At 70.8% G+C, this 225557-nt stretch carries 213 protein-coding genes and 1 tRNA gene (1 of these 214 running past the window's edge); 130 read left to right on the top strand and 84 right to left on the bottom strand.

The window, feature by feature from the left end:
- On the top strand, positions 1–220 hold the 3' end of the coding sequence (locus U870_RS0113405) for an FAD-dependent oxidoreductase (RefSeq protein WP_025157898.1). It extends 905 nt beyond the left edge of the window; the window shows 220 of its 1125 coding nt (coding positions 906–1125); its start codon lies beyond the left edge, outside the window; the stop codon is at positions 218–220.
- A 46-nt stretch (positions 221–266) separates the two neighbouring features.
- On the opposite strand, the gene U870_RS0113400 is transcribed toward U870_RS0113405, so the two are convergent.
- The 5 genes from U870_RS0113400 to U870_RS0113385 form a co-directional block, all read right to left on the bottom strand.
- Positions 267–1163, bottom strand: a complete 897-nt coding sequence (locus U870_RS0113400; RefSeq protein WP_025157897.1) for a L,D-transpeptidase — start codon at positions 1161–1163, stop codon at positions 267–269.
- An 85-nt stretch (positions 1164–1248) separates the two neighbouring features.
- Positions 1249–2022, bottom strand: coding sequence for a hypothetical protein (locus tag U870_RS0113395; RefSeq protein WP_025157896.1), 774 nt, complete (start codon positions 2020–2022; stop codon positions 1249–1251).
- Positions 2023–2309: 287 nt separating this feature from the next.
- Positions 2310–2435: a hypothetical protein gene (locus tag U870_RS25060; protein ID WP_275886604.1), complete on the bottom strand. Its 126-nt coding sequence runs from the start codon at positions 2433–2435 to the stop codon at positions 2310–2312.
- Between the two features lie 60 nt (positions 2436–2495).
- Positions 2496–2831 (bottom strand): tetratricopeptide repeat protein, encoded by a 336-nt coding sequence (locus tag U870_RS24875; protein ID WP_240183699.1) that lies wholly within the window; start codon positions 2829–2831, stop codon positions 2496–2498.
- 10 nt (positions 2832–2841) lie between these two features.
- Positions 2842–3510 carry a TOPRIM nucleotidyl transferase/hydrolase domain-containing protein gene (locus U870_RS0113385; RefSeq protein WP_025157895.1) on the bottom strand — a complete coding sequence of 223 codons (669 nt, stop codon included), beginning with the start codon at positions 3508–3510 and terminating at the stop codon, positions 2842–2844.
- A gap of 56 nt (positions 3511–3566) precedes the next feature.
- Between U870_RS0113385 and U870_RS0113380 the strand changes: the two genes are divergently transcribed.
- Positions 3567–3848, top strand: coding sequence for a hypothetical protein (locus U870_RS0113380; protein ID WP_029947592.1), 282 nt, complete (start codon positions 3567–3569; stop codon positions 3846–3848).
- 18 nt (positions 3849–3866) lie between these two features.
- On the opposite strand, the gene U870_RS0113375 is transcribed toward U870_RS0113380, so the two are convergent.
- Together U870_RS0113375 and U870_RS0113370 are read right to left on the bottom strand one after the other, a co-directional pair.
- The gene (locus U870_RS0113375; protein WP_025157894.1) at positions 3867–4412 is read right to left on the bottom strand and encodes a hypothetical protein; all 546 of its coding nucleotides are present in this window, start codon (positions 4410–4412) and stop codon (positions 3867–3869) included.
- 27 nt (positions 4413–4439) lie between these two features.
- A complete protein-coding gene (locus U870_RS0113370) occupies positions 4440–4727 on the bottom strand; it encodes a hypothetical protein (protein WP_025157893.1) in 288 nt (95 codons plus the stop codon).
- 125 nt (positions 4728–4852) lie between these two features.
- On the opposite strand from U870_RS0113370, the gene U870_RS0113365 reads away from it, so the two are divergent.
- Together U870_RS0113365 and U870_RS0113360 are read left to right on the top strand one after the other, a co-directional pair.
- Positions 4853–5782, top strand: coding sequence for an aldo/keto reductase (locus tag U870_RS0113365; RefSeq protein WP_025157892.1), 930 nt, complete (start codon positions 4853–4855; stop codon positions 5780–5782).
- 133 nt (positions 5783–5915) lie between these two features.
- The gene (locus U870_RS0113360) at positions 5916–7127 is read left to right on the top strand and encodes a GDSL-type esterase/lipase family protein (protein ID WP_025157891.1); all 1212 of its coding nucleotides are present in this window, start codon (positions 5916–5918) and stop codon (positions 7125–7127) included.
- A 54-nt stretch (positions 7128–7181) separates the two neighbouring features.
- Here U870_RS0113360 and U870_RS0113355 read toward each other — a convergent pair whose 3' ends face one another.
- A complete protein-coding gene (locus tag U870_RS0113355; RefSeq protein ID WP_025157890.1) occupies positions 7182–8090 on the bottom strand; it encodes a 5'-3' exonuclease in 909 nt (302 codons plus the stop codon).
- Between the two features lie 108 nt (positions 8091–8198).
- Here U870_RS0113355 and U870_RS0113350 point away from each other — a divergent pair, with 108 nt between their 5' ends.
- The 8 genes from U870_RS0113350 to U870_RS0113315 all read left to right on the top strand — a co-directional run bounded on the left by U870_RS0113350 (position 8199) and on the right by U870_RS0113315 (position 15469).
- On the top strand, positions 8199–8645 hold the full coding sequence (locus U870_RS0113350; protein WP_025157889.1) for an SRPBCC family protein: 447 nt from the start codon (positions 8199–8201) through the stop codon (positions 8643–8645).
- 174 nt (positions 8646–8819) lie between these two features.
- A complete protein-coding gene (locus tag U870_RS0113345) occupies positions 8820–9767 on the top strand; it encodes a ribokinase (RefSeq protein WP_240183698.1) in 948 nt (315 codons plus the stop codon).
- Positions 9764–10765: an ABC transporter permease gene (locus U870_RS0113340; RefSeq protein ID WP_025157887.1), complete on the top strand. Its 1002-nt coding sequence runs from the start codon at positions 9764–9766 to the stop codon at positions 10763–10765. The genes U870_RS0113345 and U870_RS0113340 overlap by 4 nt, the downstream gene beginning before the upstream one ends.
- A 66-nt stretch (positions 10766–10831) precedes the next feature.
- Positions 10832–11857: a substrate-binding domain-containing protein gene (locus U870_RS0113335; RefSeq protein ID WP_025157886.1), complete on the top strand. Its 1026-nt coding sequence runs from the start codon at positions 10832–10834 to the stop codon at positions 11855–11857.
- 1 nt (position 11858) lies between these two features.
- The gene (locus U870_RS0113330) at positions 11859–13400 is read left to right on the top strand and encodes a sugar ABC transporter ATP-binding protein (protein WP_025157885.1); all 1542 of its coding nucleotides are present in this window, start codon (positions 11859–11861) and stop codon (positions 13398–13400) included.
- A 25-nt stretch (positions 13401–13425) separates the two neighbouring features.
- Entirely contained in the window at positions 13426–13881 is a 456-nt protein-coding gene (gene rbsD / locus U870_RS0113325; RefSeq protein ID WP_025157884.1) for a D-ribose pyranase, read from the top strand.
- A gap of 51 nt (positions 13882–13932) precedes the next feature.
- Entirely contained in the window at positions 13933–14637 is a 705-nt protein-coding gene (gene deoC / locus U870_RS0113320) for a deoxyribose-phosphate aldolase (RefSeq protein WP_025157883.1), read from the top strand.
- 67 nt (positions 14638–14704) lie between these two features.
- Positions 14705–15469 (top strand): GntR family transcriptional regulator, encoded by a 765-nt coding sequence (locus U870_RS0113315; RefSeq protein WP_025157882.1) that lies wholly within the window; start codon positions 14705–14707, stop codon positions 15467–15469.
- A 26-nt stretch (positions 15470–15495) separates the two neighbouring features.
- Here the strand turns inward: U870_RS0113315 and U870_RS0113310 are convergent, their stop codons facing one another.
- On the bottom strand, positions 15496–15867 hold the full coding sequence (locus U870_RS0113310) for a nuclear transport factor 2 family protein (protein ID WP_025157881.1): 372 nt from the start codon (positions 15865–15867) through the stop codon (positions 15496–15498).
- Positions 15868–15920: 53 nt separating this feature from the next.
- Between U870_RS0113310 and U870_RS0113305 the strand changes: the two genes are divergently transcribed.
- Complete coding sequence (locus tag U870_RS0113305; protein ID WP_025157880.1) at positions 15921–16325, top strand: NUDIX domain-containing protein; 405 nt, start codon at positions 15921–15923, stop codon at positions 16323–16325.
- A gap of 102 nt (positions 16326–16427) precedes the next feature.
- Here U870_RS0113305 and U870_RS0113300 read toward each other — a convergent pair whose 3' ends face one another.
- Complete coding sequence (locus U870_RS0113300; RefSeq protein WP_025157879.1) at positions 16428–16937, bottom strand: MarR family winged helix-turn-helix transcriptional regulator; 510 nt, start codon at positions 16935–16937, stop codon at positions 16428–16430.
- 97 nt (positions 16938–17034) lie between these two features.
- Here U870_RS0113300 and U870_RS0113295 point away from each other — a divergent pair, with 97 nt between their 5' ends.
- From U870_RS0113295 to U870_RS0113265, 7 genes are all read left to right on the top strand, one after another.
- Complete coding sequence (locus U870_RS0113295) at positions 17035–17604, top strand: NADPH-dependent F420 reductase (RefSeq protein WP_025157878.1); 570 nt, start codon at positions 17035–17037, stop codon at positions 17602–17604.
- A gap of 104 nt (positions 17605–17708) precedes the next feature.
- Entirely contained in the window at positions 17709–18539 is an 831-nt protein-coding gene (locus U870_RS0113290) for a mechanosensitive ion channel family protein (protein ID WP_025157877.1), read from the top strand.
- A 42-nt stretch (positions 18540–18581) separates the two neighbouring features.
- Positions 18582–19595: a LacI family DNA-binding transcriptional regulator gene (locus U870_RS0113285; protein WP_025157876.1), complete on the top strand. Its 1014-nt coding sequence runs from the start codon at positions 18582–18584 to the stop codon at positions 19593–19595.
- 304 nt (positions 19596–19899) lie between these two features.
- A complete protein-coding gene (locus tag U870_RS0113280; protein WP_025157875.1) occupies positions 19900–21588 on the top strand; it encodes a xylulokinase in 1689 nt (562 codons plus the stop codon).
- Positions 21585–22355: an L-ribulose-5-phosphate 4-epimerase gene (locus tag U870_RS0113275; RefSeq protein ID WP_025157874.1), complete on the top strand. Its 771-nt coding sequence runs from the start codon at positions 21585–21587 to the stop codon at positions 22353–22355. The genes U870_RS0113280 and U870_RS0113275 overlap by 4 nt, the downstream gene beginning before the upstream one ends.
- Positions 22355–23887 (top strand): L-arabinose isomerase, encoded by a 1533-nt coding sequence (gene araA / locus U870_RS0113270; protein ID WP_025157873.1) that lies wholly within the window; start codon positions 22355–22357, stop codon positions 23885–23887. Before U870_RS0113275 ends, araA begins: the two co-directional genes overlap by 1 nt.
- Before the next feature lie 145 nt (positions 23888–24032).
- Positions 24033–24884 carry an SDR family oxidoreductase gene (locus tag U870_RS0113265; RefSeq protein WP_025157872.1) on the top strand — a complete coding sequence of 284 codons (852 nt, stop codon included), beginning with the start codon at positions 24033–24035 and terminating at the stop codon, positions 24882–24884.
- A 106-nt stretch (positions 24885–24990) separates the two neighbouring features.
- Here U870_RS0113265 and U870_RS0113260 read toward each other — a convergent pair whose 3' ends face one another.
- From U870_RS0113260 to U870_RS0113250, 3 genes are all read right to left on the bottom strand, one after another.
- Positions 24991–26703 (bottom strand): phospholipase C, encoded by a 1713-nt coding sequence (locus U870_RS0113260; RefSeq protein ID WP_025157871.1) that lies wholly within the window; start codon positions 26701–26703, stop codon positions 24991–24993.
- Between the two features lie 63 nt (positions 26704–26766).
- The gene (gene efeB / locus U870_RS0113255) at positions 26767–28083 is read right to left on the bottom strand and encodes an iron uptake transporter deferrochelatase/peroxidase subunit (RefSeq protein ID WP_025157870.1); all 1317 of its coding nucleotides are present in this window, start codon (positions 28081–28083) and stop codon (positions 26767–26769) included.
- Positions 28080–29252, bottom strand: coding sequence for an EfeM/EfeO family lipoprotein (locus U870_RS0113250; RefSeq protein ID WP_025157869.1), 1173 nt, complete (start codon positions 29250–29252; stop codon positions 28080–28082). Before U870_RS0113250 ends, efeB begins: the two co-directional genes overlap by 4 nt.
- A 335-nt stretch (positions 29253–29587) precedes the next feature.
- Between U870_RS0113250 and U870_RS0113245 the strand changes: the two genes are divergently transcribed.
- The 15 genes from U870_RS0113245 to U870_RS0113175 all read left to right on the top strand — a co-directional run bounded on the left by U870_RS0113245 (position 29588) and on the right by U870_RS0113175 (position 46828).
- A complete protein-coding gene (locus U870_RS0113245) occupies positions 29588–30142 on the top strand; it encodes a hypothetical protein (protein ID WP_025157868.1) in 555 nt (184 codons plus the stop codon).
- Positions 30142–30945, top strand: coding sequence for a hypothetical protein (locus U870_RS22605; RefSeq protein WP_043710118.1), 804 nt, complete (start codon positions 30142–30144; stop codon positions 30943–30945). The genes U870_RS0113245 and U870_RS22605 overlap by 1 nt, the downstream gene beginning before the upstream one ends.
- Positions 30942–32849, top strand: coding sequence for a serine/threonine-protein kinase (locus tag U870_RS0113235; protein ID WP_025157866.1), 1908 nt, complete (start codon positions 30942–30944; stop codon positions 32847–32849). The genes U870_RS22605 and U870_RS0113235 overlap by 4 nt, the downstream gene beginning before the upstream one ends.
- A gap of 103 nt (positions 32850–32952) precedes the next feature.
- Positions 32953–33966 carry a phosphate ABC transporter permease subunit PstC gene (gene pstC / locus U870_RS0113230; protein ID WP_025157865.1) on the top strand — a complete coding sequence of 338 codons (1014 nt, stop codon included), beginning with the start codon at positions 32953–32955 and terminating at the stop codon, positions 33964–33966.
- A gap of 13 nt (positions 33967–33979) precedes the next feature.
- The gene (gene pstA, locus U870_RS0113225) at positions 33980–35293 is read left to right on the top strand and encodes a phosphate ABC transporter permease PstA (protein ID WP_025157864.1); all 1314 of its coding nucleotides are present in this window, start codon (positions 33980–33982) and stop codon (positions 35291–35293) included.
- Entirely contained in the window at positions 35290–36936 is a 1647-nt protein-coding gene (pstS, locus tag U870_RS0113220) for a phosphate ABC transporter substrate-binding protein PstS (protein WP_115644439.1), read from the top strand. Before pstA ends, pstS begins: the two co-directional genes overlap by 4 nt.
- Before the next feature lie 249 nt (positions 36937–37185).
- Positions 37186–39687, top strand: coding sequence for a hypothetical protein (locus tag U870_RS0113215; RefSeq protein ID WP_162819155.1), 2502 nt, complete (start codon positions 37186–37188; stop codon positions 39685–39687).
- A 77-nt stretch (positions 39688–39764) separates the two neighbouring features.
- Positions 39765–40862 (top strand): hypothetical protein, encoded by a 1098-nt coding sequence (locus tag U870_RS23205; protein WP_025157861.1) that lies wholly within the window; start codon positions 39765–39767, stop codon positions 40860–40862.
- A gap of 30 nt (positions 40863–40892) precedes the next feature.
- Positions 40893–41936, top strand: coding sequence for a hypothetical protein (locus U870_RS0113205; RefSeq protein ID WP_025157860.1), 1044 nt, complete (start codon positions 40893–40895; stop codon positions 41934–41936).
- Between the two features lie 160 nt (positions 41937–42096).
- Positions 42097–43209, top strand: coding sequence for a WxL protein peptidoglycan domain-containing protein (locus tag U870_RS0113200; RefSeq protein ID WP_025157859.1), 1113 nt, complete (start codon positions 42097–42099; stop codon positions 43207–43209).
- On the top strand, positions 43206–43925 hold the full coding sequence (locus tag U870_RS0113195) for a hypothetical protein (protein ID WP_025157858.1): 720 nt from the start codon (positions 43206–43208) through the stop codon (positions 43923–43925). The genes U870_RS0113200 and U870_RS0113195 overlap by 4 nt, the downstream gene beginning before the upstream one ends.
- Positions 43922–44905, top strand: a complete 984-nt coding sequence (locus tag U870_RS0113190) for a sortase (protein WP_025157857.1) — start codon at positions 43922–43924, stop codon at positions 44903–44905. The genes U870_RS0113195 and U870_RS0113190 overlap by 4 nt, the downstream gene beginning before the upstream one ends.
- A 10-nt stretch (positions 44906–44915) precedes the next feature.
- Positions 44916–45797: a phosphate ABC transporter ATP-binding protein gene (locus U870_RS0113185; RefSeq protein ID WP_025157856.1), complete on the top strand. Its 882-nt coding sequence runs from the start codon at positions 44916–44918 to the stop codon at positions 45795–45797.
- Positions 45798–45873: 76 nt separating this feature from the next.
- A complete protein-coding gene (locus tag U870_RS0113180) occupies positions 45874–46191 on the top strand; it encodes a hypothetical protein (RefSeq protein WP_025157855.1) in 318 nt (105 codons plus the stop codon).
- 88 nt (positions 46192–46279) lie between these two features.
- A complete protein-coding gene (locus U870_RS0113175) occupies positions 46280–46828 on the top strand; it encodes a DUF6328 family protein (RefSeq protein WP_025157854.1) in 549 nt (182 codons plus the stop codon).
- Here the strand turns inward: U870_RS0113175 and U870_RS0113170 are convergent.
- Positions 46764–47348 carry a gamma carbonic anhydrase family protein gene (locus tag U870_RS0113170; protein ID WP_025157853.1) on the bottom strand — a complete coding sequence of 195 codons (585 nt, stop codon included), beginning with the start codon at positions 47346–47348 and terminating at the stop codon, positions 46764–46766. The genes U870_RS0113175 and U870_RS0113170 overlap by 65 nt on opposite strands.
- Positions 47349–47368: 20 nt before the next feature.
- Positions 47369–48076, bottom strand: a complete 708-nt coding sequence (locus U870_RS0113165) for a class I SAM-dependent methyltransferase (RefSeq protein WP_025157852.1) — start codon at positions 48074–48076, stop codon at positions 47369–47371.
- 669 nt (positions 48077–48745) lie between these two features.
- On the opposite strand from U870_RS0113165, the gene U870_RS24410 reads away from it, so the two are divergent.
- The 3 genes from U870_RS24410 (at position 48746) to U870_RS0113150 (ending at position 50433) form a co-directional block, all read left to right on the top strand.
- Positions 48746–48949 (top strand): hypothetical protein, encoded by a 204-nt coding sequence (locus U870_RS24410; RefSeq protein ID WP_162819154.1) that lies wholly within the window; start codon positions 48746–48748, stop codon positions 48947–48949.
- A 450-nt stretch (positions 48950–49399) separates the two neighbouring features.
- Positions 49400–49879 carry a septum formation family protein gene (locus U870_RS0113155; protein ID WP_025157851.1) on the top strand — a complete coding sequence of 160 codons (480 nt, stop codon included), beginning with the start codon at positions 49400–49402 and terminating at the stop codon, positions 49877–49879.
- Entirely contained in the window at positions 49879–50433 is a 555-nt protein-coding gene (locus U870_RS0113150) for a hypothetical protein (RefSeq protein WP_029947576.1), read from the top strand. The genes U870_RS0113155 and U870_RS0113150 overlap by 1 nt, the downstream gene beginning before the upstream one ends.
- A 256-nt stretch (positions 50434–50689) precedes the next feature.
- Here the strand turns inward: U870_RS0113150 and U870_RS0113145 are convergent, their stop codons facing one another.
- The gene (locus U870_RS0113145) at positions 50690–51724 is read right to left on the bottom strand and encodes a cupin domain-containing protein (protein ID WP_025157848.1); all 1035 of its coding nucleotides are present in this window, start codon (positions 51722–51724) and stop codon (positions 50690–50692) included.
- A gap of 276 nt (positions 51725–52000) precedes the next feature.
- Here U870_RS0113145 and U870_RS0113140 point away from each other — a divergent pair, with 276 nt between their 5' ends.
- Together U870_RS0113140 and U870_RS0113135 are read left to right on the top strand one after the other, a co-directional pair.
- Complete coding sequence (locus tag U870_RS0113140; RefSeq protein WP_025157847.1) at positions 52001–52822, top strand: alpha/beta fold hydrolase; 822 nt, start codon at positions 52001–52003, stop codon at positions 52820–52822.
- Between the two features lie 64 nt (positions 52823–52886).
- Positions 52887–53240, top strand: a complete 354-nt coding sequence (locus U870_RS0113135) for a UBP-type zinc finger domain-containing protein (RefSeq protein ID WP_025157846.1) — start codon at positions 52887–52889, stop codon at positions 53238–53240.
- A gap of 7 nt (positions 53241–53247) precedes the next feature.
- On the opposite strand, the gene U870_RS0113130 is transcribed toward U870_RS0113135, so the two are convergent.
- Positions 53248–53538: a DUF4287 domain-containing protein gene (locus U870_RS0113130; protein ID WP_025157845.1), complete on the bottom strand. Its 291-nt coding sequence runs from the start codon at positions 53536–53538 to the stop codon at positions 53248–53250.
- Between the two features lie 129 nt (positions 53539–53667).
- Between U870_RS0113130 and U870_RS24405 the strand changes: the two genes are divergently transcribed.
- Both U870_RS24405 and U870_RS0113120 read left to right on the top strand, forming a co-directional pair.
- A complete protein-coding gene (locus U870_RS24405; RefSeq protein ID WP_162819153.1) occupies positions 53668–53862 on the top strand; it encodes a hypothetical protein in 195 nt (64 codons plus the stop codon).
- 22 nt (positions 53863–53884) lie between these two features.
- On the top strand, positions 53885–54838 hold the full coding sequence (locus U870_RS0113120; protein WP_025157844.1) for a hypothetical protein: 954 nt from the start codon (positions 53885–53887) through the stop codon (positions 54836–54838).
- Positions 54839–54912: 74 nt separating this feature from the next.
- Here the strand turns inward: U870_RS0113120 and rimK are convergent, their stop codons facing one another.
- A complete protein-coding gene (gene rimK / locus U870_RS0113115; protein ID WP_025157843.1) occupies positions 54913–56112 on the bottom strand; it encodes a 30S ribosomal protein S6--L-glutamate ligase in 1200 nt (399 codons plus the stop codon).
- A gap of 25 nt (positions 56113–56137) precedes the next feature.
- Between rimK and U870_RS0113110 the strand changes: the two genes are divergently transcribed.
- Positions 56138–56611, top strand: coding sequence for an ATP-dependent zinc protease family protein (locus tag U870_RS0113110; protein WP_025157842.1), 474 nt, complete (start codon positions 56138–56140; stop codon positions 56609–56611).
- 79 nt (positions 56612–56690) lie between these two features.
- Here the strand turns inward: U870_RS0113110 and U870_RS0113105 are convergent, their stop codons facing one another.
- Positions 56691–58154: an MFS transporter gene (locus U870_RS0113105; RefSeq protein WP_025157841.1), complete on the bottom strand. Its 1464-nt coding sequence runs from the start codon at positions 58152–58154 to the stop codon at positions 56691–56693.
- A 54-nt stretch (positions 58155–58208) separates the two neighbouring features.
- Between U870_RS0113105 and U870_RS0113100 the strand changes: the two genes are divergently transcribed.
- Positions 58209–58838 (top strand): TetR/AcrR family transcriptional regulator, encoded by a 630-nt coding sequence (locus tag U870_RS0113100; protein ID WP_025157840.1) that lies wholly within the window; start codon positions 58209–58211, stop codon positions 58836–58838.
- A 403-nt stretch (positions 58839–59241) separates the two neighbouring features.
- Here the strand turns inward: U870_RS0113100 and U870_RS0113095 are convergent, their stop codons facing one another.
- Positions 59242–59466 (bottom strand): hypothetical protein, encoded by a 225-nt coding sequence (locus U870_RS0113095; RefSeq protein ID WP_025157839.1) that lies wholly within the window; start codon positions 59464–59466, stop codon positions 59242–59244.
- A 104-nt stretch (positions 59467–59570) separates the two neighbouring features.
- Between U870_RS0113095 and U870_RS24400 the strand changes: the two genes are divergently transcribed.
- Positions 59571–59744, top strand: a complete 174-nt coding sequence (locus U870_RS24400; protein WP_162819152.1) for a hypothetical protein — start codon at positions 59571–59573, stop codon at positions 59742–59744.
- On the opposite strand, the gene U870_RS0113085 is transcribed toward U870_RS24400, so the two are convergent.
- The gene (locus U870_RS0113085) at positions 59741–60355 is read right to left on the bottom strand and encodes an HdeD family acid-resistance protein (RefSeq protein WP_025157838.1); all 615 of its coding nucleotides are present in this window, start codon (positions 60353–60355) and stop codon (positions 59741–59743) included. The genes U870_RS24400 and U870_RS0113085 overlap by 4 nt on opposite strands.
- Positions 60356–60581: 226 nt before the next feature.
- On the bottom strand, positions 60582–62114 hold the full coding sequence (locus U870_RS0113075; protein ID WP_025157837.1) for an ATP-dependent DNA ligase: 1533 nt from the start codon (positions 62112–62114) through the stop codon (positions 60582–60584).
- Positions 62115–62255: 141 nt separating this feature from the next.
- Between U870_RS0113075 and U870_RS0113070 the strand changes: the two genes are divergently transcribed.
- Positions 62256–62693 carry a hypothetical protein gene (locus U870_RS0113070; RefSeq protein WP_162819151.1) on the top strand — a complete coding sequence of 146 codons (438 nt, stop codon included), beginning with the start codon at positions 62256–62258 and terminating at the stop codon, positions 62691–62693.
- 6 nt (positions 62694–62699) lie between these two features.
- Here the strand turns inward: U870_RS0113070 and U870_RS24395 are convergent, their stop codons facing one another.
- Positions 62700–62891, bottom strand: a complete 192-nt coding sequence (locus U870_RS24395) for a hypothetical protein (RefSeq protein WP_162819150.1) — start codon at positions 62889–62891, stop codon at positions 62700–62702.
- 226 nt (positions 62892–63117) lie between these two features.
- Here U870_RS24395 and U870_RS0113060 point away from each other — a divergent pair, with 226 nt between their 5' ends.
- Both U870_RS0113060 and U870_RS0113055 read left to right on the top strand, forming a co-directional pair.
- Positions 63118–64047, top strand: coding sequence for a helix-turn-helix transcriptional regulator (locus U870_RS0113060; RefSeq protein WP_162819149.1), 930 nt, complete (start codon positions 63118–63120; stop codon positions 64045–64047).
- A gap of 231 nt (positions 64048–64278) precedes the next feature.
- On the top strand, positions 64279–65577 hold the full coding sequence (locus U870_RS0113055; protein ID WP_025157834.1) for an alpha/beta hydrolase: 1299 nt from the start codon (positions 64279–64281) through the stop codon (positions 65575–65577).
- Between the two features lies 1 nt (position 65578).
- Here U870_RS0113055 and U870_RS0113050 read toward each other — a convergent pair whose 3' ends face one another.
- Positions 65579–66289, bottom strand: coding sequence for a YceI family protein (locus U870_RS0113050; protein ID WP_345817876.1), 711 nt, complete (start codon positions 66287–66289; stop codon positions 65579–65581).
- A 174-nt stretch (positions 66290–66463) separates the two neighbouring features.
- Here U870_RS0113050 and U870_RS23710 point away from each other — a divergent pair, with 174 nt between their 5' ends.
- The 6 genes from U870_RS23710 to U870_RS0113020 all read left to right on the top strand — a co-directional run bounded on the left by U870_RS23710 (position 66464) and on the right by U870_RS0113020 (position 71136).
- Entirely contained in the window at positions 66464–67033 is a 570-nt protein-coding gene (locus U870_RS23710; protein WP_081815290.1) for an RNA polymerase sigma factor, read from the top strand.
- Positions 67033–67821 carry a hypothetical protein gene (locus U870_RS0113040; RefSeq protein ID WP_025157831.1) on the top strand — a complete coding sequence of 263 codons (789 nt, stop codon included), beginning with the start codon at positions 67033–67035 and terminating at the stop codon, positions 67819–67821. Before U870_RS23710 ends, U870_RS0113040 begins: the two co-directional genes overlap by 1 nt.
- Before the next feature lie 203 nt (positions 67822–68024).
- Positions 68025–68969: a helix-turn-helix transcriptional regulator gene (locus U870_RS23200; RefSeq protein WP_025157830.1), complete on the top strand. Its 945-nt coding sequence runs from the start codon at positions 68025–68027 to the stop codon at positions 68967–68969.
- A gap of 58 nt (positions 68970–69027) precedes the next feature.
- A complete protein-coding gene (locus tag U870_RS0113030) occupies positions 69028–69630 on the top strand; it encodes a TetR/AcrR family transcriptional regulator (RefSeq protein WP_025157829.1) in 603 nt (200 codons plus the stop codon).
- Between the two features lie 46 nt (positions 69631–69676).
- Positions 69677–70258 carry a sugar O-acetyltransferase gene (locus tag U870_RS0113025; RefSeq protein ID WP_025157828.1) on the top strand — a complete coding sequence of 194 codons (582 nt, stop codon included), beginning with the start codon at positions 69677–69679 and terminating at the stop codon, positions 70256–70258.
- Between the two features lie 41 nt (positions 70259–70299).
- Positions 70300–71136: an alpha/beta fold hydrolase gene (locus tag U870_RS0113020; RefSeq protein ID WP_025157827.1), complete on the top strand. Its 837-nt coding sequence runs from the start codon at positions 70300–70302 to the stop codon at positions 71134–71136.
- Positions 71137–71157: 21 nt separating this feature from the next.
- Here U870_RS0113020 and U870_RS0113015 read toward each other — a convergent pair whose 3' ends face one another.
- A complete protein-coding gene (locus tag U870_RS0113015; protein WP_025157826.1) occupies positions 71158–71613 on the bottom strand; it encodes a VOC family protein in 456 nt (151 codons plus the stop codon).
- Positions 71614–71718: 105 nt separating this feature from the next.
- On the opposite strand from U870_RS0113015, the gene U870_RS0113010 reads away from it, so the two are divergent.
- Positions 71719–72669, top strand: a complete 951-nt coding sequence (locus U870_RS0113010) for a helix-turn-helix transcriptional regulator (RefSeq protein ID WP_025157825.1) — start codon at positions 71719–71721, stop codon at positions 72667–72669.
- 30 nt (positions 72670–72699) lie between these two features.
- Here U870_RS0113010 and U870_RS0113005 read toward each other — a convergent pair whose 3' ends face one another.
- Together U870_RS0113005 and U870_RS0113000 are read right to left on the bottom strand one after the other, a co-directional pair.
- Entirely contained in the window at positions 72700–73041 is a 342-nt protein-coding gene (locus U870_RS0113005) for a YciI family protein (RefSeq protein ID WP_025157824.1), read from the bottom strand.
- A gap of 79 nt (positions 73042–73120) precedes the next feature.
- Positions 73121–74392, bottom strand: a complete 1272-nt coding sequence (locus U870_RS0113000; RefSeq protein WP_029947571.1) for a TetR/AcrR family transcriptional regulator — start codon at positions 74390–74392, stop codon at positions 73121–73123.
- Between the two features lie 117 nt (positions 74393–74509).
- Here U870_RS0113000 and U870_RS0112995 point away from each other — a divergent pair, with 117 nt between their 5' ends.
- Together U870_RS0112995 and U870_RS0112990 are read left to right on the top strand one after the other, a co-directional pair.
- Positions 74510–75814, top strand: a complete 1305-nt coding sequence (locus tag U870_RS0112995) for an MFS transporter (protein WP_025157822.1) — start codon at positions 74510–74512, stop codon at positions 75812–75814.
- On the top strand, positions 75811–77583 hold the full coding sequence (locus tag U870_RS0112990) for a glycoside hydrolase family 3 protein (RefSeq protein ID WP_025157821.1): 1773 nt from the start codon (positions 75811–75813) through the stop codon (positions 77581–77583). Before U870_RS0112995 ends, U870_RS0112990 begins: the two co-directional genes overlap by 4 nt.
- A 104-nt stretch (positions 77584–77687) precedes the next feature.
- Here U870_RS0112990 and U870_RS0112985 read toward each other — a convergent pair whose 3' ends face one another.
- From U870_RS0112985 to U870_RS0112965, 5 genes are all read right to left on the bottom strand, one after another.
- The gene (locus U870_RS0112985) at positions 77688–79799 is read right to left on the bottom strand and encodes an iron ABC transporter permease (protein ID WP_025157820.1); all 2112 of its coding nucleotides are present in this window, start codon (positions 79797–79799) and stop codon (positions 77688–77690) included.
- Between the two features lie 7 nt (positions 79800–79806).
- Positions 79807–80868 carry an iron-siderophore ABC transporter substrate-binding protein gene (locus tag U870_RS0112980; protein WP_025157819.1) on the bottom strand — a complete coding sequence of 354 codons (1062 nt, stop codon included), beginning with the start codon at positions 80866–80868 and terminating at the stop codon, positions 79807–79809.
- A complete protein-coding gene (locus U870_RS0112975; RefSeq protein WP_025157818.1) occupies positions 80865–81755 on the bottom strand; it encodes an ABC transporter ATP-binding protein in 891 nt (296 codons plus the stop codon). Before U870_RS0112975 ends, U870_RS0112980 begins: the two co-directional genes overlap by 4 nt.
- Before the next feature lie 302 nt (positions 81756–82057).
- Entirely contained in the window at positions 82058–82990 is a 933-nt protein-coding gene (locus U870_RS0112970; protein WP_081815287.1) for a helix-turn-helix domain-containing protein, read from the bottom strand.
- Between the two features lie 252 nt (positions 82991–83242).
- Positions 83243–84946, bottom strand: coding sequence for a cytochrome c biogenesis protein DipZ (locus U870_RS0112965; RefSeq protein WP_029947568.1), 1704 nt, complete (start codon positions 84944–84946; stop codon positions 83243–83245).
- Positions 84947–85080: 134 nt separating this feature from the next.
- On the opposite strand from U870_RS0112965, the gene U870_RS0112960 reads away from it, so the two are divergent.
- Both U870_RS0112960 and U870_RS22600 read left to right on the top strand, forming a co-directional pair.
- The gene (locus U870_RS0112960; RefSeq protein WP_025157816.1) at positions 85081–85743 is read left to right on the top strand and encodes a fasciclin domain-containing protein; all 663 of its coding nucleotides are present in this window, start codon (positions 85081–85083) and stop codon (positions 85741–85743) included.
- A gap of 141 nt (positions 85744–85884) precedes the next feature.
- Positions 85885–86538, top strand: coding sequence for a SagB/ThcOx family dehydrogenase (locus U870_RS22600; RefSeq protein ID WP_025157815.1), 654 nt, complete (start codon positions 85885–85887; stop codon positions 86536–86538).
- 77 nt (positions 86539–86615) lie between these two features.
- Here U870_RS22600 and U870_RS0112950 read toward each other — a convergent pair whose 3' ends face one another.
- From U870_RS0112950 to pdhA, 3 genes are all read right to left on the bottom strand, one after another.
- Complete coding sequence (locus U870_RS0112950) at positions 86616–87911, bottom strand: dihydrolipoamide acetyltransferase family protein (RefSeq protein WP_025157814.1); 1296 nt, start codon at positions 87909–87911, stop codon at positions 86616–86618.
- A 91-nt stretch (positions 87912–88002) separates the two neighbouring features.
- Positions 88003–88995, bottom strand: a complete 993-nt coding sequence (locus U870_RS0112945; protein ID WP_025157813.1) for an alpha-ketoacid dehydrogenase subunit beta — start codon at positions 88993–88995, stop codon at positions 88003–88005.
- Positions 88992–90101, bottom strand: coding sequence for a pyruvate dehydrogenase (acetyl-transferring) E1 component subunit alpha (gene pdhA / locus U870_RS0112940; protein ID WP_025157812.1), 1110 nt, complete (start codon positions 90099–90101; stop codon positions 88992–88994). The genes U870_RS0112945 and pdhA overlap by 4 nt, the downstream gene beginning before the upstream one ends.
- Positions 90102–90189: 88 nt before the next feature.
- On the opposite strand from pdhA, the gene U870_RS0112935 reads away from it, so the two are divergent.
- The 3 genes from U870_RS0112935 (at position 90190) to U870_RS0112925 (ending at position 92357) form a co-directional block, all read left to right on the top strand.
- On the top strand, positions 90190–90798 hold the full coding sequence (locus U870_RS0112935; protein ID WP_025157811.1) for a TetR/AcrR family transcriptional regulator: 609 nt from the start codon (positions 90190–90192) through the stop codon (positions 90796–90798).
- Positions 90799–90848: 50 nt separating this feature from the next.
- Positions 90849–91490, top strand: a complete 642-nt coding sequence (locus tag U870_RS0112930) for a DedA family protein (RefSeq protein ID WP_025157810.1) — start codon at positions 90849–90851, stop codon at positions 91488–91490.
- Between the two features lie 63 nt (positions 91491–91553).
- Positions 91554–92357 (top strand): COG4705 family protein, encoded by an 804-nt coding sequence (locus U870_RS0112925; RefSeq protein ID WP_025157809.1) that lies wholly within the window; start codon positions 91554–91556, stop codon positions 92355–92357.
- A gap of 26 nt (positions 92358–92383) precedes the next feature.
- Here the strand turns inward: U870_RS0112925 and U870_RS0112920 are convergent, their stop codons facing one another.
- Both U870_RS0112920 and U870_RS0112915 read right to left on the bottom strand, forming a co-directional pair.
- Positions 92384–93382, bottom strand: coding sequence for a sensor histidine kinase (locus U870_RS0112920; RefSeq protein ID WP_025157808.1), 999 nt, complete (start codon positions 93380–93382; stop codon positions 92384–92386).
- A complete protein-coding gene (locus U870_RS0112915; protein WP_025157807.1) occupies positions 93379–94044 on the bottom strand; it encodes a response regulator transcription factor in 666 nt (221 codons plus the stop codon). Before U870_RS0112915 ends, U870_RS0112920 begins: the two co-directional genes overlap by 4 nt.
- Positions 94045–94168: 124 nt before the next feature.
- Here U870_RS0112915 and U870_RS0112910 point away from each other — a divergent pair, with 124 nt between their 5' ends.
- Positions 94169–94945 carry a COG4705 family protein gene (locus tag U870_RS0112910; RefSeq protein ID WP_240183697.1) on the top strand — a complete coding sequence of 259 codons (777 nt, stop codon included), beginning with the start codon at positions 94169–94171 and terminating at the stop codon, positions 94943–94945.
- Between the two features lie 36 nt (positions 94946–94981).
- Positions 94982–95650 (top strand): phosphatase PAP2 family protein, encoded by a 669-nt coding sequence (locus tag U870_RS0112905; protein WP_025157805.1) that lies wholly within the window; start codon positions 94982–94984, stop codon positions 95648–95650.
- On the opposite strand, the gene U870_RS0112900 is transcribed toward U870_RS0112905, so the two are convergent.
- From U870_RS0112900 to U870_RS0112885, 4 genes are all read right to left on the bottom strand, one after another.
- Complete coding sequence (locus U870_RS0112900; RefSeq protein WP_025157804.1) at positions 95622–95960, bottom strand: antibiotic biosynthesis monooxygenase family protein; 339 nt, start codon at positions 95958–95960, stop codon at positions 95622–95624. The two genes, U870_RS0112905 and U870_RS0112900, sit on opposite strands and share 29 nt — an antisense overlap.
- 4 nt (positions 95961–95964) lie before the next feature.
- Complete coding sequence (locus U870_RS0112895) at positions 95965–96912, bottom strand: MerR family transcriptional regulator (protein ID WP_025157803.1); 948 nt, start codon at positions 96910–96912, stop codon at positions 95965–95967.
- A gap of 112 nt (positions 96913–97024) precedes the next feature.
- Positions 97025–97576 (bottom strand): putative immunity protein, encoded by a 552-nt coding sequence (locus U870_RS0112890; protein WP_025157802.1) that lies wholly within the window; start codon positions 97574–97576, stop codon positions 97025–97027.
- Positions 97577–97634: 58 nt separating this feature from the next.
- Positions 97635–98495: a hypothetical protein gene (locus tag U870_RS0112885; protein WP_025157801.1), complete on the bottom strand. Its 861-nt coding sequence runs from the start codon at positions 98493–98495 to the stop codon at positions 97635–97637.
- A 173-nt stretch (positions 98496–98668) separates the two neighbouring features.
- Between U870_RS0112885 and U870_RS0112880 the strand changes: the two genes are divergently transcribed.
- A complete protein-coding gene (locus tag U870_RS0112880) occupies positions 98669–99544 on the top strand; it encodes a hypothetical protein (RefSeq protein WP_025157800.1) in 876 nt (291 codons plus the stop codon).
- Between the two features lie 70 nt (positions 99545–99614).
- On the opposite strand, the gene U870_RS0112875 is transcribed toward U870_RS0112880, so the two are convergent.
- The 3 genes from U870_RS0112875 to U870_RS0112865 form a co-directional block, all read right to left on the bottom strand.
- On the bottom strand, positions 99615–101090 hold the full coding sequence (locus tag U870_RS0112875; RefSeq protein WP_025157799.1) for a deoxyguanosinetriphosphate triphosphohydrolase family protein: 1476 nt from the start codon (positions 101088–101090) through the stop codon (positions 99615–99617).
- Between the two features lie 147 nt (positions 101091–101237).
- Complete coding sequence (locus U870_RS0112870) at positions 101238–101987, bottom strand: Ig-like domain-containing protein (RefSeq protein ID WP_025157798.1); 750 nt, start codon at positions 101985–101987, stop codon at positions 101238–101240.
- Positions 101988–102345: 358 nt separating this feature from the next.
- A complete protein-coding gene (locus U870_RS0112865; RefSeq protein WP_025157797.1) occupies positions 102346–103134 on the bottom strand; it encodes an SDR family NAD(P)-dependent oxidoreductase in 789 nt (262 codons plus the stop codon).
- Between the two features lie 19 nt (positions 103135–103153).
- Between U870_RS0112865 and U870_RS0112860 the strand changes: the two genes are divergently transcribed.
- The gene (locus tag U870_RS0112860; RefSeq protein ID WP_025157796.1) at positions 103154–104074 is read left to right on the top strand and encodes an alpha/beta hydrolase; all 921 of its coding nucleotides are present in this window, start codon (positions 103154–103156) and stop codon (positions 104072–104074) included.
- A gap of 21 nt (positions 104075–104095) precedes the next feature.
- On the opposite strand, the gene U870_RS0112855 is transcribed toward U870_RS0112860, so the two are convergent.
- Complete coding sequence (locus U870_RS0112855) at positions 104096–104935, bottom strand: SDR family oxidoreductase (RefSeq protein ID WP_025157795.1); 840 nt, start codon at positions 104933–104935, stop codon at positions 104096–104098.
- 74 nt (positions 104936–105009) lie between these two features.
- Between U870_RS0112855 and U870_RS0112850 the strand changes: the two genes are divergently transcribed.
- The 5 genes from U870_RS0112850 (at position 105010) to U870_RS0112830 (ending at position 112153) form a co-directional block, all read left to right on the top strand.
- A complete protein-coding gene (locus U870_RS0112850) occupies positions 105010–105615 on the top strand; it encodes a TetR/AcrR family transcriptional regulator (protein ID WP_025157794.1) in 606 nt (201 codons plus the stop codon).
- 66 nt (positions 105616–105681) lie between these two features.
- Positions 105682–107427 (top strand): oleate hydratase, encoded by a 1746-nt coding sequence (locus tag U870_RS0112845; RefSeq protein WP_025157793.1) that lies wholly within the window; start codon positions 105682–105684, stop codon positions 107425–107427.
- Between the two features lie 124 nt (positions 107428–107551).
- Entirely contained in the window at positions 107552–110509 is a 2958-nt protein-coding gene (locus U870_RS0112840; RefSeq protein ID WP_025157792.1) for a glycosyl hydrolase, read from the top strand.
- Positions 110510–110611: 102 nt separating this feature from the next.
- Entirely contained in the window at positions 110612–111130 is a 519-nt protein-coding gene (locus U870_RS23195; protein ID WP_025157791.1) for a MarR family winged helix-turn-helix transcriptional regulator, read from the top strand.
- A gap of 84 nt (positions 111131–111214) precedes the next feature.
- Complete coding sequence (locus U870_RS0112830) at positions 111215–112153, top strand: DUF1214 domain-containing protein (RefSeq protein ID WP_025157790.1); 939 nt, start codon at positions 111215–111217, stop codon at positions 112151–112153.
- On the opposite strand, the gene U870_RS0112825 is transcribed toward U870_RS0112830, so the two are convergent.
- The 5 genes from U870_RS0112825 to U870_RS0112805 form a co-directional block, all read right to left on the bottom strand.
- Positions 112093–112752, bottom strand: coding sequence for a hypothetical protein (locus U870_RS0112825; RefSeq protein ID WP_162819148.1), 660 nt, complete (start codon positions 112750–112752; stop codon positions 112093–112095). The two genes, U870_RS0112830 and U870_RS0112825, sit on opposite strands and share 61 nt — an antisense overlap.
- 74 nt (positions 112753–112826) lie before the next feature.
- A complete protein-coding gene (locus tag U870_RS0112820; RefSeq protein WP_025157788.1) occupies positions 112827–113357 on the bottom strand; it encodes a formaldehyde-activating enzyme in 531 nt (176 codons plus the stop codon).
- Between the two features lie 58 nt (positions 113358–113415).
- Positions 113416–114780: an MFS transporter gene (locus tag U870_RS0112815; RefSeq protein ID WP_162819147.1), complete on the bottom strand. Its 1365-nt coding sequence runs from the start codon at positions 114778–114780 to the stop codon at positions 113416–113418.
- A gap of 44 nt (positions 114781–114824) precedes the next feature.
- Positions 114825–116309, bottom strand: coding sequence for an NAD-dependent succinate-semialdehyde dehydrogenase (locus U870_RS0112810; protein WP_025157786.1), 1485 nt, complete (start codon positions 116307–116309; stop codon positions 114825–114827).
- Between the two features lie 23 nt (positions 116310–116332).
- Positions 116333–117451: a zinc-binding dehydrogenase gene (locus U870_RS0112805; RefSeq protein ID WP_025157785.1), complete on the bottom strand. Its 1119-nt coding sequence runs from the start codon at positions 117449–117451 to the stop codon at positions 116333–116335.
- Between the two features lie 164 nt (positions 117452–117615).
- Here U870_RS0112805 and U870_RS0112800 point away from each other — a divergent pair, with 164 nt between their 5' ends.
- Complete coding sequence (locus tag U870_RS0112800) at positions 117616–118395, top strand: IclR family transcriptional regulator (protein WP_025157784.1); 780 nt, start codon at positions 117616–117618, stop codon at positions 118393–118395.
- A 76-nt stretch (positions 118396–118471) separates the two neighbouring features.
- Here the strand turns inward: U870_RS0112800 and U870_RS0112795 are convergent, their stop codons facing one another.
- Positions 118472–120133 carry a sialidase family protein gene (locus U870_RS0112795; RefSeq protein ID WP_205288764.1) on the bottom strand — a complete coding sequence of 554 codons (1662 nt, stop codon included), beginning with the start codon at positions 120131–120133 and terminating at the stop codon, positions 118472–118474.
- Between the two features lie 172 nt (positions 120134–120305).
- Positions 120306–121322: a LacI family DNA-binding transcriptional regulator gene (locus U870_RS0112790; protein ID WP_025157782.1), complete on the bottom strand. Its 1017-nt coding sequence runs from the start codon at positions 121320–121322 to the stop codon at positions 120306–120308.
- Between the two features lie 79 nt (positions 121323–121401).
- Here U870_RS0112790 and U870_RS0112785 point away from each other — a divergent pair, with 79 nt between their 5' ends.
- Genes U870_RS0112785 through U870_RS0112770 form a run of 4 tightly spaced genes read left to right on the top strand, consistent with a single transcriptional unit; the run spans position 121402 to position 126737 of the window.
- A complete protein-coding gene (locus U870_RS0112785; protein WP_025157781.1) occupies positions 121402–122763 on the top strand; it encodes an ABC transporter substrate-binding protein in 1362 nt (453 codons plus the stop codon).
- Between the two features lie 13 nt (positions 122764–122776).
- On the top strand, positions 122777–123691 hold the full coding sequence (locus U870_RS0112780) for a carbohydrate ABC transporter permease (RefSeq protein WP_025157780.1): 915 nt from the start codon (positions 122777–122779) through the stop codon (positions 123689–123691).
- 2 nt (positions 123692–123693) lie between these two features.
- On the top strand, positions 123694–124629 hold the full coding sequence (locus U870_RS0112775) for a carbohydrate ABC transporter permease (protein ID WP_025157779.1): 936 nt from the start codon (positions 123694–123696) through the stop codon (positions 124627–124629).
- Between the two features lie 2 nt (positions 124630–124631).
- Complete coding sequence (locus U870_RS0112770) at positions 124632–126737, top strand: glycoside hydrolase family 2 protein (RefSeq protein ID WP_025157778.1); 2106 nt, start codon at positions 124632–124634, stop codon at positions 126735–126737.
- A 43-nt stretch (positions 126738–126780) separates the two neighbouring features.
- Here U870_RS0112770 and U870_RS0112765 read toward each other — a convergent pair whose 3' ends face one another.
- The 3 genes from U870_RS0112765 to U870_RS0112755 form a co-directional block, all read right to left on the bottom strand.
- On the bottom strand, positions 126781–127191 hold the full coding sequence (locus tag U870_RS0112765) for a DUF6855 family protein (RefSeq protein ID WP_025157777.1): 411 nt from the start codon (positions 127189–127191) through the stop codon (positions 126781–126783).
- Between the two features lie 93 nt (positions 127192–127284).
- Positions 127285–128688 carry an MFS transporter gene (locus U870_RS0112760; RefSeq protein ID WP_162819146.1) on the bottom strand — a complete coding sequence of 468 codons (1404 nt, stop codon included), beginning with the start codon at positions 128686–128688 and terminating at the stop codon, positions 127285–127287.
- A 96-nt stretch (positions 128689–128784) separates the two neighbouring features.
- The gene (locus U870_RS0112755; protein WP_025157775.1) at positions 128785–129036 is read right to left on the bottom strand and encodes a hypothetical protein; all 252 of its coding nucleotides are present in this window, start codon (positions 129034–129036) and stop codon (positions 128785–128787) included.
- Between the two features lie 106 nt (positions 129037–129142).
- Here U870_RS0112755 and U870_RS0112750 point away from each other — a divergent pair, with 106 nt between their 5' ends.
- Entirely contained in the window at positions 129143–129769 is a 627-nt protein-coding gene (locus U870_RS0112750; protein ID WP_025157774.1) for a dihydrofolate reductase family protein, read from the top strand.
- A gap of 30 nt (positions 129770–129799) precedes the next feature.
- Here U870_RS0112750 and U870_RS0112745 read toward each other — a convergent pair whose 3' ends face one another.
- On the bottom strand, positions 129800–130291 hold the full coding sequence (locus tag U870_RS0112745) for a MarR family winged helix-turn-helix transcriptional regulator (RefSeq protein ID WP_025157773.1): 492 nt from the start codon (positions 130289–130291) through the stop codon (positions 129800–129802).
- 119 nt (positions 130292–130410) lie between these two features.
- Here U870_RS0112745 and U870_RS0112740 point away from each other — a divergent pair, with 119 nt between their 5' ends.
- On the top strand, positions 130411–131202 hold the full coding sequence (locus U870_RS0112740) for an SDR family NAD(P)-dependent oxidoreductase (protein WP_025157772.1): 792 nt from the start codon (positions 130411–130413) through the stop codon (positions 131200–131202).
- 13 nt (positions 131203–131215) lie between these two features.
- On the opposite strand, the gene U870_RS0112735 is transcribed toward U870_RS0112740, so the two are convergent.
- Positions 131216–131767, bottom strand: coding sequence for a hypothetical protein (locus U870_RS0112735; RefSeq protein WP_025157771.1), 552 nt, complete (start codon positions 131765–131767; stop codon positions 131216–131218).
- A gap of 267 nt (positions 131768–132034) precedes the next feature.
- Between U870_RS0112735 and U870_RS0112730 the strand changes: the two genes are divergently transcribed.
- The 14 genes from U870_RS0112730 (at position 132035) to U870_RS0112665 (ending at position 149163) form a co-directional block, all read left to right on the top strand.
- Positions 132035–132589, top strand: a complete 555-nt coding sequence (locus tag U870_RS0112730) for an RNA polymerase sigma factor (RefSeq protein WP_025157770.1) — start codon at positions 132035–132037, stop codon at positions 132587–132589.
- A complete protein-coding gene (locus tag U870_RS0112725; RefSeq protein WP_162819145.1) occupies positions 132586–133110 on the top strand; it encodes a hypothetical protein in 525 nt (174 codons plus the stop codon). Before U870_RS0112730 ends, U870_RS0112725 begins: the two co-directional genes overlap by 4 nt.
- A gap of 387 nt (positions 133111–133497) precedes the next feature.
- Positions 133498–134694 carry a hypothetical protein gene (locus U870_RS23190; protein ID WP_025157768.1) on the top strand — a complete coding sequence of 399 codons (1197 nt, stop codon included), beginning with the start codon at positions 133498–133500 and terminating at the stop codon, positions 134692–134694.
- A gap of 83 nt (positions 134695–134777) precedes the next feature.
- On the top strand, positions 134778–136457 hold the full coding sequence (locus U870_RS23185) for an Ig-like domain-containing protein (RefSeq protein ID WP_025157767.1): 1680 nt from the start codon (positions 134778–134780) through the stop codon (positions 136455–136457).
- Between the two features lie 76 nt (positions 136458–136533).
- Positions 136534–139287, top strand: coding sequence for a hypothetical protein (locus U870_RS0112710; protein ID WP_025157766.1), 2754 nt, complete (start codon positions 136534–136536; stop codon positions 139285–139287).
- The gene (pstC, locus tag U870_RS0112705) at positions 139284–140318 is read left to right on the top strand and encodes a phosphate ABC transporter permease subunit PstC (RefSeq protein ID WP_025157765.1); all 1035 of its coding nucleotides are present in this window, start codon (positions 139284–139286) and stop codon (positions 140316–140318) included. The genes U870_RS0112710 and pstC (U870_RS0112705) overlap by 4 nt, the downstream gene beginning before the upstream one ends.
- Positions 140318–141676 (top strand): PstA family ABC transporter permease, encoded by a 1359-nt coding sequence (locus U870_RS0112700; RefSeq protein ID WP_025157764.1) that lies wholly within the window; start codon positions 140318–140320, stop codon positions 141674–141676. The genes pstC (U870_RS0112705) and U870_RS0112700 overlap by 1 nt, the downstream gene beginning before the upstream one ends.
- Complete coding sequence (locus U870_RS0112695) at positions 141673–143322, top strand: substrate-binding domain-containing protein (RefSeq protein ID WP_025157763.1); 1650 nt, start codon at positions 141673–141675, stop codon at positions 143320–143322. The genes U870_RS0112700 and U870_RS0112695 overlap by 4 nt, the downstream gene beginning before the upstream one ends.
- Entirely contained in the window at positions 143322–144242 is a 921-nt protein-coding gene (locus U870_RS0112690) for a hypothetical protein (RefSeq protein ID WP_025157762.1), read from the top strand. Before U870_RS0112695 ends, U870_RS0112690 begins: the two co-directional genes overlap by 1 nt.
- A gap of 7 nt (positions 144243–144249) precedes the next feature.
- Positions 144250–145137 (top strand): phosphate ABC transporter ATP-binding protein PstB, encoded by an 888-nt coding sequence (gene pstB, locus U870_RS0112685; RefSeq protein ID WP_025157761.1) that lies wholly within the window; start codon positions 144250–144252, stop codon positions 145135–145137.
- Positions 145134–145931 carry a lytic transglycosylase domain-containing protein gene (locus U870_RS0112680; RefSeq protein ID WP_025157760.1) on the top strand — a complete coding sequence of 266 codons (798 nt, stop codon included), beginning with the start codon at positions 145134–145136 and terminating at the stop codon, positions 145929–145931. The genes pstB and U870_RS0112680 overlap by 4 nt, the downstream gene beginning before the upstream one ends.
- Complete coding sequence (locus U870_RS23180; RefSeq protein ID WP_025157759.1) at positions 145928–146629, top strand: class F sortase; 702 nt, start codon at positions 145928–145930, stop codon at positions 146627–146629. Before U870_RS0112680 ends, U870_RS23180 begins: the two co-directional genes overlap by 4 nt.
- Entirely contained in the window at positions 146626–148488 is a 1863-nt protein-coding gene (locus U870_RS0112670; RefSeq protein ID WP_025157758.1) for a PASTA domain-containing protein, read from the top strand. Before U870_RS23180 ends, U870_RS0112670 begins: the two co-directional genes overlap by 4 nt.
- A gap of 39 nt (positions 148489–148527) precedes the next feature.
- Positions 148528–149163: a DUF1508 domain-containing protein gene (locus tag U870_RS0112665; RefSeq protein WP_162819144.1), complete on the top strand. Its 636-nt coding sequence runs from the start codon at positions 148528–148530 to the stop codon at positions 149161–149163.
- A 38-nt stretch (positions 149164–149201) separates the two neighbouring features.
- On the opposite strand, the gene U870_RS0112660 is transcribed toward U870_RS0112665, so the two are convergent.
- The 3 genes from U870_RS0112660 to U870_RS0112650 form a co-directional block, all read right to left on the bottom strand.
- Positions 149202–150377 carry an ROK family transcriptional regulator gene (locus U870_RS0112660; protein WP_240183696.1) on the bottom strand — a complete coding sequence of 392 codons (1176 nt, stop codon included), beginning with the start codon at positions 150375–150377 and terminating at the stop codon, positions 149202–149204.
- Positions 150378–150521: 144 nt separating this feature from the next.
- On the bottom strand, positions 150522–153347 hold the full coding sequence (locus tag U870_RS0112655) for an FAD-binding and (Fe-S)-binding domain-containing protein (protein ID WP_025157755.1): 2826 nt from the start codon (positions 153345–153347) through the stop codon (positions 150522–150524).
- 13 nt (positions 153348–153360) lie between these two features.
- Positions 153361–154563, bottom strand: a complete 1203-nt coding sequence (locus U870_RS0112650) for a mandelate racemase/muconate lactonizing enzyme family protein (RefSeq protein WP_029947549.1) — start codon at positions 154561–154563, stop codon at positions 153361–153363.
- A gap of 183 nt (positions 154564–154746) precedes the next feature.
- Here U870_RS0112650 and U870_RS0112645 point away from each other — a divergent pair, with 183 nt between their 5' ends.
- The 3 genes from U870_RS0112645 to U870_RS0112635 all read left to right on the top strand — a co-directional run bounded on the left by U870_RS0112645 (position 154747) and on the right by U870_RS0112635 (position 157421).
- A complete protein-coding gene (locus U870_RS0112645) occupies positions 154747–155679 on the top strand; it encodes a LysR family transcriptional regulator (protein WP_025157753.1) in 933 nt (310 codons plus the stop codon).
- Positions 155680–155814: 135 nt separating this feature from the next.
- Positions 155815–156675 (top strand): fumarylacetoacetate hydrolase family protein, encoded by an 861-nt coding sequence (locus U870_RS0112640; protein WP_025157752.1) that lies wholly within the window; start codon positions 155815–155817, stop codon positions 156673–156675.
- Positions 156672–157421, top strand: a complete 750-nt coding sequence (locus U870_RS0112635; RefSeq protein WP_025157751.1) for an SDR family NAD(P)-dependent oxidoreductase — start codon at positions 156672–156674, stop codon at positions 157419–157421. Before U870_RS0112640 ends, U870_RS0112635 begins: the two co-directional genes overlap by 4 nt.
- A 17-nt stretch (positions 157422–157438) precedes the next feature.
- Here U870_RS0112635 and U870_RS0112630 read toward each other — a convergent pair whose 3' ends face one another.
- Genes U870_RS0112630 through U870_RS0112620 form a run of 3 tightly spaced genes read right to left on the bottom strand, consistent with a single transcriptional unit; the run spans position 157439 to position 160907 of the window.
- Positions 157439–158305, bottom strand: a complete 867-nt coding sequence (locus U870_RS0112630; protein WP_025157750.1) for an amidohydrolase family protein — start codon at positions 158303–158305, stop codon at positions 157439–157441.
- On the bottom strand, positions 158302–159321 hold the full coding sequence (locus U870_RS0112625) for an aldo/keto reductase (protein WP_025157749.1): 1020 nt from the start codon (positions 159319–159321) through the stop codon (positions 158302–158304). Before U870_RS0112625 ends, U870_RS0112630 begins: the two co-directional genes overlap by 4 nt.
- A gap of 41 nt (positions 159322–159362) precedes the next feature.
- Complete coding sequence (locus tag U870_RS0112620; protein ID WP_025157748.1) at positions 159363–160907, bottom strand: UxaA family hydrolase; 1545 nt, start codon at positions 160905–160907, stop codon at positions 159363–159365.
- A 436-nt stretch (positions 160908–161343) separates the two neighbouring features.
- Here U870_RS0112620 and U870_RS0112615 point away from each other — a divergent pair, with 436 nt between their 5' ends.
- From U870_RS0112615 to U870_RS0112590, 6 genes are all read left to right on the top strand, one after another.
- Entirely contained in the window at positions 161344–162276 is a 933-nt protein-coding gene (locus U870_RS0112615) for a carbohydrate ABC transporter permease (RefSeq protein ID WP_081815298.1), read from the top strand.
- Between the two features lie 5 nt (positions 162277–162281).
- A complete protein-coding gene (locus tag U870_RS0112610) occupies positions 162282–163223 on the top strand; it encodes a carbohydrate ABC transporter permease (protein ID WP_025157746.1) in 942 nt (313 codons plus the stop codon).
- A gap of 112 nt (positions 163224–163335) precedes the next feature.
- Positions 163336–164679 (top strand): ABC transporter substrate-binding protein, encoded by a 1344-nt coding sequence (locus U870_RS0112605; protein WP_025157745.1) that lies wholly within the window; start codon positions 163336–163338, stop codon positions 164677–164679.
- An 85-nt stretch (positions 164680–164764) separates the two neighbouring features.
- Positions 164765–166930 (top strand): alpha-galactosidase, encoded by a 2166-nt coding sequence (locus U870_RS0112600; RefSeq protein ID WP_025157744.1) that lies wholly within the window; start codon positions 164765–164767, stop codon positions 166928–166930.
- A 16-nt stretch (positions 166931–166946) separates the two neighbouring features.
- On the top strand, positions 166947–169274 hold the full coding sequence (locus tag U870_RS0112595; RefSeq protein ID WP_025157743.1) for a glycoside hydrolase family 95 protein: 2328 nt from the start codon (positions 166947–166949) through the stop codon (positions 169272–169274).
- Positions 169275–169334: 60 nt separating this feature from the next.
- Complete coding sequence (locus tag U870_RS0112590; RefSeq protein WP_025157742.1) at positions 169335–170222, top strand: AraC family transcriptional regulator; 888 nt, start codon at positions 169335–169337, stop codon at positions 170220–170222.
- Here the strand turns inward: U870_RS0112590 and U870_RS0112585 are convergent.
- Positions 170219–173311 (bottom strand): DUF5107 domain-containing protein, encoded by a 3093-nt coding sequence (locus U870_RS0112585; protein WP_025157741.1) that lies wholly within the window; start codon positions 173309–173311, stop codon positions 170219–170221. The two genes, U870_RS0112590 and U870_RS0112585, sit on opposite strands and share 4 nt — an antisense overlap.
- Positions 173312–173463: 152 nt before the next feature.
- Between U870_RS0112585 and U870_RS0112580 the strand changes: the two genes are divergently transcribed.
- Entirely contained in the window at positions 173464–174450 is a 987-nt protein-coding gene (locus U870_RS0112580; protein ID WP_025157740.1) for a diacylglycerol/lipid kinase family protein, read from the top strand.
- 27 nt (positions 174451–174477) lie between these two features.
- Here U870_RS0112580 and U870_RS0112575 read toward each other — a convergent pair whose 3' ends face one another.
- From U870_RS0112575 to U870_RS0112565, 3 genes are all read right to left on the bottom strand, one after another.
- On the bottom strand, positions 174478–176313 hold the full coding sequence (locus tag U870_RS0112575; RefSeq protein ID WP_025157739.1) for a DUF2207 domain-containing protein: 1836 nt from the start codon (positions 176311–176313) through the stop codon (positions 174478–174480).
- A gap of 168 nt (positions 176314–176481) precedes the next feature.
- Positions 176482–177045, bottom strand: a complete 564-nt coding sequence (locus U870_RS0112570) for a histidine phosphatase family protein (protein WP_025157738.1) — start codon at positions 177043–177045, stop codon at positions 176482–176484.
- Positions 177046–177186: 141 nt separating this feature from the next.
- Positions 177187–177810: a TetR/AcrR family transcriptional regulator gene (locus U870_RS0112565; protein WP_025157737.1), complete on the bottom strand. Its 624-nt coding sequence runs from the start codon at positions 177808–177810 to the stop codon at positions 177187–177189.
- A 98-nt stretch (positions 177811–177908) separates the two neighbouring features.
- On the opposite strand from U870_RS0112565, the gene U870_RS0112560 reads away from it, so the two are divergent.
- From U870_RS0112560 to U870_RS0112545, 4 genes are read left to right on the top strand one after another with little or no spacing between them, the layout of a single operon-like run.
- On the top strand, positions 177909–179261 hold the full coding sequence (locus U870_RS0112560) for an MFS transporter (protein WP_025157736.1): 1353 nt from the start codon (positions 177909–177911) through the stop codon (positions 179259–179261).
- Positions 179262–179281: 20 nt separating this feature from the next.
- Complete coding sequence (locus tag U870_RS0112555) at positions 179282–180502, top strand: glycoside hydrolase family 1 protein (RefSeq protein WP_025157735.1); 1221 nt, start codon at positions 179282–179284, stop codon at positions 180500–180502.
- 43 nt (positions 180503–180545) lie between these two features.
- Positions 180546–183002, top strand: coding sequence for a glycoside hydrolase family 2 TIM barrel-domain containing protein (locus U870_RS0112550; RefSeq protein ID WP_025157734.1), 2457 nt, complete (start codon positions 180546–180548; stop codon positions 183000–183002).
- A 47-nt stretch (positions 183003–183049) separates the two neighbouring features.
- The gene (locus U870_RS0112545; protein WP_025157733.1) at positions 183050–185230 is read left to right on the top strand and encodes a glycoside hydrolase family 3 protein; all 2181 of its coding nucleotides are present in this window, start codon (positions 183050–183052) and stop codon (positions 185228–185230) included.
- Positions 185231–185474: 244 nt separating this feature from the next.
- Here the strand turns inward: U870_RS0112545 and U870_RS0112540 are convergent.
- From U870_RS0112540 to U870_RS0112530, 3 genes are all read right to left on the bottom strand, one after another.
- Positions 185475–185548: transfer RNA gene (locus tag U870_RS0112540), tRNA-Gly, on the bottom strand.
- A 21-nt stretch (positions 185549–185569) separates the two neighbouring features.
- Positions 185570–186694 (bottom strand): DUF4037 domain-containing protein, encoded by a 1125-nt coding sequence (locus tag U870_RS0112535; RefSeq protein WP_240183695.1) that lies wholly within the window; start codon positions 186692–186694, stop codon positions 185570–185572.
- Positions 186695–186717: 23 nt separating this feature from the next.
- Complete coding sequence (locus U870_RS0112530) at positions 186718–187365, bottom strand: TetR/AcrR family transcriptional regulator (RefSeq protein ID WP_025157731.1); 648 nt, start codon at positions 187363–187365, stop codon at positions 186718–186720.
- Between the two features lie 153 nt (positions 187366–187518).
- Here U870_RS0112530 and U870_RS0112525 point away from each other — a divergent pair, with 153 nt between their 5' ends.
- From U870_RS0112525 to U870_RS0112490, 8 genes are all read left to right on the top strand, one after another.
- Positions 187519–189195, top strand: a complete 1677-nt coding sequence (locus tag U870_RS0112525; RefSeq protein ID WP_025157730.1) for an ABC transporter substrate-binding protein — start codon at positions 187519–187521, stop codon at positions 189193–189195.
- A gap of 85 nt (positions 189196–189280) precedes the next feature.
- Entirely contained in the window at positions 189281–190105 is an 825-nt protein-coding gene (locus U870_RS0112520) for an ABC transporter ATP-binding protein (protein WP_025157729.1), read from the top strand.
- Positions 190102–190950 (top strand): ABC transporter ATP-binding protein, encoded by an 849-nt coding sequence (locus U870_RS0112515; RefSeq protein ID WP_025157728.1) that lies wholly within the window; start codon positions 190102–190104, stop codon positions 190948–190950. The genes U870_RS0112520 and U870_RS0112515 overlap by 4 nt, the downstream gene beginning before the upstream one ends.
- Complete coding sequence (locus U870_RS0112510) at positions 190947–192017, top strand: ABC transporter permease (protein WP_025157727.1); 1071 nt, start codon at positions 190947–190949, stop codon at positions 192015–192017. The genes U870_RS0112515 and U870_RS0112510 overlap by 4 nt, the downstream gene beginning before the upstream one ends.
- 86 nt (positions 192018–192103) lie before the next feature.
- On the top strand, positions 192104–193144 hold the full coding sequence (locus U870_RS0112505) for an ABC transporter permease (RefSeq protein WP_115644441.1): 1041 nt from the start codon (positions 192104–192106) through the stop codon (positions 193142–193144).
- The gene (locus U870_RS0112500) at positions 193141–195411 is read left to right on the top strand and encodes a glycoside hydrolase family 3 N-terminal domain-containing protein (RefSeq protein ID WP_052357704.1); all 2271 of its coding nucleotides are present in this window, start codon (positions 193141–193143) and stop codon (positions 195409–195411) included. Before U870_RS0112505 ends, U870_RS0112500 begins: the two co-directional genes overlap by 4 nt.
- A gap of 74 nt (positions 195412–195485) precedes the next feature.
- Positions 195486–196091 carry a dCTP deaminase gene (dcd, locus tag U870_RS0112495; protein ID WP_025157724.1) on the top strand — a complete coding sequence of 202 codons (606 nt, stop codon included), beginning with the start codon at positions 195486–195488 and terminating at the stop codon, positions 196089–196091.
- A 23-nt stretch (positions 196092–196114) separates the two neighbouring features.
- Positions 196115–196639 carry a hypothetical protein gene (locus tag U870_RS0112490; RefSeq protein WP_025157723.1) on the top strand — a complete coding sequence of 175 codons (525 nt, stop codon included), beginning with the start codon at positions 196115–196117 and terminating at the stop codon, positions 196637–196639.
- Positions 196640–196728: 89 nt separating this feature from the next.
- Here the strand turns inward: U870_RS0112490 and U870_RS0112485 are convergent, their stop codons facing one another.
- Together U870_RS0112485 and idi are read right to left on the bottom strand one after the other, a co-directional pair.
- On the bottom strand, positions 196729–197577 hold the full coding sequence (locus U870_RS0112485) for an SDR family oxidoreductase (RefSeq protein ID WP_025157722.1): 849 nt from the start codon (positions 197575–197577) through the stop codon (positions 196729–196731).
- 151 nt (positions 197578–197728) lie between these two features.
- Positions 197729–198277: an isopentenyl-diphosphate Delta-isomerase gene (gene idi / locus U870_RS0112480; RefSeq protein WP_025157721.1), complete on the bottom strand. Its 549-nt coding sequence runs from the start codon at positions 198275–198277 to the stop codon at positions 197729–197731.
- A 135-nt stretch (positions 198278–198412) separates the two neighbouring features.
- Here idi and U870_RS0112475 point away from each other — a divergent pair, with 135 nt between their 5' ends.
- Positions 198413–200254, top strand: coding sequence for a glucoamylase family protein (locus U870_RS0112475; RefSeq protein WP_025157720.1), 1842 nt, complete (start codon positions 198413–198415; stop codon positions 200252–200254).
- A gap of 93 nt (positions 200255–200347) precedes the next feature.
- Here the strand turns inward: U870_RS0112475 and U870_RS24655 are convergent, their stop codons facing one another.
- Positions 200348–201409, bottom strand: a complete 1062-nt coding sequence (locus U870_RS24655) for a hypothetical protein (protein WP_025157719.1) — start codon at positions 201407–201409, stop codon at positions 200348–200350.
- A 55-nt stretch (positions 201410–201464) separates the two neighbouring features.
- Here U870_RS24655 and U870_RS0112460 point away from each other — a divergent pair, with 55 nt between their 5' ends.
- Complete coding sequence (locus U870_RS0112460) at positions 201465–202181, top strand: MarR family winged helix-turn-helix transcriptional regulator (RefSeq protein ID WP_240183694.1); 717 nt, start codon at positions 201465–201467, stop codon at positions 202179–202181.
- A 96-nt stretch (positions 202182–202277) separates the two neighbouring features.
- Here the strand turns inward: U870_RS0112460 and U870_RS0112455 are convergent, their stop codons facing one another.
- Genes U870_RS0112455 through sigJ form a run of 3 tightly spaced genes read right to left on the bottom strand, consistent with a single transcriptional unit; the run spans position 202278 to position 205369 of the window.
- The gene (locus tag U870_RS0112455; protein ID WP_081815280.1) at positions 202278–203768 is read right to left on the bottom strand and encodes an MFS transporter; all 1491 of its coding nucleotides are present in this window, start codon (positions 203766–203768) and stop codon (positions 202278–202280) included.
- A 49-nt stretch (positions 203769–203817) separates the two neighbouring features.
- A complete protein-coding gene (locus U870_RS0112450; RefSeq protein WP_025157716.1) occupies positions 203818–204453 on the bottom strand; it encodes a DUF2461 domain-containing protein in 636 nt (211 codons plus the stop codon).
- 28 nt (positions 204454–204481) lie between these two features.
- A complete protein-coding gene (sigJ, locus tag U870_RS0112445; protein ID WP_025157715.1) occupies positions 204482–205369 on the bottom strand; it encodes an RNA polymerase sigma factor SigJ in 888 nt (295 codons plus the stop codon).
- 163 nt (positions 205370–205532) lie between these two features.
- On the opposite strand from sigJ, the gene U870_RS0112440 reads away from it, so the two are divergent.
- Positions 205533–206315: an SDR family oxidoreductase gene (locus U870_RS0112440; RefSeq protein WP_025157714.1), complete on the top strand. Its 783-nt coding sequence runs from the start codon at positions 205533–205535 to the stop codon at positions 206313–206315.
- On the opposite strand, the gene U870_RS0112435 is transcribed toward U870_RS0112440, so the two are convergent.
- The 3 genes from U870_RS0112435 to U870_RS0112425 form a co-directional block, all read right to left on the bottom strand.
- Positions 206312–207076: a GTP pyrophosphokinase gene (locus U870_RS0112435; protein ID WP_025157713.1), complete on the bottom strand. Its 765-nt coding sequence runs from the start codon at positions 207074–207076 to the stop codon at positions 206312–206314. The two genes, U870_RS0112440 and U870_RS0112435, sit on opposite strands and share 4 nt — an antisense overlap.
- A gap of 88 nt (positions 207077–207164) precedes the next feature.
- Positions 207165–208220, bottom strand: coding sequence for a DUF1648 domain-containing protein (locus U870_RS0112430; protein WP_025157712.1), 1056 nt, complete (start codon positions 208218–208220; stop codon positions 207165–207167).
- Positions 208207–208566 carry a GntR family transcriptional regulator gene (locus U870_RS0112425; RefSeq protein ID WP_025157711.1) on the bottom strand — a complete coding sequence of 120 codons (360 nt, stop codon included), beginning with the start codon at positions 208564–208566 and terminating at the stop codon, positions 208207–208209. The genes U870_RS0112430 and U870_RS0112425 overlap by 14 nt, the downstream gene beginning before the upstream one ends.
- A gap of 226 nt (positions 208567–208792) precedes the next feature.
- On the opposite strand from U870_RS0112425, the gene dnaK reads away from it, so the two are divergent.
- The 6 genes from dnaK to U870_RS0112395 all read left to right on the top strand — a co-directional run bounded on the left by dnaK (position 208793) and on the right by U870_RS0112395 (position 214440).
- Entirely contained in the window at positions 208793–210655 is a 1863-nt protein-coding gene (dnaK, locus tag U870_RS0112420; RefSeq protein WP_025157710.1) for a molecular chaperone DnaK, read from the top strand.
- 2 nt (positions 210656–210657) lie between these two features.
- Positions 210658–211305, top strand: coding sequence for a nucleotide exchange factor GrpE (gene grpE, locus U870_RS0112415; RefSeq protein ID WP_025157709.1), 648 nt, complete (start codon positions 210658–210660; stop codon positions 211303–211305).
- 117 nt (positions 211306–211422) lie between these two features.
- Positions 211423–212418 (top strand): DnaJ C-terminal domain-containing protein, encoded by a 996-nt coding sequence (locus U870_RS0112410; RefSeq protein WP_025157708.1) that lies wholly within the window; start codon positions 211423–211425, stop codon positions 212416–212418.
- A 61-nt stretch (positions 212419–212479) separates the two neighbouring features.
- A complete protein-coding gene (locus U870_RS0112405) occupies positions 212480–212893 on the top strand; it encodes a heat shock protein transcriptional repressor HspR (RefSeq protein ID WP_025157707.1) in 414 nt (137 codons plus the stop codon).
- 150 nt (positions 212894–213043) lie between these two features.
- The gene (locus U870_RS0112400; RefSeq protein ID WP_025157706.1) at positions 213044–213940 is read left to right on the top strand and encodes a sigma-70 family RNA polymerase sigma factor; all 897 of its coding nucleotides are present in this window, start codon (positions 213044–213046) and stop codon (positions 213938–213940) included.
- Positions 213941–213963: 23 nt separating this feature from the next.
- Positions 213964–214440: a carboxymuconolactone decarboxylase family protein gene (locus tag U870_RS0112395; protein ID WP_025157705.1), complete on the top strand. Its 477-nt coding sequence runs from the start codon at positions 213964–213966 to the stop codon at positions 214438–214440.
- Between the two features lie 103 nt (positions 214441–214543).
- Here U870_RS0112395 and U870_RS0112390 read toward each other — a convergent pair whose 3' ends face one another.
- Complete coding sequence (locus U870_RS0112390) at positions 214544–215284, bottom strand: cysteine hydrolase family protein (protein WP_025157704.1); 741 nt, start codon at positions 215282–215284, stop codon at positions 214544–214546.
- A gap of 125 nt (positions 215285–215409) precedes the next feature.
- On the opposite strand from U870_RS0112390, the gene U870_RS0112385 reads away from it, so the two are divergent.
- Positions 215410–215922: a hypothetical protein gene (locus U870_RS0112385; protein WP_025157703.1), complete on the top strand. Its 513-nt coding sequence runs from the start codon at positions 215410–215412 to the stop codon at positions 215920–215922.
- A gap of 93 nt (positions 215923–216015) precedes the next feature.
- On the opposite strand, the gene U870_RS0112380 is transcribed toward U870_RS0112385, so the two are convergent.
- A complete protein-coding gene (locus U870_RS0112380) occupies positions 216016–216483 on the bottom strand; it encodes a hypothetical protein (RefSeq protein ID WP_025157702.1) in 468 nt (155 codons plus the stop codon).
- A gap of 270 nt (positions 216484–216753) precedes the next feature.
- On the opposite strand from U870_RS0112380, the gene U870_RS0112375 reads away from it, so the two are divergent.
- The 4 genes from U870_RS0112375 (at position 216754) to U870_RS0112360 (ending at position 220348) form a co-directional block, all read left to right on the top strand.
- Positions 216754–217698, top strand: a complete 945-nt coding sequence (locus tag U870_RS0112375; RefSeq protein WP_025157701.1) for an amino acid ABC transporter permease — start codon at positions 216754–216756, stop codon at positions 217696–217698.
- Positions 217695–218513: an amino acid ABC transporter ATP-binding protein gene (locus U870_RS0112370; protein WP_025157700.1), complete on the top strand. Its 819-nt coding sequence runs from the start codon at positions 217695–217697 to the stop codon at positions 218511–218513. Before U870_RS0112375 ends, U870_RS0112370 begins: the two co-directional genes overlap by 4 nt.
- Positions 218510–219364, top strand: coding sequence for a helix-turn-helix transcriptional regulator (locus U870_RS0112365; protein WP_025157699.1), 855 nt, complete (start codon positions 218510–218512; stop codon positions 219362–219364). Before U870_RS0112370 ends, U870_RS0112365 begins: the two co-directional genes overlap by 4 nt.
- Before the next feature lie 117 nt (positions 219365–219481).
- Positions 219482–220348 (top strand): transporter substrate-binding domain-containing protein, encoded by an 867-nt coding sequence (locus tag U870_RS0112360; protein WP_025157698.1) that lies wholly within the window; start codon positions 219482–219484, stop codon positions 220346–220348.
- Positions 220349–220391: 43 nt separating this feature from the next.
- On the opposite strand, the gene U870_RS0112355 is transcribed toward U870_RS0112360, so the two are convergent.
- Positions 220392–221048 (bottom strand): GAP family protein, encoded by a 657-nt coding sequence (locus U870_RS0112355; protein WP_025157697.1) that lies wholly within the window; start codon positions 221046–221048, stop codon positions 220392–220394.
- Between the two features lie 248 nt (positions 221049–221296).
- Between U870_RS0112355 and tdh the strand changes: the two genes are divergently transcribed.
- Entirely contained in the window at positions 221297–222340 is a 1044-nt protein-coding gene (gene tdh / locus U870_RS0112345) for an L-threonine 3-dehydrogenase (RefSeq protein WP_025157696.1), read from the top strand.
- Positions 222340–223527: a glycine C-acetyltransferase gene (locus tag U870_RS0112340; protein WP_025157695.1), complete on the top strand. Its 1188-nt coding sequence runs from the start codon at positions 222340–222342 to the stop codon at positions 223525–223527. Before tdh ends, U870_RS0112340 begins: the two co-directional genes overlap by 1 nt.
- 205 nt (positions 223528–223732) lie before the next feature.
- Here the strand turns inward: U870_RS0112340 and U870_RS0112330 are convergent, their stop codons facing one another.
- On the bottom strand, positions 223733–225226 hold the full coding sequence (locus U870_RS0112330; RefSeq protein WP_025157694.1) for an alpha/beta hydrolase: 1494 nt from the start codon (positions 225224–225226) through the stop codon (positions 223733–223735).
- An 88-nt stretch (positions 225227–225314) separates the two neighbouring features.
- A partial coding sequence (locus tag U870_RS0112325; protein WP_029947524.1) for a substrate-binding domain-containing protein occupies positions 225315–225557 on the bottom strand: 243 nt, incomplete at its 5' end.

Raw genomic sequence — 225557 nt, 5'->3', positions numbered from 1 at the left:
CGTCGATGCGTCGCGACCCGAGGCGATCAGCTGCCTCTACGACACGACGCCGGACTCCGATTTCGTGCTCGACCGGGTGGGAGCGGTGACGGTGGCCACCGGCTTCTCCGGTCACGGGTTCAAGTTCGGCCCGGCCCTGGGCGATGTGCTCGCGCGGCTGACCCTGCACGGAGAGCGGGCACCGGAGCGGTTCCGGCTCGCCGTGGCGTCGCCGGACTGACCGTCCGGCCGAGACATCGCTCTCGCCGACGTCGCTGCCGCCGCGCTCAGCCGACGATCGTCACCAGCGTGCCGAGGGGGAGGGCGTCCACGGCGTCGATCCCGGCGGCGTCCATGCGCACGCATCCGTGCGAGATGGCCCCGCTGGAGACCGGCTGGTAGTGGATGCCGATCAGGCCGCCGTCATCGCCCTCGTAGGGCTCGTCGCTCGCGGTGGCGTGCAGCGAGGTGAGCTGGATCCGGTGCGTGGACTGGCCCTGGTCGGGGTCGAGGTACCGGGCCTGCAGATAGCCGGTCACCCCGGTGGGGGTCGGGGTGTCCGGTGTGCCGACGCCGACCGGGAAGGTCGCGGTGACGGCACCGGACCGGTCGAGGATCGAGAGCCGCTGCTCCGAGGTGGAGATCTCGATCCGGTTCTCCACCGGGCGGGGGTCGTTCAGATAGGAGAGCGGGACCCATCCGGCGGTCTGGGCCGGAGCGGGCTCCGTGGTGGCGGTGGAGGGCAGGATCCTCCGTGCCGGGGTGAGGGCGAGCGCCCAGGCACCGTCGGTGCGCACGATGACGACGGTCGTGGTTTCGTGCAGGAAGTCGCGGGCGGCCAGACGCGCGACAGGGGTGCTGCGGTCGTCGCCGAAGAGCGGTGCCTCGCCGGTGAGGGCGTAGGTGGTCGCGTCGCCGATCTCGGCGGGAGCAGCGAGCAGCTCGGGGATGACGGCGTTGTGGACGGCGGGCCGGAGGACGATGACCTGCGCAGGCGTGAGGGTGATCCCGGCGTCGGGGGTCGAGGACGGCGTGCTTGTGCCTGCGGTGCGGGTTCCCGTCGCGGTCGGTGTCCCGCCGCCGGCGCATCCGGAGAGCCCTCCGCCGGCGAGCAGTGCGACGGCGAGGACGACGAGGGGCAGGGCGGGGCGCCGGGGGGATCGCTGTGAGGATCGTCGGGTCATCTGATGCTCTTCTCTGCGGACGAGGCGCGGGCCGCCCGACCGTGGAGACGGTCGGACGGCCCGCGGCCGTGCGTGGCGGTGTCGATCAGCCCGAGACCTTCGGCAGCGCGGTGGCGACCGTGTCGGTGACGATCGGGGTCGGGTCGTCGGAGTCGCCGCCGTCCGTGATGATCGTCTCGCCGGTCACGGTGAGGCTGACCGTCTCGACGTGGCCGCTGGTGGCACCGGTCAGCGTGTAGGTGACCGTTCCCGCCTCCAGCTGGCCGTACCAGGACTCGCGCCAGGTGACCGTGCCGTTGATGTCGGCGGTCTCGGTCGAGCGGATGGTGGTGTCACCGTAGACGGTGACGACGTCGACCGTCTCACCGGGGGCGAAGCCGGACGCGACGATGGCGACGCCCTTCTCCTTGTCGGCCAGGTCGACCGTGGAGATCGTCGACGGGGTCACGGTGATGCCGGCCGTCGCGAGGACGGTCAGCGTCAGCGTGTTCGAGTCGTCGGTGCCGTCGGTCGCGTCGACCGTGTACTGGTCGCCCGCGGTGGAGGCGGTCTCCTCGGGGAGCCAGGTCTCGGCGAACGCGCCCTCCCCGTCGGTGGTCACCGTCGTGGTCTCGGTCGACGACGTCGCGTCGGTGTGGACGTCGGTCAGCGTGATCGTGACCTCGGTCTCGGCGGCGAAGCCGGCGCCGGAGAGCGCGAGGCCCGTGCCCCAGTCGCCGAGGGTGTAGCTCGCGTTGGCGTCCGCGATCGTCGGCTCGCCCGCGGCAGTTGCCGGGACGGTGGCGATCAGGCCGGCCCCGCAGGCAAGAGCTGCGGCAGCGAGAATGGAGACGGCACGACCGGTCTTCATCTTGTGCATGTGGTTCCTCATCATCTGGCCGCGGGGCGCAGGGCGCACGCGGCACGGGTGCGGCAGAGAACAGCGCGCGCCGCAGTGGTTACAGAGGCTCAGTCTGGCCGTCACGGTCGGCGCGGGCGGGCGATATCCCAGCCGTCGATCGGATCATCAGTAGGCGAGTCGGAGATGTTCAGTGACGCCGTGCGCGACCCGCGGGACTTCCTTGCGGGACTCAGTGCTGTACGGCACGGACTCAGGACCGCCAGCGTGGCCGGACGCAGTGTCCAGCGCCCTCGAGGAGCCCGCGACTACGCCGTCGGCCGCGTATCCGGACGCTCCCGGTCCAGCGATCGCAGGTACTCCGCGTTGCCGCGCACGGCCGGTTCGTAGCGCTGCAGATCGGGGGTGCGGATGCGGTCGACGGCGAGCTCCATCAGCTCGGCGACCGCGGCATCGCTGCGGCCGGCCGCGTGCAGGGAGAGCGCGTGCCAGAGCTACACCGACTCCGACCGGGGGAACTGCTCCCGGGCACGCTCCAGCACGGCGAGGGAGCCGTCGAACCGGGCGAGGTTGCGCAGCGTGCTTCCGTACTGCAGCAGGCAACGACGCAGGGTGTCGCCGCTGAGACCCTGCTCGAGGGCGCGCTCGTAGTACCCGGCGGCGGTCTCCTCCTCGCCCGCTGTGTCGTACGATCCGCCGACCTCGTACAGGACACGGGCGTCGTCGGGGTGTTCGGACAGCACCTCGAGGAAGGCGGCGATCGTCGGGGCCATGTCCGCACGGTCGCGGGCGTCGAAGATGGCGGTGAGGCGGTCGTCGAGCGTGGACATGCGCTCCACCCTACGCGGGAGGGAGTGGCGCCTCCGGAGCGGCCAGGACCTTCCGCAACGGTTCGGGCAGCCGCGCGGGAGGGAGCGCCGCGGTCAGCAGCGACCCGTACTGCTCCTTGCGCCCGGCCGTGGTCCCGAAGAACCGGTGCAACTGGGCCGCCACCGGCCGCGTCCGCTGCGCGGGCTGGTGCTGGAAGGTGCGGAAGAGCCGAAGATCGCCGGCCTGCTCCAGCAGCCGTTCCACCGCCTCGATGCCGAGGGCGTCGATCAGCTCGCCTTCCAGGTCGGGTCGGCAGACGGCGATCGCCGCATCAGGGAGGCCGGCGCCGACGAAGAAGCGCCGCTCCGCCGCGTCGCAGAGGCCGCGCAGTTCTGGACCCCCTGGGCCGCTGCGGGTCGGGCGGGCGTCCCCGTCGAGCATGGCGACGAACCGACGGACGCTCATCGCGCCGCCCATCGGGATCACGGCCGTGCCGAGCGCGGGGAGGTCGTGCCCGAGGACCTGCGCAGCGGCGCACACGGCCGCGCGATCGCTCGCGCCCTCCACGAGCACGGCGACCCGGACCGCACGGAGTACGGGCGCCCCGGGCGCGAGGCCGCCGGAGGCCCAGGCGGTCAGCGCGTGCTCGAAGGTCGCCACGCCCGCGGCGGCCTCGGGGCCGCGCTCCCGTTCGGTCATGCCGTCATTCTGCCCGGCCCTGTCGCCTCCCACCGGGCGCGAGTACGGTGCGCGGCATGAAACTACTCATCTTCGTGGCAGGGATCGCTCTGGGATTCGTCATCGGTTCGCGCGCCGGGCGCGGTGCCTACGACGACCTGCGCACGCGCGTGCGCGGCTTCACCGAGTCGGCGCCGGTGCAGCAGGTCAAGGAGGACGTGAAGGACTTCGCCTCCCGCGCGGCGTCCGACATCGGCGAGACCGTGGGCGATGCGGTCGGCAAGGCCACCGACAAGGCGGCCTCCACGATCGACGAGATCACCGGCAAGAACAGCGGGGGCGCCGCGACCGCGAGCTGAGCGCGGTGCGTTCGCTGCTCACGCCCCCTGGGGCGGGTGCGCGAGCAGGTCCGCCCGCTCGCGCAGGTAGTCGACGGCGTCGCGCGCATCCGCGTCCGAGACGGACGAGCTCCACCGCACGAGCACGCGACCGTCGCGCAGGAAGAGCGGCCCGCGACCGGATGTCGCGGCAGCGCGCAGGTCCTCGGCCTCCAGCGCCACCGGCTCCGCGTCGAAGTTGACCGTCTCTCCGTCGCGGAAGTGCCCCCGCTCCGCGGCGGCCCGGTAGGCCCGCCTGGTCTCGGCGGACACCGAGACGTACTGGGAACGGCCGGGCTCGGTGGCCCGCACGATCGAGCCCGTCGCGCGGAGGCCGCCCTCCGGGTCGAGCAGCAGCACGCCGAGCCGCCACACCCGACCCGCAGGCCGGAGCGCGGGCTCGCGCACGATCAGGAGCTTGCGCCGGCGCTCCTCGTAGACGGCGAGCGCCTCGTCACGCGCGTCGGCCCCACGCAGCACCGTCACCGTCTCCTCGACCGCGGCCCGCAGGGCGGATACCGCCTCGTCGTCGCGCTCGTCCGTCACCCTCCGAGCGTACGACGCCGCACCGGCCTAGGCCGGCGGCGCGGACATCGTGCGGATGCTGAACGCGTTGTCGTCCGTGACCATCAGCAACTCGACGCCCTCCTCGTGCCGCAGCACGACCAGGGCGGAGCTGTCGTCGGCCGCCACGCGCTCGACCTGGCGCAGGAAGATCTGCGCCATCTCGTCGCTGACGCGGAAATCGCGGCCCAGCGCATGCACCGTGTAGCGCGGTCCCGCGGGAGAGCGGCGGGAGCCCAGCCGGGTCTCCGCGCGGAAGTCCTCGACGGCGAGCTGCATCTCGGGGGTCATCGTCATGGCGCATCCTCCTCTGTCGCGGCCGGGCGCCGTCCCGCCGGTTACGCGGTCCGGTCCTCAGGATTCGCACGCTAGACCCCGTTCCGACGTGTGGGGAGGGGGTTGACGGGAGGAGGATGGGAGACATGCGAACTCTCACCTTCCCCGGCGTCGCCGTCGACGCCTCCAACATCGTGCTCGGCCTCATGCGCATCGAACCCCTCGGCGACGAGGAGATCCGCACCCTGGTGCGCACCGCCCGCGACGAGGGCGTGACCATGTTCGACCACGCGGACATCTACGGCGACGAACGTCACGGAAGTGAGCGCCGGTTCGGCGACGCCGGCGCGGTGCCCGCCGCCGAGCGCGACCAGGTCGTCATCCAGTCCAAGGTGGGGATCCGGGAGGGGTACTTCGACTTCTCCCGCGAGCACATCCTCTCCACCGTCGACGAGTCGCTCGCCGCGCTGCGCACCGACTACCTCGACCTGCTGCTCCTGCACCGGCCCGACACGCTGGTGGAGCCGGACGAGGTCGCCGCCGCCTTCGACGAGCTGCACGCAGCGGGCAAGGTGCGGGCGTTCGGCGTCTCCAACCACACGCCGGGGCAGATCGAGCTGCTGCGCCGCTCCGTCTCCCAGCCGATCGTGGCCAACCAGGTGCAGCTCAGCATCACCCACGCCCCGCTCATCGCGCAGGGCGTTGCGGCGAACATGGCCGGCCTGCCGCAGTCCATCGACCGGGACAACGGCATCCTCGACCATGCCCGGCTGAACGACATCACCCTCCAGGCCTGGTCGCCGTTCCAGAAGGGCTTCTTCGACGGGGTCTTCCTCGGCGACCGGGAGCAGTACGCCGAGCTCAACGACGTCATCGACGAGCTCGCCGCCTCCTACGCCGTCACCCCCACCGCGATCGCCACCGCCTGGATCACGCGGCATCCCGCGGGCATCCAGGTCGTCCTCGGCACCACCAACGCGCAGCGGGTCCGCGACGCCGCTGCGGGATCCGACCTGCCGCTGACGCGCGAGGAGTGGTACCGGCTGTTCCGGGCGGCCGGCCACACGCTGCCCTGAGCCGGCGACGAAGGTCCGTCGTCGCGGTGCGTGCCCGCTGCGGTTCCCCGCGGGCTGCGGCTCCTCACACATTCCGGGTGACCCGGCGAGCCGCCGCTAGGCCGCGCCCTCGCGTCGGGATACCGTCAAGCAAGTGAACGCCGATCACCTGACACCGGGCCGCCGTCTTCTGACGCGCCTGCGTCTGCTGCGGGTGGTCTCCGTTCGCGGAGGGCTCGTGCGCCCGGCCGACTCCCCGCAGGGCTTCGTCGCGGGACGCCGGAGCGTGCGGGTGCTGCTCGCCGGTTCGGGGCCCGTGGTGGGCTGGGGCGTCGGGAGCTACGACCTCGCCCTGCCCGGTGCCCTCGCCCGTGCGCTCGCGTCGTCCACCGGACGGGGCGCGGTGGTGGATGTGGTCGCCCATCCCTCGGCCGGAGTGCGCCGGTTGCGGTCGCTGGTCGGCTCGGCCGGGCCCGAGCGCTACGACGTGGTCGTGCTGAGCGCGACGCTCGCCGACTCGCTGCGTCTGCCGGAGCCGCGTGCCTGGGGCGAGCGCGTCCGCGCCCTGGTCCGGGAGGTGCGGGCGGCACGTGGCGGCGCGGTCTCCGTGGCGTGGCTCGGTGCCCAGCCCCTCCGCGCGCTGGATCCGGACGGTTCCGGGCCCACGCGCATCGCCCACGAGCACGGCGAGCTGCTCAACCGCGTCGCGGAGCGTGTGTGCCGGGAGGAGGGCGCGCTCTTCGTGCCCCTGGGCGCGCCACCCCACGCTGACTCGGTTCGCCATCGCGGCCCGGCGGACTACCTGTTCTGGGCGCGGCGGATCGCGGACGTGCTCGCGCCGGTGCTCGGACAGCTGCGGACGGAGCAGCCTCCCGCACCCCAGTCGGCCGCCGATCGGGTGGAGGCCATCGAGCGTCTCCGTCTCGCCGAGCGGGGCCGCGATGCGCGCCTCGACGGGCTCGTGGGAACGGCGCAGCGCACCCTCGGCACGGAGATCGCCATGTTCACGATCCTCGACGACCGCAAGGAGTGGCCGATCGCCGCGGTGGGCGCGACGCCGCGGGAGATCCCCATCGAGCAGTCCGCATGCCTCTACACGATCGCGTCCCCCGACGGCATGGTCGTCACCGACGCGGTGAGCGACGACCGCTTCGCCACGAGCACGATGGTGACCGGTCCCTCGGCGTTGCGGTACTACGCCGGCTACCCTGTCGAGGCGCCCGACGGCACCCGCATCGGCGCCCTGTGCGTGTTCAGCCGCACGCCGCGCGACGCCGAGACGGGCGAGTTCGACCTCGACGTGCTCCGCGAGCTGGCCCTGCTGGCCCAGCGCGAACTCTGGCGCTGGGAGCCCGACCGGGTCTGACCGAGGGCAGGTCTGCGGAGAGCCGACGTAGCGCGATGGTCAGGGCGGCGCGGGTCAGTCGGGGAGCGACGCCAGGAGGCGGTCGAGGGAGCCGCCGAGCCCCCACCGGGTCGCGAGGGCGGTGAGCGCCTCGCTCTGCTCCGCGGCGGGCCGGTGCAGTCGTGCGTCGACGGCGGGCAGGTCGAGGTCGCGCACGACCTCGACGACGCGCGGCGCCACGTCGAGATAGTCGGCTGCCGTGGCGAAGCGTGCCCGGACGGCCGGCTTCATCGCGCTGCCCGGATCGGCCGCGGCGGCACGGATGCCGTCGAGCGATCCGTACTCGGCGAGCAGGGCCGCGGCGGTCTTCTCGCCGACCCCGGCGACCCCCGGGAGGCCGTCGGAGGTGTCGCCGCGCATCGCCGCGAAGTCGGCGTACTGATCGGGCCGCACGCCGTACTTCCCCGCCACCACGGAGTCGGTCAGCACCTCGAGGTTGCTCATCCCGCGCGCCGTGTAGATCACCCGGACGTCGTGCGCGTCGTCCACCAGCTGGAAGAGGTCGCGGTCGCCCGTGACGACGTCGACAGGGCCGTCGCCGCGGGAGGCGAGCGTGCCGATCACATCGTCGGCCTCGTGCCGCGCGTCGCCGACGACGGCGATCCCGAGGGCGTCGAGGACCTCGCGGATCACCGGCACCTGACGCACCAGCTCTTCGGGCGTCTCCTCCACGTCCACCCCGCCCGGCACCTCGCGGGCGACGCGGTGCGCTTTGTAGCTCGGGATGAGGTCCACGCGCCAGCGCGGCCGCCAGTCGTCGTCCCAGCAGGCCACCAGGGATGCCGGCCCGTAGTCCGTGACGAGCCGCGCGATGATGTCGAGCAGCCCGCGCACCGCGTTCACGGGCTCCCCCGTCGGGGAGCGCACAGTGTCGGGCACGCCGTAGAACGCGCGGAAGTACAGCGACGCCGAGTCGAGCAGCATCGTCCGTCCTGCAGTGGCCGGGGGCGTTGTCGGGGACATGGGCGGCACCTCCGGACCCCACGTTACGCAGCCGGGCGGCCCGGAGCCAGGGGGCGCTACCCTGTCCGCATGGCCGGAACCACTGTCGTCGAGCGCACAGAGCGGATCGCCGCGACCCCCGAAGAACTGCAGAAGCGCCTCGCCGACCTTCCCGGCTGGGTGGACTGGTCGCCGTGGGAGGGACTCGATCCCGACCTCGACCGGGACTACTCGGGAGTGCCGGGTGCCGTCGGTTCGAGCTATGCGTGGTCGGGCAACCGAAAAGCCGGAGCCGGACGAATGACCGTGACGGCCGTCGACCCCGATGGCGTGGGCATCGCGCTCGATTTCACCAAGCCCTTCCGTTCGACCAACGCCATCCGTTTCGTCCTGACGCCCGAGGGCGACGGCACCCGCGTCATCTGGCGGATGGAGAGCCCGAAGACCCTCTTCTCGCGACTCTTCAACATCGAGAAGCTGGTGGGTGTTGATTTCGAGAAGGGGTTGCGCCAGCTCAAGCAGGTCGTGGAGGGGTAGAGCCCCGCCCCGAGAGGGCCGGCCTCCCCTGCATGCGCGTGGGGAGCCCGGCCCTTCTGCGTGTGCGCCCACCGCGTCGTTCCGGCCCCGATCTCGCTACGGTTGACGAGTGGACAACTATGGACATACACTGTCCATGTTCATAGTTGTCCACGTACAAGGAAGTACCCGTCAATGACGCTCGAATCGATCAGGATCGCCGTGGTCGGCAGCTACGGTGCCGGTCTCACCATGCGGGTGCCGCGCTCGCCCGACGCCGGCGAGACGGTCAGCGGAGGGGTCTTCGACTCCGGCCCGGGAGGCAAGGGCTCGAACCAGGCCGTTGCCGCTGCGCGGCTCGGTGCGCAGGTCTCCCTCCTCACCGCCGTCGGCGCGGACGACTTCGGTCGTGCCGCCCACGAGCTCTGGGCGCGCGAAGGCGTGGACGCGAGCAGGACGCTCACCGGCACCGGCGCGACCATGGTCGGGTTCATCCTGGTCGAGCCGACCGGAGAGAACCGCATCGCCATCGCGCCGGGAGCGCTCGACGAGCTGGGGCCCGCCGCCGTCGACGCGTTCCGCGACGAGATCGCCGCCGCCGACATCCTCATCGTGTCGATGGAGATCCCGCTCGACGCGGTCGTGCACGCGCTGCGCACCGCGAAGGAGGTCGGGACCACGACGCTGCTCAACCCGGCGCCCGCCCGGGCGCTTCCCGATGACGCCTGGCCCCTCATCGACATCATCACCCCCAACCAGACGGAGGCGCCGGTTCTCCTCGGTCGCGCGCCCGGGGACGGCACCTCGGAGCAGGAGCTCGTCGCCGCGCTGCGTGCGCGCACCGGCGGCGCCGTCCTCCTCACCCGCGGCGCCGCGGGGGCACTCCTGTCCGACGCGGACGGCGAGCACGAGATCCCACCGGTTCCCCCGGTCGCGGTCGTCGACACCACCGGCGCCGGCGACTCGTTCACCGCGGCCCTCGCGGTCGCGGTCGCGGCGGGAGCACCGCTGGCGGACGCGGCCGCCTATGCCGCCCACGCCGGAGCCCACACGGTCGCCGCCGAAGGCGTCGTGCCCGCTCTGCCCACTGCCGCGCAGCTCCCCACCCTTCCGAACCCCGGCTCGATTGGACCCACCCGATGACCGCCACCACCGTCCCCGCGCGACGCAGCGCACCGGACTTCCGCCGCCTCCTCCACGCTCGTGAGGCCGGTGTGTTCGCCGCCCTCGTGCTTCTCATCGTGCTCGGCACGGTGCTGTCGCCGAGCTTCCTGCAGGCGGGCAACCTGCTCTCGGTCGGTCAGCAGGTCTCGCAGATCGGCATCATGGCGATCGGCGCGACCTTCGTGATCATCAACGGCGAGATCGACCTCTCCGTCGGGTCCATCTACGCGCTCGCGGCCATCGCGACGGGAATGGCGATCGCGGGCGGCGTCGCATGGCCGCTCGCCATCCTGATCGGTCTGGCCGTCGGCGTGGTCGCCGGCCTGGTGAACGGGCTCGCGGTGGTCCTGCTCGGCGTGCCATCGTTCATCGTCACGCTCGGCAGCCTGAGCGTCTTCCGCGGTGTCGCCCTCCTGATCTCCGACGGCAAGCCGATCTCGCTCAGCACCTCCCAGGCGGGCGTGGCCGAGTTCAACCTGCTCGGTCAGGGGCGTCTCTTCGGAGCCGTCCCCATGCAGCTCATCATCTTCGCCGCCATCGTCGTGCTGGGTGTCATCCTGCTGTCCCGCTCCCGCCTCGGCTTCAACACCTACGCGGTCGGCGGCAATCGTGAGGCCGCCCGCCTGGTCGGCATCAACGTCGGAGCGGTGAAGCTCACGGCGTTCGTCCTCTCCGGGTTCACGGCGGCGGTTGCGGGAGTGCTCGGTCTCTCGTTCCTCAGCTACGTGCAGGGCGTCACCGGCACAGGGCTCGAGCTGACCGTCATCTCGGCGGTGATCATCGGCGGCGCCGCCCTCTTCGGCGGATCCGGGACGATGTGGGGCACCGTCATCGGCGTGCTCTTCATCGGCATCCTGCAGAACATCCTCAACATCAACGGGATCTCGTCCTTCTGGCAGACCGTCGTGACCGGCCTCGTGATCGTCGCGGCCGTCGCCGCCGACACCTGGCAGCGCAAGCGCAAGACCCGAGCGTGAGCCGCGCGGCCTCCGCGCCGCGCACGAGAAGCACCACCCCTGCACATCACACACGAAGGAGTACTGATGTCTTTCCGCACCCTCATGCGCCGCGTGCTGACGGCCGCCGCCGTCGCCACGACGGTCGCCCTGACCGCCGCCGGCTGCGGCGCGATCACGAACGGCAATGCCGCCGACGCCACCGGCGGGTTCCACCTCGCCGAGTACATCCAGAAGCGGGTCGACGGCGGTGAGAAGCTGCGCATCAAGCTCAGCTACCACGACCCGTCCCTCGCCTTCGCGACCCCGATCCGCGAGGGGATGGAGAAGGCTGGCACGGAGTTCGGCGCCGATGTGCAGCTGATCGGTCCGACCGGCGGAGACGCCGCCAAGCAGGTCGCCGAACTGCAGACCCTCATCCAGCAGCAAGCGGTCGACGGCCTCGCGGTCTCCTCCGCCAGCAGCGACGCGCTCAAGCCGGTGATCGCTCAGGCCCACGAGGCGGGCATCCCGATCATCTCCTTCAACACCGACAACCCGGGCTCGAAGCAGATGGGCTTCGTCGGCCAGGACCTCTCGGCGTCCGGCGAGTCGGAGGCGAAGGAGCTGCGCAGCGCGCTCGGCGGCACGACCTCCGGGAAGGTCGTCGTCTTCTCCCTCGACACCGGCGCCGGCTGGTCGAACGACCGCTTCGGCGGGTTCCAGAAGGGCATGGAGGGCTCCGGGTTCGACGTCGTCGGCCCGGTGAACGTGGGCAACGAGCCGAACGCCGCGTACAACACCGTCGACTCCACCATGGCGGGCCAGTCGGGAGTCGTGGCCATCGCGGGCCTCGACTGCTGCAGCACGACCGCCGCGGCCAAGTGGGTCCAGCAGTCCGGCAACGCGGGGAAGATCACCATGGTCGGCTTCGATCTGCTCCCGCAGACCGCCGAGTTCATCACCCAGGGTGTCGTGACCTTCACGATCAGCCAGAACCCGTCCGAGCAGGGCTACCAGGCGGTCAAGGTGCTCGCCGACTTCCTGAAGAAGGGCACGGAGATCAGCGGAGTCGACACCGGCGCCCAGATCATCGACGCCAAGAACCTCTCCGACGCCACGGTGGAGGGCTGACATGACGCTCCCGACGCTCGACGCGGCCGAGCCGGCCATCCGCATCACCGGCCTCAGCCGCCGGTTCGGACCGGTGACCGCGCTGGCCGACGTCACGATGGAGGTTCCGGAGGGGCGGGTGACCGCCCTGCTCGGAGAGAACGGCGCAGGCAAGTCGACGCTCCTGAAGATCCTCGCGGGGCTCCAGCCGCCGAGCGCCGGGAGCGTCACCGTCCACGGGGTCGAGGTGCAGCGGTTCGACCCGCACTCGCTCCTCACCGAACACGGCGTCGCCATCGTGCCGCAGGAGCTCTCGCTGCTGCCCGAGCGCACCGTCGCCGAGAACATCCTCGTCGGCGTCGAACCGGGCGGCCGCTGGTTCCCGTCACGCCGGCGGATGCGCCAACGCGCCGTGGAACTGCTGCGCACGCTCGACCTCGATCTCGATCCGTCGGCCCCGGTCGGTGCGCTCGACCTGGCGACACAGCAGCTGGTGGTGGTGGCACGCTCCATCGCCCGCGGCTGCCGCATCCTGATCCTCGACGAGCCCACCTCGGTGCTCACCCCGGCGGAGTCCGAGCGGCTGTTCGCGCTGATGGCGACGCTCACGCGACAGGGCACCACCCTGCTGTACGTCTCGCACCGGATGCCCGAGGTGTTCCGTCTCGCCGATCAGCTCGAGGTGCTCCGCGACGGACGGCATGTGGCCTCCTGGTCGCGGGAGGAGACGACGCCTGCGCAGGCGGTCGCCGCAATGGTCGGCCGCGAGCTCGGCGACCTCTCCCGGCGGTCGGACCTCGTTCGGACCGAACCTCCCGCTCCCGCCGTGCTCACCGTCCGCGAGCTCGCGGGGCGGGGCCACCGTGACGTGTCGTTCGACCTGCACCCCGGAGAGATCCTCGGTGTCGCGGGCCTGCCGGACAGCGGCCGGGTCGAGCTGCTGCGCAACCTCTTCGGTGCCGACCGCGGAACGGGAGGGCGGGTCGTCCTGGACGGCGCACCCTACGACCGCCGTGCGCCGGGGGAGTCCGTGCGCCGGCGGCTCGGGTTCGTGCCCGGCGAGCGGCGGGCCCAGGGCCTCCTGAGCTCCCTCGGTGTCGGCGACAACATCGGCGTGCTCACCCTGGGTCGGCACACTCGGGCCGGACTCGTGCGCCGAGGCCCGCTCGACCGCGAGTCCGGGCGGCTCGCCACGGCCCTGACGGTGAAGACGGCGTCGCTCCAGACGCCGATGGTGAACCTCTCGGGCGGCAACCAGCAGAAGGCCATGCTGGCCCGGTGGCTCGCGATCGAGCCCCGCGTGCTCATCCTCGACGAACCGACCCGCGGCGTCGATGTCGGCGCCAAAGCCGAGATCTACGAGCAGCTCTTCGCCCTGGCCGCAGCCGGGGTCGCCATCCTGTGCTCCTCCTCGGATCTGCCGGAGCTGCTGACCGTCACCGACCGGATCGCCGTCATGGCCGAAGGCCGCATCGCGACCGTCCTGCCGACGGCCGAGGCCACCGAGGAGAACATCATGTCGGCTGCGACCGGGGCCGCCACCGCGCCGTCCGCCGCAGCGTGACACGCGATCGAACAGAAGGAGACACATGAAGAAGAACGGCATCCTCAACGCCGAGCTGAGCGGCGCCCTCGCCACCCTCGGGCACACCGATCTGCTGCTGGTCGTCGACGCCGGATTCCCCATCCCCCGCGACGCGCACCGCATCGACCTCGCGATCGCCGCGAACCTGCCCGATCTGCGCACCGTGCTCGGCCTCATCGCCGACGAGCTCGTGGTGGAGGGAGTCGTGCGCGCCGACGACGTCGTCAGCAACAATCCCCGTCTCGACGACTGGCTCGCCGAGCGCTTCGCCGGCGCCGAGTTCACCACGCGCACCCACGCCGACATGCTCGGGTCCGTCGCCGCCCAGGCGAAGGTCATCGTCCGCACCGGGGCGTTCGAGCCCTGGGGCAACATCGGCCTCGTCTGCGGCGTCGACGTGCCGCACTGGTTCGGCGGGGACGGCGTCGTCGCCCCCGACTACTACGCCGACCGTCTCTGACGGCCGGGAATCCCACCCCGCACCCGCGGTCCACGCGAAAGGAACACCACCGTGACCACCACCACCGGCGAGAAGACACTCGCCCCCGCCGAGCTGGCCCCGTACATCCAGCACACCAAGATCGAGGCCGGCCTCACCCGTGACGAGATCGTCGCCCACGCTCGTGAGACGGTCGAGCACGGCTTCAACGCCGCGATGATCCCGGCCTCCTGGGTCGATGTCGTCGCCACCGAGCTGAGCGGCACCGGGGTCGGCATCGCCACCGCACTCGACTTCCCGACCGTGGGCGTCACGACGAGTGCGGGCAAGGCGGCCGAGGCGGAGTCGATCGCGCGCCTGGGCGCCACCCAGCTCGACATCGGCGTCCAGATCGGCTGGCTGAAGTCGGGCATGTACGACGCCTTCCGCGATGACATCGCCGGCGTCGTGCGTGCGTCGGGCATCCCGGTCAAGGTGATGCTGGAACTGCCGTTGCTCACGCCCGACGAGCGCCGCGCCGCGGTCGAGCTCTCGATGGAGGCGGGCGTCGCCTACCTGAAGAACGCGTCAAGCGGGCAGATCGAGACCGCGAACCCCGAGAGCGTCCGATACCTGGTGGGCCTGGCCCGCGACGGCGTGCTCGTGAAAGCGTCTGGCTCGATCAAGAGCTACCCGCAGGCGTTGTCGCTGCTGGAGGCGGGGGCGAGCCTGCTGGGCACCAGCGCGGGCCTCGAGATCATCACCGACTCGGGCGACGAGAGCACGACCAGCTACTGACCGCCGCCGCCGTCCCGGGTGAACTAAGGTCGGGACGGCGGCGCACACCAGGGGAGGACACACGACGGTGACCGTGAACGAGGAGCTGTTCGACGAAGGGGACGTCGACCGTGAAGCGCCGATCGCGCTCCATTCTCAGATCTCGGAGCGCATCCGGGGCAGGATCGCGACGGGGGAGTGGCCGGCGCACTACCGGCTGAAGAGCGAGCCAGAGCTCGCTCACGATCTCGGCGTGAGTCGCGGCACCCTGCGCCGCGCCCTCACGACCCTGATCGAGGAGGGCCTGCTGCGGCAGATCCGCGGCAAGGGGACCTTCGTCACCTCCACCACCATCGAGCCGTCGATCGCGCAGAAGCTCAGCACCCTGTCGGAGGACTTCGCGAACCAGGGGGTGGTCACCCAGACCGACGTCCTGGAGTGCGTGCTCCTCGAACCACCGCGCCCGGTCGCCGCCCTGCTCGACATGCCCTCAGGCGCGAAGGTGCTCACGCTCCGCCGGCTCCGCCGCACCGCGGACGGACCCGTGGCGCTGCTGGTGAACTATGTCCGCACCGACCTCGCGCCGGGCCTCGAGGACACCGATTTCACCACCGCGAGCCTGTTCGGCACGCTCGAAGGCCACTTCCAGCTCAAGATCGGCAGCGCTCGCCGGACGTTCTCGGCCGAGGCCGCCGACCCCGAGACAGCCGCGTCGCTGCAGTTGGAGGCCGGGGCGCCCGTCCAGTACCTCCAGCAGGTGACCTATCTCGCGGACGGTCGACCGATCGAGTACTCGGACGTGTGGATCCACTCCGGTCGTCTGCGGGTGACCTCCCTGCTGTCGCGGCGCTGATCGGGCCGGCGGCCCTACCGTGCGCTCTACGCCCCCGGGCGTGCCGGCTGGTACGTCCCGTGCCCCCGGACGATGGAGCCGTCCTGGAACACGAGCACCTCGCACACCACCCCGCCCGCCTGGTTGCGGTAGCGGATGACCAGCGTGTCGACCCCGACGTAGTGCTCCAGGACCTCGAATCGCAGGTCGGGGAGCGCGGCCAGCCCGGCCGTCCAGTAGGCGCGCAGCGCGGACCGGCCCCGGGCGATCCCGCCGCTGCCCGGAAGGAGCCGGGCGGCCAGCGGAGAGGTGAAGACCACGTCCTCCGCGTAGTGGGCGAGCAGGGCGTCGAGATCGTGAGCGTTCCAGTCGGCCAGCCACTGGTCGACGAACGCGCGGGCGGAGTCGTCGGTGAGCATCCGTCCAGCATGGCACCGGGAGGCCGGGCCGGGGCGTCGCCTAACGTGGAGGCATGACGCTCCCTCCGCTCCAGGTCGCCGCGATCGCACTCGTGCGCGACCGGACCGTGCTCATGGTGACCGCGCGCGGTCGCGCGGTGCACTACATGCCCGGCGGCAAGATCGACCCCGGTGAGACGGCCGCCGAGGCGGCCGCGCGCGAGGCGCACGAGGAGGTCGCCCTGTCGCTCGACCCCGCCGCCCTGGAGGAGCTGTTCGAGGTGCGCACGCTCGCGCACGGGCAGGCCGAGGGGCGGATGGTGCACATGCGGGTGTTCCGCGCGTCCACGGACGCCGAGCCCGTGCCCTCGGCGGAGGTCGGCGCCCTCCACTGGGTCACCACCGCCGATGTGGACCGCTGCCCGCCCGCGGGCCGGGAGGTGCTCCGCCTCCTCGCCGCCCGCGACCTCATCGACTGATCGAGGGCGCCTGCCGAGTGCGCGCACTCTCCGCGTACTCGGCCGTTTCGACCGCACTTGTCGTGTCCTCGGCGGTGTGCCCGCGGGCGAGGGCGGGCTGCGTCAGGCGGGGCGGGTGGCGGCGACGATCGATTCGCAGGCGTCGCTCGGGCGCCGGGACGGGTCGATGGCGCCGACGATCGACTCCGAGATCGCCGCGAGCTGCTCGATCTGCTCCGGTGTGAGCGCGCCGAGCACGCGCGAGCGCACGGTGTCCAGGTGGCCGGGCGCGGCGGTCGCGACGAGCTCCGCCCCCGCGTCGGTCAGTACCGCGTTGGTCGCGCGGCCGTCCTCCTCGCAGGGCATGCGCTTCACCAGCTCGCGGGCCTCCAGCCGGGTGATCACGTGGCTGAGCCGGGAGACCGACGCGTTGGTCGCCGTGGCGAGCGCGCTGAGCCGGAGCCGGCGGTTCGGCGATTCGGCCAGGCGCGAGAGCACGAAGAACTCGTAGTGGGTCGCGGCGGAGTCGCGCGAGAGCTGGCCGTCGATGACCGGGGGAAGCAGCTGCGTGAGCGCGACGAGGCCGAGCCAGGCGTCGCGTTCGCGCCCGGCGAGGTCGTCGCTCGTCGTCATGCGACCGATTCTAGCAAATAACTTGACGCTTCAACTATGGAGCCGTACGTTAGTTGAAGCATCAACTAAACGCGGCGTCAGCCGGAAAGGACATCTCATGAGCTCGGTCAGCATCATCGGCAACGGAAACATGGCGAAGGCGATCGGCGGCCTCGCGGCGGCCGGCGGCAGCACGGTCCAGTACCTCGGCCGTGACGGCGGCGCCGTGGACGGCGACGTGGTGGTCTTCGCCGTCCCGTATCCCGAGGTGGAGGCGGTCATCGCGACGTACGGCGCCGCCCTCGCCGGCAAAATCGTCGTCGACATCACCAACCCCGTCGACTTCGCCACCTTCGACGGGCTGGCCGTCCCCGCCGACAGCTCGGCCGCCGCCGTGATCGCCGCGGCCCTGCCGCAGGCCACCGTCCTCAAGGCCTTCAACACCAACTTCGGGGCGACCCTCGCGTCCGGGAAGGTCGGTGCCGAGACGACCACCGTGCTCATCGCCGGCGACGACGACGCGGCGAAGGCGACGCTCGCCGGCATCGTCACCGCGGGCGGCCTGAATGCCGTCGACGCCGGCTCGCTCAAGCGCGCCCGTGAGCTCGAGGCGCTCGGCTTCCTGCAGATCACCCTCGCCGCGGGCGAGCGGGTCTCCTGGACGGCGGGCTTCTCGCTCGTCGCCTGATCGGGCCCGGAGTGACCCGCGGGCGGAGGCCGACCTCCGCCCGCCCGCCTCTAGACGGCCGTCGTGCCCGACCGCTACTGTGCCGCACGAGGTGAGGGGACGGCATGGTGCGGACGGCGACCGCCGGCGACGCGGCGGGCTTCTTCGCGGGGCTGGACCAGTGGTCCGTGCTGTTCGCACTGCTCTCCGCCGCGGCGGGGATCCTCCTCGGCGTGCTGGCGCATCGGGCGACACTGCGCCTCTGCGCCCGGATCCCGGGCGTCGCTTCCGACACGGGCAGACGGATCGCCCGCGGCGTGCGGCTGACGGTCATCCTGCTCGGGGTCGGCATCGCGATCGCCTTTCTCGGCGCCCCCATCCAGCCCGTCCTCGCTCTGGCCGTCATCGTCGCCGTGGTCGCGGGCCTGGCCCTCCGCGGCATCAGTGAGAACTTCGCCGCCGGGCTGGTGCTGCAGACGCGGCGCCCGTTCACGGCGGGGGACGTCGTGGATGTGGCGGGATTCCACGGAGTGGTGCGCGAGATCACCAGCCGGACCGTGGTGGTGCGGACCGCCGACGGGCGCATCGTCCACATTCCGAACGCCGACGTGATCGGCAACCCCTTCGTGAACGAGTCCGAGGCCGGCGGGCGGCGCTCCGAGGTGGAGGTGCGGGTCGCGGCCGAGCGGGCCGACCGGGAGGAGGTGCGCGCCCGGATCGCCGCGGCCTGCGCGAGCGTCGAGGGTGTGCACCGGCGGGAGCCGGTCCACGTGCTCAGCGTCTCCCATGAACCGCACCGCTACACGGTGCGCGCGCAGTTCTGGCACCGCGCGGGTGAGGGTGCTGCGGTGTCCGCGCGTGTCGTCGATGCGGTCTGGGCAGCGCTGGGCGACCGGGAGGCGACCGTCACCGCGGACCCCGCAGGACCGCCGCTCACCTCGCCGCCGGCCGTGTGACCGTCTCCGGCAACGCGCCGCGCTCGCCGCTAGGGTGAGGGGATGATCGAGAGCGGACGCGCCCCGGGGGTGCGCGAGGTCGCTGCGGCGGCAGGCGTCTCACGGCAGACCGTGTCGCGCGTGCTCAACGACCACCCCAGCATCCGGCCGGAGACGCGCGAACGCGTGCTGGCCGCCATGGCCGACCTCCACTTCCGGCCCAATCGCGCCGCGCGGATGCTGACGACCGCGCGGTCGAGGACCATCGGGGTGCTCGCGGCGTCCACGTCGTCGCTCTTCGGCCCGGCGTCCAGCATCGACGCCGTGGAGAACGCCGCGCGCGACGCGGGCTACTTCGTCACGGTCGCCCACACGTCCACCACCGACGGCGACGCGGTCGTCGCCGCACTCGACCACCTGCTCGCGCAAGCGGTGGAGGGCATCGTCATCATCGCCCCGCAGCAGCGGGTGCAGGACGCGATGGCCGCTGTCTCCCTCGCCGTCCCGTCGGTCACGCTGCACGGGGCCGGCGCCGCCGGGGACGACGGGGTGTTCGTCGACCAGTTCGAGGGGGCGCGGCTCGCGACCCGCCACCTGATCGACCGCGGTCACCGCCGCATCGCGCACCTGTGCGGACCGGGAGGCTGGGCGGAGGCGCTGGCGAGACGCGACGGCTTCCTCGCCGAGATCGCCGATCGGGGAGCCGAGGGCGTCGTCACCCGAGAGGGCGACTGGACCGCGGCCTCCGGCGCCGACATCGCCGCGGAGGTGCTGGCCGATGAGAGCGTGACCGCCGTCTTCTCGTCCAACGACCAGATGGCGCTCGGGGTGCTCCACGCCGCTCGCCTCGCCGGGCGCCGCGTTCCGGAGGAGCTCGCCGTGGTCGGCTTCGACGACATCCCGGAGGCGGCCTTCTTCGCGCCGCCGCTCACCACGGTCCGGCAGGACTTCTCCGAGCTGGGTCGTCGCTGCGTCGCCCGCCTGGTGTCGCTCATCGAGGGTGGCGGTGTGGAGACCGGGGCCGTCGGGTTCGGCGCCCCCGTCGCTCCCGTGCTGGTGGAGCGCGCCTCGGCGTAGCCGTCGCTGCCGCGGGCGGCGCGTTGCGCGCGGTGCGCGGTCGTGCGGGGCGGTGCGCGGTCGTGCGGGGTCGTGCGGGGTCGCACTCCGTCGCTTCGGCGACCTCGGAGCGACGTTTCGCGTCCCGGGAGGTCCGCTCGATCCAGGTGGCGAGACACGCCGTCGGGGAGGGGGCGCCGACGGCGTGTTGCGTCAGGTAGCTGGCCGGGCGGGCAGATGGCCGGGCGGGCGGGTTGACGGGAGTCCGGCCTGCGGCGCATACTGGAGACGCAATTGTGACCGGTCACAACGGGGTGAGGAACAGATGACGGCATCCGAGCGCGCGAACGGGCGCGACGCCATCCGCGATGGGCGCACCGCCCTCGGCATCGAGTTCGGCTCGACGCGCATCAAGGCCTGCCTGATCGACGCGGACGATCCGACGGCGGTGCTCGCGGTCGGCGCGCACGAGTGGGAGAACGCGCTCGTCGACGGAGTGTGGACGTACTCCCTCGACGCGATCTGGTCCGGCGTCCGGGCCGCGTACGCCGAGCTGATCGCCGATGCGGAGCGCACCCACGGGGTGCGGCCCACGACCTACGGCGCCATCGGCGTCTCGGCGATGATGCACGGCTACCTGGCGTTCGACGCCACGGGGGAGCTGCTCGTCCCGTTCCGCACCTGGCGCAACACGAGCACCGGTCCGGCGGCGGCCGAGCTCTCCGCTCTGCTGGGCGTGAACATCCCGCTGCGCTGGTCCATCGCGCACCTCCACCAAGCGGTGCTCGACGCGGAACCGCACGTGGCGCACCTCGACCACCTGACGACCCTCGCGGGCTACGTGCACGAGCGCCTCACCGGGAGGCGCGTGCTCGGGGTGGGCGACGCCTCCGGCATGTTCCCGATCGACCCCGCCACGCGCGACTACGACGCGGAGCTCGTCGCGCGCTACGGCGGTCTGCTGGAGCGGACGGCGCCCGTGCTCGCCCCGCGCCTGGGGCTCACCGCTCTCCTGCCCGACGTGCTCGTCGCCGGCCGACCGGCGGGCGACCTCACCGCGGAGGGCGCCGCCCTGCTCGACCCGTCGGGCGAGCTGAAGCCCGGCATCCCGCTCTGCCCGCCGGAGGGCGACGCCGGCACGGGGATGGTCGCCACCAGCGCGGTCGCGCCCCGCACCGGCAACGTCAGCGCCGGCACCAGCATCTTCGCGATGGTGGTGCTCGATCGTCCGCTCGCGCGGGTGCACGACGAGCTCGACGTCGTCACCACCCCATCCGGCGATCCGGTCGCGATGGTGCATTGCAACAACGGCGCCAGCGAGCTCGCGGCCTGGGTCGGTCTGTTCGAGAGATTCGCCGAGGTCGCCGGCGCGGCGGTCGACACCGACACCGCCTACGACGCCCTCTTCCGGGAGGCCCTCGCCTCCGACAGCGATGCTGGAGGCGTGCTCGCCTACAACCAACTCGCGGGCGAGCCGATCGCCGGGCTCGACGAGGGCCGCCCGCTCGTGGTCCGCACACCGGGAAGCCGCTTCACCCTCGGCAGCTTCATGCGGGCGCAGCTGTACGGCGTCTTCGGCACGCTGGCGCTCGGGATGCACGTGCTCGGCGATGAGGGCGTCGCCCTCGACCGGATGTTCGCCCACGGCGGCATGTTCCGCACGGCGGGGGTCGCGCAGCGGTTCCTCGCCGGCGCTCTCGACGCTCCCGTCTCCGTGGCCGAGACGGCGTCGGAGGGCGGCGCCTGGGGCATGGCCGTGCTGGCCGCGTTCCGGGAGGAAGCGGAGCGCGGAGCGACTCTGGACGAGTACCTCCGCAGGCACGTCTTCGGCGGGTTCGCATTCGAGACGACGACTCCGGACCCGGACGACGTCGCCGGATTCGCCGTCTTCCTCGACCGCTACCGTGCCGGCCTCGCCATCGAGCGCACGGCCGTCGCGGCCCTTCCCGTGACGACTGCCGGATCCGCGGGCGCCCACCCCGACCCCTCGGCCCCGGAAGGAGCCTCCCGATGACCGACGCTTCCGCCGTCACGCCGGACCGCCCCGGCCGCCCGGGCCGTCCGGACCACCCCGGCCGTCCGGACCACCCCGAGACCCCCGCGGTGCGGCGCGTCCGCGAGCAGGTCGCCGCACTGCACGCCGAACTGGTCCGCTATGGACTGGTGGTGTGGACCGGCGGCAACGTCTCCGGCCGCGTGCCCGGCGAGGACCTCTTCGTCATCAAGCCGAGCGGCGTCGACTACGACAATCTGGCGCCCGAGAACATGATCCTGTGCACGCTCGACGGGGAGGTCGTGCCCGGCTCGCTCGGCTCCGACCGCTCCCCGTCGTCCGACACCGCCGCCCACGCATACGTCTACCGTGCTCTGCCCGACGTCGGCGGCGTGGTCCACACCCACTCCACCTACGCGACCGCCTGGGCGGCCCGCGCCGAGGCCATCCCGTGCGTCATCACCGCCATGGCGGACGAGTTCGGCGGCGAGATCCCCGTCGGACCGTTCGCGATCATCGGCGACGACTCCATCGGCCGCGGCATCGTGGCGACGCTGTCCGGGCACCGCAGCCGTGCCGTCCTGATGCAGAACCACGGCGTCTTCACCATCGGCACGGATGCCCGCGACGCCGTCAAGGCCGCGGTCATGGCCGAGGACGTCGCCCGCACGGTGCACCTCGCCCGCGAAGGCGGCCCGCTCGTGCCCATCGCGCCGGAGGCGATCGACCGCCTCTTCGACCGCTACCAGAACGTCTACGGACAGACCCCCGAAGGGACCGATACCTGATGCCGAAGCTCACCCCGTCTCCGAACTCCGCCACGCTCGACGGGTACGAGGTCTGGTTCCTCACCGGAAGCCAGCACCTCTACGGACCCGAGACGCTCGCGCAGGTCGCCGACCAGTCGCGCGGCATCGCCGACCAGCTCGGCGCATCCGCCGACGTGCCGGTGCGCGTGGTCTGGAAACCGGTGCTCACCGACTCCGACGCCATCCGCCGCGTGATGCTGGAGGCCAACGCCGACGACCGTGTGATCGGCCTCGTCGCGTGGATGCACACGTTCAGCCCCGCGAAGATGTGGATCACCGGCCTCGACGCGCTGCAGAAGCCGCTCCTCCACTTCCACACGCAGGCGAACGTCGAGCTGCCGTGGGGCGAGATCGACTTCGACTTCATGAACCTCAACCAGGCTGCGCACGGCGACCGCGAGTTCGGGTACATCCAGACCCGGCTGAGCATCCCGCGCACCACGGTCGTCGGACACGTCAGCGACCCGACGGTCACCGCGCGCATCGGTACGTGGACCCGCGCCGCCGCCGGCTGGGCGGCGACCCGATCGCTCAAGCTCGCCCGTTTCGGCGACAACATGCGGTTCGTCGCCGTGACCGAGGGCGACAAGACGGAGGCGGAGCTGGCGTTCGGCGTGCAGGTCAACACCTGGGGCGTCAACGAACTGGCCGACGCCGTGGCCGCTGCGTCTCCCGCGGACGTGGATGCGCTCGTCGCCGAGTACGAGGACCTCTACGACGTCGCCGCCGAACTCCGCCGCGGCGGGGACCGGCACCAGTCGCTGCGCGACGGCGCCGCGATCGAGCTGGGCCTGCGCTCCTTCCTCGAGGAGGGCGGCTTCGGCGCCTTCACGACCAGCTTCGAGGACCTCGGCGCGCTGAAGCAGCTCCCCGGGCTCGCCGTGCAGCGGCTCATGGCCGAGGGCTACGGCTTCGGCGCCGAGGGCGACTGGAAGACCGCGATCCTCGTGCGCGCCGCGAACGTGATGGGGGCGGGCCTGCCGGGCGGCGCCTCCCTCATGGAGGACTACACCTACGACATGACGCCGGGCGACGAGCGCATCCTGGGCGCGCACATGCTCGAGGTCTCGCCGACGCTCACGACCGCCACGCCGACGCTCGAGGTGCACCCGCTCGGCATCGGCGGCAAGGACGACCCGGTGCGCCTGGTCTTCACGGCGACGCCGGGCCCCGCGGTCGTGGTGGCGCTGTCGGACATGCGCGACCGCTTCCGCCTCGTGGCGAACGTGGTCGAGGTCGTGGATCCCTCGGCCCCGCTGCCCAAGCTGCCGGTCGGTCGTGCCGTCTGGAAGCCGGCCCCTGACTTCACCACCTCGGCGACCGCGTGGCTCGAGGCGGGCGCCGCCCACCACACGGTGATGAGCACAGCCGTCGGCGTGGAGGCGTTCGCCGACTTCGCGCGCATCGCCCGCACCGAGCTGCTCGTGATCGACGACTCCACCACCCTGCGCGCTTTCGAGCGCGAACTCGACTGGAACGCCGCCTACTACCGCCTCGCCCGCGGCATCTGACCCCGGCCCCTCCAGGATGCTCTCCCCGCCCCTCCTCAAAAACACCGCCGAGTCCGCAAAAAGTGGGGTCGAAACCGTCGAGTACGCAGACAATTCGTGTACTCGACGGGTGCGCGGGGCGCGGCGGCGGGGTTGGATGGGGAGCATGACTCAGCAGGAGATGCCGACGCTCGCCGTGACCGGGGTGACGGGCACGGTCGGGCGGTTGACGGCGGCCGCGCTCGCCGACGCCGGGGTCCCGTTCCGGATGCTCGCCCGCACGCCCGCGAAGGCGCCGTCCCTCCCCGACACGGTGGCCGTCGCGTGCACGTACGGCGACGCCGTCCAGGCCCGCGCCGCGCTCGCCGGGGTCGAGACGCTCTTCATGGTCTCGGCCGCCGAGAACGCCGAGCGCCTTCGTGAGCACTATGCGTTCGTGGATGCTGCGGCCGAGGCGGGCGTGCGGCACATCGTCTACACGTCGTTCTTCGGGGCCGCGCCGGACGCGACCTTCACGCTGGCCCGCGACCACTACGCGACGGAGGAGCGCATCCGCGGCACCGGGATGACGCACACCTTCCTCCGCGACAACCTCTATCTCGACTTCGTCGAGTACATGGTCGGGGAGGAGGGGGTCATCCGCGGCCCGGCGGGCACTGGCCGGGCCGCGATGGTGGCGCGCGCGGATGTCGCGCGGGTCGCGGCCGCCGCGCTGCAGCATCCCGAGCAGCACAGCGACGTCACCTACGACCTCACCGGGCCGGAGGAGCTGACGATGGCGGAGGTCGCCGAGACGCTGTCGCGGCGACTCGGACGGGCGGTGTCGTTCCACGACGAGACCATCCCCGAGGCGTACGAGTCGCGCAAGCGGTGGGATGCTCCCGACTGGCAGTACGACGCCTGGGTGTCGACGTACACGGCCATCGCCGCGGGCGAGCTCGCCGGGGTGAGCGACGCCGTCGAGCGCGTCACCGGCCGGGCGCCCCTCTCCCTCGACGAGCTCCTCCGCGACCGCTGACCCTCCGCGACGAGAGGGGGCCCGCCGAGGTTCACGTCGTTGCGGCCATTCCGGCGGAATGAGCGCCACGTCGTGAACCTCGACGGGCCGGGGTGGGGCAGTGCGGTTACGGCTGGGACTGCCAGCCGCCGCGGGGCGGGGTCGGCCAGTGCGGCCGGGTGGAGACGATCTTCGTCACCGCGCCGCTCGTCGGGTCGAGCAGCACCTGCCGCTGTTGCGGGTGCCACCAGTCGAACAGGCCGCCGAGCGAGCCCGCGCGGGTGTCGAACGACGAATCGCCGACGCGTCCGGTGAGCCAGTTGCTCTCGATGAAGCGCAGCACGCTGGCCTGCTCGATCGGGTTGTGGTCGACCTTGTTCTGTGCCGCCCAGGGCGAGACCACGAGCAGCGGGAGGCGCTGGCTCGGGCCGCAGCGGTCCGCGTAGCCGCCGGCGGTGTGCGAGACGCTCGTGCACACGGCGGAGTCGACTGCGGCGTCGTTCGACCCGTTGGTCACCTTCGGCGCCACGTGGTCGTACCAGCCGTCGGAGTCGTCGTAGGTGACGACGACCGCGGTGCTCGACCAGCTGTCCGACTTCTGGATGGCGTTGATCTCGTTCACGAGGAACTTCTGCTCGTCCAGCGGGTCGGAGTAGGCGGCGTGGCCGTCCTGCGCCTCCGGGGCCTTGAGGAACGAGACAGCCGGGAGGTTGTCCGACTTCAGGGCCGCGTCGAACGAGGTCAGGTCGTACTGGTGGTTCGCCTGGTCGGTGTGCCCGATGGCCTTCACGCTGGAGGGTGCGAGGTGGTGCGGGTTCGACGTCGACTTGTAGTACTGGAAGGGCGAGTGGTGCGGCGAGTAGTCCTTCGGCGTCGCGCCGGCCACGTTCGCGGTGGTCTTGTCGCAGGCGGCGTAGGAGCCGGACTGGCCGTTCCAGGCGGTGGTCGGCGTGAAGCCTCCCTGGAACCAGCCCCAGGTGACGCCCCGCGCGTTGAGCAGGTCGCCGACGTTCTTGCCCGCCATCCCGACGACCGCGGAGGTCGAGGTGTGGTCGTTGTCGGAGCAGTCGTCGTACGCGGGGTCGGGGTCGCCGATCACGGTGCCGACGCCGGCCGCGTTCGGCGACTGGACGGCGGTGGAGGCCGGGAGCACCGCACCCGACTTCGGGTCGTACGCGGTGCCGCCGTGGGTCTGACCCGAGATCAGGTTGAGCGCCCCCGGAGTGGAGGGGCCGAACTCCGTGTCCCAGTTGTTGTCGCTCATGGCGTAGTTCTGGGCGTAGTTCCAGAGACCGGTGACGGTGTTGCCGTCGTAGTAGTCCATGACGAGCCCGGGTGCGCCGTAGGCGCCGGTGCAGGTGTCCGTGCTGGTCCTCTGGACGAACATGTCCATCTTCCCGGCGTCGACGGCGGCCTGCTCGGCGGCGTAGCTGTGGTTCTGGTCGCAGGTGACCGCCTGCGCCGGGGTCAACCGCTTGGGCGCGTAGAGGTTGGGGTTACTGGTCAGCGTGCCGCTGCTGGCCAGCGTGTTCGCCGCGGGGGTGCGTGGTGCGGCGGTGAACGGCGTCCCGTCGGTGTTCGCCGCGTTCGGGTAGGTGCCGAAGTAGTGGTCGAAGGAGATGTTCTCGTCGAAGATCACGACGAGATGCTTGATCGGAGTGACGGTCTGGGCGGAGTGGTCGCCGTGACCGCCGGAGCCGTAGCCGTAGCCGTTCTGCGAGGCCGAGGCGGAGGCGGGCGCGCCTGCCGCGACACCGGCGCCGACGAGCGCGGCGACGCCGAGAAGGGCGGCTCCGGCTCCGGCGAGGGTGGAGCGGCGCAGACGGGTGTGTCTGGACACGTTTCCTTCTTTCCTGCTGGTGGTGGTGGTCGGCGCGGGCGCGCCGGCCGGTCCTCCGGATCGTCAGGCGAGCATGGTGCGCCCGAGCCAGTCGGAGGAGTCGCGGACGCCGGGCAGGGCGAAGTAGTAACCGCCCCCGAACGGCTGGATGTAATCGACCAGCGGCTCCCCTGCGAGCCGCTTCTGCACGGCCACGAACTGCCGGTCGAGGTCCTGGTTGAAAGCGACGAAGATGAGTCCCATGTCGAGGTTGCCGTTGGAGTCGGTGCCGCCGTCGTAGTTGTACGCCCGGCGCAGCAGTCGCTGGTCGGCTGTGGCGGAGGTGCGCGGGTTCGCGAGGCGGATGTGCGCGTCGAGCTGGATGACGTCGCCGGTCGCGTCCAGCTCGAAGTGCGGATCGTCGAACTCGCGGGAGGCGGTCAGCGGTGCCCCGGTGTCGCGGCGGCGGCCGATCATGTTCTCCTGCTCGTGCAGGTTGACGCGGTCCCAGAACTCGACGAGCATCCGGATGATGCGCACCACGTGATAGCTGCCCCCGTTGGTCCAGGCGGGCTCGCCGGCGCTGCCGCCGCGTGTCCAGACGAGCTTCGACATCAGTGCGGCGTCGGTGACGTCGGGGTTGCTGGTGCCGTCCTTGAACCCCATGAGGTTGCGCGGGGTCCCGCTCGGACGCGGAGGGGAGACGAACCCGTCCTGTCGCCAGCGCACCTGCATCCCTCCGCGGGTCGCCCGCGCGATCTCGCGGACGGCGTGCGTGACGGTGTCGCGCTCGTCGGCGCACACCTGCAGCAGCAGGTCGCCGTCGCACGCCTCGCGGCGCAGCGCGTCGTCGGGGAAGGCGTCCATGGCCCGCAGCCGTGCCGGTCTGGCCGGGGCGAGTCCATAGCGGCCGTCGAACAGGGAGGCGCCCGCCGACAGGGTGACGGTGAGGTCGCCGGGTTCGACGGTGGGGCCGAGCACGCCCGAGTCGCGGGGTGGTGCGGTCAGCCCGGGGTCGGGGGGCGTGCCGCCGGCGGTGAGGAACCGCGCGCGTTCGGTGATGGTCTTCAGCAGGTCGGCGAGCTCCGCGCGGTCGGCCGCGGTGGCGTCGAGGGCGATGAAGGCGGCGGCCCGCTGCGGTGGCGTGAGGATGCCCTGCTGGTGGGTGCCGTGGAAGGGGTGTCCGTGGGCGGCACCGCCGGTCCCCGCGGTCGAGGCCGCTGACGATGCTGTCGCCGGCAGAGCCGCCGCGCCGATCCCGGCACCCACACCCGCCGCGGCGGCCACTCCGACGGGGAGCGCGACGCCGGCCGCGGCGAGGAAGCCGCGGCGGCCGAGGCCCGCCGCCGTCGCAGCGCCGGTCGGCTCTCGGTCGCCCATCGTGTTCTCCGCGTCGGTCACGAGTCCCTCCTCGGGTCGCAGATGGCGGCGACCGGGGCCAGCAGCTCCGCGTCTTGGTCGAGGGCCGCGTCCAGCTGTTCCCGCTGTGCGCGATCGAGCGCGTCGAGCGGCGTCCAACTGCCGTCGGCGGCGCGGAAGGTCTCGACCAGTGCACGGGTGCGCTGCAGCGCCTGCGTCGTGCGGTCCAGGTCGGCGTAACGGGAGGCGAGGATGTCGTGCAGCGGTGCCAGCGCCTGGGCCGCGCCGTCGAGGTTCGCGTCGATCGTGGCGAGCGCGGTCCCGGAGCCGGCGTCCGCGGTGCCGGTGAGGACGTCTTGGATGGCGACCTCCACGATCTCGTGCGCGCGCAAAGCGATCGCGCCCGGGTCGATCTCCGCGTCGGCGAAGGCGCCGGTGAGGCGGCCGACTTCTGCGCTCAGCTGCGCGGCGGAGGCGGCGACCGTCGCGGCGGATGCTCCGCCCCAGAGCTGGGACTCGACGAGGTGGAATCCGGTCAGACCGTCGCGCGGGAGCCCGTCGATCTGGTCCCCGAGGTCGCCGAACGCGTCGTAGGCGGCGCCGAGCGTCTCATACGTGCTGTGGGCGGTCAGCCAGTCGCGCTTGGCCCCCGCTAGGTCGCCCTCCTCGGCGTCGGCCGACAGGGCGGCCACCTGCTGCTGCAGGGCAGGCAGGCGCCCGGCGACCCACTTCCCATAGGCGAGGGCGACCGGTATCAGGTCCCCTCGTGTGACGGGGACGAGCCCCGGAGTGAGCTGAGCGGCGGCCGGGGCGGCTCCGACGGTGACGGTGGGACCGCGGACCGGATCGGCGTCCGCGGGGAGACACACGAACCGGTAGCGCCCGCTGCCGAGCACGACGTGCGCCTTCGCGTGCGCACCCGCGCCGAGATTCTCCAGGTCGAGGTAGACCTTGCCCCCGACCGCCTCCTGGAGGTAGACCTCCATCCCCGCGACGGTCGGGTTGGTCACGGTGAGGTCTTCGTCTCCGCCGGCGACGTGACCGGAGGTGCCCCAGCCCGAGCCGCAGTCGTCGAGTCCGGCCGAGACGGCGTACGAGCCGGCGGCCGATGCGACGGCGGCCGGGCGGGCGGCGATCGCGAACGTCACGGCCGCTGCGACGAGCACGCCGACGACTGCGAGGATCGCGGTCAGGCGGGCTCGTTTCGACATCGCGGGGGTCCTTCGCGGGGAGGTTCCGACGCCGGCGGCGCTCCGGCAGCAGCGATCCTAGGAGCCGGCTGTGCGTCTCGGGAGGGGAGGTCATCCCTTGTTCACCTGACGGTCACGGGAGGAGCCCCGAACGGGGGGTCCTGGCCCGGAACGGGCTGGGAGACACGACGTGTACCGGTGAGAATCCCCACAGATTGGGGGCAGCCCGGACACCGCTTCTTCACCTTCCCGTCGCCGTCCCTTCATGAGGGAGCCTCAGCGTATGCGTGACGGTCGCCCACCAGAGGCACGAGACCCCCGCGTGCCGGCTCCGTCCCCATCCCGAAGGCACAGCCATGTCCGCGACGCCGCGCATCGTTTTCTCCACGTTCCGTTCCAGCGCCGATCCGATGTTCCTGGCCTGGACGCGCTTCCTCCAGACCGTCGAGGGTGCCGCCCGTCGGACCGGGTCGATCGCGGTCTCGCGCCCCGGCACCGCGGCCGCGATGAGCGTGACGCGGCGCACCCCGATGGCGCATCCCGTGGTCGCGGACGGGGCGTGCGGCGTCTGGCGCATCCTCGCCTCCAACAACCGTGAGCTGGGCCGCAGCGCCCGCGCCTACACGTCGTACGCCAGCGCACGGGCGCACGTCATCGCCCTGCGCGCCGGCGTCGAGGGCCTGCGGCTCACCACGGTGAGCGGGGAGCGCACCGGGATGCACGGCTGGTACCTCTCGCACGGCCGGCAGCCGGTCATCACCTGCGGACGCTGGTACGGCGCCGCCGCCTCCGGAACCACCGCGGCATTCGCGGCGATCGACGCGCTGCGCGAGGCGGAGATCGAGGACACGGTGCGTCGGCTGGAGCCGCCGCGGCGGACCGGCGCGGTCGCCGACGACGTCGTGTGGTGATGCGCCGACTCCTGCTGGTCGCCGGGGCGGCCGTGATCGCTGCCGTCATCGGTCTGACGGCTCTGAGCTCGGCGCCCGCGCCGCGCGGCTGGAGCGTGCCGCCGTCGGACTCGGCGCCGCTGCCGGGCGACTCCGTCGAGGGCGCGGCGGGGACGGGCGACCCGGGGGCGGAGGTCGCCGGTGCCCTCGCGGACACCGGGGCCCCGGCGACCATCCCTGCCGGGAACGCGTCCCGCGTCTCCCGATCCTGGGCGGCGGACGTCGCCCGCCGCACCGGCATCCCCGAGCGCGCGGTCCTCGCCTACGCGGGTGCGGCCACCGCGATCGGCGGCGAGGACCCGGGATGCCACCTGGGCTGGTCGACGCTCGCCGGGCTCGGTGCGGTCGAATCGCACCACGGGACCATCGACGGCTCCGCACCCCAGCCGGACGGCACCGTCCAGCCGCCCATCCTCGGCCCGCGGCTCGACGGCACGGACTACGACGCGGTGACGGACACCGATGGCGGCCGCCTCGACGGGGACGCGCGCTGGGATCGCGCCGTCGGCCCGTTCCAGTTCATCCCCGCCACGTGGGCGCAGTGGGGCGCCGACGGCTCGGGCGACGACGTCGCCGATCCGCAGCAACTCGATGACGCGGCCCTCGCGGCCGGGCGCTACCTGTGCTCCGCCGGGGACCTCTCGCGGCCGGCGGTCTGGCGCAGCGCGGTCTTCTCGTACAACCACCTCGACTCCTACGTCGACGCCGTGGCCGCCGCGGCGAACGCGGTCGCCGCGAACGCGCGCGGCGCGAATCCCCGATGAACGCCTTCGCCGGCCGATTCGAACTCGACGGCCTGCTCGGCAGCGGCGCGACCGCCTCCGTGTACCGTGCGCGAGACACGGTGACGGGAGCGACGGTCGCCGTCAAGGTCCTGCACCCGCGGCTCTCGGGCACGCCGGCACAGCGGGAGGCGTTCTTCGCCGAGGCGGCCTCCGCCGCCCGGGTCGACCACCCGGCGGTGCCCGCGGTCCTGGGACACGGCGTGGATCAGGAGGGCGGCGAGCCGCGCGCGTGGATCGCGACCTCCTGCGCCGCCGGACGCACGCTCGCCCGGCTCGTCGAGTCCGACGGGCCGTTGGCGCCGGTCGCCGCGCTCGCCCTCGGCGCACGACTGCTCGACGCAGTCGCCGCCGTGCACGCAGCCGGACTGGTGCACCGCGACATCGCCCCCGGCAACGTCATGGTCGCCGACGACGGCGGGGTCTGCCTGCTCGACTTCGGGCTCGCGGATGCTCCAGGGCTCCCGGCGACCGGCGGCGATGTCTTGCGCTCCGGGAGTGGGAGTGGGAGCGGGAGCGCCGGGCACGGTGGGGTGATCGGCAGCGTCAACTACCTCTCGCCCGAGCAGGCGCTCGGTGGCGCTGTCGACGAGCGGGGAGATCTCTACCAGGTGGCGGGGCTGCTGCACTTCGCGCTGACCGGCCGTCCGCCCTTCCCACGCGCGACCACCGAGCAGACGATGTCGGCGCACGTGTCGGCGCCCCCGCCGGTGCCGTCTGCCCTCGACTCCCGCATCCCGCCGGCCATCGACGAGATCGTCGTGCGCGGCCTGATGAAGCAGCCGTCTGCCCGGCACGTCAGTGCGGTCGCCATGGCGGCCGCTGTGCGTGAGGTGCTCGGCGCCGCCGCGCCGCCCGCTCTCGGTGCGGCGGCGCAGGCAGGGATGAGCACGCGGGACGGGGTGACGGCCGTCCTGACCGCGCCCGGCCCGGCATCCACGCTCACTCCCGCGCCCGGCCCGTCGACCTTCGTCGGGCCGGGGGGTGTGCCCGTGGATCGGGAGGCGGCGACAGCCGTCCTCCCCCGCGGCCGTCGGGTGACGGGGGCGCGGGCCGCCACGTACACCACCTCGCAGGGGCGGCTTTCGCCGCAGCCCTCGCCGGCCGTTCCCCGCCCAGCCGTGGGTGCGGCGTCGCCGACCGCGGCGTCCGGATCCATTGCTGGGCCCGGGTCCACCGCGGTCTCATCCGCCGCGACCGTCCCGGCTGCCGCTCCGGCGTCGTCGTCGGCTCGCCCGGGGCGCACGGCTCTCGCCGTCACCGCCGGCGCCGTGGCCGTGGCCGCCACCATCTGGCTGGTGGCGGCGAACGCCGCGCCGACCGTGCCGCCGTTGGCGGCTGTAGCGAGCGCACCGCCGTCGTCGCCGGTCGTGACGCCGACGCCGACGGTCAGCACCGCCCCGCTGGTGGCCGCGCCGCAGCCCATCTCCGTGCCCGAGCTCACCGGCCTCCCACGGGCCGACGCGCTCGCCCGGCTGGCCGCCGCAGGCCTGGCCGGCGGTGCGGTCGTCACCCGCGACGGGACCGCGCCCGCCGGGACGGTGCTGGAGACGCAACCGGCTGCGGGAGCAGCGGTGCAGCACGGCGCCGTCGTCGCGCTCGTCGTCGCCTCCGGCCGCAACGCCGTGCCCGACCTGCGGGGTCAGACCATGGTGTCCGCGGGCGCGACGCTCTCCGCCGCCGGGTTCGCCGTCGTCGAGCGCACGGTCGTGGACTCCACCGTCCCCGACCGCACAGTGCTGGGCAGCGAGCCGGGGGCCGGGACGGTCGTCGCCCTCGGCGACACCGTCACCGTCGTGGTCAGCCGCCTTCCGGCACCGCCCACTCCGACCCCGACGCCCACGCCCACCACGACCCCGTCGCCGACTCATCCTCCCGCGCCATGACCCCCATCCGCGCACGGTTGCAGCCCCTTCATCCCCCCGTCTCCCGGCGTTCACCCGCTCTGAGCACGCTGTGCCGAGGCCCACGCCCACTCGAGGAACCCGAATGTCACAGCACACCATGACCGTCCCGTCCGAGCCGGACACGCGCCAGCGACCCCGCTCCCTGGCCGCGCGCCCGTCGCGCTCGGACTCGGTCTTCCGCACCGTCAGCTACGCGGCGGGAGCGACGACGGTCGGCATCATGCTCGCCGTCGGCTTCTTCCTCGCCGCGCGGGCCGGCGACGCCCTCAGCGTCACCGGCTTCTCGTTCCTCACCGAGCAGCAGTGGTCGCCCGAGACGCAGAAGTTCGGGATCGCCGCCGTGCTGAGCGGCACGGTCACCATCGCGATCATCGCGATGTGCGTCTCGGTGCCGCTCGCGCTCGGCACCTCGCTGCTCATCTCCGAGATCGTGCCGCCGCGCGTGAAGACGGCCCTGATCAGCCTCGTCGACCTGATGGCCGCCGTCCCCAGCGTGGTGTACGGCCTGTTCGGGCTCTTCTTCCTGCAGGAGAACATCATCCCCGTCGCGCGCTGGATCTCGGCCCACTTCGGCTGGATCCCGTTCTTCGCGGTGACCGACGGCAGCGGGCACCAGCTGACCGAGGCGAGCGCCTTCACCTCCTCGGCCTTCATCGCCGGCCTGGTGGTCGCCCTCATGGTCGTGCCGACGCAGACCTCGGTGATGCGGGAGGCGTTCTCGCAGGCTCCGGCGGGCGAGCGCGAAGGCGCCTATGCCCTGGGGTCGACGCGCTGGGGGATGATCCGCTCCGTCGTGCTGCCGTTCGGGCGTGGCGGCATCATCGGCGGCACCATGCTCGGCCTGGGCCGGGCGCTCGGTGAGACGATCGCCGTCTATCTGATCATCTCGCCGGTCTTCACCATCAACCTGCAGGTGCTCAAGACCGGGTCCAACTCGGTCTCGGCCCTCATCGCCAACCGATACGGCGAAGCGAGCACCTTCGGCCTCTCCGCGCTCATGGCCGCCGGCCTCGTGCTCTTCCTGATGACCCTCGTCGTCAACTTCACCGCCTCCTCCATCGTCGCCCGCTCGCGCTCGGGCGCCCAGACCAACTGACGGCCGGAACCACATGACCACCACCGAGAACTGGAACGCGCCCACCCTGCTGGTGGACGACATCACGGTCGTCGCCGCGCCCGCCGAACTGCCCGACCCGCCCGCGGCCGGCTCCGCGCACGCCCACACCGTGCTCCCTCCCGAGGATCGCGGCGAGATCGGCCCGCGCCGGGACCTCAGTCAGACGACGTCGGAGGACCGGTTCAACCTCTGGGGTGCGCTGGTCGCAGGCATGGCGCTGGCGCTGCTGCTCTTCGGCTGGTTCGCGCCGCTCACCGGCGAGGTCGGCTGGACCATCGTCGCCTTCCTCTCCTTCATCGGCATCTACGCCCTGCTGGTCTCGCTGCGCTCCAACCGGCAGACGGTCGCCGACCGCGTGATGACCGTGCTCTTCGTGAGCTCGGGCCTGCTGCTCTTCGCCTCCCTGGTCTTCGTCTTCGTCTTCGCGTTCGCGCGGGGGGCCTCCGCGGTCTCCCATCTGAACTTCTTCGGCCAGACGATGGAGTTCGCCGGGCCGCTCGACCCGCTCACCAAGGGCGGGGTGCTCCACGCCATCGTGGGAACCCTCATCCAGATCACCATCGCGCTCGCCATCACCGTCCCGCTCGGCGTGGCGACCGCCGTCTTCCTCAACGAGATCGGCGGCCGGTTCGCCCGATTCGTCCGCACGATCGCCGACGCGATGACCGCGCTCCCGTCGATCGTCGCCGGCCTGTTCGTCTATTCGGCCATCATCACGTTCATCACCCACCAGCGGTCCGGCTTCGCCGCGTCGCTGGCGATCACGGTGATGATGCTCCCCATCGTGATCCGCGCCTCCGATGTCGTGCTGCGCCTCGTCGCCGGCAACCTGCGCGAAGCGTCGTACGCGCTCGGCTCGACCCGCTGGCGCACGGTCTGGCACGTCGTGCTGCCCACCGCGCGTTCGGGGCTCGTGACCGCGGTGATCCTCGGCACCGCCCGCGGCATCGGCGAGACCTCGCCGGTGCTCCTCACCAGTGGGGTGACGGCCGTGATGAACGTCAACCCGTTCAGTGGGCCGATGATCTCCCTGCCCCTCCAGGTCTTCGACTTCGTCAAGAGCCCGGAGCCGAACATGATCGCCCGTGGCTTCGGCACGGCCGTCGTGCTGATCCTGCTGGTGCTCGCGCTCTTCTTCGCTGCGCGCGTGCTGGGCGGCAAGGCTCCCGGGCAGCAGTCGGCGGGAGGCCGTCGGCGCACCGCCGACGGGAGCCGGCGCGATCTGATGCGCATCGAGACCCGCTCCCGCCCGTCCACCGAGCCCTCCGACTCCGCCGCACCCGAACAGAAGGACCCCACGCCGTGACGCCCCGACCCTCCCGCCGCATCGCGCAGTTCGCGCTGGCCGCGGCCGCCGCCGTGCTCGCCCTCGCCGCGCCGCTCGCCCCGCAGACGGCGCAGTCGGCCCAGGCGGCCGGTGAGAACTGGGCGCCGATCACCGGCACCGGCTCCACCTGGTCGCAGAACGCGCTCGACCAGTGGCGCCGCAACGTCGCCACGAACTACAGCATGACGGTCAACTACTCCGGCACCGGATCCTCCGCCGGCCGTCGCGACTTCATCGCGCAGACGGTCGACTTCGCGGTCAGTGAGATCCCGTTCCAGTCGTCGCCCGAAGACGGCTCATCGCCCGAGAAGCCCGTGTCCGGCTTCGCCTACATGCCCATCGTCGCCGGTGGCACGTCGTTCATGTACAACCTGAAGATCGGCGGCAAGCGGGTCACCAACCTGCGGTTGAGCGGCGACACGGTCTCGAAGATCTTCACCGGTGTCATCACGAACTGGAACGACCCGCAGATCGCGAAGGACAACCCCGGGCTCGCGATGCCCGACAAGGCGATCGTGCCCGTGGTCCGTTCCGACGGCTCCGGCTCCACGGCGCAGTTCACCCTGTGGATGTCGAAGCAGCACTCCGCGCTCTGGAACGCGTTCTGCGGAAAGGTCGGCCGGCCGACCCCGTGCGGTCTCACGTCGCAGTACCCGTCGTACGGCAACTTCAAGGCGCAGAGCGGCTCGCTCGGCGTCGCCGGCTACGTCAGCCAGTCGTACGGCGAGGGCGCCATCACCTACGTCGAGTACTCCTACGCGCTCAAGTCGGGCTTCCCGGTCGCCAAGGTGTTGAACTCCGCCGGCTACTACATCGAGCCGACCGCCCCGTCCGTCGCCGTCGCCCTGATGAAGGCCGCGATCAACGACAACGCGTCGTCGCCCGACTACCTCACCCAGATCCTGGACGGCGTCTACAACAGTGCCGACCCGCGCACCTATCCGTTGTCGAGCTACTCGTACATGATCGTGCCGACCCAGGTCGCGGGCATCTTCACCACGGCCAAAGGCAAGACCCTCGGAGCGTTCTCCAACTACATGCTCTGCGAGGGCCAGCAGCAGGCCGCGACGCTCGGGTACTCGCCGCTGCCGATGAACCTCGTGCAGGCGGGATTCGCGCAGATCAAACGCATCCCCGGCGCCGACGTGAGCGGCGTCGACCTCAACAAGTGCAACAACCCCACGTTCAAGCCAGGGGACTCGCCCTCGAACAACCAGCTGGCCGCCAGTGCGCCGCAGCCCGCCCCCTGCGACAAGCAGGGACCGGACCAGTGCACCACCGGTACGGCCGGCGCACGCAACACGCCCACGGCGACGACCGGCGGCGGCAAGGGCGGCACGTCGGCCGAGGCCGGCGGCGGCGCTGCCACCGGGGGCGGTGCGCCTGCGGCCGGCGGCACCGGTGACGGCGGGGCGGCGACCGACGGCTCGACCGGGACGACGGGCGACACGGAGCTCACCAGCGCGAACGCCGCGAGGGCCACGCCGTTCGCACTCGCCGACGACGGCTGGGGAGGCCAGCAGACGGTCATGCTGATCGCCGCGGGGCTGCTGGTGCTCGCGATCGTCCTCCCGCCCCTGCTCCTCGGCCGCCTGCGCCGCTCGCGAGGCTCGTCGCACTGACCCCGACCCGCCCTCCCGCACCCCCGCCCGTCGAGCGGTGAGCAGTCGCGGGTGTCCGCTCCCGGACACCCGCGACTACTCGCGTCTCGGCGGGCTTCCCGGCGTGCCCGCGGCGTGTCCCGGTGCGGTCTCCGCTGGACAAGCTCCCGTCGTCAGCCCGTTCCCGGATCGTTCATCGGGATGTCACGAACCGCCCATAGCTTGGCGCCCGGCCGAGGCAGGTTCGGCCGCAGAAACCCCGGGAGAGACATGGAATCGAGCGGTCGCGTGCGGCCTCGCGGAACGATCGCGCGAGCCCTCGTCTTCGGTGCCCTCGTGGGCATCGCGGCCACCGCCGTGTTCGCCGGAGTGGGAGGAGCGGGAGCGGGCTCGGCGCGCGCCGCGGACGCCACCGCCGTCACCGCGACGGCCGCCCAGCAGGACAAGGACGCGAAGGACGCGCCCTTCCCCGACCTCGCCGTCACCGTCTCGCAGACCACCGACCTGATCTCGCAGGGCATCACCGTGTCGTGGTCCGGCGGCAAGAAGTCCACCCCGCCGAGCGGCACGAACGGTGGCGAGAACTTCCTCCAGATCGCCCAGTGCTGGGGCGAGGACCCGGACAACCCGGGCCACCCCGACCGCACCACCTGTCAGTACGGCGCCTTCAACAGCCCGGGCGCCCAGCGCGACGGCTTCGTCACCGACGACACGGTCGCGACGCAGGACGAGAAGTACTCGATCCCGCGCCGGGGCCCGTTCGCGCCGGGCTACACCTCCATCCCGTTCACGAGTGTCGACGGCACCGTGGTCACGTCGATCGAGAACGGGAAGCAGAACGGCATCAACGTCAACGTCAACGAGTTCTTCAACCCCGGACAGTCCAACGAGGTCCCCTGGGCCGGCTCCGCGTCGAACGGCAAGGGCTCGGTGCGCTTCGAGGTGCAGACGGCGCTCCAGGCCAACGGCCTCGGTTGCGGGACGCCGGTGAAGAGCGGCTCGACGACCGCCCCGCAGACCTGCTGGCTCGTGATCATCCCGCGCGGCACGGGCGACTCGGGCGAGTCGCACATCACGCAGTCGGGTCTGCGCTGGGACGCCTGGAAGCACAACATCGCCTTCAAGTTGACGTTCAAGCCGCTCGGGATCTCCTGCAACATGGGTGCGGCCGAGCGTCAACTCCGCGGGAGCGAGCTCGTCGCCGGGGCCGTCTCGTCCTGGCAGCCCGTACTGTGCAACTCCCAAGGCGGCGCGATCTACACGATGAGCAACAGTGCCGAGTCCGACGCCGCCGCGGCCGCCAACAACGCGGACTCCGCGCCGCTCGCCCTGACCTCCCGCGCGCTCGGCGGCGAACAGGACGAGCTCCGCTACGCTCCGGTCGCCGTCGGCGGCCTGGCGATCTCGTTCGCGATCGACCGTGCGCCCTCGGCGGGCGACGGGACGCCGGCCGAGCAGACCGACAAGGCCGGGCTCACGTTCGACTCCCTCAAGCTCACCCCGCGTCTTCTGGCCAAGCTGCTCACGTCGTCGTACCTCGACGCTCTGCCGACCTACGCCGACAAGAAGCACCTCGGAGCGAATCCCCGAAACCTGCTGCTCGACCCGGAGTTCCTCGACGTGAACTCCGACATCCCCGACTGGAAGTTCCAGGCGATCGTCGCGCCCTCCGTGGCCGATCTACTGGTCCCGCAGGGACGTTCGGACGCCGCCTATCAGCTCTGGCGCTACGTGCTCGCCGACCCCGACGCGAAGGCGTTCCTCGCCGGGGCGGCCGACCCCTGGGGGATGAGCGTCAACCCGAACTCCTCGACCGACGCGAAGCGCAACCCGACCGGTGAGGCCCTGGAGCTGCCGCGGGACGACTTCCCGAAGGCCGACCCGGTGATCCAGCCGGGCGTGAACGGCGCCGCCGAGATCAACCTCGTGACGTGGCGGCCGTACACCAACGATCTCGACCAGTCGGCGTACCTCACGCTGCGCGGCGACGGGCAAGTGCTGGGCGCGTGGGATCCGCAGGCGACGCCGCCCAAGTACGGCAAGAGCGTGCGCAGCCTGCCCGGCTATCAGAAGGTCCTCGGCCTGACGGACACGAGCTCCGCCGCGAAGTACCAGGTCGTCACCGCCTCCCTCCGCAACGCCGCGGGCCAGTTCGTGACGCCGACGACGCAGAGCCTCACCGCTGCGGCGACCGCGATGACTCCGGTCGCCGGGCAGTCCCAGGTCGTCGAGTACGATCCGGCGGGCTCCGTCGCGAAGTCGGCCGCCGCGGCGTACCCGCTCGCGATGCCCGTCTACGCCGCGACCAACCCGGCCCGCGGGGATGCCGCCACGCGTGCCGACTACGCGGCGTTCATCCGGTACGCGGCGACGACCGGCCAGACCCCGGGCGTCGAGGCGGGCCAGCTGCCGCCGGGCTACGCGCCCATCCCCGCGGCCTGGAAGGCGCAGGCCATCGCGGCGGCGGCGGCGATCCAGTCCGGAGCGTCGCTGGACTCTCCGGACGACGGCGGGGGCAACGGCTCGTCCGCAGGGAACGGCACCACGGGGGGCTTCGGCGGCGACGGATCCTCCGGAGTGACCGCCGAGCCCGTATCGGCTCCGTCCACCCCGCAGGCCCTCGGCGACGCCGCAGGCAGCCTCAGCGGCGCTAAGACCGCGAAAGACCCGGACACCGGCGCTCTCGCCGCGGTCCTCCCCGGCGGACTGCTCGGCGGCCTCGCCGCGGCCGGCGCCGTCCCCGTCATCGCCCGCCTCCGGCGGTTCCCGTGACGGCACCAGAACTCGGGCGCGCAACCGCCCGACGAGCGCGTTCCGACCGGTCCGCGCCCAACCCGAAAGGAACCAGAGTGAAGATCAAGAAGGCTGCGGCCGTCTGCGCTGTCGTCGGCACCGCCGTCGCCGGTCTCGTGCTCGCCACGCCGGCGAACGCCGACCCCGTGTCGAACAGCTACGTGCTGGTCGGCTCGGACACCCTCCAGGATGTCGCCAACGCGCTCGTCAACGGCACCACCGTGACCGGCGTCAACGTGCGCGCCAGCTCGGCCAGCGGAAACGTCGCCTCGTACGACGCCTTCGGGTCGGCCGCCATCCAGACCAAGCCCTTCGGCCCCTACTTCGCACGCCCGGCCGGTTCCGGCGACGGCGTGAAGGCGCTCGCCAAGTCCATCGACGGCAAGACCCCCTTCGCCGTCTCGGGCAACACCACCCCGCCGGCCCTCATCCCCAGCCAGGTCGACATCGCCCGCTCGTCCTCGGGTCCCGGCTCGGCGCAGAACGCCAGCGGCCCGCTCGCGTACGTGCCGTTCGGTCGCGACGCCGTCTCGTACGCCATCGCACCGGGGACCGGCGCGGGTCTCGAGCAGCTCAGCACCGCTCAGCTCACCCAGATCTACAACTGCTCGCTCACCACGATCAACGGCGTCGCGATCAAGCCCGTGCTTCCGCAGGCCGCGTCCGGCACCCGCAAGTTCTTCCTGTCGGCGATCGGCGTCAGCTCGATCGGTTCGTGCGTCAACGACAGCACCCTCGCCGAGAACGACGGCACCGTGCTCAGCCAGCCGGGCCAGATCATCCCGTTCTCGGTGGCCAGCTGGGTCGCGCAGAAGAACGGCGCCGCGCAGAACCGCACCGGCTCCTCCACCCTGGGCAGCGCCCTCGGCACCACGGCTCCGTTCACCGGCTCGGGCAACGCCCTCGTCCCGAACGCGGCCTACTACAACGACTCCACCTGGGGCCGCGACACGTACCTGGTCGCCGAGTTCGCGCGTCTGGACAACTCGAGCGCGACGTACGACCCGAACCTCGCCGCTCTGCTCGACCCGACCAAGGGCAAGAGCCTGACGAACTTCGGCACCCTTGCGGGTACGTCCGGAGCCGTGAAGTCGAAGTTCGGCTTCCTCGCCCCCACCAACACCACGGTCCTGCGGGCCAACTTCCCCTCCTGATCCTCCGACCCGAACGCGAGAGAGAAGACAATGAAGATCACCAAGATCGCCGCGGCCACCGCGACGCTCGTCACCGCCGCCGGCCTCGTCGTCGGCGCCGCGGGTGCGGCCAATGCGGCGGCAGCGCCGTCCGACGCCCCCGTCCACCTGTTCAGCAATGACGGCGACGGCGGCTTCGTCGCCAAGACCGCGACCATCCAGTGGGCCGACGACATCAGCCTGTCGATGAACGGGACCGACCCGTACGCGCCGTTCACCTGCTCGGCCGACGCCACGGCGGCCGCCACGTTCTGGGCCGACCTGGGCAACGAGCGCACCCCGGCCAACTACCGGGCCTGGGCTCCGATCCCCCTCATCGGCGGCAAGGTGGCCGGACCGGACATCACGCCCCAGCTCCAGGAGCGCGGAACCACCGCCCCCATCAAGGCGAACGGCGGCGACTACTCGGTCGGCGTCGCGTGCACCAAGGACAACGGCATCAACCTGGCGGCGAGCGGTGTGTGGTTCTTCACCGCCCACGTGACTGCGGGCACGGGTGCCTACACGTTCGAGACCGGGGCGTCCAACCCGACCAACCCCGACACGGGCACCAAGACCGGCGACATCGCGCTCGAGGCGACCACCATCGCCCAGGGCGTCGACGGCAACCTCAGCCTCGTCGTCCCCGCGGGCGCCAAGGCGACCCTCGGGGCGGCCAGCCTGGTCAACGGTCTCTCCACCTCGACCGGCACCCTGCCGGCGTTCACGGTCGACGACCAGCGCGTCGTCAGCAAGCCGGGCTGGAACCTCATCGCCAGCACGACGAACTTCGTGAACGGCGCCGACGCGTCGAAGACCATCGACGCGAAGCAGCTCGGCGTGAAGCCGACGATCGCCACGAACCCGGGAGGCGTGGTCGCGGGGACCGAGCACGTCGCCGGAGACGCGACCGCCTTCAGCGGTTTCGCGTCCGCCCCCGCAGGCACCGGAACCGGTGCGACCAGCCTCAGCGCAGATCTGAAGCTCGTCGCTCCGTCCGGCACCCCGGCGGGTACCTACGCCTCGACGATGACGCTGACGCTCGTCTCGAAGTAGTCGTGGGAATCGGGAGGGGCCGTCGCGAGGCGGCCCCTCCTGCCCGTCTCCCCTCGGCTGGTGGCGTCGCCCCGCCGGCGGCCGTCCCCTCGACAGTCCCGTTTTCACCTTGTTCACGCCGGTGACACACCCCGGCCACCCGGATTCGGATCAATGTAGCGTGCCCTCCACACAGACCCTGCCGCTGCGGCCCGTTCGCGCCGTCGCCGCCCTCCTCGCCGGCCTCGCGGCCGCGCTCCTCGGCGTCGGACCGGCGTTCGCCGACGACGTCGACAGCATCTCCGCCGGCCCCGGCGACGACCGCACGCGGCTCAGCTACCAGCTCCAGCCGGGCCAGCATCTCGAGGACGAGTACGTCGTCCGCAACACCGGGACGACGCCGCAGAACGTGACCCTGTTCGCCACCGACGCGTTCAACACCGACGAGGGCGAGTTCGCGCTGCTCGACACCGCGAAGAAGCCGACCGCGGTCGGCACCTGGGTGCTCTTCGACGGCTCGCAGCCGACCGAGACCTTCCCGCTCGACCCGGGTCAGCAGCGCACCGTACCGTTCACGCTCACGGTGCCGGCGGACGCTGGGCCCGGCGATCATGCCGGTGGCATCGTGGTCTCCAGCCAGAAGGGCGACGGACAGATCCTGGTCGACCGCCGCGTCGCCACCCGCCTGTACGTCCGCGTGCCCGGCGACCTCCAGCCGGCGCTGACGATCGCGAGCGTCTCGGCCGACTACCGCGCCGAGTGGAACCCGTTCGCCGGCTCCACCGCCGTCACCTTCACTGTGCGCAACAGCGGCAACGTCGCCCTGGGCGCCACCATGCTCGTCGGCGCCAAGGCGCTCTTCGGCATCCCCGCCGGCACGGCCGTGCGCCAGGAGTTGCCGGAGCTGCTTCCCGGGAGCACCCGGACGCTCACGGTCGTCGTGCCGGGCACCGCGCAGGTGGGCTACCTCAACCCGTACGTCCAGCTGCAGCCGACGGTCGAGAAGGACGCCCTCAACCCGGGCCCGCTCGCCCTCGTCTCGCGGGACACCGTGATCGCTGCGGTGCCCTGGTGGATCGTGGTGCTCGCCGTCCTCGTGGTCGGATTCTTCCTCTTCCGCCGGTGGCGCCGCCGCAGCGACGGCAAGCGCGCCGAGGCGTGGATCGCCTACACGGAGGAGGAGGCCCGGCGGAAGGCGCGCGAGGAGCAGGCTGCTGAGCCGGTGGGCGTCGCCTCGGCCTCACCCGCGACCTCCAACGGACCCACCGCGTCCGATGAGGATGCCCGATCGTGAGACGCGCTGCCCGCACCGCTCGCGTCCTCGCCGCCGCCGCCGCGCTCGGCCTCGGCATGCTGCTGGCCGGCGGAGGCGCCGCCGTGGCGGACGACGGAGGCATCGGCATCTCGATCGACATCCCGGCCTCCGGCGACACCTCGACGGGCGGTTCCGGGACCGGCGGTTCCGGCTACTCCGGTTCGACGGCACCGACCGACACCCCGCCGAGCGAGGTCGCCGGTCCCGGAGCGACGCCGGCGCCCGCGGTCGCGGTCGACAACGGCCCGTTCAACGTCAGCGGCCTGAACGCCAAGTTCGTGCCGTCGCTCAACCCGGGTGAGGGCACGGTCGTGCTGTCGTTCGCGGTCCACAACGGCTCCGCATCGACGTGGTCGTCGACCGTCCGGGTCTGGCTGACCGGCCCGTTCGGCAACCTGCTCGACGAGTCCGGCGAGGTCGCGGTCAAGAACCTGCGGCCCGGCGAGACCGTCACCTACAGCCGCACGCTCACGGGCGTGGGGCAGTGGACGGTCGTCACCGGCCACGCGACCTTCACGCCGCCGTCGACCATCGACGGCATCGCGACGAAGCCCGCGCTGCGTGAGACCACCGTCTTCGCCTTCCCGTGGCTCGGGAGCGTCGGCGCCGTGATCGCCGCGACCGCTCTCGCCGTCCTCGTCGCGGTCCGCGCGGCGGCGGCGGTCCCGGCCGCCGTTGCGGCGGTGCGGACATGAGCCAGACCGCCCACCCGCTCGACGCATCCCCGTCGCAGGAGGCACCGCAGCGGACGTCGCGCACCCCGAAGCCGCCGCGTCCGCCCAAGCCGCCGCGCCGTCCGCCGGCGCCGCCGCGCGAGCCGGTCGTGCAGACCCCGCGGCAGCGGATGGTGCGCGGGATGGTGGCGTTGGGAGCGACGCTGCTGATCGCGTTCACGGCGAACATCCTCGTGGTCAGTCACGTGCACCACCTGATCGGTCAGCAGGTCGCCGGAAACGCGTTCCGCGAGCAGCTGGCCGCGGCGACCGCCCCGGTCAGCGAGGGCACCACCGACGACGTGCTCGTCGCCGACGGCGCCCCGGTCGCGAAGATCTCCATCCCGTCCATCGGCGTGTCCGAGTACGTGCTCGAGGGATCATCGTCGGGTGTGACCGCCGATGGCCCGGGCCATCGGCGCGACACGGTGCTTCCCGGCCAGCCGGGCACCACCGTCATCCTGGGCCGGGCAGCGGCGTACGGCGGCCCGTTCTCGCGCATCCAGGAGCTTGCCCCCGGTGCGACGATCAATGCGGTCACCGGCCAGGGAAAGAGCGTCTACCGGGTGATCGGTGTCCGCTACGCCGGCGACCCCGACCTGCCCGCGCTCCGCGGCACGCAAGGCCGGATGACCCTCGAGACCGCCCGGGGCCTCCCGTACGTGCCGGCCGGCGTCGTGCGGGTGGATGCGGAGCTGGTCACCCCGGTGAAGGATCGCGGCCTGCGCCAGACGACGGCGAACACGCTGCCGCTCGCCGATCGCGAGCTCGCCAGCGACCCGAGCACCGCCTGGCTGCTGGTTTTCGCCCTGCAGGCGCTGCTGCTCGCGCTCATCGTCGGCACACGCGCCCTCGACCGGTTCGGCGCTCAGCGCACGTGGATCGTCTTCGCTCCCATCCTGCTCGCGGCGGGCGTCATCGCCGCGGACCAGGTCTCCCGTCTCCTTCCCAATCTGCTCTGAGAGAGAACCGATGTCCGACCTCTTCGCCCCCCTCGACCGCACGGCACTGCTCCCGGCGGCCGACGCCCTTCCCGAGCCGACCGTGCAGGTTCCCCTGTTCGCGCCGGCGCCCGGGGACCTCGCCGCCCTCGAGGCCCGGGGCATCACTGCGTGGTTCGGCGACCATCAGGTGCTCGATCGCGTCTCGCTGACGATGGAGGCCGGCGAGATCACCGCGCTCATCGGGCCGTCCGGTTGTGGCAAGTCGACGTTCCTGCGCATCCTGAACCGCATGCACGAGCTCATCCCCAGCGCGTCCCTCGCGGGGGAGGTGCTGCTCGACGGCGACGACATCTACGACCCGCGCAAGCGCCTCGTCGACGCCCGCAAGTCCATCGGGATGGTGTTCCAGAAGCCGAACCCGTTCCCCGCCATGTCGATCTACGACAACGTGGTGGCCGGCCTCAAGCTCACCGGCACGCGGGTGGGCCGCGACGAGAAGGACGAGCTGGTCGAGTCGTGCCTGACCAAGGCGGGGCTCTGGAAAGAGGTCAAGGACCGGCTGCGCTCGCCCGGCGGCGGACTCTCCGGCGGCCAGCAGCAGCGACTCTGCATCGCCCGTTCGCTGGCGGTCAAGCCCCGCGTCCTGCTCATGGACGAGCCGTGCTCGGCGCTCGACCCGACCTCGACCCGGGTCATCGAGGAGACCATGCTCGAGCTGGTCTCCGAGGTCACCATCGTCATCGTCACGCACAACATGCAGCAGGCCCAGCGCGTCTCCAGCAGTTGCGCGTTCTTTCTGGCCGCGGGCGGCAAGCCCGGCGCGATCGTCGAGCACGGCGACACCGACGCCATGTTCTCCCAGCCGTTGGATCCGCGCACCTTCGACTACGTCAACGGCCGATTCGGATGAGTTCCCGGCGCGCCGCCCGATACAGTTCTGGATCGAATACGGGTGCAAATCGCCCGTTCCGTGCGATCCTGTAGACATGAAGGATGCTCAGGGTGGTGAAGCGGCCCAGCCGGGTTCCGCGCACGGACCGGGGCGAGCGCCGTCCGGGATCCCGCTGACCGTCCGCTTCGGTGAGCGCGAGTACGCGGCCCTCGTCCGCATCGCCCGCCACCGCGACACGACGGCGGCGGCCCTCGTCGAGCAGCTCGTGCTGCACGCCCTGAGCCGGACCGACGTCCCTCCGCCCGCCGAGTCGCATCCTGCGCGCAAGCACACCACCTACGAGGAGGCGACCGCGGGGTTCCGGCCGGATCCTCCCGTGCGCGCGGCGCCCGAGCCGGAGGCGATGGCCTGAGCCCGGCCGCGCCCGGACGGGGTGAAGGAAGCGGGCCACGGGTGATCCGGCCCTTGACCGGCCGGCCCGGCGCACGGATGCTCGACTCATGGACGAACCACGCGGTCCGCGCGACGACGGCGATGCCGACCCGCGCGACGGACGACCCGAGACCGCCAACCAGCGCGCCGACCGCAACTGGTCGGAACTGCTGCAGGAGTTCCGGGTGTTCCAGACCGGCACACAGATCGTCGCCGCCTTCCTGCTGACCCTGCCGTTCCAGCAGCGCTTCGGCGAGCTGCCGCCGTTCGACGTCGGCGTGTACCTCGTGCTCGTGCTGCTCGCGGTGGCGATCACCCTGCTGGCCCTCGCGCCCGTCAGCCTCCACCGCCTGCTCTTCCACCGCCGGATGAAGGAGCGGCTCGTCTCCTACGGGAGCCGGCTGCTCATCGTCTGCCTGGCTGCGGCGTCGCTGCTGTTCACCGGCATCGTGATGTTCATCGTCGACTTCCTGCTCACGCCGGGCGCGGGCATCGTCGCCGCAGCGGCCGTGTTCCTGCTGGTGGTGGTGCTGTGGGTCGTGGTGCCGCTGGTCATCCGCCGGCGGGCGATCCGCTCGGCCCTCCTGGATCCGACGCCTCCCTCTGGCGCCGCATGATCTCGCGCAGGGACGTCCCGCGCGGGACGCCGTACATGAGCCCGGGGAAGTCGAGCGTGCGCTGCACCTCCCACAGCGCGTCGTGCTGGTCGGGCGAGAAGAGCTGCGCCGGGTCTCCCGCGGCGATCCAGCCGATCGGGACCACGGCGTCCGGCGGCAGCACCGACCCGGCGTGCAGCACCGCGTGGATGCGCAGCTCCGAGCGCGTCCCGACCACCGCTCCGGCGAACACGCACGCGCCGGTCGCGATGAAGACCTCGTCCTCGACGCGCGCACCCGTGACGTTCGTGTGCGGCCCGATCAGGACGGCCTCCCCGACGACGAGCGGGTGCTCCGCGCGACCCCGGAGGACGGCGTGCTCCATCACGAGCGAGTCCTCGCCGATCGTGACCGCTCCCCGGCCGCCGTCGATGACCGCGCCGGCGAGCACGCGGACTCCGGGACCGAGGGTCACGTCCCCCGTGACGGTGGCGCTGTCCGCGACCCGCGCGGTCGGGTGGAGGAGCGGCTCGGAGGGCATGGCGCCAGTGTAGGGGCGGGCTAGGCGATGGGCGACACCGTCGACTCGGCGAGGAGCAGGTCGTCGGCGCCGTCGGTCCAGCGAGCCGTGCGCTGCACCCGCAGCCCGACGGGGGCGAACGTCTCGTCCAGGGCCTCGACGCTCCGGAACGGCTCGTGATGCAGCATGGCCGAGGGCGGCGCGGCACGGTGCCGCGTCGGATCGAAGGCGACGAACGTGGCCGTCACCACGCGGCCGCCCGGCCGGAGCACCCGCGCCCACTCCCGGATCGCGGCCGGTGCGTCGGTGAACAGCTGAAGACCCGTCACGCAGGTGACGAGGTCGACGACCGCGCCGGGCAGCGGGAGGGAGGCGGCGTCCGTCTCGATGAGCTCCGCGTCCGGCAGATGGCTGTGCGCCACCTCCAGCATCCGCGGAGCGAGGTCCACCCCGATCATCCGTCCGCGTGCGCCGCGGTCGTGGAGCGCGCGCAGGACCAGCCCGGTGCCGGTCGCGACGTCGAGGACGTCCCCGATCGCCGACGCGTCCGGGCCGGTGCCGGCGACCACGAAGTCGGCCACCGCCTCCGCCAGACCGCGGTGCATCGCGCTCTCGTCGTAGGTCGGCGCCCGGTCGTCGAACCGGCGTCGCACCTCCGCCCGCGCCTCGTCGGCGGTGGGCGTCGGGGCGGGGCCGGAGCCGGCTTCGGCGCCGCGACCGGCGCTGGTGTCGTCCCCGGTGGAGGTCATGCGGTCAGGCTACTCGCGCTCACCGCCCCGACGCAGCGAACGGAGGAGATCCGACTCACAAGCGGCCCCGCCATCCTCCCTTCCCCGCGCCGCGCCGCCGCCGCGAGGAAGAACTCCTCCCTTCCCTGCCGGCGGTCCTGACGCAGCGCCACACTGACGTAGACGGTCGGGTCTACTCAATTCCGTACCGAGTGGTACGGAACCCCCGGAAACGGAAGCTACACCGAGCTCGAGCACCGCCAGGGTGGCGTTCGTGAGTCTGTGGGGAAAAGTGTTCAGGGGTCGTGTCCACCGGGGAGTGCTGGGGGTCGTCGCCTCGGCGACACTCGTGCTCCTGCCGCTGGGGGCAGCGGCGAGCGCCGCCGCCACCGCCGGATGCGCCTAGGCAGACCCTCGCACCTGGGCAATTCGATCCGTGGTCGCCGTTCTACGGAACCCCGCCGCCGGGAGGCATGTCGTGAGTCAAATGCCGGATGATGTCGGAATTGAAATGGAAGAGAAGCGTATGCCCAATTTCCATCTGTTCCACAAGAGTGCGGTGACGACGTGGCTATCCTAATTGTCCTTGGAGCCCTTGTTCTGGCAGGCACAGTCGGTGGCCTCTCTATCTGGCGTATGGAGCGATCGAGGAATCGCACCATTGGTATCGGCGGGTTAGCAGGAGTCGTAGTGGGCAAGTACAAGACGAGCGAGCACGGGGAGGCCCGGCTGTCTTTTCGAGGCGTTGGCGCGGGAAGCGTGTCGGTCGCTCCAGAGAGCTGGGTGTTGTCTGTGCGCGTTGAGGAGAAGATTCACGAGATTGTTGTGAATCGGGCTCTCTTCGACGCGTATGAGATCGGTGATCCGTACCCTGGCGGAAATTCAACAGGCTGATCGCGAGACGAGCATCGATCAGGTCCCAGGGAGCGAGCGACGCAGAAAGTCCACGCGTTCCTGGGTCAGAACCCGAAGGTCGTGAAAACTGAAGAGCGAGACTGGTGCACTCGGCGAATTCGACCGGAGAACCATCTGCTGGAGACCGGGGCTTCGGAGGTCGCTCACGTGACGAGCGAGGGCCGTTTGCGAATGGCGCGGCTCTCGTCACTTTCGGAATCGCTTTCCTCGTCTGGCCCGGGCAAGTCGCTGGAGTCATGTCATTCCTGCAAGCTCGCCTCTCCCCGATTCGGCTCAATGCGGATGCGCGGATCGTGAGGATCATGTCCGGGGTCATGATCTCCGGAGTCGACCACATCGCCAACCGCCTACCCAATTGCCCGCCGCCCGCTACTGAACCTCGCCGGCACCTCCGGGTGGCGCCGCGCGCCGGCTCGTAGCGTCGAATGCATGCGTGCTCTCCGTCCCGGGCCGCGACGTCACGGCGGTCCGAAGAGCTCGTCGGTCGTCGTCTGCGCCGTCGCCCTCATCGCCCTGCTGGCGGGCTGTGCCCCGGGCGCATCCGCACGCCCGGCCGGCACGATGGCGGCCAGCAGTCTGATCATCGGCGGCTGCTTCAGCATCCCGGCGGGCCGGACCGACGCGCTCTTCGTCCTTGCGAAGGAGTGCGACGTCCCGCATGACGGACAGGTGTACGGATCCATCCGCTACGAGGGGGAGGCCAAGCCGGAGACCGACGACTTCGACACCACCGTCCGGGCGCTCTGCGCCCGGCAGCTCGTCTTCGTCGACCAGGAGAACCTCGGCAACGGTGCCTTCGACTACGGATACATCCCTCCCACGCCGACCGAATGGCATGCGGGCTATCGCATCGTGCGGTGCACGCTGTTCGCGGCGGACGGCTCCAAGCTCGAGTACGACGACACCTGATGGTCCGGTCCCTCCGCGCCGGCCTTCTCGGTCTGGTCGCCCTCCTCGCGCTCGCCGGTTGCAGCGCCTCCGGCCCGTCCGAGATCGTCGCCCCGCTGAGTGCAGCGCGCTCGCACGACGACTCGGCCCGGCCGCCGGACCTCACGGATGCGGTGCTCCTCGGCCACTCGCCGCTGGGGCAGCTCGCGACCGGGACCTGCACCGACTACCTCACCGGAGGGTCGCTGACGAGCGAAGGGGTCGCCCTCCTCGACTGCGATCATGCGCACGTGAGCCAGGTGTTCGCCACTCCCGACCTCGGCGGTGGTCGATTCCCGGGGGAGGACCGTGTGCACACCCTCTCCGACGGAGCGTGCATGGAGGCCTTCTCGGCTGCGGTGGGAACGTCCTACGACGATTCGGACTACGGCTACTTCTGGATCCGGGTGAAGGCCGATGACTGGACGGAATCGGGCCCGAACCGTATCCGCTGCATCCTGTTCGACACGAACCTCGACCCGCTGAGCGGGTCGGCGCTGCTGCCGTCCGCCGGCGACGCATCGCCGGGCGAGTGAGCTGCGCCGCGCGAGCGGCACCGGCGGCCTGGCCGGGGCACACTGCTCGCTTCCCGCCGGGGCACTGCATCGAGGGCTGCGGACTACGGACGCGCAGGCAATCGTGCGGCGAATCCCCGCGTGTGCTGCCAAGGTCGTTCTCGGCCTTCGTGTGCAGGGGTGTATGCGTACGGCCGCGTGGGCGGGGCGCCGAGGTGACCTCGCCCACGTACCCGCGAGTTCAGGGGGCGCCTCTCCGTCGGTCCGCCACCGACCGTCACTCCCCCTCCCGCGGATTCACCCGTTCCACGATCAGCGGGTCGACCGGTGTGAACGGGAACGTCGGGAGATCCCGCTCCGGCACCTGGAACGCCGCCGACAGCACCTCGCGGGAGAAGGCAGACGCCGTCGCCCGGTAGCCCACGTCGCCGGGGGTGGGCTGGTCGAAGAAGATGAGGAAGCGGATGCCCTCGTCTCCGAGCGCCTCGATGTGGTGCGGGTAGGCGCGGGGGACGAAGTAGGCCTGGCCTGGGCGCAGCTCGTAGGTGTCGAGCGAGCCGTCGGGATCGAGGACGGTCATGCGGGCATGGCCACTCTGCACGTAGCCGAGCTCGCCGGTGACGGGGTGCCAATGCGGTTCGCGCATCCCGGTGCCGCCGATCTCCAGCTCGTACATCGAGAGGTCGTCGAGGGCGGCCCAGAACTGCTTGCGGGCGAGGCGCGCCTGGCCCCACTGATACGAGAGCGGGGCGTGCTGGCCGGCCATGTCGAAGAGGCGGGCGTTCGGGAGCCCCGCGGAGTCCGGGATGCGCGCCGGGCCGTCGCGGCGCACGATCTGCGACGAGTGCTGCCGGTCGAAGGCGGCGAAGGCCGACGCGGGGAGGTCGTAGGTGTTGCCGAGCACCGCGTTCGTCATGGCGCTGACGCTGTCCTGCAGGGAGAAGTGCTGCGGCCGGTCCGTGCGCAGCGCGGCGATGATCTCGGCCTTCCCCTCTCCCACGTTCTCGATGTGATAGACCGCGCCGGATTCGACGTGGTACATCTGGCCGGTCTGCACGACGAAGGTCGAGAACGTGTCGCCGTCGCCGAGCGTCGAGACGAGCACCGTGCCCGCGACGACGTAGGCGATCTGGTTGGCGTTGACGTTCCACTGCGGTTCGCGCAACGCGCCGGGTGCGAGGGTGATCCGCTTCACCGACATCCCGGTGAGGATGGGCAGCGAGGACGAGGTGACCTGTGTGATGCTGCCGAACTCGTTCTCGAAGACGCCCTCTCCGCCGATCAGCTGTGCGACGTGCCTGGACTCCGACATGGCGACCCCTTGTCTCCCGGGCCTGCCCGAGACGTTCGATGCGTGCGTACGTCAGGAGCGTAGAACGGCCGGCGGGGTGGGCGGGAGCCCCGTCCGCCGCATCGTGGGTGCTCCGTCGAGGCGGCTCGACCGGCGCGGGGGAAAGGCGACTCCTGCCATTCGCCGAATGTTCAGGCGCACGACGACCGCCGCCGAGCGGTCGCCCCTGCCCGTCGCCGTCGCGCGCGAGTAGCTTCGGCATCGTCCGGAGAACCGCGAACGAGAAGGAAGCAGACGATGCCGTACATCACCACCACTGATGGGACCGAGATCTACTACACCGACCAGGGCACGGGCCAGCCGATCGTGCTCAGCCACGGCTGGCCGCTCAGCTCCGACGCCTGGCAGGTGGAGCTCAAGCTCTTCACCGATGCCGGGTACCGCACCATCGCGCACGACCGCCGCGGCCACGGCCGCTCCGCCAAGACCTACACCGGCAACGACATGACCACCTACGCCCAGGATCTGAGTGAACTGGTCGAGGCGCTCGACCTGCACGACATCATCCTGATCGGGCACTCCACCGGCGGTGGCGAGGTCGTGCGCTACGCCGCCCGGTTCGCGAACGGCCGTGTCGCCAAGGTCATCACCGCCGGTGCCGTCCCGCCGCTCATGCTCAAGACCGACAGCAACCCCGAGGGGTCGCCGATCGAGGTCTTCGACGGGATCCGGGAGGGCGTGCTCAAGGACCGTTCGCAGTTCTACCAGGACCTCGCGGTCGCGTTCTACGGCTTCAACCGCGACGGTGCCGCGACCTCCCAGGGTGCGATCGACGACTTCTGGCGGCAGGGGATGCTGGTGAACCTCGCCGCCGCCTACGACTGCGTGAAGGCGTTCAGCGAGACCGACCAGACCGAGGACCTGAAGGCCATCGACGTGCCGATGTTCATCGCGCACGGCGGCGACGACCAGATCGTCCCGATCGCCGCCGCCGCCGAGAAGTCGATCACGCTGGTCCAGGACGGCACCCTGAAGGTCTACGACGGCGCACCGCACGGCATCTTCGGCGCCTACCAGGACGAGCTCGACCAGGACATCCTGGACTTCATCAAGAAGTGACCGAGCCAGGGGGCGCCGCGGACATCCGTGCCGTGCGCGCCCCCGCATGGACGAGGAGACGATCATGACCGGTACCGCCTATGACGGCATCGACCCGACGGTTCCGCCTTCGGGGCCCGGCTGCGTCGAGTGCACGCGAGACGGCTCGTGGTGGTTTCACCTGCGGCGCTGCGCGCAGTGCGGGCACGTGGGATGCTGCGACCAGTCGCTCGGCCGGCACGCGACCGCGCACGCGCAGCAGACCGGGCACCGCGCCATCCAGAGCTTCGAGCCGGGCGAGGACTGGTTCTGGGACTACACCACACAGCGCTTCATCGGCGGCCCCGAGCTCGCCGAGCCGCGCAGCCACCCGCTCGACCAGCCGACTCCGGGGCCGGCCGACCGCGTCCCCGCCGACTGGCAGAGCCTGCTGGCTTGAGGACGCGTCAGCTGGGCTTGGTCGCGACCCCGTCGAGCCAGAGGGTCTCCGACCGATGGGAGCGGGTCCCGGCGGTGCCGACCTGCGTGGCGCCGATCTGCGGACCCTTGGTGATCACATGCACCAGAGCCATCCCGTGCCCGCGGCCGAGGTCGTAGTCGTCCTTCAGCCATGCAAGGATGGCGCCCGCCTTCGTGCCGGGTGCGTCGAGCCCGCGCTCGTGAGCCAACTCGATGAACTGCCGTGGGGTCAGCCCGGTCTTGGCCTCGATGTTGTCGAGATACGCCTGGAACGACATCGTCATCCTCCCTGAGGTCGCGAATCTGTGGGATCGAGCCTGTCGCAGGCCCGGATCGCGCGGCAAGTCTCGTTCAATATATCGATCGGCCCTTGCGCGATGGCCTCTGATAGGTCGACAGTGGCACACATGCCCCCCACCTCACCGACCGGCCCTGTGCCCGCGAGCATGCCCGTCGTGGTGCCCTGCCCGCGCTGCGGAGGCCGCATCGTCGTGATCGGCCGGACGGTGGACGGCTCGCTCCGGCTGACCGCGGGAGGGTCGTGCACCGAATGCGGCGGAGCCGTGTACTCCGCCCTCGACGTCGAGAACGCCCGGAGGTAGCGCGGGAGCCGCGCTCAGCACGATGACGCGCACGGATGCGATCGAGTGGCTGCTGGAAGGCGACCCCGTCATCCGCTGGCAGGCCCTTCGCGACCTGACGGACGCGAGCGCGCAGGAGGTCGCGGCCGAACGCGCACGCGTCGCGCGCGAGGGCTGGGGCGCCGAGCTGCTGGCCCTGCAGGACGCCGACGGCCGCTGGGACGGCGGCACGTACCGGCCGGGCTGGGTCGACGAGAGCCGACCGTTCTTCGACGCCTGGACCGCCACGCATTTCGTCCTCCAGCAGCTGGCCGACTTCGGTGTCGAGCCCGACGCGCCGCCGGTGCGGGAGGCCCTCGGCCGCGTGCGCGCGAACGTCCGCTGGGAGCACGCGGGCGAGCCCTATTTCGACGGCGAGGTGGAGCCGTGCATCAACGGCGTGGCCCTCGCCTCCGCCGCCTACTTCGGCGAGGACGGTACGAGCATCGCGCGCACCCTCGTCGAGGGCCGTCTGGATGACGGCGCCTGGAACTGCTGGGTCGAGTTCGGTGCGCGGGTCTCGTCGTTCCACTCCACCATCTGCGCGGTGGAGGGGCTCGCGGCCTGGAACCGCACCGGTCGCGCCGATCCGGCGGTGGCCGAGGCACTGGCGACCGGCGAGGAGTACCTGCTCGCGCGCGGCCTCCACCGCCGCCGCTCGACCGGCGCCGTCGCCGACCCGCGGATGACGATGCTGTCGTACCCGGTGCACTGGTACCACGACGTGCTGCGCGGACTGGAGCACTTCCGACGGGCCGACCGCCGCGATCCGCGCCTCGCCGACGCCGTCGAACTCGTCCGCGGCACGGCCGACGACCGCGGCCTCTGGCTCCTCGAGAACCACCACGAGGGTCCCGCCTGGAACGACTTCGGCGAAGGCGAGGGCCACCCGAGCCGCTGGGTCACCCTCCGTGCGCTCCGCGTCCTCCGCTGGTGGGACGCCCCCTCAGCCTCCTGACCGCCGAGTACACGAACTCTTTGCGGACTCGGCGGGTGCGGGGCGGGGATGGCGCCCGGGACGGGGAGGTGCGGTCAGGGGGTCTCGGGCTCAGAGAGATGCTCTTTGGGGAGTTTGCGCACCTTCGCGCGGCGCTTGCGGCGGTCGGGGATCATCGAGCGCATCTCCTCCAGCTTGCCGAAGCACAGCAGGCGGTCGCCGGGCTCCAGCAGCACGCCGCTGCGCGGGTTCGGGATGACGGAGCTGCCCCGGTGCACGGTCAGCACCGTGATGTCGCGATCCCAGAGCCCCGACTCCTTGATCGTCTTGCCGACGAGATCCGCATTGGTGTGCACGAGCAGTTCCGCGACGCCGTAGCCGGTCGAGACGGTGAGACGCTGTCGCACGTCGATCTCGGGGAAGGCGACCTGGTTGTCGATGAAGTCGATGATCGCGCCGGCGACGTCGAGGCCGGTGGCACGCTCGATCCCTTCGAGACCCGGGGAGGAGTTGACCTCCATCACGAGCGGTCCGCCGTTGCCCTCGAGCATGTCGACGCCGGCGACGCGCAGGCCCATGATCTGCGCCGAGCGCACGGCCGCCTGCTCGTACTCCGGCGTCAGCTCCACCCGCTCGACCGTTCCGCCGCGGTGCACGTTGGAGCGGAACTCGTCGCCGTTCGCCACGCGCCGCATCGCCGCCACGACGCGGTCGCCCACGACGAGCGCACGGATGTCGCGCCCGCGGCTCTCGCGGATGAAGCTCTGGATGAGCACGTTCTGCTTGGTGGAGTGCAGTGTCTCGATGATCGACTCGGCGATCTTCACCTCGGGCGCGAGGATGACGCCGATTCCCTGCGTGCCTTCCAGCAGCTTGATGACCACGGGCGCGCCGCCGACCTGCTCGATCGCCCGTCGCACGTCGTTGCGGTTGTTGACGAACGTGGTGGCCGGCATCGAGATGTTGTGCCGGGACAGGATCTGGCTGGCGCGCAGCTTGTCGCGCGAGTTGGTGATCCCGTTCGCGGTGTTGGGCGTGTAGACGTCCATCTGCTCGAACTGGCGTACCACGGCCGTGCCGAAGTAGGTGATCGAGTTGCCGATGCGCGGCAGGATGGCGTCGTAGTCCGACAGGAGCTTGCCGCGGTACTGCAGGTCGGGCTCGTCCCCGGAGAGGTCGATCGCGAAGCGCAGCGTGTTCAGCACCTTGACCCGGTGACCGCGTTGCAGCGCCGCCGCGCGGAGCCGTTGCGTCGAGTAGGCGTGCGGGGCGCGCGAGAGGATGGCGAGTTTCACCGGTGCTCCTGCCAAGATGGGGGATATGGCTGACGACCTCCATTCAAACACCGTGGTGGTCGGCTGGCGCGAGTGGGTCGGCTTGCCGAGTATCGACGTTCCGTGGATCAAGGTCAAGGTCGACACGGGAGCTCGCAGCTCCGCGTTGCACGCGTTCGACGTCGAAGAGCTGCCAGGAGGCCGCGTGCGCTTCAAAGTGCACCCGTGGCAGGACACGGACGTCGACGCGATCGAGGTCGAGTGCGCCGTCCACGACCGTCGCGTGGTGCGCAGTTCGTCGGGGCACACCGAGGAGCGGATCGTGGTGCTGCTCGAGCTCGTGCTCGCCGGCCGCACCATCCACGCGGAGACCACGCTCAGCAACCGCGACCAGATGGGGTTCCGGATGCTGGTGGGCCGGGAGGCGCTGCGGCAGGGCTTCCTCGTGGACCCCGGGTCCTCGTTCCTCGGCGGTCGCGCCCCGCGCGAGGTGCGTCGCCGCAACCGCGGCCGAGCCTAGCCATCGCCTGCGCCACCGAGGCGGCGGATTCTGCGCCGCCTCGCAACGATTCGTGCGATTTCGAGCCGTCTCGAGGCGGCTACGTCGCGGCGCGTTCGCGGGAGCGCGCGAAGCCCCACGCGACGAGCGCGGCGGCGAGCACGGTGAGCGCCCCCGCGGCGAGGGTCACCGCGGTGCGGAACTCGCCGGTCTGCGCGACGCTCCACCCCGTGGAGGCGAGACTGCCCGTGAAGAGCGCGGCCAGCAGGGTTCCCGCGAGAGCGAGGCCGACGCCCGAGGCGACCTCGCTCGCCGTGTCGGTGAGGGCCGCGCCGATCGTGGTGCGGTTCTCCGGGAGGCCGCGCATCACGTTGACCCCGGCGACCACGCCGACGACGCGCATCCCGGCTGCGACGAGGGCCAGCGCGATCGCCACCCAGACGTAGCCGAACCGGCCGAGCGTGGCGTAGACGGCGAGTCCCGCGATCACCGCTGCGGAGCTCATCCAAGCCGCCCGGCGGAAACCGGCCCAGCGGACGAACGGGCTCACGATCGCGCCGCCGGCGATGAGCACGACGACCTGGGGCAGCATCCCGAGTGCCGCCAGCGCCGGAGGCCAGCCCCAGTCGAGCTGGAGCTGGAGGGTCACCAGGTAGCCGAGGCCGGCGACCGCGAGTCCCGAGGCCGCCTTGTAGGCCAGCCCGCTCGAGACCAACGGGCGCGCGAGCAGGGCGAGGTCGAGGAGCGGGTAGCGCGCCGTCCGCTCGCGCACGACGAAGAGCACGGCGGACGCCAGCGCCGCGCCCGTCGCTGTCCACGGCTGCCAGGAGGCGGCGCCCTCGTTCACGAAGAGCGTCGGGGCGACCAGCGCGAGCACGATCGTGGCGGTGCCGAGCACCGCGCCGAGGACGTCGATCGGGTCGCGGTGCAGTTCGGCCGGATCGTCGGCGGAGACGCCGGCCCGGATGCCCGCGAAGGCGAGCGCCGCGATCGGGACGTTGACGAGCAGCAGCGCCTGCCAGGGAACGACCGCGAGGGCCAGGCCGCCCACCGTCGGCCCGATCGCGAGCCCGACGAGTCCGACGGTGGAGATCAGGGTCGTCGCGCGCACCCGGAGCTCGTCGGCGGCGAACAGGCGGAAGGCCAGGGCCAGCGAGCCGGGCGTCGTCATCGCCGCCGCCACTCCCATGGCGACACGGACGGCGATCAGCTCCTCCGCCGTGCTGACGAACGCGGTGGCGAGGCTCGCGAGGCCGAGCAGCACGAGGCCGACCAGCATCACCCGTCGGCGGCCGAATCGGTCGGCGATCGCACCGAAGGCCAGCATCGCGCCGCCGAACACCACCGCGTAGGCTCCGGTCACCCATTGCAGGCCCGTGGTGGAGGCGTGCAGCTCGCGGCCGATGGTCGGCAGTGCCACGTTGAGGATCGAGTTGTCGAGCATCTCGAACAGGAAGACGGCCGACAGGCCGGTGAGCGCGAGCCATGCCTCCCGCAGCGACCCCGGGGAACGGCGACCCTGGTTGAATGAACCCGTCGCGCTGGTGGTCTGATCGATGGACATGAGACTAGCTTAAGCGACTAAATGTAGTGACACAAGATAAGGTGTGTGATCAGAATGGCCCGGACCGATGAGCGCGGCGGCCCCGCGACGCGCGCGCGCATCTCGCTGACCGCCACCCGGCTGTTCTTGGAGCGCGGATTCGACTCCGTCACCGTCGCCGAGGTCGCCCGCGAGGCCGGGGTCTCGAGCGTGACCGTCTTCAATCACTTCCCGCGCAAGGAGGACCTCCTCCTCGATCGAACGGACGACGCCGTCGCGCTGCTGCACGGGGCGATCGCCGACCGCGCGCCCGGCGTCGACGTGCTCGACTCGCTGCGTGCCGCTGCGGTCCGGGTGCTCGATGAGCGACACGCGCTCTCGGGTCTCGCCGAGGGCTCCACTCCGTTCTTCCGCACCGTGGCGGCGTCGCCCGCCCTCATTGCCCGCACCCGCGAGATCGCGGCCGAGCTCCAGGCCGCACTCCGCGCCGAGCTGGAGGCGGACGCCGGATTCGACGGGGACGCGACCCTGCTCTCCGCCTTCGTCATCGCGGGCTACAGCACCGTGCTCGTCGAGACGGCGCGTCGACTGGTCGCGGGCGAGGCTCCCGAGAGCGTCGCCGGCGGGCATCGGCGGCGGGTCGAGCGACTGTTCCAGGCGCTGAGCTCGGGCGTCGGCCGCGTGCGCAGGGATTCCCTGTCGTGATGGGGATCATCGCCGCGTGATCAATCAGTAGACAGACCGGTCCACCGTCAATTGCTGACGGTTTCTGTCCTCCAGATTGAGGACACGGGGTGCGGGGCAATAGCGTGGTCTCTGCCCGGGGATGCCGCCGCGATGTGGATTCGAAATCCGACCAGCGATGACGTCTCAACCCGACACGGAGCAGTCGGCATCCTCTGGGGGCATCATCTCATCACGGTGGACGCGGCGTTCGGCGCCCCCACCTCTTCCCGGTCCCGCTCCGACAACCCGAATGCGGAGCGGCCGCCGTCGTCGACGGGCCGGTTCTCGGTTCCCTCCCCAGAACCCGGCCCGTCGCGGCGCCGCCTCCCGGTCGTCCGGCCCGTCGCGGCTCCGTCGGTTCGCGCGCTCTCCGCGCCGTCCGTCAGAGCGGCCAGTCGAGGGGCGACGACGCGATCCGCGTCGTTGCCGTGAAGACGCCCTCGTCCAGCGCAGGCTCCCCGTCGCTCCGCCGCCGGATTCGTGGCGGCACGGCGCGACGGTCGACGCCGATCGCGCCCACCGTCAGGACGGCGGCGACGGCGAGCAGAGCGAACAGTCCGAGCACGAGCATCATCACGGTGAGGAGACGAGGGCGTCCGCGAGTCATGACGGCGGATGCGGGGCCTTTTTTCCCTCTGCGCGTCATGGATCGCCCGCGACCCCGTCTCCTCAGGTGGAGGGGCGCATCCCGCGGCCGACGAGAGGACCACCATGACGACCATCACCCCGCGCGCGACGAAGAACGGGCCGGACGCCGAGGAGTGCGGCAACCCGCTCGACGTCCACGTCGAGGTCTACGTGAGCACCGTCAACCAGGAGACGATCCGGGTGCGCTGCTGGTGCGAGATCGGTCGCACCCACACGTACGAGGAGGCGGTCGCCTAGACCGCAGACGACGGGGTCGCGACGCCGCGGCCGAACGTGATCGCCCGGATGATCTGGATCACACCGAGCACGATCAGGCTGATGCCGGTCAGGATGAAGAGCACCACGATGCCCCACAGTGGCGTGAAGAGCAGCACGATGCCGGCGATGATGCTCAGGATGCCGAAGAAGATCGCCCAGCCGCGCGAGGGGGAGTCGCCGAGCTGAGCGAGCGTGACCGCGCCCTCGACGATCCAGGCGATGCCGACGAGGATCCCCAGGAAGACCGCCAGGAACGCCGTCGTCCCGCTCAGGTTGGCGAACGCGATGATCGCACCGATCACGAGGAGCACGCCGAAGACGATGTCGAGCGCGCGCGAGCCGCCGCTGAGCCCCTTGGCGAAGATCCCGATGCTGAGGTACGCCAGGCCCGAGACGAGCAGCGAGATGGCGAGCAGGATGGTGAGCCCGACCGCTGCCGTCTTCGGCCAGAACACGATGATGACGCCGATGATCAGCGCGACCGTGCCGCTGATGCCGAGCGCGACACGCACGCTGTTGATGACCGACGAGGTCATGTCCTTGCCGTTGAGCGAGAAGGCGGCGAAACCCGAAGGCTGAGTAGTGGACATCGCGAGCATCCTTTCCGTGGATGCTTCGGACGCTAGCGCTCAGCGGCCCCGCCTGTCTATGGCCGTCGTCACGGACAGCCGCGAGGGCGTCCGAAGGATCGAGCGGCGCGGGTCAGCGCAGGCGCTCCTCTTCTTCGCGCTCCAGGCGCTCCTTCTCGGCGACCTTGGCCTCCTCGGCCTTCTGGATCTCTTCTTCGCGCGGGGTCTTGTTCGTCATGGCGGGAGCCTACTCCCGGGCCCCGCGCAGCAGCGCCTTCAGGTTCGCGATCGGGTCGGCCTCGGCGGCGGTCTTGTCGTCGCGATAGCGCTTGACGCGCGCGAACCGCAGGGCGATCCCGCCCGGGTAGCGGCTGGAGCGCTGCACGCCGTCGATGGCGATCTCGACGACGGTGGTCGGTGCGACCCAGACCGTGCCGGGCGTCCGTCGCACTTCGATCTGCTGGAACAGCTCCGTCTGCATCCGCAGCATCTCGTCGGTGAGGCCTTTGAAGGTCTTGCCGACCATGACGAATCCGCCGGGCTCCCCGTGCTCGCCGTCCGGATCGAGCGCCCCCAGGTGGAGGTTCGAGAGCAGCCCCTGCCGGCGGCCCGACCCCCACTCGCAGGCGAGCACGACGAGGTCGTAGGTGTGCACGGGCTTGACCTTGATCCAGCTGGCCCCGCGCCGACCGGCGGCGTACGGCGACCCGAGCGCCTTGACGACCACGCCCTCCTGTCCCGCCGCGAGCGCCTCGCGGGCGACCTGTTCGGCCACGGCGGGGTCGTCCGTCACCCGGCCCGGAATGCGGTGCTCGCCGGCCACGCGTTCCAGCTCGGCGCGGCGGACGGCGAGCGGCTCGTCCAGCAGGTCCCGGCCGTCCACGTGGAGGATGTCGAAGAACCACGGGTGCAGCACGGTCTCGCTCGCCGCGGCGGAGCCGAATCGCGACATCGTCTCCTGGAAGGGCCGCGGCGCGCCGTCCTCGTCGAGGGCGAGGGTCTCGCCGTCGAGGATGAGGCTGTGCGCGGGCATCCCCCGCACCACCTCCACGACCTCGGGGACGCGCGCGGTGATGTCGGCCAGGGTGCGGGTGAACACCCGCACGTCGTCATCGTGCCGGTGCACCTGGATGCGCGCGCCGTCGAGCTTGAACTCGACCGACGCCTCCCCCGTCGTGTCGAGCGCGGCACTCGCGCTGGCCGCCGTCGCCGCCAGCATCGGGAGTACCGGCCGGCCGATCACCAGCCCCACCGCGTCGAGCTCGTCCGCTGTGGCGGTGAGAGCGAGGAGGGCGGTCTCGCCGAGATCCCCCGACAGCATCGCCGCGCGACGGACGCTCGCCGCGGGCCGGTCGGAGGCGCGTGCGACGGCGTCGAGCAGCACTCCCTCCAGGGCGCCGGTGCGCATCTCGCCGAGCAGCACCCGCCCGATGAAGTCCTGTTCGGCCGCCGTCGCGCGTCCGGTGAGGGTGCGCAGGGCCGCCGTGCGCTCGGCCGTCGACCCGGTGCCGGAGAGGGTGGGCAGGAGGTCGAGCAGAGCATCGAGGTCGCCGACGGTGAGCGTGGGCTCCTCGGCGGCGTGCCCCATCGCGGCGCCGAGTCCGCGCCACCCGACCCCGACGCGGCCCTGTCGCGGACGACCCACCAGCATCCCCACCGCCGGAGCGATCTCGTCGGGCGCGAGCCGGTTCAGCAGATCGGAGAGGGCGTCGACCTTCGCCAGCCGCGACCGGGTCGCGGCGACGGTGTCGGAGGTGGTCACGAGCGCGTCGAGGAGCACGCCGCCCAGTCTCCCACCGCCCGCCGACAGCGCCAGCGCTCGCCGCCGAGGTTCACGTCGTTGCCGTCCCCAGGCGGGAATGAGCGCAACGACGTGAACCTCGAGAAGCTCCGTCGCTAGGGTGGGCGGAGGGGGTGGGCCATGAGGGGATGGTGGAGGGCCGTGTCGGTCGCGGCGGCGCTCGCTGTGGGACTGACCGCATCGACGGGATGCACGGCGATGCCGTCCCCGTTCGACGGGGAGCGGTCGCGGGCGGATGAGCTGCCGCCGGTCGCGCGGAAGACCGTCGCGTCGCTCGACGGGGTCGATCCGTCGAGCGCCCGCTATCAGGGCCAGTCGGCCGGCTACGACCTGTATCTGCTGGAGGGGGACCCACCGAACCGGCTCTGCCTCCTGGTGACCGCCGGCACGGTCGACTCGACCCAGGGCGCGTGCAGCGGCGGGTCGTGGCTGGGGACCACCCTCGCTGACGGTACGGCGTTCCGGGTGCAGCTCCAGGGGTTCGACGGCGCCCCGGATCCGACAGGCGTCGAGGTCTCACCGTGGGTGCACGATGTCACCGGCCTCGACGCCCGCTGAGCGCCGTCAGCGCGCGCAGAGGATGCGCTCCACACGGGTCCAGACATGCGGATCCACACGTCGTCGCTGGTCGTCGACCGCCGATCGCAGCACGGTGAACCGGGCGTCGCCGCGCGTGCTCTGGGTCGTCTCGGTGACACACGTCACGAGTCCGAAGCCTGGCACCAGAAGAGTGCAGGTGACCGGTGTTGCTGACATCGTCGGCTCCTCCCGCGAGATGAGAACTGCGTGACCGAGTCTCCCCACGGCCGCACACGCCGGCGGGTTCGATGCGTGATCTGCGACTCATTCTGCGAGTTTTGCTCATTTCACCATCGACCGATGGGTCTACCGATGCACGGTTCGGTTGATACGTCACTGCCCTTTTCGTCACATTCTTTCGGTGATTCACTATGACGGTCGGATGGGGATCGGAGAGGCGCGCGTGACGTCACGACGAACGAACTGGGATGCGATGCCTCCGGTGCAAGGCATGCACTTCACGGTGCGCGGCATCGATGCCGCGTCGACGAACGACGCCTTGGCGACGTACCTGCGATCCGCGAACCTGCGGATCGTCGAGCTGGAGCCGAGCGACAGCCTCCGGCTGCAGATGGCACGGTTCCCCGACATCACGTTCGCCCACGTGCACCTCCCTCGGGCCGTCGTGGAATGGCCTCGTGATGAGCTGTCGCTCACTCGCGCCGCGATCGTCGTGCGGGTGAGTGGGCGGATCGCCATCACCTCGGATGCAACCGTGGTGCACCGCCGTCCCGGGCTGGCTCTGATCCCCCCGGGCGACACCCCGATCGCCTTCGAGACCCTCGACCCGCTCAACGAACTCCTCTACATCAGCACGCCGGGCACGCTCGTGCACGACCTCGACGTCAAACCGGACGCCGGTACGGCGCGACCCGAGATCCCCGCCAACGTGCTCGCTCCGCTGCTCGCCTTCACCTCGTCGCTGAGTTCCGGATCGGTCGGCGACTCGGTCGTGCTCGGGCCGCTGCGGTCCGTGGCCCTGGAGGTCGCGCGGGCTCTCGCCCGTCTCATCGCCGAGGGCGATCCGAGCGAGCTCACGCTGTTCTCGCGGGCGATCCGTCTCATCGTCGAGAATCATGCTGACGCCCGTCTGACGGTGCCGCGCCTCGCCGCGATGGCCGGTGTGTCCCCCCGGAGCCTTCAGGTCGCCTTCGCCGCTGAAGGGACGACGGTCGCGCGGGAATTGCGCGCCACTCGCAGCCGCGCGGCCAGAGAGCTGCGCGAACTCCACCCGGGGCTGCCGGCGAGCCAGATCGCCCGGACGGTCGGCTTCGGATCCGTCTCGACGCTCTACCGCGCGATGGAGCTGGACGCCCCGGCCGCCGAGGGCTGATCCCCTTGGCCGCGTCGGGCCGGGCCGCCGGTCCGAGTCTCGTCGCGACCGCGGGACCGCGGGACCGCGGTGGCCGCCGGAGGCGCCGCCGTTCTGAACGGATGCGCAGAATACCGGGGCGAATCCCAGCGCCGATCCTCTCCGCATCCGGTTGAATGAGCGAGGGATCCGGAGCGGATCCCGGTGCGGGGGGCCGAGCATTCGTGGGGCCGTACTGACGGGGGTCGTCACGTGTTCGATGGGGTGCTGTCTCTCGATGTGCTGAGCGGGCCGCTGCCGATCGTGTTGTACGGGCTCGCCGCGGCCGTCCTCGTCGCGCTCCTGATCCGTCGCCCCACCCGCGGCTGGCTCACGCGAGTCGTGCTCGCGCTGGTCGGCGGCCTCGCGGTGGCCGTGCTGCTGTGGCTGGTCTGTGTGCGCTGGCTCAACCTGTTCGGCGAGTCGCTCGGTGCAGGCAACTATGCGTGGCTCGCGGCGGCGAGCTGCGGCGTGGCGCTGTGCGTGGCGAGCATCTCCCGTCGTCCGCGGTGGCGCATCGTCGTCGCCCTCGCGGGCATCCCGGTCCTTCTGGTGGCCGCCACACTCGGCATCAACGCCAACTATGGACTCAACCGCACCGTCGGAGGACTGCTCGCGATCACGGTGCCCCGGCCGCTGAAACTGACTCCGCCGCAGGCCAAACCCGACTCCGGCTACGACGTGGAGCTCTGGAAGCACTGGAAGGCGCCGTCGGACATGCCCGTGCACGGCGAGATCGGCACCGCGCGCATCCCCGCGACGGCGAGTGGCTTCCACGCCCGCGAGGCGGGCCTCTACCTCCCACCCGCCGCCCGCGTGGCACACCCCCCGGCGCTTCCGCTCGTCGTGATGATGATGGGGCAGCCGGGCAACCCCGATCCGGAGCCCATCGCCCAGGTCCTCGACCGCTTCGCCGCCGCCCACCACGGGTTGGCGCCGATCGTCGTCGTCGCCGATCAGCTCGGTAGCCCCACGCAGGACACGCTGTGCCGAGACACGAGTCGCTTCGGCAACGCCGCCACGTACATCACGGAGGACGTACCGGCCTGGGCGGAGGCGCATCTGAACGTCACACGCGATCACCGCTATTGGACCGCTGCCGGCTACTCCAACGGTGGACTCTGCGCGCTGTCGTTCGGTCTCCGGCACCCGGATGTCTTCTCCAACGTGCTCGACATATCGGGCGAGGAGTTCCCCGGGGCCGAGCATCCCGACGCCACTCTTCGTGACGAGTTCGGCGGCGACCGGGCGGCCTACGACCGGGCGAAGCCCTTCAGCTGGCTGCGGACGTTCTCGCATCCGGAGTCGACGATGATCTTCACCGCGTGTGCAGACGATCCCGCCTACCACCACGTCGCCCTGCGAGGTTCTGAGCTCGCCCATGCCGCAGGCGTCAACACCGCCTTCGTGGACATCCCGAGAGGTGGTCACGGTATCGGGGCGCTCACGGGCGGTCTGGAGGGCGGTTTCACAGACCTGTACCCGTTGCTCGGACTGGCGCCTGCAGGGTGACTCAGCCTGCCGCCTTCTTCAGATTGAGCAGGAACTCGATCGAGCCGGTCTTCTCCACCGTGACGAAGCCGAGGCTCGGGGCGGTCACCCCGTAGTCCGCGAACGTGATCGGGATGCTGCCGCTCAGCTGTCCGCCATTGCCGTTCAGGCCGACCTGCAGGTCGGCCGTCACGGCCTTCGAGACGCCGTGCAGCGTCAGCGTTCCGGTGGCCGTGACCGTCTGCGCGGTTCCCGCCGCCGGTGCGCTCACCGAGATCGGATCGGCGAGGACGAAGGTGGCCTCGGGGTACCGGTCTGTCTGGAGCGCCGTGCTGCGGAAGTAGTCGTCGCGGTTGGGTTCGTCCGTGGCGATGGTGCCGACCTTCACGGTGACCGTCGCCTTCGTGAGGGTGAGGGTGTCGACGGTGAAGGAGCCGGCGACGTCGGCCGTGCGGCCGGTGACCGTCACGTTCACCCCGTTCAGCACCTCGTCGACGCGGTAGCCGGCGTATGACGATGCCCCGACCTGCCAGTCCCCGCTGAGGTCGGAGGTGTCGATGGTGGTCTTCGCATCCGGGTCGGTCGTGAGCGCGATGGTCGGCACGGCGTCCGCCGGGGCGGCGATGAGGTCGCGGTAGACGTAGGGGGCGGCGATCGCGCCGGCCACGCCGAGCACGACGACGCCGGCGGCGACGGAGATCCAGATCTTCGAGGACTTCTTCATCGGGGACATGTCAACAAACCTACGGACTCAGTGAGTCGCGGTGGCTGGGAGTCGGCGATGATCGGGCTGGGAGTGACCCCGGGTCGTCGCTGTTCTCCGCCCGAGGGTCTGTCCTTTCGTGCCGAATACGCAGCATCCCGCGATTCGGTGTAACGAATGGAGGCCGTGCGGACACTCTGAGGTGTGACGGATGATTCAGACGAGCTCCAGCTGTGGGAGCGAGCGCGCCAGAACGATGGTGACGCTTTCGGGCGGCTGTTCGATCTGCATCGCCAGCGGGTCTATCGTCGTGCACGTGGGCTTGTCGATTCCCAGCATGATGCTGAGGACATCACGGCAGGGGCGTTCTTCGAACTCTGGCGCAAGCGCCATGCGGTCAGGCCCGCGAATGGGTCGGTGCTTCCCTGGCTCCTGGTCACCGTCGTCAACCTGTCGCGCAACCTGCGCCGTTCGACATCGCGGTACCAACGCTTTCTTCGCGCTGCTCCTCGCAGCACGGCCGTGGACGGCCCGGACCCGGAGGCGATGGAGACCCGGGGTCGCGTGAAAGCCGCCCTCGGTGAACTCTCCTCCGTCGATAGTGCTCTCCTGGTCCTCACTGTCCTGGAAGGCGTCCCGCTCGCCGAGGCTGCACTGGTGGTCGGACTGAAACCTCCAACCGCCCGAGTGCGACTTCATCGCGCGCGAGCACGCCTTCGTGTGGACTTGCATGACCTCGACCCGGCACCGCTACCGACCGAAGGGATCAGCTGATGAACGACTCCGAGCTGGATCCCGGCTTCGCCGCCGCTGTCCGCGCCGAGCTCGCCTCTGTCGGCACCGCGACGAGCGGTCTCCAGCGGAGACAGCGCCGCACCCGCATGGTGGCGGCAGGAATCATCGCGATCGCTGCCGTCGCGACGACAGGGGGCGCCATCGTGATCACGACGTTCCCCGGTACCACCACGGTCGCTCCGATCGGAGCGGCGGTCGACGTCATCCGTACCGGCACCGCGACGATCGAGCTCGGACCCGCGATCACGGGAGCGAATACGGTGATCATCGATGTCACCTGCATCAGCGACGCGGGCACCATCTCCGTTCCGTCGACGAACGGGTTCTCCCAGGACGCCTCGGGCACGGTGACTCCGATGGTCGGCAGCAGCGAGTGGGACTGTGGCACGCGGTCGACGACTGTGCACATCACAGACGGCTTCCTCGCTCCCGGCAGCACATCCATCACCGTCACCGCCGACCCCGGCACGACCTGGAAGGCACTCGCCCGATACGGCGGCGCGACCACCAGCGCCTGGGGCGTCAATGCACACGGTCAGACGTACGGCGCTCCCAACGGGACGAACGGGTTCCCTGATCTGCAAGGGGCGCAGGCGACGAACGGGAAGCTCGGTTTCATCTACGTGAAGGAGTTCGGTGCTTTCACGGGCATCGGCTGCATCAACGTGTACGAGTCGGACGGATCGACCGTGATCGGCAGATTCGGGATCGGCACGACCGTCTGCGACAGCGACCCGGACCCCAGCAGCCCGGTCACCGACAAGTAGACAGGGAAGCGCCCGAGAACGGACAACCCACGTGGCGGAAGGGCGGACGACGTCGGTCGCCGACGATGCATAGCGCCTGAATCCGAGTCGGGGAACCCATTGACATCACGGACGGAATGCGCGGCTGGCGCGACGCGAGCACGAGGCGATACTGGAGAGGCGTCGGCGCCTCACCCCCGGAGGCGACGGTGAGGAGGGCTGTCGTGCCGGTCACGCGTCTGGAGATGAGCACGTCGGAGCCCGATGTCGCGCTGGAGCTGCTCCGGGGCGTCTACCCGGGCAGCGATCTGACGGTCCCGCAGGGGTCGGCGTTCTCGTTCGATTTCTCGGTCACCGGCGACGAGCGCTTCTCGTTGCTGTCGGTCGATCAGCGGTCGGCCGGGCGTGCCGTGATGGATGCGCAGAGCGTCTTCGTGATCGGCGAGGCGACGCGCCCGCTGAGCGTGACCTCCGGGCGTCGTGAGTTCGACACCGATCAGCCGTACCTGTACCCGATCGCGGCCGCCGAGGCCCACTGGGACACCCGCCTGCTCGTCACCGTGACGCAGCTCGACGAGGGCGCGGTCCGCGAGCTCCTCGGGCACCATTTCGGTCGTCCCGGGCTGATGGTCCGCTTCGACGGCACCACGCCGGTCTCGCCGGAGCGGGCGCGCCTGTGGACGGCGACCGCCGCCCACGCCCGCGATGCGGCGACCGATCTCGCGCTGTTCGAGAGCGCGCTCCTGCGCGATGCGCTGTTCCGCGGACTGGTCGCCGCGCTGGTCGCCGCCTACCCGAGCAACCTGCTCGATCTGCCCGCTGAGCACGACGGGGCGACCGCAACGCCGGCGGCGGTCCGCCGGGCGATCGCCTTCATGGAGGCGAACGTGACCAGGCCGATCAGCGTCGCCGATATCGCGGACGCGGCCCGGCTCTCCCCGCGGGGACTCCAGGAGGCATTCCAGCGCGTGGTCGGCGACACCCCGACCCGCTATCTGCGCCGCATCCGCCTGGAGGCCGCGCGCGCCGATCTGCAGCGCGGGGAGCGGACGGACGGTTCCACGGTCGCCCAGATCGCTCGGAACTGGGGCTTCACCCATGTGCCGCGCTTCGCGGCCTACTACCGCGAGACGTTCGGCGAGAGCCCGCGGGACACCCTGAGCGGCTGAGCAGCTGAGCGCCGGCGGCCGTGGCTCGCTGTCCTGGGCACGTGTGTACGCTGGCGGGATGGCCGACAGCTCCGCCACCGCATCCACGCCCGGCACCCGCACCGAGGCGGGCAAGAGGCCGCGGCGGCACGACCCGGCGCGCCGGGACCGGATCGTCGACGCCTGCCTGGATGTGATCGCCGAGCGGGGCGTCGCGGGGACGACGCACCGGCGGGTGGCCGAGGCCGCCGATGTCTCGCTGGGGTCGATGACCTACCACTTCACGGGGATGGACGCCCTGCTCGCCGAGGCGTTCGACCGGTTCGCCCGCACGTTCAGTGCGGCGTTCGAGGCGCGCATGGCGGAGTGCGACACGGCGGCGGAGGCGCGCGAGTCGCTCGCCGACCACATCCTGCACGATGTCTTCGGGACGCCGCGGGAGCTGGTGCTGACCCAGGAGCTGTACACCCTCGCCGCCCGGGATCCGCGCTACCGCACGATCACGAATGCGTGGATGGGGCGCAGCCGCGCGGTGCTGGAGAGATTCTTCGACCCGGTGACGGCGGGGATCCTGGACGCGCTGGTCGAGGGGATGACGCTGCACCGGGCCCTCGACATCGAGCCGTACGACCCGGCCGCCGTGCGGGCGGCCATCGACCGGGTGGCGGGCGACGCCGCGTGAGCGCACGATGTGTACGCACGTACACTCCTAATGTACAGTTGTACGCATGAGTCACGACTACTTCGCAGGCGACCCGCGCACCAACCGCGAGCGGATGCTCGCCGGCGACCTCTACATCTCCGACGACCCCGAGAGCGAGCGCCGTGCTCTGCGCGCCGCACGGCTGGCCGACTCCTACCACCGTGCCTGGCTGGCGGACGATGTCACGGCCCGGCCGATCCTCGATGAGCTCATCGGCTCCCTCGGGGAGGACGCCTTCATCAAGCCGCCGCTGTTCGTCGACTACGGCGAGTTCATCACCGTCGGGGCGCGCACCTTCGTCAACTACAACCTGGTCGCCCTCGATGTCGCGAGCATCACGATCGGCGAGGACTGCCAGATCGGTCCGAACGTGCAGTTGCTCACCCCGACCCATCCCGTCGACCCGCAGCCGCGCCGGGACAAGCTGGAGGCCGCCGAGCCGATCGTCATCGGCGACAACGTCTGGCTCGGCGGTGGCGTCATCGTGTGCCCCGGCGTGACCATCGGCGACAACAGCGTGATCGGCGCGGGTGCGGTGGTCACCCGAGACATCCCGGCGAACGTGGTGGCGGTCGGCAACCCGGCCCGCGTCGTCCGCGAGATCTGAGCGCGCGGGCCGTGCCCCGCGCCGCGGCATAGGCTGATCGCATGCCCCACCTCCGCATCGCCGGCGTCGACGTCTACGAGGAGGTCGCCGGATCGGGCGACCCGGTGCTGCTGCTGCACGGAGGGTTCTGCTCGCTGGAGTCGCTGCGGGCGCAGAGCGACGCGTTGGTCGCCGATCATCGCGTGCTCGCCTTCGAACGACCGGGGCATGGCCGATCACCCGACGTCGAGGGGGAGTACAGCTACGAGCGTGGCCTCGTGGAGGTCGTCGCGTATCTCGACGCCCACCGGCTCGATCGGGTGGACGTGGTCGGGTACAGCGACGGTGCGATCCTCGGGCTGATGCTCGCGTTGGCGCAGCCCGAACGGGTGCGGTCGCTGGTCGCGATCAGCGCGAACCTCGATCCCTCGGCGTTCACCCACTCGGACGAGGCGGCGGACGCGGTGATGCTGCAGCCGCTCGGGCTCCCCGCCCATGCACCCGACGTCGCCGACTCCGACGCCGCCGAGCCTGACGCCGCCGGGCCCGAACCGGACACCGATGCCGACGCCGAGCGGATGCAGTACGACCGGCTCTCGCCGGACGGCCCGGAGCACGCCGACATCGTGCTCGGCAAGCTGTTCCGGCTCTGGACGTCCGAACCGCGGATCGACCCGGCTACCCTCGCGGCCGTCACCGCACGCACGCTGGTGATGTCGGGCGACCGCGACACCATCCGTCCCGACCACAGCCTCCTCATCGCCTCCTCGATCCCGGGCGCACAGCTCGCGATCGTCCCCGGTGCGACGCACGGGCTCGTCGCCGAACGACCAGAGCTCATCGCGACGCTCGTGCGCGGATTCCTCGACCCAGCGGGCGCGGACCGCAGCGCACGCTGAGCGCCGCGGTCCGCACCGGTCTCACGCGGCGGGTGCGGTGGCCACGTCGACGACCCAGGTCACGCCGAAGCGGTCGGTGAGCATGCCGAACCCGGCGCTCCAGGCGGACGCGGCGAGCGGTTCCACGACGGTCGCCCCCTCGGCGAGGCCCTCCCAGTACCCGGTCGCCTCGGCGAGGCTCTCGGCGCGCAGCGAGAGGAAGAAGGGCTGATCGGTGATCGTGGTGCCGTTCTCACGGTGCGTGCCGCCCCCGAATCCGTCGGTGCGCCCGGGGATGTCGTAGGCCATCACACGGAAGCCGTTCGGCGCCTGGAGCTGACCGAAGACGACCTTCGCCGCGTCGGGGAGCTCCGCCGGCATCCCGAGCTCGCCGTAGGTGGTGGCGAACACGTCGCCGCCGAAGACGGTCCGGTAGAACTCGAGGGCGGCGCGGGCTGTGCCCGGGAAGTTGAGGTGGGTGGTGGTCGTGATGGTCATGGTGACTCCTTCGGTTCATCGGATGGCGGCGGCGGACGGCCGCAGAACCGATGGTCGTCGCAGTAGCGGACAACTGCGGTCCTCTACTCGCGAGAGAATCGAGGCATGATCGAGACGTCGTCCCGCCTGCTCGCGCTGCTCTCGCTGCTGCAGACGCGCCGGGACTGGCCGGGCGCTGTGCTCGCCGAGCGTCTCGACATCACGCCGCGCACGGTGCGTCGCGATGTGGAGAGGCTCCGCGGCCTCGGCTATCGCATCGAAGCGGTGAAAGGCCCGGACGGCGGCTACCGCCTGGCCGCGGGGGCGGAGCTGCCGCCCCTCCTGCTCGACGACGGACAGGCCGTCGCGATCGCGGTCGCGCTGCAGAACGCCTCCGCATCGGGAGTCGACATCGCCGAGGAGGCGGCGCGCGCCCTGCTGACGCTGCGGCAGGTCATGCCGTCGCGGTTGCGGCACCGGATCGACGGGGTGCGGTTCACCGGGTCGGAGGCCGCCGTGCGCGTCGACCCGGCGGTGGTCGAGGCCGTGAGCGAGCATGTGCGCCTGCGGCGCACGCTCCGGTTCGACTACGGCGATCCCGCGCGGGATGCGCCGGCCCGCCGCGCGCAGCCGCACGGGCTCGTGGCTCGGGGCGGCTTCTGGTACCTCGTCGCGTGGGACCTCGATCGCGAGGACTGGCGGGTGTTCCGTCTCGATCGGCTGACGCCGCGCATCCCCTCCGGTGCGTCCTTCGTGCCGCGAGAAGTGCCGACGGGCGACGTCGACACGTTCCTGTCGGCGCGGTTCAAGGGCTCGACCGACGAGGACCGCTGGCCGTGCGCGGGATGGGTCGCGATCGACCTCCCGGCGCGGGAGGTCGCCTCGTGGATCGGCGACGGGGAGGTGGAGGCGGTCGACGAGCTGTCGTGCCGAGCGCTGTTCCGGTCCTGGTCGTGGACGGGCGTGCTCGCGCAGGTCGTGCGGTTCGACGCGCCGTTCCGCGTCGAGGGACCGCCCGAGCTCGTGGCGGCCGCGCAGCGGATGCAGAGGGTGCTGGCGGCCGCGGATCCGTCCTGACGGCGCCTCGCGAGCGACGGCGGCCGAGCCTCAGGACTCCGGGTCGTACCCGAACTCGCGCAGCTCCTGCTCGCACCGGCACGAGGTGGCGATCTTCGCGGCCCACGTCACCGCCGCCTCCCGCGACGGCAGCTCCAGGACGCAGAATCCGCCGTCGAACTCAGCCGTCTGGGGGTACGCGCCGTCGGTCACCGTGCCGTCACCGGCCACCCGGACGGGAGGGATGTCCTCGTTCAGGCCGCCGCCGAACACGTACACGCCGGCGTCCTTCGCCTCCTGCATCACGGCGTGCGACTCGACGACGACCGTGTCGAACTCCCCCTCGGGAATCACCATCGCGCTGCTCGGGAACGAGATCAGGAACTTCGTCATGAGGCCTCCTCGGAGAGTGTCCGTCGTCAGCGAGGAGGGTACGCCGGTCGGGCGCGCGGCGCACCCGGTCGACGGTCCGTCACTGCGGCAGCACGTCCGCCAGGTGCGCGCGCAGCTGGCCGGGCACGTCCACACTCTCCGGGTCGTACAGCCACTCGTACTGCAGGCCGTCCCAGAGGGCGAGCAGCCAGCACGCCTCGTGCTCGGGATCCCGGTGCGCGGGGAGGTCGCCGGCGGCGGCGGCATCCTGGAACATCTGGGTGAAACTGTCGAGCGCGCGGGTGAACCGCTGTTCGAAGTACGCGTGCGCGGCGTGTCCCGGCGGCGTCGCCTCGGACGAGATGACCGCGTAGAGCTCGATGAGGCCCGGCTGCTCGGTCTCGTTGCGGGCGGCTCCGTCGCTCAGCCCGCGCAGGGTGTCCGCCGCCGAAAGGGCGGGCGACGTCTCCACGACGGCGTCGATGCGGCGGTCCCGCTCGCGGAGCACCTCGTGCAGCAAGGCGTCCTTGGCGGGGAAGTGGTGGTAGATCGCCGACTTCGAGACGCCGACACGGGTGGCGATATCGAGCAGGCTGGTGTCGCCGTACCCTTCGCGGGCGAAGAGGGCGGTGGCGTCGTCGACGATCTTCGCCCGGCGCTCGCGGCCGGAGCGATATCCCGGCGCCACGACGGGCGCATCCTCGGTCACGAGCGGGGGCAGGGCTCGGGCCGGGGGCGAGACCGCGTCGCCGCGCTCGTCGCCCGGTGCGCGTCGCCCGGGTGGGTCGCCCAGCAGACGCTGGTGCGCCGCGAGCCGGGTGGCGCCGTCGACGCGACCGGGCAGGTACTGCTGCAGGAGCTGGAGTCCCGACCAGGCCGCCGTCAGCCGGACGGCCTCGTCGGCCGAGTCCCGCCCCTCGCCCAGCGTCCCCGCCGATGCCGCACGCTCGAGGGCATCCCGTCGCTCGGCCCGCACCCGGGCGACGCGCTCACGCATCACGGCGTGGAGCGGGTGCGAGGGGGCGGATGCCTCCCCGGTCAGCGCGGCGAAGAAGCGGAGCGCGTCGGGTGCGTCGGCCTGGGCGCGCGCCTGCGCGGCGAACGGCAGCTCGGCGGAGGGGTCGGCGCTCGCCGTCGGGTGGCAGTGCGCGTCGTCGATCCGCCGTGCGACCTCGGCGAGCAGCTCCTCCCGGCCCGAGAAGTGCTTGAGCAGCGCGGGGTGCGAGATGCCGGCCCGGGCAGCGATCTCGCGCAGGGAGACGGCGCGGAAGCCCTGCTCGGCGAACAGCGCGGTGGCGGCCGCGACGATGGCCTGGCGGGTCGCCGCGGCGCGCGCGAACCGGGTTCCATCGATGACCGACGTCACATGCACCTCCGGAGCCCATCGTAGCTGCGTTACCGTCCAGTCGGATTTCAGTTACCATGCGGTCTTTTTTTGGGATATGCTGACCCGCATCGTCAAGGCGGACGACTCGAAAGGACTCGACACATGACAGAGATGTCACCCGCGGCCGCTGCCGCGTACACGGGGACGACGGGGATCAAGGCACCCGGAACCACCCCGTCCCGCACCCCTCGGGGCTACACCCCGGGCCTCGCCGTGGTGAATTTCGGCGTGCTGATGGCCCTGCTCACGCCCGTGCTGGTCTCGATGGCGTTCAAGGTGGAGCACCTGAGCGCGTCGACGGAGGAGGCGACCGCGCAGCTCGGCTTCATCCTGGGCGTCGGCGCGCTGTTCGCCCTCATCGCGAACCCGCTCGCGGGTCGTCTCTCCGACCGCACGACCTCCCGGTTCGGGATGCGTCGGCCGTGGATCCTCGGTGGCGCCATCGTGGGCGTCGGCGCCTTCGTCCTCGTCGGGTCCGCCACCTCCATCTGGGTCGTGCTGATCGGCTGGTGCCTGGCGCAGGCGTCGCTGAACGCGGTGCTGGCCGCGGCCAACGCCACCCTGCCGGACCAGGTTCCGGCAGCGAGCCGCGGCAAGGTCTCCGGGATCGTCGGGGTCACCACCCCGCTCGCCATCCTCGCCGGCAGCTTCATCATCAACTTCATCGGGGGCGACCTGCTGCGCTTCCTGGTGCCGGCCCTGCTGGCGCTCCTGGTCGCGGTGTTCTTCGTCGCTGTGCTGAAGGACCGCCGACTGACCGAGAAGCCACGCCAGCGCTTCACCGTCGGCCAGTTCTTCGGATCGTTCGTCTTCAACCCGGTCAAGCACCCGGACTTCGGCTGGACCTGGTTGACCAAATTCTTCGTGATGTTCGGCTACGCCGGCATCGCCACCTTCCTGCCGTTCTACCTCACGCAGAAGTTCCACCTCGACGAGCAGGCCGCCATCTCCACCATCCTGCTCGCCAACGTCGCCTCGACCGTGGCGATGGTGATCTCCAGCCCGATCGGCGGCTATCTCTCCGACAAGCTCGGCAAGCGCCGCCCGTTCGTCGCGATCGCCGGGCTGATCATGGTCGTCGGTCTCGTGATCCTCGCCTTCGCGCCGAGCGTCGCCGTCGTGATCGTCGCCCAGGCCATCATCGGCCTCGGCGCCGGCTCGTTCTTCTCGGTCGACCTCGCGCTCGCCACCCAGGTGCTGCCCAACGCGGACGACACCGCGAAGGACCTCGGCGTGCTCAACATCGCGAACGCGTTGCCGCAGTCGATCGCCCCGGCCATCGCGCCGTCCATCATCGCGCTGGGATCGGCCACCGCCATCGGCGGCTACTCGGTGTGGTACCTCTTCGGCGCCGTCGTCGCCCTGCTCGGCGCCGTGCTCGTCTACCGGATCAAAGGAGTGAAATGACCACGACGGATACCGTCACCGCCCGCCCCTGGCTCGACCCCGAGCTGCCCGTCGCCGAGCGCGTCGAGCTGCTGCTGAGCGAGATGACCCTGGAGGAGAAGGCCGGCCTCTTCTTCCACACGATGATCGGGATGGGCGAGCTCACCGAGCCGAACCCGGTGTTCTCGACCCCGTCGGCGGTCGACTTCGTGGAGCACCGCCGGATGTCGCACTTCAACCTCATCGGCGGCGCCCCCACCGCGCGCGAGATCGCCGAGTGGCACAACGCGCTCCAGCGGCTGGCCGCCTCCACCCGGCTCGGCATCCCGGTGACCCTCTCGACCGACCCGCGCCACTCCTTCACGGACAACCCCGGCACCGCGATGCTGGCCGGGCCGTTCTCGCAGTGGCCGGAACCGCTCGGACTCGCGGCCATCCGCGACGAGGCGGTCGTCGAGGAGTTCGCCGACATCGCCCGGCAGGAGTACACCGCCGTCGGACTGCGGGTCGCACTGCACCCGCAGGTCGACCTCGCGACGGAGCCGCGGTGGTCGCGGCAGGTCGCCACCTTCGGCGAGGACGCGGAGCTGACCGCGCGACTCGGGGCCGCCTACGTCCGCGGCTTCCAGGGTGCGTCGTTCGGGCCGGGTTCCGTCTCCACCATGACCAAGCACTTCCCCGGCGGCGGCCCGCAGAAGGACGGCGAGGACCCGCACTTCGCCCACGGCCGGGAGCAGGTCTACCCGGGTGGCGCCTTCGAGCTGCACCTCGAACCGTTCGAGGCGCTCATCGACGCCGGCACCCGCCAGATGATGCCGTACTACGGCATGCCGGTCGGCACCGAGTACGAGGAGGTCGGCTTCGGCTTCAACAAGTCCGTCATCACGGGCCTCCTTCGTGAGCGGTTCGGGTTCGACGGCCTCGTCTGCACCGACTGGGGCCTCCTGACCGATGCCGAGATCTTCGGGCAGCCCTTCCCGGCCCGCGCCTGGGGCGTGGAGCACCTGACGCCGCGCGAGCGGATGAAGAAGGTCCTGGAGGCGGGAGCCGACCAGTTCGGTGGGGAGGCCTGCCCCGAGCTCCTCATCGAGCTCGTCGAGAGCGGCGACGTGCCCGAGTCCCGTCTCGACGAGTCGGCGCGGCGCATCCTCCGCGAGAAGTTCGAGCTCGGCCTCTTCGAGGACGCGCTCGTCGACGTGGATGCCGCCGACGCGGTCGTGGGCAGCGAGGCGTTCGTCGCGGCGGGGGAGTGGGCGCAGCGCGCCTCCATCACCCTGCTCACCAACGGTGCCACCGACGCTCCGCAGCTGCCGGTGCGGGAGGCGACCCGGTTCTACGTCGAGGGAATCGACCCCCGGCGTGCCGCCGCCTACGGCGAGGTCGTCGGCACCCCGCAGGAGGCCGACATCGTCGTGGTCCGCCTCCAGGCTCCGTACGAGGAGCGCCCCACGATCTTCGAGGGCCTGTTCCACTCGGGGTCCCTGGAGTTCCCCGCAGAGGTCGTCGACCACGTCCGCGACCTCGCCGCCCATGCGCCCGTGATCGTCGACGTCTTCGCCGACCGGCCAGCCATCCTCGAACCGCTGGTCGAGGCCGCCGCGGTCGTCACGGTCAACTGGGGTGCGAGCGCCGACGCTCTCCTCGACGTGATCACCGGCCGATTCGCCCCGCAGGGCAGTCTGCCGTTCGACCTCCCCCGCTCGATGGCGTCGGTCGAGGCGGCCCGCCCGGACGTCCCATTCGACACCGCCGACCCGCTGTTCCGGTTCGGGCACGGGCTGCGCTACTGAGCCGAGCGGCGGTCGCGGGTGACCCGCGACCGCCGCCGGCTCAGGTCTCCGGCCTGGCCCTCAGCGGCGTGGGGCGGGCTGACGACAGACCCGCTCTGCCCGCACTACCCGCGTGACCGCCGCAGCAGCCAGACGAAGTACGGTGCCCCCACCAGGGCGATCATCAGTCCGGCCGGGAGCTGCGACGGGGAGATGAGCGTGCGGCCGAGCGTGTCCGCGACGACGACGAGGAGGGCGCCGAGCCCCATCGAGACGGGGATGGTGCGGCCGTGGCGGGCACCCACGAGGCCGCGCGCCAGATGGGGCGCGATCAGGCCGACGAAGCCGACGACACCCACCGCGACCACGCTGACGGCCGCGAGCACGGCGGCGATCGCGAGCACGGTCACGCGCGTCCCCTCCATGCGCACGCCCAGGATGCGCGGGGTGTCCTCGTCGACGGCCAGCAGGTCGAGCCGGCGACGCATCCCGAGCAGGACCGGCACGGCGATGAGGAGCACGACGGCGACGGGGGCGACGTCGGGCAGCGTGCGGCCATACGTGGTCCCGGAGAGCCAGGTCAGGATGCGCGGCGTCTGCCACGGGTCGGCACGCAGCAGCAGGAACGCGGTGATGGCGGTCAACCCGTAGCCGCAGCCGATGCCGATGAGCACGAACCGGTCCGGGAGCAGGCCGCCGCGCCACGCGAGCAGGGCGATCAGGCCGAACGTCGCCAGCCCCATGACGATCGCCAGGACGATCAGCAGCGGCCGTCCGCCCGCGATCCCGGAGGTCACCACGATGACCGCGCCGAGCCCCGCGCCGGCGGTGATGCCGAGGATGCCGGGCTCGGCCAGCGGGTTGCGCACGGTGCTCTGCACCACGCAGCCCGCCAGGGCGAGGGCCGCGCCGGCGAGGGCGGCCGCGAGGACGCGGGGGAGGCGCTCGTCGAGCGCACGGGCGACCAGATCGGGGGCGCCGCCCTGCAGCCACAGCGCGATGTCGCCGGTGCGCAACCAGAGACTCCCGGCGAGCAGCCCGATCACGGCGGTGACGGCGAGCAGCACCGCGACGACCACCAGGACGACGATGAACCGACGGCGCGAGCGCACCGCGATGCGGGCGCCGGGAGGCTGTCGCACGGACCCCGAATCGCGCAGGCGCATCGCCAGCGCCACGATGATGACCGCGCCGAGCACCGCGGTCGGGATCCCGGTGGGGATCGACGCGGCCGCCTCCGCGCCGAGGATCGCACGCAGGGCGACATCGGCCAGCAGGATGAGAAGGGCACCCATCAGGCCGGCGGCGGGGATCAGCAGCAGATGCCGGTTCAGGGAGGGCACGCGTGCGGCGATCAGGCGGACGAGCACCGGGGCGCCCAGCCCGACGAACGCGATCGGCCCGGCCACCGTGACGGCGACGGCCGTCAGCAGCACGGCACCCACGACGGCGAGCAGGCGGGTGGAGCGGACGGGGACGCCGAGCGAGGCCGCGGTGTCGTCGCCGAGCCGGAGGACGTCGAGGCGGCGGGAGAGCAGCAGGACGAGGGCGACGACCGCGACGATCAGCGGGATGGCGCGGGTGGACGCATCGAGATTCAGCTGCGCGAGGGAGCCGCTGCCCCAGGCGAACAGGCCGGTGGTGCGCTCCTTGAAGAGGATGAGCAGCATCGCGGTGGCGGCGTCGAGAGCCATCGCGATCGCACTGCCCGCCAGGATGAGCCGGGTCGTCCCCGTCCCGGCGCCGCGGCCGGCGACGCCGAGGACCAGTGCGGCGGCGGCCAGCCCGCCGATGAAGGCGACGCCTCCCGACGCCCACAGCGGGACGGAGAGCCCGAACGCGGCGACCGCGGAGAGGGCGAAGTACGAGCCGGCGCTCACGGCCAGGGTGTCCGGAGAGGCGAGCACGTTGCGGGTCACCGACTGCAGCAGCGCGCCTGCGGCGCCGAGCGCGATGCCGACGGCGATCCCCGCCAGCAACCGTGGCAGCCGGGAGCCTGTCAGCACGTCGGCGACGGGCACGCCACCCACCGTCTCGCGCGCGCCGGCCGCGAAGCGGAGGAGGTCCCACATCCCGACGCCGGAGGTGCCCTGCGTGACGTGCCACATCCCCACCACGACGACGGCGACGAGCAGGGCGACCAGAACGGCCGCCCCGCCAGCCCCGCCCGCTCCGGCGCGGAACCCCGGATCGACGGCCGGGGTGCGCCCGGTCGCGACGATCCGGGTCGAGCTCACCGGGCGCTCAGCCCCGGGTGAGGGCGTCGACGTAGGCGTCGATCGCCTGCTCGTTCGAGAGTGGTCCGCCCGCGCCCCAGACGCCGGCCGGGAACGCGTGCGCGCGTCCCTCCTTCACGGCGGGGAGGGCGGTCCAGATGGAGCTCTTGTCGAGTTCGGTCACATAGCTGTCCGGCGTCTTGTCGTCGGAGTAGAACAGGTTCGCATCGCCGACGGCGGTCAGGCCCTCGATGTCGGTCTGGGCGAGACCGTACGCCGGGTCGACACCGCCGTTGCCGTACGCCTTGTCGACCTCGTCCGTCCAGGCCGGCGTCATCCCGAGCTGCTCCCCGAGCGCCGTGAACAGTGCACCCGTGCCGTAGGGGCGGATGGCGACGTTGCCGCTCTCGATCCAGCCGTCGAAGAACAGGAAGCTCCTGGTCGGGAGGTCGACGTCCGCGACCTTCTCCTTGGCGGTGGCGAGGTGCTCGTCGAACTGCTTCAGGACGACGTCGGCGCGCTCGGTGCGGCCGGTCGCCTTCGCGATCGTCGTGAACACGTTCTTCATGTTGCCGATCGGGTCGGCGGCGTTCGCGCCGAGGGTGACGAGCACCGGCACATCCCGCTTCTCGAGCTGGGCGACGATCTCGTCGTCGGGGGTGAAGCCCTCGACGATGATGAGGTCCGGCTTGGCGCCGTAGAGGGCGTCGAGGTCGGGCTCGCCGCGCTGGCCGGCGTTGACGACGCCCTTCGGCAGCTTCTCCGCGCTCACGTAGGTGCCGTAGCCGTCGGGGTCCGCGACCGCGACCGGCGCCACGCACAGGGTGAGGGCGTCCTCGATCTGCTGCCACTCGAGCACCGCGACCCGCTTGGCCGGCGCATCCAGCTTCACCGTGCGGCCCACTCCGTCGGTGAGGGTCACCGGACCGGTGGAGGTGGCGGTGGTGTCGTCGGCGCAGGCCTGCGAGGTCGGCTTCGGCGCGGCGGTGCTCGCCGCGTCGCCGACGGCCGTGGTGCCGCAGGCCGTGAGGGTGAGGGCGACGGCGGCGACGGTGGCCGCCGCGGTCGCGAGTCGGTGGGCGCGGATCATGGGTGGTCCTCTCTGAGGGGGGATGCAGGGGATGCGGGGGAGACGGAAAGGGTGCGAGGGGAGTGGCGGCCGATCGGGTCGATGCGCAGGCGGCCCGAACGCGGGTCGACCTCCACCTCGACGCGCAGGTCGTAGACCTCGCCGATGTTCTCCGCCGTGAGAACGTCGTGCGGCGCCCCGGCGGCGTGGATGCGGCCCGCGCGCATCAGCAGCAGCGCGTCGGCGATGCGGGCGGCGTGGTCGAGGTCGTGCAGGACGATGCCGACTGCGGCGCCGTGCACGTCCGCCAGATCGCGTACCAGGTCGAGCGTCTCGACCTGGTACCGCAGGTCGAGGTGGTTCGTGGGTTCGTCGAGCAGGACGACGCCGGTCTCCTGGGCCAGGCAGGCCGCCAGCCACACCCGCTGCACTTCGCCGCCGGACAGCTCGCCCGCCGCGCGTCCGGCCATGTCGGTGACCCCGGTCGCGTGCATCGCGTGCTCGATCGCGCGGCGGTCCTCTGCCGACAGCCCGGCGAACCCGCGGCGGTACGGGTGGCGACCGAAGGCCACGACTTCCTGGACCGTGAGCCCCTGCGGAGCCGGTCGCGACTGTGCGAAGAGGGTGACCTCTCGGGCGAACTGGCGGGCGCTGAGCAGGGATGTGCGACGGGCGGTCCCGTCGGCGCCGTCGCGCAGGACCACCTCGCCGTCCTGTGTCGGATGAAGGCGGGCGAGGGAGCGCAGGAGGGTCGACTTGCCGCTGCCGTTCGGTCCGACGAGCGCTGTCACCCGTCCGGGCTCCAGCGTGATCGACACCCCGTCGACGACGGTGGTCCTGCCGAACCGCAGCGCGAGTCGATCCCCGGTGAGGGCCGTGGCGGCGCGCGGGGAAGGCGTGGTGGGCATCGGGGATCTCGTCCAGGAGGAGGGGGCGTCGGTGCGGAATCCCCTCGCGACGACCATCGGGCGGTCGCGTGCGAGGTTAGGTAAGGATTGCCTAAGTCAGACTATGTTCGCAGTGGCGTGTCTGCAATCCGGACGTAGGGACACCCGATGCGGACTTCCGGACACCGGAGTCGCGCGTCTGCGCGTCTGTGGGTCTGTGCGTCTGCGCATCGCAGCCGATCCGGTGGTCGCGACATGCCGCGAGGGCACCGCGGCAGGCGGCATGTCGCGTCCACTCGATCGTGGTGCGGGTGGGGAGGCGGTCAGGGGGAGGCGAGATAGGCGCCGGGGGTGGTGCCCATCACCCGGCGGAACGCGGCGATGAACGTGCTCGCCTGGGCGTAGCCGAGGCGGTCCGAGGTCGACTGCACATCCCATCCCTCGGCCAGGAGGGTGAGCGCCTGATGCACCCGGAGCGCCTGGCGCCACTGCGCGAACGAGAGGCCGGTGGTCTGCCGGAAGGCCCGCGTGATGGTGCGCTCGCTCACGCCCAGCAGTTCGGCCCACTCCTCGAGACCACGGGCGTCCGCCGGATCCGCCAGCAGGGCGTCGGCGATGTCGTCGATGCGGGGATCGCCCGGCACGCGCAGGGCCAGCGGCTCCGCGGCGGGTTCGAGGACATCGAAGACGACGGCTTCGGCTCGAGCGCGTTCGGCCGGGTCGAGATCGGCGCGCGAGAGGTGCGTCAGCAGGGACTCCAGGAGTGCGGGCATCGCGATGACCGTCGGGCCGTCGAACGCCACCGGGGTGCGGTCCGGTGCGAAGAAGGCGGCGAAGAACGCGACGCCGGCCGTGAGCCGGCCGGCGTGCTCGGCGCCCGCGGGCAGCCAGAGCCCGGAACCCTCCGACACGGTGAAGACCCGATCGCCGACCCGCGTGGTCATGGTGCCGCCGCGGACCCAGACCAGCTCGTGCTGATCGTGCGCGTGCGACTCCCACTCCAGGGGATGCGCGGGCACCTCCGATTCCGCGCGGATGGCCGAGCCGTCGACGGCTGCGTCGGGGGTGCTCCCGGTGCGGCGCACGACCGTGTCGGGCTCGCGTCTCCACGAGCCCGAGCCCGAGCGTGCGGCCGCGCCCGAGCCCGAGCGTGCGGCGGTCGGCGCGTTGGGTGGGTCGGGCTGCGCGCCACGCTGGGCGCTGGGCCGCTCGCGGGTGGCGGCTTCGCGATCGTGGGCGGGGGGACGTGCGGGCATCGGCACCAGCCTAGGACTGTGATCGATCGATGCGAGAGCGCTGTCAGTGTGGCTGATCGCGCGTGACCGCTGTGACAGCGTAGGACACAACCTACCAATGGCAACGCTGTCGGTTGCGGGCTGCTCGAGCATCCTCGCCCTCCCGCGCCGCCTGTGGATGAATCGTCCTCATACGACGCGACACGCCCTCTCCTGCGTCGATCGGGTGCCGAAGAGGGCGTGTCGTGACCGCTCAATCGCGGAGGTGTCGGTTTATCCGAAGGTGAAGGAGTAGGCGGTGACGCTGGCGGGGACGGTGACGGTGAGTGTCCCGGAGCCGGTGTCTTTCAGCGAGAGCAGTTGGTGCGCGTTCGGCACGCCGGAGACGTGGATCGTCTCCTTCTTGCCGTCGCGCTCCACGGTCACGTCCCCGGTGCCGGAGAGGACCATCTGCACCACCTTGGCCGTGTACGAGAGACGGATGGTCGCCGGCCCGGCCGACGGTGTGATGGACTGCGTGCCGACGTTCCAGCCGCCGTCGAGCGCGAAGGTGTTCGCGTTCTGCTTCGCCGGGAGGCTGAATGTCTGCGTGCCGCTGGTGTACTTCTCGGGGCCGTCGTAGTTGCGCACCTTGGTGTAGCCGAGGTAGCTCTCCGGCGTGATCTTGCTGACCTGCGGGGTCGAGTCGGCGACCTCGGTCGGGGCCGGCAGCTTCACCGACGGGTTGGCCTGCTGCAGCAGCTGGCGGATGAGCGACTCGGTCTGGGCGTAGTTGCCCTCGCCGAACTGCACGTTGCGCACGGTGCCCTTCGCGTCGATCAGGTAGTGGGCCGGCCAGTAGCGGTTGCGGTAGTTGGTCCACGTCGAGAGGTTGTTGTCGATCGCGACGGGGTAGGTGATCCCGAAGCCCTTCGCGGCGGACTCGACGTTGGCCGGCACCTTCTCGAAGGCGTACTCGGGAGAGTGGATGCCGATGATCTGCAGGCCCGCCGCCTTGTACGCCTTCTCCCACGCGACGACGTGCGGGATGGAGCGCTCGCAGTTGATGCAGGAGTAGGCCCAGAAGTCGATCAGCACGACCTTGCCCTTCTCCTGATCCAGCGCGATCGGCTTGTTGTCGGGCGTGTTGAACCACTGCTGGATGCCGGTGATGTCGGGAGCCGTGCCGCACGACTGCAGCGTGGAGGCGTCGTTGCTGCACTTCGAGAGGTCCTTGTTCTGGTCGTTGACCAGACCGCCGAGGTTGAGCGCCTGGCTCACCTGATCGGAGGATGAGAAGTTGTCCTGCAGAGCCGACGTGTAATCGGGGATGAGCCGCTGCAGGGCCTGCGGGATGTTGAAGAAGAGGCCGACGGCCAGGGCGACCATCAGGACTCCGCCCGTGATGCGGATGCCCTTCTGGTGCTTGCGGAAGCCCTTCACGCGCTCGGAGACGCGCCGACCGGCGAGCGCGAAGATCAGCAGCGGGATGGCCGCGCCGATGGCGAACGCCAGCGTGAGCACGATCGTCTCGACGCCGATCCTGCCGGTCGAACCGGCGACCGTGATGGCCGCGAGCACCGGCCCCGCGCACGGCACGTAGACCGCGCCGAGGGCGATGCCGAGCACGAACCCGCCGCGCTCGGTGCCGACGTTGCGCTGCGGGATCCAGGAGAACGGCTTCTCGAGGTACTCCTCGAACTTCGGCACGATCAGGCCGATGCCGATCAGCACCAGCACGACGATGCCCGCGTAGCGGAGCACGTCCTGCGGGAGGTGCAGCAGGGCGAGGAGGAGCGAGCCCAACAGCGTGAAGACGCTGAACGAGACGACCAGGCCCAGGATCACCTGGTACGGCCGCCAGCGGGAGGCGCCGGAGGCACGGTCGCTCTGCGCGCCGCCGGAGAAGAAGATCACCGGCAGCACGGGAAGGATGCAGGGGGAGATCCCCGTGATGAGGCCGCCGAGGAATCCGATCAGCGCGAGTGTCAGGTACATGCCCTGCGTTCGGCGGCGGCGTCCCGATCGGATTGGCCGGAAGACGTTCCAATCCGATCATCAGCGAGGCTCCGAAGCCCCGTCGTAGCAAGCACGTCGAAGTACGTCACATCACTGCACGAAGGAGTCTCACAATGCGCACTTCCAAGATCTCACTCGCCGTGGCGGGAACGGTCGCGGCCCTCGCCCTCGCCCTCACCGGATGTTCGTCCGGCTCCGGCACGGGCTCGTCCTCGACCTCGTCCTCGGGTTCGGCGATGACGACACCCTCCGCCTCGGCGACCGCCGACCCGGCCGCGGACCTCGTCGGTTCCGGCTGCGCGGCCTACGCCAAGCAGGTTCCGACCGGCGCCGGCTCCGTCGCCGGCATGTCGCAGGATCCGGTGGCGACCGCCGCCTCCAACAACCCGCTGCTGACCACCCTGGTCGCCGCCGTCTCCGGCAAGCTCAACCCCAAGGTGAACCTGGTCGACACCCTGAACGGCGGCGAGTTCACCGTCTTCGCCCCGGTCGACAGCGCCTTCGCGAAGATCGACTCTGCGACCATCGACACCCTGAAGACCGACGCGGGCGCCGCAACGCTCAGCAAGATCCTCACCTACCACGTGGTCCCCGGTCAGATCTCCCCGTCGGACATCGACGGCACCCACAAGACGGTCGAGGGCGGCGACGTCACGGTGACCGGCTCGGGAGACTCGATCAAGGTCAACGACGCCAACGTCATCTGCGGCGGCGTCCACACCGCGAACGCCACGGTGTACCTCATCGACTCCGTGCTGATGCCGCCGGCCCAGTGACTCTGAGCTGACCGAAACGACGAAGCGCCCGGACCCGTGCCGGGCGCTTCGTCGTGCGCGGGGTCAGTGCGCGAGGAGGTCGGGTTACTTCCGGCACCCACGGCCGCACGGGCGGGGACCCGGGGCTTGACTGGCACGGTGATGACCGCGCGCACGATCCCCCTCCCCTCGCCCGACCTCTACTACCCCGCCTCCGGGGTCAGCGTCGTCACGGCGCTGCGCGAACGTCGATCGCAGCACGAGTTCGCGCCCGAGCACCTGTCCCTCACCGCGCTCGCCACCGTGCTCAACGAGTCGGCCGGGATCACCGAGCTCTTCGGCCGGGGGACGCCGTCGCCGGGGCGCGTGTATCCGGTCTCCTGTGTCGTCGCTGCGTGCGCGATCGACGGCCTGCCGCCGGCCTTCTACCGGTACGATCCCCGCGAGCACGCGCTGACCCCTCTCGACATCGACGTGCCGCCTCGGGAATGGCTGCAGCGCGTGCTCGCAAACCGGACCATCGCCGACACGGAGGCGGCCCACGTCTTCGCGGTCGGAGACACCCGCTCGGCCGAGCAGCACTTCGGCGGCAACGCGGAGCGCTTTTTGCTGCTGGAGGCCGGACAGCTGATCCAGAGCATGCTCCTCGTCGCTCAGCACCAGAAGATCGGCGCCTGCACCATCGGCAAGGTCGATCGCGTGGAGGCGGAGACGCTCCTCGACCTGACGCCCGCGCGCGGCGCCGTCCTGCACAGCGTCGCCCTCGGCCACTACCCCGACTCGCGCACCCCCGCCCCCGCCCACAGGACCCTCTGAATCGCGCGAGGTGAGTCGTTGCGGGTGCCGGTCCTTCGACACCCGCAACGACTCACGCTTCGGCGGATGCCGAGGCGTCAGGCGAGGATGCGGAGGGGGTGTTCCAGCAGGGCGCGAAGCGTCCGCAGGAACTGCGCGGCGAGGGCTCCGTCGATGATGCGGTGATCGGCCGTGATCGTGAGGCTGAGAAGGGTGCGGGCCTCGACCTCCCCCTCGATCAGCGCGAGCTCGTCGCGGGCGGCGCCGACGGCGAGGATAGCTCCCTGCGGCGGGTTGACGATCGCCGTGAAGTGGTCGACGCCGTACATGCCGAGATTGCTCAGGCTGAAGGTGCCGCCGGCCATCTCGGCGGACGTCAGGGTCCGGTCCGCCGCCTTCGCGATCAGATCGCGGGTGAGCGCGGCGATCGTCGACACGGAGGCGCGGTCGGCGTCGGGGACGACGGGCACCACGAGGCCGCCCGGGGCCGCCACGGCGATCCCGACATTCACCCGGCGGTGCCGGAGTGTGGCGCCGCCGCCCTCGGCGGAGTAGGAGGCGTTGACGCCCGGGTGCTCCCGCAGGGCGAGGGCGACCGCTCGCACGAGCAGGTCGTTCAGGCTGATGGCCGGACGACCGTCCGCGGAATCGTTCTCGAGCGCGCGGTTCAGCTGGGCGCGGAGCGCGAGCAGGTCGCCGACGTCGGCACGCACGGTGGCGGTGAAGGTGGGGACGGTCGTCGCACTCTCGGTCAGCCGGGTCGCGATCGCCCGCCGGATCCCGTCGAACGGGAAGAGGTCGCCCTCGGCGGCGCCGGTCGGCGGGGTTGCCTCGGGCGGCACTGCGACGGTCGAGGCCGGAGCGTCGGCGACCTCCGGACGGGCCCCGTCGAGATCGGCCCGGACGATCCTCCCGCCCGGACCCGTGCCGATGATCACCGCAAGATCGAGACCGCGCTCGCGGGCCACCCGGCGGACCAGGGGCGATGCGGTCCGGCGGTCGGCGGATGCGGACACGGATGCGGATGCGGCTGCGGGCGTCGGCACGGGCGGTTCGGCAGACGCCGGGTCCCCGGTCGCCGGTTCCGGTACGACGGTCTCCGGCGGGGCCACCCTCGTGCCATCCCGGACCTCGCCCTCTCCGTCGCCCCCGTCCCCACCGCCGTCGTCGAGCCGGGCGATGGGAGTCCCGATCGCCACGTTCTCGCCCGCGGGCACGAGGATCTCCGCGAGCACGCCGGCGTCGTAGGCCTCCTGCTCCATCAGGGCCTTGTCGGTCTCGATCTCGACCAGCAGATCGCCCGGGGCGACCGGGTCGCCGGGCTTCTTGTGCCAGGCGGCGATGGCGCCCTCGGTCATGGTGTCGGACAGGCGCGGCATGAGGATGTCGATCATCGTGCTCTCTTCTCGGTGCGGGTGTTCGGGCGGTGGCGGGGGCGGGAGGTGCCGGGGGTCCGTGTCGATTCCGATGCGGCCTCCGGCGGTGTCAGCGGCGGCGTGCGACGGCGTCGAGGGTCTCCCGGATGGCGGTGATCGCGTCCTCCGCCGACGGAAGCGCCGCGGTCTCGAGGGTCTTGGCGTAGGGCAGCGGAACCTCGGCCATCGCCACGCGGCGCACCGGGGCGTCGAGCCAGTCGAACGCTCCGTCGGAGATCGTCGCGGCGATCTCCGCCCCGATGCCGTAGGTGAGCCAGTCGTCCTCCAGCACGACCGCGCAGTTCGTCTTCTTCACCGAGGCGATGACGGTGTCGCGGTCGAGCGGGCGCAGGCTGCGCAGGTCGACGACCTCCACATCGACGCCCTCCTGCGCCAGGCGTTCGGCCACCTCCAGGGCGACGACGGCCATGCGCGAGTACGCCACGACCGTGATGTCGGAGCCCGGCCGGGTCACGGCGGCGCGACCGATCTCGGCCGGTTCGTCCTCGTCGGGCACCTCGCCCACCGTGTTGTAGAGCGCCAGGTTCTCCAGCACGAGCACCGGGTCGTCGTCCCGGATGGCGGCCAGCAGCAGGGCCTTCGCGTCCGCCGGGGTCGCGGGCGCGACCACCTTCATGCCCGGGACGAACGCGTAGTAGAGCTCGATGTTCTGGGAATGGGTCGCCCCCAACTGCTGGCCGCCGCCGCCCGGGGTCCGGATGACGAGCGGCACCCGGGTCTGTCCGCCGAACATCCCGTAGATCTTCGCGGCGTGGTTGACGATCTGGTCCAGCGCCAGCAGGGAGAAGTTGATGGTCATGATCTCCACCACGGGACGCAGGCCGAGCATGGCCGCGCCGATGGCCGCGCCGGTGAACCCCTCCTCAGCGATCGGGGTGTCCCGCACCCGCTTCGGCCCGAACTCGTCGAGCATCCCGGCGGTGATCTTGTACGAGCCCTCGAAAAGCCCGATCTCCTCGCCGATCAGGAACACGTCGCCGTCGCGCAGCAGTTCGCTCCGCAGTGCGTCGTGCAGTGCCTGCCGGTAGCTGATCCGGCTCATGCGGGCACCGCCGCCCCGACGGGCGCGGCCGGGCGCGGCGGTTGCGGGAACAGGGCCTCGCCCGGCAGCCGGCGCGAGTCGTTCGCGACGGGCGTCGCGTACGTGTAGTCGAACAGCGTCGACACATCGGGATGCGGGCTCGCCTCGGCGAAGGCGGCCGCATCGGTGACCTGGGCCACGACCTCGGCCTCGATCTCCGCGAGGGTCTCGCCGGTCGCCGCCCCGTCGGCCAGGAGCCGTGCGGCCAATCCGGCGACCGGGTCGGCCGCGCGCAGCCCGGCGACCTCGTCGGCCGTTCGGTACCGCGCCGGGTCGACCACCGAGTGGCCCTTGAGCCGGCCGGAGGTCGCCTCCAGCAGGAAGGGCCGCCCCGCACGCGCACCGGCGATCGCCGCCGTCGCCGCCTCGAACACCGCCGCGGGGTCGTTGCCGTCGACGCGTGCCGCGTCCATCCGGTACGCCGCCGCCCGCTTGTACAGGTCGGGCTCGGCCGACGACTGGTCCACGGTCGTGCCCATCCCCAGCCCGTTGTTGACGACCACGTAGACGATCGGCAGCCGCCACAGCGCCGCCAGGTTGAGCGATTCGTGGAAGGCGCCGATGTTGGTCGTGCCGTCGCCCATCAGGCACAGCACCACCTCATCGCCGCCGCGGTAGTCGATCGCCAGGGCGGCGCCCGTGGCGAGGGGGAGCTGCCCGCCGACGATCCCGTAGCCGCCCAGGAAGCGAGCCGCGACATCGAACATGTGCATCGAGCCGCCCCACCCGCGGGAGACCCCGTCGCTGCGGCCGTAGAGCTCGGCCATGACCCGGCGCGGTTCGATCCCGCGGGCGATGGCGTACCCGTGCTCGCGGTAGTTCGTGAAGACGTAGTCGGTGGGCGAGAGCGCCGACATGAGGCCGACGACGGTCGCCTCCTCGCCGAGGTTGAGGTGGCAGTACCCGCCGATCCGTGCCTCGGTGTAGGCACGGGCCGTGCGTTCCTCGAATCGTCGGATGAGCAGCATCCTGCGGTAGAAGGCCAGCAGCTGTGCGGCATCGGCCGGCGCGCCCGCGGGGGTGGTGCGTCTCGCCGGCCGCTTGCGTGGGGGTGCGGATGGGGGCATGCAGGTTCTCCTCGTCGTCCCATAATGATACGGATCTCGTTTCATTGTAGAATGGGTGCGGCACCGTGACGACCACGAAGGAGGCGCGATGGCCTCCCGAGACCGACCGTCGACCCCGAGCCCTGAGACGGCCGCCCCGCGCAAACGCGGCCGCCCCACCGAGCAGGAGCGCGCGCAACGCCGCGACGACATCCTCGACGCCGCCGTGCGGCTGCTGATCGCGGACGGATTCCACCAGGTGACGCTCGACAGCATCGCCGCGGAGGCCCACGTCACCAAGCGCACGATCTACGGCTACTTCGGCGACCGCACCGACATCGGCATCGCCGCCGTCGACCGGCTGCGCGAGCGGGTGCTCGACGTGCCCCACGATGCCCACAGCCTCCCGGAGCTCGCGGCAGCCATCGTGTTCACCCTGCACTCGGACGAGGCGATCGGCCTCCATCGCCTCATGATCGCGGAGGCGAGCAGCCTCCCGGGACTCGCCGAGCGGTTCTACGCCGACGGCCCCCGGTCGTACATCGTCGCCCTCGACCAGCGGCTGCCGTCTCCCGACCGGGAACGCGCGACCGCGCTCTTCGCCCTGCTGCTGGGCGAGCCGCATCGCCAGCGCCTTCTCGGTCTGCGCGCGGCGCCGACGCGACGGGAGGCGGCCGCCCAGGCGCAGGGGGCCCTGCGGCTGCTCGGGCTGGGCTGAGCGCGGGCGTCCTTGGAGGTTTCTGGGGACGCCCGGGTTTGACTGGCCGCATGACCCATCTCGGATTGATCGACCCGCAGAGCATCATCCAGGCCGCCGGCCCGTGGGCGCTCCTCGGGGTGTGCGCGATCGTCTTCGTCGAGACCGGCCTGCTGGTCGGATTCTTCCTTCCCGGGGACACCCTCCTGTTCTTCACCGGGGTCCTCGCGCTCACCGGCCACTTCAGCGAACCGCTGTGGGTGATCATCGTCGCGGTGGTGGTCGCCGCGATGCTGGGTGACCAGGTCGGCTACACGATCGGACGTCGCACCGGTCCCGCCGTCTTCGAACGGAGGGAGTCCGGCTTCTTCAGCCGCGCGAGCGTGGAGCGGACGCAGGGCTTCTTCGACCGTTTCGGAGGCGCGGCCGTGACGGTCGCCCGATTCGTCCCGGTGGTGCGCACCTTCGCCCCGGTCGCGGCGGGCGTCGGGCGGATGCACTGGACGCTCTTCACCGTCTTCAACGTGGCCGGCGCCGCGATCTGGGCGACGGCGGTCATCCTCCTCGGCTACGGGTTGGGGCACATCCCGGGCGTGGCGGACTTCGTTGCACAGTACCTCGACCTGGTGCTCATCGGCATCGTGGTCGTCTCCGTCGTCCCGGTGCTGGTGCGGGTGATCGTGATGCGCCGGCGTGCGCGTGCCGATTCTTAGCGGGAGCTGGGGCGGCCGCCCGTAGCGTTCGACGGTCCGACCCGATCGACCGAAGGGATCCCCGTGACCGAGCCGAACCGCCTCCCCGTCCGCTCCAACAAGGTGCCGGAACCGACCGCGGCGTTCTGGGCCATCAAGATTCTCGCCACGACCGTCGGGGAGACCGCCGCCGACCTGCTCGCGACCAGCGTGAATCTCGGCACCCAGCTGACCTCTCTGATCATGGCCGCCCTGTTCCTGGCCGTGCTGGTCGTGCAGTTCCGCAGCCGGCGCTACGTCCCGTGGATCTACTGGCTGACGGTCGTGCTGATCAGCGTCGTCGGCACCCTCATCACCGACAATCTGACCGATGGTCTCGGCGTCCCCCTCGTGGTCTCCACGACGGTGTTCGCCGTCGCGCTGATCGCGACCTTCTCCGTCTGGTACGCCGTGGAACGCACGCTCTCCATCCACGAGATCGTCACCCGTCGCCGCGAAGCCTTCTACTGGCTGGCGATCCTCTTCACCTTCGCCCTCGGTACGGCGGCCGGCGACCTCCTCGCCGAGCAGCTGGACCTGGGCTATCTGGCCTCGGTGGGCGTCTTCGCCGCCGCCATCGTCGTGGTCGCGGTGGCGCATGCCGCGCTGCGACTGAACGCCGTCGTCGCGTTCTGGATCGCGTACGTGCTGACGCGGCCGCTCGGCGCGTCGCTGGGCGACCTGCTCTCCCAGCCCACCGATGCGGGAGGTCTCGGACTCGGCACGGTCACGACCAGCGCCCTCTTCCTGCTGGCGATCGTCGCCCTCGTGGTGTCCCTGACCCTCGCTCGCGGCCGGAGCCGTTCGCTCACCGCCGACGTGACGGGCCGCCGCATCGGCCTGGACTGAGCCGCGGCGATGCGGGCACCGGCGGCTCAGGCGGCTGGGACCCGCATCGCCAGGACCGTGCCGGTCGGTCCGGTCGCCTCGACCGTGACATCGCCGCCGTGCCGGGCGGCGATCTCGCGGACCAGCGCGAGGCCGATGCCGAAGCCGGCGCCGGTGCGGCGGGGCGTCTCCGGTTGCGCATGGGCGAAGCGGTCGAAGATCCGGGCGGGGTCGATCCCGACGATGCCCGGGCCCTGGTCCGCGACGACGAGCAGCGCGTCCGGGCCGTCGCGTCGCACGCTCACGGTGACTCGGCCGCCGGCGGGGGAGTGGGCGAGCGCGTTGTCGACGAGCGCCGTCGCGCAGCGTTGCAGGCTTGCGGGCGGGATGGTCGTCAGCACGTCGCCCTCCGCCTCCAGCACGAGCTCCACCCCGGCGTCGGAGGCGAGCACCCGCAGCGACGTGACGGCACGTCCGACGGGATCGGCCAACGGCGCCGGCGCGACGACCGCCTCCCGCTCAGGATCGGCGGCCAGCAGCAGGTCGTTGACCACGTCGATCAGGGTGCGGGTGTCCGCGCGCAGCTCGGCCACCGTGGCCGTCGACGGGTCGTCGTCGGCCAGCCCGCGCTGGAGCACCTGGAGGCGGGCGTCGAGCACCGCGAGGGGTGTCCGCAACTCGTGGCTGGCGTCGGCCACGAAGTCCCGCTGCAGTTGCAGCGCCCGGCCGAGCGGGCGGACGGCCCGCCGGGTGACGATCATGCTGAGCACGCCGGCGATCGCCACGGCGAGCAGGCCGACGACGATGAACGCGATCATCGCCTCCGTCGTGTCGATGTAGATCTTGTGCTCGCCGGGCTTAGGCGGTTCGTCCACCTCCGCCGGCCGCAACTGGTCGAGGACGAAGAAGAACGCGACGCCGATGGCCGCGACCACGAGCGCTCCGGAGGCGATCGCGAGCTGCAGCCCGACCGAGCGGGAGGCGGCCCGCACCTCCCGCAGGTCGGCGTCCTGCGCGGTTCGGCCCGGCGTGCGGTGCCCGCTCACAGCTGCCCCAGCCGGTAGCCCTGGCCGCGCACGGTCGTGATGATGTCGGGGTCCGTCTTGCGGCGCACGTAGTGCACGTAGGTGTCGACGGTGCCGTCCTGCTCGTCCGCCTCGAACACGGCGGTGAGGATCTGGCGTCGCGAGAACGTCCGCAGCGGGTTCTCGGCCAGCAGCCGCAGCAGGGCGGCCTCACGATCGGTCAGCAGGATGCGTCCCTCGTAGGGCGAGTAGATCGCGCGGCTCTCCGGGTGGAACCGCCAGCCGCCGATCGGCAGCTCCTTGCCCTCCCCGGTGAAGGTGCGGGTCAGCGCGCGCAGGCGTGCGAGCAGCTCGTCGAACTCGAACGGCTTCACGAGGTAGTCGTTCGCCCCGGCGTCGAGTCCGTCCACCCGGTCGTGCACCGCCCCGAGCGCGGTCAGCATCAGGATGGGGGCGACCACCCGTCGCTCGCGCAGGGCGGTCACCACCTCCGTCCCGCTCAGGCCCGGCAGCCGGCGGTCCACGACGAGGGCGTCGTAGTCGCCGGAGAGCCCGGCGGCGAGCCCCGTCTCGCCGTCCACAGCCCGCGTCACGTCGTAGACCTCGGCCAGCACCTGCTCGATGAGCGGTCCCAGCCGGGGGTCGTCCTCGATCAGCAGCACCCGCAGCCTGTCCATCGCCATCCGACTCACCTCCTGCCGCCTGCGGCCTCCAGTCTGGCGGACCGGATCCCAGACGGCTCTGAGGATCGGCCGTCCACCGAACCGTCTCAGAGATTTCTGGGAACGCCTCGGCCAGGATGCGACCATGCTGCGCAACAAAGTACCCGAGGTGACCGCGCTGTTCTGGGTGACCAAGCTGCTCACGACCGCGATGGGCGAGACCGCGTCCGACTTCCTCGTCAAGACCTTCGACCCGTACCTGGTGGTCGGCGTGACCTTCCTGGTCTTCGCCGGTGCGCTCGTGCTCCAGCTCGCGGTGCGACGCTACCTCCCGTGGGTGTACTGGCTCGCCGTGCTGATGGTCGCCGTCTTCGGCACGATGGTCGCCGATGTGCTGCACGTGCAGTTCGGCGTACCCTACCTCGTGTCGGCCGCCGGATTCGCGATCGCGCTCGCCGTGGTGTTCGTGCTCTGGTGGCGCACCCAGCGCACGCTCTCCGTGCACCGCATCGACACCCGTGCGCGTGAGCTGTTCTACTGGTGCGCCGTGCTGGCGACGTTCGCGCTCGGGACGGCGGTCGGAGACCTCACGGCGGTGACCTTCGGCCTCGGCTTCCTGGCGGCGGGCGTCCTGTTCGGCGTGCTGTTCGCGATCCCCGGCGCCGCCTACCGCTGGTGGGGGATGGGCGCCACCGCCGCCTTCTGGACGTCGTACGTGCTCACCCGCCCGTTCGGGGCCTCGTTCGCCGACTGGTTCTCACGATCGCACGCACTCGGGGGCCTCGGGCTGGGCACCGGGCCGGTCAGCCTTGTCCTATTCGGCGCGATCGTCGTCTGTGTGGCCGTGCTCTCGACGCGTCCTCGGGAATCCTCAGGCTCCGCGGCCTCGTCCTTAGAGGTTCCTCAGCGGCGCTCCGCTTGACTGTCACGATCGAGAAGTCGTCGAAGGGACCCTGACGTGAAGACCGCTCTGCTGCGCATCCCGCGCCATTGGATCGTGTGGACGGTGGTCCTGTTCGCCGCGACGTTCGTGCTCGGGTTCGCCGCCAAGGCCGCCCCGGCGCTCCGATTCGCGGGCCTGGACGACGCGATCAACCGCGTGAACTCCCCGGCTCTCGACCAGCTGGCACTCCTGCTGGACGGCCTGGACCGGCCGGTCGTCGTCGCTGCGGTCCTGGCCGTCGTCTTCGTCGTCCTTCTGTTCGTGCGCGGCTGGCGGCTCGCCCTCGGGGCGTGCGTCGTGACCGGTCTGGGCTGGATCACCACCCTCGTCGTGAAGACGATCGTCGCCGAGCCGCGCCCGTCCGTGGCGGGGCTGAGCCACATCGTCCACGTCACCCCGGCGACCCTGAGCTATCCGAGCGGCCACGTGGTCTTCGCGACCGCCCTGGCGACCGCACTCGTGATGGTCTGCCGCCGCCCGGGCTCCCGCGCAGTCGTCACCGTGCTCGGGGTGGTCTTCGTGCTGGTGGTGGCCTGGTCGCGGCTGTATCTCGGCGTGCACTACGGCTCGGATGTCGTCGGTGCGGTGCTCAACGGCGTCGGTGGCGTCGTGCTCTTCGCCGGCCTCTGGAACCTCGTCGCTGCGCGCGTGCTGGTCAGTTCCCGGGAGCGCGTCCCGGCGTGACGTGCTGGAGCCCGAGTGTCGCGTCGCCGTAGGTGCTGACGACCTCGGCGATGACGACGCGGTGCTGGCCGATCCAGCGATCGTGCCGGCGCTTCGCCTCCCGATGGGTGTCCATCCCGATCAGCTGGTGCAGCGCCTCCAGCGTCTCCCAGTAGTAGACCTCGGAGTGCAGGCCCGTCGCGTCGTTGGTCCACTCCTCCTCACCCAGGAAGCCGGGGATCCGGCGCGCACGCTCGGCGATCTCGTCGTTCAGGCGGTGGAAGTCGCCGTCGTAGGCCTTGGCGTCGAAGATGAACGTGGACGTGTACATGCCGTCAGCCCTCCGACGGGTTCTCGCGCAGCCAGTCGAGCACCTGGCGGGCGTGAGTGTTCGGCGGGAAGATCGGATAGAACACGTGCTCGACGACGCCGTCCCGGACGATGAGGGTCAGGCGCGCGTAGAGACGCTCGTGCCCGTCGGCGGCGAACGTCGGGAGCCGAAGGGCGTCCGCGAGCCGGAAGTCCTCGTCGGAGAGCATCGCGAACGGCAGCCGCAACCGCTCGACCACCTCGGCCTGGTAGTCGCGGGCCTGGCTCGAGAAGCCGAAGACCGCACTCACCCCGGCCTCCGCGAGGTCGTCGAAGTGGTCGCGGAAGTCGCAGGCCTCGGTCGAGCAGCCGCGTGCCCCCGGGATGGCGTCCCATCCGTCGGGCAGGTCGACTCCCGGGCGGCCGGTGAGCGGGTAGAGGTAGATCACGGTTCTGCGGGGGCCGAGCTGGGCGAGATCGACCTCGCGCCCGTCCGTGGCGGCGAAGGCGAGAGCCGGCGCCGCCAGTCCGGGCAGGTGGTCGGCCGCGCCGTCGTCCTGCGGGGCGGGCAGGCCTGCGGGAAGCGTGGTGTAGTCGGTCACGGGATCCTCCTTCGGGAACGTTCGTGCGGCGCCGTCGTCGAGCCGTTCGACCAGTCGCGCGCGCCGATCGTGCAGGACGGCCATGATGTCGTCGATCTCGGCGATGCTGTCGCGGAGCGCGGCGAGGGACGACACGCACTCGTCGCTGTGGTCGTGGCCGAGCTCCAGGCACTCCAGGAACGGGGCGGTCTTGCGCGCACTGATCCCGGTCGACGCCAGCTCGCGGATCTCCACGACCGCGCGCAGGTGACCGTCGTCGTAGTCGCGATAGCCGTTCGCCGCGCGGGCGGGCCGGACCAGGCCGAGTCGCTCGTAGTAGCGCACCGCCTTCGTCGAGACTCCGGCCCGCTGTGCCAGTTCGCCGATCCTCATGGGCACCTCCGAGGAGAATGTAGACCCTGTCCCGTGGGACAAGGTCAAGGAGGCGGAGCAGCGACGACTGAGCGGCAGGAGTCCGCCCGCGTCCCGGCGTGATGCCGGACGGTCACCCCTCCCGCAGTGTCGTGCTGCCGATCTCGGTCTGCAGCAGGCGGATCGCGGTGCCGAGAGCGCCTTTCGCGAGGAGCCCGGTTCCGAGCGGGCCCGCGGAGTCCTCTCCGAGCGGCGGCAGCTGCGCGAGCGCCGACCGCGCTGCGGGACTCAACCGCGCGACCTGCCAACGGATCTCGTCCTCCGTCGCCTGCGGTCGGTCGGGGGCGGCGCGTCCGACGGCCACGGCCGCGTAAGCCGCCGCTCCCAGCGCGTGGGCTCCCATGTGGGCGACCCCGGCGGCCTGGGCAGCGGCGCGGGCGGCAGCGATCGCCGCGGCGCCGGACACGGCGTGCGCGGCCCGGCCGGCCACGAAGCGCCGACGGATCTCCCCGGCGGTGTCGAGCTCCCCGCGGGAGAAGGCCCGGGCTCGCGCGATCGCCTCGCGCGGCCGCTCGTCGTCGGGCGCCTCCGCCGCGAACAGGTCGAGGACCCGTTCGGCGCAGTCCGCCGCCCAGGCCGCGACGACACGACGGTCCGACTCGCTCAGGGATTGGGAAGAAGCCACCCCTGCACACTCCCACATCGGGAGGCGCGACGCCGGGCCGGATCGTCGGCGGGCGGGGTCACAGTCCGCTGCCGCTGAAGAACTCGACCAGAGCGGGCACCGTGTCCTCGACCGTCGAGTAGTTGGCGAGGGCGATGACCGCCAGGCACAGCGCCACCGCGGGGATCAGGCAGGCGATCGTGGTCAGGACGCGACGGGCGCTCCGCTGCTCTCGCGGCAGTCGCGCCCGGAGGACGAGCAGGACGACGCTCGTCACGACGATCGCGGCGGCGGCGGCCAGCGCGCACGCGGCCAGCACCGCGTGGTACGTGCGGAAGTCGTCCACCAGCGCCGCGAGGGCCGGAGACAGTGCTCCGCTGCGAAGGCCGTCGCCGATCTGTGCGACCGCCTGGGCGACCGCCGGATCGGAGCCTTCCACGGGCAGGAACGTCAGCACCGACGACAGCGGGGCCACGGCGCCCTGCACGTTGGCGAGGAGCACGACCAGGACGAACGGAGCCAGCGGGGCACCGAGCACCCCGGCGGTGCCGAGCAGCCAGCGCATGCCCGGCCGTTCCGTGCGGGCGAACGCCTGCCAGATCCGCACTCCCAGCAGCACCAGGATGCCGAGCAGTGCGGCCGCGGCCACCGCCTTCGTGATGTGGAACGCCTGCCAGTAGGCGGCCACGTGGGCGAGGTCGGCACCGACGGCCGGACTCCCGGACTGCCAGAATGCGACGAACGCCGAGCTCAGCCGGCCGGAGAGGTTCGCCTCGTCGACGCCTGCGGCGCCGGGCCAGGCATCGGCGGCGCGCCACGGCAGCTGGGTGACGGCGGCGGCGCCGAGCGCGCCGGCTCCCACGAGGGTCCAGGGCGAGCGCAGCACGGAGCGCAGAGCAGGGGGCAGCGACGGGCGCGGGGACGGGGCGGCGAGGGACACGGGAGACCTCCGGAGTCGGGGATGGGTGCTCGCCACGGGCGGGTGCGGCGGCGATCCCCAGTCCAGCGGACGCGGAACCGCGTGGTCATCCGTCGCGGTGCGGATGTTCTGCCGTCGCCGTCATCCTCCGGAACGATCTGCGCTCGGGCGCCGGAAGGGGTAGCGTCCTGCTCATGAGCGTCCCTCCTGACGACGAGGTCGTCGTCACCGACGGCCCGTCCGCGCCCCGCGCCCGCTTCTACCACTGGATGCTCGACCATCTCGCGAAGTTCCCCGGGCGGGTGACGGTCGTGACCTTCGCCGCCGGGGTGGTCGTTACTGTGATCGTGGTGCTGTTCGGCGGCGACGCCAGCCCGACCGGTGTCGTCGGTCTCATCGCGACGCTGTGGGCGCTGTTCTTCGCGGTGATGATCTACCTGCTCACCGCGCGGGACACGGACACGGTGCTCGAGCAGATCGCCGACCTCCACGAGCAGCTCGCGACAGCCCTGGCGTCTCCGGATGGCGACGACGGCGGCGGCGACGAGGAGGGCGAAGAAGGCGAGGAGGGCGAGGACGGCACGGCAGGACCGGGGAGCACCGAACCGGAACCGGAACGTCCCGCGGCGGGAGGCCCCGCCCAGAACCAGGAGGCTCCGGCGGTGCCTTCGCTCCCGGTGCCCGCACCGCTGCCGTCCCCTGCTCGTGGCGGGGGGCGTCCGGCGCACGGCGACCGGACGAGGGAACCGGGTGCGGCGCACGGCGCTTCGCGCGTGCTGACGGGTGCCGCAGACATCGCCGCCGGGGTGCCGCCGGAGCTGCTGGAGGCGTGGCGTTCGGCGACGGGAGGCTCGACCGGCGACCTCGAACGCGTCTGGACGCGCGATCCGCGGTCGGATCGTCAGTGGGTGTTCGAGACTGCGCAGGGCGAACGCTGGGTCGTCTTCTCGCGCGGCGCACAGGGCACGGGCGTCATCTCCCTCTCCGACCCGCCGGTCTCCGGGTTCGGTCGTCGACCCTCCGTGCGACGACCGGCACGCGGCGAGGGGAACCCGCGGCGGAACGGCTAGCCCCGGACGGCAGCGCAGGAACGGCCAGCGCAGCAACGGCCAGCGCAGCGACGTTCGGTCGGTGGAGCGCCTAGACCCGGTGGCCGAGGGACCAGATCCGGTCGCCACGGCCGGAAAGAGCGTCGGAGAGATCGGCCGCCTGGGCGTCGGAGAGCGACGCCACGTAGTCGACCACTCCTCGCCCGCGGGCGAGATCGTCGACCGGGCGCCAGGCGGCGATCGCACGATAGCGCGCCTGGTCCATCGCCGCGTAGTCCTCGCGGGCGAGGTCGATCAGCTCCCGCAGGCGACGCGGCACGCGCTGCCGGTCGTGCTCGTCCTCCATCCACTCGATCAGCGAGCGGACGGTGCGCGAGATCACGGTGCTGAGGCCGCGCTGCTGGATTGCGAGGTCCGGTCGGCTGAGCACGAACTGCCGGTGCAGGAACTTGAGGATCTCGACCCGGTGCCACGCGGCGGTGCCGAGGCTGACCGGCCCGGTCCGCAACGAGCCCGACTGCGTGACGCCGACCGACTCCACGAAGCCGCGGATCCACCGCCCGGTGAAGGCCGCGAGCTCGCGTTCGAGCGCGAGGGAGCCGTCGAAGGGGCGGATGAGCAGGGCGTCGACCAGTTCGGCGTTGACCGCCCAGACCGCGTCGTAGAAGGCGTCGTCCGTCGCGATCCAGGGGTCGTCGCGGTCGATCTTGCGGCGCAGGCGCTCCAGGGCGGCACCGGGTGCGCCGCTGGCGAGCAGGTCGTGCGCGTCGGCGGCCGCCCAGGTCGGCACGTCGTCCAGCCAACCGTGGAACTCGGCGGTGACCGAGGCGTGGTCGAGGATGCCGGCCCGGTAGAAGTCGTCGATGTCGTGCACGGAATACGCGATGTCGTCGGCGATGTCCATGACCGCCCCCTCGACGGTCTGCCGCAGCGGGCGGGCGCCGACCTCCCGACGGGCCTCGTCGAGGTCGGCCTCGTCGACGAAATAGGTCGAGTACTTGAAGACGTCGTAGTCGGCGCCGGCCCGGTGGATGCCGCGGGGCACGCCGTCCGCGTGGTGCAGTTCGCGGGCGTCGGCGCGCGGGGACCACGGGTACTTCGCGATCGCGGCGCGGGCGGCGGCGGTCAGGTCGAGGCCGCTCGGCGCGTGCTCCACCACGTCCAGCGACGCGATGATCCGGTAGGTCTGGGCGTTGCCTTCGAACCCGTCCGCCAGGCCCAGCTCGTCGCGCGCGATGCGGTTGAGCACGGCCTCCCCGAGGTGACCGAAGGGAGGGTGCCCCAGGTCGTGTGCGCACGCCGCGGCCTCCACCACGTTCGGGTCGCAGGGCCCCGCGGCGGTGGTGCCGATGCCGTCCGCGATCGAGCGCGCGACCGAGGCGACCTTCAGAGTGTGCGTGAGGCGGTTGTGCACCGGGGCGCCCGCCGTCGAGGGCGAGATGACCTGGGTCACGGCCGAGAGCCGGGAGAAGTAGGGCGAGAACTGCACCCGTTCGAGGTCGACGGCGAAGGCGCCCTGTGTGGGCTCGGCGTCGCTCTCGGCGAACCGGCGGGTGTCTCTGGGCACGGGGTTCCGATCTGTCGTCCTCCAGCAGATGTACCACGATCCGCGGCCGCGCGCTGCAGCGCAGGTGAGGCGACGCTGCTCCCAGGGGTGCTCCGACCCGTCCGTGCGGGCCGGGATCTGCCATGGGGGCAGGCTCTGCCGTGCGCGTCAGCTGGTGCGGCGGACGGTGCGGCGACGGAGGTGAAGAGCACCGATCGCGGGGGCGGCGGCAGCGATCGCACCGGCGGCGATCGCCGGTGCGATCAGGGGGGTGCCCTCCGTCTGGGCGACGACGACGAACTCGGCATCGACGCTCTTGGCGTCCTGGGTGAAGGTGACGTGCAGCCGGCCCTCGGGGGCTCCGATGAGGGTGAGGGTCCACGCTCCAGCCGCATCCACCACCGCGCTGCCGAGCGGGGTGCCGTCGTCGGCTGCCGCGGTGACGGTGGATCCGGGGCTTCCGGTGCCGGTGACGGTCGCGGCGTCGACCAGGAGGGTGGCCCCGAGCGCGGGCGAGGTGACGGTGAGCGGGTTGTCCATGATGACGGTTCCGAGGGCAGCGCTGCCCGCGTCCGTGCAGAACTCGGCGATCGCGAGACCGTCTCGGAGGGTCTTCTCCATCGTGATCTCATACGTCCCACCCGTTCCGACGAACGCGCTCCCCACCTGCGTGGCGGGGGAGCAGCTACCGGCGGCTTCAGCGACGGGGAACACGTGCAGCCGGATCTCGTCGCCCGGCTGAGCGGCAGGAGGGACGGCGGTTCCCCTGAAGACCTGCGCCGGTGCGATGGTGCTTCCGGCAGCGGGCGCGTTCGGTCTGAACCCGCTGCCGTCGGCGTTCGCCGACGAGGGGATCGCGAGGCCGGCGGTGACGGCCGCGACGGCGGCGACCAGGGAGAGGCGCAGGATGCGGGACATGCGTGTTCCAATCTGTGCGGGTGCGTTGGAGCGCGAAGAAGGTGCTGGTGACGAGGGCGGATCGCTGCCGTGTCGCGGAGGTGCGGGTACGTGGCCACGGTCGGCCAGCACTCTCCGGAAACCAGGACGAGTGTCGCAGGGCGACGGACCATTCGACGCGATGGGTCATTCACACGTCGTGCTCTCAACTGTGCGCGCACAGACGCCGGGATTCCGCGGCCGACACCGCCGGTTTACGTAGCCGTGTTGCGCAATTCCGGGACCGGGCAGGCCGGAGTGCGGTGGGCGGGATGCTGTCTACGCGTACGTCGGAACCTCGCGGCGAGACCTGCTCGCCCAGGCGTGCTCGCGCTCCGCGTCAGCGCGCCGTCCAGCCTCCGTCGATCGCGAGGGTCTGGCCCGTGACGAGGGAGGCCGCGGGCGACGCGAGGAACGCGACCGCACCCGACACCTCGGCCGGGACGCCGATGCGGTGGAGGGCGGCGATCCGGTCGATGGTGTCGGCGCGGAACGCGTCGTCGGAGAGGGCCGCCGCCGTGCCGTCCGTCTCGATGAAGGTGGGGGCGACGGCGTTCACGCGGATCCCGTACGGGCCCCATTCGACGGCGAGGCATCGGGTCAGGTGCACGACCGCGGCCTTGGCCGCGCAGTAGGAGGACTCGCCGGGGAGCGCGACGAGCCCCGCCTGCGAGGCGATGTTCACGATCGCGCCCCCGCCGTTCTCCCGCATGCTCTTCGCGATGTGCTGGGAGAGGAAGAAGGTGGAGCGGGTGTTGAGCTGCCAGACCCGGTCGAAGTCCTCCTCGGTGACCTCGAGTGCGGGCGCATCGACGCCGCCGCCGGCGTTGTTGACGAGGATGTCGAACGGGCCGTGCTCGGCTGTGGCGTCATCGATCGCCGCCCGGCTCGCGGCGAGGTCCAGCACGTCCAGGCGGATCGCCGCGGCACGCACCCCGAACGCGCCGAGCTCGTCGACGAGGTCGGAGGACCCGTCGGGGTCGCGCACGCCGATCACGACGTCCGCCCCCTGCCCGGCGAGCTCGAGCGCGATCTCCCGGCCCAGCCCGCGGCTCGCGGCGGTGACGAGGGCGCGCGAACCGGTCAGGTCGAAGGGGGTGCGGGTCGTGGTGGCAGTGGCGGCGGTCATAGTGCGACCATACCGAGCAATGGACATCGAGAACGTCGACCCGCTCCTGCGGGAGGCCACACGGAAGCTGCCCGCCACGGACGCGTCGAAGCGCCTGACGCGGACGCTGATCCGCACGGCCACCCGCTTCCTGCCCTCGGCCCGAGTGGAGGGCGTCCGTGTCGCCGAGGAGAGGATCGGCGGCAGCCGGCTCCGGGTCTACCGGCCTTCGGTGCAGCGCGGGGACGCCGGCCTGCTCTGGATCCACGGCGGGGGCCTCGTGTTCGGCAACCCGAGGCAGGACGAGGCGCTCTGTGCGGAGACCGCTGCCGACCTCGGCATCACGGTCGTCTCCGCTCGCTATCGGTTCGCCCCCGAGCATCCGTTCCCCGCTCCGCTGGACGACGTGCAGGCGGCCTGGGCCGCCGTCCAGGCGCACGCGGACGCGCTCGGGTTGCGTGCCGACCGCGTCGTCGTGGGCGGGGAGAGCGCCGGAGGCGGGCTCGCTGCCGCCCTCGTCCAACGACTGGCGGACGAGGGAGGGGTCCAGCCGATCGGCCAGTGGCTGTTCGCGCCCATGATCGACGACCGCACGGCGGCCGACCGCTCGCTCGACACGGTCGACCACTGGATCTGGAACAACCGGGCCAACCACTACTCCTGGCGCAGCTACCTGGCCGCGGAGCCGGGAGGCCCGGACGTGCCGCCCTTCGCGGCCGCGGCCCGGAGGGCGGACCTCGCCGGGCTCCCGCCGGCGTTCATCGCGGTTGGCGACATCGAGCTCTTCCACGCCGAGGACGTCGACTACGCTCAGCGCCTCGCGAGCGTCGGGGTCCCCGTGCAGCTCGAGGTCGTCGGCGGGGCGCCGCACGGTTTCGAGAACTGGGCGCGCGAGACGGCACCGGCCGTGGCGCTGCTGGAGCGCGCCCGTGCCTGGTTGGCGGCGACGATCGCGGGCTGATGCCCCTCCCGCCGCCGACCCTCAGCCGCGGGGCAGCGTGAGCGCCCCGGAGAGCACGGCGGCGACTACGCCGCCGTCCACCAGCAGGTCGGTCCCGGTGATGAAGCTCGCCTCGTCGCCGAGCAGGAAGGCGGCCGCGTCCACGATGTCGTCGGGGGTGCCGAGGCGGCCGGTTCCGGAGGCGGCGACCATGGCGCGCATCGTCGCGCCGGACTCGCCGGCCAGCTCTTGTTCGCCCATCGGGGTGGAGATGACGCCCGGGCTGATGCTGTTGATCCGCGCGCCGCGGGCGCCCCAGGCCAGGCTCGCCGCACGCACCCGCACCTGGTTGCCGCGCTTGGCGATCCCATACGCCGCACCGGGGTCGGGGATCCCGCCCTCCTGCAGGAACGGCAGGGCCGCGAGCTGGTCCGTCGGCGTCAGCGCGAGTGCGCCCACGAGTTCGGCGGGCAACTGCTCGGCCGCCATCGTTCCCGCCATGCTGGCGATGACCACTCCGGCCCCGCCCTCGGCAATCACAGCGCCGAACTCCTCCAGCCCGTACGCGACGCCGAGCAGATCGACGGCCACGATGGCAGAGGTGGGGGCCTGCACCGGGGAGAGCCCGGCCGTCCACGCGACCGTCACGACGTCTCCGAGGGAGGCGGCCGACGCGGCGAGGGCGGCCACGGATTCGCGGGACGAGACGTCGACCTGGTGGGCGACGACGTCGATGCCGTCCGCCTCCAGTGCGGCGGCCACCCGGTCGAGTGCAGCCTGGCTGTAATCGGCGATGACCAAGCGGGATCCCGGTGCGATGCGACGGGCGATGGCCTCGCCCATCCCGCCCACTCCGACGACGACGATGATGCGGTCCGGCATGCCTGCTCCTTCGCGAGAATTTATGAGACGATCGGTCTCGTAAATGAATCTAGTCCTCGCATAGGCTTCTCGCAATGACAGACGCACGCCGGGGACGGCCCCGCAGCACTCAGGCCCGGTCGGCCATCCTGGAGGCCACCCGTGAGCTGCTGCACGCCGACGGCTACGAGGGCGTCTCGGTCGATGGGATCGCCGCCCGGGCGGGCGTCGGCAAACAGACCCTCTACCGGTGGTGGGGGTCGAAGGCGGCGGTGGTGGTCGACGCGGTGCTCGACGGCGGGGTGCCGGTGCAGCCGGTGGAGCCCTTCGCCGCGGCGAGCACCGGGGACGTCGCCGCGGATCTCCGGGAGATCGTCGAGAGCCTGGTGGGCCGGATGACCGCGCCGGAGGGGGCCCCGCTGGTGCGCGCCTTCGTCGTCGCGGCGTCGACCGATGCGGCCACCGCCGACGCCCTGTGGGACCGCTTCACGGAGCCCACCCGGCGGGCGGTCGCCGATCGGCTGAGCCTCGGGATCGAGGCCGGGCAGATCCGGCCGGGCGTGGATCGGGACGTCGTCGCGAGCACGATCATCGGGTCGGTGCTGTTCGTGGTGCTCGCCCGGCGCGAGGACCGGCCGGGCCGGCAGCCGGACCACGCGGCCGGTCTCGTCGACCTGGTGCTCAACGGCATCCTGGTCTGATCTCCCTCCTCGACACATGCCTCGCGCCCGGGGAGGATGGCGGTGTCGAGACCGGAGGGGGAGTTCATGTACTACAGCAAGGGCAACTACGAGGCGTTCGCGCGCCCGCGCAAGCCGCAGGGCGTCGACGCCAAATCGGCCTACCTGGTGGGCGGCGGCCTGGCGTCACTGGCCGCGGCCGCATTCCTGATCCGGGACGGGCAGATGGCGGGCGACCGGATCACGGTGCTCGAGGCCTCCTCGATCGGCGGCGGCGCCCTGGACGGCGCGGGCGATGCCGAGACCGGCTGGCTCATCCGCGGCGGCCGCGAGATGGAGGACCACTTCGAGTGCCTCTGGGATCTCTACCGCTCGATCCCGTCCCTGGAGATCGAGGGCGCGTCGGTGCTCGACGAGTTCTACTGGCTCAACAAGGACGATCCCAACTTCTCGCTGCAGCGCGCGACCGTCGACCGAGGTCAGGACGCGAAGACGGGGATGACCTTCACCCTCGACCGCAAGGCGACCAAGGCCGTCGTCGATCTCGTCCTCGCGCTGCCCGAGCAGCTCTACGACAAGCGGATCGACGAGGTCATGGGGCCGGACTTCCTCGCGTCGAACTTCTGGCTGTACTGGCGGACGATGTTCGCGTTCGAGGAGTGGCACAGCGCACTGGAGATGAAGCTCTACGTGCAGCGCTTCATCCACCACATCGACGGATTGCCCGACTTCAGCGCCCTGAAGTTCACCAAGTACAACCAGTACGAGTCGCTCGTGCTCCCCCTCGTCACCTGGTTGCGGGCGCAGGGCGTGAAGGTGCAGTTCGACACCCGGGTGATGGATGTGCGATTCGACATCTCGCCCGAGAAGAAGGTCGCGAAGCACATCGCGTGGATCCGCGAGGGCGTCGAGGGCGGGCTCGACCTCACCGAGGACGACCTGGTGTTCGTCACCAACGGGTCCCTGGTGGAGAACTCGGAGTGGGGCGACCACCACACCCCCGCCGCGTTCGATCCGGTGGTGCACGATGGCGGCAGCTGGCACCTCTGGCGGAACATCGCGGCGCAGGACCCGTCGTTCGGCCACCCCGACACGTTCTGCACCTCGCCGGAGAAGTCGCAGTGGGAGTCGGCGTCGATCACGACGCTGGACGAGCGCATCCCGGCCTACATCGAGCGGATCGCCCAGCGTCCGATGCGTTCCGGCAAGGTCGTCACCGGCGGCATCGTCACCGCGCGGGACTCCGCGTGGCTGCTCAGCTGGACCGTGAACCGCCAGCCGCACTTCTCACAGCAGCCGGACGACCAGACCGTGGTCTGGTTCTACGGCCTCTTCACCGACGTCCCCGGCGACTACGTGAAGAAGCCGATGCGCGAGTGCACCGGGGAGGAGATCACCCGCGAGTGGCTCTACCACCTGGGCGTCCCGCTGGACGAGATCGATGGCCTGGCGGCGACCGGCGCGATCACCCGCCCGTGCATGATGCCGTTCATCACGGCGTTCTTCCTCCCGCGCGCCGCGGGGGACCGTCCCGACGTGGTGCCGTCCGGCGTGAAGAACTTCGCCTTCATCGGCCAGTTCGCCGAGTCGACCCGCGACTGCATCTTCACCACCGAGTACTCGGTGCGCACGGCGATGGAGGCGGTCTACCAGCTTCTGGACGTCGAGCGCGGTGTGCCGGAGGTGTTCGGGTCGATCTACGACGTGCGCGAGCTCATCAAGTCGACGCACTATCTGCGCGACGGCAAGAAGGTGCCGGTTCCGGCCTTCGCCAAGCGTTACGTGGAGAAGACGATGATCGGCCGGCTGCTGGAGGAGTACGGGGTGATCTGAGTCGAGGAGGCGATCTTCGTCGGGCCTAGTAGTGTCCTCAGGAAATGAGTTAGTGTTATTGCGACACTGGTTTGATCGACCACTCACCTGGCTTCACCACTCACCTGCTTCGAAGGAGAACGCTGTGACCCTCGACGACTTCGCCCGCGACATCCGCACGCCCGGGATCGAGTTCCGGCCGGAGCTGCGCTGGTGGCTGGCCGAGGGCCTCCACACGGACGAGACGCTCCACCACGAGATCGAGACCGCGCACGGTTTCGGCTTCGGCGGCATGGAGTTCCTCGCGATGGACGAGGAGGGGATCGACCACGCCCGCTACGGGTGGGGATCCGAGGAGTGGGTGCACGACAGCCTCGTCGTCGTGGAGCAGACCACCAAACGGGACATGTCGGTCAGCTTCACGTCGGGCACCAACTGGTCGAACGCCAACATCCCCGGCATCGACCCGGAGCACCCGGCGGCGGCCCAGGAGCTGGACGTCATCGCCGAGACGCTCGCGGGCGGTTCGTCCCGCAGCGGCGCGCTCAGCCGGATCGACCTCGACGGACCGCTCGCCGAGTCGCCGCTGCCCGGGGAGCGCGCGAAGCTGCGGGGCCAGACCTTCGTCGCCGCGGTCGCCGTCCGCATCGTCGAGGAGACCGGCGCCGGCGCCGTCCTGGACGCCGACTCGGCCGTCGACCTGACCGGCCTCGTCGCGGGCGAGTCCCTCGACTGGACCGCGCCGGCCGAGGGCACCTGGCGGCTCTACGCGTTCTGGATGCACGGCACCGGACAGACCGCCTCCCCGTCCGCCAGCGTCAACTACACCGTCAACTACCTGGAGCGCGCCGGCGTGGACGCGGTCGTGGACTACTGGGACACCGTGGTGCTGACGCCCGAGCTGCGGGAGCAGATCGCCCGCAACCCGCGCACCCAGATGTACATGGACTCCCTCGAGCTCACCACCCACGGCGCCGGCGGGATGTTCTGGGGCGCAGGCGTCGCGGAGGAGTTCCGTCGGCGCCGCGGCTACGACATCGCCCCGTGGCTGCCGTTCCTGACCCGGAGCGCGCCGTTCATGGCGTCGAGCACGGTCTACGTCAACGAGCCGCTGGAGACGCAGGCGATCACGGTGGACAAGGTGCGCTTCGACTACGTCCGCACGCTCACCGACCTCTACATCGAGAACATGCTGCGCCCGTTCGCCGCCTACCTGCACTCGGTGGGGATCAGCCTCCGGTCGGAGATCAGCTACGGACTGCCGTTCGAGCTGACCCGCCCCGGGCCCGAGGTCGACGGCATCGAGAACGAGTCGCTGGAGTTCGCCGCGCAGATCGACGCCTACCGTCTGCTCGCCGGCCCGGCGCACCTCTTCGGCAAGCAGTACTCGTCGGAGACGGGCGCCACGACGCGCAACCACATCCTCGACCACCGCTTCTACGACCAGATCATCGCGACGCAGCTCGCCGCCGGCATCACCAAGACCGTCCTGCACGGCTGGGCCAGTCCCGCCGGTGTGGAAGGGACCGAGTGGCCGGGTCACGAGGGCATGTGGCCCATGTTCTCCGAGCGCTTCGACACCCGCCAGCCGGGCTCGGCGTTCTACCGGCTCTGGAACGATGCCGTCGGCCGCTACCAGTTCGCCCTCCGGCAGGGGCGCCCGCGCATCGACGTCGGCATCCTCCGCACCGACCACTTCACCGAGAACCGCCTCGGCATGGCGTTCTACGACGAGGAGGGCACCCGGCACCCGGACGAGGAGTACTACGCGCGCAAGTGGATGCGCGACCGCAAGAACTTCTGGTGGCAGGACCTCGGCATGCAGGACAGCGGCTGGACCTACGAGTTCTTCGACGGCTCGCTGCTGAGGCGTGACGATGTGGCGTTCGAGGACGGCCTCGTCCAGCCGGACGGCCCCGGCTACCAGGCGCTGATCGTCTACCAGACGGCGCTCGACGCCGACGATGCCGCCCACCTGCTCGGCTGGGCGAAGCGCGGGCTGCGCCTGCTCTTCGTCGACGACACGCGCGAGCTGCGATCGATCCTCCCGACCGAGGTCGACCTCGCGCACCCGGTCGCCGCCGCCCGCACCCCCGGCCTGGACGGTCGCGACGACGAGCTCGCCGCCACGATCGCCGAGCTGCTGCAGCAGCCGACGGTCGCCCGGATCGGCGATCCCGCGCAGACGGTCGACGCGCTCCGCGCACTCGGGGTCACCGGTCGCGCCGAGTTCACCGCGCCGGACCAGAACGTCCTCAGCCACCTGCGCGACGAGGGCGACCTCGCCCACCTGTACCTCTACCACTTCCTCTACGAGACCGGAGAGCCCACCCGGGTGGAGGTGGCGCTCGCCGGGGAGGGCGCCGTGCTGCGCCTCGACGCCTGGTCGGGAGAGCTGCGCCCGCACCACGGTGTGCGCATCGAGGGCGGCCGGACCCTCGTCACCGTCGAGCTGGCCCCGGGTGAGACGGCGTTGCTGACGCTCGACCGCTCCGCCTCGCCGGGTGTCGCGTCCGCACCCGCGGTCCGCACCCCGGTCGCCGCCGTGGAGGACTGGTCCATCGCCGTCGACAGCTGGGACGCCGGCGGCGAGCAGGTGATCGAGGAGGATCGCGGTACCGGGCACGTCACCCGCGAGGTCCGTCCCCTGACGGCGGTCAGCCGTCTCGCCTCGGGCACGACCTCCCTCGCGCCCTGGAAGGACCTGGAGGGCGTGGGGCCGGAGGTCTCCGGCGTCGGCGAGTACACGGCGGTCATCACGGTCGACGATCTCGACACCGGCGGCGGCGCCCGCTACCTGCTCGAGCTGGGCTCGGTGGGCGGCGGCCTCGGCTCGGTGTCGGTGGGCGGCGGGGACGCCATCGGTTTCGACACCTCCGTCCCGGTCGTCGACGTGACCGACGCCCTGCGACCGGGCGAGAACACGGTGGTGGTCCGGATCTCCAGCTCGCTCAACAACCGGCTGCTCGCCCGCGGCTACTACGAGCACGTGCCGGACATCATCGCCGAGGTCTTCGGCGGCGGCCACGCCCTGCAGCACACCGAGGTGCACGATCACGGCCTGCTCGGCCCGGTGCGGCTGGTGCGCGTCGCGGCGAGCTGAGCGGGCGGTCGCACGCGGGATACTGGAGGCTCGGGAACGGCGGGTCCGGTCCGGCGGGTGCGGGACGCTCGCCCCGCACCCGATGACGAACGGAGGTGGGCGGTGGCGAGAACGCACGAGGAGGGCGCGACCCCGGACGCTCCCGACCTCTCGCCCGTGCTCGCCCCCGACCCGCTCGATCTGCGGGTGTCGCTCTCGTCGCTGGTCCACTGGGCCGACAGCTACGAGCAGCGCCGTGCGGTGATGTCCGCCGTCGACTTCCCCGTCGACGACATGGCCATGTTCCTGACGGTCAACCAGCTCGGCTATCGCGGTGCCACGCGGCCCAGCGATCTGGCGACGATCCTCGGCACCGGACGCGCGAACATGAGCAAGATCGCGAACCGGCTCGGCGAGGCGGGGCTCACCGTCCGGGTGCCGGACCCCGCCGACGATCGCAGCGTCCTCCTCGCGCTCACGCCCGCCGGGCGCGAGGTGGGCGAGCGCATCATGGAGTACGCCAGCACCAGCCTGGGGTCCGCGCTCCTGCACTGGAGCGCCGAGGACGTGGAGACGCTCCGTCGCGTCGCCGCCCGGCTGGTCGCGGACACGGCGGCCCAGCTGCGCGGCCAGCAGCGCTGACCAACGCACGGCCGCGCCCCGACCCACGGGGGTGACCCAGGGAGGGGCTATTCCGCGGCCCCTCCCGCATGCCACGATCGCAGCGTGACCATCATCGTGAATGCCGACAACTTCGTGCGAGCCGAGAACGACCGCATGTTCCACGACCTCCAGCGCGACGCCGGCGGCGTCAACCTCCTCCGCCACAACCGGGTGCCCGCTGCGATCGACGCGCAGACCGTCATCCGGATGAACCGGGACACCCTGTACAGCTTCGCCGTCGTCGACATCTCCCAGGGCGCCACCTTCACGATCCCGGAGCATGGGGAGCGGTACGTCTCGGCCATGGTCGTCAACGCGGACCACTACGTGAACCGGATCTTCCACGACGCGGGCGAACACGCCCTCACCGTCGAGGAGTTCGACTCGCCCTACGTCGCGCTCGCCATCCGCATCCTGGTCGACCCGGCGGATCCGGAGGACGTCGCCGCCGTCTCCGCCCTGCAGGACCGGATCGTCCTGACGAGCGCCTCCGCCGTCCCGTTCGAGCTGCCCGACTACGACACCGCCTCCCTCGACGAGACCCGCGACGCGCTGCTGGTGCTGGCAAAGAACCTCGGCGACTTCCGCCGCACCTTCGGCCGTGCCGACGAGGTGGATCCCGTGCGTCACCTCATCGGCACCGCGGCCGGCTGGGGCGGTCTCCCCTCGGACGAGGCGACCTACCTGGGGGGTGCCCCCGCGGTCGCGGCGGACCGGCACGAGCTCACGGTCGGGGACGTCCCCGTCGACGGGTTCTGGTCGATCTCCGTCTACAACGCCGCCGGCTTCTTCGAGCCGAACGACAGCGGTGTCTACACGATCAACAGCATCACCGGGCAGCGCGACGCCGACGGCACGATCACCGTGCGCTTCGGCGACTACCCGGCCGGCACCCCGAACGCGATCCCGACGCCCGAGGGATGGAACTACCTCGTCCGGCTCTACCGGCCGCGCCCCGAGATCCTCAGCGGGGAGTGGGCCTTCCCGGCACTGGCGGGCTGACCCGGCGCGCGGGGGCGGTCCGGTCGAGCGCCGTAGAACGCCGCCAACGTCCCGCTGATCACCACGATCAGCGGGAGGACGGAGGTGCCGAGCGCCACGTCGCCGCGGGCGCCCGCGTACACGAGCCAGACGAGCAGGCACAGCAGGTAGAGGATCATGCTCACGGCCGACAGCCCCCGCGGTCGGCCGTGGCGGCGGATGGAGCGCAGCTGCGCGATCCAGCCGATCGTCCCGGGGACGATGCTGACGATGCCGAACAGCATCGGAACGGGGAGCGCGAGGAGCATCGTCAGTCCCAGTGCCACGGGACCTGCCACATCGAGCAGGACGCTGCGCCGCGATCGCATCGACAGGCGGACGATCACCACGAGCGCGAGCACGGCGGCGATCCCGTACGAGATCAACAGGGGCGCCTGCATCGAGACGGTGGCGTAGATCGACCAGGCGAGGTTCGCGGCGAGCAGTGACTGCCAGGGCAGGATCGCGACCCCGACGGCGCCGTCCAGCCGCAGCAAGCGGACCGCCTGAGGAAGCCCGAAGGCTGCTGAGAGCACGCACCCGATCCATCCGCTCCACAGGGCGAGATCGGTCAAGATCACCACGGCCTCCCAACCGCGCGGAAGGGGGCCCGCACGATGGCGGGCCCCCTTCGGGATGGAGCGGACGGCTGAGGTCAGCGTCCGCTGTAGAAGGGGTGGCGGAGCCCGTCGCGCCCGTCGACCAATGCCTGCCGGTCGGCCGAGGTGCGACCCTGGACCGCCTCGCGCACCCCGGCGGCGGTCGCCTCCCGGGCGGCGTCGCGCACGGCGGTCTCGTCGGCGGCGGCCGGGTCGATCCAGAGCGAGACGAAGACGATGGTCTCCTGGTCGGCGACCAGGAGTCCGTCGGCGACGGCGTCGAGCACGCCCTGCGAGATGCCGACCCCGGCGGCGCCGAAGGTGACGGTCTCGTGGAACCCGTCCACGGCCTCGGTCTTCGAGAGGATCACGGTCGGCGGGTTCACCGTCGCGTACGAAGGCTGGTCCTCCCCGACGGACGCGAGTACGGGGGTGAATCCCGGTCTCGGCGAGGTGAACGCCGTGGTGATGGAGGCCGCGGTCGGCGTTCCCCGTCGCGCGAGGAGCACGTTGACGTGCACGCCGTCCGGAGCGCGTCCTCCCCAGCCTTGCGCGAACCGGCCGTCGATATCGGTGAGGTCTGTCATCGGTCTCTTGTCTCCTGTGCTGTCGTGGTCTGTTCCGGCATGTCGCGCCCTGCGATCGTCACGCGGCGCCACCCATCCGCTTCGCGTTCACAACGGAGATCGCGCCGGTGTCCGTCAGGTGCTTCCGCGCGGTCTCCGGGGCGAGGATCACGGAGATCACACCGCCGAAGGCCGACACGCCCGCGAGGATCAGCAGCACCGGGATGAGTCCGAAGGCCGCGAAGCCGATCGGGACGAGGAAGGTCGCGATGGCGGCGCCGACCCGCGAGAACCCGGAAGCGAGCCCGAGTCCGGAGGTGCGGACGGAGGTCGGGAAGATCTCCAGCGGGTACACGCCGCAGAGGATGCCCATGATGCCGTAGAAGAACAGATAGCCGAAGAAGCAGACCACGTTGATCACCACGGGGAACCCGAGGAGGTCGCCGAGAGCGACGATGGTGAGCGCGCCGGCGCAGACGAACATCGGGATGATGAGCAGCGGGCGCCGTCCGACCTTGTCGATCAGATACCAGCCGGTCACCGCGCCGACGAGGGCGACGACCGTGCCCAGCAGGGCCACGATGATCGGGTTCTCGATGCCGAGGGTGCCGAGCACCTCGGACTGGAAGAAGGTGAGGGCGAAGTACGGGATGACGATGCAGACCCAGAACAGCGCGGCGAACGCGGTGCGCCCGACGTAGGCGCGGCTGAACAGCGTTCGCCAGCGGGTCTTGGTCTCGGGTTCGGCGAGGTAGTCGGCCGACGACGGGTCGACGCCGAGATCTTCGAGCACCTTGGTCGCCTCGGCGATGCGGCCCTTGTTGATCAGCCAGCGCGGCGACTCGGGCAGACCGTGCCGGATCATCAGGATCACTCCCGCAGGGATGGCTGAGCTGGCGAGCACGAATCGCCAAGCCTCAGGGGCGAGCGACAGCACCACGAAGCCGACGAAGAAGGCGACGACGTAGCCGAGGCTCCACAGGATCTCGAGCACGGCGAGGTAGCGGCCGCGGTTGCGGGCGGGGGAGAACTCTCCGAGCAGAGGGGAACCGATGGCGTAGTCGCCGCCGATGACCATGCCGAGGATCACACCGAGCGCGATCATCTGCCAGGGCTCGGTGACCAGGAACATCGACAGCGATGCGACGAGGAAGATGCAGAGGTCGATGAGGAACATCGGTTTGCGCCCGACGCGGTCGGTCAGATAGCCGATCAGCGGCCCTCCGATGATCGTGCCGATGAGCGTCGACGATGAGATCAAGCCGAGCGTGAGCGGCGTCAATCCGAGTTCGCGGCTGAACGCCACGCCGGCGATCACTGCGGCGATGGTGGCGAAGACGAAGCCGTCCAGGAACATCCCGCCTCCGGTCGCCGCGGTGAGGCGGCGCAGGAAGCCTGCACGGGGCTCGAGCCCCAATCGTGGTTCAGCGAGTTGTTGAGTCATCTTCGACCTCATTCGTTCGGTGGTGCGGGTGGGGGGTGGGGTACTCAGCGGGGGATTCGCCCGAGGGCGATGTACTTCGTCTCCAGGTACTCGTCGATGCCGACCCGGCCGCCCTCGCGGCCGAGTCCGGAGGCCTTCACGCCGCCGAACGGCGCGGCGGCCTCGGAGACGAGGCCGCGGTTGATGCCGACCATCCCCGCTTCGATCCGCGACGCGACGTCGAAGGCGCGCGTGACGTCGTCGGTGTAGACGAACGCCGCGAGGCCGAACGGGGTGTCGTTCGCGACGCGGACGGCTTCGTCGTCGCTGTCCACGGTGACGATCACGGCCACCGGACCGAAGATCTCCTCCGTCGCGATCTCGGCGGTGGGCGGTACATCCGCGAGGACGGTGGGGGCGTAGAAGTAGCCGTCGCCGGGGATCGTGTGTCCTCCGGCGAGCACCTCGGCGCCGGCCGCGACGGCATCGTCGACGAGTCGCTGCACCCGGTCGCGCTGGCGGGCGTCGATGATCGGGCCGATGTCGCTGCCGGGGGTCGTCCCGGGAGCGACGCGCAGGCTCTTCGTGCGGGCCACGAGGCGATCGACGAACTCTTCGGCGACGGACGAGTGGACGATGAAGCGGTTCGCTGCGACGCACGACTGGCCGCCGTTGCGGAATTTCGCGATCATCGCGCCGTCGACCGCGGCCTCCACGTCAGCGTCTTCGAGCACGAGGAACGGCCCGTTCCCGCCCAGTTCCATCGACGAGCGCATCACGTTCGGGGCCGCCTGCTGGAGGAGGCGGACGCCCACGCCGGTGGAACCGGTGAAGCTGACCTTGCGCAGTCGCGGGTCGCGCATCAGGTTCTCGGATTGCGCGGCGGCCTGCGACGTCGGGATGAAGTTGACGACGCCGTCGGGCACGCCCGCCTCGACGAGGAGCGACACCAGCATCGCCATCGTCAGAGGCGTCTGGGCCGCCGGCTTGATGAGGGTGGTGCAGCCCGCCGCCAGCGCGGCGCCGATCTTGCGGGTACCCATGGCCAGGGGGAAGTTCCAGGGCGTGATGAGGAGGCTGGGCCCGACAGGCACCTTCGTGGTCAGGATGTCGAAGCCGCCGTTCGGGGCCGCGACGAACCCGCCGTCGCCGTGCGCGGCCTGCTCGGCGAACCGGCGGAAGAACTCCGCGCCGTAGTCGACCTCGGCGAGGGACTGGTCCAGCGGGCGGCCCATCTCGGCGGTCGTGACCGCGGCGATGGCGTCGCGCCTGGCGTGGATCAGATCGAACGCCCGGCGGAGGATCTCGGCGCGGACGCGCGTCGTCGTGGCGCCCCACGCGGCCTGCGCTCCGGCGGCGGCGTCGAGCGCCTCGGCCGCGTCGGCGAGGCTCGCATCCGCGACCCGGGCGATGACGTCTCCGGTCGCCGGGTCGTGCACATCGAACTGTGCGTCCCGCGCGGCGGAGCGCCATTCGCCGCCGATGAAGAGCCCGGAGGGCACGGCGACGCCGGCGACGAGGGTGTCGGATTCGGGTGTGACGAGGGTCATGATGGTCCTTTCGTGCGCGATCGTCAGGAGGCGAGGGCGTCGTCGAGCACGAGCACGCCGCGGGTGAGCCGCCCGGCCGCCATGTCGTCGAAAGCCTCGTCGATCCGCGTGAGCGGGTAGCGGGCGGAGATCATCGCATCGAGCGGCAGCTTCCCGGCCGCGTAGAGGTCGAGGATCTTCGGGATGTCGACCGATGGACGCGACGAGCCGTACAGCGAGCCGGTGACGATCTTCTCGTCGCGGACGAGGTTGGGGCCCGGGAACGACGGGCGGGCGTCCGGTGCGGGAACGCCCACGCAGACGAGGGTGCCGCCCGCGACCGTCGCGTCGAACGCCTGAGCGGTGACGGCGGGCGCGCCGACGGCGTCGATCGAGTAGTCGCTCCCGAAGCCGTCGGTCAACGCGCGCACCCGCTCGACGACATCGTCTCCCGGTGCGAGCACGTGCGTCGCGCCGAAGCCGAGAGCCTCCGCGCGCTTGGCCTCGACCGGGTCGACAACGATGATCTTCTCGGCCCCGGAGAGGTGCGCGCCCATGACCGCGCTCAGGCCGACCCCGCCGGCTCCGTAGACGAGCACCGAACTACCGGGGCGCACCTGGGCGCGGTTCACGGCGGCGCCGTACCCGGTCATGATGGCGCAACCGACGAGGGCGGCGACAGTGAGGGACACCCCCGGGTCGATCTTGATCGCGCTCGCCGCAGGGACGACAGTGTGGGTCGCGAATGTCGACAGGAACGAGTAGTGGAAGACGTCCTGGTCGCCGTGGTGCAGGCGGGTGGTCCCGTCGAGCAGCGTGCCGGCGAGGGTGTACGGCGCGGCGGCGGTGCAGAGGACGGGGCGGCCCGCGACGCAGTGCCGGCACTGCCCGCAGTTCGGCATCCAGGAGAGGGCCACATGGTCGCCGGGGGCGACGTGCGTCACGCCCAATCCCGCGGCCTCCACGACACCGGCGCCTTCGTGCCCGAGCACGCACGGCAGCGGCGAGGGGATGCGGCCCGACCGGGTGTGCGCGTCCGAGGCGCAGATGCCGGTGGCGGCGATCCGGACCAGCACCTCGTTCTGCTTCGGCTGGTCCAGCTGCAGGGTGGTGACTTCGAACGGGCGGTCGGCGCCCGAGAGGTAGGCGGCGGTGATTTCCATCGAAACGAGAACTCCTTGACGTCTTCGGCGGGGAGAGGCTAGGTTCCATATACGGAACTCAGTTCCAAATTGCTGGAGGGAAGCATTCCACCGTCCGTCGGCGTTGTCAACACATCCGGCGACGTTCTCGATGGAGGGGCCCACTGCACTCGAGGAGGAGACGTATGACCATGACCCGTTCGGCCACGTCGGCGCAGCAGGGCGGCGCGCCGAGTATCGCGACGGCGTTCGCCATCCTCGACCACCTGGCATCCCGTGGAGAGGCGGCCAGCATGATCCAGATCGTGCAGAACCTCCAGCTGCCCAAGTCGACGGCGTTCCGCGTCCTGGGCTCGCTGGAGGCGGTCGGCGCCGTCGCGCGCAGCGGTCGGGACAAGCGCTACAGCCTGGGGAGCAAATTCACGGACTACGCCCGCGCAGCGCCCACGCCCAGCATCATCACGCGGTTCCTGACCGAGGCCGGGCCGATCCTGCGTCCCCTCGACGAGACGACGCAGTTCGGCGTCCTGGCCGACACCAACGTCACCTTCCTCGCCTGCATCGACTCCACGAAGCCGGTGCGCTTGGTCAGCTACGTGGGGCGCACGCTTCCCGCACATGCCAGCGCCACGGGCAAGGCGATCCTCGCGCACTCACCGGCGCGTGACGTCGAGAGGGTGCTCGACGGCGGGCTGCCGGCGCTGACCGAGCGCACCATCACCTCAGCGGATCGCTTCCTCGCCGAGCTCGAGCAGGTGCGGCGCTCGGGATTCGCCACCGAGGCCGAGGAGTCGACCGCGAATCTGTCCTGCCTCGCCGCGCCGGTGTTCGGGCGCGGTGATGCGGTCGTAGGGGCCATCACCATCTGCATCCCGCGTGGCGCGATCCCGGCGGATCGGATCGGGGCCATGAAGGAGGCCGTCATCCGAGCTCGGGACGCCATGCAGTCGGGGCTGGCCGCCTGAGGGGCGCACCCGGTCACGCCGAAGGCGCGGCCGCCTCGTGGGCGACCGCGCCTCCGCTGCGTTCAGTGCCGATCCACTACGCGGGGAGCGTCCACTGCTGGGTCCACAGGCCGTTGCAGTCGTAGATCTGCAGCTTCGTCCCGTCCGTCGTCACGCCCTGCGGGTCGTCGAGGCAGCGGCCCGACTGCGGATTGCGCAGCGAGCCGTTCGCCTGATGCACCCATTGCTGCGCGCCCGAGCCGTTGCACTCCCAGAGTTGGACCTTGGTGAAGTTGGCCGTCCCCTGGGCGTCGACGTCCAGGCACTTGCCGAACGACCGGATGGTGCCGTCGGGTGACACCGACCAGTCCTGTCCCGAGGCGGTGCCGCAGGTCCACAGCTGCGCCCGGTTGCCGTTGACGGCCGTGTTGGTGTCGACGTCGAGGCATTTACCGCCCGGCCCGACGATCGCGCCGGTCGGGCCGGGGAGGGTGCCGAGCCCGACCCGCACCTCGCACTGGTTGCCCTGGCCGAGCCAGGTCGCCGCGAAGTACAGGTAGGTGCTTCCGTTGCTGAGCGGGATCGCGGGGGTCGAGTATCCCGGGCAGGACGGCACACCCGTGGCGTAGCCGCCGGTGGGGCTGACCGTCACCGGAGTGGCGGCTTCGAACCACGGGCCGGCACCGAGCTGGGTGTTGGCGAACAGCACCGTGCCGGACTCGGCGAGCACGGTCTTGTTGCCCGTCGGGCCGGCGACCACCCGCTGACCCGAGAGCAGCAGGGTGCCGTTCGGGCCGCCTCCCGGAGCCCAGGAGAGGTACGGGGTGTGCAGCAGCTCGCGATCGTCCGACGTGCGGACGAGCGTGCCCTTGTCGCCCGCGCCGCCCCAGTTCAGGCCGTCGGCGCTGAACTTGAGGTACACCTCGCACGCGTGGTCGGCGTTGGTCGCGTCACGGCACATCTCGTAGCTCATCGCGAAGCGTCCGTCCGGGAGCTTCGCGAACGTCTGCATGCCGGGCCGGGCCAGGTTGTCCGCCGGGAACACCACATCGTCGGTCATGGTCGAGCTCCAGCTCTGCCCGCCGTTGGTGGAGGTGTAATGGCCGATCTTCTGGTTGTTGGTGGCGCTGTTCGCCGGCCGTTCGTCGGAGATGAAGCAGGCGAGGGTGTTGTTGTTCGCGACGACGAACGAGGGCTCCCAGATGCCGTGGCCCCACGAGTTCGGCAGGCCGGAGGTCTGCGTGCAGTTCGACAGGTACTGCCAGCTGGCGCCTCCGTTCGTGCTCTTGAAGACCTCGACCTTCTGCGTGGTGTAGTCGCCCACGTGCCAGGCCGTGCCGGCGGCGAGCAGGTCACCCGCGTTCAGGCCGGGGATGTTGCGCGGAACCTCGAACAGGGTCGGCGCCTCGATGTCCCAGCCGGCGGTGTTCGACGAGATCTCCGAGATCTTCGTCCAGGAACCGCCGCCGTTGGTGGTGCGGTAGATCGGCAGTGTGCCCGGCGCGTTGTGGCCGCCCTTGGCGAACGTCGCGAGCACGGTGTCGGCCGGGGTGCCGTCGTGCTCCACGGCGATCGCCCTCGGGTAGCCCGCGGTGCCGGCGGGGAAGCTGGCGAGGTTCGGCGAGTACAGCACCGATCCGGGTTGTGCCGCCTCGGCCGACGGTGCCGCCGCCGGCGAGAGCGTGAGTGCGGTCGCGGCAGCCAGGGCTGTCGCGAGGAGCAACGGGAGTCGTCGCCCTCGACGCATGGTCGTGTCCATGGAGTGTCCTCTCTGGTGAGGCGTCCGCGGCTTTGCGGACGTTGCAAACCGACCCTGCCAGGCATTTGCCATCGTTGCAAGAGTGGACGGCCGACGAAAGGCACCGCCGCCACCGTCATCGTCGGACGGCCGGGTCGGTCCGCCCGCCCCGAAGGCCGGGCGACCTCGACGGTCACGCGGACGGCGCGGTGCTCTCCCGGGCGACCAGGCGATGCGGTGCCACGACCTCCACGGCCGGCAGCTCCGGCGCGTCGATGCGCGCGACGATGCGCCGCACGGCCTCGCGGGCGATGAAGGGGATGTCGAGGGACACGGTGCTGAGCGACGGCCGGGCGAACCGCCCCTCCTCGACGTCGTCGATGCCGATGACCGCGACATCCTCCGGCACGCGCAGGCCCGCGTCGAAGACGGCGCGCATCGCTCCGATCGCGAGCAGATCGGAGAAGCAGAAGACGGCGTCGGGGCGCGGGTCGAGCGCGAGCAGCTCCTGCGTCGCGCGGTAGCCGCCCGGTCGGCTGTAGTGCCCGGCCGTCTTCACCAGCTCGGGCTCGTACGCGAGCCCGGCCTCGGCGAGCGCCTCGGCGTAGCCCGACTCGCGTTGGAGGGGCGTGGTGTACTCCTCGGCGGGCTGCGCGCCGATGGCCGCGATGCGCCGTCGTCCGGTCGTCACCAGGTGCGCGACGGCGTCCTTGGCGGCCTGCACGTTGTCGATGGCGACGTGGTCGTATCGTCCGTCGAAGTCGTGCTCGCCGAGCAGCACGAGGGGGATGCTGGTCGCGCCGTGCATATCGAGCAGCTCGGCCTTCGTCACGAGGGGGCTGAACAGCAGCCCGTCGAAGAGCATCGTGCGGTCGTCGCCCCGCAGCAGCTGCCTCTCGCGTTCGTGATCGTGCCCGGTCTGGTCGATCATCACCCGGTAGCCCAGGGCGGCGGCGGCATCGATGACCTCCCGCGCCAGCTCGCTGAAGTACGGGACGTCGACCTCGGGGACAACGAGGGCCAGCATCCCCGTGCGTCCCGTGCGCAAGGTGCGGGCGACGGGATTGGGGCGGTAGTCCAGCGTCTCGATGGCGGCGAGCACCCGCGTACGCATCTGGTCGCTCACGTGCTCGTAGCCGCTCACGACGTTGGAGACCGTGCGCACGGAGACCTGGGCGAGCTGGGCGACATCACGCAGTGTTGCTGGCATGGAGTCATCGTAACGTTTGCAACGTTCGCAAACGAGCGTTACAGTTTGCATACGTTGGCAAAACACGAGGGAGTGTCCCATGATCCACAGCCCGAAACGCCGAGTGCGCGGCCTCGCGGTCGCCGCCGCACTCGTCGCGACCACTCTGACCCTGACCGCCTGCGGACCCGAGATCGGCGGCGGCTCGACCGCATCGTCCGACCGGCTGCAGGCCCCGACCACCGACCAGCCGGAGGGTGAGATCACCATCTGGGACCGCTCGGGCGACCTGTTCAAGGTCTTCGACGGCGTCATCGCCGACTTCAACAAGAAGTACCCGAAGATCACGGTCCACCACGAAGCGGTCGACATCAACGCCAAGCTCCAGAACACGCTCATCACGGGGACCGACGTGCCCGACGGCGTCTTCCTCGATGACGCGATGGTCAGCGGCTACGCCGACCACCTGTGGGATCTCAGCGACGTGCTGAAGCCGTACCTGAAGGACATCGCCCCGCAGAAGGTCGACGCCAACACCGTCGACGGCGGCATCTACGGCGTCCCGTACGACCTCAACCCGGGCCTGCTCTACTACAACGCGACCGCGCTGGAGTCCGCCGGCATCGACGCCACGTCCATCCGCACCTACGACGACCTGCTCGCCGCCGCCCGCGCCTACCAGAAGGCCAAGCCGGGCGCGAAGCCGATCCACCTCGAGCAGGGCGCCTTCCTCGGGCAGTTGCAGCTGGAGATGTACGCCAGCCAGCTGGGGACCTCCCTCGCCGACGCCCAGGGGAAGCTGCGTCTCGACAGCCCCGAGTACACGCAGATCCTCACGTTCCTCGACACCGTGCAGAAGGAGGGCCTCGGCACCCGTGCCGAGTACCTGGGCCAGAGCGACATCGCCGAGATGGAGGCCGGCAACGAGGTCTTCTACCCGTGGGCGATCTGGTTCAGCTTCGCTCCCCAGCAGCTGCTCACACAGACGAAGGGCGACTGGCGTTCGATGGAACTCCCCGCCTGGAAGGAGGGCGGCGCGCGCAGCGGCGCCATGGGCGGCTCGTCGTTCGTGCTGCCCAAGGACGGCAAGAACTCGCAGCTCGCCTGGCTGTTCTACGAGTTCCTGATGTACGACAAGGCGGGCTACTCCGCCGTCTGGGGGCCGAGCGACGTCTACCCGGAGGGGCTGAACACCTCCATCCCTGCCTACCTGCCCGCAGCGGAGCCGTCGAAGCCGCTCTTCCGGCCGGTGCCCGCCCTCGGCGACCAGGACCTGTGGAAGGTCGCGACGGAGGCGGGGGCCCAGATCCCGGCCGGGACGGCCATCCCGTCCTGGTGGAACGCCTCCACCGACTACCTCGGCACCGACCTGCAGCGGATGTACGACGGCGACCTGTCGCCGGCCCAGATGATCGAGAAGGCCGGCACCGACATCCAGACCAACCTGATCGATCGACAGTGAGCGCCCGAGAACGATGACGAGCACCGCCCTCCCCTCCGCGGCCCGGTCGCGACGCCGCCTCAGCGGCCCCCGGCTGCGACGCCGTATCGCCCCGTACCTCTTCGTGATGCCGTTCGTGCTGATCTTCCTCGCGTTCAGCGTGTACCCGTTGATCTTCACCGCGCGGCTGAGCTTCACGAACTGGCACGGGACCGGTGCCGCGGAGTGGGTGGGCTGGGGCAACTACGCCTACCTCCTCGGCAGCCCCGCCTTCTGGAGCTCGCTCGGCAACTCGGCCGTGCTCTGGGTGCTGATCGTGCCGATCCAGATGGCGCTCGCCGTCGTCGTCGCGGTGCTGCTCGACTCGGCCAAGCTGCGGATGCGCGGGATGTACCGGGTCGCCTTCATCGTCCCGTTCGTCACGCCCCTGGTCGCCGTCGCGCAGATCTGGGTGGTGCTGTTCGACCAGGACCACGGCGCCGTCAACGCGCTGCTCGGCCTGGTGGGCCTGCCGGACGTCGGCTGGCTCACCACGAGCGCGTGGGCCAAGCCGACGCTCGCCCTGCTCTTCCTCTGGAAGACCACGGGATTCATCGTGATCATCCTCCTCTCGGGTCTGCAGTCCATCGACCGCTCCATGTACGAGGCAGCCGATCTCGACGGGGCGTCCCCCGTCCGGCAGCTCTGGAGCATCACCGTGCCGCTGCTGCGCCGCACCATCATGTTCGCGGTGGTGCTGCAGACCCTGGCCGTGTTCCAGATGTTCGCGGAGCCGTTCGTCGTCACCCAGGGCGGCCCCTACAACTCGACGACCACGGCCGGCTACTACCTCTACAACCACATCACCCGAGCGGACCTCGGAACCGGCGCGGCGAATTCGTTCCTGCTCGTCATCCTCGTGATGATCCTGTCGCTGTTCTTCGTCCGGCTGCTCCGAGCGAAGGACTGATCATGGCTGCTTCCACCGTCCTCGACGGTCCCGCGGGAACGGCTCCGACCGTGACGTCGCCGACCCCCGACCCGTCTTCCGAACGCCGAGGCCGCCGGGCGCGGCCGCGCATCGGATCGCACGCGTTCCTCCTCGTGCTCCTGGTCGCGTTCCTGGCCCCGGTGGCGTGGGCGATCCTGTCGGCGTTCAAACCGGCGAACGACATCATCCGCGACCCGCTCGGCTTCGACCCCTCGACGTTCACGCTGGACAACTTCGCCGCCATGCTCCACGACGTGCCGATCGGGCAGGGCTTCCTGAACACGGCCATCGTGCTCGTGGTCAAGGGGGCGATCACGCTGGTGTTCGCGCCGCTCGCGGCGTACGCCTTCGCGAAGTACGAGTTCGTCGGCAAGAACCTGATCTTCGGCGCGGTGCTCGTCACCCTGATGCTCCCGACGATCGTGCTCATCATCCCCCTGCTGCTGGAGATGAAGACCTTCGGCTGGGTGAACACCTACCAGGCGCTCATCCTGCCCGGCTCCGTCGACGCCTTCGCGATCTTCTGGATGCGGCAGGTGATCAGCGCCGTCCCGGACGAGCTGCTCGACGCCGCGCGGGTCGACGGCTGCGGTGAGCTCGGGATCTTCTGGCGCATCGTCGTGCCGGTCATCCGCCCCGGGCTGGCGGGTCTCGCCGTGCTCACGATCATGAACATCTACAACGACTTCGTGTGGCCGGTGGTCGTGGCGAGTTCCGACCGGATGGCCACCCTCCAGGTCGTGCTCTCGACCCTGGCGCAGAACATCACGGGCAATCGCATCGGTGCCGACTACGCCACCGTCACCGGCGAGCTGCTCGCCGCGAGCTCGATCGCCCTCGTCCCCCTGCTGGTGCTCTTCATCGTGCTCCAGCGTCACTTCATCAACGGCATCCTCGCCGGCAGCGTGAAAGGCTGAACATGACACTCTCCCCGACCGACTCCGTCGTCACCGCGGCGCGGGCGACCCCGGATCAGCCGCGCTCGGAGTATCCGCGGCCGGATCTCGACCGCTCCGACCGCTGGCTCACGCTCAACGGGATCTGGGACTTCGACGCCGCCGATGCCGCACGCACGATCACGGTGCCCTTCGCCTGGGAGACGACGGCGTCGGGGGTGAACCGCACCTGGCTGGAGCACGCCGTCTACCGGCGCACGGTCGTCGTGCCGGAGGACTGGACCGGAGCGCGTGTCGTGCTCAGCTTCGGCGCCGTCCACCACCACGCGGTGGTCCGCGTCGACGGGAGCATCGTGGGGGAGCACACCGGAGGCTCCGAGTCGTTCGAGTTCGACGTCACCGACACGCTGGTGCCCGGCATCCCGTCCGAGCTGTCCGTCGCCGTCGACGCCCCCGCGGACAAGCGCGCCATCCCGCACGGCAAGCAGCGCTCCATCCCGCGCGACGACTACGACGGGGTCTCGTTCACCCCGACGTCGGGCATCTGGCAGTCGGTGTGGCTCGAGGCCCGCGGGCGCACCTACGCCCGCTCGGTCGTGCTCCGCGGCGACAGCCTCACCGGGATCGACATCGCCGTCCAGACCGCCGGCGATGCGCCGGCCGGAGCGATCGTCCGTGCGCGGGTGCTCGCGACCGGAGAGAACGTCGAACTCCGCGCGGACGCCGCGGGCCGGGCGACCGGTCGCCTCGAGCTCACGGCACCGCGCCTGTGGTCCCCGGCCGACCCGCACCTCTACCGGGTGGAGGTCGTCGTCGGCGACGGCGAGGCCGCCGACACGGTCGTCGCGACGACAGGCCTGCGCCGCATCGAGACCAGGGGCGAGCAGCTCTTCCTGAACGGGGAGCGCTTCTTCATGCGGGGGGTGCTCGACCAGGGCTACTGGCCCGAGACCGGGCTGACGGCACCCGACGCGTCCGCGCTGCGTGCCGACGTCGCCCTTGCGCGCGAGCTCGGCTACAACCTCGTCCGCAAGCACTTGAAGTTCGAGGAGCCCCTGTGGCTGCACGAGGCCGATGTGAGCGGGATGCTGGTCTGGGCGGAGCCGCCGTGCCCGAGCCGCTTCTCCGACGAAGCGGCCGCCGCGTTCGAGGCCCAGCTCCCGTCGCTGGTCGAGCGCGACGGCAACCATCCGTCCATCGTCATCTGGGGGCTCTACAACGAGGAGTGGGGGCTGGATTGGGACATCCCGGGCAGCCCGGAGCGCGCCCGCGCCGCCGCGCACGCCTACGACACCCTGCGTGCGCTCGACGACACCCGGCCGATCGTGGAGAACTCCGGCTGGTCGCACGTGCGCACCGACCTCGTCGACTGGCACTACTACGAGCCGAGCATCGCCGAGTGGCGGCGGATGCTCGCCGCGATGGCGGACGGCACGCAGCAGAGCTTCCCGGTGCGCCTCGGTCCCGACTTCGTCGTCGACAAGCCGTTCTACGCCTCCGACGCGGTCCCGCGCTCCGGCGTCCCGATCGTCAACAGCGAGTACGGCGAGGGCTTCACCAGCCTGGAGCGCGCCTGGCATCTGCGGTGGGAGACCCAGGAGCTGCGTCGTCACGACCGGTTCGCCGGCTACGTCTACACCGAGTTCGCCGACGTGGAGCATGAGGCCGCCGGTCTGCTCACCACCGACCGTCGCGCGAAGGACTGGGGCGGGTGCATCCCCGCGGACGTGAACGCCGAGACCGTGCTGGTCCTCGACCTGCTGCCGCTGCGCGCCGGGGCGGACCTCGAGCCGCCGGAGGAGCCGGTCACCGTGGCGGTCCGCGTGTCGCACCACGGGCCGGGCCCGCTGCGCGGGCGCCTGCACGCCGCCTGGCTCCCCGCGGGTGCGCCGGTCGACGGCGCCTCGGCGGCCGCGGTCCGCACCGACCCGGCCGCCTCCAGCGGCGAGATCGTGGTGACACCGTTCACCCTCTCGGACGCCGTGACGATCACCGCCCCCGCCGTCACCGGCCCCGCGCGCCTGCTGCTCTGGCTGACCGACGCGGACGGCGCGATCGTGGCCCGGTCGTTCCTCGACGCGGCGCCGGTGGAGCAGCCGAACCGCCGCGGGGCACGGGCGGAGGAGTGAGCGGTGCGGTGCCCGGCGCGCGACGCGCCGGGCACCGCGAACGTCACGACGCCGGGAGGGCCCTGGCCCTGTTGTTGCGCGCCTCGTGCGTGAGCTCGATCAGCCCCAGCGCCTCGAGCAACGGCGGCAGGTACATCCCGAACCGGCCGCGGTAGCCCTTCCGGAGGCCGTACCAACCGCCCACGGGATTGCTCGCGTCGCGTCCCCAGGCCTCCACGGTCCCGTCGGCGGCCGCCTTGTTCTCATCCGCAGCGCCGAGCGCGACCCAGTCGCCCTGCTCCCGCAGCCAGGCGGCGAGGTCGTCGATCGCCTCGGCGCGGTAGCTCAGCCGGGTCGAGCCGACCTGGCAGATCAGCGCGGGCGGGTCGGCGGCGTCGTCGCGCCACATCGTGTATTCGGACGTCCCCGGCGCCGTGGTCAGCCGCCACGGGTCGTCCTGTGTTCCTGCGCTCATCGGCTCTCCTCCTCGGATTCGTCCACGTCGAGAAGTCTGCCGCCGATGGCGGGGCGGTGGCGAGAGGTCCGAGCCGTCCACCCCGGCGGACGGTCACTCGTTCGACGGGCGGCAGCCGGTGACGGCGGCCTCGGCGTCCTCGCCGTCCTCGCCGTCCACGACGTCCACGGCGTCCCGGGAGGGGACCGCAGACGGCGACGCATCCGTGTGGTGGGGCCCGCCGGTGTCCAGCGGCACGTAGCGGTTCAGGACGACGAGCGCGATCGCGCCCGCCGCCGCGATCGCGGAGGGGATCCAGAACACGGCAGGCAGGCCCAGCCAGGCGGTGCCAACGCTCCCGAGGAAGCCTCCGACGGCCGCGTTGATCGCGAACGCGCTCAGGAAGACGCTGGAGGCCATCCCGACCCGTGTCGGATGGAACCGCTGGGCCACCGTCACCCCGAGGACCCCGAACGTCGCGATCACCCCGGCCATCAGCACCTGGCCGGCGATGAGGGGCGCGAGGGGCTGGGCGAACGCGTCCGCCGAGGCGTAGCAGGCGTGCGCGCCGATGGCCATCGCCGCCCCCGCGAACAGCACCGGGGCGATCCCGAAACGGTCGGCCAGCTTCGCGGCCACCGGCATCAGGGCCACCTCGACGAGTGGTTGGAAGCCGATGATCGCGCCGCGCACACCCGCGTCCACGTGCAGCTCGCCGTCCAGGTAGAGCGGCAGGTAGGCGAGCTTGACGGTCTCCCCGCACATGATGAGCACGTAGATGCCGGTGAAGAGCAGCAGGGGCACCATCGAGGGGGTGCGTGCGGCGGGGGCGGTGAGCGGCTCCGCGGCTCCCTCGGCGACCAGTGGCAGCGTCTCATCCTGCGGGGCGGGCGCCGGCCCCGGCAGGGGGCGCGCCGTGCGGGCGCCGATCAGGGGCACGATCGACAGCAAGATGCTGACGCCGGTCGCGAGCAGCAGCGGCCGCAGCCCGATCACGGCGCCGAGCACGGCGCCGATCACCGGACCGATGATCCACCCGAACGCCATCGCCATCCGCATCACCGCGACGACCTGGTTGTCGACCGGGGTGGGGCGCCGGCTGAGCTCGTCCCGCACAGCCGCCTGCAGCTGTGCGGCGCCGGCCCCCGCCACGCTGAGGAGGAGGATGTTGATCGCGAACGGCATCCACGTCTGGTTCGCGAACGCCATCAGAGTCCAGCCCACGAAGCCCGCGACGGCCGAGAGCCGGAACACGAGCAGGCGGGAGCCCGCGCGGTCGGAGAGGGAACCCACCACATAGCCGGCGATCGGCGCGGCGAGGTTGGTCAGGTAGTACAGGCCTGCCATGGCGTCGGTGAGGTGCAGCTCCCGCACCAGGAACAGCGTCATCTGCGGTGCGGTGACCGAGATGCCGATCCCGGAGACGACCAGGCTGATGAAGGCTCCGCGCAGCAGCGGGGAGCGGACGATGTAGCGCGCGGCCGTCGACCGTTCGTTCACCGGGCGAGCTCGCGCCACGCAGGACCGTCTTCCTCGAACACCGACAGGGATGTCACCGATGGTATCAAGCTGGTCGCATAGTGGTCTATTCGACCGCGGGGCTGAGCGGTGCGGCTAGCCCGCCGTCCATCCGTCGAGCACCAGCTGCACCGCCATCGCGATGCCGGCGATCGCCGCGCACCCGACGACGACGCCGAGGGCGATGACGAAACCGCGGCGCGCTCGGCGTCCCGCCACCGTCGACCCGTCGAATCCGGCGCGGGACACCTTGTCGATGTTCGGCGCCACGATGCTCACGTACGGCTCCTGCGGATCCTCCGGAAGACCGTACGGGAGCGGCACGTCGAGCGGTTCCCTGTCTCTCATGCGCGTACTCCTTCCCCCTTCCGGCAGTGTACGGCTCCGGCGGTTGACCGGGACGCACGGTTCTGCCAGGTTGGAGGGCGTCCGTCCACCCCTCCAGGAGGCTCCCATGGCCGTTCGCGTCGACCTCAACATCTCGCTCGACGGCGTCGCCGTGCCGGAGGACCCGATGGGCGCGGAGTGGGGGAGGCTGGTCGAGCACTACACCGCCACGCGGACGTTCCGCGAGCGGGTGTTCCACGACACGTCCGGCGCCGGCACCACCGGCGTCGACGACCGCTACGCCGCCGCCTATTTCGACGGCATCGGCGCCGAGGTCATGGGCGCCGGGATGTTCGGTCTCCACGCCCACCCCGACGACCCGGACTGGCGCGGCTGGTGGGGCGACGAGCCGCCGTTCGGCTATCCGCTCCTGGTGCTGACCCACCGTGAGCGCGCGCCGATCGAGTTCGACAACGGCACCCGGTTCGAGTTCATGGCCACCACGCCGGAAGCGGCCCTGGAGCGCGCCCGGGAGCTGGCGGGCGACGCCGACGTCCGGATCGGCGGGGGCGCCTCCCTCGTCCGCGACTACCTGGCGGCCGGGCTGGTCGACCGTCTCCATGTCGCCGTCGCGCCGATCATCATCGGAGCGGGGGCGCGCCTCTGGGACGGCCTGAGCGACCTCGACCTCGGGTACACCGTGACGTCGGAGATCGCCGAGAGCGGCGTCGTCCACGTCACCTACACGCGCTGAGGTCGCCCGACCCGGAGTGGCGACCCGCGGTCACGCGGGAGGAGGCCGCCACGCCGGTGCGTCGTCGATCGCTGCCGAGATGCGTCGGCTGATGGCGCCGAGCTGGCGGACCTGAGCGGCGGTGAGGGCGTCGAAGACGAGACGCTCGACGAGTTCTTCGTGCGCCGGGGTGGAGGCCGCCACCGCATCATGCCCGGCATCCGTGAGGATCGCCAGGGTGAACCGACCGTCGGACGGGTCGATCAGGCGACGCACCCAACCCTTCTTCTCGAGGCGGGTCACGGCGCGCGAGAGTCGGGAGAGGGTCGAGCTCGCGTAACCGGCGAGCACGCTCATCCGCAGCGTCCGATCCGGTGCGGCATCGAGCGCGTAGAGCACGCCGTGCTCGAAGTGCGTGATGCCGCTGTCCCGCTGCAGCTGCGCATCGAGCGCGGCGGGCAGGCGCTCCAGCAGTGTGGCGAGGGAGGCCCACGCCTCCAGCTTCTCGCCGCTCAGTGCGGCGCGTTCCGGCGGGGTCGACATGGCAGCAGCCTAGGTCCTCGCGACTTGCTCAGGCAAGTCAATGGGCGTACATTGACGTGCCTGAGCAAGTGACTGGGGGCAGCGGACTCCCGGCGCGGCGAGAACGGAGACGAGGAAGCATGGAGCTGGGACTGCAGGGCAGGACGGCCTTCGTCAGCGGATCGACCCAGGGGATCGGCTACGCCGTGGCCGCGGCGCTGACCGCGGAGGGGGTGCGGGTGACGGTGAACGGACGAGACGCGGAGCGCGTGGATGCGGCCGTCGCGCGGCTCCGGCGGGAGCACCCCGGCGCGGAGCCGTCCGGACTCGTCGCCGATTTCGCCGACGCCGAGCAGGTCGAGCGGCTGCTCGACGCTCTCGGCCCGGTCGACATCCTGGTCAACAATGTCGGCCTGTTCGGTCTGGCCGATTTCGAGACCGTCGACGATGCGGAGTGGGCCCGCTACTTCGAGGTCAACGTGATGAGCGGGGTGCGGTCGTCCCGTCGCTTGCTCGGCGGCATGCTGGAGCGCGGCTGGGGGCGCATCCTCTTCGTCAGCAGCGAGTCCGGCGTCAACGTCCCGGCGGACATGGTGCACTACGGCGTGACGAAGGCCGCGATGCTGGCACTCGGCAACGGCCTCGCCAAGCTCACGCGGCGCACCGCCGTCACGGTCAACACCGTCCTCGGCGGTCCGACCTACTCGGACGGCGTCGCGGCCGCCGTCGAGGCGATCGCCGCGGCGCGGTCGGTTCCCACCGCGGCGATGCGGGAGGCGATCATCGAGCAGAACCGCACGACCCTCCTCGAGCGCTTCATCGAGCCGGACGAGATCGCGCAGCTCGTCACCTACCTCGCGAGCCCGCTGGCGTCCGCGACGAACGGCGCCGCCCTCCGCGCGGACGGCGGAGTGCTGACCGGGATGCTGTAGCGGCCCGGTCCGGCTATCCGATCCGCAGGGAGGAGGCGTTGCTGCGCATGTTGCCGATGTTCGTGCTCGAGCCGACCGGCCCGTAGGCGGCGCCGCCGTAGTTGGCGTCCCAGTACAGCGTGGTGAGGCAGCCGTTGTACGAGTCGACCGACTGGATGCGATCGTTCCACGCGCCGAGCGACGGGTAGCCGTAGCTGAGACCGCTGCAGATGGCGGAGTTGCTGGTGAAGTACGTGTTGCTCGCCCCGGAGTAGCTCAGTCCGTCGTAGACCACCGCCAGGATGTAGCTGGCGGCGGTCGCGGACGGAACAGGGGCAGCAGCCGCCGAGCGCGCGCCCGTCCCGGTCGGAACCGCGACGACGGGGCGGCCGGTGTCGACCTCGATCTGCTCGAGCGGGTCGAGGCCGGCGTCGAAGCACCGGCTCTCGCCGGTGTCCACGTTGACCCAGCAGGACTGCGCTGCCGCCGGTGCGGCCGATGCGGGCGCGGCGCCCGAGGCGAGAGCGGCCGCAGCCGCCAGGCCGGCGACGGCGAGGGACACGGTGCGCGAGGAGGTCGAGTTCATGCCACCAGTGAAGCGGCCGGCGGAGCGTCGGCGCCGGAGTCGCGGAGTGACGGTTCGGTGACGCCTTCTCCGCGCAGATGAGCACGCCGGGGACATCGCACGAACATTCGCCCCGGAGGGTAAGAAAGCCCGCAGTGCCGACGTGTCTATTAAGAGGTACGCGGACAGCGCGACCGGGACCGCGGGACCCGCTCGGGGCGGTCGTCGCCCGGCGTCGCCCGAACGGGGGTCGTCCGCGAGCCCCGGGCATCGCTTAGGGTGCACACGATGTCCATCGCGACGGATCGGCTGCTCGTCGAGGCGGCATTGCTGGGGGACCGGGGATCCTTCGACCGGTTGTACCACCGGTATGCCCGCGTCGTGTACGACGCTGCCCAGGCGGCGCTCGGCGACCCCGACGAGTCGGCCACGGTCGTCCAGGATGTCTGGGTCATCACCTGGAACAAGCTCGACCGGGTCGATGTCGGCACGGGCACGATCCTCCCCTGGCTGCTCGGCGTTGCCGAGGGGGAGATCCGCAATGCCGGGCGACGCCTGGGGCGTCGGCCGGACCTGGCGGGACTCGATGCGCGGCGGAACGGCGCCCCCGACCCGGACCCCGTCCACACCAGTGTCACCGCGACGCAGCTGCTCGCGGCGATCGAGCGCGAGGTCGCGGCGATGACCCCGAAGGACGCCGCGGTCTACCGGTGCCTGATCGTCGACGGGCTGTCCTACGAGGAGACCGCGACGCGCCTGGGAATGACGACCGGAAACGTCGGGAAGCGCATGAATCGTGTACGGTCGCATCTCAAGAAGCGTCTGGCAGAGGACAGGCTATGACCGGCCGAGAGACCGGAACCCCCGAACGGGCGACGCCGCCCGAGCCGGGGTTCACCCCCGAAATGCGCGCCGACATCCTCGAGCGCGTGCACGAGGCGACCGACGAGCGTCGGTGGCCTCGCCGCCGACGGCGCCTGCCCGTGATCCTGACCATCGGCGTCCTCGGCGCGGGACTCGCCACCGCGACGGCCTGGAGCGTTCTCGCCCCGATGCAGGAGCAGCTCCGCCATGTCGTGTGCTACGAGGACGTCTCCCCGTCGTCGTACTCGACCTCCGCAGACCTGGGAGGCGATCCGGCGTCCGCCGACCGCCACCAGCTGCTCGAGGGATGCGCCGCCGCCTGGGAGGCCGGCGTCCTCGGGCACCGCTCGGAACCGGGACGAGCGCACTCTCCCGGCACGTCGTATCCGGTGCCGCCGCTGACCATGTGCTCCCGCAACGACGGGACCGTGGTGGTGTTCCCCGCCCGGGAGACTCCGGAGCTCTGCAGCAGCCTCGGATTCGGCCGCTTCGAGGGCTGAGGCCCGTTCGCGACAGGGCGGGAACGCCGTCCGCTGCGCCCGCTCACCCCTCTCCCCGCACATCCTGACGTCGCGCGATCGAGAGTTCTTACCCCGCGTCCGACGCCTTCACCGAAGGTTCGCCGACCGGTCTCCGTCTGCTGGTTTCAGTACCCGCAGTGTTCGTCTTCGTTTCCTTGCTGCCGCGCCGCGCGACACGGCAGGCTCGCAACTGGCCGGAGCAGACAAGGGGTTCTGCGGATGCTCCGCCGGTGTGACGGCCACTACGGCCGGAACGCGACGATGCCCGCCTCAGCTGGAACTGAGACGGGCATGCGGGCCATGACGGCCCGACTTGTGTCCGGGGCCTCCAGACACAAGAAGCTCCAGGATAGGGAGACACACGAAATGAAGGCAACTGCCCTCCGGAAGGTCGCCGTCGCCGGCGCCGCCTTCCTCGGTGCCGCCGCGCTCATCGCGGCCGGCGCGACCGCCGCGAACGCCGACCCGAGCAGCTCGGGCCGCACCTACACCGCGGTCGGTTCCGACACCATCCAGGACCTCTACAACGGCTACGGCAACGGCTACACGACCACCGCGAACGGCGCCGTGAACCCGGGCCAGAGCATCGCCTCGTGGGACGCGTTCGGCGCCGGTGGCGCGCAGAACACGCAGATCACCATCGGCGGCCAGCAGTTCTATCGCCCCGCCGGTTCGGGCGACGGCGTCAAGGCGCTCTCGGCCGCGTGGAACACGACGCACACCTACACGGACGCCGCCGGCCACAGCAACACGGTCGCCGCGAGCTCCATCCAGATCGCCCGCTCCTCGGGCCGTCCCGGCACGCCGGTCCTCGCGACCGACCCGAACAACAAGCTCTCGTTCGTGCCGCTCGCCCGCGACGCCGTCTCCGTCGCCGTCCAGACGGCCGGCCTGCCGGCCGGCACGGTCGCCCCGACGAACTTCAGCACCAACGACCTGAAGTTCATCTACGGCGGCACCGGCACCCCGGACGCCAACATCACCCAGAGCGGCACGGCCTCCCCGGTCTACCACGCCGACTCGAGCCACGCGTTCACCCTGAACGTGAAGCTGCCGCAGTCGGGCTCCGGCACGCGCAGCTTCTTCCTCGGCGCGATCGGCGTGACCTCGCCGGCGTCGTGGGTGACCTCCACGATCGCGGAGAACCACGCGGACGCGATCAACACCTCTGGTGACATCGCCCCGTTCTCCGCCGCTCAGTGGATCGCCCAGAAGAACGGCCTGTCCTCGACCTTCACCGGCACCAACGCGGCGTCGCTGAAGATCACGAAGATCAACACGGTCGAGGCCGTGACGGCATCGAACACCACGGGCGCGCTCTACGGATCGGCGACCGCCGCACCGGCAGGCGGGGCGGGCAACTTCAACCGTGACGTCTACTCGGTCGTCCCGACCGCGAACAACACGGGCGCCACCAACACCCTCGTCCAGACCACGCTCCGCAACGCCAGCTACATCGGCGCGGTCGATCACGCCACCCACAACGTGGTCGAGGACTTCGGGTTCCTGAAGATCAGCTACACCGGCACCACCGGCTACCTCTACTCGAACTGGACCAACTAGTCCGATCCCTGTCTGTGCCGGGCGGACACTGCTCCGCCCGGCACAGGTCGGCGTTCACCCCTCCCACAGAAAGGCACCACCCGATGACCCCCAGCAAGCCTGCGCGTCGTGTCGCGATCGGCGCGATCACCGCGCTCCTCGCCTCCGCCGCTGCGATCGCGACCGTCGTACCGGCCTCCGCCGCCGGCCAAGGAGGCGTGACGCTGGGCGTCACCAGCGGCGTGGCCGCCGACTTCCAAGGCGGCAACGTGCCCGTCAGTGCGATCGACCTCAATTGCGGGGCGGAGAACAACGCACAGGTGAAGCCGTTCCTCGCGCTCCCGGGGTCGGAGCGCCCGCTCGTCACGGACCCGTCCGTATACCCGTTCACCTTGGACGGGATCGTCGCGTACGACATCAACAGTGGAGTGACCACAGCACCGGCCACCGACGGCCTGCCCGACCCCACCTTCTGGGACAACCCGTACAGTGTCAGCCACTTCCTGAGCGCGGACACGTACTACAACGCGCAGTTCACGCAGCAGTCCATCGGAGGCTGGCTGCAGGTGGAGGCACAGGCCGGCGTGGACACGCTCAGCCTCGGCGTCATCTGCGTCTCGTCCGGCGGGAAGATCCTCACCGGTGCCGACAACCGGGCGTTGACGAGCTGGACCACACTCTCGTTCGACGCCGCCGGCGCCTGGCATGTCGTCGTCCAGAAGGCCGACACCACCACCGCTCTCGCGGCGACCCCCTCCGGCGCCTACGGCGCGAGCCTGACGGCGACCGTCGCGGCCGGCGGCACGACGGCCACCGCTGCGAACGGCACCGTCGACTTCTTCGAGGGCGCGTCGAAGGTCGGCTCGGCCGCCGTCGTCAAGGGCGTCGCTACACTCGGCCTCACCGGGTTGAGCGTCGGCGACCACAGCTACACCGCGGTCTACACCCCGGCGGCTGACGCGGCCTTCAACGGCTCGACCGCCGCGGCTGCGACCGTGACCATCTCCGCCGTGAAGTCCGACACGAAGGTCGGGCTCGCCGCGAAGGCGAAGGGCGCCGATTCCGCCGACCTCACCGCGACCGTCTCCGCCGCCGGAGCGACCGCCGTTGCGGCGACCGGATCGGTCGACTTCTACGCCGACGGCGCCAAGGTCGGCAGCGGCACCCTCGACGCCGGTGTCGCCACGTACACGGCGACCGGCCTGAAGGACGGCGCCAAGCACACCTTCTCGGCGAAGTACGCCGGCGACAGCGCCTTCAACGCCTCGGAGTCGGCGACGGCGACGGTGACACTGCCCGCGAAGCCCACCCCCCTGAAGGACGGCGACGTCGTCACGCCGGGCACCGCCTACACGGTGTCCCTCCCGGCGGGCAGCTTCGACGCGTCCTCCACGGTGACCGGCGTGATCCACTCCGACCCGATCCCGTTGACGGAGACCGCACCGGCCACTGCGGACGGTGCCGCCGACTACACCTTCACTGCTCCGGCGAACCTTCCGGCGGGTGCGCACCAGCTCGTCCTCACCGGCGGTGCGAAGACGGTCACGATCGCCTTCAGCGTCGCCGCGGCCGTCGATCCGACCGGTCCGACGGGTCCGGGCACGACACCCGCCGCCGGTGGCACGAACAACCCGGTCTCGTTCGCGACCGACTGGATCGGGACCGCCGCCTCCACCCCGGGCGGCCTGATCGCCCTCATCGCCGCGGCGCTCGCCGCTCTCAGCGCGGCGGCCGCCGGCACCTCGGTGCTGATCCGCCGCCGCTTCGCACCGCGCATCCGCTGATCCACCCCGGTGGGGGCCGGTCACTCGACCGGCCCCCACCCACTTCTCGTCCCGTGCACCGAACGACTCGAAGAGCATGAGAGCACACAGAACCCGCATCGTCTCCGCCATCGCCAGCGTGCTGATCGTCGCGTCCGTCTCCGTCGCCGGTGGCGCCGTGGCCGCCGCTCCCGCCGCCGCAGCTCCGGCCGTTCCCTCCGCCGTCGCTTCTTCCGGGTCCACCGGTTGGGGCCCCGCCGGCACCGTCGCCACCGACTCCGCCGTGACCGTCGGCTGGGACGAGTCCGCCTCCCCGAACGCCGGGGACGACACCGTGATGGACCGCCGCGACCCGAGCACGGTCATCGCGCACACGGCCGGCAAGACGGTCGGCGACATATCCACGCGACTGACGAAGGACTACAAGGCCGCTTTCGCCAGTGATGCGAACGGCCCGGGGTTGTCGATGACGGTGTCGCAGACGAAGAACCTCGTGTCGCAAGGAGTGACGGTAACCGTCGCCGGCGCCCGCGGAGGAATCATCAGCCCGGCCAAGGAATGGGTGGAGGTCTTCCAGTGCTGGGGCACGCCGGGCGAGACCGCCCCCGACCCCGAGCACTGCCAGACCGGTGTCGGCGGATCAGACGTCAGGGCCACCGACAATGCCATCAGCTTCCGTGGGCTGGGATCCGATCGGCTGCTGGCGGGGGGCGACTGGGTGGGGACGTCCGTCGTCCCGTTCCGCGCGATCGACGGCACGCTGTCGGCGACACCGGGCTCCAACCCGTACTTCAACCGCACCAGCACCAACGAGTTCACGCGTCTCGTCATCGGGCCGTCTGGAGCGGCCACACGCACGTTCGAGCTCCAGACCACGACGGAGTCGCGGGGGCTCGGCTGCGGTGCGCAGGCCCATGCACCGTCGACATCGCAGTGCTGGCTCGTCGCCGTGCCGTTCGTGCTGGACACCGTCACCGATCTCAACCTCGGCGGGGGTGGCGCCTTCGCATCGGCCCTCACCCCGTCGCTGTGGGCGCAGCGATTGCAGGTCAAGCTCGAATTCGCCGACCAGAGCGTGGCGTGCGGTGACAACGCCCAGGTCCTCAGCGTCGGATCGGAGCTCCTGTCGCCGGCCGTAGCATCGTGGGGATCGGGGCTCTGCAGCGCCACCGGGAGCCAGCTCGGCTACTCGAAGCTCGCGGACCCGCAGGTCCGGACCGCGGTCGGCAGTGGCAGCGCAGCCTTCGGCTTCACGACGCAACCGATCGAGGGCAGCACGTCGACGCTCTATGCCCCGACCGCGCTGAGCGGCGTCGTGATCGCCGTCATGCTCGACTACCGGCCATGCGGATACGGGGCACCGGAGGAAGCGATCGAGCGCTGCGGCTACCCCGATAAGGCGACCGCCGAGCGGGAGTTCGCGAAAGCCGGTTCACCGGTCACCGGCATCCGGTTGAATCCGAGGCTGATCGCGAAACTCCTGACCCAGAGCTACGGCATCCTCGCGCTGGCCGAGCGGCCCGGGCTCACCCAGACTGCCCCCTGGCTGAACTCCTTCAACCAGGGGTCGCTGTTCCGCGACAAGGAGTTCCTGGCCCTCAACCCCGAGTTGAAGTACATGAGCTTCTTCACGGGCGGCGACACCGATCGGCTGCTCCAGACCGAGATCCTCCGATCGGATGCGGCGGCGGCGGTGTGGCGCTGGATCCTCGCCGACACCGACGCGAGGAGCTTCCTCGACGGCTGCCCCGACCCGTACGGGGCTGTGATCAACCCCTTCTACTCGACCCGCACATACGCCGAGTGCACGAGTGACGCGTCGGAGCTCGAGGCCGCGGCCTACGCCGTGCGGCGGTCGACGATGTCGCCCGAGACGTTCGACAAATCCCTCGCGCCGACGTACCCGCCCGCGGACGCCTCCTACCCGACGGTCCTCTATGCGCAGGAGGACGCCCGCCCTAACCCCCAGCATCCCGACGAGGAGATCCCGGTGGGGACCCTGGTCGATCTGGTCCCCAAGCAGTCGGATATGCAGTTCATCGCACGGTCGACCCTGCGCGCCGAACCTCCCCGAGGGCTCTGGTGCTCGGCCTACACCGAAGCGGCTCAGTGCCAGCCTCCGCAGTGGAAGGGCATCGCCCAGCGACAGGCCGTGAGCGAGCGCGTCGTCTTCTCCATCACCGACGCCGCTGACGCCGCGCGCTACCTCCTCCCCACGGCGCTCCTGTGCGACGGCAGCGACGCGAAGACCGCGCACTGCGTCGGCGCCGACACCGCCGGTCTGACGAAGGCGGCGAACGAGTTCGCGAAGAGCTCGGTCGACGGCGTGCTGCAGCCGGCGGCGAAGGCCGACTACGCGGGAGGTGCCTATCCGCTCACCCTGCCGGTGTACGGCCTGGTGAACACGCAGAACCTGTCGTCGGCGGACGCGAAGCCGATCGCCGACATCCTCGAGTACGCGGCGACCAGCGGTCAGAAGCCCGGCACCCGGCCGGGGGAGCTGACTCCGGGATACGCGCCGCTGACGGCGCCGCTGGTGGCGCAGGCGAAAGCGACCGTCGCGAAACTGCGAGCGCTGACCGATCCGGTCGCAGCCGCACCCGCCGCAGTGCCCGCCGCACCCACCGGACCGGTCGGAGCGGTGCCCACGACGGCCGAGGTACCCACCGACGGCTCCAGCGCCGCTCCCACTGCACCGCCGATGAAGCAGACGTCGGCCGCGTCCGGGAAGACGGCGGCGACAGAGATCGGCTTCCCGCAGTTCGGCCTCGCCACCGGGGTGCTGGCCGCGCTCGCCGCGGGCATCCTCTCGCCCGTGCTCGGCCGGCGACGCAAGGGAGGGGCCGCATGAGCGGGCTCCTGCAGACGACACGTCCGGACTATCCGGAGGCCGGCGCGGACGACGCGGTCGCCCGTCCACTCCGCCACATGCGCGAGCTCTCGGACACCGTGTTCCGCGGGATCAGCCGCGGCGGCGGGGTGATCGTGCTGGCGATCATGGTGCTGGTCGGCCTCTTCCTCACGGTCCAGGCCACCCAGGCCATCTCGAAGGTCGGGGTCGTCGCGTTCCTGACGACGCAGAAATGGTCGCCCGAGACGAACCAGTTCGGGATCGCCGCCCTCCTCACCGGCACGGTCCTGATCGCGATCGTCGCGCTGGTGATCGCGTTCCCGCTCTCGGTCGGCACCGCTCTGTTCATCACCGAGGTCGCGACCGGATCGTTCCGCCGCACCCTGGTGTCGATCGTCGATCTGATGGCGGCGGTCCCCAGCGTGGTGTTCGGTCTCTGGGGCCTCATCTTCCTGCAGCCGGCGATCGTGCCGTTCAGCCAGTGGCTGTCGACCTGGTTCGGATGGATCCCGCTCTTCCGGGTCGACGGCGCCGACCCGGACAACCCGCTGCCGGACACCTCGCTGTACACGTCGTCGACGTTCATCGCCGGGGTGGTCGTCTCCCTGATGATCATCCCGATCATGACCTCGATGATGCGGGAGTCGTTCTCGCGCGCCCCGATCGGGGAGCGCGAGGGGGCGTTCGCCCTCGGCGCGACCCGCTGGGGCATGATCCGCTCGGTCGTCCTGCCGTTCGGGCGCGGCGGGATGATCGGCGGAACCATGCTCGGGATGGGGCGCGCACTCGGCGAGACGATCGCGATCTACCTGATCATCAACCCGATCTTCAACATCAACTTCCACATCCTCCAGAACGGCACGAACTCCATCGCCGCCCACATCGCGCTGCGCTACGGCGAAGCGAACGCCTTCTCGATGAGCGCACTCATGGCCGCGGGCCTCGCGCTGTTCGTGATGACGATGATCGTCAACTTCACGGCGTCGGCGATCATCGCCCGCTCCCGCTCGGGAGCGGAGAGCGAGGGCTGATGACCGACGACACCCTGACCGTCCCGCTGGAGCTCGACGACGTCCCCGGCCTCATCGGCGGGACGACGCTGCCCCGCGAGGACCTCGCCCCCGTGGCCGAGGAGGAGTCCCGCGTGGTCATCGGGTTCTCCCGCGACGACGCGTTCACCGTCGCCGGTGCGGCGGCGGCGGGACTCGCGATCGGGCTCCTCCTCACCGTCGCCGTGACGCTCATCCCGATCGGCTGGCTGCTGCCGGTGTCGTTCCTGTGGTTCGTCGCCCTCTACTCCACCCTCGTCTTCCTGCGGAACCCCGGCCCCGCCGTCCGTGACCGGTTCTGGACGGTGATGCTGTGGGCCGCCGGCGTGGTCGTCGTCGGCTCGCTCGCGCTCGTCATCGGATTCACCCTCGTGCGCGGGGAGGACGTGTTCGCCCAGATGTTCTCGACCGCCGGCGGCCAGAGCTTCTGGGACCGGTTCCACTTCTTCACGACCGACATGCGCGGCGTCGGCCCGCTGTCCGGGCTGGACGAGGGCGGGATCCTGCACGCACTGGTCGGCACGCTCATCCAGATCGGCATCGCCCTCGCCATCACCATCCCGCTCGGGCTGACCACGGCGGTGTTCCTCGGCGAGGTCGGCGGCGTGTTCGCCCGCTTCGTCCGGACGATCGTCGAAGCGATGACCGCTCTCCCGTCGGTCGTCGCCGGTCTCTTCATCTACGCCGCGATCATCGTCGGCATCACGCACGCCTTCAACGGTTTCGCCGCCGCCCTCGCCATCACGGTGCTGATGCTGCCCATCATGATCCGCTCCGCCGACGTGGTGCTCCGTCTCGTGCCGGGCAACCTCCGCGAAGCGGGTCACGCACTGGGCGCCGGCCAGTGGGCGGTCGTCTGGTACGTGGTGCTGCCGACCGTCCGCGCCGGCCTGACCACGGCGATCATCCTCGCCACCGCCCACGGCATCGGCGAGACGGCGCCCATCCTCCTCACTGCGGGGGTGACCTCGAATCTGAACGTCAACCCGTTCGAGGGGCCGATGACCTCCCTCCCGCTCGCCGCCCTCGAGTTCGTGAAGAGCCCGCAGCCGAACATGATCGCGCGCGGGTTCGCGACCGCCGCGTTCCTCCTCGTCGTCGTACTCGTGCTCTTCCTCGTCGCCCGGGCGCTGGGCGGTCAGGAGCCGGGCAAGCTCACCGAGAGCCAGCACCGTCGTCTGGCCGCCCGCTCCCGGGCGACGCTCGCGCGGATCGAGTCGCGTTCACCGCGGCCGCCCGCGCCGCTCGAACTCGACGAGCTCCTCGTCTTCAACCACTACCTCGCGCCCGACGACGACAGCCGTCCCACGCCCGGACCCGGACAGGACCCCACACGATGAACCGCCCCCGCCGAACCACCCGACGACTGCTGCGCGCGTCGATCCTCGCCGTCGCGACGCTCCTCCTGGTCGGCATCGGCCTGCCCGCCTCCGCCGCCGGCTACCTGCGCATCTCGGGCGAGGGATCCTCCTGGGCCGGCAACGCCGTCGCCCAGTGGGTCAGCGACGTCGGCGCCCAGGGCGTGACCGTCGACTACACGCCGAACGGGTCGTCCACCGGCCGCAGCGACTTCGCCAAGGAGATCAACGCCGACTTCGCCGTGACCGAGATCCCCTTCACCGGCGACACCTCCGACCCGCAGGACACCACGGTGCCGCAGTTCCCGTACGTGATGCTGCCGATCGTCGCGGGCGGCACCTCGTTTATGTACAACCTCAACCTCGGCGGCAAACGGTTCACCGACCTCAAGCTGTCGCAGCAGGCGATCGCCGGGATCTTCACCGGCGAGATCACCCAGTGGAACGACAAGGCGATCGCCGCCGACAACCCGGGCGTCGACCTCCCCGCGCAGCGCATCACCGTCGTCGTCCGCTCCGAGGGCTCGGGAGCGACCGCACAGTTCACGCTCTGGCTGCTGCGCCAGTACCCGGACCTCTACCGCAAACTGTGCGCCAAGGCCGGGTGCGATCCCGCACACGCCACGTCGTACTACCCGCACCAGAACCTGTCGAACTTCGTCGCGCAGAACGGCTCCAACGGCGTCACGGCCTACACCGTCGCCAACCAGTTCTCGATCAACTACGACGAGTACTCCTACGCTCTCGGCGCCCAGTTCCCGGTCGCCAAGGTCAAGAACGCCGCCGGCTTCTACACGGTGCCGGACCAATACGCCGTCGCGGTCGCCCTCCACGTCGCCAAGATCAACACCGACAAGGGCGATCCCAACTACCTCAGCCAGGACCTCTCCGACGTCTACCAGTACGGCGATCCCCGGACCTACCCGCTGTCGATGTACACCTACCAGGTCGCGCCCAGCGTCACCCACGGCGGTTTCGACACGCAGAAGGGCGCGACGCTGGGGTACTTCGACCAGTACTCGCTCTGCGAAGGCCAGCGGAAGATGGGCAACCTCGGCTACTCGCCGCTGCCGATGAACCTGGTCCTCGCCGCCCTCGATCAGGTGAAGCAGATCCCCGGTGTCGATGCGGCGACGATGGGGAAGATCAACGCCACCGGTCAGGCGGTCAACGCCGGAAGCGGCAACCCGTGCAACAACCCGACGTTCAAACCCGGCGACAGCCCGGACAAGAACCAGCTCCTCCTCGAGGCGCCCTTCCCCGCCGACTGCACTCCGGATCGCTGCGCCGCATGGGGCTTCACCGGTGCCGGGCCCGCCCCGCAGCAGAACGCCGGCGCGAAGGGTCCGACCGGCGCGAGCGCGGGAGCGACCGCCGGTCCTGCCGCCGCGAACGGAGCCGGCCAGCAGCAGTGCGATCCCGACACCGGAGAATGCGGGAGCGGCTTCGTCGCCTTCGGATCAGCCGCCAACGTGAAGGCCGTGCCGATGACGCTCACCGGCAACGACGGCTGGGCCGGACCGCAGACGCTGATGGTGGTCGTCATCCTCCTGGTCCTCCTGCTGCTCATCGGACCCCCGATCGTCAGTCACGTCGTGTCGTCGAGGACGGGCAGGGGCGGCCGCTGATGGTCGCCGTCGTCGCGCCGAGCCCCGCGCCGCCGTCCGTGACGCGCCCGGTCCCCGTCGCGCGCGTCTCGGCCCCTCCGCTGCAGCGGGCGATCTCCCTCGTGCTGGCCATCCTCTCCGCCGGGATCCTCGTCATCGTCGTCGTGCTCGTCGCCGTCTCGCCGGTCCAGCACTACGCGACGCAGAACCAGCTCTACGAGCAGGTGCGGCTGAGCCTCGCCGAAGGGTCGACGCCGGTACAGCCGGTGACCGACGCGGGCGAGCCCGTCCGTGTGGGGACGCCGGTCGCCGTGATGTACGCGCCCGACATCGGGATCCGGCGGGAGGTCGTCGTCGAAGGCTCGGCGGGCGCCCAGACGATGCTCGGGATCGGGCACCAGCGCAACACCGTCCTGCCCTGCCAGCTCGGGACGAGCGTCCTCATGGCGCGCTCCAGCTCGTACGGCGCGGTGGGCGCGGCGTGGGCGGACCTCCGGGTCGGTCAGACCTTCACCGTCCAGGCCGGCCAGGGATCCTGCACGTACAAGGTGCGCGACCGTCGGCTCGCCGGCGACGACGCCCCGCCCGCGCTCACGGCCGGTGAGGGCCGCGTCGTGCTCACCACCGCCACCGGCGGCTGGTACACCCCGACCGGCGTGCTCCGCGTGGACGCCGACCTCGTCACGAAGGGGTTCGATCGGCCCGCCCAGCTCGGGATGCCCGTCTCGGAGGCAGAACGGCCGATGGGGACCGACCCCACGAACGCGTTCGGGCTGGTGCTCCTGCTCGAACTCCTCGCCGCCGCCGTCATCGGCGCGACCTGGCTCTGGCGGCGCTGGGGCCGCTGGCAGACGTGGATCGTCGCCGCACCCGTGATCGGCGTCGTCGCGCTCCTCGCCGCGACCACCGTCAACCAGATCGTCCTCCCCAACCTGCTCTAGGAGCCGCATGAACCTGAAGACCCTGAACCCCGTCCGTCGGCGCGCGGCCGAGAGCGCGGCTCCCGCCCTCCCGGGCCGGCGGCAGCCCACCACCCGGGAGTCGTTGTTCGGCCAGACGTCCGCCGCGACGCTCGAAGCGGACTCGATCTCGGCCTGGTTCGGCCAGCGCAAGGTGCTCGACCGCGTGTCGCTCACCATGCGGAAGGGCGAGGTCACCGCGCTCATCGGGCCGTCCGGCTGCGGCAAGTCCACCTTCCTGCGCATCCTGAACCGGATGCACGAGATGGTGCCGACGGCGAGCCTGTCCGGCGAGGTGCGGCTCGACGACAACGACATCTACAGCCCGCAGGAGCGCGTCACGACCGCGCGCCGGCACATCGGGATGGTGTTCCAGAAACCGAACCCGTTCCCGGCGATGAGCATCTACGACAACGTGATCTCGGGGCTGAAGCTCGCCGGTGTGCGCGCGAACCGCGACCAGCGGGACGAGCTCGTCGAGGACTCCCTGCGGAAGGCCTCGCTGTGGGAGGAGGTCAAGGACCGCCTCGACCAGCCCGGCGGCGGCCTCTCCGGCGGTCAGCAGCAGCGACTGTGCATCGCCCGGTCGCTCGCGGTGTCGCCGCGCGTGCTGCTCATGGACGAGCCCTGTTCGGCGCTCGACCCGACGTCGACGCGCCGCGTGGAGGAGACCATCGCCGACCTCCGCGGCCAGGTCACCGTGGTCATCGTCACCCACAACATGCAGCAGGCGGCACGGGTCAGCGATCAGTGCGCGTTCTTCCTCGCCGCGCAGAACACGCCAGGGGTGATCGTCGAGTACGGCGACACCACGGCCATGTTCGAGGACCCGAGGGACGAACGCACCAGCGACTACGTCAACGGGCGGTTCGGATGACGGTCTCGCTCCGCAGCGTCGCCGGGGTGACCGTCGCGGCGTTCATCATCGCCGGGGCGGCCGGCTGGATCACCAACCTCCCCAAGCCGCAGGCGTCCGCGGCCGACGGCTCGTCGGTGGACGGCGGCGGTGCGCCCTCCGCGGCGGCCGCACCCGCCGCTCCGGCCGGCGCCCTCGACCAGGGAGGCGCCGTCGAGCCCGTCGCGACGGACGGCCGGCGCTCGAACACCGACGGGATGGTGGCGGTCGGCTGGCTGTCCTCCACCGCCGCCCGGACCGGCATCCCGGCGCGGGCGTTGCAGGCGTACGCCGCCGCCGCGATCACCGAGGCGAAGGCCGCCCCCGGCTGCGGCATCACCTGGAACACGCTCGCGGCGATCGGGGCCATCGAGTCCGGTCACGGGACGCACGGCGGCGCGCACATCGACCCCTCCGGACACGTCGTCGGCACGATCCTCGGGCCCCGCCTCGACGGGGTCGACTTCGCGGCCGTCCCCGACACCGATCACGGTGCCCTCGACGGCGATCCGCTGTGGGACCGGGCCGTCGGTCCGATGCAGTTCATCCCCGCCACCTGGGCCCAGTACGGCACCGACGCCGACGGCGACGGCGTCGCCGACCCTGAACAGATCGACGACGCGGCGCTCACTGCCGCGGTCTACCTCTGCGCGGCCGGCGGAGACCTGCGGTCGGCGGCCGGGTGGACGACCGCCATCCGGGCGTACAACCACGACGACAGCTATGTCGCCTCGGTGCGCGAGCAGGCGAACGTGTATGCCCGGGGAGCCTCGTGACCGTCCGTCACCGGAGACGCCGCATCCGCGGGGGCGCCGTCGCTCAGCTCGCGGTGCTCGTCCTCGTGTTCGTGGCGCTCGTCGCGGCCGGCGCGACGCTCGTGGCCCACACGCTGGGAAGCGCGGCCGAAGCGGTCGGGAGCGCGGCGGCGAGCTCCGCCGCGGCACCGCGCGCGGTCGCCGAGCCCGCGCCGGGACAGACGGCAGCACCCGCAGGGGCGCCGCCCGAGGAGCGACCGCTCGTTCCCGGCCAGCCGACGCGGGTCGACATCCCCTCGATCGGACTCTCGGTGAACGTCGGGAGGATGGCGGTCCCCGCGGGCGGGACGGTGGACCCGCCGACGGCTCGGAGCGCCTACTGGCTCTCCGAGTACGGCGCCGCCACCGCCGACACGGACAACACCGTCTACATCGCCGGCCACACCTACCGCGGCGGCGCCGCGGCGTTCAATCCGCTGCTCGATGTTCCGCACTCCTCGTACACGGTCCATCCCGGTGACCACATCCTGGTCACGGTCCCCGAGGGCCGTGTCGACTACGTCGTCGACGACACCGAGCTCTACGAGAAGGTGGATGTCGCGCAGCAGGCCGAGCTGTGGAAGCGCGTCCCGGGTCGTCTCGTGCTCGTCACCTGCTTCCAGTACGACGGAGGGACCAGCAGCCACCAGAACTTCGTCGTCTACGCCCACCGGTCATGAACGACGGCGTTCCGCTCCCGTCCGGTCGCGACCGGTACCGCGTGATCCGGCCGGTGCGCTCCACCGCGTTCTCGGTCGCCTCTCGGGCGACCGATCGTCTGCTGGACCGGGAGGTGCTTCTCCTGGAACTCCGCTCGGAGTTCCGCGGCGACCCGGTCGCCGAACGCCTTCTCAGTGCGTGCATCGATTCCACGTCGGATCTGCTGGTTCCGGGTGTCCCACGGGCGTTCGACCGCGGCGTCGGCTCCGACGGCGGCGGCCCGTGGCTGGTCTCGGAGCCGGTGACCGGCCCGTCCGTGCTCGAGCTGGGCCGTGGGCGGCCGGAGGGACCGGAGGCGCCCGAGGGACTGGCGTCGGCGGAGCGGTCGTTCGACAGCGGCACCGTGCTGCGGTGGGCCCGTGCGCTCGCCGGAACGATGCGTGAGATCCATGCGCAGGGTGTGGTGCACGGTGCGCTCGGGCCGGACACCGTCCTGGTGTCCGGCGGCCAGGTGTGGGTGACCGGATTCGGTCCCCAGGCCTCGGAGCTGGCGGTGCCCTCCGACCCGACGCTGACGGTGCGGATGTGGTCGCGCTTCACCGCGTCGCTATCGTTCCCGTCACCGGAGCAGGTCGACGGCGCAGCGCCGGGGCGGCGCAGCGACGTCTACGGCTTCGGACGCGTCCTCGAGGCTCTGATCGCCCTCGTCGTCGACGACGATCCCCCGTTCACGGTGCGCCGCGGATTGCTCGATCGTCTGGCGGCCTCCTGCGTCGACGCGTCCTCGGCGCGTCGTCCACCGTCGTTCCCTGCGGTCGTCGAGGCCCTCGCGACGATCGAGGCGCACGGGAGCGACCGTGCGGCGGCTCCGGGGGAGGAGAGCGCGGGCTGGTCGACCGCCGCGGTTCAGCTGATCACGACGGCTCAGCCGACCGCCGGCGGACGGGACGGCCTCACCCGTGCGCTCCCCACCGCGACGCCCGCCCCCACCGCGGTGATCCCGGTGGCCGTCCACGGGCGGAGGGCACCCGCCCCGCGGGAGGCTCGGCGGCGGCGGGGGCCGGGCCGCCGCTGGTCCTCGGCGGCGAGACTGACCGTCGCCACCGCGGCGATCGCCGCCGTCGTGGGCCTGATCGCGACGCATTCCGTGCTCACTCCGGCCGTTGCGGAGAAGAACGTGACCGTCCCGGAGCTGCGCGGCAGGACCATCGAGGAGGCCTCCCACGCTCTGGCGGCGGCCGGTGTGATCGTCGCGGGGCAGCGGCCGGAGGCGTCCCCCCTCCAGCCCGGAGTCGTGTCCGGCACCGATCCCGGTCCCGGCTCCGCCGTTCGGGCGGGGCAGAGCGTCACCTTGCTCGTGTCCACCGGCCCGGGCGAGGCGCCGGTTCCGCAGCTCGCCGGGCTCGACGTCGCCGGCGCCCGCCAGGCGCTGACCGACGCCGGGCTGGGGGTGGGCGCCATCGTCGCGCGGGACTCGGCCGAGCGCGAGGGGACCGTGCTGTCCTCCGATCCCGCATTCGGGGCGCGAGTGGCAGCGGGCACCGCGATCGGCATAGTCGTCGCCTCCGGTCGGGTCCGGGTGCCCGCGGGGCTGGCCGGTCAGGCGAGTCAACCGGTCGTCGATGCGCTCGCCGCGCTGGGCCTGCAGGCCCAGACCTACACGGTCGACACCGACGAATACGTGTCGGGCGTGGTGCTGAAGCTCGAGCCGGGCGAAGGAGCCCGCCTCGCCGTCGGAGGCATCGTGACCCTCAGCGTCTCGCGCTACGTCCCCGGTCCCGGCACGAGCCCGCCCGTCCGGGAGGAGCCGACGTCGCCGCCGGCGACCGGTGCGCGAACGCCGGCGCCGACACCGACGCCGACACCGTCGACGGGATGAGGACGCGACGCACCGAATGAGGGGGAGATGAGGGGGACGATGAGCGACAGGGACGTCCGAGGGGTGCCGTACATCCGGTTCCACGCGGTCGACACCGCGAGCGAGCGCTATCGGGTGTGGGCCGCGTTCCGGGACCGGATCGTGGCCGCGACCGTGGACGAGGCGGTGCCGGGCGTCGCCGTTCGGATCCGCGCCGCGCACGATGCCGTCGACGAGCACGGCCGCGTGGTCATCTGGCGGTTGATGTCGTCGAACCACCGTGAGATCGCCACCAGCGGGGTCGGCTTCGATTCGATCGATGCGGCGCGCGCCCAGGTCGAGAACGTGCAGCGCAGGGCCGACCGGCTCACGGCGCGCCTCGTCGTCGACGAGCGCCCGGACCGGTTCGCCTGGACGCTGCAGAACCGCCTGACCGCCGCGGTCGTCGCCGGCCGCTGGTACCCCTCCAAACGCGAGCGTCTCCTCAGCCTGTCGACCACCCGGGATGCGCTGATACGGGCCACCGTGGCGGACGGCGCCCTCGACGCGCGTCCGCTCGTCGTGCGCGCGCCGCGACCGCGCGAGAAGCGGCCGGCCGACCGGCACGTCCCGGACGCCCCGGTCATCGAGGCGGGCGCGCGTCGCCCGATCAAGGACATCCACCGTTTCAACGAGCTCGGCCGGGGGAGCCGCTAGAGTGGCGCTCCCGGACCACCCGGGACGCGCCGGGCCGGCTACGACCTCCGGACGCTCGCCCGGATGAGCGAGGCAGCTGCACCGCGTGCCCAGTTCTCGAACGTGTGCGATTGGGTGACGATCGTGCACTCGCCCGCGGAGGCGAACGTGTGCTCATCGAAGCTCTCCCGGATGCGCTGCTCGTAGAGGTCGTAGTCGGTGACGGATTCACCCGCGACCAGGATCACGCTCGGGCCGACGAGATTGGCCATCGTCGCCAGAGCGACGCCGATGATCCGGGCCGCCTTCTCGAAGATCGCTGTCGTGTCCGGATCGCCCGTGCGCGCGAGCTCGACGGCCTCACGCATCGAGAGCAGGGAATCGTGCTTGGCCGCGCGGATCGACTGCAGGATCGCGCTCGACGAGGCGACGGTCTCGACGCAGCCGCGGCGTCCGCACGAGCACACGAGCTCGGTGGGCCCGAGCGGGAGGTGGCCGAGTTCGCCGGCGACGCCGTAGGCGCCCTCGACGACATCGCCGTTGACGTAGAGGCCGCACCCGATGCCGGCCCCGATGGTGACGATCGCGAACGACTCGGCGTCCACGCCGATCCCGAACCACTCCTCCGCGATCGCCAGGGCTCGGACATCGTTGTCGATGACGACCGGGAGCCCCAGGCGGCGACGGAGGATCTCCTCCAGAGGGACGTCCGTCCAGTTGAGACGCGGGGAATGGCGCACCGTGCCCGAATGCGTGTCGACATCGCCGGACACCGCGACACCGATCCCCATGATCGGCGTCGTGTCGGATCCCAGCGCGTCGAGCAGGGTGGTGACTGCGGCGGTGACCGCGTCCGTGACGGCCTCGACCGTCGTTCCGAGCATCGTGCGATGCACCGAATGGAGCACGTTCGCGCGCATCGTCGTGACGACGGCGTACACCTCGTCGGAGCGCACGTCCACGCCGATGGCGAGCTGCGCCTGCTCGTTGACGCTGATCGGCTGGACCGGACGTCCGGGTTGTGTCAGGCGCATGTTGTCGTGGGCGGAGAGGAGTCCCTGCACGATCAGCGGAGCGACGGCCTTGGTGACGGCCGCCTGCGAGAGACCGGTTCTCTTCGCGATCTCGATCCGGGGGATCGGACCGCGCTTCAGGACCTCCGTGAAGACGTCGACCACAGCCGGGGTGTCGAGCGGGAACCCCTCCAGCCCGTGCAAAGCCTGTGTTTCACTCACCGTTGACCCGATTCCCTCCGCGCCACCCCTGCGCGAGGTCACCAGCGATCCGTCGCGTGAGGCAGCGTTCTCACACGATAGTTTCCGGAATAAAGCTACGTCAACATCAATATGCGGTGAGAGGGCACTAATTTCTTGACCGAGTCATGTATTTGTGAGTGGACGCGTTGCCACCTCCAGCAGCTCGAGCACGTGCCGGTACGGCTGTCCGGTCGCACGGGTCATTCCGATCTCGCAGGTCCGGTTGGAGGAGACATACGCATCGTAGTCGTCGGCCACCACGGCGCGGGCTTCCGCGGCGGTCGCCGTCGCCGTCAGCTCCGGGTGCAGCATGCCGCGGTCGCCGGCGAACGCGCAGCAGCCCCAATCAATCGGGACGACCACGCGGTCCGCCACGGCGCGAGCGATGTCGATCAGTGCCGTCGTCGTCCCCAGAACGGTCGTCGAGCAAGTGGGATGCACGACCGCGGAGCCGACGCGCTGGGTGACGACGAGGTTCGGCAGCAGGAACTCCTCCGCGAACGCCACGGAGTCGATGACCCGGAACTCGACCCCGCGCGCCCGCGCCGAATGCGTCATCAGCTCGAGCCCTTCCGTGCACGACGACGCGTCGCTGACGATCGGGAGCCGGCCGCCCTCTGTCGCATCCAGCAGGATGCCGAGAGTGAGTTCGGACATGTGATCGTATCCCTCGGTGAAGCCCTTGGACTTCCACGGAGTCCCGCAGCAGGCCGAATCGATCCCGGTCGGGATGTGGAGGCCGATCCCGGCTCGCCATGCCAACGCGAGCAGTGCGTCCTGGACCCCCGTGCCACCGGGCTCCGGGCCGAACATCGTGCCGACGCAGGCGGGAAAGTATACGGCGACGGAATCCGTGGCCGCGGACCCGGCGAGGCGCTTCCGGGGATGGCCGCCACGCGGGAGGGTGCGATCGTACAAGGGGACCCGGTCCGTGCCGAGAAGGGCGCGGCCCACGTGTGTCAGGGCGGTGGAGACCGCCGTCGACCGTCGGGCGGCAGAGAGCGCGGCGCCACCGCCGCGGGTGATCGGCCCCCATGTCGTCGAGGCGGCCGCGGCGACGCGGTTCGGCAGGCGGCCCTGGCGTTCCGCCCGGAGCCGGCGGACGAGGTCGCCGGTGTTGATGTCGACGGGGCAGGCGACGGCGCACATACCGTCCACCGCGCAGGTCTCCTCCCCTTCGTACTCGTAGTCCGCCTCCAGGGCGGCCAGCAGATCGTCGTCGCCTGCGGCACGCGCTTCCTCCATCTCACGGCGCAGGACGATGCGCTGGCGCGGCGTCAGCGTGAGGTCCCGAGATGGACAGGAGGACTCGCAGTAGCCGCACTCCACGCAACGGTCGACTTCGGTCTCCACGGTCGGCGTCGTCTTCAGATGCTTCAGGTAGGAGTCGGGGTCCTCGTTGATCACGACGCCCGGGTTGAGGATGCCCTCCGGGTCGAAGAGCTGCTTGATCTGGAGCATGAGCACGTACAAGGCGTCGCCGTATTGGCGCCGGACGAACGGCGCCATGATCCGTCCGGTGCCGTGCTCGGCCTTGAGGGTTCCACCGTGGCTGAGGACGAGATCGACCATCCGTTCGGTGAAACGGCGATACCTCTCGACGGCACCGGCGTCGTCGAACCGCTCGTTCACCATGAAATGGATGTTGCCGTCCTTGGCATGGCCGAAGATCACACATCCCTCGTAAGCGAACTCGTCGAAGAGCCTCACGAGCCCCACGCACGTCGGCAGGAGCTCCGCCACCGGAACCGCGATGTCTTCCAGAAGTGCGGTGGTACCGCTCGGCCGGGCGCCGGCGACGGCGGTGTACAGGCCCTTCCGCACCTGCCACAGGCTCGCGCGGGCCGCGGCATCCCGGGTGAGACGTACGGGAGAGGCCAGAGGGAGCCCGGTCAGGAGCCCACGGATCCGCCGGACCCGGTCGTCGAGCTCGGCGGTCGTGGCGCCGTGCACTTCCACGAGAAGCGCGGCATGGTCGACCACGTCGATGTCGGCGATCTCCGCCGGGCAGCCGGACTCGGACTGCGCGACCGTCAGCGAGAGGGCGTCCATGAGCTCGATCGTGGCGAAGCCGGCCTCGACGAGAGCGGGCAGGGACGCCGACGCGGCAGCCAGGTCCGGGAAGACGAGAAGCCCGGTGGCTGCGTGCGGGAGAAGAGGGACGGTGGTGAAAACCGCCTCGGCGATGAAGCCCAGCGTCCCTTCGCTGCCGACGAGGAGATTGGTCAGGATGTCGATCGGAGCGTCGAAGTCCAGCAAGGCGTTGATCGAGTACCCCATCGTGTTCTTGATGGCGAACTGTCGACGCACCTCCGCGACGCGCGTCGGATCGGTCCGGAGCCGGTCGCGGAGTTCGAGGAGGCCGGCATGGAGGTCCGGCTCGGCTGTGCGCAATCGTGCGTCGGCATTCGCAGCGGCGGTGTCGATGATCGTCCCCGACGGGAGGACGACGGTCAGCGATTCCAGCGTGCGGTAGGTGTTCTGCTCGGTGCCGCAGGCCATGCCGCTCGAGTTGTTCGCGATCACGCCGCCGATCGTGCAGGCGATCTCACTCGCCGGGTCGGGGCCGAGCTTGCGGCCATAGCGCGCGAGCCGGGCGTTCACCTGACGGACGGTGGCACCGGGCTGGACGCGGACCCGTTCGCCGTCGTCGAGGACGTCGATGCGCCGGAAGTGCCTGCGCGTGTCCACGAGGACCGACTGCGTGCCTGCCTGACCGGACAGGCTCGTCCCCCCGGAGCGGAACGTCACCGGGGTCCGGCTCGCCTGCGACGCCGCGACGACGCGGGCGACGTCCTCCGTCGTCCGCGGGGTCACGACGGCGTCCGGGATCAGCAGGTAATGAGACGCGTCGTGGGCGAGCGCGCGGCGAAGGGTCGGTCGATGCGACACGGCGACGACCGTGTCGCCCAGCTCCGCCTCGAAGGCGGCGGTACTCGATCCGGACATCGTCGAGGGATCGTCAGATGCCGACCGTGCCGCCGACACCGGCGATCTGCCAGCGCGAACGGGCGACGGGGTCGACCGCGGTCGAGGCGCCGGGGAGCTGGGGACGTTTGAGGTAGCCCTCGCTCACGACACTCCGTTCCACGAAGGCGTCCTGAGTCCACGGGATGAACTCGATCAGGGGTGGCACCTCCGACAGGACCGTCCCCACGAGGTGCTGATGCACCTGCATCATGTCACCCGCGTGCGGCGCGATGCGCAGCCCCTTGGCCGCCGCATGGGCGGCGACCTGGAGCCACTCGGTCACCCCGCCGACCCGGGTGGCGTCGGCCTGCACCACGCGAAAGGCGTCCGCCTCGATGAAGCTGGTGAACTGCTGGTACGAATAGATGCTCTCACCGGCAGCGATGTCGAGGACCGTCGAGCGCTGCAGCTTCGCGTGGCCGCCGAGGTCGTCCGCATGCAACGGCTCCTCGACCCAGTCCATGCGGGCGTCCTCGAGGTACGGGAGGATCCGGCTCGCCGTTGCGAGGTCCCACCGCTGGTTCGCATCGCACATCAACGTGATGTCGTCGCCGATCGCGGCACGGACCGCCTCGACGCGACGGACGTCCTCGCGCCATTCGGATGAGCCGACCTTGATCTTGACCCGCTGCCAGCCGCTGTCCACGAGCGAGAGGAGATCGCGGGTGAGTTCGGACTCCGTGAAGTTCAGCCAGCCGCCGTCCGTGTTGTAGGCCTCGATATCCGCGGCAGTTCCGCCGAGGATCCGCCAGAGGGGCGCTCCGGCGCGCTGGGCCGCCAGGTCCCACAGCGCGATGTCGACCATGGCGAGCGCCATGTGCATGACGCCGGCCCGTCCCATCCAGTGGGTGGGGAGCCAGTAGAGGCGCTTCCACGTGCCGAGGATGTCTTCGGAGGAGGAGCCGAGCAGCGACGGGGCGTAGTACGTCCCGATCACGTCCGCGAGCAGCTCGGGCGCTGCGTGCACGCCCGAGATGCCGGTGCCCACCCGGCCGTCCGCGGTGCGGACCTCCACGACGGGGACGGTCCAGTGCGACATGGCGGCGGTCGAGTCGGCGATCGGCCGAGCAAGCGGAACCGCCAAGGCGTACGTCTCGATCGAGACGATGACGGCGCCGTCATCACCGCGGTCGAGGTCGCTGAGTCCGGGGGACAGGACGCCGCGGGCGCTGCCGAGCGAGCTCTCGATCGTCATGTGGTTCTCCTTCGACGGCGCTGGACGCAGATGTGCACGGTACGCTCATTCGCTCATGCCGCCAGGCGGGGGGTCAACGCCGGATGACGAATACGACTGATCCGGATCCCGGATGCGCGCACGTGCGATCGAGCGGCCCCCCTATGATCGAGCCACCCCCGACGCGAGCAGATGGAGGATCCAGTGACGCTCGAATTGACCTGGCTGCGTACCTGGGTGGAGGTCGTGGATGCCGGCGGCTTCGCCCGTGCTGCCGAGTTGGTGCACCTGTCGCAGCCGCGAGTCTCCGCCCACATCTCGAACCTCGAGAAGGAGCTGGGCTGCTCCCTCATCGAGCGGCGAGTCCGACCGCTGACCCTCACGGATGAGGGCAAGTCGCTGCTTCCGCGGGCTCGTGCCGTTCTCGCTGCGGCCGACGAGCTGACGTCCGGTGTTCTGGCCGATCGAGGGGTCGTCTCGGGTACGGTCAAGCTGGCGAGCTTCGCGAGTGCCAGCGCGGAGTTCCTTCCTGCGGTCCTGACGCGGCTCGGCGAACTCCACCCGCAGATCGAGCTGTCGATCCTCGACGGTGACGTCGCCAGCATCGAGGCGGCCCTGAGCGAGCGGCGCGTGAGCGTCGCACTCCGGCCGATGCGGCCGGAACCCCGCGATCGGTCCTTCTCCGTCCGGCAACTCTGGCGGGAGCCGTTCGTCGTCGTGCTCCCCGTCGGACACCCGCTGCTGGCGAGCGACCTGATCGATCCGCGGGAGCTGGAGGGGCAGCGCATCATCACGATCGGGAACCCGCTGCTCGACGAGGCGATGGGCTCGGAAGCCGAGTCCGCGTTCCATTCGGTGCGCAGACGCCTGCCGGCGGGCACCGTCTCGCACCAGCCGTCCACGCTCGGGGCGATGGTCCGTGCGGGTCACGGCATCGGGATCATGAACTTTCTGGGGTTCAGCATGATCAGGCAGGACGGTCTGGAGAGTCGGGAACTCGCGATCGATCAGTACCGCGATGTCGGAGTCTGGTGGCATTCGGAGCGTCCGCTCAGCGCGGCGGCACGCGCGTTCATCGAGGTCGTGACGTCGTCCCCGCGCCCCGAAGGGACCTGGGAGGTGCCGTCCCGCTCCTGACCTATTCGCTTGCCGGATGTCGCGCATCCGGGAGACATCGTTGACCGCACCAGCAGGTGCCGGGACGCTGGGAGGGCAGTCCGGCCCGCCGGCCGATCGCATCGGCGTGCGGGCGTACCAAGGAGAACACCAACGATGAAACTGATGCGCATCGGCCCGGCCGGCGTCGAACGCCCGATCGTCCGCGTGGACGAAACCCACTACGTCGACGTGTCGGAGCTCACTCCGGACTTCGGCGAGGACTTCTTCCGATCCGGAGGGCCCGCGACCCTGCGCGCGCACGTGGACCGCTGTATCGCAGACGGGAGGATCGAGGAGTTCGGGGACGAGCGCATCGGATCGCCGATCGCACGACCGCATCAGCTCCTTTGCATCGGATTGAACTTCAGGGACCATGCTGCCGAGACGGGCCAGGCCGTCCCCACCGAACCGATCGTGTTCAACAAAGCCCCGAACACCGTCATCGGCCCGTTCGATGACGTCCGCATCCCTCGCGGATCGGAGAAGACGGACTGGGAGGTGGAACTCGGCATCGTGATCGGCAGGCGGGCCAGTTATCTGGCGAGCCCCGACGAGGCCCGGGACGTCATCGCAGGATTCGTGCTCGTCAACGATGTCAGCGAGCGCGCGTTCCAGCTGGAGCGCGGCGGCCAGTGGGTGAAGGGCAAGTCGGCGGAGACGTTCAACCCGACCGGCCCGTGGCTGGCGACGCCGGACGAGATCTCCGACGTCAACGATCTGGGCATGTGGCTGGAGGTCAACGGCGCGCGTCGCCAGACCGGCAGCACCGCCACGATGATCTTCGATCCGTACACGATCGTCCACTACCTCAGCCAGTTCCTGGTGCTCGAGCCGGGGGACCTCATCGACACCGGGACCCCTCCCGGCGTCGGCATGGGGGCCACGCCGCCGGTCTACCTCCGGGCGGGCGACGTGATGTCGTTGGGCATCGACGGCCTCGGGGAACAGCGGCAGTCGGTGGTGGGCGCACGATGAGTGGCTTCACGGGCCTCAGCGCCGTCGTCACGGGCGGTTCGAGCGGGATCGGCGCCGCGACCGCCCGCCTGCTATACGAGCGGGGCGCTCGGGTCGCCGTCCTCGACCGCAACCCGAGTGATGACCCCGACGTCCTCTACGTCGAGGCCGATGTGACGGACTCGGCCGGCGTCGATGCCGCCGTCGCCAGCGTGGCCCGCGCGTTCGGTGGCGTGGACGTGGTCGTCAACAACGCGGGGATCGGCGCGGTCGGCGACATCACGGCCAACGCCGACGACGAGTGGCATCGTGTACTGAACCTCAACCTCCTCGGTGCCGTACGGGTCACTCGAGCCGCCCTCCCCCACCTCCTCGACTCCGCGAACGCGGTGGTGGTGAACACCTGCTCGATCGTGTCGAGGGTCGGTGTCCCGCAGCGTGCGCTGTACTCCGCGTCGAAGGGGGCGCTGGAAGCCCTCACGATCGCCACGGCCGCCGACTTCGTCGGGAGGGTCCGCGTGAACGCCGTCCTTCCCGGCACCGCGGACACCCCGTGGGTCTCCCGCCTTCTGCAGGGCGCTGCGGATGCCGACGACGCCCGGGAGCAGCTCACTCGCCGCCAGCCGCTCGGACGACTCGTGTCGCCCACCGAGGTAGCGCAGGCGATCGTGTATTTGGCCGATCCCAGCAACGCATCGACGACCGGGACCCTCCTGACCGTCGACGGCGGCATGGGCGGGCTGCGGATCCCCGAGAACGTGCGCTGAGCCGGCGGGCAGCGACGTCAGGCGGCGACGTCGGCCAGCTGATACCACCGCACGGCGTTGCCGCCGAACGCATCCGCTCGCTCCGTGTCGCTCAACCCGCCGAGCAGGGTTTCGACCGCGTCGACGACCTCGCCGTACCGCGATGCTGCGAGAAGGCAGACCGGCCAGTCGGAGCCGAAAAGCACACGCTCCGTGCCGAAGGCATGGAGGACGTGGTCGACGTACGGGCGGAGCGAATCCGGACTCCACTCGTCCCAGGATGCCTCGGTGATCATTCCCGACAGCTTCACCGCCACGTTCGGCCGTCTCGCCAGATCGCCGATCAGGCGGGCCCACTCGTCGCTCCAGCCGCTGAGGATGGGCGGTTTCGCGATATGGTCCAGCACGAAGCGCTGGTCGGCGAACCCGGACACGAGCCGGATCGCCGCGGGGAGTTCGCGCGTGCGGACTAAGAGATCGTACGCCAGTCCAGCGTTGCCGACCGTGCGGATCCCTGCCTGCACGTCGTCCCGATCGAGCCAGTCGGCGTCCGGCTCGTCGTGGACCTGATGCCGGATGCCGACCAACGTTCCGGGGGCGCGTTGCCGCAGGTCGGCGATGGTCTGCCCGGCCGCGCCGTCGGTCAGGTCCACCCATCCGACCACGCCGCGGATGAAGGCGGTCCCTGCGGCCAGGTCCAGGAAGCGGGTCGTTTCACGGAGGTCTGCGACGGTCTGCACCAGAACGGTCCCGTCGATCGCGTTCGTGGCGAGCTCCGGCGCGATGTCGACCGGTGCGAACGGCCGACGGATCGGGTCCAACGCCTCCCCGGCCATCCACGGGTAGTCGAAGTCGGCCGGGTCCCAGAAATGGTGATGGGCGTCGATGCGGCCGGGGGCGGTCATCGGTTCGCTCCGTCCAGGCTCGGCACCGGTGCGTCCTCCGCGAGCAGTCCCTCCCGCTTGAGCTCGTGCCACAGCTGGTCGGGGATCGGAGTGCCGAGAAGCTCCAGATCCTCGTCGAGCTCCTCGACCGAGCGTGCGCCGATGAGGACCGTGGAGACTTGCGGATGGGCGAGAGGGAACTGGATCGCCGCTGCAGCGAGGGGGACGCCGAACCGCTCGCACACCTCGCGGATCCGGCGTGCCCGGGCGACGATCGTCGTGGACGCCGGGATGTAGTCGAACCGGGCGTCGTCGGACGGATCGATGAGGATCCCGCTGTTGAAGACGCCGCCGACCACCACGCTGGTCCCGTTGTCCCGGCACGCCGGGAGCAGATCGCCCATAGACCCCTGGTCGAGCAGTGTGTAGCGGCCGGCGAGCAGCACCACGTCCAGGTCGAGTTCGGTGACCAGAGTGCACAACATCGCCGTCTGGTTCATCCCCGCTCCGATGCCGCGAACGACACCCTGCTCGCGAAGATCGTGGAGCGCCGCGTACGCCGTCGTGCTCGCCTCGTCGTAGTGGGCGTCCGGATCGTGCAGGTTCAGGACATCGACGCGGTCGAGCGCCAGGCGTGCCAGGCTCTCGTGCAGCGAGGTGACGACGCCGTCGTAGCTGAAGTCCCACACCGGTCCGGCTTCCGGCACGTCGACGTAGAACGGAGCGCCGTCGAAGTACTGGCTCTCGTCCCGCGGGGCGTCGCTGCGCAGCAGCCGTCCGACCTTGGTGGAGACGGTGAACGAGTCACGGGGCTCGGAGCTGATCGTCTCCGCGATCCGTCTCTCGGACAGGCCGTGCCCGTAAAGCGGAGCGGTGTCGTAGGAGCGGATCCCTGCCTCCCACGCCCGGCGGAGAGTCGCGCGCGCTTGCTCGTCGGGAACGACGGAGAGGAAGTTGCCCAGCGCCGCCGTCCCGAGCCCGATCGGGGGAAGGGTGAGACCGTGGTCTCCGACGGCGGTGGCGGGGAGAGTGAGCATGGAGGTCCCTTTCGAAAGGAGGGCGACATCGCCCGCGGGGGCTAGAGGACGGCGCCGATGCGCCAGGGAACGATCTCTTCGGTGCCGAAGCCGAGCTGCTCCGACTTGGTCAGGCGGCCCGATGCCATGTCGATGATGGCCTCGAAGAGGCGGGCTCCGGCCTCACGCTGACGATCGTGGCCGAAGGCCTGTCCGGCGTCGAAGTCCATGTCGCCTTCCATCCGGCGGAAGAGATCGGATGTCGTGCTGATCTTGACGCACGGCACCGGGCGAGAGCCGAAGACCGAACCACGGCCGGTGGTGAAGGCCAGGACGGTGGCCCCACCGGCGACCATGCCGGTCGCCGAGACCGGGTCGTACCCCGGGGTGTCCATGAAGGTCAGGCCGGCTGCCGTCACCGGTGCCGCGTAGTCGACGATGTCGTTGAGAGGGCTCGTGCCCCCCTTGAGCACGGCGCCGAGCGACTTCTCCCAGATGGTGCTGATCCCGCCGGCCCGGTTGCCGCGGGACGGGTTGTTGTCGAGCTCCGCCCCGTTCGTCGCCGTGTAGCGCAGCCACCACTCGATGGTCCGGTCGAGACGTTCCGCGATCGTGTCCGTGGCGGCCCGTGCGCGGAGGAGGTGCTCGGCGCCGAAGATCTCGGGCGTCTCGCCGAGGATCACCTTTCCGCCCGCGGCCACGAGCATGTCGGCAGCGACGCCCAAGGTCGGATTCGCCGTCAGCCCGGAGTATGCGTCGCTCCCACCGCACTGCAAGCCGAGTACGAGCTCGGCGACGGGGATCGGCTCGCGCTGCACCGCGGCGAGGCCGGCGACCATCCGACCGATCTGCCGTACTCCTTCGGCGACGGTCGCTGCGGTTCCGCCCAGCTCCTGGATCGTGAGCCTGCTCAGACCGGGGACGGCGTCCGGCAGGAAGTTCTCCGGCTGGTTGACCTCGCAGCCGAGGCCGACGACCAGGACGCCGGCGAAGTTGGGGTGGGTCGCGTACCCGCGCAGGGTTCGGCGCAGGATGTCGTCGCCGATCGTGTGCTCGGCCAGCGCGCAACCCTGGTCGTGCGGGAGCGGGACGATGCCGTCGAGCCCGGGCGCGCCGGCGAACTCGATCGAGGCGGCTTGCGCGATGAGCTTGCTGACCGTGGAGGAGCAGTTCACGGTCGGGACGATTCCGATGAAGTTGCGGGTCGCCGCCCGGCCGTCCGGGCGGCGGTAGCCGAGGAAGGTGCGCGCGGTGAGATCCGCGTCCACCTCGGAGGCCGTTCCCGAGCCGACTGTCGACACCCCCCGCGTCGAGAGGTCGAGGAGGCCGACGTTGTGGTCGTGCACGTGGGCGCCGGCCGTGATCGGGGCGGTGGCGGCACCGATGACCTGGCCGTACTTGAGCACAGGGTCACCGGGAGCGATGTCGCGCAGAGCGACCTTGTGCGCCTGCGGGATGTCCGTCGCCGCGACGACCTCCACCCCTCCGCCTTCGAGGCGATCGCCGGCGCTCGCACCGTCGACGACGATGCCGACGTTGTCCGTGCCCGGGCGCGCCACGATCAGGGCGGTCGCCGAGCGGGAGGGGGAGGGAAGGGTGCGAGACATGACAGCGTCCTCAATGCTCAGTGTTCTATCCGATTCAGGCTACGTTCGGCCGCGTCGCCCTGCCCACGCCGGATAACGAATGATCACTATCCGCTTGTCGAGCGATCCCGTTCCGGATGGGCCGCTGGCGCCGAACGACCGTCGTTCCCTCCGCGGCGTCCGATCCGGCCGGAGCGAGCGCCTACCTCGGTCGGATCCGCGAGATCTCGGGCGATCCGGCGGTGTCGCCTTGCGTCGTGCCGCGCCGCGGAGACTCGTCCCGTTTACTTTATGGCGTCAAGCGCCAGCTCTCAGAATCGCGATTCCATGCGGGATGCATTAGTTGACACGAAAATATAAACAGGGTTACTCTCTCGACACGTTCTCGGGCCGACGCCCGACGTATCCGCCGGCGAACCCCCTCGGCGAGCAGTTCGAAGGAGAGCACATCGTGGTCATGACTGCTGCGAAACCGACCGCACGGACCGGTCGAAGCAGCCGCCAGGTCGGGCGCAACCCATCGCACCGGGGGGACTGGCGCCTCGCACTCGTCCTGATCCTCCCGGCGGCCGTCGGCTTCATCGTCTTCGCCCTCTACCCGCTCGTCCGCGGCATCTACCTCAGCTTCACCGACTTCCACATCCTCACCCCACCGGTGTGGTCGGGCCTCGCCAACTACCAGCAGCTGCTGGGCGACGGCGTCTTCTGGAACTCGCTCGGAGTCACGGTCTACTTCGTTCTGCTCTCGGTGGTCCTCGGCCTCGCCATCTCGCTGATCACCGCGGTCATCCTCCATCGCCTGACCTCCTCCAGCGTGATCCGCGGCATGGTCCTGCTCCCGTTCCTCATCTCGGGTGTCGTCGCCGCTCTCGTGTGGCAATGGATGCTCGACCCTGGTCTCGGGATCGTGAACGCCGTCATCAAGGCATTCGGCGGGCACCCCATCCTGTTCCTCGGGTCCCAGGACTGGGTCATCCCCACCCTCGCGTTCATCAGTATCTGGAAAGCGATGGGCTACAACGCCATCCTGATCTTCGCGGGCCTCCAGACCATCCCCGGCGAGATCTACGAAGCCGGCCGGATCGACGGCGCCGGCGAGATCCGGATGTTCACCCGACTGACCCTCCCCCTGCTGCGTCCGATCATGGCGATGGTCGTGGTGCTGACCATCATCAGCTCCTTCCAGGTCTTCGACCTCGTCGCGGTGACGACCAAGGGCGGGCCTGCGAACGCCTCCAACGTGCTCCCGCTGTACATCTACAAGACCGGCTTCGCCGAGTTCAACTTCGGCTACGCCTTGACGATGTCGATGGCCCTGTTCGTGATGCTGCTGCTCATCACGTTCTTCCAGATGCGCCTCATGCGCGCCAACGACACGGACACGAACTGAGAACCATGACCACCACACTCCTCCCTCAGCCCGACGTCGCCACCGCGCCTCTTGCGCGGTCCCGGTCCCGCCGCAGGTTCTCCCTCGGGAAGACCATCGCCTGGATCTACTTGTCGCTGTTCCTGCTGGTGACGCTCTTCCCGTTCTACTGGATCCTGCGCACGGCGCTCTCGAACAACTACGCGCTGATCAGCAATCCGACGTCGTTGCTGCCGGTCGGCTTCACCCTCGGACCGTTCCTCCGCGTCCTCGGGATCGCGACGCCCGACGAAGCGATCGCCGAGGGGGGCTCCGGCGCGTCGATCGACCTGGGGCTCTTCGTCCGCAACTCCGTGATCTACGCGACTCTGCTGACGGTGATCGTCGTCTTCTGCTCCTTGCTCGCCGCGTACGCGTTCGCCCGCTTGCAGTGGCGTGGACGCAACATCGTGTTCTCGATCTTCCTCGCCGCGCTGATGATCCCCGGGATCATGACGCTGCTGCCGAACTTCGTGCTCATCCACGACCTCGGCCTGACCAACACGTTCGCCGGACTCATCGCGCCCAGCGCGCTGTTCTCGGCCTTCGCGATCTTCTTCCTCCGGCAGTTCATGCTCGGACTCAGCTCTGAGATCGAGGAGGCGGCCCTGATCGACGGGCTCGGACCGTTCAAGATCCTCTTCAGGATCACCGTGCCGATGACCACCGGACCGCTCATGACCCTGTCGCTCCTCACCTTCATCAATGCCTGGAACGAGTACTTCTGGCCTCTGCTGATCGCCAACGACCCGAGCGTCCGCCCGCTCACCGTCGCACTGGGCGTGTTCCAGCAGGCCTCCCCACAGACCCAGCCCGACTACGCCGGGCTGATGGCGGCCTCGCTGGTCGCCGCACTGCCGATGCTCGTGCTCTTCATGATCTTCGGCAAACGCATCGTCAACTCGATCGGCTTCACCGGAATCAAATAACACCCACTCGTCGACGAGCCGGCGCGAGCAGCGTCGGTGGGACGAGTGCGCTCCAGAACCGGGCGGCACCGACGCCGCCCGGAGACCGCAATCCAGAAAGAGGCACCCAACCGTGAAACTCAAGAAGATCGTCCCCATCGCCGCGGGCGCTGCAGTCCTCATGGCGCTTGCCGGCTGCACCGGCGGCGGCGGATCTGACGGCAAGGTCACCGTCAACTGGTGGACGTGGGACCCGAACCCGGCCGCGGCCTACCAGCAGTGCATCCCGGCGTTCGAGAAGGAGAACCCGGACATCACCGTGAAGATCTCGCAGTACCAGGTCAGCGACTACTTCACGAAGATCACCGCAGGATTCGTGTCCGGCGACGCCCCGGACGCCTTCATGAACAGCGTCACCTACCTGCAGTCGTACGCCAGCCAGCACCAGCTTCTCGCGATGGACGACAAGATCAAGCAGGACACGATCGACATGAGCCAGTACGCCATCGGCACGGATGCGTGGAAGTACACCGACGGCAAGCAGTACGCCCTGCCGATGGACTGGGCGACCGGGGTGCTCTACTTCAACACGGACCTGCTCGAGAAGGCCGGGTACACCGTCGACGACATGGCCAAGGCCACCTGGAACCCCGACGACGGCGGCACCCTCTGGCAGATGATCAAGCACCTCACCGTGGACAAGAACGGCGTCCGCGGCGACCAGCCCGGCTTCGACTCGAAGAACATCGCCACCTACGGCATGAGCAACCTCGAGTCGACGGGCGACCCGTTCGGGCAGAACGCGTGGGGCTGGATCCTGCCGAACGACGGCATCAACATCCCGAACAAGAACCAGTGGGCCACCGTGTTCAACTACAACGACCCGAAGGTCGTCTCCGGGATCAAGCTGGTCCGCACGCTCGCCAACGACGGATATACGCCGCAACTCAACCAGTTCACGACAGCCAGCAACGAGCAGCTGGCCTCGGGCAACGTCGCGATCACCCTCGGCGGCACCTGGGAGGCGTCGACCTACGCCGCACTGAAGACGACCACTGTCGGGATCGCGCCGATGCCGGCCGGAAGCGACGGCAAGCGTCATGCGATGTCCAACTCGAACGGCAACAACATCTGGGCAGGCGGCAAGCACATCGACCAGACCTGGAAGTGGGTCGCGTACCAGGAGAGCGAGGCCTGCCAGACCAAGGCGGCCACGTACAACGCCTCGTTCTTCCCGTCGATCGGCGCGTCGATGGATGCTCTGAGCCAGCAGGAGAGCGCGAAGCTGCCCGACTTCCGGGTGTTCTCCGACTACGTGAAGAACGACGAGCTCTTCCCGAGCCCGATCTACAACAACGGCGCCGCGCTCACCAACGCGATGGTCCCGCAGTTCGAGTCGTACTTCACGAACAAGGCGGATGAGAGCATCTTCCAGAAGATGCAGGAGCAGTCCAAGGAACTGCTCGCGAAGAAGTAGTCGAAGCCAGAAGACCTGCGGCCGCGCGGCCCTGACACCCGCGCGGCCGCAGACCCACGTCACACCCACTCCGGTGAAGAGGACCATGAACACGACGAATCCGATCATCTCCCTCCGCGGCGGCGGCGCCGCGCTGATTGTCGAGGTCGCTCATCCGCGGCCCCGGGTCCTGCACTGGGGGGCGGACCTCGGTGCGCTCAGCGAGGCGGACGTCGCGGCGCTCCTCGCGAGCGCCTCCCCGGCGGCCACCCACAACTCGACGGACGATCCGCGCGACCTGACCATCCTGCCGACCGAGGCGGACGCGTGGTCGGGGACTCCTGCGATCGAAGGCGTCGTGCGTGACGCGAGCCCGTACGCCCGCTTCGTGCTCGACACGTATCGGGCCGACGAGGCGGCCGGCGCGCTCACGATCAGCCTCCGTGACGCACGCGCCGGTCTCGAGGCCACTGTCCGCTATCGCCTCGACATCGCCGGCGTGCTCTCCGTTCAGACCACGATCGGCACCAGCGGCGATGCCGCGGCCGTCTACGATCTGGGCGCGGTCACCGCTCTGTTGCCCCTGCCGGATCGCGCGACCGAATACCTCGATTTCACCGGGAAATGGTCGCGCGAGCGCAGCCCGCAGCGTGGTTCGATCACCCAGGGGACCCGACTCCGGGAGAGCCGGCGAGGGCGATCGAGTCTCGACTCCCCGTACCTGCTGGTCGCCGGCACCGGCGGCTTCGATTTCGGGAGTGGTGAGGTCTGGGCGGTCCACGCGGGATGGTCGGGCAATCAGCGCTATCTGATCGAGCAGCTCCCGGAAGGAGCGGGGGTGTTCCGCTCCACTCTCGGCGCCGGTGAGCTCCTGCTCCCGGGTGAGGTGTCGCTCGCGCCCGGGGACACGTACGAATCGCCGATCGTGTCGTTCGTCTGGTCGCGCGACGGGCTCGACGGGATCGCCCGCGCTCTGCATCGCACGCTGCGTGCCCGCGACACTCACCCGCGCACCCCTCGACCGCTGACTCTGAACACCTGGGAAGCCGTCTACTTCGACCACGACCTCGAGACGCTCGAGCGACTCGTCTCCGCGGCCGCGCGCGTCGGCGTGGAACGGCTGGTGCTCGATGACGGCTGGTTCGACGGTCGCCGTGACGACACGAACGGGCTCGGCGACTGGACCGTCGACGCAGACGTCTGGCCCGCGGGCCTGTGGCCGCTGGTGGACAGGGTGCGCGAGGAAGGCATGCAGTTCGGCCTCTGGTTCGAACCCGAGATGGTCAACCTCGGCTCGCGGCTCGCCCAGGACCATCCCGACTGGATCCTCGCGCCCTCCGACGGGGTGGGTGCGGCGATCCGGCACCAGTACGTCCTGAACCTCGCCCACCCCGACGCCTGGGAGCACGTCTTCGGACGCATCGACGCGCTGGTCACCGAGTACCGCATCGACTACATCAAGTGGGACCACAATCGCGAACTGCACGAGGCAGCGCTCCGCAACGACCACGACCGGGCGGGAGCGCATCGCCAGACGCTCGCCTTCTACCGGATGCTCGACGAGCTGAAGGCTCGCCACCCCGACCTGGAGATCGAGTCGTGTGCGTCCGGCGGCGGCCGCATCGACTTCGGCGTGCTGGCCCGGACCGACCGGGTGTGGGCCTCGGACTGCAACGACCCGGTCGAGCGACAGAACATCCAGCGCTGGACCGCGCAGCTGATCCCGCTCGAGCTGGTCGGGAGCCACGTCGGTGCCGAGGAGGCGCACACCACCCACCGGTCGACGGCGCTGTCCTTCCGGCTGGCGACGGCCCTCTTCGGCCACGCCGGGATCGAGACGGACCTCACTCGTGCCTCGACGGAGGAGCTCGACACGATCACGGCGTTCGCGGCGCTCTACAAGGAACTCCGACCGCTGCTGCACTCCGGGGACCTGGTCCGCGCCGATGTCGCGGACGAGCAGAGCATCCTCACGGGAGTCGTCGCCGCAGACGGAGCGGAAGCCCTCTTCTCGTGGGCGCGCCTCGGTACCTCCGTTCCGACGCAGTCGGGGCGTGTCACGCTGCCAGGGCTGAGCCCGGACCGCAGCTACGTCATCCGGGTCCGGGCTGAGATCGGCCGGACCTCGTTCCACGAGAACCCGCCGGCCTGGCTGCTCCGGGCGGCGGGGGACGGCTTCCCCGTCAGCGGGCGGATCCTCCTCGAGGCGGGCCTGCCGATGCCGACATTGGATGCGCAGCAGGCCGTCCTCCTCCACCTCACCGCCGCGTAAGGAGCGTTCAGACCCCATGCTGAGCATCGACGAGAGCGCCGCCGCCGCGGACGCCGAGCCGGCGACAGCCGGACGACTGCACTACACCGAGCCTGCCGCGAGCTGGTTCGAAGCGCTGCCCATCGGCAACGGCCGACTCGCCGCCATGGTCTACGGAGGAGTCGACGTCGAGCGGATCGACCTCAGCGAGTCGACGGCCTGGTCCGGCCGGCCCGCGAGCACCGACGTCAACCCGGCGGCCGCGGGCTCCCTGGCCAGGATCCGGGAGCTCCTGTTCGCCGGCCGGACGAGAGAGGCGCAGGAACTCGGAGTCCGAGACCTCCTCGGCCGCCCGACGAGCTTCGGGACGAACCTCCCGCTGCCGGACGTCACCCTGACGTTCGCCGATGACCGCACGCTCGCAGGCTACCGGCGCGAGCTCGACCTCGACACCGCCCTCGTGACGACCCTGTCGGACGGCCACTCACGTGAGATCCTCGCCTCCCATCCGCATGGCGTGATCGCCGTCCACCTGCGCAGCGATCGGCCCCGCGGGCTGGCGTTCCGGCTGGGCATCGAGACCGGGGTGATCCCGGGCGCCGTCTCTGCGGACGACGCCACCGTCACCTTCGACGGCGACGCCTTCGAGACGTTGCACAGCGACGGGGCTCAGGGCGTGCGCGTCCTGATCCGCGCGAGGGTCGTGACCGACGACGGCGCCGTCGTCACGGATGCCGGCTCCGTCTCGGTGTCGGACGCGACCACCGCGACGGTGTTCATCGCCGTCGGCACGGATTGGGCGGGCGAGCGCCCGGAGGACCGGGTGGGCGCTCTCCTGGGCCGCGCGGTCGCGACGGGTTACGAGCAGGTCCGAGCCGACCACATCGCCGACCATGGCGAACTCATGGGTCGGTCCACGCTCCGTCTCGGGAGCACCAGCGCCGACGTGCGGGCGCTCCCGACCAGTGAGCGCCATCGTCGGCTCGCGGTCGGAGAGCGGGACGACGACCTCCTCGCGGTCTACTACCAGTACGGCCGCTATCTGACGATCGCAGGCTCGCGGGCGGACTCGCCGCTTCCACTCGCCCTTCAGGGCCAGTGGAACGACGGTCTCGCGAGCAGTGCCTCCTGGACCAACGACTTCCATCTGGACATGAACACGCAGCAGAACTACTGGGCCGCGGAGCCGACGGGTCTGGGCGAGTGCCAGGAGCCGCTGTTCGGCCTGCTCGAGCGGCTGGCGGACAGCGGCCGGGACACGGCGGAGCGGATGTACGCTGCGCGGGGGTGGGTGGCGCACACGGTCACGAACGCCTGGGGGTATTCGGCTCCGGGCTCCGGGGCCGGGTGGGGGATGAACGTCACGGGGGGCGCTTGGCTCGCGCTGCAGCTGTGGGAGAGGTTCGAGTACACCCGGGATCTGGTGTTCCTGCGAGAGCGGGCCTACCCGGTGCTCCGCGGGGCCGCGGAGTTCCTCCTCGACTATCTGGTGACCGACCCGGAAAGCGGCCTGCTCGTCTCCGGGCCGTCGGACAGCCCGGAGAACTGGTACATCGGCCGGGACGGGAGCACGGCGTCCTTGAGCATGGGCAACACCGTCGACCGCGTCTTCTCCGAGGCGATCTTCCGGATCGTCGCTGATGCCGCTGATCTCCTCGGCGTCGACGAGTCCTTGCGCGAGCGCCTGCTGGCCGCGCGCGAGCTCCTGCCGCCCTTCCGGATCGGCCGCCACGGGCAACTGCAGGAGTGGCTGTACGACGTCGACGAGCAGGACCCCGCGCACCGTCACACCTCCCACCTCTGCGCCCTGTATCCCGAGCGGCAGATCGACCCGCGCCGAGACCCGGGCCTGGCGGAGGCCGCGCGGGTGACGATCCAGCGCAGGACGGAGGCACCCGGCTGGGAGCAGGTCGAATGGGTGGAGGCGAACTTCACCGTGTTCTTCGCCCGGCTTCTCGACGGCGACAGCGCTCTTCGGCACTACACCCGCCTGATCACCGACACGAGCGCGGTGAACCTGATGTCGTACTCGGCCGGGGGCGTCGCGGGGGCGGCGCAGAACATCTACGCCTTCGACGGCAATCCCGGAGGGACCGCAGGAGTCGCCGAGATGCTGCTGCAGTCCGACGGCGAGGTGATCGAGCTCCTGCCTGCCCTCCCGGGCGGGTGGACGGACGGCGCCGTGACCGGCCTGCGCGCGAAGGGCGGGTACGTGATCGATATCGCCTGGACCGGCGGTGTCCTCGACCGGGCGATCGTCGCGGTCGCCCCCGGGGCCGTCGCCGCTCCGGTCACCGTTCGCTACGGCGAAGAGACGGTGCGTCTCGTGCCCCCCGCGGGCGCCGTGACCATCCGCGCCGACTGAGAGCACGCCTCCCCTTCGCCCCAGCGGGCCGGGGCGGTGCTTCCGACCAGGAGGGACCCGATGACCGTCGCCGAAGGATTCGCCGGCCAGCGCATGATCGTCGTGCCGCGACCGGTGGCGGCGGAGGCCCTTCGACTGCCCGTGACCAAGCGGCTGCTCGTCACGGACATCGGCTACTACCCGCGCGCCTGCGGTCACGAAGTGGTCCGATCGCGTGGGATCGATCAGGCCATCGTGATCGTCTGCGTCTCCGGCGCCGGCCGGGTGGAGACGCGCACCGGTTCTTGGGGTGTGGGGCCCGGACAGCTGCTGGCGATCCCGCGCGGCGTCGAGCACACCTACGGCGCGGACGACGACGATCCCTGGACGATCTGGTGGATCCATGTCGACGGCACGGATGCAACCGACCTGATCGAGCAGCTGGCGCCCGCGCCCGGCCGTCCACTCCCCGGGGTGGGCGACCTCGTCGGTACGGTCGCCGTGCTCGACGAGATCGCGGCCCACCTCGATCAGGATGTGTCGCGCGCGCGCCTGCTCGCCGCGTCCGGTTGCGCATGGAAACTGTTGGCACTGCGGGCGGCCGATCTGCTCCTGCCCACCCCCGGCGATCCGCTTCAGCGTGCGATGAGCTACGTCCGCGATCGGTTCGACGGCCGCATACGCGTCCCCGAGCTGGCTGCCCTCGTGGGTGTGTCGTCGTCCCACCTGACCGCACTGTTCAGGCGTGCGACGGGTGGGGGAGTCCGTGCCCACCAGACGTCGTTGCGGATGGCGCGGGCGCGGCAGCTTCTGGACACCACAGAGGAGAACGTGGGCGAGATCGCGCGTCGGATCGGGTATGCCGACCCGTTCTACTTCTCCCGGCAGTTCCGTCGGACGCATGGGGTCAGCCCGACCGCGTACCGCGCACGGGACGCGGGGGGCTGGGCCCACCGCCGACCGGGTTAGGACCCTCCGTCGGCGGATCCCTCAGACGTGGAACCGCTCGGCAGCATCCGGAACAGGGCGAACTCGGGCAGCGACGTGGCGAAGTAGTCCGCTGTCGCATCCGGGACGCTCTGCCGGTCCGAGAGGGCTGCCGCCTCCACGTGCGCGCGAACGATTCCTGCGGCTTCCGGACGGCCGTCGCGTTCGAGCAGGTCGGCGATCCGGTTGCGGATGCGGGCGGTCGGCGCGAGAGGATGACGCGCCTCGCCGAGCGTGACCGGCGGAGTCAGCGCTGCCTCGGCCCATCGGAGGGCCTCTGCCGCGTCGCCACCGTGCTCAGCCGCCTCGCTCAGCGCCGCCGTGGCGCGTTCCCAGGCGGCGAGGGCCAGACCCTCGCCGCCTTCCCATGGGGCGAACGAGCGCGAGGCCAGGACGGCGTGGGCACCCGTGACGTCGCCGACGTCCAGGAGCAGGTTCACGAACGAGATCGTCAGGTCGTCGCGTTCGACCACGAGTTCGACGTCGGGGCGAAGAAGCCGGAGCCGCCGCGTCGCGTCGGCGCCGATCACGGCCAGAAGCTGGTCACGCTCGTGCAGGAGGCGGGCGGATCGGTGCAGCTGCAACGCGCGGTCGTACCATTCCAGAGCCTGATCTGCATGGCCCAGCACCGGCACCGAGGCCACGGCCGCATTCCGGTAGGTGGCAGCGTCCGCCTCGCCCGCGTCGATGACGGACCGCCAGAGGTCGAGGGCCTCGTGGGAACGTCCCGCGTCGTACAGGAGGGTGGCGAGGAGGGAGGCGGCGACCTGGTCCTCGTCGTCGTGGGTGAGAGCGTCGCGCAGCACGTCGTGGTCGTCGAGGCCGACAGGGAAGCACCAGCGCGGGTCGGCGCGGCGTGCCTCCCCGACGGCGGAGTCGGCTTCCCCGTTCCTTCCGAGCCGCCGAAGGAGGCGCGCTCGGTAGTAGTGGGCGAGGGGGAGGACGTTCCCCGACGGCCCCGGTCGGGTCTGAGCCGCGTCGGCCAGCAGGCGGAGCGCATGCTCGGTCTCGCCTGCTGCGGCGAGGTCTCCCGCGACGTCGAGGAGGGTGCGACCGTCGACGCTGGTCGGGAGACCGGCGAGCGCTCGCCCGGTCTGGTCGAGCGGGTCGACCTCCAGAAGCCGCGACAAGAGTCCCTCAGCGTCGGTCGGGTTCCCGAGCCGACGCTGAAGGATCACGCGGAGGGCGGTGACGCGGGAGTCCCCGGAGTTGGCTTCGGCGGCTTTCAGAGCGGACTCGAGCGCGGCGCGGTCGTTCCCGGCCGCAGCGTGGAGCCGTGCGATCTCGAGGTGGGCCGGTGCGACCCAATGCAGGTCCCATGCCGCTTTCGCGAGCGCATCGATCGCTTCGCGGGTGCGGCCGAGACGGATCAGGATGAGGCCGTGCAGATAACGGGCCTCGCCGTCGCGCGGGTTGCCGTTGCGTCGTGTCTGTCGCTCGAGCGCGCGGAGGATGTGCGTCTCCGCCTCGGCGTAGCGGCCGTGCCGAAGCCGATGATCGGCGACCGCGGTGTTCGCCCGGCTGTCGAGAGGATCTCTGCGGATGGCTTCGTTCCAGTACGGGAGCGGGGACCGCGACGGATGCCGGTTCTGGGACAGGTGCAGTCCGGTGATGTACAACTCGTCGGAGCCGGCGATGTCCTGCGGCAGGGGCGGCGCGCTGGCCGTCCACGGCTCCCGATCCGGTGCGTCGTCGCGCGGACGCCACCGGATGACGTCGCCGTGGCCGTCGGTGACCGCGAGTTCGTAGTCGGGCAGGTGATCGGACGGAGCGGCGACGGTGAATCGGAACGGCCGCCCGGGTTCGAGGCTCACCGTCTCGTCGAGGATCGTCCGGTCGCCGGCGGCGATCGTCACGCGGGCCTGCCGAACGGTGGCGACGGCGACTCCGCCGACGATGGCGCCGTCCACGAGCTCGAGGTGGACCGCTGCGTCGGTCGTCGCCTGGTGTGCGGGTCCGATGCCGTGGATGGGGAACCAGGTCTGGGTGAACGTCTTGGTCTCGCCGGGTGCGAGCCAGGCGAAGTCCGGTTGGTTGTCGGTGTAGACGCCGGCCATCAACTCGACGTATGGGCCATCGGCATCGGTGAGCTGCCGGTCCCACGCGTGCCCGAACGGCGCATCCCCCCAGGTCCACTGCTTCTTGCCCGGTGCGATGTGCCGGTCTGCGACGTGCACGAAGCCGACCTCTGCCCGGTGGTCGTATCCGCCGAAGAAGTCGTCCTCGGTGTCGGTCACCATGTACGAGGTCGGCACCGGGATGTTGCGGTAGAAGTCGATCCGGTCGCCTCCGTTCCCCGCTCGCGCGGGGTAGTCGACCCCGTAGTAGGGCCGGTCGGCGGCGGGAAAGGCGGTGATCGCCCGCCGGGCGTGATCGGCGACGTAGCGGACATCCGTCGGGAAGAACGATTGATAATCGTCGTGGACCTTCGCCGCGACATTGGCCCACCAGAGGAAGGTCTGGCTGTCGCTGGTCCGGTTGTGCAGCCGCACGACGACCTCGATCGCCGCGCTGTCGGGTCGGAGTCGGATCCCGTGCATTCCTTTCATCCGCGCGAATGGGTCGTGGTCGGAGCACCACACCGTCACCGCACCGTCGTCGTGCTCCTCGATCGTGGTGTCCACGGGAAGGAATGTCGCCGGACGGTGGTGCTGCGGCCAGTTGAACTCGACGCCGCCGGAGATCCACGGTCCCGTCAGGCCGACGAGCGCCGGCTTGATGACCGTGTTGCGGTAGAAGAGGTCGTACCCGGCGGCTTTGTCGTAGGCGACGTGGATCCGTCCGCCGAGCTCCGGGAGGACCACCAGTCTCAGCCAGCGGTTCTCCAGGTGGATCGCCTGCCAGGTGTGCGGCGTCGGGTGGTCGGCGATGGAGTCGATGACGGGCAACGGATACACCCGCCCGCTGGAGCCCTGATAGACCCGGCGGTCGAGGTACATCGGGAGCTCCTCCGGTCGCCCGGGTTCATACGTGGGGATCTCCAGGTGCTGTTCCCAGGCGACGGCGGCTCCGGACTCGAGGCGCTTCTGCAGGGTGGCGGGAGGCGGAGGGAGGAAGGGGTCGGGGCGCATGCCTCCATCCAAACGGCGCGATACGCCGGCAGGAATGCAGAAACCGTGGCCCTCCCTGGACAGATCGACGATGCGCCGGCGCACGCACTCCGCGACCGCGCCGCTGTCGGCCCGGTGATGACCGTCGCAGCGATCCCGCATAGCCTGGGCGGATGAGCACTGACCTGGTCGCATCGCCTCGGCCGCCGCGGGCGGCCGTCGTGGTCAACCCGAGCAAGGTGCGCATGCCCGCGCTCGAGGCCGCGGTGGCGGCGCAAGAGGCGAAGGCCGGCTGGGCGGCGTCGGAATGGTTCGAGACCAGCGCGGACGACGACGGGCGGAGCGCGGTGGAGCGTGCCGCGGAATCGTCGCCCGACCTCATCGTCGTCGCGGGCGGGGACGGGACCCTGCGTGCCGCCGCCGCCGTGCTGGCGGGCAGGGGCATCGCCATCGGTGTCATCCCCGCGGGCACGGGCAACCTGTTCGCCCGCGAGCTCGGCCTCCCGGTCAGCAACCTCGGGTCCGCGGTGGCGACCGCGTTCGACGGCGACGACCGCCCGGTCGATCTCGGCTTCGCCCGGCTGGAGCGCGCCGGCGGCGAGAGCGAGGAGCGGGCGTTCCTCGTCATGGCAGGCATCGGCCTCGACGCCCACATGGCCGCGCACACCAACCAGAAGCTGAAGAAGCGAATCGGCTGGCTCGCGTACTCCGACCCCATCGCCCGCAGCATCCTCGGCAACCGCCGGTTCGACATGACCTACGGCCTGGACGACAAGCCCGACGTCGAGATGCGGGCGCACACGGTGATCGTCGGCAACTCGGGCAGCCTGACGGCCGGCATGCTGCTCATCCCGGACGCGGTCATCGACGACGGGCTGCTCGACGCGGTCGTCATGCGCCCGAAAGGCGGAGGAGGCTGGACCAACATCGGCTACCGTCTCGCCTTCAACCGCGTGCTGCACCGCACCCGCTTCGGCCGGTTCGTCGGGAGGCTGACGCCGAAGCCGCGCGCCATCCTCTATGCGCAGGCGAGGAACCTCCGCGTCCGGTTCCGCGAGCCGCAGGAGATCCAGCTCGACGGCGACCCCAACGGTTCGGTCGTCGGTGCGCAGCTGCGGGTGGAGCACCACGCGCTGGTCATCCGGGTGCCGCAGGCCTGAACAGCGGTCCGGTGCCGGGTTGCGCGCCTACACGCCCCCGCCGCCTCCACCTCCGCCGCCGCCGCCCGAGAAGCCGCCGCCCCCGGTGCCGCCGGACGACGAGCTGCTCGCGATGGTCGTGCTGGAGGAGATGCCGGAGACCATCTGGGAGAGCACGGCCGCGTTGAACGCGGTCTGTCCGGCGTACCAGGTCGGCGACTGCCCGGCCTGCTCGTAGAACCTCCCCAGCTCGGCGAGCCACGTCTTCTCGTCGCCGAACAGCACGGCCCAGGGGAGGAGACGCTCGGTGAGGTGCAGCATCTCGCGGGGGTCGTCCGCCGCGACCGGCACGCGCTCCGCGCCCTGCGGCGACTGCAGGTACCGGATGCGGTCGGCCTCGGCGAGCTCGATGTACATCCGCAGCCCGTCGACGTATTCGCGCAGGGCTGTTCCGCTAGGGGTCAGAGGCGAGCGCGACGTGAGGGCGGCGCTGGTGACGAAGAGCAGGATGGCGCCGACGAGGAGGAGGAACGGTGCCGCTCCGCCGTAGACGCCGACGATGCACAGCACGGAGCCCACGACGGCGAGCACGGTCGCGGCCAGTCCGGTGAAGAACACCGTGCGGACCGGGGCGCGCGGCCCCGAGGTGCGGTAGCCGTAGCCGGTCGCGTCCGTGTGCACGCGCTTCTGCAGGGCGGAGATCGCGCGGGCGACCCGCGAGTCGGACGAGCCGAGCTCGAGCGTCGCACCCGGCACGAGTTCGTCTCCGAAGAGCGCCCGGAGGAACTCCAGCTCGTCGCGTGTCGGGTGCGGCTGCCGGAGCGCCTGGCGCCCGGTCGCCTCCGTCGAGACGAACTCGAGCGCGTACTTCGGCCGACCGAGGAAGCCGGTCGTCTGCAGGACGCGCACCCGGCCCGAGACGGCGAGGTCGAGCGTCTGCGCCGCGACCGCCTTCGTGGTGCGCCGCGTGATGTCCGCCGTCAGCAGCAGTCCCTCCGGCGGCGGGACGTGTTCGGGGATGATGGTGCCGCGCCCCGGAGCGTCGCGCAGCAGGCGCACCCGCACGACGATCGCTCCGACCAGGGAGAGGACGACGAGCATCAGGCCCCCGACGGCGACATGACCCCATCCGGTGTCGAACAGCCCGTCGGCCCGCGCCGTGAACGTGCCGGACGCGAACCCGATCGCGAACGTGAGGTTCTCCCGCGCCCCCAGCCGGTCGGCCGTGAAGCGGAACCCGTCGTCGGTGCGCTCGACGGGCGCCGCCGTCGTCGAGCCCTGAGCCCCGCGGTAGGCGGACGCGTCGCCCTGCAGGGCCTCGCTCAGGCCGGGGCCGAGGTGCACGGTCGCCGTCACCCGGTCGAAGGGCTGCGCCCAGGCGGTGCCGTTGGCGTCCCAGTAGAACTCGTCATCGTCCGTGTCGGAGAAGTGGCGCGTGACGTTCGTCTGCCGGTAGGTGATGACGTAGGTCTGGTCGCCGTGCACGTAGTCCTTCGCGGCGATCGTCAGCGAGAGGATCCCGTCGTCGGAGTCGCTCGTGTACGGTCGCGGGGTGCCGTTCCCGTCGGTCACCGACACGACCTGCAGACCGGTCGGCTGGCCGTCGTAGTCCTCGACCAGCTCCCGCCGGATGCCGTGGTTCTGGTCGGTCGCCGGAAAGCGCGCGACCAGCGTCTCGACCGTCGTGAGCGTGGAATGGCCCTCCGGGTCGCGGCCGAGGCGGTAGTCCCCGTCGAAGCTCGCGAAGGAGAAGTCGTCGACACCGGTGGGAGTGCGGGAGGTGACGACCGGTGCGTCGTTCCCGGCGCGGGCCTGCGCGGGCCCCTCGTCGGCGACCAGCACGCCGCCGGCCGCGGCGAGTGCGCAGAGCGCCGAAGCGATCACGGTCGCGATGAGCCTCCCGGCCCGCCCGCGCGGCCGCCCGTCTCGAGCGCGGACTCCCACGTGCCCTGCCGTCCTCCGCCCCGCCGGCGGTTCGTCTCGACCGCCGGCCTTCCCGGCAGTGCGCCTCCATCCTGACACGGCGGGTTCGCGCCACGGTCCGGGTGCTGGTCAGGGCTTCCGATCCGATTGCGCGATCCTCCAGCGGTCGTGATCCCGCACCAGCTCGTTCCACGATCCCGTGGGCACGCGCAGATCGGTGCGGTCGGGATCGACGGCGCGGAGGATCGGTCGGATCACGGCATCATGCGTCACGACGCAGACGGGGCCGTCCGCCGCCGTCACGAGCAGGTCCAGCGCAGGAAAGGCCCGCTCCAGCACCCGAGACGAGGGCTCCACGCCGGGTGCGGCATCGACGCTCCCGAACTCCGCGACGACCTCGGCCATGAGGTGTCCGGTCCACGGACCGTAGTCGCGATCGTTGAAGGCCGGGTCGGACTCCCACTCGCACCCGGAGCGCTCGGCGATGATCCGCGCGGTCGTCGCCGCTCGGTTGAGCGGGCTGCAGCGCACGGCGACGAGTCCCCGGGAGGCGAGGGCCTCGGCGACCGCCCGGGCTTCCGTGTGACCGATGGCGTCGAGGGGCGGATCGGCCAGTCCGCGCAGACGTCCTTCCGCGTTGAGCGCCGTCCGCCCGTGGCGCACGAGATACAGGGTCTTCCGTCGGTCGTCCATCATGCTCCTCCCCGGGGTTCAGACTGCTGTGTCGGGGCCGCCGCCGTCCAGGGCGCGAGTGGACGGCCGGGAGGTGCGTCCGAAGGTCTCTCCGCGCCGCTCACGCCACGGTCTCGGCGACGGGATCGCCCCCGAACACCCTCAGCTGGTCTGCGCTGCCGCGGTCAACGTCGAGTACCGCGGGATGACGCTCTCCAGGAACGCCCGCAGGATCGGCTCGAGATCGACCGTCTTCCGGTCGTAGAGCCACTGGATCTGGAGACCTTCGATGAGGCCGACGAAGCCCGCGGCCAAATCCTTCGAGCTCAGCGTCGATTCGAGCTCGCCGTGCGCGCGCAGCGCATCGAAGGCGAACGTGAAGTAGTCCCGGAGGTCGGAGTAGCGCTGGCGGAAGTGCTCGTGACCGGGGTGCTCGGGATCCGTTCCCTCGGCGGACAGCACACTGTAGAGCTCGACGAGCCCCGGCCTGTTGTTGTTCTCGGCGACGACGTCGAGCATGCCTGCGAACGCCTCGATCGACGAGCCGAGCGGCGGCATGAGGACCGCGCTCTGCGCTTCGCGGACCTCCAGCACGGCGGCCAGCAGATCGGCCTTGTTGGCGAAGTGATGCACGAGGCCGCGCTGGCTGATCCCTGCGCGTTCGGCGATCTCCTTCATCGTGGTGGCGCGGTAGCCGGTCTCCGCGAAGACATCCATCGCGGCATCGAGGATCCGCCTGCGGACGCCGGCTGTCTTCGCATAGGGGCCGCGCGTCGTGGTGCTCATGAAATGAAACTACCACCACAGCGCGACTTTCGTGCTACAGTCATCGAAAATCGCGCTGGGATGGGGTTTTCGGCGCTCAATCAGACGAAGAGGTCACCATGAGTCACAACGACGAGACGCTTTCCGCCGTCGGGGGCGCGGCAGCCCCCTTGGCAGGTCCGGTCGCTTCCGAAGAGGCGGAGGCGCTGGCCGCTGCAGCGGGATCCGGCCAGCCGGATCTCCCCAGAGTCCGCGCCAGTTTCATCTGGCTCCTCTTTGCGGGTGTCTTCGGCGTCTACCTCGCCTTCGTCACCCCGCTGGCGATCTCGCTCTCCATCCGCGTGAACAGCCTCGATCCCGGACACGCGGAGTACCTCGGCTACATCCTCGGCATCGGCTCCCTGGCCGCCCTGCTCGTCGGTCCCCTCGGCGGTCAGTTGAGCGACCGGACACGCTCCCGTCTCGGCCGCCGCCGGCCGTGGCTGATCGGCGGCATGATCGGCGGGACGATCGCTCTGGTCATCCTCGCGGTGGCGCCGAACCTGATCGTGCTCGCTCTCGGCTGGGTGCTCGCGCAGATGACGTTCAGCCAGGTGATCAACAACTTCGTCGCCATCCAGGCCGACCGGCTGCCTCTCTCGCAGCGCGGCAAGGTCGCCGGCATCACCGGGCTCGCGACCATGGTCGCTCCTGTCTTCGGCTCGGCACTCGCCGGCTCCCTCGCTTCGTCCCCGTTCGCCCTCTTCCTGGTCCCCGGCGCCGTCGCCATCGTCCTGGTCGGTCTGTTCGTGCTGCGCTACAAGGAGGGCGACAGCCGCGGCCTCACCTTCGACACCCGCCTGACCTTCACGTCGGTGATCTCGAAGTATGTCTTCAACCCGATGGAGAATCGCGACTTCGGCTGGAACTGGCTCGGCCGCTTCCTGTTCTTCTTCGGCCTCACCCTCGCCACGACGTTCACCGCCTTCTTCTACGCTGCGCGGCTCGGACTGACCGTCGAGAAGGTCGGCGGGATCATCGCGATCGCCGGCATCATCGGCGTGCTGGGCACGGTCCTCGGCGCCGTCGGCGGCGGCTTCCTCTCGGACCGCCTCAAGCGCCGCAAGCCCTTCATCATCACCGCGGCAGCCGTCTTCCTCGCCGGATCCGTCGTGCAGGCCCTCGCCCCCGACCTGACCCTCCTCATCGTGGGGAGCGTGCTCGCCAACTTCGCCATCGGCGTCTTCTCGGCGGTAGACCAGGCGCTGATGATCGACGTGCTGCCGGAGAAGGACACCGACGCCGGCCGGTACATCAGCATCACCCAGTTCGCCGTCACCATCCCGCAGGCTGTCGCCCCGGTCGCCGCCTCCCTGATCCTCGCCATCGGAGTGAGCGCGGCGGAGAAGAACTACCCGCTGCTCTACATCGTCGCGGGTGTGTTCACCCTGCTCGGCGGTGTGTTCATCCTGCGGATCAAGTCCGTCCGCTGATCCGCCAGGAGTCGCCGAACATGTCGCCCTTCCCTGACGGCTTCCTCTGGGGAGCCTCCACCGCCGCCCATCAGACCGAAGGCAGCAACGTCAACAGCGACTGGTGGCTGCGCGAGGGCATGATGCCGGGAACCGATCCGAGCGGCGATGCCGTCGACAGCTACCACCGCTATCGCGAGGACATGCGGCTCCTGGCGGAGGCGGGACTGACCGCGTACCGGTTCAGCATCGAGTGGGCCCGCATCGAGCCCAAGCAGGGACAGTTCTCGCTTGCCGAGCTGGCCCACTACCGGCGCATGATCGAGACGGCGCTCGAGCTGGGCATCGTCCCGGTGGTCACGCTGCACCACTTCACCGTCCCGGCCTGGTTCGCCCAGGCCGGGGGGTGGACGGCCCCGGATGCGATCGACCGCTTCGCCGCGTATGTGGAGCGGGCGTCCGCCATCCTCGACGGCGTGGAGTGGGTCGTCACCATCAACGAGCCCAACATGCTCGCGATGATGACGATGCTGCAGGAGGCCATGCGCGACGGCCGGCTCTCGACCTGGCAGAGCCCGACGGTCGACGGCGAGGCCGAGCAGGCGCGGATCGCCGCGAACCTCCCCACCCCGACGGCGGAGTACGCGGCGCCCTTCATCGCGGCGCATCACGCGGCGCGCGAGGTGCTGCGCCGGACGACCTCCGCCAAGGTCGGCTGGTCGATCGCCGACCAGGCGTTGGAGGCCCTCCCCGGGAACGAGGCGAAGCTCGCCGAAATCCGCTGGGAGGCGGAGGACATCTACCTGGAGGCGGCGCGCGGCGACGACTTCATCGGCGTGCAGTCGTACAGCTCGCAGAACGTCGACGAGAACGGTGTCGTCCCGCATCCCGAGCACCCGGACAACACCCTCACCGGCGCGGCGTACCGACCCGACGCGCTCGGCATCGCGGTGCGACATGCATCGGAGGTCACGGGGCTGCCCGTCCTCGTCACCGAGAACGGCATCGCCACCGTTGACGACGAGCGGCGCATCGCCTATACGACGGAGGCACTCCGCGGGCTCGCCGCCGCGATCGACGACGGCATCGACGTGCGCGGCTACCTGCACTGGAGCCTGCTCGACAACTACGAGTGGGGTCACTGGGAGCCCACGTTCGGGCTCATCGCGGTGGACCGGACGTCCTTCGTCCGCTCGCCGAAGCGGAGCCTCGCCTGGCTGGGTGGCGTCGCCCGCGACAACGGTCGGAGCCTCACTCCGTGAGTGCGTCAGACGCTCAGCACACCGCAACATTCAGGAGGAATCGATGACCCGGAGCGCGTTCAACGACGGCTGGACCGTCCGGCCCAAGACCAGTATCTTCGCGCAGCTCGGAGGTCAGGGGGAGGCCGCCGTCCCGGTCACTCTGCCGCACGACGCCCTCATCGGGCAGGAGCGCACGTCCGACGGGCTCGGGAAATCCGCCTATTTCCCGCGATCCGCGGCGTTCGAGTACTCCAAGGAGTTCGAGGTGCCGGCCGAGTGGGCGCAGAAGCGCGTCTCGCTCGAGCTGGATGGCGCCTACCGCGACGCCGTCGTCTTCCTCAATGGAGATGTCGTCGGCCAGCGACCCTACGGGTACACGGCGTTTGTACTGCCGCTGGACGACTGCCTCCGCTACGGCGCGACGAACACCCTCCGCGTCGAGGTGCGGGCTCACGACGACTCGCGCTGGTACACGGGCGCAGGCATCACGCGCGGCGCATCGCTGCTGGTGGACGAGTTCGTGCACAGTACCCCGTTCGGTGTGCGCGTGACGACACCCGACGTGGATGCCGAACGCGCCGCGGTCGAGGTCTGCGTGGAGGTCGTCAACGCCTCCACGCGCCTCCGCACGATCAGCGTCGACCTCGACGTCCTCGACGCCGACGGCGCTGTCGTCGCCTCGGGGTCGGCCCCGGTGACGCTGCGAGCAGGCGGCGAGGAACGCGCCAGGATCCGCACGTACGTCTCCGAGCCGGTGCTCTGGAACGTCGACTCGCCCCACCTCTACTCCGCGCGAGTCCGTCTGCGCGACGGCGACGACATCCGTGAGGAACGGATCGAGCGCTTCGGCATCCGCACCATCCGCATCGACCCGCAGCACGGCCTGCGCATCAACGGCGAGACCGTCAAGTTGCGTGGCGCCTGCATCCACCACGACAACGGCCCGCTGGGCGCTGCCGCCTTCCCGGCCGCGGAGGCACGCCGCATCGAACGGTTGAAAGCGGCCGGCTTCAACGCGATCCGCAGCGCCCACAACCCGATCAGCCGCGCGATGCTGGACGCCTGCGATCGGCTCGGGATGCTCGTCATGGACGAGGCCTTCGACATCTGGACCGAGAGCAAGTCCTCCTTCGACTACTCGCTGCGCTTCGCCGACTGGTGGGAGCGCGACATCGAGTCGATGGTCGCCCAGGACTTCAACCACCCCAGCGTCATCTTCTACTCCATCGGCAACGAGATCCCGGAGACCGGCAGCCCGCTCGGCTCCCAGCTCGGTCGCCGCATCGCCGAGAAGGTGCGCGCCCTCGACAGCACCCGGCTCGTCACCAACGGCGTCAACGGCTTCGTCTCGACCATCGCCGACGTGATGGTCATGATGCGCGAACGCGGGGGCGGGGGCGCGGCCGGCGGCGTCAACGACGCCATGGGCAGCGCGGGCGACATGATGAACCGCGTCACCGCCTCCCCGCTGGTCACCGCGAAGACCGAAGAGACCTTCAGCGTCCTCGACGTCGCCGGCCTGAACTACGGCGACGGCCGCTACGAGTTGGACCGGGACCTGTTCCCCAACCGGGTCATCGTCGGCACGGAGACGTTCCCTGGCCACATCGACGTGCTGTGGGACCTGGTGACCCGCAACGTCCACGTCATCGGCGACTTCACCTGGACCGGCTGGGACTACCTCGGCGAGGTCGGCATCGGCCGCGTCCGCTACGCCGACGAGGCGCCCGAGTTCGAGGCGCCGTACCCGTGGCGCACGGCCTGGTGCGGAGACATCGACATCACCGGCCATCGCCGCACCATCTCCTATTACCGCGAGACGGTCTTCGGGCTGCGCAGTGAGCCGTACCTCGCGGTGCACCGACCCGAGACCCGCGGCCGCCAGGCTGCGCCGGGTGGATGGGCGTGGACGGACTCCATCAGTAGCTGGACCTGGTCCGCTGAAGCGGGGACACCGATCGTCGTCGACGTGTACAGCGACGCCGACGAGATCGAACTCATCGTCAACGGCGAGAGCGTCGGCCGATCGAAGGTGGGCGCAGAGCGGGCCTTCCAAGCACGGTTCGACATCGCGTATCAGCCGGGCGAGATCGTCGCCGTCGCGTCGGCAAGGGGTTCAGAGGTCGCCCGCACGGCCCTCACCACGGCCTCCGGCGCGCCGGGACTCGTCGTGGCGGCCGAGCGGAGCGAGCTCCGCGTGGAGGCGGGCGACCTCGCCTACGTGCCGATCGAGCTCCGCGACGAGCGCGGCGTCCTCAGCACGGACTCCGACACCACCGTCACGGTCGAGGTGGAAGGCGCCGGCGTGCTCCAGGCGCTCAGCAGTGGTCGGCCCGACAGCGCGGAGCCGTTCCACAGCTCGAGCTGCACGACCTTCGACGGCCGGGCGCTCGCCATCGTGCGACCCACCGGGACAGGCGACATCACCGTGGTCGTCAGCGCGGACGGGCTCGGGTCGGTCGCGACGACACTGCTTGCCGTCGAGCGTGGACCGGGTCGGAACGCCGCCGTGAGCTGAGTCGACACAGCTCGGAATCTCCATTCGCATCGAAGAAAGGTGGACCCATGTCCGCACACCGCATCGACCCCACGAGCCCGTTCGGCCGCGCTGTCGACCGCATCCGTCACGGCGCCGACGCCCACCAGGAGGCGCGCGACCTGGTCGACTCGCTCAGCCCCGAGGAGCAGCTCTGGCTGCTCGACGGCGACGGCGAGTTCTGGAGCGGGATGGCCGAGATGGGACACGCCTACAACGTGCGCCCCATCGTGATGGGTGAGATCGAGCGCATCGGGCTGCCGGGCATCCGGTTCAGTGACGGACCGCGCGGCGTGGTGATGGGCGCGTCCACGGCGTTTCCGGTGGCCATGGCGCGGGGGGCGACCTGGGACGTCGAGCTCGAGGAGCGTGTCGGGGAGGCCATCGGTGCGGAGATGCGCGCCCAGGGCGGCAACCTGTTCGCCGGCGTCTGCATCAACCTCCCGCGCCATCCCGCCTGGGGGCGTGTGCAGGAGACCTACTCGGAGGACCCGCTGATCCTCGGGGAGATGGGGGCGGCCGTCACCCGCGGAGTCCGTCGGCACGGCATGGCGATGGTCAAGCACTTCGCCCTGAACTCGATGGAGAATGCGCGTTTCTCCGTGGACGTCGCCGTCGACGAGTCCGCGCTGCACGAGGTCTACCTTCCGCACTTCCGGCGCGTCATCGAGGCGGGCGCCGAGGGTGTGATGGCCTCCTACAACTCCGTCAACGGCGAATGGGCCGGCCAGAACGAGCACCTGCTGACCGATATCCTCCGCGACGAGTGGGGCTTCGCCGGCATCACGATCACCGACTTCATCTTCGGGCTCCGCGACACGGCGAAGTCGCTTCGTGCGGGCCTCGACGTGGAGGCGCCATTGCGTCAGCAGCGGGCTCAACGGTTGCCCGGAGACCTCGCCGAAGGCAGGACGTCCTGGGCGGATGTCGACCGCGCGGCGTTGCGGATCGTCGCCACGCAGCTCCGCTTCTACAGCACCGACCTCGCTGCGGAGCCCGGCGACGACGTCGTCTTCTCGGCGGAGCACCGTGCGCTGGCCCGCGAAGTCGCCCGCGAAGCGATCGTGCTGGTGAAGAACGATGTCGTCGGCGATGCGCCACTTCTTCCCCTGGACGCCTCGTCCACGCGTCGGATCGCCCTGGTCGGAACGTTGGCCGACGTCTCGAACACCGGCGACAAGGGTTCCTCGACCGTTCGCACACCCCACGTCGTCACCCCGCTCGAGGGCCTGCAACAGTTCCTTCCCGGAGCGCAGATCGATCACCTGCCCGGTGACGACCTCCATGCCGTGGCCGACTCCGCTGCCGTCGCGGACGTCGCCATCGTCGTCGTCGGCTACACGGCCGCGGACGAGGGGGAGTACCTCGGTGCCGAAGGCATGAGCACGCCTGAGGTGCGCGCGGTCTTCCCGCCGTTCCCGCCCGGAGTGGACCTGGCGAGGATGAGCCAGGAGAGCGGAAATGTCATGGGTGACGCCGACGGCGGCGACCGGGTCTCGCTCCGGCTCCCCGACCACGACGTCGCCCTGATTCGGGCCACCGCCGCTGCCAACCCGCGCACCGTCGTCGTGATGGTCAGCGCCGGTGCCGTCATCACCGAGGAGTGGCGCGACGACGTCGCCGCCGTGGTCTTCGGCTGGTACAGCGGGAGCGAGGGCGGGGCTGCGCTCGCCGAGGTCCTGTTCGGCGAATCGGACGCCGTCGGCAGGCTGCCGTACTCCATCCCCACGAGCGAGGCGCACCTGCCGTACTTCGACCGCAACGCGACGTCGATCACCTACGACCGGTGGTTCGGCCAGCGGCTCCTCGACCGCGACGGCCGCCCAGCGGCATTCCCGCTCGGGTTCGGTCTCTCGTACACCACGTTCTCGATCGACTCCCTCGCCGTCGTGGAGGTCGACGACGAGAGCATCGTGACGACCGTCCGGGTCTCCAACACCGGCTCACGCAGGGGGCGCCAGGTCGTGCAGTTGTATGCACGGCTCAGTGAGGCGGACTTCCCGGAGCGGGTGCTCGTCGGGTTCGCTCCGGTGTGGCTGGATACGGGAGAGAGTGCCGTGGTCCGGGTCGCCGGTTCGCTCCGGCCCACGAAACACTGGTGCGACGGTGGCTTCCACGACCCTGCAGGCGACGTGGTCGTCGAGGCGGCCGCGAATGCCGATGACCCGGGAGTCGCCTCGGTGGTGCCGAGCCTCGTCGGCCTGGGCTGACCAGGAGCCGACACGGCTGAGAGCCCTCATCGCGTTCGCTCTGTCGGCTTCGCGCGTGTGCATTGCTCTGCGATCATCTCGGCGAGCCGGTCGGAGGACGAGCCTCGCGACCGTGTTCGGCCGAGGAACGTGGGCGGCACACTGGTCTCTGTCGGGGCGGTGCTGTCCCGGCTCCATCCGCGCGCATTGCCGAGGCACGTCTCGAGATGTGCGAGAAGGATTCACACCGGAGCTCGTCGAATCGTGGAGCGAGTGACGGGAATCGAACCCGCGCTATCAGCTTGGGAAGCTGAAGTTCTACCATTGAACTACACTCGCGTGGCCGGAGATCCCAGTGAATCAGCGGGCGTCCGGACGTTCAGCCAGACTACCTGCTCGACTGCCTTCGGCCAAACCCTCCTCCGGTCCGTCGGACCTCCCCGGCCGGTCCGAGGAGCCGACGAGCCGGAGTCGCGCGTGCGGATCCATGAGCACGGCCACGGTGTCGGTGCGCTGCTCGATCGAGCCGAGCCCGCGCGGGAGGCGGCGCACCTCGGGGTCGGCGATGCCGTCGAGGAGCTGCGTACCGATCGCCGGGTCCGGGTGCAGGTGCGGTCGGTCCCAGAACGGGACGAGCGCCGTCTCCACCGATGTCAGGCCGAGAGCGTTCTGCTGATCGAGGAGGGCGTCGAGGGCGTCGGCCAGGCCGCGATGCCGGGAGGCCAGGTCGGGTGCGTCGAGGACGGCGGCGATCGCGGGGCCCACGGTGCTGGAGCGCGACAGCCGTGCGAAGCGTGTGCCGAACCATTTCGCGTACGGCGGCCAGGACCGGTCGAGGAGGAAGGCGAGGTGCAGCACTGTCTTGGACAGTCGGGCCGCGATGATCCGTGAGCCGAGCCGGTCCCCCACCTCCGCCGCGCGTGCCACCAGGGGGAGTTCCTGGCCGATCGTGTCCCAGTCGCAGGCGAGCACGTGGCGCCACAGGTCGTCGGGGTACCAGGTCAGCGCGCGGCGCACGGACTCGAGGTCGCCGGTCCGGTCGACGAAGACGGGGCCGGCGGTCACCTCCAGCGCCGCCTGACCGCTGACGGAGAGCCAGTCCTGCACGCCCATGCCGTCGCGCGGATCGAAACCCAGCCGGGCCGAGGCGAAGTCCGCCACCGAGCTCACCTCGACATGGTGCCGGGGTGCGCCCTCCCCGGTGAAGGCGAAGCGGGTGGGGTGGCCGCGGAACGCTGTCGGGAGGTGATCGGCGAGATGCGCGTCCACGCCTGCCGCCAGCCCGGGAGGTACGAAGAGGCTGAGCCGGAGACCCCAATCGTGGTCGCGGGAGACGTCGTCGTCCAGTCCCAGGACGTCCGAGCCGGTTCCGAGCCGTCCGGCGGCGAAAGGGATGCCGGGGAAGCCGTCCACGAGGAGCGGTGCGACCACCTCCGCCAGATAGGCGCGCGACAGCGCGATCCCTGTCGCGGCGTCCTCCGGCACGCCACCCATTCTGCCGTCCGGCCTCAGTCCTCGCGCGCGTACGACGTGAGTTCCGGCCCCGGGTGCAGCACGCCGTTCACGATCGCCTGGATGGCGAACTCGCTGGCGCCGGCGAGGTCGACGGATCCGGGTTCGAGCAGCCATTGGAGCTGGAGTCCGTCCATGACGGCGAGGATCGAGGCCGCGGCCTTATCGATGGTGTCGGGGTCCGTGACGCCCTCCTGGGCGCAGAGCTCGCGGAACGCCTCGTCGATCTCGCGCCGGAGCGTGTGGTAGCGCTCCTCGAAGTACGACTTGGCGGGGTGGTCGTCCGTGACGGACTCCGCCGAGAGCACGGTGTAGACCTGGACGATCCCGGCGCGCTGGGCATTGCGGAACGCGGTCTGCACCAGGTGGGTGAAGAGGGCGGGGCCGCCCGGGATGTGGCGGTCGGCGAGGTGGGCGACGTCGTCCTGGTCGCGGAACTCGAGCACCTCGAGGAGCAGGTTCTGCTTCGACCCGAAGTGGTGCAGCACGCCGGCGTGGGTCATCCCGACCTGCTCGGCGATGTCGGCGAGGGTGCCGTTGGTGGAGCCCTTGGTGCCGAAGACCTCGACGGCCGCACGCAGGATGTCCTTGCGCTTGCGCTCGGTCTCGGGGCGCGGGTTGGCCGTGCCGGCGGTGGTGGCCATCCCGCATCTTCTTTCGCTCTGTGGTGGTTGCGTGGCAGCTTACCACCCAGTAACCTCACGCTAACTTGCTTTCTGACCAGTAAGCAAGTTATGTTCACCATCACACCCCTGCACCACCAGGCACAAGGATTGTGCCGTCACGAAGGAGAAGCAATGAGGCTTAGGAAGCTCTTGATCGCGGGCTCCGCGATCGTCGCTGTCGGCGCGTTGGCGCTGACGGGATGCGCGAGCAACGGCTCGAACGCAGCGAGCGGATCGGGCGGGTCGATCACCGTCGCGAAGCCGGACGGCGCCGCCGTCCTCGCCACGCAGATCAACAACCCGTTCATCGCCACCGGCTCCGGCCAGTCGCTCGGCTACAACCGCATGATCTTCGAGCCGCTGGCCATGGTCAACCCGGTCGGCAAGAACGAGACCACCCCGTGGCTCGCGTCGAAGGTCGAGTGGAACTCCGACTACACGCAGCTGACGGTCACGCCCCGCGAGGGCGTCGAGTGGAGCGACGGCAAGCCCTTCACGGCCGATGACATCGTCTTCACCTTCAACCTCATCAAGAGCACTCCCGCCCTCGACCTCGCCGGCCTGAAGCTCGCCGACGTCAAGAAGGACGGGGACAACGTCGTCCTCAGCTTCACCGAGTCGAAGTTCGTCAAGCAGGGCGATGTGCTCCAGACCGCCATCGTGCCCGAGCACCAGTGGAAGAGCATCGCCGACCCGACCAAGGACGCGATCAAGGACGCGGTCGGCACCGGCCCGTACACGATCAAGACCTTCTCGTCGCAGGGTGTCGTGCTCAAGGCCCGCACCGACTACTGGGGCGGCAAGGTCCCGGTGGGCGAGCTGAAGTACCTCGAGTACAACGACAACACCGGCCTCCTCCGCGGCCTGCAGAACGGCGAGACCGACTGGGCGCAGATCTTCATCACCGACTACCAGAAGAACTACGTCGACAAGGACCCGAAGCACAACGTGTTCTGGGGCGCGAACGTCCTCAGCCCGGACATGATCCTGGTCAACACCACCAAGGCTCCGTTCGACAACGTCGCGTTCCGCAAGGCCGTCAACATGGTCGTCGACCGCAAGGCGCACGCCGAGAAGGCCCGCAGCAACGCCGGTCCCGAGCTCAAGAACGTGACGGGCATCCCGCAGCCGACCGGTGACCAGTACATCGCTCCGGAGTACAAGGACCAGAACTTCTCGATCGACGTCGACGGGGCCAAGAAGGTCCTCACCGACGCCGGCTACACCTGGAAGGACGGCGCCCTCATCGACCCGTCCGGCAACCCGGTCTCCTTCACCCTGCAGGACCCGCAGGGCTGGAACGACTACGTCACCGGCATCCAGCTGGTCGCCACCCAAGTGAAGAACACGCTCGGCGCCGACGCCAAGGTCGCCACCCCGGACGCCGACACCTGGACCACCAACATCGCGACCGGCAACTTCGACGCAGCCCTGCACTGGACCGGCTCCGGCTCGAACCCGTGGCACATCTACGACGACGTCATGAACGGCGCGTACCTCGACCAGGCCGCCGACGGCAAGGTCGCGGACAACTTCGGGCGCTACAACAACCCGGAGGCGACCGCCCTCCTCAAGGAGTACGCGCAGGCGTCCGACGACGCGTCCCGCACCGCCGCTCTCAACAAGATCCAGAAGATCTTCGTCGAGGACGTCCCGGCCATCGCGATCGGCACCCACCCGCAGCTCGCCGAGTACAACACCCGCAAGTACGTCGGGTGGCCCAGCGAGAGCGACCAGTACGCGACCGCTGACCCGACGCAGCCCTCGGCTGTGCAGGTGCTCATGAAGCTGAAGCCCGTCAGCAAGTAGCACATCCCCACCCGTCCGGGGCGGAATCGGTCTCGATCCGACTCCGCCCCGGACGCTTCGCGGTCAGCACGAAAGCGACGTACTCATGACAGACACCCTTCTCTCGGTGCGCGACTTCTCGGTCGTGTACGACGTGGATCCGCCGGTCCAGGCGGTCAAGAACGTCACCCTCGACATCAAGCGCGGCGAGATCGTCGGTCTCGCCGGCGAGAGCGGTTGCGGAAAGACCACCCTCGCCTACGGCGTGCAGCGGCTCCTCCGTCCCCCGGCCGTCATCACCGATGGAAGCGTCGTCTTCCACGACAAGGACGGCGACGACGTCGACATCAACGCCCTCGGCGTCGAGCAGATGCGCCGCTTCCGCTGGGACAAGATCTCCATGGTCTTCCAGGGAGCGATGAACGCCCTCAACCCCGTGGCGACCATCGGTGCGCAGCTCGAAGACGTGTTCATCGTGCACCGGCCGGAGATGAACCGCACGGAGCGGCGCAAGGCCGTCGTCGACCTGCTGGAGATCGTGAAGGTGGGCGGTCAGCGTCTGCGCTCCTATCCGCACGAGCTGTCCGGAGGCATGCGCCAGCGCGTCATGATCGCGATGGCACTCGCCCTCCGCCCGCAACTGATGGTGATGGACGAGCCGACCACCGCACTCGACGTGCTCGTGCAGCGCGAGATCCTGCGTCAGATCTCCCAGCTCCGTCACGAGTTCGGCTTCTCCGTCGTCTTCATCACCCACGACCTCCCCCTGCTGCTGGAGATCAGCGACCGCATCGCGATCATGCGCGAGGGCGAGATCATCGAACTGGCTCCGGCCGAGCAGATCTGGAACGACCCGCAGCACGAGTACACGCGCAAGCTCCTCGCCTCGTTCCCGCGCCTGACCGGAGAGAGAGGAGTGGTCGCGCGATGACGACCCTCGAGTTCAAGAACGTCACCAAGATCTACAACGTCCGCGGGGCCGGTCAGCTCAAGGCCCTCGACGACGTGAGCTTCACCCTGGGCTCGCACCAGACCCTCGGCCTGGTCGGGCAGTCGGGCAGCGGCAAGTCGACGATCGCGAAGATCCTGACGCAACTGGAGACCCCGACGAGCGGGGAGATCCTCCTCGACGGCGTCCCGATCCCGCGCCGCGGCCGTGGGCTGCGGCGCTACCGGCAGCAGCTGCGGATGGTCTTCCAGGACCCGTTCGCCTCGCTGAACCCTTCCCACTCCATCCGCCACCACATCGAGCGCCCCCTGCGACTCGACAACGTCGTCCCCAAGCGCGAGGTCGACGACGAGGTGCGGCGGCTGCTGGAGCGCGTTCGGCTGGACGCCGACACCGTGATCGACCGGCGCCCGCACGAGCTCTCCGGCGGTCAGCGTCAGCGCGTGGCGATCGCCCGCGCCCTGGCCTCGCGCCCGGCGCTGCTGGTCGCCGACGAGCCGGTTTCGATGCTCGACGTCTCCATCCGCCTCGGCGTGCTCAACCTGCTCGCCGATCTGCAGCGCGAGGAGGGGCTCGGCGTCCTCTACATCACGCACGACCTCGCCACGGCGCGGCACTTCAGCGACGAGATCATGGTGCTCAACCAGGGCAAGGTCGTCGAGCGCGGAACCGCCGACGCCGTCATCCTGCACCCGCAGGATCCGTACACCCGCGAGCTGCGCGCCGCGTCGCCCGACCCCGAGAAGCACTTCCGGGAGCTGGCTGCCCAGGCCACCGCGACCGCGCAGACCCCACTGACCACGCAGACTTCGGGAGGTGCGCTGTGAGCGCCGATTCGCAGACCTCGGTCGACCCGACGCTCGTCGGCACGACGGCCGCCCGCACGGAGCGCAGCCGCTCGCGGATCCCGTGGCGCTTCATCGGCGGCCGGGTGGCGTTCTACGCCTTCACCCTGTGGGCCGCCATCACCGTCAACTTCTTCCTCCCGCGCCTGATGAAGGGCGACGCGGTCGACTCGTTCATGGCGCGGAGCCAGGGTCAGTTGACGCCGGACGCCGAGAAGGCGCTCCGCGCGCTGTTCGGCCTGGACAAGTCCGTCCCGCTCTGGGACCAGTACGTCAACTACTGGAACATGCTCCTGCACGGCAACCTGGGCATCTCGATCTCGACCGGCATGGCGCCGGTCGGCGATGCGATCGCGTCGGCCCTGCCCTGGACCCTCGGACTCGTCGGTGTCGCCACGATCATCTCGTTCGTCATCGGAACCAGCCTGGGCGCGGTCGTCGGCTGGAAGCGCGGGAGCCGGCTCGACCTGTTCGTGCCCGTCACGACGTTCCTCGGCACCATCCCCTACTTCTGGCTCGGCCTCATCTTCATCGCCATCTTCTCCACGACCCTCGGTTGGTTCCCCGCAGGGCACGCGTATGAAGTGGGCGTGGAGCCGGGCTGGAACGCGGAGTTCATCTCCGAGGTCGTCTCGCACGCCGTCCTCCCGGTGGCCACGATCGTGGTCGTCTCGCTCGGCGGCTGGGTGCTCGGCATGCGCAACATGATGCTGACCGTGCTCGACGAGGATTACATCACCGTCGCGCAGGCCAAGGGCATGCCGAACCGGCGCGTGCTCTGGCGCTACGCCGCCCGCAACGCGGTGCTGCCGCAGATCCAGAGCTTCGCGCTCGCGATCGGTTTCATCGTCGGCGGCACGCTCGTGATGGAGATGGTGTTCTCGTATCCCGGAATCGGGCTGTTGCTGCTCAACGCGACCAACGCGAAGGACTACGCGCTGATGCAGGGGATCTTCCTCGTCCTCGTCCTGGCCGTGCTGGTGGCGAACATCATCGCGGACATCGCGTACGCCATCCTCGACCCGCGCACCCGCCAGACGGAGGCCTGAACATGACCACCCCCGCCGAAAGAACAGTCCCCGCCGAGACCGCACCGGCCCACGATCAGCCGGTCGGCGTCGGTGCCCCGGCGACCATGGCCGTCCTGGCCGGCCGCCCCCAGCAGGGCTCCGAGCACACCCCGGAGCGGAAGACCTTCTGGTCGCAGCTGAAGGTCTCGCTGGCGATGTTCAGCAACCCGAAGTCCGCCACGGGCCTCATCATCCTCGGGGTGTTCGTCCTCGTCGCGATCTTCGCGCCGTGGATCGCTCCGTACGACCCCAACGCGCAGAACCTCGACGAGACCCTGCAGCCGCCGTCGTTCCAGCACCTCCTGGGCACGACCCACATCGGCCAGGACGTCTTCAGCCAGATCGTCTACGGCACCCGCGGCGTGCTCGTCGTCGGGTTCCTGGCGACGATCATGGCGACGATCGTCGCGATCGCCGTCGGTGTGACAGCCGGCTACCTGCGCGGCTGGAAGAGCGAGTCGCTCTCGGCGCTGTCGAACGTGTTCCTCGTCATCCCCGGCCTCCCGCTGATGATCATCATCGCGTCGCAGTTCGAGGACCCGCCGCTGATCGTCATCGCCGCGGTGCTCGGCCTCACCGGCTGGGCGTGGGGCGCCCGTGTGCTCCGCGCGCAGACCATGTCGCTGCGCAACCGCGACTTCATCCAGGCCGCACGCGCCAACGGGGAGCCGCTGCACCGCATCATCCTGGTCGAGATGCTGCCGAACCTGATGGCGCTCATCGCCTCCAGCTTCGTCGGCACCATGACCGCCGCGGTCCTGGGCCTGACGACCCTGGCGTTCATCGGCGTCATCCCGGTGTCGAACCTCAACTGGGGCACGGTGCTGTTCTGGGCGCAGCAGAACAACGCGTTCCCGGACTACTGGTGGTGGTACGTCCCCGCCGGTCTCTGCATCGCGATCCTGGGCGTCGCCCTCTCGCTGGTCAACTTCGGCATCGACGAGTACGTGAACCCGCGCCTGCGCTCGGCGGGCGAGCGCGCCCGTGCCATGAAGAAGAAGGGCCTGAACATCAACGCGACCGTCACCCAGGTGCGCACCGGGGCGGACGCCCCGAAGCCCGGCAACGGGTCCACCACGACCACCACGGAAGGCGTGACGGAATGACGTCGACCCTGCCCCTCGCGGACACCCTGTCCGCCGACCTCCTCCCCTACCAGGACGCGTCGTTGACGACGGCGGAGCGGGTCGACGACCTGCTCGGCCGGATGACCGTCGAGGAGAAGGTCGGGCAGATGCTCCAACTCGACGCCCGCGACGACCTGCGTGACCACGTCCTCCGGCGTCACGTGGGCTCGATCCTGCACACCTCCCCGGAGCGCATCCTGGAGGCGAACCGGCTCACGGCCGAGACGCGCCTGCGGATCCCGCTCCTGGTCGGCGAGGACTGCATCCACGGGCACTCCTTCTGGCCCGGCGCGACGATCTACCCCACCCAGCTCGGCCTGGCCGCGTCGTGGGACGCGGACCTGATCGAGCGCGTCGCCCGCGCGACGGCCGAGGAGGTCGCCGCCACCGGTGTGCACTGGACCTTCTCTCCAGTGCTCTGCATCGCGCGGGACCTGCGCTGGGGCCGGGTCAGCGAGACGTTCGGAGAGGACCCGCACCTCATCGGCGAGCTGGCGAGCGCCATGGTCCGCGGCTATCAGGGGGACGGTCTCGACGACCCGACCGCGATCCTGGCGACGGCGAAGCACTTCGCCGGCTACTCCGAGACCCAGGGCGGCCGGGACGCCAGCGAAGCGGACATCTCCCGTCGCAAGCTCCGCAGCTGGTTCCTCCCGCCGTTCGAGCGCGTGGCCCGGGAAGGCTGCCGCACCTTCATGCTCGGCTACCAGAGCACCGACGGTGTGCCGATCACGGTGAACGACTGGCTGCTGAACGAGGTCCTCCGCGGCGAGTGGGGCTACACCGGCACCCTCATCACCGACTGGGACAACGTGGGCCGTATGGTCTGGGAGCAGAAGGTCCAGCCCGACTACGCCCACGCCGCCGCCGCGGCCGTGACGGCCGGCAACGACATGGTCATGACCACGCCGCTGTTCTTCGAGGGCGCGCTGGAGGCGGTGGCCCAGGGGCTGCTCGCCGAGGACGCCTTCGACGCCGCGGTCGCGCGCATCCTGACGCTCAAGTTCGACCTCGGACTGTTCGAGGACCCGCGCCTCCCCGCCGATGATCTCGACACGGTCGTCGGCAGCGCCGAGCACGCGGCCCTCAACCTGGACGTCGCGCGCCGCTCCGTCGTGCTGCTGGAGAACGACGGGACGCTGCCGCTGACGGCGGAGTCCGCCGCGCCGGTCCGCGTCGCTCTGGTCGGCCCGCTGGCCGACGACGCGCAGACCCAGCTCGGCGACTGGGCCGGGGGATCCGGCCAGGCCGGCTGGCTCGACGGCCAGCCGCGCGAGATGATCACCACGGTGCTCGACGGGCTGCGCGCCATCGACGGCGTCAGCGTCCGCTACGCACGCGGCGCCGACATCCTGACGCTCGAGGACGACCCCAACGGCCGCACCTTCCCGGACGGTCAGCCCCGGCCCCCGGTGGTCGTGCCCTGCGCACCCGACGAGCGGCTGATCGCGGAGGCCGTGGCCGCGGCCGAGGAGTCGGACGTCGTCGTCGCCGTGGTCGGCGACCGGATCGAGCTCGTCGGCGAGGGGCGCTCCACCGCCACGCTCGAACTGATCGGCGGCCAGAACGCCCTGCTCGACGCGCTCATCGCGACGGGCAAGCCCGTCGTCGTGATCCTGCTCGCCTCCAAGCCGCTGGTCCTCCCCGCCTCGACCGCCCGGGCGGCGGGAGTGATCTGGGCCGCGAACCCCGGGATGCTCGGCGGCCAGGCGCTGGCCGAGCTCCTCGTCGGCCGCATCGAGCCCTCGGGCCGCCTGCCGATCTCGTTCGCGCGCCACGTCGGCCAGCAGCCGACCTACTACAACCAGATCCGCGGGCAGCACGGCGACCGCTACGCCGACCTCACCCAGGCGCCCGCGTGGGCGTTCGGCCAGGGCCGCTCGTACACCACCGTCGAGTACGCGGACCTCGCGCTGGCCCGCACCGCGCTCGCCGCCGGGGACGTCATCGAGGCCGAGGTCACCGTGAGCAACACCGGCGACCGTCCGGTGCGTGAGACCGTGCAGGTGTACGTGCGCGACGCCGTCACCAGCGTGAGCTGGGCCGACCGGGAGCTGAAGGCCTACCGCCAGGTGGACCTGGCGCCGGGCGAGTCCGCCCGCGTCGCGCTCACGCTGCCCGTCGCCGAGTGCACGATCGTGGATGCCGCCGCCGTCCGTCTCGTCGAGGCCGGCACCTTCGAGCTGCTCGTCGGTCCGTCGTCGCGGACCGAGGACCTGCTGGTGGCCGAGTTCGAGGTGCGATGACGCCCGACGGCGCGGGGTGCGGGGGCCGCTCGGCTCCCGCACCCCTCCCGACACCCACCCGATAAGCTGTCCCCGTGCTTCTCTCCGATCGCGACATCAAGGCCGAGCTCGGCGCCGGACGGATCGCCCTGGAGCCGTTCGACTCCCAGATGATCCAGCCGTCGAGCATCGACGTGCGCCTGGACCGGTTCTTCCGGTTGTTCGACAACCACAAGTACCCGTTCATCGACCCGTCGGAGGACCAGCCCGAGCTGACCCGTTTCGTCGAGGTGGAGGCCGACCAGCCGTTCATCCTGCACCCGGGCGAGTTCGTGCTGGGCTCGACGTACGAGCGCGTCTCCCTCCCCGATGACGTCGCCGCGCGGCTGGAGGGCAAGAGCTCACTCGGCCGCCTCGGCCTGCTGACGCACTCGACCGCCGGGTTCATCGACCCGGGGTTCTCGGGGCACGTGACGCTGGAGCTCAGCAACGTCGCGACCCTCCCGATCAAGCTGTGGCCGGGCATGAAGATCGGCCAGATGTGCTTCTTCCGGCTCACCTCGCCGGCCGAGAAGCCCTACGGGTCGAGCGAGTACAGCTCCCGCTACCAGGGGCAGCGCGGGCCGACGGCGTCGCGCTCGCACCTCAACTTCCACCGGACGGATGTGTCCGGCACCGAGGCCGGACGCCCGTCCAGCTGAGACCACGACCCGGGAGGCGCACCATGAGCGAGTCGACCGATGCCCTCTTCGCGAGTGCCCTGATCGCGACCGGCCCCACGCCGGTGCGACCGCAGCGGATGCACCTCTTCGGCCAGTTGGTCGGCAGCTGGCGCGCGGAGTGCCGCTTCCTCGACGAGGAGTCGGGAGCCTGGAGCGAGTTCGAGACCGACTGGCTCTTCGCCTACACGCTCGGCGGGCGCGCGGTGCAGGACGTGCTGGTGGCGCCGGCCGCGGCCGATCCCACCCGCACCGAGTCCAAGGGCACGACGATCCGGGTCTACGACCCGGTGCTGGGCGCGTGGCGGGTGAGCTGGTTCGGCGCCGTGGCGGGGGACTTCTGCACCCTCGTCGCCTCGGGCCACCGCGACGGGATCCGCCAGGACGGCACGCAGACCGACGGCCGCCCGATCCGCTGGAACTTCTCCTCCATCACCGCGGATTCGTTCGAGTGGGACGGCTGGGTCTCCGACGACGAGGGCCGCACCTGGTGGCTCGAGCAGCACATCACCGCGACCCGCACCGCCTAGTCGCCGCCCCGCCCGAGCATCCACTCGTCACAACACGCCGTGCGCGCACGTGGGCGGACGGCGTGTTGCGACCACTGGATGCGCGCCCGCTACGCGACCCACTTCGCGGTCGCGCCGGTGACGCGCGAGCCGTCGAGGTCGGCGAGCGTGATGCCGACGAAGGCGCGAGCGGCGTCCGACGTCTGCACGCGGAACGGCGGCTCCGCCTCGGTCAGCACGCGCTCGATGACCGCGGCGACCTCGGCGGGCTGCTGCGCCGCGGCGAAGGCGCCGGCGGTGCGCTCCAGGTAGGCGGCGAGCTGCGGGGCGTACGGTCCGGCGTCGGCGAGGGCGGCGTCCCGGCCCTCGGTCGCGTTGGCGACGAACTCGCTCGCGACCGCGCCGGGCTCCACCACGATGACGGCGACACCGTGGGCGGCGGCGACCGGGTGGAGGCTCTCCATGAAACCCTCGACCGCGAACTTGGCCGCGCAGTAGGCGTCGTTGAACGGCTGCCCGACGATGCCGCCGACACTCGACACCGTCACCACGCGCCCACCGGAGGCGCGCAGCGCGGGCAGCGCCGCCTGGGTCAACTGCACGACGCCGAAGAAGTTGACCTCCATGGCGGCGCGGACGCGATCGATCCCCATCGTCTCGGCGGTGCCGAGAGCGGCGGCGCCGGCGTTGTTGACCAGGGCGTCGAGGCGACCGCGCTCCGTCGCGACCTGTTCGACGAGCGCTGCGGAGGCCGAGCCGTCCGTCACATCCAGCGCTCGGAGGTCGAGGGACACGCCGGCGGCGGCAGCGGCGTCGTGCAGCCGATCGGCGCGGGAGACGTCGCGGACGGTGGCGACGACATCCCATCCGGAGCGAGCGAGGGCGATCGCGGTCTCGAGTCCGATGCCGGTGGAGGTGCCGGTGACGAGGGCGACGGGAGTGCGGGAGAGAGGGGTCATGCTCTCAGCATGCTCCGTGAAGTGCGCTCGAAGTCAAACGCTGGGCGGTCTCCCACCGAGTCGCTGAGCGCACGAAGGTATTCGGCCGCGGGCATACCCCAGACGTGAGTTATCCACAGGAGTTTTCACAAGTGGAAAATATGAGACGTTCTCACAGCTGGCCCGAAGCTTCGTCGTCCGCCCCGTAGAGCGCCGGGAGCTGGAGGGTGAGCCATGGGCTGAACGCCCAGGGGGTCGCCTCCACCGCGGTGAGCAGTGTGCGCGGGTCCGCCCACTCCCATTCCGCGACCTCTGCGGCGGACGGGGCGAGCTCGCCCGAGATCGTCGCCGTGTAGACGGGGCAGATCTCGTACTCCACGATCCCGCCGGCGTCGACGGCGCGGTAGCGGAAGTCCGGCAGGGCGACCACGAGGTTCTCGATCGACGCCCCGAGCTCCTCCCGGGCGCGGCGGACGATCGCGTCGTCGAACGTCTCGCCGGGGCCGGGGTGCCCGCAGAACGAGTTCGTCCACACGCCGGGCCAGGTGGCTTTGCCCAGCGCGCGGCGGGTGACGAGGATGCGCCCCTCGCCGTCGAAGAGGTGGCAGGAGAACGCCAGGTGCAGCGGTGTCTCGGTGGTGTGCACGGTGGCCTTGTCGGCCGTCCCGATCGGCGTCCCGTCCTCGGCCAGCAGCACGACCTCTTCCCGGGATGGCGTCATGCGTCCATCCTAGGCGTCGCCGGTCGCGAGAGGCCGAGAGGGTTGCGAGTGCGGATGTATGCGCATACACTCGCTCGAAACCGTGACGTCCGCCATTCCGCACACCGCTGTCGGAATGCCGGCGAAAGGACGATGATGCCCCTTCACCTCTCCCGCCGCGCCCTGCGCACCGGCGGAACAGCCCTCGCCGCCGCGCTCGCCGGCGCTGTCGCCCTGGCCGCTCCGGCGGTCGCAGCACCACCGGGTCCCGCCCGCACGGAACCAGCCGCGATCTCCGTCGACACCCACGGTCCCGCCTCCGGCGACGCCACCCCGTTCTCCGCCGACCTGCACCGATGGGCGGCCGACACCTGGCACTCCCTCGACGCGATGACCGACCCGGCCGTCGGCCTCCCTGCCGACAACATCGACGGCAGCCTCGACCCCGCGTCCGCGAGCGGCCACACCTCCCCGACCAACGTCGGCGGCTACCTCTGGTCGACGCTCGCCGCGCGCGGGCTCGGGATCATCTCGGCGGACGAGGCGCGCGACCGGCTCACCACCACCATCGGCACGCTCGAGCACCTCGAACGCAACGCTGCGAGCGGCATGTTCTACAACTGGTACTCGCCCGCCGACGGGCAGAAGCTCACGACGTGGCCGGAGGATGGCTCGGTCGTCCATCCCTTCCTCAGCACGGTCGACAACGGCTGGCTCGCGGCGGCACTGCGCATGGTCGCGAACGGAGAGCCGACGCTGACCGACCGCGCCCGCGCGCTCTACGACTCGATGGACTTCGGCGTCTTCTTCGACCCGACCCCGTACAATCCCCACCTCCCCGCCGGGACGAACAAGGGCGGCTTCTGGGAGGAGCAGCCCGGCGACACCTGCGCCAGCGAGCGGGCCCCGTTCTCCGGGAGCGGCCCGAACGTCTTCTACACCTGCCACTGGTACGACACGACGGTCAGCGAGAGCCGCATCGCCACCTACCTCGGCATCGTCAATGGGCAGATCCCGCCCACCGGCCTGTACGGCACCTTCCGCACCATGCCCGCCGGGTGCGACTACGCGTGGCAGGAGCAGAGCCCCGTCGGCGAGGACCGCGTCTACGGCGGCCTCACCGTCTACGAGGGCGCCTACCGGTACGACGGCATGCGATTCGTCCCGAGCTGGGGCGGCAGCATGTTCGAGGCGCTGATGCCGGACCTCCTGGTGCCCGAGGAGGACTGGGGCCCGACCTCATGGGGCGTGAATCATCCGGTGACGGTCGCCGTGCAGGAGAAGCACGGTCAGGACGCCGGCTACGGTTACTGGGGCTTCTCGCCGGCCAGCAACCCGGACGGCGGCTACCGCGAGTATGGCGTGGATGCTGCCGGGATGCGCGCCGACGGGTATTTCTCCGACCAGGAGAACACCGACGTCGACCTGCCCTTCGAGGGCTGCCCGACAGCCGAACGCGGCACGAATCCGACGCCGACGTACGGCGACGGCGTCGTGACGCCGCACGCGTCGTTCCTGGCGCTCGGCTACGACGCCCACGGCGCGGTCGAGAACCTGCGTGGCATCGAACGCGACCTGCACGCCTATGGCCCCGGCGGCTTCTACGACGCCGTCGCCGTGCACAGCGGTCGCACCGCCGAGCGCTACCTCTCCCTTGACCAGTCGATGATCATGGCCGCCGTCGCCAATGGCCTCGACCACGGCGCGATGCGCACCCTCTTCGCCGACGACGCGGTGCGGGATTCCCTCCAGCCGCTGATGGCGGCGCAGACGTTCTCGGCGGCGTGGGCTCCGCGCTCGGCGGCCGGCGGTGGCGTGGTCGGCGAAGGCGCCGAGGCGGCGGGCGTCGTGCCGGCGAGCATCGCGGCCGGCGAGCTCGCCGCGACGGGCTCGCGCGTGGGAGGCGCGGCCGTCGTCGTGCCCGCGCTGGCCGTGCTGTTCGTGGGAGCCGGGATCACGGCGCTCGCGGTCGTGCGGAGGCGTCGTCGTATCGGGTGACGGCCGGCGCGACCGCGCGACGCAGAGACCGGAGGCCGGGACGCTCGTGCGTCCCGGCCTCCGTACGGTCCGCCGCTGGTCGACGGATGGCGGTCAGTCGTTCTCGGTCCGACCTGTCTCCGCCGCACCCGGCTCGCCGCCAGGCGTCTGCTCCCGCTGCTCCCGCGGCTCCCAGCCGAGGTTGCGGGCCATCGTCTCGAGGGTGGCCAGGGTGGTGGCGAAGTCCTCGTCCGAGATGCCGTCGGCCATGGCCCCGCGCACCTCCTGGATCCGCACGAACGCGGCGTCGTGGGCGGCACGGCCCTCGTCGGTCAGCGTCGCGCGGTCGCCGTCGAACCAGACCCAGCCGCGTTCGGTGAAGTCGGCGAGGATGCGTTCGATGCGTGCTGCGCGGCGGTCGCCGTCGCAGCGTGCCTGCGGACCGCCGTGACCGCGGTGCGGGCCGAAGCCGCGGCCGCCGCGGAAGCCGCCGGGTCCGCCGAACGGTCCGCCGAACGGTCCGCCGAACGCGGGCGCCGCGGCGGAGCCGCGCAGGAACCCGCGCTCGAAGCCGCGCTCGAAGGCGGCCTCGCGGTCGTGGTGGTCGTGGTGTTCGTGGCCGCGCGGCCCGTCGTGACCGTGAGTCTCGGCGTGGGAGTCGGCGTCGTGGCGATCGGGGTGGCCGCCTCCCGGCCCGAACGGGCGCTCGGCGCGCCACGTCTCGCGGCTGTAGGTCCAGGCGGCCTGCGCGCGAGGGTGCGGGTACGGGTGGCGCGCGCCGCCGTCGCGCGGGTCGAAACCGGCGCGTTCGCGCGGGTCGAACCCGCCGCGGTCGAATCCGTCGCGGCCAGTGCCGCGCTCGCCGCGCTCACCACGCTCCGGCGTGCCGGAACCGTCGTGATCGCGACCGCGGCCGAAAGCGCCGTGCCCGTGGCTGTGGTCTCGTCCGTGCCCGCGTCCGTGGCCGCGACGCCCGCGGGGGAGTCGGTCCGCGAGCTCGGCGGCGGTCGCCGGGCCCTCGGAGAGGGAGTGGAGCAGGCGCCAGCCGCCGCGGCGGAGGCCCTGCTCGGCCAGCGCGTCGCGCATGCGGTCGCGCAGCCGGCCCTCGATCTCGCCGAACCAGTATCCGGGCGGAGTCGAGGCAGGGGTGTTGTTCGAGTCGTCGATGTTCGTCATCGGGGACCCCTTCCTATTTGCATGTATCGTGACAAGTAAATGTATAGTTACATACATGGATGACGAGAGTCAAGCTCAGCACGGTTCGCCCTCAGCGGACGTGATCGCTCTGATCGAGAGTGCGCTGGTCGCGGTGCGGCGCGATCAATCGCGCCGTCGTCCGCCCGGCCCCTGGGGGGAGCCGTTCGGCCGTGGCCCGCACGCCTGGGGCCCGCGAGGGCCGTGGGGGGCGTCCGGGGGCGACCGCGACGCTCCGGGCACCGGGGCTCAGGGACACGGCGCTCAGGGGTACGTCGCCCACGACCACGGCGCCCACGACCGCCCCGAACGCGATCGCACCGGACATCATCCCGACCACGACCACCCGCCGTTCGGCGATTCCGCGCGCCCCGGCCCGGGCCGCAGAGGGCGTGACGGCAGCCTCGGCCGCATCGCCCGCATCCGGATGCTGGAGGCGCTGGAGACCGCGGAGGCCGCGGGCAGCCCGCTCTCGATCAGCTCCCTCGCGCAGGCGATCGGCGTCGATCAGCCCCGGGCGAGCCGCCTGGTGCAGGAGGGGGTCGAGCGCGGGCACGTGCGACGCGTCCCGGATCCGTCCGACGCCCGGCGCGCGCTCATCCAGCTCACGGCCGCGGGTCGCGCCCAGCTCGACGAGGTGCGCACGCATCGTCGTAGCGCGGTCGAGTCGGCCCTCGCCGACTTCTCGCCGGAGGAGGCCCGTACCTTCGCCGAGCTCTTCGACCGCTTCGTCCGCGCCTGGCCGCGCGCCTGACCCCTAGCGCGCCCTCCCACGCCCATCCCGCCCGTCGAGTACACGAACGCTCGGCGTACCCGGCGGCGGGGCGGGGGAGCGCGGGGGTCGGCCGGACTACCCCCGCATCGCCAGCGCCGGCGACCGGACCGGGATCAGCAGGGCGAGCCCGAGGGCGAGGACCAGGACGATGCCGAGGATCCCCCAGTACTGCGCGCCGCCCACGGCCACGAAGGTCGCGAACAGCAGCGGCGCGAGGAACGACACCGCGCGCCCGGTCGTCGCGTAGAGACCGAACACCTCGCCCTCCCGACCCGCGGGCGTCACCCGGGTCAGGAACGTCCGGCTGGCCGATTGCGCGGGGCCCACGAAGAGGCAGAGCACGAGGCCGCCGATCCAGAAGGCGGTCGCGCCTCCGTCGTGCAGGAAGAACACGGCGAGACCGGCGACGACCAGCCCGACGAGGGCGGTCATGATCACCGGTTTGGGGCCGTACCGGTCGTCGAAGCGGCCGGAGAGGAGCGTGCTGACACCGGCGACGACGTTGGCGGCGATGGCGAAGATGATCACCTGGCCGCTGGAGAACCCGAAGGTGCCCTGTGCCAGGATGCCGCCGAACGTGAACACGCCGACCAGCCCGTCGCGGAACAGCGCCGAGGCGATCAGGAAGAGCACGGTGTTGCGGCTCTCCTTCCACAGCCTGCCGATGTCCCGCACGAGCACGGCGTAGGAGGCGAAGAAGCCGACGCGCGGGGTTCGCACGTTCTTCTCCATCTCGGGCACGGCGATCAGCACCGGCAGCGAGAACACCAGTGTCCACAGGGCGGCGATCAGGGCGATGATGCGGATGTTGAGGCCCGCGTCCTCCGGCGCATGGAACAGGCCGCCGGTGCCGTCGCCGTTGTCCGTGACGAGGCCGAAGTAGACGATGAGCAGCAGGACGATGCCGCCGAGGTACCCGGCGCCCCAGCCGAAGCCGCTGACCCGGCCCACCGTCTTCGGTGTCGAGACCTGTACGAGCATGGCGTTGTAGTTGACGGTCGCGATCTCGTAGAACACCGTGCCGATCGCGACCAGCGTCACGCCGAGCAGGAAGTACGAAGGCTCGCCGGCGACGAAGAACATCAGCGCCGTCATGACCACGACGATCCCGGTGTTGATGCCGAGCCAGAGCTTGCGTCGTCCGGAGCCGTCCGTCCGCTGGCCCAGCACGGGTGCGAGCAACGCGACGACGATGCCCGCGATGGCGAGCCCCCAGCCCAGCCCGCTCGACAGCGGCGCCTCCGCAGCGGTGACCGCCGCGTGAGCCGGCCCGTTCAGGTCGGTCTCGGCGTCGCGCGCGGCGACCAGCGCAGGGTCGACGAACAGGCTGCCGGTGAGGTACACCGTGAAGACGAAGGTCGTGATGACGGCGTTGAAGGCCGCGCCTCCCCAGTCCCACAGCGCCCACGACACCACCCAGCGGCGCGGGATGCGGCGCTCGGTGGTGGAGTCGGCGAACAGGGGACTCGCCGACGTCACCAGGGCATCGGTCGAGGTGGTGGGGCGTCTCGTGGTCGCGTCGTCGTCGCCGCTCGCACCGCCGCCTCCGGGGAGGTCGCGTGTCATGCCCACAGCGTAGGGGCTGGCGGGGAACAGGCGGTGAACTGCCGCGCGGTCAGCGGACGGTGTCGCGCAGCCACGCCGCGACCGGCTCGCTGTCGCGCAGGAAGCCAGCGACCTGCTCGGCGGCCGCCGGCGAGGCGAACCAGTCCGGGATGCCCCAGTCGGCCCAGGTCACGAGACCCTTGTACTGCAACAGCCCGGCACGTGGATGCGGTGGTTCTCCGGCCGCCGGACGGAAGGCCCGCGGCGCCGTCTTCAAGCGCTCGGGGACGACGATCCCGTGCCCGGCCGCCTCCACCGCCGCGAGTGCGCGTTCGAGCGCCTCGCCTGTCGCCGGGGCATCCACCGCACGACGGTAGCGCTCGAGCTGGTCCCGGTCGAAGAGGTACACCCCCGCACCGGCGGCGAGCCCCTCCGCGGAGACCTGCACGTAGCCGCCCCGCTCGAAGGTCAGCGCGGCGTGCAGCTTGTACGGCGACTTGTCGCGGGAGAACCGCACGTCCCGGTACGGGCGGAACAACCGAGCCGCCCCGAACTCCGGCTCGAGCGCCTCCGCCAGCGCGTGCATCGGCTCGGCGACGCGCTCCTCATAGCGGTCGCGGTTCTCCAGCCAGAAGCCGCGGTCGTTGCGGAGGGTCAGCTCGCGGTAGAAGGCGATCGCGTCCTCGTCGAATCCGTCGAAGTGCATGCTCCGATTCTCCCAGCGCTCGGGCGCCTCACGACCAGAGCGTCAGCTTGTCCGGGTTGCGCATCATCCGGATGTCGGCGACGCGGCCGGCACGCACACTGAACGTCAGGATGCCGGTGACCACTCCTTCCTGCCGCACCTCGAATCCGAGACCGTCGGCCGTCTGCCGCGGCGCGACGACGGACTCGGGGTACTTATCCGCCAGCCCGAGCAGGAAGCGCGCCACGTTCTCCGCCCCCAGCACCGGACGGCGGGCCGCACTGACGCGTCCCCCTCCGTCGGTCGTCAGCACCGCGTCCGGGTCCAGCACGGCCACCAGGGCGGCCAGGTCGCCTCCGGCGGCGGCCGCACCGAACGCCTGCACCACCCGGTCGTGCTCCTCGCGCGGCACGTCGCGCTCGCGGCCGGCCGCGACCCGGCGACGGGCCGAGGTCGCCAGCTGCCGGCACGCCGCGGGCGAGCGGCCGACGACCGCGGCGATCTCGTCGAAGGGGAGGCCGAAGACATCGTGCAGGATGAACGCCACCCGCTCGGCCGGGGTCATCGCTTCGAGCACCACCAGGAGTGCGGAACTCACCGAGTCGTCCAGCGTCACCCGGTCGAGCGGGTCATCGGGCGTCCCCGCGCCCAGCCCACCGAACGCGGCGGAGGGCACCGGCTCCGGCAGCCAGGGGCCGACGTAGCTCTCGCGCCGGACCCGCGCCGAGCCGAGCACGTCGAGGCACACCCGGCTCGCCACGCGGGTCAGCCAGGCGCGCGGTGACGCGATCGCCTCCCGCTCGCTCGGCGTGAGCCGGTACCAGCGCGCGTAGGTCTCCTGCACGGCGTCCTCCGCCTCGGCGACGGTCCCGAGCATCCGGTAGCCGAGCGCCAGCAGGTGGCGCCGCTCCGCGATCACGTCCGCATCCACATCCATCCGGTCCTCCCTCACCCATTAAGACGGATCAGGGGCCCGGGATGTCAGGCCGGCCTCACATTCCGGTTCGCTGTGTCGTCGTGACGGATATGGACACGATTTCACCGACCGTCCGCCGGTCGCTCGCACCCTGCCGCCGCACCGCGTCCCGGGAGGTCGGCCGATGAGGGTCGCGGTCGCCGGAGGAACGGGCGTGGTCGGGCGGCACACGGTCGCTGCAGTGGAGGCGGCCGGTCACGACGCGGTCGTGCTCAGTCGCTCCACCGGCGTCGACGTGCTCACCGGCGCCGGCGTGGCGGCGGCGCTCGCCGGCTGCGCGGCCGTCGTCGATGTGACGAGTGTGCAGACCACCTCGGGTCGGGTGTCGCGCGAGTTCTTCGGCACCGCGACGCGCACCCTTCTCGCGGCGGAACGCGAGGCGGGCGTCCCCCACCACGTCGCCCTCTCGATCGTGGGCGCGGTCGAGGCACCGAGCGCGTACTACGCGGGCAAGGCCCTGCAGGAACGGCTCGTTCGGGAGTCGGGCACGGGGTGGAGCATTCTGCGCGCCACCCAGTTCCACGAGTTCGCGGCGCAGCTCGTCGGGGAACGGGAGCGGCGACTCCATTTCGTTCCGGCGATGCGCTCGCAGCCGGTCGCGGCCGCCGAGGTGGGGGAGGAGCTCGCCGCCATCGCCACCGGTGGGCCGCGGGGACTCGACCGGGATCTGGGCGGGCCGCTGGCCGAGGACATGCCCGACCTCGTCCGCCGCTACCTGGCCGCCACGGAGCGCCGTGGGCGCGCGATCGCGATCCCGCTCCCCGGGCGGTGGGGCCGTGCGCTGCGCGACGGGACGTTGCTTCCCGGTCCGGAGGCGTGCCGCGGGCGCCAGACGTTCGCCGAGTGGCTGACGGCGCGGACGAGCCGTGACGAGCGGTCGGCGACCGCGACCGAGCGCGACGACTAGACCTGCATGGGGAGGCTGTACTGCACGCCGCCTCCGTCGCCCCGCACCTGGCGGTGGATGTCCTCCATCGTGACGTCCAGCTGGGCCGCGGTACCGGCTGCAGCGGTGAGGTCCCGCATCAGATGGTCCGGGATCTCGCCGTCGTACTTGTAGTAGATCTTGTGCTCGAGGCTCGCCCAGAAGTCCATCGCGACCGTGCGCAACTGGATCTCGACCGGCACGTGCACCGGGCCCGCGCTCAGGAAGACCGGGACCTCCGCGATCACGTGCAGGCTCTTGTAGCCGTTGGGCTTGGGGTGGGCGATGTAGTCCTTCACCCGAAGCACGCGGACGTCCTCCTGGGCCACGAGCAGCTCGAACACCCGGTAGACGTCCGACACGAAGGAGCAGACGATGCGCACGCCGGCGATGTCGGTGATCGCGTCGCGGATCGCCTCGAAGGACGGTTCGCAGTTCTTGCGCACGACCTTCTGCTCGATGCTCTCGGCCGACTTCAGGCGGCTGGAGATGTGCTCGATCGGGTTGTAGTCGTGGAGCTCCGCGAACTCCTCGCGGAGGATCGAGACCTTGGTCGAGATCTCGTCGATGCCGAACTTGTACGGCATGATGAACCGCGCGAAATCGTCGCGGAACGCCTGCACCTCGCTGAGCGTGGCGGGGTCGATGCTCTGCAGCGCCTCGATGGCGCGCGACGACAGCAACGGACCTCCGTGCTCCCCTGCGAGTGCGGGTGCGGCGTCGTCGGCAGGGTCCGGATCCATGCCTCCACGGTATCGACGGCGCTTGTGGGAAAAGTGTGAATCGGGAGGGCCCGACCGAGGGCCCCGTCCGTCGAGCCGACGGACGGGTTCAGCGACGCCGACCGTCCGGAGCCGTGCGCCCGCGGTCGCCGAGCGCGCGGAGCAGGGCGGCGCCGGTGGCGGCGTCCGGGGCGGTGACGACGAACCGGCGGCCGTCCGTCCGCTCGACCTCGATGGCGGGTCCGCGGCGCAGGACGACGCCGAACCGGCGTCCGGGGGCCAGGCGCATCCCCCACCCTCCGAACTCCCCCATCGGGTCGACGGACACGCCGCGAACAGAGCCGATCTCCGCGAGCGGGAGGTGGAACCGCGGGAGCCCGACCGCCGAGCTCACCGTGAGGCCGGTCGCGTCCGCGCGCACCCGGAACACGAGGGTCGTCGCGGCCAGGAGAGCCAGCAGCGCGGTGACGGCGGTCAGGAGCCACGCCACGGCCGCGTCCGCGGCGAAGATCCAGACGCAGGTCGAGGCCACGCCCAGACCGAGCACCGCGATGCCCAGAAGGGCGCCGCCGAGCGGGGCGATGGCGGTCTCGCTCGTCCAGACGGCCCGTTCGGTCGATCCCACGGTCAGGGGCTCCGCCGCGAGCGCGGTGGGCGCGGGAGTCGGCTCTGCGGGCTGCAGGAACCACCCCGCCACCCCGACGGCCGCACCGGCGGCGAACCCCGCGATGAGCGGCAGCCAGATCGCCGGCGCATCCTGCGCATCCGTCAGGCCGCGCTGCAGGAGGGTGGACCCGGTGGCCAGGACCGCGATGAGGGCGGAGAGACCGGAGGCGACGGCGCCGAGCAGGCGGTAGCTCGGCCCGCGGGATCCGCGGGTCAGTCCGGGGAGGGCGAAGAGCGAGAGCAGGGCGGGCAGCCCGAGACCGATCGCGGCGGTGAGCACCGGCATCGTCCAGGCGGCCGCGAATCTGTCGGCCGCGCCCGATGCCCCCCAGTGGGTCGCTATCCGGTCCGGGAGGTCGGGGAGGGCGGCGAGCTGCAGGGCGACCGCCGCGGCGGTGAGCACGGCCGGGATACCGAGCGCGACGAGGGCGAACCGGCCGACCGCGCGGTCGGGACGGAGCGCATCGGGGGCGTCGGTCCGGCGGTCAGGGCTGGTCATGGGCGATCTCCTTCACGAGTGCGGCGAGGGTGTCGGGCGCGAGGCCGAGTTCACGGGCCTTGGCGGCGAGCTCGAGGATGTCCGTGCGCATCGCCGCGAGCGTCAGTGCCGCCTCGGTGACGATGGCTCCCCTGCCGCGCCGCAGTTCGATGAGGCCCTCGTCGCGCAGCTGCTGGTAGGCGTGCAGCACGGTGTGCGTGTTGATCCCGAGTCCGTCTGCGACCTCCCGCGCCGCCGGCAGCCGGTCGCCCGGGACCGCCCGCCCCGCCGCCACGTGCGCACGCACGGCCGCGGCGATCTGCGCGAACAGGGGCGTCGCGCTCGCGGTGTCCACTCGAATCAGCACTCGATAATTCTATAACAACTAGAACAATCGGTCGAGGGCGGATGGCTGAATCTGGGAATACCCGGCCCAAGCTGAAAGTTGAGTCAGATGTACTCAAGTTTTGACCCCGCAGCTTGACACCGTTCCGGTGAGGGTGGCAGGCTTGAGCCGTCGCGACTCAAGTCTCGACCCCAGATTTTCATCGGCCAGCGAAACGCAGACCAGCAACAAAGGAGAGAAAGCACATATGTCACGTGCAGTAGGTATCGACCTCGGAACCACCAACTCCGTCGTCTCGGTGCTCGAGGGCGGCGAGCCCACGGTCATCGCCAACGCGGAAGGCTTCCGCACCACCCCGTCCGTCGTCGCGTTCACGAAGGACGGCGAGGTGCTCGTCGGCGAGACCGCGAAGCGCCAGGCCGTCACCAACGTCGACCGCACGATCGCGTCCGTCAAGCGTCACATGGGCACCACCTGGACGCAGGAGATCGACGGCAAGAAGTACACCGCGCAGGAGATCTCGGCGCGCACCCTGCAGAAGCTGAAGCGCGACGCGGAGCAGTACCTCGGTGACACCGTGACCGACGCGGTCATCACGGTGCCGGCCTACTTCAACGACGCCGAGCGCCAGGCGACCAAGGAGGCCGGTGAGATCGCGGGCCTCAACGTGCTCCGCATCATCAACGAGCCCACCGCCGCGGCCCTCGCCTACGGCCTCGACAAGGGCAAGGAGGACGAGCTCATCCTCGTCTTCGACCTCGGTGGCGGCACCTTCGACGTCTCCCTCCTCGAGGTGGGCAAGGACGACGACTTCTCGACCATCCAGGTCCGCTCCACCGCGGGCGACAACCGCCTCGGCGGCGACGACTGGGACCAGCGCATCGTCGAGTGGCTGATCAAGCGCTTCAAGGACTCGACCGGTGTCGACGTGTCCAAGGACAAGATCGCCCTGCAGCGTCTGAAGGAGGCCGCGGAGCAGGCCAAGAAGGAGCTGTCGTCGAGCATGTCGACCAGCATCCAGCTGCCGTACCTCTCCCTCACCGAGAACGGCCCTGCCAACCTCGACGAGACGCTCACCCGCGCCCAGTTCGAGCAGATGACCAGCGACCTCCTCGACCGCACCAAGAAGCCGTTCCAGGACGTCATCCGCGAGGCCGGCATCAAGGTCGGCGACATCGCGCACGTCGTGCTCGTCGGCGGTTCGACCCGTATGCCCGCCGTCTCCGAGCTGGTGAAGCAGGAGACCGGCAAGGAGCCCAACAAGGGCGTCAACCCGGACGAGGTCGTCGCCGTCGGCGCCGCGCTGCAGGCCGGTGTCCTGAAGGGCGAGCGCAAGGACGTCCTCCTCATCGACGTCACCCCGCTGTCCCTCGGCATCGAGACCAAGGGCGGGATCATGACCAAGCTCATCGAGCGCAACACGGCCATCCCCACCAAGCGCAGCGAGACCTTCACCACGGCCGACGACAACCAGCCGTCCGTCGCGATCCAGGTCTTCCAGGGCGAGCGCGAGTTCACCCGCGACAACAAGCCGCTCGGCACCTTCGAGCTCACCGGAATCGCCCCGGCCCCCCGCGGCATCCCGCAGGTCGAGGTCACCTTCGACATCGACGCCAACGGCATCGTGCACGTGTCCGCCAAGGACAAGGGCACCGGCAAGGAGCAGTCGATGACGATCACCGGCGGGTCCAGCCTGCCGAAGGACGACATCGAGCGCATGGTGCGCGAGGCCGAGGAGCACGCGGCGGAGGACAAGAAGCGCCGCGAGTCCGCCGAGACCCGCAACCAGGCCGAGCAGCTCGTCTACCAGATCGAGAAGCTCATCAAGGACAACGAGGACAAGCTCCCCGAGGACGTCAAGAACGAGGTCCAGGGCGACGTCGACGCGCTGAAGACGGCTCTGGCCGGCGAGGACGACGAGGCCGTCAAGACCGCGTTCGAGAAGCTGAGCGCCAGCCAGCAGAAGCTCGGCGAGGCCATCTACTCCTCCAGCCAGGCGGACGCCACGGCACCGGAGGGCGACGCCGCATCCGAGGGTGAGCAGGCGGGTGACTCCTCTGACGAGGACGTCATCGACGCCGAGGTCGTCGAGGACGAGGAGAAGAAGTAATCATGTCGGACAACACCCCGGGCGCTCCCGGGTCGGGCGAGCCCGATCCGGAGCGCGAGGAGCCGATCATCCGCGACAAACGGCGGATCGACCCCGAGACCGGCCAGGTCCGGGAGCCGTCCGAGCACGACCTGTCGCACGAGGAACTCGTCGACGTCGGCCCGGCCGAAGAGGAGGGTCCCGTCCTCTCGGACGACGACCTCGACATCCTCTCCGGCCAGACCACGTCGGACGCCCTCGCGGCCGAGCGGCTCGCCGACCTCCAGCGGGTCACCGCGGAGTACGCGAACTACCGCAAGCGCACGGAGGCGAACCGCGAGATCGAGCGGGAGCGCGCCGTGAGCGAGGCCGTCAAGGGCCTCATCCCGGTGCTCGACGACCTCGAGCGCGCCGAGAAGCACGGCGACCTGACCGAGGGCAGCGCGTTCGCGACCATCGCGGCCAAGCTGCGCTCGAACGTCGAGCGGCTCGGTCTCGCCGCCTACGGCGAGAAGGGCGAGCCCTTCGACCCGCAGATCCACGAGGCGATCTTCCAGCAGCCCACCCCCGGCGTGACGGTCGACACCGTCGCCGACGTGGTCGAGACCGGCTACCGGCTCGGTTCGACCACCGTGCGGGTGGCGAAGGTCGTCGTCGCGGTCCCGGCCTGATCGACCGGATGCACGTGACGACGGAGCGGCGGGACCACGGTCCCGCCGCTCCGCTGGCCCGACGTGCACGCATCATGCAGACTTCATCCACGACCAGAACGATTGAGAGGAGGCGCCGTGGCTAGCCAGGACTGGTTCGACAAGGACTTCTACAAGGTCCTCGGCGTCTCCAAGGACGTCAGCGAAGCGGACCTCAAGAAGGCGTACCGCAAACTCGCCCGCAAGTACCACCCCGACTCCAACCCGGGTGATGACGCCGCCGAGGCCAAGTTCAAGGAGATCAGCGAGGCCTACTCGGTCCTCAGCGATGCCGATGAGCGCAAGGAGTACGACCAGATCCGCGCCATGGGCGGCGGGGCCCGGTTCACGGCCCCCGGTTCGGCCGGTCAGGGCGGCTTCGACGACGTCTTCGGCGGGATGTTCACCGGGCAGCAGCGCGGCGGACAGTACGGGTTCCAGCAGGGCGGCCAGAACGGCGGCTTCGACGACGTCTTCGGCGGTCTCTTCGGCAACGGGCGCTTCGGCCAGACGAGCGGGGGATACCGGGGCTACGGCGGACCGACCCGCGGCCGCGATGTCACGGCGCACACCACCATCGACTTCCTCACCGCGACCCGCGGCGAGACCATCAGCCTGCAGGCCTCGGACGGCAAGCCGTTCAAGGTGAAGATCCCCGCGGGGGTCTCCGACGGGCAGAAGATCAAACTGCGCGGCAAGGGCCAGCCGAGCCCGGACGGCGGCGAGACGGGCGACATCGTCCTCACCGTCACCGTCCGCAAGCACCCGGTGTTCGAGCGCGAAGGCCTCAACCTGCGCGTCACCGTGCCGGTCACCTTCGCCGAGGCCGCGCTCGGCGCCACCATCGAGGTCCCGACCCTCGGCGGCGATCCCGTCAAGCTGCGCGTCGCCCCCGGCACCCCGAGCGGCCGCGTGCTGCGCGTCAAGGGCCGCGGCGTCGAGACGGCGAAGGGCACCGGAGACCTGCTGGCCGTCGTGCAGGTCGCCGTGCCCTCCCACCTGTCCGCCGAGGCGAAGGAGGCCCTCGAGGCGTTCGCGGAGAAGCTCCCGGACGAGAACCCGCGAGAGGACCTCCTGGCGCGGGCGCGAGGCTGACCATGGACGAGAACACAGAGTTCCAGGCCGAGGATCTCCTGGCGTGGGCGCGAGGCTGACCATGGACGAGAACACCCAGGTCTTCGTCATCTCGATCGCGGCCGAGCTCGCCGGGATGCACCCGCAGACCCTCCGCCAGTACGACCGGCTGGGGCTCGTGAGCCCCAGCCGGACGGCCGGCAAGTCGCGCCGCTACTCGATGCGCGACATCGAGAAGCTGCAGGAGATCGCGCGTCTCGGCGCCGAGGGCGTCAGCCTCGAAGGCATCCGCCGCATCCTCGAGCTCGAAGACCAGGTGGGCTCCCTGCGCTCACGCGTGCGCGAACTCGAGGCGGCGCTCGCCGACGAGCTGCTCAACCGCCCGGGCCGGCGCGTGTTCGCCGCCGGCTCCGAGGGCGAGGTCGTCTCGATGCGGGCCGGCACCCGCGTGCGCCGCAGCACCCAGATGGTCGTCTGGCGCCCCCTGGAGCAATAGCCTCCGACCCCGCGATTTGGACCAAATCGCGGCTTTCCCCTGCGCTTTCCCGCGATTTGGTCCAAATCCCCGCCCCCAGCGCGCGAGGGCGTTACCTTTTCGGGCGCTGGATCGTCCCCCTCTCGTAGAGTGCGGATGAGAGGGGCACCGATGACGGACGAGAGCGCCACGAGCGCGGCCTTCGAGGCGCAGCGCGGCCGGCTGACGGCGTTGGCGGCGCGTGCGCTGGGGTCGCGCGCCGACGCGGAGGACGCGGTGCAGGAAGCCTGGCTGCGGCTCTCGCGCCAGGACCCGGCCTCCATCGACAACCTCTCCGCCTGGCTGAGCACCGTCGTCGGCCGGGTCTGCATCGACATCCTGCGCTCGCGGCGCGCCCGCGGCGAGACGGAGTGGGAGGAGCCCGGCCGCGAATGGATCGTCAGCGACGACGTCGACGACCCCGAGTCGAGCGCCGTTCTGAGCGATGCGGTCGGCGTCGCGCTGCTCATGGTGCTGGAGACGCTGACGCCCGACGAAAGGCTCGCCTTCGTCCTGCACGACACCTTCGCCGTCCCGTTCGAGGAGATCGGTCGCGTGCTGGACAAGTCCACCGACGCCGCGAAGATGCTCGCCAGCCGTGCGCGCCGCAAGGTGCGGGGCGCGGATCGGCCGACCGATCGCCGCCGCCAGCGGGAGGTCGTGGACGCGTTCCTCGCGGCCGCCCGACATGGCGACTTCGAAGCGCTGCTGACGGTGCTGGACCCGGATGTCGTGTGGCGGGTGCACACGCCACGCGGCATCGCGGTGCGCCTCGGCGCGGGGGAGCTCGCCCGGCACGCCGCCCTCGGTGAGCGGACGCGCACGATCGCCCGCCGTGTCGACGTGGACGGCGTCCCGGGCATCATGGCGTGGCGGGAGGACGGCACGCCGCTGGCCGTCATGGCCTGCGTCGTCGTGGACGGCCGGATCGTGCAGGTCGACTCGCTCCTGCGTCCCGAACGGCAGGCCACGATCACGGTGGACGTGCCGTCTGTTACCTCTGAGGGCGGCGATCCGTCTTCCTGGTGAGTCCGATTGAAAAGGAGATCACCATGGGACCCAGATTCGACATGTACGCCGCCGCGATCACGCCGAAGTTCGTCAAATACATCGTCTCGGCCAACCGTGTGATCCGGCAATCGACGCTGCCGCCGACGATCGAGGGCCTGGTGGACATCCGTGCCAGCCAGATCAACGGTTGCGGCGCCTGCCTCGACATGCACGTCAAGGAGGCCGTCCAGGCGGGGGAGACCGCCCTGCGGCTCAGCCTCATCGCCGCCTGGCGCGAGACGACCGTGTTCACCGACGCCGAGCGCGCCGCCCTGGAGCTCACCGAACAGGGCACGCGCCTGGCCGACGGGCACGGTGTGGACGACGCCGTGTGGGCGGCCGCGGCATCCCACTTCGACACCGAGCAGCTCGCGGCGCTCGTCGCGCAGATCGCGCTCATCAACGCCTTCAACCGGATGAACGTGATGATCAGGATGCCGGGAGGCTCCTACGAGGTGGGGCAGCTCGAGGAGGCGTGAGACCGTCCTCCGTTCTCGGCCGCTCCGCCGTTCGCCTCCCGGTGACGGCGGGGCGGCCTCCTCCCTTGCCCCGACCGGAACGACCCGCCCGCGGTCGGGACGGCTAGAGCGACGTCGACCCGCCCTGGCCGACGTAGAGGGTGTGGCGGAACTCGCGTCCCTCCTCGGCGGCGATGTCGCTGTCGATCTGCGCCCGCACGTCGTGCATGAGTCTGTGCAGCTCCGCGTGGCGGGCGGGGATCCGAGCGTGGCCGGTGCTGTCCCACAGGTTCGAGACCGGGAGGGCGTCGCCCGCCTCGATCGCGAGCGTCCACTCCTCGGTGGTCGCGACGGCGGCGAACTCGGAGTCCATGGTGACCAGCACGCTGATGTGCAGGGCGTCCGCCGAGATCGAGCCGGCCGGGTTGACGAGGTCGAGGGTGCCGGTCGCGTCGGAGAGGAACTCGACCGTGAAGCCGAGCGCGTGCGCGTCCCGAGCCGTTCCGGCGCAGCAGTGCTGGGTCATGTAGCCGGCGATGGTCACCGTGTCGTACCCGCCGGCCCGCAGCCACTCCTCCAGGTCGGTGCCGGCGAACGCCGAGACGTCGGTCTTCGTGATGAGGTGGTCGGGTGTGCGGTCGGCCACCGAGGAGTGCAGGGCTGCGCCGTCGGAACCGCGGGCGAAGACCGGTGCTCCTTCGTCCTCGATGTGCTGCACGATCACCAGTCCGACCCCGTGGTCGGCGGCCGCATCCATCGCGACCTCGATGTTCGGGATGGAGGTCATCAGATCGGGGTGGCAGATCTTCAGGTTGCCGGTGACGTACTCGTTCTGCACATCGATGACGAGGAGCGCACGCTTCATGAGGGGACTCTAGCGCGCCGGCGTGCCGGTCGACGAGGGCGGGAGGTTCGGTTCACACGTCTTCGGCGCCGTCCGTGCGGGCACGGGCTGAGAGGATGCGGGGCATTGCATCAGAAGGAGGACCGATGCCCGACTACCCCCGGATCGCCTCGGCGCTGTCGTCCCCCGACGGGTTCCTCGCGCTCACCGACGAGCCGCGTGTCTTCGGGGCCAAGCGGCAGGCCGCCGCCGCGTTCGAGCTCTGGAGCAAGGCCGACGAGCGCTACGTCGGCGGGTACCGCGGGTTCGCCGCGGCCGGGGGCACCGGCACGGGGTTCGTGATCCGTCTGTTCTGGGATCCCGCCACCACGAGCCCGGACCTCGCCGCCATCGCCTCCGCGATCGACACCGCGCTGCCGATCGCCCTCGCGCAGGCCGATGAGAAGGCGACCTACAAGGCCCGCGACAAGCGGCAGGGTGTGTTCTTCACCTGGACCGGCATGAGCTCCCGGCCGCTGTCGCAGTGGTTCCGGGAGCGGTTCGGCGTCGGCGCCTGCGCCACCCAGCTGCTCGACTACTCCGACCTGACGCAGGACGTCGCGGTCGTCGCGACGGTCGACGGCGTCGACCACCTGTGGACCCTGACCGCTCCGGAGTGAGGCGCCGCCCCGGAGTGAGGCGCCGCCCCGGAATGAGGCGCGGCCCTGGAGCGAGGCGCGCCCCGAGACGCACCCGACCGGGGCGGCAACCGGTCAGCGCGGGACGTCCTCGTCCGACGAGTACGCCCCGCCGGAGAGGGAGAGCGCGCTGAAGCGGATCGGGCGTGTGACCTTCGTGAAGTCCAGCGGGCAATGCCGCACGCCGGCCGGGATGTAGAGCGAACCCGAGGTGGTCACGCTGTAGGTCTCTCCCTCGATGTCGATCAGGATCTCGCCGCCGAGGTCGTGCGGGTTCTCGGGGTCGCTGCCCGTCCAGATCAGCACCTCGTCGTAGTCGTGCTCGTGCTCGTTCACCCAATGACTGGGCTCGTCGGTGGGGTTGATCCAGCTGTAGGTCATGTGGACCTTGCTCTCCGGGACGTCCTCCGCACGCATCAGGGCGAACGCGTCGCCGATGTGCGCCGGGCGGGGAAGCCCGGTCGCGACCGCCCCCTCGTTGACGAGGTCATCGCTCGCGTCGCCCATGTGGCGCACGAAAAGGTGCTCATACCTGCCGGCCATCGTTCCTCCTGTGTCGTCGCCGCGCGGGTCGCTCCTGCGCGGATGCTCTCCGGCGCACTGCCGGTCCCCCCACGCTAGGGACGCCGTCTCCGACCCTCCAGGCACTGACCTGGGGTCTCCTGTCACTGGTGTCGGCCCGGCCGGGACGCACTTGCCGGGAAGTGCGCGCAGGCTTGCCGATGCGCGCACGATCGGGCCCGATCTGGGATCCCAGACAATGCAGACCCCGCACCGCTTGTCGTCCGGGGGACCCATCCCTGGAATGTCTGCATGACCACACACTTCCTCGACGGCGAGGTCGGACCCCGAGGCTCGGCCCCCGCCGACCGTCTGCATCAGCTCGCCGGCCTCCGGGTGCGCACGAAGTCCCGCATCCTGAGCCGCTGGGTCCCCGCGGCGCTCACCCTCCTCATCGTCGGCGCGATCGCCTGGGCGTTCGTGACGGCCCCCGCCATGAACTGGCCCGTCGTGGGCCAGTACCTGTTCGCGCCGCGCATCCTCACCGGGGTGGCGACGACCGTGCTGTTCACCGTGCTCACCTTCGTGCTCGGACTCCTCATCGGGGTGGTGCTCGCGGTGCTGCGGCAGTCGGGCAACCCCGTGCTGGTGGCGATCGTGGAGGGCTACATCTGGCTGTTCCGCGGCACTCCGCTGCTCGTGCAGCTCGTGTTCTGGTTCAACCTGGCGCTGGTCTTCCCGTACCTCGGCGTCCGGGTGCCCGCACTCGGCATCGAGATCGGCGGCGCCACGAACGAGGTGCTCACGCCGTTCCTGGCCGCCCTGGTCGGTCTCGTGCTGCACACGGCGGCCTACATGGCGGAGGTGGTCAGGGGCGGCTTCCTGGCGGTCCCGCCGGGGCAGATGGATGCGGCGAAGGCCATCGGGATGACCCGGCTCGAAGCGCAGCGGCGCATCGTCATCCCTCAGGCGGTGCGGGTGATCCTCCCGCCGCTGGGCAACCAGTTCATCGACATCCTCAAGGCGACGGCGATCGTCTCGGTGATCGGCGGGGGAGACCTGATGACGCAGGCCCAGCAGATCTACGGGCAGAACTACCAGGTGATCTCGATGCTCGTCGTCGCTTCGCTCTGGTATCTGGTGCTGGTGACGGCGGCGACCGTCGGGCAGCACTTCATCGAACGGGCGCTCGACCGCTCCCGGAGCACTCGTTCGGTCGTCCCGGCGGCGACCGCGGCGACGGCGGTGACGGCATGAGCGCGGCACCGGACCGGGCGACCGGGTCGCCGGCGCCGGGTGCACTCGCGGTGCGCGGAGTGCGCAAGTCGTTCGACGGCGTGGAGATCCTCGCGGGGATCGACCTCGACGTCGCCCCCGGCTCCGTCGTCTGCGTGATCGGCCCGTCGGGGAGCGGCAAGTCCACCCTGCTGCGCTGCATCAACCACCTGGAGCCGATGGATTCCGGACTCGTCGAGGTGGATGGCGAACTGGTCGGGTACACCGCGCACAGTGATCACCTCGCCGAGGACTCCGACCGGCAGACCAGCCGGGTGCGACGCCGGATGGGAATGGTCTTCCAGCAGTTCAACCTGTTCGCCCACCTCTCGGTCCTGCGCAACGTGACCATCGGGCCGACCCGCGTGCTGGGCGTCCCTCGCGCGCAGGCGGAGCGCGAGGGCCGCGAGCTGCTGGATCGGGTCGGGCTCGCCTCCCACGCGGCGAAGTTCCCCGCTCAGCTCTCGGGAGGACAGCAGCAGCGGGTGGCGATCGCCCGGGCGCTCGCGATGAAGCCTGCGATCCTGCTGTTCGACGAACCGACGAGCGCGCTCGACCCGGAGCTGGTCGGCGAGGTGCTCGCCGTCATGCGCGACCTCGCCGCCGCCGGGATGACGATGATCGTCGTCACCCACGAGATCGCTTTCGCCCGCGAGGTCGCGGATGTGGTGGTCTTCATGGAGGGCGGCGTCATCGTCGAGCAGGGCGAGGCGCGCCGAGTCCTCGATGCCCCGGCGTCTGCTCGGACCGCCGCCTTCCTGCGGCACGTCGGGCCGACCGGGGCGGGCACGCCATGACCAGGCGGGCGCCCGCTGCGCTGCCGCCGACGCACACCATCGACGCCACCGCCACGAGCATCGCGGCCCGCTTCCTCGTCGGGCCGTACGAGACCTGCGGGCCGGGGGCGTGGGAGTCGCAGCCGCACCGGCACGACTTCGTCGAACTGGTCTACGTGACCAGCGGGTCGGGCACGCACCACGTCGACACCGACACCTACCCGATCCAGCCCGACCAGCTCTATGTGGTGGCGCCGGGCCGGCTCCATCACTGGCAGCCGGAGGAACCGGTGCGAGGCACCCTCGTGCTGTTCCGGGAGGACTTCCTGACCGGTCTGGGTGGCCCGGACGCCGTCGGCGCGGGAGCGTGGGCCTCCAACGCGCTCCTGCCCGTCGGCGACGATCGCGCACGGATCGAGCGCATCCTGGCCGGTCTGGAGGCGGAGATGGGAATGCGCGACGGGCACCAGGAGCTCGCGCTGCGGAGCCTGCTCACCCTGCTCCTGGTGGAGTGCCGGCGGCTGGCCGTCGACCACGCGGCCGCCCCGATCGGTCCGCGACGCGGCCTCAGCGCGGCGTTCGAACGCATCGTGCGGGAACGCGCGTCGGCCGCGCTGACGGTCGCGGAGTGCGCTCGCCTCCTGGCAGTGACGCCCGGCCATCTGTCGGAGGTGGTCGCCGCCGCCACGGGGCGCACGCCGGGCGAGATCATCCGGAGCGAGGTCTCGCGCGAGGCCCAGCGTCTGCTCGCCCGCACCGAGCTGTCCTGCTCCCAGATCGCGACGCAGCTGGGCTTCGACGACGCCTCCTACTTCTCCCGGTACTTCCGGCGGGAGTGCGGCCTCACCCCGTCGGCCTTCCGCGCCGCCTGAACCGCCGGGACGCGGTCGCGGAAAGTGCCAGGGTCGCCGGGGTGCGTGCATGGATCGCGCCGGGCGTCGTTCATAGCCTGAGGACCACTCACAGCACGGCCCCCGGAAGGAGCCACCATGAACGCCACCCCCACCGCACGCCGACTCGCCCGCACCGGCCTCGTCGCTCTGACCGTCGCCGCGCTCGCGGGCTGCTCCGCCACCGCCGGCGGCACGGGCTCGGGCACCGCCGCCGGGCTCGACGGGCTGGTGAAGCCCGGCACCCTGAGCGTCGGGGTGACCCTCCCGGACGCGCCGTACATCATCCCGGACGCCGACAACGTCCCGGTCTCCGGCATCACCAAGGATCTGCTCGACGCCGTGGCGAAGAAGCTCGGCGTCGAGATCCGGTTCATCCCCGTGGCGTGGGAGGGCGGCATCACCGGTGTCGCCGCCGGCCGCTATGACATCTACGGCGGCAGCCTCTACGACACGACCGAGCGTCAGCAGGCGGGCAGCTTCGTCGACTTCATGAAGGAGCAGGCCACCCTGATCACGACGAAGGCGAACGGTTCGCGCTACGCGAGCCGGCTCGACGTGTGCGGGCTCGCCGTGTCGACGATCCGCGGGACCACCGACGTGACCTACGCGGCTGCGCTCACGAAGGAGTGCGAGGCGGCCGGCAAGCCGGCGATGAAGGTCACCGAGTACCCGACCCAGCAGGACTCGGACCTGGCGCTCACGTCCGGTCGCACGGATGTCGGCATCCAGAGCGTGCCCGGTGCGGCGTACGAGATCGAGCAGGGTGCGGACAAGGCGATCGTCGGCACGCCGTTCGAGGGAGGCTTCTACGTCGGCAGTCTGATGAACGGAACGAAGCCGGAACTGTCCGCCGCCGTGCTCCGGGCGATGACCGACCTCTACACGTCCGGCGAGACGGAGAAGATCTTCGCCCCGTACGGTGTGAAGCCGATCGAGCCGGGGATGAACCTGCAGAAGAAGTAGGCGGGCTCGGGGGTCGCCCGCAGAGTGAGGCGACCCCCGTCCGTCAGGCGAAGGCGTTCGAGATCAGCACGGCGCCGAAGAACAGCAGCACGATCGCGGAGATCGTCGCGGTGTTGCGGATGAGCCAGCGGCGCACCTCCCCGAGAGCGGGGCGGGCGCCGTCGCCGCCGACCAGGACCGCCGCGGACGGCAGGGCGACCGTGACACAGGCGAGAACGGTGAACACCACCACGGCGGCGACCGAGGGCCACCACTCCGTCAGGCTGCTGCCGATGACCAGACCTGCTCCGGCGCCGAAGGCGAGCTCCTTGGGGTTTGCGGCGGAGAGCACGAAGCCCAGCCCGACGGCGCGGGCGCCGCTCAGCGACTCGAGCGAGGACATCCAGCGCGGCGGCGCCTCGGCGTCGTCGCCACGCGGTCGTTTCGTCCACTTGACGACGCCGAGCACCATGAGCAGCAGCCCGAGCAGCAGCCGCACCCAGCCGACCCCCTCGGTCACGGTCTCGCCGCCGAGCTCGGCGAGGTATTCGGCGAGGGCGGTCACCACCCCGACGACGGCCAGCACGCCGAGCGCCCGCCCCGCGAGCAGCGCGAAGCCCCGGCCTGCGCCGTTCGGGGAGAGCGGGACGACGACGCCCGCCACGAGCGGGAGGGGGCTGAGAGCGATGCCGAGCGCGAGAGGGAGGACCTCCGCGAGCACCGGGAGGAGGAGAGGTCGCCATAGCGAGAATCTAGCGTTCCCTCGATCGCTCAGGCGGAGTGACGCTCGACCCGGGACTGCGCGCCTACTTCGACGGCGGACAGGCACGCACCGGACGGGCCGAGCGTGAGAGCCTGGTCTAGGCTGTCAGCGGCGAAACGCTCGTCCTCCCACGCTCACGAGGCCGGGGTCGGGCGTTCGACTCCGCTGGACGCACCCCACGAGGGACGCCGACGAGGAAGGTGGCTATGAAAGCCCTGTACAAGACCGAAGCCGGACCGGGTCTCGAGCTCCGTGAGCTCCCCGAGCCGGAAGCCGGGCCGGACGACGTGAAGATCCGCGTGCTGCGCACCGGCATCTGCGGAACCGACCTGCACATCCAGCGCTGGGACGATTGGGCCGCGTCGGCCGTCGCCGCTCCGCTCATCCCCGGTCACGAGTTCTTCGGCGAGGTCGTCGAGGTCGGACCGCTGGTGCGCGACGTCGCCGTGGGCGATCTGGTCTCGGGCGAGGGGCACATCGTCTGCGGCACGTGCCGCAACTGCCGTGCCGGCCGCCGGCAGATGTGCATCCGGACGCAGGGCGTCGGCGTGCAGCGGGACGGCGCGTTCGCCGAGTTCCTGGTGCTCCCCGCGACCAACGTCTGGGTGCACCACAGCGCGATCGAGCCGGAGGTCGGCGCGCTGTTCGACCCGCTCGGCAACGCCGTGCACACCGCCCTCGCGTTCCCGGTGGTGGGGGAGGACGTGCTGGTGACCGGCTGCGGCCCGATCGGCCTGATGGCGATCGCGGTCGCCCGCCATGTCGGCGCCCGCTTCATCGTCGGCACCGACGTGAGTGCGCAGCGGCTCGCTCTGGCGCAGGGGATGGGAGCCGACTACACCGTGGACGTCTCCCGGTCCGGCATCCGCGAGGCGCAGACCGCGCTCGGGATGCGGGAGGGCTTCGACGTCGGCTTCGAGATGAGCGGAGCACCGACCGCGCTGCCGCAGATGATCGAGAACATGAACCACGGAGGCCGCATCGCGATGCTCGGGCTGCCGTCGGAGAAGATCGCGATCGACTGGGGCATCGTCGTCACCCACATGCTCACGCTGAAGGGCATCTACGGGCGCGAGATGTTCGAGACCTGGAACGCCATGGGCGCGATGCTGCAGACCTCGAAGCCGCTGCACGACGCGATCGCCTCGATCGTCTCGGACCGTTTCCCGGCGCGTGACTGGGAGAAGGGCTTCGCGGCGGCGGCCTCCGCCGGCGGAGGCAAGGTCATCCTCGATTGGACGGAGCTCTGATGTACACGACTTTCCGCGACCACCTGGCCTCGCAGCTCGACGAGATCGAGGCGGCCGGCCTGACCAAGCGCGAGCGGAGCATCCACGGTCCGCAGTCGGCGCAGATCGTGGCCGACGGCGCCGAGGTGCTCAACTTCTGTGCCAACAACTACCTCGGTCTGGCGGACCACCCCGCGCTGCGCGACGCGGCGAAGGCGGCCCTGGACGACTGGGGCTACGGCATGGCCAGTGTGCGCTTCATCTGCGGAACGCAGGAGCAGCACCTCGAGCTGGAGCAGCGGGTGTCGCAGTTCCTCGACACCGAGGCGACCATCCTGTTCTCCTCGTGCTTCGACGCCAACGGTGGCGTCTTCGAGACGCTGTTCGGGCCCGAGGACGCCATCGTCTCGGACGCCCTCAACCACGCGTCGATCATCGACGGCATCCGGCTCTCGAAGGCCCAGCGCTTCCGCTACCGCAACCGCGACCTGGACGACCTGCGCGCGCAGCTCGAAGCGGCGCGGGAGACCGGCGCCCGCTTCACGGTCATCGTCACCGATGGCGTGTTCTCGATGGACGGGTACATCGCGCCGCTGCGCGAGATCTGCGACCTGGCCGACGAGTTCGGCGCCCTCGTCTTCGTGGACGACTCCCACGCGGTCGGCTTCGTGGGCGAGCACGGCCGCGGCACCCCGGAGTTCTGCGGCGTCGCCGACCGCGTCGACATCTACACGGGCACGTTCGGCAAGGCGCTCGGCGGGGCCTCCGGAGGCTATGTCTCCTCGCGCCGGGAGGTCGTCGACCTGCTCCGCCAGCGGTCGCGCCCCTACCTGTTCTCGAACACGCTGGCGCCGTCGATCGTCGCGGGCACCCTCGCCGCCCTCGATCTGCTGGAGGCGTCCGACGACCTGCGCGCCCGCCTCGTGGCGAACGCGCGGCTCTTCCGCGAGCTGATGACCGAGGCCGGCTTCGACCTGCTGCCGGGTGAGCACCCCATCGTCCCGGTCATGTTCCACGACGCCGCCCTGACGGCGCGCATCGCCGACGAGATGCAGCGCCACGGCGTGTACGTCACGGCGTTCTCGTTCCCGGTGGTCCCACGGGGAGAGGCCCGCATCCGCGTGCAGCTCTCGGCGGCCCACACCGACGACGAGATCCGCCGCTGCGTCGCCGCCTTCACCGCGGCACGCGCCACCGTCGCCGCCTGACCCGCGCCTGCCCGCCGCACCCCGCCACACGAGCAGTTTCGCTGCCCGAGCAATTTCGCTGCCCGAGAGATTCCGGAGATCTCCTCGGGAGTTCCACGGATCACCGGTCGAACGGTGAAGTGAGCGGCGAGCCGCACGAGAACTCCGGAGTCATCGTTCAGATGCGGGCCTCCGCAGGAGGCCCTCGGCGCGCGCGTTCGGGCGCCTATGCGGTTCCCGATGGTCCGTTCAGGACCGGTTCGTCCCGGTCGCCGTCGGGCTCCCCGGCCGGGGCGGACTCCCCTGCCGATTCGGGCTCCCCGGCCGATGCGGGCTCTGCCGTCGCCATGGGAGCGGCCACCCCCGCCGGGACGCGGCGGCGCGTGAAGAAGAGCAGCAGCTGGGCGCTCAGGAAGAGGGCGAGCACCGAGAGATCCGCGATCGCGACCGTGCCCGCGACCGCGGTCACCTGCGTCACACCGCAGGAACGGTTCGGCTGATCGTCCTGGCAGAGGAAGCGCTCGCCGCTGGTGATGGCGCCCGACGCCAGCCACATCGGGATGAGCTGGTTGTAGGCGGTCGCGAGGCCCTTGGTGAGGGTCGGACCCGAGTGGCCCTCGCCGGGGACCGCCCAGTAGGTGACCTTCCAGCCGGCGTTCTCCGCCGCCGTCGCCGTGTCCTCCACCTGCTGTCGGAAGTGCGGGTCCTCCGCACCGGCGACGAAGATCCCCCGCATCGGATGGTCGGTGTAGTCCGTGGCGGCCATCACCTTCGCGGGCCAGAACTTCTCGTACTCCGTCTCGCTGTCGTCGTAGTAGCGGGCCCGGGTGCGGTCGGACTTGTACTCGCCCGGCTTGTCCGGACCGGAGACGTCGATGACGTTGGCCCACAGTTCGGGGTGCTTCGCCCCCAGGTACGCGGCGCACTCGCCGCCGTGCGAGAAGCCGGCGATGGCCCAGTCCGCACGATCCCGGGAGACCGGAAGCTCGGACTCCACCCAGCGGGGCACGTCCTGCGTCAGGAAGGTCTCGAGCTGACCGGCCGGGGTGTTGCTGCAGGGCGGGTTCTTGTCGATGGCGCCGATCTGGTCGACGACGAGCACGAACGGTGCGTCGTCGAGGCGTTGCTGGCCGAGCGAGTGGAGGGCGTCCAAGGTCGCGCCGAGGGTCGGGTTGCCTGGCTGGCCCATCATCATGATGACGACCGGACGGGTGCTCGAGGGGTCGCGGATCCACCCGGACGGGACGAAGAGATGCGCGTCGCGCGAGGAGAAGCCGGAGGCGGTCGGCGGGATGTGGACCGCCATCTGGTAGCCCTCGGCGAGCGTCGTCTCGGTCACCGGGACGTGCCGGCCGGCGACGGTCGCGGTGGCGAATGCGGGCGCTGTCGCGATGACGGCGATGCCGGCGCTGAGGAGCCCGGCGATCGCCGCCAGGGCGATGGCGACCGCATGCAGTCGGGTGCTCTGGAGCGCATCTCCGAGCGCGAGCGGGAAGAGTGAGGCGGCCAGCCCGATGGCGAACCAGCCGAGCCCGCCCAGGTCGGGGCGCGGGGTGAGGACCGCGAGCAGGAAGAGGGCGACGAGGGCCGCGACCTGGGTGGCGATCACGGCGACGACGGTCGGTCGGGCGTGGAAGCGCCAGGCGCGTCGGACGAATCGCCAGGCCGGATAGACGCAGACGAGCGCGAGCGCCAGGCTGAGCCAGGCGAGGATCCCCATCCCTCCACCATAGGCGCACGATGGTGCGTGGCCCGGCGAAGTGGGGACGCGCGAGGTGCAAACTCGCCCGAAGCGGGTGAGAGTCGCCTCAGGTCGCGGGGGCGGCGGTCGACTCGCGAACCAGCACGCGCACGGCCGGCGCGTCCACCCGCTCCACCCGGCCGCCGGAGCGCATGGCGGTGTACGCCTCGACCAGATCCCCCGCCAGCGAGTCGGCGTCGAACGTGACCGTGGTCAGGCGCGGGATGAAGTCCGCCGAGGCCGTGTGGTCGTCGGCCCCGATGACCGAGAGGTCCCCGGGAACGCTCAGTCCCGCGTCGGTGAGGGCGCG

This window comes from Leifsonia aquatica H1aii, from assembly GCF_000633535.1.
Classification (GTDB): domain Bacteria; phylum Actinomycetota; class Actinomycetes; order Actinomycetales; family Microbacteriaceae; genus Leifsonia; species Leifsonia aquatica_A.
The sequence above is the reverse complement of the archived record's forward strand: the minus strand, read 5'-3'. Positions and strand labels throughout refer to the sequence as shown.

What these genes read in the sequence shown, in the direction of transcription:
- U870_RS0113400 (WP_025157897.1), bottom strand. Translation starts at nt 1,163, where the DNA reads ATGACCCGACGATCCTCACAGCGATCCCCCCGGCGCCCCGCCCTGCCC.
- U870_RS0113395 (WP_025157896.1), bottom strand. Translation starts at nt 2,022, where the DNA reads ATGCACAAGATGAAGACCGGTCGTGCCGTCTCCATTCTCGCTGCCGCA.
- U870_RS25060 (WP_275886604.1), bottom strand. Translation starts at nt 2,435, where the DNA reads ATGGAGCTCGCCGTCGACCGCATCCGCACCCCCGATCTGCAGCGCTAC.
- U870_RS24875 (WP_240183699.1), bottom strand. Translation starts at nt 2,831, where the DNA reads ATGTCCACGCTCGACGACCGCCTCACCGCCATCTTCGACGCCCGCGAC.
- U870_RS0113385 (WP_025157895.1), bottom strand. Translation starts at nt 3,510, where the DNA reads ATGACCGAACGGGAGCGCGGCCCCGAGGCCGCCGCGGGCGTGGCGACC.
- U870_RS0113380 (WP_029947592.1), top strand. Translation starts at nt 3,567, where the DNA reads ATGAAACTACTCATCTTCGTGGCAGGGATCGCTCTGGGATTCGTCATC.
- U870_RS0113370 (WP_025157893.1), bottom strand. Translation starts at nt 4,727, where the DNA reads ATGACGATGACCCCCGAGATGCAGCTCGCCGTCGAGGACTTCCGCGCG.
- U870_RS0113365 (WP_025157892.1), top strand. Translation starts at nt 4,853, where the DNA reads ATGCGAACTCTCACCTTCCCCGGCGTCGCCGTCGACGCCTCCAACATC.
- U870_RS0113355 (WP_025157890.1), bottom strand. Translation starts at nt 8,090, where the DNA reads ATGCTGCTCGACTCGGCGTCGCTGTACTTCCGCGCGTTCTACGGCGTG.
- U870_RS0113350 (WP_025157889.1), top strand. Translation starts at nt 8,199, where the DNA reads ATGGCCGGAACCACTGTCGTCGAGCGCACAGAGCGGATCGCCGCGACC.
- U870_RS0113345 (WP_240183698.1), top strand. Translation starts at nt 8,820, where the DNA reads ATGACGCTCGAATCGATCAGGATCGCCGTGGTCGGCAGCTACGGTGCC.
- U870_RS0113340 (WP_025157887.1), top strand. Translation starts at nt 9,764, where the DNA reads ATGACCGCCACCACCGTCCCCGCGCGACGCAGCGCACCGGACTTCCGC.
- U870_RS0113335 (WP_025157886.1), top strand. Translation starts at nt 10,832, where the DNA reads ATGTCTTTCCGCACCCTCATGCGCCGCGTGCTGACGGCCGCCGCCGTC.
- U870_RS0113330 (WP_025157885.1), top strand. Translation starts at nt 11,859, where the DNA reads ATGACGCTCCCGACGCTCGACGCGGCCGAGCCGGCCATCCGCATCACC.
- rbsD (WP_025157884.1), top strand. Translation starts at nt 13,426, where the DNA reads ATGAAGAAGAACGGCATCCTCAACGCCGAGCTGAGCGGCGCCCTCGCC.
- U870_RS0113310 (WP_025157881.1), bottom strand. Translation starts at nt 15,867, where the DNA reads ATGCTCACCGACGACTCCGCCCGCGCGTTCGTCGACCAGTGGCTGGCC.
- U870_RS0113305 (WP_025157880.1), top strand. Translation starts at nt 15,921, where the DNA reads ATGACGCTCCCTCCGCTCCAGGTCGCCGCGATCGCACTCGTGCGCGAC.
- U870_RS0113300 (WP_025157879.1), bottom strand. Translation starts at nt 16,937, where the DNA reads ATGACGACGAGCGACGACCTCGCCGGGCGCGAACGCGACGCCTGGCTC.
- U870_RS0113295 (WP_025157878.1), top strand. Translation starts at nt 17,035, where the DNA reads ATGAGCTCGGTCAGCATCATCGGCAACGGAAACATGGCGAAGGCGATC.
- U870_RS0113290 (WP_025157877.1), top strand. Translation starts at nt 17,709, where the DNA reads ATGGTGCGGACGGCGACCGCCGGCGACGCGGCGGGCTTCTTCGCGGGG.
- U870_RS0113285 (WP_025157876.1), top strand. Translation starts at nt 18,582, where the DNA reads ATGATCGAGAGCGGACGCGCCCCGGGGGTGCGCGAGGTCGCTGCGGCG.
- U870_RS0113280 (WP_025157875.1), top strand. Translation starts at nt 19,900, where the DNA reads ATGACGGCATCCGAGCGCGCGAACGGGCGCGACGCCATCCGCGATGGG.
- U870_RS0113275 (WP_025157874.1), top strand. Translation starts at nt 21,585, where the DNA reads ATGACCGACGCTTCCGCCGTCACGCCGGACCGCCCCGGCCGCCCGGGC.
- araA (WP_025157873.1), top strand. Translation starts at nt 22,355, where the DNA reads ATGCCGAAGCTCACCCCGTCTCCGAACTCCGCCACGCTCGACGGGTAC.
- U870_RS0113265 (WP_025157872.1), top strand. Translation starts at nt 24,033, where the DNA reads ATGACTCAGCAGGAGATGCCGACGCTCGCCGTGACCGGGGTGACGGGC.
- U870_RS0113250 (WP_025157869.1), bottom strand. Translation starts at nt 29,252, where the DNA reads ATGTCGAAACGAGCCCGCCTGACCGCGATCCTCGCAGTCGTCGGCGTG.
- U870_RS0113245 (WP_025157868.1), top strand. Translation starts at nt 29,588, where the DNA reads ATGTCCGCGACGCCGCGCATCGTTTTCTCCACGTTCCGTTCCAGCGCC.
- U870_RS22605 (WP_043710118.1), top strand. Translation starts at nt 30,142, where the DNA reads ATGCGCCGACTCCTGCTGGTCGCCGGGGCGGCCGTGATCGCTGCCGTC.
- U870_RS0113235 (WP_025157866.1), top strand. Translation starts at nt 30,942, where the DNA reads ATGAACGCCTTCGCCGGCCGATTCGAACTCGACGGCCTGCTCGGCAGC.
- pstC (WP_025157865.1), top strand. Translation starts at nt 32,953, where the DNA reads ATGTCACAGCACACCATGACCGTCCCGTCCGAGCCGGACACGCGCCAG.
- pstA (WP_025157864.1), top strand. Translation starts at nt 33,980, where the DNA reads ATGACCACCACCGAGAACTGGAACGCGCCCACCCTGCTGGTGGACGAC.
- U870_RS0113215 (WP_162819155.1), top strand. Translation starts at nt 37,186, where the DNA reads ATGGAATCGAGCGGTCGCGTGCGGCCTCGCGGAACGATCGCGCGAGCC.
- U870_RS0113205 (WP_025157860.1), top strand. Translation starts at nt 40,893, where the DNA reads ATGAAGATCACCAAGATCGCCGCGGCCACCGCGACGCTCGTCACCGCC.
- U870_RS0113190 (WP_025157857.1), top strand. Translation starts at nt 43,922, where the DNA reads ATGAGCCAGACCGCCCACCCGCTCGACGCATCCCCGTCGCAGGAGGCA.
- U870_RS0113185 (WP_025157856.1), top strand. Translation starts at nt 44,916, where the DNA reads ATGTCCGACCTCTTCGCCCCCCTCGACCGCACGGCACTGCTCCCGGCG.
- U870_RS0113180 (WP_025157855.1), top strand. Translation starts at nt 45,874, where the DNA reads ATGAAGGATGCTCAGGGTGGTGAAGCGGCCCAGCCGGGTTCCGCGCAC.
- U870_RS0113175 (WP_025157854.1), top strand. Translation starts at nt 46,280, where the DNA reads ATGGACGAACCACGCGGTCCGCGCGACGACGGCGATGCCGACCCGCGC.
- U870_RS0113170 (WP_025157853.1), bottom strand. Translation starts at nt 47,348, where the DNA reads ATGCCCTCCGAGCCGCTCCTCCACCCGACCGCGCGGGTCGCGGACAGC.
- U870_RS0113165 (WP_025157852.1), bottom strand. Translation starts at nt 48,076, where the DNA reads ATGACCTCCACCGGGGACGACACCAGCGCCGGTCGCGGCGCCGAAGCC.
- U870_RS0113155 (WP_025157851.1), top strand. Translation starts at nt 49,400, where the DNA reads ATGCGTGCTCTCCGTCCCGGGCCGCGACGTCACGGCGGTCCGAAGAGC.
- U870_RS0113150 (WP_029947576.1), top strand. Translation starts at nt 49,879, where the DNA reads ATGGTCCGGTCCCTCCGCGCCGGCCTTCTCGGTCTGGTCGCCCTCCTC.
- U870_RS0113145 (WP_025157848.1), bottom strand. Translation starts at nt 51,724, where the DNA reads ATGTCGGAGTCCAGGCACGTCGCACAGCTGATCGGCGGAGAGGGCGTC.
- U870_RS0113140 (WP_025157847.1), top strand. Translation starts at nt 52,001, where the DNA reads ATGCCGTACATCACCACCACTGATGGGACCGAGATCTACTACACCGAC.
- U870_RS0113135 (WP_025157846.1), top strand. Translation starts at nt 52,887, where the DNA reads ATGACCGGTACCGCCTATGACGGCATCGACCCGACGGTTCCGCCTTCG.
- U870_RS0113130 (WP_025157845.1), bottom strand. Translation starts at nt 53,538, where the DNA reads ATGTCGTTCCAGGCGTATCTCGACAACATCGAGGCCAAGACCGGGCTG.
- U870_RS24405 (WP_162819153.1), top strand. Translation starts at nt 53,668, where the DNA reads ATGCCCCCCACCTCACCGACCGGCCCTGTGCCCGCGAGCATGCCCGTC.
- U870_RS0113120 (WP_025157844.1), top strand. Translation starts at nt 53,885, where the DNA reads ATGACGCGCACGGATGCGATCGAGTGGCTGCTGGAAGGCGACCCCGTC.
- U870_RS0113110 (WP_025157842.1), top strand. Translation starts at nt 56,138, where the DNA reads ATGGCTGACGACCTCCATTCAAACACCGTGGTGGTCGGCTGGCGCGAG.
- U870_RS0113105 (WP_025157841.1), bottom strand. Translation starts at nt 58,154, where the DNA reads ATGTCCATCGATCAGACCACCAGCGCGACGGGTTCATTCAACCAGGGT.
- U870_RS0113100 (WP_025157840.1), top strand. Translation starts at nt 58,209, where the DNA reads ATGGCCCGGACCGATGAGCGCGGCGGCCCCGCGACGCGCGCGCGCATC.
- U870_RS0113095 (WP_025157839.1), bottom strand. Translation starts at nt 59,466, where the DNA reads ATGACTCGCGGACGCCCTCGTCTCCTCACCGTGATGATGCTCGTGCTC.
- U870_RS24400 (WP_162819152.1), top strand. Translation starts at nt 59,571, where the DNA reads ATGACGACCATCACCCCGCGCGCGACGAAGAACGGGCCGGACGCCGAG.
- U870_RS0113085 (WP_025157838.1), bottom strand. Translation starts at nt 60,355, where the DNA reads ATGTCCACTACTCAGCCTTCGGGTTTCGCCGCCTTCTCGCTCAACGGC.
- U870_RS0113070 (WP_162819151.1), top strand. Translation starts at nt 62,256, where the DNA reads ATGAGGGGATGGTGGAGGGCCGTGTCGGTCGCGGCGGCGCTCGCTGTG.
- U870_RS24395 (WP_162819150.1), bottom strand. Translation starts at nt 62,891, where the DNA reads ATGTCAGCAACACCGGTCACCTGCACTCTTCTGGTGCCAGGCTTCGGA.
- U870_RS0113050 (WP_345817876.1), bottom strand. Translation starts at nt 66,289, where the DNA reads ATGTCCCCGATGAAGAAGTCCTCGAAGATCTGGATCTCCGTCGCCGCC.
- U870_RS0113040 (WP_025157831.1), top strand. Translation starts at nt 67,033, where the DNA reads ATGAACGACTCCGAGCTGGATCCCGGCTTCGCCGCCGCTGTCCGCGCC.
- U870_RS0113030 (WP_025157829.1), top strand. Translation starts at nt 69,028, where the DNA reads ATGGCCGACAGCTCCGCCACCGCATCCACGCCCGGCACCCGCACCGAG.
- U870_RS0113025 (WP_025157828.1), top strand. Translation starts at nt 69,677, where the DNA reads ATGAGTCACGACTACTTCGCAGGCGACCCGCGCACCAACCGCGAGCGG.
- U870_RS0113020 (WP_025157827.1), top strand. Translation starts at nt 70,300, where the DNA reads ATGCCCCACCTCCGCATCGCCGGCGTCGACGTCTACGAGGAGGTCGCC.
- U870_RS0113015 (WP_025157826.1), bottom strand. Translation starts at nt 71,613, where the DNA reads ATGACCATCACGACCACCACCCACCTCAACTTCCCGGGCACAGCCCGC.
- U870_RS0113010 (WP_025157825.1), top strand. Translation starts at nt 71,719, where the DNA reads ATGATCGAGACGTCGTCCCGCCTGCTCGCGCTGCTCTCGCTGCTGCAG.
- U870_RS0113005 (WP_025157824.1), bottom strand. Translation starts at nt 73,041, where the DNA reads ATGACGAAGTTCCTGATCTCGTTCCCGAGCAGCGCGATGGTGATTCCC.
- U870_RS0112995 (WP_025157822.1), top strand. Translation starts at nt 74,510, where the DNA reads ATGACAGAGATGTCACCCGCGGCCGCTGCCGCGTACACGGGGACGACG.
- U870_RS0112990 (WP_025157821.1), top strand. Translation starts at nt 75,811, where the DNA reads ATGACCACGACGGATACCGTCACCGCCCGCCCCTGGCTCGACCCCGAG.
- U870_RS0112980 (WP_025157819.1), bottom strand. Translation starts at nt 80,868, where the DNA reads ATGATCCGCGCCCACCGACTCGCGACCGCGGCGGCCACCGTCGCCGCC.
- U870_RS0112975 (WP_025157818.1), bottom strand. Translation starts at nt 81,755, where the DNA reads ATGCCCACCACGCCTTCCCCGCGCGCCGCCACGGCCCTCACCGGGGAT.
- U870_RS0112970 (WP_081815287.1), bottom strand. Translation starts at nt 82,990, where the DNA reads ATGCCCGCACGTCCCCCCGCCCACGATCGCGAAGCCGCCACCCGCGAG.
- U870_RS0112965 (WP_029947568.1), bottom strand. Translation starts at nt 84,946, where the DNA reads ATGTACCTGACACTCGCGCTGATCGGATTCCTCGGCGGCCTCATCACG.
- U870_RS0112960 (WP_025157816.1), top strand. Translation starts at nt 85,081, where the DNA reads ATGCGCACTTCCAAGATCTCACTCGCCGTGGCGGGAACGGTCGCGGCC.
- U870_RS22600 (WP_025157815.1), top strand. Translation starts at nt 85,885, where the DNA reads ATGACCGCGCGCACGATCCCCCTCCCCTCGCCCGACCTCTACTACCCC.
- U870_RS0112950 (WP_025157814.1), bottom strand. Translation starts at nt 87,911, where the DNA reads ATGATCGACATCCTCATGCCGCGCCTGTCCGACACCATGACCGAGGGC.
- U870_RS0112945 (WP_025157813.1), bottom strand. Translation starts at nt 88,995, where the DNA reads ATGAGCCGGATCAGCTACCGGCAGGCACTGCACGACGCACTGCGGAGC.
- pdhA (WP_025157812.1), bottom strand. Translation starts at nt 90,101, where the DNA reads ATGCCCCCATCCGCACCCCCACGCAAGCGGCCGGCGAGACGCACCACC.
- U870_RS0112935 (WP_025157811.1), top strand. Translation starts at nt 90,190, where the DNA reads ATGGCCTCCCGAGACCGACCGTCGACCCCGAGCCCTGAGACGGCCGCC.
- U870_RS0112930 (WP_025157810.1), top strand. Translation starts at nt 90,849, where the DNA reads ATGACCCATCTCGGATTGATCGACCCGCAGAGCATCATCCAGGCCGCC.
- U870_RS0112915 (WP_025157807.1), bottom strand. Translation starts at nt 94,044, where the DNA reads ATGGCGATGGACAGGCTGCGGGTGCTGCTGATCGAGGACGACCCCCGG.
- U870_RS0112910 (WP_240183697.1), top strand. Translation starts at nt 94,169, where the DNA reads ATGCTGCGCAACAAAGTACCCGAGGTGACCGCGCTGTTCTGGGTGACC.
- U870_RS0112900 (WP_025157804.1), bottom strand. Translation starts at nt 95,960, where the DNA reads ATGTACACGTCCACGTTCATCTTCGACGCCAAGGCCTACGACGGCGAC.
- U870_RS0112895 (WP_025157803.1), bottom strand. Translation starts at nt 96,912, where the DNA reads ATGAGGATCGGCGAACTGGCACAGCGGGCCGGAGTCTCGACGAAGGCG.
- U870_RS0112880 (WP_025157800.1), top strand. Translation starts at nt 98,669, where the DNA reads ATGAGCGTCCCTCCTGACGACGAGGTCGTCGTCACCGACGGCCCGTCC.
- U870_RS0112870 (WP_025157798.1), bottom strand. Translation starts at nt 101,987, where the DNA reads ATGTCCCGCATCCTGCGCCTCTCCCTGGTCGCCGCCGTCGCGGCCGTC.
- U870_RS0112865 (WP_025157797.1), bottom strand. Translation starts at nt 103,134, where the DNA reads ATGACCGCCGCCACTGCCACCACGACCCGCACCCCCTTCGACCTGACC.
- U870_RS0112860 (WP_025157796.1), top strand. Translation starts at nt 103,154, where the DNA reads ATGGACATCGAGAACGTCGACCCGCTCCTGCGGGAGGCCACACGGAAG.
- U870_RS0112855 (WP_025157795.1), bottom strand. Translation starts at nt 104,935, where the DNA reads ATGCCGGACCGCATCATCGTCGTCGTCGGAGTGGGCGGGATGGGCGAG.
- U870_RS0112850 (WP_025157794.1), top strand. Translation starts at nt 105,010, where the DNA reads ATGACAGACGCACGCCGGGGACGGCCCCGCAGCACTCAGGCCCGGTCG.
- U870_RS0112845 (WP_025157793.1), top strand. Translation starts at nt 105,682, where the DNA reads ATGTACTACAGCAAGGGCAACTACGAGGCGTTCGCGCGCCCGCGCAAG.
- U870_RS0112820 (WP_025157788.1), bottom strand. Translation starts at nt 113,357, where the DNA reads ATGACAGACCTCACCGATATCGACGGCCGGTTCGCGCAAGGCTGGGGA.
- U870_RS0112815 (WP_162819147.1), bottom strand. Translation starts at nt 114,780, where the DNA reads ATGACTCAACAACTCGCTGAACCACGATTGGGGCTCGAGCCCCGTGCA.
- U870_RS0112810 (WP_025157786.1), bottom strand. Translation starts at nt 116,309, where the DNA reads ATGACCCTCGTCACACCCGAATCCGACACCCTCGTCGCCGGCGTCGCC.
- U870_RS0112805 (WP_025157785.1), bottom strand. Translation starts at nt 117,451, where the DNA reads ATGGAAATCACCGCCGCCTACCTCTCGGGCGCCGACCGCCCGTTCGAA.
- U870_RS0112800 (WP_025157784.1), top strand. Translation starts at nt 117,616, where the DNA reads ATGACCATGACCCGTTCGGCCACGTCGGCGCAGCAGGGCGGCGCGCCG.
- U870_RS0112795 (WP_205288764.1), bottom strand. Translation starts at nt 120,133, where the DNA reads ATGGACACGACCATGCGTCGAGGGCGACGACTCCCGTTGCTCCTCGCG.
- U870_RS0112790 (WP_025157782.1), bottom strand. Translation starts at nt 121,322, where the DNA reads ATGCCAGCAACACTGCGTGATGTCGCCCAGCTCGCCCAGGTCTCCGTG.
- U870_RS0112785 (WP_025157781.1), top strand. Translation starts at nt 121,402, where the DNA reads ATGATCCACAGCCCGAAACGCCGAGTGCGCGGCCTCGCGGTCGCCGCC.
- U870_RS0112780 (WP_025157780.1), top strand. Translation starts at nt 122,777, where the DNA reads ATGACGAGCACCGCCCTCCCCTCCGCGGCCCGGTCGCGACGCCGCCTC.
- U870_RS0112775 (WP_025157779.1), top strand. Translation starts at nt 123,694, where the DNA reads ATGGCTGCTTCCACCGTCCTCGACGGTCCCGCGGGAACGGCTCCGACC.
- U870_RS0112770 (WP_025157778.1), top strand. Translation starts at nt 124,632, where the DNA reads ATGACACTCTCCCCGACCGACTCCGTCGTCACCGCGGCGCGGGCGACC.
- U870_RS0112765 (WP_025157777.1), bottom strand. Translation starts at nt 127,191, where the DNA reads ATGAGCGCAGGAACACAGGACGACCCGTGGCGGCTGACCACGGCGCCG.
- U870_RS0112755 (WP_025157775.1), bottom strand. Translation starts at nt 129,036, where the DNA reads ATGAGAGACAGGGAACCGCTCGACGTGCCGCTCCCGTACGGTCTTCCG.
- U870_RS0112750 (WP_025157774.1), top strand. Translation starts at nt 129,143, where the DNA reads ATGGCCGTTCGCGTCGACCTCAACATCTCGCTCGACGGCGTCGCCGTG.
- U870_RS0112745 (WP_025157773.1), bottom strand. Translation starts at nt 130,291, where the DNA reads ATGTCGACCCCGCCGGAACGCGCCGCACTGAGCGGCGAGAAGCTGGAG.
- U870_RS0112740 (WP_025157772.1), top strand. Translation starts at nt 130,411, where the DNA reads ATGGAGCTGGGACTGCAGGGCAGGACGGCCTTCGTCAGCGGATCGACC.
- U870_RS0112735 (WP_025157771.1), bottom strand. Translation starts at nt 131,767, where the DNA reads ATGAACTCGACCTCCTCGCGCACCGTGTCCCTCGCCGTCGCCGGCCTG.
- U870_RS0112730 (WP_025157770.1), top strand. Translation starts at nt 132,035, where the DNA reads ATGTCCATCGCGACGGATCGGCTGCTCGTCGAGGCGGCATTGCTGGGG.
- U870_RS0112725 (WP_162819145.1), top strand. Translation starts at nt 132,586, where the DNA reads ATGACCGGCCGAGAGACCGGAACCCCCGAACGGGCGACGCCGCCCGAG.
- U870_RS23190 (WP_025157768.1), top strand. Translation starts at nt 133,498, where the DNA reads ATGAAGGCAACTGCCCTCCGGAAGGTCGCCGTCGCCGGCGCCGCCTTC.
- U870_RS23185 (WP_025157767.1), top strand. Translation starts at nt 134,778, where the DNA reads ATGACCCCCAGCAAGCCTGCGCGTCGTGTCGCGATCGGCGCGATCACC.
- U870_RS0112710 (WP_025157766.1), top strand. Translation starts at nt 136,534, where the DNA reads ATGAGAGCACACAGAACCCGCATCGTCTCCGCCATCGCCAGCGTGCTG.
- pstC (WP_025157765.1), top strand. Translation starts at nt 139,284, where the DNA reads ATGAGCGGGCTCCTGCAGACGACACGTCCGGACTATCCGGAGGCCGGC.
- U870_RS0112700 (WP_025157764.1), top strand. Translation starts at nt 140,318, where the DNA reads ATGACCGACGACACCCTGACCGTCCCGCTGGAGCTCGACGACGTCCCC.
- U870_RS0112695 (WP_025157763.1), top strand. Translation starts at nt 141,673, where the DNA reads ATGAACCGCCCCCGCCGAACCACCCGACGACTGCTGCGCGCGTCGATC.
- U870_RS0112690 (WP_025157762.1), top strand. Translation starts at nt 143,322, where the DNA reads ATGGTCGCCGTCGTCGCGCCGAGCCCCGCGCCGCCGTCCGTGACGCGC.
- pstB (WP_025157761.1), top strand. Translation starts at nt 144,250, where the DNA reads ATGAACCTGAAGACCCTGAACCCCGTCCGTCGGCGCGCGGCCGAGAGC.
- U870_RS0112680 (WP_025157760.1), top strand. Translation starts at nt 145,134, where the DNA reads ATGACGGTCTCGCTCCGCAGCGTCGCCGGGGTGACCGTCGCGGCGTTC.
- U870_RS0112670 (WP_025157758.1), top strand. Translation starts at nt 146,626, where the DNA reads ATGAACGACGGCGTTCCGCTCCCGTCCGGTCGCGACCGGTACCGCGTG.
- U870_RS0112665 (WP_162819144.1), top strand. Translation starts at nt 148,528, where the DNA reads ATGAGCGACAGGGACGTCCGAGGGGTGCCGTACATCCGGTTCCACGCG.
- U870_RS0112655 (WP_025157755.1), bottom strand. Translation starts at nt 153,347, where the DNA reads ATGTCCGGATCGAGTACCGCCGCCTTCGAGGCGGAGCTGGGCGACACG.
- U870_RS0112650 (WP_029947549.1), bottom strand. Translation starts at nt 154,563, where the DNA reads ATGACGATCGAGAGCTCGCTCGGCAGCGCCCGCGGCGTCCTGTCCCCC.
- U870_RS0112640 (WP_025157752.1), top strand. Translation starts at nt 155,815, where the DNA reads ATGAAACTGATGCGCATCGGCCCGGCCGGCGTCGAACGCCCGATCGTC.
- U870_RS0112635 (WP_025157751.1), top strand. Translation starts at nt 156,672, where the DNA reads ATGAGTGGCTTCACGGGCCTCAGCGCCGTCGTCACGGGCGGTTCGAGC.
- U870_RS0112630 (WP_025157750.1), bottom strand. Translation starts at nt 158,305, where the DNA reads ATGACCGCCCCCGGCCGCATCGACGCCCATCACCATTTCTGGGACCCG.
- U870_RS0112625 (WP_025157749.1), bottom strand. Translation starts at nt 159,321, where the DNA reads ATGCTCACTCTCCCCGCCACCGCCGTCGGAGACCACGGTCTCACCCTT.
- U870_RS0112620 (WP_025157748.1), bottom strand. Translation starts at nt 160,907, where the DNA reads ATGTCTCGCACCCTTCCCTCCCCCTCCCGCTCGGCGACCGCCCTGATC.
- U870_RS0112615 (WP_081815298.1), top strand. Translation starts at nt 161,344, where the DNA reads ATGACTGCTGCGAAACCGACCGCACGGACCGGTCGAAGCAGCCGCCAG.
- U870_RS0112610 (WP_025157746.1), top strand. Translation starts at nt 162,282, where the DNA reads ATGACCACCACACTCCTCCCTCAGCCCGACGTCGCCACCGCGCCTCTT.
- U870_RS0112600 (WP_025157744.1), top strand. Translation starts at nt 164,765, where the DNA reads ATGAACACGACGAATCCGATCATCTCCCTCCGCGGCGGCGGCGCCGCG.
- U870_RS0112595 (WP_025157743.1), top strand. Translation starts at nt 166,947, where the DNA reads ATGCTGAGCATCGACGAGAGCGCCGCCGCCGCGGACGCCGAGCCGGCG.
- U870_RS0112590 (WP_025157742.1), top strand. Translation starts at nt 169,335, where the DNA reads ATGACCGTCGCCGAAGGATTCGCCGGCCAGCGCATGATCGTCGTGCCG.
- U870_RS0112585 (WP_025157741.1), bottom strand. Translation starts at nt 173,311, where the DNA reads ATGCGCCCCGACCCCTTCCTCCCTCCGCCTCCCGCCACCCTGCAGAAG.
- U870_RS0112580 (WP_025157740.1), top strand. Translation starts at nt 173,464, where the DNA reads ATGAGCACTGACCTGGTCGCATCGCCTCGGCCGCCGCGGGCGGCCGTC.
- U870_RS0112570 (WP_025157738.1), bottom strand. Translation starts at nt 177,045, where the DNA reads ATGGACGACCGACGGAAGACCCTGTATCTCGTGCGCCACGGGCGGACG.
- U870_RS0112565 (WP_025157737.1), bottom strand. Translation starts at nt 177,810, where the DNA reads ATGAGCACCACGACGCGCGGCCCCTATGCGAAGACAGCCGGCGTCCGC.
- U870_RS0112560 (WP_025157736.1), top strand. Translation starts at nt 177,909, where the DNA reads ATGAGTCACAACGACGAGACGCTTTCCGCCGTCGGGGGCGCGGCAGCC.
- U870_RS0112555 (WP_025157735.1), top strand. Translation starts at nt 179,282, where the DNA reads ATGTCGCCCTTCCCTGACGGCTTCCTCTGGGGAGCCTCCACCGCCGCC.
- U870_RS0112550 (WP_025157734.1), top strand. Translation starts at nt 180,546, where the DNA reads ATGACCCGGAGCGCGTTCAACGACGGCTGGACCGTCCGGCCCAAGACC.
- U870_RS0112545 (WP_025157733.1), top strand. Translation starts at nt 183,050, where the DNA reads ATGTCCGCACACCGCATCGACCCCACGAGCCCGTTCGGCCGCGCTGTC.
- U870_RS0112530 (WP_025157731.1), bottom strand. Translation starts at nt 187,365, where the DNA reads ATGGCCACCACCGCCGGCACGGCCAACCCGCGCCCCGAGACCGAGCGC.
- U870_RS0112525 (WP_025157730.1), top strand. Translation starts at nt 187,519, where the DNA reads ATGAGGCTTAGGAAGCTCTTGATCGCGGGCTCCGCGATCGTCGCTGTC.
- U870_RS0112520 (WP_025157729.1), top strand. Translation starts at nt 189,281, where the DNA reads ATGACAGACACCCTTCTCTCGGTGCGCGACTTCTCGGTCGTGTACGAC.
- U870_RS0112515 (WP_025157728.1), top strand. Translation starts at nt 190,102, where the DNA reads ATGACGACCCTCGAGTTCAAGAACGTCACCAAGATCTACAACGTCCGC.
- U870_RS0112505 (WP_115644441.1), top strand. Translation starts at nt 192,104, where the DNA reads ATGGCCGTCCTGGCCGGCCGCCCCCAGCAGGGCTCCGAGCACACCCCG.
- U870_RS0112500 (WP_052357704.1), top strand. Translation starts at nt 193,141, where the DNA reads ATGACGTCGACCCTGCCCCTCGCGGACACCCTGTCCGCCGACCTCCTC.
- U870_RS0112490 (WP_025157723.1), top strand. Translation starts at nt 196,115, where the DNA reads ATGAGCGAGTCGACCGATGCCCTCTTCGCGAGTGCCCTGATCGCGACC.
- U870_RS0112485 (WP_025157722.1), bottom strand. Translation starts at nt 197,577, where the DNA reads ATGACCCCTCTCTCCCGCACTCCCGTCGCCCTCGTCACCGGCACCTCC.
- idi (WP_025157721.1), bottom strand. Translation starts at nt 198,277, where the DNA reads ATGACGCCATCCCGGGAAGAGGTCGTGCTGCTGGCCGAGGACGGGACG.
- U870_RS0112475 (WP_025157720.1), top strand. Translation starts at nt 198,413, where the DNA reads ATGCCCCTTCACCTCTCCCGCCGCGCCCTGCGCACCGGCGGAACAGCC.
- U870_RS24655 (WP_025157719.1), bottom strand. Translation starts at nt 201,409, where the DNA reads ATGACGAACATCGACGACTCGAACAACACCCCTGCCTCGACTCCGCCC.
- U870_RS0112460 (WP_240183694.1), top strand. Translation starts at nt 201,465, where the DNA reads ATGGATGACGAGAGTCAAGCTCAGCACGGTTCGCCCTCAGCGGACGTG.
- U870_RS0112455 (WP_081815280.1), bottom strand. Translation starts at nt 203,768, where the DNA reads ATGACACGCGACCTCCCCGGAGGCGGCGGTGCGAGCGGCGACGACGAC.
- U870_RS0112450 (WP_025157716.1), bottom strand. Translation starts at nt 204,453, where the DNA reads ATGCACTTCGACGGATTCGACGAGGACGCGATCGCCTTCTACCGCGAG.
- sigJ (WP_025157715.1), bottom strand. Translation starts at nt 205,369, where the DNA reads ATGGATGTGGATGCGGACGTGATCGCGGAGCGGCGCCACCTGCTGGCG.
- U870_RS0112440 (WP_025157714.1), top strand. Translation starts at nt 205,533, where the DNA reads ATGAGGGTCGCGGTCGCCGGAGGAACGGGCGTGGTCGGGCGGCACACG.
- U870_RS0112435 (WP_025157713.1), bottom strand. Translation starts at nt 207,076, where the DNA reads ATGGATCCGGACCCTGCCGACGACGCCGCACCCGCACTCGCAGGGGAG.
- U870_RS0112430 (WP_025157712.1), bottom strand. Translation starts at nt 208,220, where the DNA reads ATGACCAGCCCTGACCGCCGGACCGACGCCCCCGATGCGCTCCGTCCC.
- dnaK (WP_025157710.1), top strand. Translation starts at nt 208,793, where the DNA reads ATGTCACGTGCAGTAGGTATCGACCTCGGAACCACCAACTCCGTCGTC.
- grpE (WP_025157709.1), top strand. Translation starts at nt 210,658, where the DNA reads ATGTCGGACAACACCCCGGGCGCTCCCGGGTCGGGCGAGCCCGATCCG.
- U870_RS0112405 (WP_025157707.1), top strand. Translation starts at nt 212,480, where the DNA reads ATGGACGAGAACACCCAGGTCTTCGTCATCTCGATCGCGGCCGAGCTC.
- U870_RS0112400 (WP_025157706.1), top strand. Translation starts at nt 213,044, where the DNA reads ATGACGGACGAGAGCGCCACGAGCGCGGCCTTCGAGGCGCAGCGCGGC.
- U870_RS0112395 (WP_025157705.1), top strand. Translation starts at nt 213,964, where the DNA reads ATGGGACCCAGATTCGACATGTACGCCGCCGCGATCACGCCGAAGTTC.
- U870_RS0112390 (WP_025157704.1), bottom strand. Translation starts at nt 215,284, where the DNA reads ATGAAGCGTGCGCTCCTCGTCATCGATGTGCAGAACGAGTACGTCACC.
- U870_RS0112385 (WP_025157703.1), top strand. Translation starts at nt 215,410, where the DNA reads ATGCCCGACTACCCCCGGATCGCCTCGGCGCTGTCGTCCCCCGACGGG.
- U870_RS0112380 (WP_025157702.1), bottom strand. Translation starts at nt 216,483, where the DNA reads ATGGCCGGCAGGTATGAGCACCTTTTCGTGCGCCACATGGGCGACGCG.
- U870_RS0112375 (WP_025157701.1), top strand. Translation starts at nt 216,754, where the DNA reads ATGACCACACACTTCCTCGACGGCGAGGTCGGACCCCGAGGCTCGGCC.
- U870_RS0112370 (WP_025157700.1), top strand. Translation starts at nt 217,695, where the DNA reads ATGAGCGCGGCACCGGACCGGGCGACCGGGTCGCCGGCGCCGGGTGCA.
- U870_RS0112365 (WP_025157699.1), top strand. Translation starts at nt 218,510, where the DNA reads ATGACCAGGCGGGCGCCCGCTGCGCTGCCGCCGACGCACACCATCGAC.
- U870_RS0112360 (WP_025157698.1), top strand. Translation starts at nt 219,482, where the DNA reads ATGAACGCCACCCCCACCGCACGCCGACTCGCCCGCACCGGCCTCGTC.
- tdh (WP_025157696.1), top strand. Translation starts at nt 221,297, where the DNA reads ATGAAAGCCCTGTACAAGACCGAAGCCGGACCGGGTCTCGAGCTCCGT.
- U870_RS0112340 (WP_025157695.1), top strand. Translation starts at nt 222,340, where the DNA reads ATGTACACGACTTTCCGCGACCACCTGGCCTCGCAGCTCGACGAGATC.
- U870_RS0112330 (WP_025157694.1), bottom strand. Translation starts at nt 225,226, where the DNA reads ATGGGGATCCTCGCCTGGCTCAGCCTGGCGCTCGCGCTCGTCTGCGTC.